Origin of the sequence: Prevotella sp. khp7 (genome assembly GCF_900109055.1) — a bacterium.
Lineage (GTDB): Bacteria > Bacteroidota > Bacteroidia > Bacteroidales > Bacteroidaceae > Prevotella.
The window spans coordinates 345859-564891 of the sequence record NZ_FOIV01000004.1 but is presented as its reverse complement, the minus strand read 5'-3'; the positions used below and the strand labels follow the sequence as shown (position 1 = coordinate 564891).

183 protein-coding genes, 5 tRNA genes, 2 rRNA genes and 1 pseudogene (1 of these 191 only partly in view) are annotated in these 219033 nt (G+C 47.0%); 131 read left to right on the top strand and 60 right to left on the bottom strand.

Annotated elements, in window-relative coordinates:
* From BMX82_RS12725 to BMX82_RS12705, 5 genes are all read left to right on the top strand, one after another.
* Positions 1-100: ribosomal RNA gene (locus BMX82_RS12725) — 23S ribosomal RNA — on the top strand; the annotation flags it as partial.
* Between the two features lie 80 nt (positions 101-180).
* Positions 181-293: ribosomal RNA gene (gene rrf, locus BMX82_RS12720) — 5S ribosomal RNA — on the top strand.
* Between the two features lie 123 nt (positions 294-416).
* Positions 417-935 carry a hypothetical protein gene (locus BMX82_RS12715; RefSeq protein ID WP_091769485.1) on the top strand — a complete coding sequence of 173 codons (519 nt, stop codon included), beginning with the start codon at positions 417-419 and terminating at the stop codon, positions 933-935.
* Positions 936-948: 13 nt separating this feature from the next.
* Positions 949-1512: a cob(I)yrinic acid a,c-diamide adenosyltransferase gene (locus BMX82_RS12710; RefSeq protein ID WP_091769482.1), complete on the top strand. Its 564-nt coding sequence runs from the start codon at positions 949-951 to the stop codon at positions 1510-1512.
* A gap of 62 nt (positions 1513-1574) precedes the next feature.
* Positions 1575-1796, top strand: coding sequence for a DUF2795 domain-containing protein (locus tag BMX82_RS12705; protein ID WP_021852076.1), 222 nt, complete (start codon positions 1575-1577; stop codon positions 1794-1796).
* Between the two features lie 91 nt (positions 1797-1887).
* Here the strand turns inward: BMX82_RS12705 and BMX82_RS12700 are convergent, their stop codons facing one another.
* The 8 genes from BMX82_RS12700 to BMX82_RS12665 form a co-directional block, all read right to left on the bottom strand.
* Positions 1888-2172, bottom strand: coding sequence for a winged helix-turn-helix domain-containing protein (locus BMX82_RS12700; RefSeq protein ID WP_036909984.1), 285 nt, complete (start codon positions 2170-2172; stop codon positions 1888-1890).
* 12 nt (positions 2173-2184) lie between these two features.
* Positions 2185-2793 (bottom strand): hypothetical protein, encoded by a 609-nt coding sequence (locus BMX82_RS12695; protein ID WP_143058373.1) that lies wholly within the window; start codon positions 2791-2793, stop codon positions 2185-2187.
* Between the two features lie 339 nt (positions 2794-3132).
* The gene (locus BMX82_RS12690) at positions 3133-5940 is read right to left on the bottom strand and encodes a M16 family metallopeptidase (RefSeq protein ID WP_091769479.1); all 2808 of its coding nucleotides are present in this window, start codon (positions 5938-5940) and stop codon (positions 3133-3135) included.
* Positions 5941-5949: 9 nt separating this feature from the next.
* Positions 5950-7185, bottom strand: coding sequence for a DUF4876 domain-containing protein (locus BMX82_RS12685; RefSeq protein ID WP_091769475.1), 1236 nt, complete (start codon positions 7183-7185; stop codon positions 5950-5952).
* A gap of 35 nt (positions 7186-7220) precedes the next feature.
* Positions 7221-8732: a DUF6850 family outer membrane beta-barrel protein gene (locus BMX82_RS12680; protein ID WP_143058372.1), complete on the bottom strand. Its 1512-nt coding sequence runs from the start codon at positions 8730-8732 to the stop codon at positions 7221-7223.
* The gene (locus BMX82_RS12675) at positions 8729-9115 is read right to left on the bottom strand and encodes a hypothetical protein (RefSeq protein ID WP_091769469.1); all 387 of its coding nucleotides are present in this window, start codon (positions 9113-9115) and stop codon (positions 8729-8731) included. Before BMX82_RS12675 ends, BMX82_RS12680 begins: the two co-directional genes overlap by 4 nt.
* Positions 9112-11844 carry a TonB-dependent receptor gene (locus BMX82_RS12670; protein ID WP_091769466.1) on the bottom strand — a complete coding sequence of 911 codons (2733 nt, stop codon included), beginning with the start codon at positions 11842-11844 and terminating at the stop codon, positions 9112-9114. The genes BMX82_RS12675 and BMX82_RS12670 overlap by 4 nt, the downstream gene beginning before the upstream one ends.
* 107 nt (positions 11845-11951) lie before the next feature.
* A complete protein-coding gene (locus tag BMX82_RS12665) occupies positions 11952-12374 on the bottom strand; it encodes an HU family DNA-binding protein (protein WP_051949654.1) in 423 nt (140 codons plus the stop codon).
* Between the two features lie 754 nt (positions 12375-13128).
* Here BMX82_RS12665 and BMX82_RS12660 point away from each other — a divergent pair.
* From BMX82_RS12660 to BMX82_RS12615, 10 genes are all read left to right on the top strand, one after another.
* Positions 13129-13473, top strand: a complete 345-nt coding sequence (locus tag BMX82_RS12660) for a heavy-metal-associated domain-containing protein (protein ID WP_051949653.1) — start codon at positions 13129-13131, stop codon at positions 13471-13473.
* A gap of 19 nt (positions 13474-13492) precedes the next feature.
* Positions 13493-14773 (top strand): DUF4876 domain-containing protein, encoded by a 1281-nt coding sequence (locus BMX82_RS12655; protein ID WP_036909974.1) that lies wholly within the window; start codon positions 13493-13495, stop codon positions 14771-14773.
* 35 nt (positions 14774-14808) lie between these two features.
* Entirely contained in the window at positions 14809-17553 is a 2745-nt protein-coding gene (locus BMX82_RS12650) for a TonB-dependent receptor (RefSeq protein WP_255396612.1), read from the top strand.
* Positions 17550-19217, top strand: a complete 1668-nt coding sequence (locus tag BMX82_RS12645; RefSeq protein ID WP_091769460.1) for a DUF6850 family outer membrane beta-barrel protein — start codon at positions 17550-17552, stop codon at positions 19215-19217. The genes BMX82_RS12650 and BMX82_RS12645 overlap by 4 nt, the downstream gene beginning before the upstream one ends.
* A 249-nt stretch (positions 19218-19466) precedes the next feature.
* Positions 19467-20090 (top strand): TetR/AcrR family transcriptional regulator, encoded by a 624-nt coding sequence (locus BMX82_RS12640; protein ID WP_091769457.1) that lies wholly within the window; start codon positions 19467-19469, stop codon positions 20088-20090.
* 75 nt (positions 20091-20165) lie between these two features.
* Positions 20166-22244: a TonB-dependent receptor gene (locus tag BMX82_RS12635; protein ID WP_410524418.1), complete on the top strand. Its 2079-nt coding sequence runs from the start codon at positions 20166-20168 to the stop codon at positions 22242-22244.
* Positions 22245-22264: 20 nt separating this feature from the next.
* Positions 22265-23506, top strand: coding sequence for an NHL repeat-containing protein (locus tag BMX82_RS12630; protein ID WP_410524417.1), 1242 nt, complete (start codon positions 22265-22267; stop codon positions 23504-23506).
* An 80-nt stretch (positions 23507-23586) separates the two neighbouring features.
* Complete coding sequence (locus tag BMX82_RS12625) at positions 23587-25941, top strand: efflux RND transporter permease subunit (RefSeq protein WP_091769451.1); 2355 nt, start codon at positions 23587-23589, stop codon at positions 25939-25941.
* Between the two features lie 9 nt (positions 25942-25950).
* The gene (locus BMX82_RS12620; RefSeq protein ID WP_036909966.1) at positions 25951-26727 is read left to right on the top strand and encodes an outer membrane lipoprotein-sorting protein; all 777 of its coding nucleotides are present in this window, start codon (positions 25951-25953) and stop codon (positions 26725-26727) included.
* 17 nt (positions 26728-26744) lie between these two features.
* Positions 26745-27893 (top strand): DUF1302 family protein, encoded by a 1149-nt coding sequence (locus BMX82_RS12615; RefSeq protein ID WP_143058371.1) that lies wholly within the window; start codon positions 26745-26747, stop codon positions 27891-27893.
* A 9-nt stretch (positions 27894-27902) separates the two neighbouring features.
* Here BMX82_RS12615 and BMX82_RS12610 read toward each other — a convergent pair whose 3' ends face one another.
* The 6 genes from BMX82_RS12610 to BMX82_RS12585 all read right to left on the bottom strand — a co-directional run bounded on the left by BMX82_RS12610 (position 27903) and on the right by BMX82_RS12585 (position 40328).
* On the bottom strand, positions 27903-28517 hold the full coding sequence (locus BMX82_RS12610; protein WP_091769445.1) for a class I SAM-dependent methyltransferase: 615 nt from the start codon (positions 28515-28517) through the stop codon (positions 27903-27905).
* A 219-nt stretch (positions 28518-28736) separates the two neighbouring features.
* A complete protein-coding gene (locus tag BMX82_RS12605) occupies positions 28737-30596 on the bottom strand; it encodes a RagB/SusD family nutrient uptake outer membrane protein (protein WP_036909955.1) in 1860 nt (619 codons plus the stop codon).
* 37 nt (positions 30597-30633) lie between these two features.
* A complete protein-coding gene (locus BMX82_RS12600) occupies positions 30634-33924 on the bottom strand; it encodes a SusC/RagA family TonB-linked outer membrane protein (RefSeq protein ID WP_091769442.1) in 3291 nt (1096 codons plus the stop codon).
* A gap of 311 nt (positions 33925-34235) precedes the next feature.
* Entirely contained in the window at positions 34236-35489 is a 1254-nt protein-coding gene (locus BMX82_RS12595) for a hypothetical protein (RefSeq protein WP_143058370.1), read from the bottom strand.
* Positions 35490-35498: 9 nt separating this feature from the next.
* On the bottom strand, positions 35499-39374 hold the full coding sequence (locus tag BMX82_RS12590) for a hybrid sensor histidine kinase/response regulator transcription factor (protein ID WP_091769439.1): 3876 nt from the start codon (positions 39372-39374) through the stop codon (positions 35499-35501).
* A gap of 174 nt (positions 39375-39548) precedes the next feature.
* Positions 39549-40328 (bottom strand): ZIP family metal transporter, encoded by a 780-nt coding sequence (locus tag BMX82_RS12585; protein WP_091769435.1) that lies wholly within the window; start codon positions 40326-40328, stop codon positions 39549-39551.
* Between the two features lie 148 nt (positions 40329-40476).
* Between BMX82_RS12585 and BMX82_RS12580 the strand changes: the two genes are divergently transcribed.
* From BMX82_RS12580 to priA, 7 genes are all read left to right on the top strand, one after another.
* On the top strand, positions 40477-41433 hold the full coding sequence (locus tag BMX82_RS12580) for a PorP/SprF family type IX secretion system membrane protein (protein WP_091769433.1): 957 nt from the start codon (positions 40477-40479) through the stop codon (positions 41431-41433).
* A gap of 11 nt (positions 41434-41444) precedes the next feature.
* Positions 41445-42878, top strand: a complete 1434-nt coding sequence (locus BMX82_RS12575) for a T9SS ring complex lipoprotein PorK/GldK (RefSeq protein WP_036909942.1) — start codon at positions 41445-41447, stop codon at positions 42876-42878.
* 18 nt (positions 42879-42896) lie between these two features.
* Positions 42897-43577 (top strand): type IX secretion system motor protein PorL/GldL, encoded by a 681-nt coding sequence (gene gldL, locus BMX82_RS12570; RefSeq protein WP_091769430.1) that lies wholly within the window; start codon positions 42897-42899, stop codon positions 43575-43577.
* 4 nt (positions 43578-43581) lie between these two features.
* Positions 43582-45147: a type IX secretion system motor protein PorM/GldM gene (gldM, locus tag BMX82_RS12565; RefSeq protein WP_091769427.1), complete on the top strand. Its 1566-nt coding sequence runs from the start codon at positions 43582-43584 to the stop codon at positions 45145-45147.
* Positions 45148-45154: 7 nt separating this feature from the next.
* Positions 45155-46198 carry a type IX secretion system ring subunit PorN/GldN gene (gldN, locus tag BMX82_RS12560; protein WP_091769421.1) on the top strand — a complete coding sequence of 348 codons (1044 nt, stop codon included), beginning with the start codon at positions 45155-45157 and terminating at the stop codon, positions 46196-46198.
* Between the two features lie 91 nt (positions 46199-46289).
* Positions 46290-46925, top strand: coding sequence for a porin family protein (locus tag BMX82_RS13085; RefSeq protein ID WP_036909936.1), 636 nt, complete (start codon positions 46290-46292; stop codon positions 46923-46925).
* A 3-nt stretch (positions 46926-46928) separates the two neighbouring features.
* Entirely contained in the window at positions 46929-49175 is a 2247-nt protein-coding gene (priA, locus tag BMX82_RS12555) for a replication restart helicase PriA (protein WP_177172104.1), read from the top strand.
* A 5-nt stretch (positions 49176-49180) separates the two neighbouring features.
* Here priA and BMX82_RS12550 read toward each other — a convergent pair whose 3' ends face one another.
* Both BMX82_RS12550 and BMX82_RS12545 read right to left on the bottom strand, forming a co-directional pair.
* The gene (locus BMX82_RS12550) at positions 49181-50662 is read right to left on the bottom strand and encodes an OmpP1/FadL family transporter (RefSeq protein WP_036909930.1); all 1482 of its coding nucleotides are present in this window, start codon (positions 50660-50662) and stop codon (positions 49181-49183) included.
* Positions 50663-50840: 178 nt separating this feature from the next.
* Entirely contained in the window at positions 50841-52892 is a 2052-nt protein-coding gene (locus tag BMX82_RS12545; protein WP_036909929.1) for an HD family phosphohydrolase, read from the bottom strand.
* A gap of 87 nt (positions 52893-52979) precedes the next feature.
* On the opposite strand from BMX82_RS12545, the gene gltX reads away from it, so the two are divergent.
* Together gltX and BMX82_RS12535 are read left to right on the top strand one after the other, a co-directional pair.
* Entirely contained in the window at positions 52980-54497 is a 1518-nt protein-coding gene (gltX, locus tag BMX82_RS12540) for a glutamate--tRNA ligase (protein ID WP_091769418.1), read from the top strand.
* Positions 54497-55762, top strand: coding sequence for a 3-deoxy-D-manno-octulosonic acid transferase (locus BMX82_RS12535; protein WP_091769415.1), 1266 nt, complete (start codon positions 54497-54499; stop codon positions 55760-55762). The genes gltX and BMX82_RS12535 overlap by 1 nt, the downstream gene beginning before the upstream one ends.
* Here the strand turns inward: BMX82_RS12535 and BMX82_RS12530 are convergent.
* Positions 55749-57182, bottom strand: a complete 1434-nt coding sequence (locus tag BMX82_RS12530; RefSeq protein ID WP_091769412.1) for a bifunctional metallophosphatase/5'-nucleotidase — start codon at positions 57180-57182, stop codon at positions 55749-55751. The genes BMX82_RS12535 and BMX82_RS12530 overlap by 14 nt on opposite strands.
* A 139-nt stretch (positions 57183-57321) precedes the next feature.
* On the opposite strand from BMX82_RS12530, the gene BMX82_RS12525 reads away from it, so the two are divergent.
* Positions 57322-58419: a metallophosphoesterase gene (locus BMX82_RS12525; RefSeq protein WP_177172103.1), complete on the top strand. Its 1098-nt coding sequence runs from the start codon at positions 57322-57324 to the stop codon at positions 58417-58419.
* Here the strand turns inward: BMX82_RS12525 and BMX82_RS12520 are convergent.
* The 7 genes from BMX82_RS12520 to BMX82_RS12490 form a co-directional block, all read right to left on the bottom strand.
* Positions 58394-58900, bottom strand: coding sequence for a gamma carbonic anhydrase family protein (locus tag BMX82_RS12520; protein ID WP_036909923.1), 507 nt, complete (start codon positions 58898-58900; stop codon positions 58394-58396). The two genes, BMX82_RS12525 and BMX82_RS12520, sit on opposite strands and share 26 nt — an antisense overlap.
* A gap of 21 nt (positions 58901-58921) precedes the next feature.
* Positions 58922-59368 carry a FecR domain-containing protein gene (locus BMX82_RS12515; protein ID WP_177172102.1) on the bottom strand — a complete coding sequence of 149 codons (447 nt, stop codon included), beginning with the start codon at positions 59366-59368 and terminating at the stop codon, positions 58922-58924.
* A gap of 4 nt (positions 59369-59372) precedes the next feature.
* The gene (locus BMX82_RS12510) at positions 59373-60476 is read right to left on the bottom strand and encodes a DUF4249 domain-containing protein (RefSeq protein WP_091769406.1); all 1104 of its coding nucleotides are present in this window, start codon (positions 60474-60476) and stop codon (positions 59373-59375) included.
* Positions 60477-60482: 6 nt separating this feature from the next.
* Complete coding sequence (locus BMX82_RS12505) at positions 60483-63125, bottom strand: TonB-dependent receptor (RefSeq protein WP_091769404.1); 2643 nt, start codon at positions 63123-63125, stop codon at positions 60483-60485.
* Positions 63126-63137: 12 nt separating this feature from the next.
* Complete coding sequence (locus BMX82_RS12500; protein ID WP_091769401.1) at positions 63138-63878, bottom strand: hypothetical protein; 741 nt, start codon at positions 63876-63878, stop codon at positions 63138-63140.
* A gap of 61 nt (positions 63879-63939) precedes the next feature.
* The gene (locus BMX82_RS12495) at positions 63940-64428 is read right to left on the bottom strand and encodes an RNA polymerase sigma-70 factor (protein WP_036909911.1); all 489 of its coding nucleotides are present in this window, start codon (positions 64426-64428) and stop codon (positions 63940-63942) included.
* A gap of 58 nt (positions 64429-64486) precedes the next feature.
* Positions 64487-65473 carry a malate dehydrogenase gene (locus BMX82_RS12490; protein WP_091769399.1) on the bottom strand — a complete coding sequence of 329 codons (987 nt, stop codon included), beginning with the start codon at positions 65471-65473 and terminating at the stop codon, positions 64487-64489.
* A gap of 163 nt (positions 65474-65636) precedes the next feature.
* On the opposite strand from BMX82_RS12490, the gene BMX82_RS12485 reads away from it, so the two are divergent.
* The 52 genes from BMX82_RS12485 (at position 65637) to BMX82_RS12230 (ending at position 102578) form a co-directional block, all read left to right on the top strand.
* Entirely contained in the window at positions 65637-67409 is a 1773-nt protein-coding gene (locus BMX82_RS12485; protein WP_091769396.1) for an aminopeptidase P family protein, read from the top strand.
* 278 nt (positions 67410-67687) lie between these two features.
* A complete protein-coding gene (gene rpsU / locus BMX82_RS12480; RefSeq protein WP_028902393.1) occupies positions 67688-67879 on the top strand; it encodes a 30S ribosomal protein S21 in 192 nt (63 codons plus the stop codon).
* A gap of 74 nt (positions 67880-67953) precedes the next feature.
* Positions 67954-68835 (top strand): site-specific tyrosine recombinase/integron integrase, encoded by an 882-nt coding sequence (gene xerA, locus BMX82_RS12475; RefSeq protein ID WP_091769392.1) that lies wholly within the window; start codon positions 67954-67956, stop codon positions 68833-68835.
* 37 nt (positions 68836-68872) lie between these two features.
* The gene (gene hpf / locus BMX82_RS12470; protein ID WP_036909903.1) at positions 68873-69172 is read left to right on the top strand and encodes a ribosome hibernation-promoting factor, HPF/YfiA family; all 300 of its coding nucleotides are present in this window, start codon (positions 68873-68875) and stop codon (positions 69170-69172) included.
* Between the two features lie 102 nt (positions 69173-69274).
* Positions 69275-69348 (top strand) — tRNA-Thr (locus tag BMX82_RS12465).
* Positions 69349-69455: 107 nt separating this feature from the next.
* A tRNA-Tyr gene (locus BMX82_RS12460) sits at positions 69456-69538 on the top strand.
* 83 nt (positions 69539-69621) lie between these two features.
* Positions 69622-69694 (top strand) — tRNA-Gly (locus BMX82_RS12455).
* An 8-nt stretch (positions 69695-69702) separates the two neighbouring features.
* Positions 69703-69774, top strand: a tRNA-Thr gene (locus tag BMX82_RS12450).
* A gap of 63 nt (positions 69775-69837) precedes the next feature.
* A complete protein-coding gene (gene tuf, locus BMX82_RS12445) occupies positions 69838-71022 on the top strand; it encodes an elongation factor Tu (RefSeq protein WP_036909901.1) in 1185 nt (394 codons plus the stop codon).
* Positions 71023-71103: 81 nt separating this feature from the next.
* Positions 71104-71176, top strand: a tRNA-Trp gene (locus BMX82_RS12440).
* A 15-nt stretch (positions 71177-71191) separates the two neighbouring features.
* A complete protein-coding gene (secE, locus tag BMX82_RS12435) occupies positions 71192-71383 on the top strand; it encodes a preprotein translocase subunit SecE (protein WP_036909900.1) in 192 nt (63 codons plus the stop codon).
* Positions 71384-71397: 14 nt separating this feature from the next.
* Complete coding sequence (nusG, locus tag BMX82_RS12430; protein ID WP_036909898.1) at positions 71398-71943, top strand: transcription termination/antitermination protein NusG; 546 nt, start codon at positions 71398-71400, stop codon at positions 71941-71943.
* A 95-nt stretch (positions 71944-72038) separates the two neighbouring features.
* Positions 72039-72479: a 50S ribosomal protein L11 gene (rplK, locus tag BMX82_RS12425; protein WP_036909897.1), complete on the top strand. Its 441-nt coding sequence runs from the start codon at positions 72039-72041 to the stop codon at positions 72477-72479.
* Between the two features lie 21 nt (positions 72480-72500).
* Positions 72501-73193 (top strand): 50S ribosomal protein L1, encoded by a 693-nt coding sequence (gene rplA, locus BMX82_RS12420; RefSeq protein ID WP_036909895.1) that lies wholly within the window; start codon positions 72501-72503, stop codon positions 73191-73193.
* Between the two features lie 20 nt (positions 73194-73213).
* Positions 73214-73729 carry a 50S ribosomal protein L10 gene (rplJ, locus tag BMX82_RS12415; protein ID WP_036909893.1) on the top strand — a complete coding sequence of 172 codons (516 nt, stop codon included), beginning with the start codon at positions 73214-73216 and terminating at the stop codon, positions 73727-73729.
* A gap of 82 nt (positions 73730-73811) precedes the next feature.
* Complete coding sequence (gene rplL, locus BMX82_RS12410) at positions 73812-74192, top strand: 50S ribosomal protein L7/L12 (RefSeq protein ID WP_036909892.1); 381 nt, start codon at positions 73812-73814, stop codon at positions 74190-74192.
* A gap of 87 nt (positions 74193-74279) precedes the next feature.
* Entirely contained in the window at positions 74280-78092 is a 3813-nt protein-coding gene (gene rpoB, locus BMX82_RS12405; protein ID WP_036909890.1) for a DNA-directed RNA polymerase subunit beta, read from the top strand.
* Between the two features lie 48 nt (positions 78093-78140).
* Positions 78141-82472, top strand: a complete 4332-nt coding sequence (gene rpoC, locus BMX82_RS12400; protein ID WP_036909889.1) for a DNA-directed RNA polymerase subunit beta' — start codon at positions 78141-78143, stop codon at positions 82470-82472.
* A gap of 575 nt (positions 82473-83047) precedes the next feature.
* On the top strand, positions 83048-83428 hold the full coding sequence (gene rpsL, locus BMX82_RS12395; RefSeq protein ID WP_013063973.1) for a 30S ribosomal protein S12: 381 nt from the start codon (positions 83048-83050) through the stop codon (positions 83426-83428).
* A 171-nt stretch (positions 83429-83599) separates the two neighbouring features.
* Positions 83600-84076 carry a 30S ribosomal protein S7 gene (rpsG, locus tag BMX82_RS12390; RefSeq protein ID WP_036909888.1) on the top strand — a complete coding sequence of 159 codons (477 nt, stop codon included), beginning with the start codon at positions 83600-83602 and terminating at the stop codon, positions 84074-84076.
* 46 nt (positions 84077-84122) lie between these two features.
* Positions 84123-86252: an elongation factor G gene (gene fusA, locus BMX82_RS12385; protein ID WP_036909887.1), complete on the top strand. Its 2130-nt coding sequence runs from the start codon at positions 84123-84125 to the stop codon at positions 86250-86252.
* 83 nt (positions 86253-86335) lie between these two features.
* Positions 86336-86641, top strand: coding sequence for a 30S ribosomal protein S10 (gene rpsJ, locus BMX82_RS12380; RefSeq protein WP_013064715.1), 306 nt, complete (start codon positions 86336-86338; stop codon positions 86639-86641).
* A 349-nt stretch (positions 86642-86990) separates the two neighbouring features.
* Complete coding sequence (gene rplC / locus BMX82_RS12375) at positions 86991-87605, top strand: 50S ribosomal protein L3 (protein WP_036909886.1); 615 nt, start codon at positions 86991-86993, stop codon at positions 87603-87605.
* Positions 87606-87607: 2 nt separating this feature from the next.
* The gene (gene rplD, locus BMX82_RS12370; RefSeq protein ID WP_036909885.1) at positions 87608-88237 is read left to right on the top strand and encodes a 50S ribosomal protein L4; all 630 of its coding nucleotides are present in this window, start codon (positions 87608-87610) and stop codon (positions 88235-88237) included.
* A gap of 15 nt (positions 88238-88252) precedes the next feature.
* Entirely contained in the window at positions 88253-88600 is a 348-nt protein-coding gene (rplW, locus tag BMX82_RS12365) for a 50S ribosomal protein L23 (protein ID WP_036909883.1), read from the top strand.
* Positions 88601-88605: 5 nt separating this feature from the next.
* On the top strand, positions 88606-89433 hold the full coding sequence (gene rplB, locus BMX82_RS12360) for a 50S ribosomal protein L2 (RefSeq protein WP_036909882.1): 828 nt from the start codon (positions 88606-88608) through the stop codon (positions 89431-89433).
* Between the two features lie 27 nt (positions 89434-89460).
* Positions 89461-89727, top strand: coding sequence for a 30S ribosomal protein S19 (gene rpsS / locus BMX82_RS12355; RefSeq protein WP_013065476.1), 267 nt, complete (start codon positions 89461-89463; stop codon positions 89725-89727).
* 47 nt (positions 89728-89774) lie between these two features.
* Complete coding sequence (rplV, locus tag BMX82_RS12350; RefSeq protein WP_036909881.1) at positions 89775-90182, top strand: 50S ribosomal protein L22; 408 nt, start codon at positions 89775-89777, stop codon at positions 90180-90182.
* A gap of 2 nt (positions 90183-90184) precedes the next feature.
* Entirely contained in the window at positions 90185-90910 is a 726-nt protein-coding gene (gene rpsC, locus BMX82_RS12345) for a 30S ribosomal protein S3 (protein ID WP_036909877.1), read from the top strand.
* A 25-nt stretch (positions 90911-90935) separates the two neighbouring features.
* Positions 90936-91364, top strand: a complete 429-nt coding sequence (gene rplP / locus BMX82_RS12340) for a 50S ribosomal protein L16 (protein WP_036909874.1) — start codon at positions 90936-90938, stop codon at positions 91362-91364.
* A 6-nt stretch (positions 91365-91370) separates the two neighbouring features.
* Positions 91371-91565 (top strand): 50S ribosomal protein L29, encoded by a 195-nt coding sequence (gene rpmC / locus BMX82_RS12335; protein WP_013065209.1) that lies wholly within the window; start codon positions 91371-91373, stop codon positions 91563-91565.
* Between the two features lie 2 nt (positions 91566-91567).
* Positions 91568-91834 (top strand): 30S ribosomal protein S17, encoded by a 267-nt coding sequence (gene rpsQ, locus BMX82_RS12330; protein WP_036909872.1) that lies wholly within the window; start codon positions 91568-91570, stop codon positions 91832-91834.
* Positions 91835-91836: 2 nt separating this feature from the next.
* Positions 91837-92202 carry a 50S ribosomal protein L14 gene (gene rplN, locus BMX82_RS12325; protein WP_013065032.1) on the top strand — a complete coding sequence of 122 codons (366 nt, stop codon included), beginning with the start codon at positions 91837-91839 and terminating at the stop codon, positions 92200-92202.
* Positions 92203-92222: 20 nt separating this feature from the next.
* Complete coding sequence (gene rplX, locus BMX82_RS12320; RefSeq protein ID WP_091769389.1) at positions 92223-92540, top strand: 50S ribosomal protein L24; 318 nt, start codon at positions 92223-92225, stop codon at positions 92538-92540.
* The gene (gene rplE / locus BMX82_RS12315; RefSeq protein WP_036909869.1) at positions 92540-93097 is read left to right on the top strand and encodes a 50S ribosomal protein L5; all 558 of its coding nucleotides are present in this window, start codon (positions 92540-92542) and stop codon (positions 93095-93097) included. The genes rplX and rplE overlap by 1 nt, the downstream gene beginning before the upstream one ends.
* Before the next feature lie 5 nt (positions 93098-93102).
* Complete coding sequence (gene rpsN / locus BMX82_RS12310; RefSeq protein WP_036909868.1) at positions 93103-93405, top strand: 30S ribosomal protein S14; 303 nt, start codon at positions 93103-93105, stop codon at positions 93403-93405.
* Between the two features lie 67 nt (positions 93406-93472).
* Positions 93473-93868 carry a 30S ribosomal protein S8 gene (gene rpsH, locus BMX82_RS12305; RefSeq protein WP_036909866.1) on the top strand — a complete coding sequence of 132 codons (396 nt, stop codon included), beginning with the start codon at positions 93473-93475 and terminating at the stop codon, positions 93866-93868.
* A gap of 14 nt (positions 93869-93882) precedes the next feature.
* Entirely contained in the window at positions 93883-94452 is a 570-nt protein-coding gene (gene rplF, locus BMX82_RS12300; protein WP_036909864.1) for a 50S ribosomal protein L6, read from the top strand.
* Between the two features lie 20 nt (positions 94453-94472).
* On the top strand, positions 94473-94817 hold the full coding sequence (gene rplR, locus BMX82_RS12295; protein ID WP_036909862.1) for a 50S ribosomal protein L18: 345 nt from the start codon (positions 94473-94475) through the stop codon (positions 94815-94817).
* Positions 94818-94823: 6 nt separating this feature from the next.
* Positions 94824-95336: a 30S ribosomal protein S5 gene (gene rpsE / locus BMX82_RS12290; RefSeq protein WP_036909861.1), complete on the top strand. Its 513-nt coding sequence runs from the start codon at positions 94824-94826 to the stop codon at positions 95334-95336.
* A 14-nt stretch (positions 95337-95350) separates the two neighbouring features.
* Positions 95351-95527, top strand: coding sequence for a 50S ribosomal protein L30 (gene rpmD, locus BMX82_RS12285; RefSeq protein ID WP_036909860.1), 177 nt, complete (start codon positions 95351-95353; stop codon positions 95525-95527).
* 28 nt (positions 95528-95555) lie between these two features.
* Positions 95556-96002 carry a 50S ribosomal protein L15 gene (gene rplO / locus BMX82_RS12280; RefSeq protein ID WP_036909859.1) on the top strand — a complete coding sequence of 149 codons (447 nt, stop codon included), beginning with the start codon at positions 95556-95558 and terminating at the stop codon, positions 96000-96002.
* Between the two features lie 8 nt (positions 96003-96010).
* The gene (gene secY / locus BMX82_RS12275; RefSeq protein WP_036909857.1) at positions 96011-97360 is read left to right on the top strand and encodes a preprotein translocase subunit SecY; all 1350 of its coding nucleotides are present in this window, start codon (positions 96011-96013) and stop codon (positions 97358-97360) included.
* Positions 97361-97369: 9 nt separating this feature from the next.
* Positions 97370-98170 carry a type I methionyl aminopeptidase gene (gene map / locus BMX82_RS12270; RefSeq protein ID WP_036909856.1) on the top strand — a complete coding sequence of 267 codons (801 nt, stop codon included), beginning with the start codon at positions 97370-97372 and terminating at the stop codon, positions 98168-98170.
* A 4-nt stretch (positions 98171-98174) separates the two neighbouring features.
* A complete protein-coding gene (gene infA / locus BMX82_RS12265; RefSeq protein ID WP_004341775.1) occupies positions 98175-98393 on the top strand; it encodes a translation initiation factor IF-1 in 219 nt (72 codons plus the stop codon).
* Positions 98394-98408: 15 nt separating this feature from the next.
* Positions 98409-98525, top strand: coding sequence for a 50S ribosomal protein L36 (rpmJ, locus tag BMX82_RS12260; protein ID WP_009160995.1), 117 nt, complete (start codon positions 98409-98411; stop codon positions 98523-98525).
* A 112-nt stretch (positions 98526-98637) separates the two neighbouring features.
* The gene (gene rpsM, locus BMX82_RS12255; protein WP_013065210.1) at positions 98638-99018 is read left to right on the top strand and encodes a 30S ribosomal protein S13; all 381 of its coding nucleotides are present in this window, start codon (positions 98638-98640) and stop codon (positions 99016-99018) included.
* Positions 99019-99051: 33 nt separating this feature from the next.
* Positions 99052-99441, top strand: a complete 390-nt coding sequence (rpsK, locus tag BMX82_RS12250) for a 30S ribosomal protein S11 (protein WP_013063216.1) — start codon at positions 99052-99054, stop codon at positions 99439-99441.
* 45 nt (positions 99442-99486) lie between these two features.
* Positions 99487-100095, top strand: a complete 609-nt coding sequence (gene rpsD / locus BMX82_RS12245) for a 30S ribosomal protein S4 (protein ID WP_036909854.1) — start codon at positions 99487-99489, stop codon at positions 100093-100095.
* A 14-nt stretch (positions 100096-100109) separates the two neighbouring features.
* Entirely contained in the window at positions 100110-101102 is a 993-nt protein-coding gene (locus BMX82_RS12240; RefSeq protein WP_036909853.1) for a DNA-directed RNA polymerase subunit alpha, read from the top strand.
* A 51-nt stretch (positions 101103-101153) separates the two neighbouring features.
* A complete protein-coding gene (rplQ, locus tag BMX82_RS12235; protein WP_036909851.1) occupies positions 101154-101666 on the top strand; it encodes a 50S ribosomal protein L17 in 513 nt (170 codons plus the stop codon).
* A 174-nt stretch (positions 101667-101840) separates the two neighbouring features.
* The gene (locus BMX82_RS12230; protein WP_091769386.1) at positions 101841-102578 is read left to right on the top strand and encodes a hypothetical protein; all 738 of its coding nucleotides are present in this window, start codon (positions 101841-101843) and stop codon (positions 102576-102578) included.
* A 7-nt stretch (positions 102579-102585) separates the two neighbouring features.
* On the opposite strand, the gene BMX82_RS12225 is transcribed toward BMX82_RS12230, so the two are convergent.
* The 6 genes from BMX82_RS12225 to BMX82_RS12200 all read right to left on the bottom strand — a co-directional run bounded on the left by BMX82_RS12225 (position 102586) and on the right by BMX82_RS12200 (position 109852).
* Entirely contained in the window at positions 102586-103092 is a 507-nt protein-coding gene (locus tag BMX82_RS12225; RefSeq protein WP_036909848.1) for a septal ring lytic transglycosylase RlpA family protein, read from the bottom strand.
* Between the two features lie 88 nt (positions 103093-103180).
* The gene (gene gdhA, locus BMX82_RS12220) at positions 103181-104521 is read right to left on the bottom strand and encodes an NADP-specific glutamate dehydrogenase (RefSeq protein ID WP_036910144.1); all 1341 of its coding nucleotides are present in this window, start codon (positions 104519-104521) and stop codon (positions 103181-103183) included.
* Between the two features lie 127 nt (positions 104522-104648).
* Positions 104649-105932: an O-acetylhomoserine aminocarboxypropyltransferase/cysteine synthase family protein gene (locus BMX82_RS12215; RefSeq protein WP_036909847.1), complete on the bottom strand. Its 1284-nt coding sequence runs from the start codon at positions 105930-105932 to the stop codon at positions 104649-104651.
* Positions 105933-106219: 287 nt separating this feature from the next.
* Complete coding sequence (locus BMX82_RS12210; protein WP_091769383.1) at positions 106220-108790, bottom strand: outer membrane beta-barrel family protein; 2571 nt, start codon at positions 108788-108790, stop codon at positions 106220-106222.
* A gap of 16 nt (positions 108791-108806) precedes the next feature.
* Positions 108807-109364: a FecR domain-containing protein gene (locus BMX82_RS12205; protein WP_091769380.1), complete on the bottom strand. Its 558-nt coding sequence runs from the start codon at positions 109362-109364 to the stop codon at positions 108807-108809.
* Complete coding sequence (locus tag BMX82_RS12200; RefSeq protein WP_091769376.1) at positions 109361-109852, bottom strand: sigma-70 family RNA polymerase sigma factor; 492 nt, start codon at positions 109850-109852, stop codon at positions 109361-109363. The genes BMX82_RS12205 and BMX82_RS12200 overlap by 4 nt, the downstream gene beginning before the upstream one ends.
* 262 nt (positions 109853-110114) lie before the next feature.
* Here BMX82_RS12200 and BMX82_RS12195 point away from each other — a divergent pair, with 262 nt between their 5' ends.
* Together BMX82_RS12195 and BMX82_RS12190 are read left to right on the top strand one after the other, a co-directional pair.
* Positions 110115-110930 carry a carboxypeptidase-like regulatory domain-containing protein gene (locus tag BMX82_RS12195; RefSeq protein ID WP_177172101.1) on the top strand — a complete coding sequence of 272 codons (816 nt, stop codon included), beginning with the start codon at positions 110115-110117 and terminating at the stop codon, positions 110928-110930.
* Between the two features lie 67 nt (positions 110931-110997).
* Complete coding sequence (locus BMX82_RS12190) at positions 110998-111507, top strand: hypothetical protein (RefSeq protein ID WP_091769369.1); 510 nt, start codon at positions 110998-111000, stop codon at positions 111505-111507.
* Between the two features lie 131 nt (positions 111508-111638).
* On the opposite strand, the gene BMX82_RS12185 is transcribed toward BMX82_RS12190, so the two are convergent.
* The 10 genes from BMX82_RS12185 to BMX82_RS12140 form a co-directional block, all read right to left on the bottom strand.
* Entirely contained in the window at positions 111639-113846 is a 2208-nt protein-coding gene (locus BMX82_RS12185; protein ID WP_091769366.1) for an outer membrane beta-barrel family protein, read from the bottom strand.
* An 8-nt stretch (positions 113847-113854) separates the two neighbouring features.
* Positions 113855-114784 carry a DUF5024 domain-containing protein gene (locus BMX82_RS12180; RefSeq protein ID WP_091769363.1) on the bottom strand — a complete coding sequence of 310 codons (930 nt, stop codon included), beginning with the start codon at positions 114782-114784 and terminating at the stop codon, positions 113855-113857.
* The gene (locus tag BMX82_RS12175) at positions 114774-115385 is read right to left on the bottom strand and encodes a hypothetical protein (protein ID WP_091769360.1); all 612 of its coding nucleotides are present in this window, start codon (positions 115383-115385) and stop codon (positions 114774-114776) included. Before BMX82_RS12175 ends, BMX82_RS12180 begins: the two co-directional genes overlap by 11 nt.
* The gene (locus BMX82_RS12170) at positions 115382-115876 is read right to left on the bottom strand and encodes an RNA polymerase sigma factor (protein ID WP_091769357.1); all 495 of its coding nucleotides are present in this window, start codon (positions 115874-115876) and stop codon (positions 115382-115384) included. The genes BMX82_RS12175 and BMX82_RS12170 overlap by 4 nt, the downstream gene beginning before the upstream one ends.
* Before the next feature lie 73 nt (positions 115877-115949).
* Positions 115950-116492 (bottom strand): hypothetical protein, encoded by a 543-nt coding sequence (locus BMX82_RS12165; RefSeq protein WP_091769354.1) that lies wholly within the window; start codon positions 116490-116492, stop codon positions 115950-115952.
* Positions 116493-116587: 95 nt separating this feature from the next.
* A complete protein-coding gene (locus tag BMX82_RS12160; RefSeq protein WP_091769351.1) occupies positions 116588-117274 on the bottom strand; it encodes a helix-turn-helix domain-containing protein in 687 nt (228 codons plus the stop codon).
* 8 nt (positions 117275-117282) lie between these two features.
* Positions 117283-118923, bottom strand: a complete 1641-nt coding sequence (locus BMX82_RS12155; protein WP_091769348.1) for a family 43 glycosylhydrolase — start codon at positions 118921-118923, stop codon at positions 117283-117285.
* A gap of 63 nt (positions 118924-118986) precedes the next feature.
* Positions 118987-120105, bottom strand: coding sequence for a tetratricopeptide repeat protein (locus BMX82_RS12150; protein ID WP_091769346.1), 1119 nt, complete (start codon positions 120103-120105; stop codon positions 118987-118989).
* Between the two features lie 10 nt (positions 120106-120115).
* Entirely contained in the window at positions 120116-121975 is a 1860-nt protein-coding gene (locus tag BMX82_RS12145) for a M56 family metallopeptidase (protein ID WP_091769343.1), read from the bottom strand.
* A complete protein-coding gene (locus tag BMX82_RS12140; protein WP_036909831.1) occupies positions 121968-122330 on the bottom strand; it encodes a BlaI/MecI/CopY family transcriptional regulator in 363 nt (120 codons plus the stop codon). Before BMX82_RS12140 ends, BMX82_RS12145 begins: the two co-directional genes overlap by 8 nt.
* 315 nt (positions 122331-122645) lie before the next feature.
* On the opposite strand from BMX82_RS12140, the gene BMX82_RS12135 reads away from it, so the two are divergent.
* The 6 genes and pseudogenes from BMX82_RS12135 (at position 122646) to BMX82_RS12110 (ending at position 131498) form a co-directional block, all read left to right on the top strand.
* The gene (locus BMX82_RS12135) at positions 122646-125648 is read left to right on the top strand and encodes a PEP/pyruvate-binding domain-containing protein (protein ID WP_091769341.1); all 3003 of its coding nucleotides are present in this window, start codon (positions 122646-122648) and stop codon (positions 125646-125648) included.
* A gap of 42 nt (positions 125649-125690) precedes the next feature.
* Positions 125691-126815, top strand: a pseudogene (locus tag BMX82_RS12130) (PIG-L family deacetylase); the annotation flags it as partial.
* Between the two features lie 15 nt (positions 126816-126830).
* Positions 126831-128462 carry a beta-N-acetylhexosaminidase gene (locus BMX82_RS12125; protein WP_036909828.1) on the top strand — a complete coding sequence of 544 codons (1632 nt, stop codon included), beginning with the start codon at positions 126831-126833 and terminating at the stop codon, positions 128460-128462.
* 21 nt (positions 128463-128483) lie between these two features.
* The gene (locus BMX82_RS12120; protein WP_036909827.1) at positions 128484-129482 is read left to right on the top strand and encodes a YqiA/YcfP family alpha/beta fold hydrolase; all 999 of its coding nucleotides are present in this window, start codon (positions 128484-128486) and stop codon (positions 129480-129482) included.
* 102 nt (positions 129483-129584) lie between these two features.
* Positions 129585-130265 (top strand): MIP family channel protein, encoded by a 681-nt coding sequence (locus tag BMX82_RS12115; protein ID WP_255327763.1) that lies wholly within the window; start codon positions 129585-129587, stop codon positions 130263-130265.
* Positions 130266-130268: 3 nt separating this feature from the next.
* Positions 130269-131498: an MFS transporter gene (locus BMX82_RS12110; RefSeq protein ID WP_036909824.1), complete on the top strand. Its 1230-nt coding sequence runs from the start codon at positions 130269-130271 to the stop codon at positions 131496-131498.
* Here BMX82_RS12110 and BMX82_RS12105 read toward each other — a convergent pair.
* The 3 genes from BMX82_RS12105 to BMX82_RS12095 form a co-directional block, all read right to left on the bottom strand.
* On the bottom strand, positions 131488-132240 hold the full coding sequence (locus tag BMX82_RS12105; RefSeq protein WP_036909819.1) for a LytR/AlgR family response regulator transcription factor: 753 nt from the start codon (positions 132238-132240) through the stop codon (positions 131488-131490). The two genes, BMX82_RS12110 and BMX82_RS12105, sit on opposite strands and share 11 nt — an antisense overlap.
* Positions 132241-132245: 5 nt before the next feature.
* Entirely contained in the window at positions 132246-133289 is a 1044-nt protein-coding gene (locus BMX82_RS12100) for a sensor histidine kinase (RefSeq protein ID WP_091769332.1), read from the bottom strand.
* Positions 133290-133387: 98 nt separating this feature from the next.
* Complete coding sequence (locus BMX82_RS12095; protein ID WP_036909817.1) at positions 133388-135886, bottom strand: outer membrane beta-barrel family protein; 2499 nt, start codon at positions 135884-135886, stop codon at positions 133388-133390.
* Between the two features lie 389 nt (positions 135887-136275).
* Between BMX82_RS12095 and BMX82_RS13255 the strand changes: the two genes are divergently transcribed.
* The 5 genes from BMX82_RS13255 to BMX82_RS12070 all read left to right on the top strand — a co-directional run bounded on the left by BMX82_RS13255 (position 136276) and on the right by BMX82_RS12070 (position 141737).
* Entirely contained in the window at positions 136276-137202 is a 927-nt protein-coding gene (locus BMX82_RS13255) for an FtsX-like permease family protein (RefSeq protein WP_091769329.1), read from the top strand.
* Positions 137195-138217 (top strand): sensor histidine kinase, encoded by a 1023-nt coding sequence (locus tag BMX82_RS12085; RefSeq protein ID WP_255396610.1) that lies wholly within the window; start codon positions 137195-137197, stop codon positions 138215-138217. The genes BMX82_RS13255 and BMX82_RS12085 overlap by 8 nt, the downstream gene beginning before the upstream one ends.
* Positions 138214-138912 (top strand): LytR/AlgR family response regulator transcription factor, encoded by a 699-nt coding sequence (locus BMX82_RS12080; protein WP_036909815.1) that lies wholly within the window; start codon positions 138214-138216, stop codon positions 138910-138912. The genes BMX82_RS12085 and BMX82_RS12080 overlap by 4 nt, the downstream gene beginning before the upstream one ends.
* A gap of 180 nt (positions 138913-139092) precedes the next feature.
* Complete coding sequence (locus BMX82_RS12075; protein ID WP_091769325.1) at positions 139093-140097, top strand: class II fructose-bisphosphate aldolase; 1005 nt, start codon at positions 139093-139095, stop codon at positions 140095-140097.
* A 134-nt stretch (positions 140098-140231) separates the two neighbouring features.
* The gene (locus BMX82_RS12070; RefSeq protein WP_091769322.1) at positions 140232-141737 is read left to right on the top strand and encodes a sensor histidine kinase; all 1506 of its coding nucleotides are present in this window, start codon (positions 140232-140234) and stop codon (positions 141735-141737) included.
* 11 nt (positions 141738-141748) lie between these two features.
* Here the strand turns inward: BMX82_RS12070 and BMX82_RS12065 are convergent, their stop codons facing one another.
* Both BMX82_RS12065 and BMX82_RS12060 read right to left on the bottom strand, forming a co-directional pair.
* The gene (locus BMX82_RS12065; protein WP_091769319.1) at positions 141749-142828 is read right to left on the bottom strand and encodes a DUF4831 family protein; all 1080 of its coding nucleotides are present in this window, start codon (positions 142826-142828) and stop codon (positions 141749-141751) included.
* Between the two features lie 4 nt (positions 142829-142832).
* A complete protein-coding gene (locus tag BMX82_RS12060; RefSeq protein ID WP_036909812.1) occupies positions 142833-144344 on the bottom strand; it encodes a bifunctional ADP-dependent NAD(P)H-hydrate dehydratase/NAD(P)H-hydrate epimerase in 1512 nt (503 codons plus the stop codon).
* A gap of 89 nt (positions 144345-144433) precedes the next feature.
* Here BMX82_RS12060 and hpt point away from each other — a divergent pair, with 89 nt between their 5' ends.
* The 14 genes from hpt to BMX82_RS11990 all read left to right on the top strand — a co-directional run bounded on the left by hpt (position 144434) and on the right by BMX82_RS11990 (position 165131).
* The gene (gene hpt / locus BMX82_RS12055; protein WP_091769317.1) at positions 144434-144970 is read left to right on the top strand and encodes a hypoxanthine phosphoribosyltransferase; all 537 of its coding nucleotides are present in this window, start codon (positions 144434-144436) and stop codon (positions 144968-144970) included.
* Positions 144971-145003: 33 nt separating this feature from the next.
* Positions 145004-145576 (top strand): adenylate kinase, encoded by a 573-nt coding sequence (locus tag BMX82_RS12050; RefSeq protein ID WP_036909810.1) that lies wholly within the window; start codon positions 145004-145006, stop codon positions 145574-145576.
* Positions 145566-146738 (top strand): GTPase ObgE, encoded by a 1173-nt coding sequence (gene obgE, locus BMX82_RS12045; RefSeq protein ID WP_036909809.1) that lies wholly within the window; start codon positions 145566-145568, stop codon positions 146736-146738. The genes BMX82_RS12050 and obgE overlap by 11 nt, the downstream gene beginning before the upstream one ends.
* On the top strand, positions 146735-147511 hold the full coding sequence (gene pgeF / locus BMX82_RS12040) for a peptidoglycan editing factor PgeF (RefSeq protein ID WP_091769314.1): 777 nt from the start codon (positions 146735-146737) through the stop codon (positions 147509-147511). The genes obgE and pgeF overlap by 4 nt, the downstream gene beginning before the upstream one ends.
* A gap of 140 nt (positions 147512-147651) precedes the next feature.
* Positions 147652-150936, top strand: coding sequence for a TonB-dependent receptor (locus tag BMX82_RS12035; RefSeq protein ID WP_091769311.1), 3285 nt, complete (start codon positions 147652-147654; stop codon positions 150934-150936).
* A gap of 42 nt (positions 150937-150978) precedes the next feature.
* The gene (locus BMX82_RS12030; RefSeq protein WP_036909803.1) at positions 150979-152484 is read left to right on the top strand and encodes a BACON domain-containing protein; all 1506 of its coding nucleotides are present in this window, start codon (positions 150979-150981) and stop codon (positions 152482-152484) included.
* A 162-nt stretch (positions 152485-152646) separates the two neighbouring features.
* Complete coding sequence (locus BMX82_RS12025) at positions 152647-155949, top strand: TonB-dependent receptor (RefSeq protein ID WP_091769308.1); 3303 nt, start codon at positions 152647-152649, stop codon at positions 155947-155949.
* A gap of 126 nt (positions 155950-156075) precedes the next feature.
* Positions 156076-157617, top strand: a complete 1542-nt coding sequence (locus tag BMX82_RS12020) for a glycine--tRNA ligase (RefSeq protein ID WP_091769305.1) — start codon at positions 156076-156078, stop codon at positions 157615-157617.
* A gap of 3 nt (positions 157618-157620) precedes the next feature.
* Positions 157621-158259, top strand: a complete 639-nt coding sequence (locus tag BMX82_RS12015) for an FKBP-type peptidyl-prolyl cis-trans isomerase (RefSeq protein WP_091769302.1) — start codon at positions 157621-157623, stop codon at positions 158257-158259.
* Positions 158260-158483: 224 nt separating this feature from the next.
* Complete coding sequence (locus tag BMX82_RS12010; RefSeq protein WP_091769299.1) at positions 158484-160217, top strand: hypothetical protein; 1734 nt, start codon at positions 158484-158486, stop codon at positions 160215-160217.
* Between the two features lie 174 nt (positions 160218-160391).
* Positions 160392-161873: a thiol-activated cytolysin family protein gene (locus BMX82_RS12005; RefSeq protein WP_091769296.1), complete on the top strand. Its 1482-nt coding sequence runs from the start codon at positions 160392-160394 to the stop codon at positions 161871-161873.
* Positions 161874-161899: 26 nt separating this feature from the next.
* Positions 161900-162814, top strand: coding sequence for a hypothetical protein (locus tag BMX82_RS12000; protein ID WP_091769293.1), 915 nt, complete (start codon positions 161900-161902; stop codon positions 162812-162814).
* 482 nt (positions 162815-163296) lie between these two features.
* Positions 163297-164133 (top strand): AAA family ATPase, encoded by an 837-nt coding sequence (locus BMX82_RS11995; RefSeq protein WP_036909793.1) that lies wholly within the window; start codon positions 163297-163299, stop codon positions 164131-164133.
* Positions 164130-165131 (top strand): DUF4435 domain-containing protein, encoded by a 1002-nt coding sequence (locus BMX82_RS11990; protein WP_091769290.1) that lies wholly within the window; start codon positions 164130-164132, stop codon positions 165129-165131. The genes BMX82_RS11995 and BMX82_RS11990 overlap by 4 nt, the downstream gene beginning before the upstream one ends.
* A gap of 30 nt (positions 165132-165161) precedes the next feature.
* Here the strand turns inward: BMX82_RS11990 and BMX82_RS11985 are convergent, their stop codons facing one another.
* Together BMX82_RS11985 and BMX82_RS11980 are read right to left on the bottom strand one after the other, a co-directional pair.
* A complete protein-coding gene (locus BMX82_RS11985; RefSeq protein ID WP_036909789.1) occupies positions 165162-165554 on the bottom strand; it encodes a hypothetical protein in 393 nt (130 codons plus the stop codon).
* A 218-nt stretch (positions 165555-165772) separates the two neighbouring features.
* Positions 165773-167338: a helix-turn-helix transcriptional regulator gene (locus tag BMX82_RS11980; RefSeq protein WP_091769285.1), complete on the bottom strand. Its 1566-nt coding sequence runs from the start codon at positions 167336-167338 to the stop codon at positions 165773-165775.
* Between the two features lie 457 nt (positions 167339-167795).
* On the opposite strand from BMX82_RS11980, the gene BMX82_RS12915 reads away from it, so the two are divergent.
* The 10 genes from BMX82_RS12915 (at position 167796) to BMX82_RS11930 (ending at position 179385) form a co-directional block, all read left to right on the top strand.
* Entirely contained in the window at positions 167796-168104 is a 309-nt protein-coding gene (locus tag BMX82_RS12915; RefSeq protein WP_143058369.1) for a hypothetical protein, read from the top strand.
* 7 nt (positions 168105-168111) lie between these two features.
* Positions 168112-170418 carry a TonB-dependent receptor domain-containing protein gene (locus BMX82_RS11975; RefSeq protein ID WP_177172100.1) on the top strand — a complete coding sequence of 769 codons (2307 nt, stop codon included), beginning with the start codon at positions 168112-168114 and terminating at the stop codon, positions 170416-170418.
* A 20-nt stretch (positions 170419-170438) separates the two neighbouring features.
* The gene (locus BMX82_RS11970; RefSeq protein WP_036909782.1) at positions 170439-171308 is read left to right on the top strand and encodes a DUF6734 family protein; all 870 of its coding nucleotides are present in this window, start codon (positions 170439-170441) and stop codon (positions 171306-171308) included.
* Entirely contained in the window at positions 171305-171802 is a 498-nt protein-coding gene (locus BMX82_RS11965) for a hypothetical protein (RefSeq protein ID WP_091769279.1), read from the top strand. The genes BMX82_RS11970 and BMX82_RS11965 overlap by 4 nt, the downstream gene beginning before the upstream one ends.
* 84 nt (positions 171803-171886) lie before the next feature.
* Positions 171887-172096 carry a hypothetical protein gene (locus BMX82_RS11960; protein ID WP_036909780.1) on the top strand — a complete coding sequence of 70 codons (210 nt, stop codon included), beginning with the start codon at positions 171887-171889 and terminating at the stop codon, positions 172094-172096.
* Positions 172097-172182: 86 nt separating this feature from the next.
* A complete protein-coding gene (locus BMX82_RS11955; RefSeq protein WP_091769275.1) occupies positions 172183-173682 on the top strand; it encodes a radical SAM/SPASM domain-containing protein in 1500 nt (499 codons plus the stop codon).
* A complete protein-coding gene (locus tag BMX82_RS11950) occupies positions 173679-175586 on the top strand; it encodes a S46 family peptidase (RefSeq protein ID WP_091769272.1) in 1908 nt (635 codons plus the stop codon). Before BMX82_RS11955 ends, BMX82_RS11950 begins: the two co-directional genes overlap by 4 nt.
* A gap of 2 nt (positions 175587-175588) precedes the next feature.
* Positions 175589-176446: a glycosyltransferase family 2 protein gene (locus BMX82_RS11945; RefSeq protein ID WP_051949644.1), complete on the top strand. Its 858-nt coding sequence runs from the start codon at positions 175589-175591 to the stop codon at positions 176444-176446.
* Positions 176443-178623 (top strand): peptidase domain-containing ABC transporter, encoded by a 2181-nt coding sequence (locus BMX82_RS11940; RefSeq protein ID WP_036909776.1) that lies wholly within the window; start codon positions 176443-176445, stop codon positions 178621-178623. The genes BMX82_RS11945 and BMX82_RS11940 overlap by 4 nt, the downstream gene beginning before the upstream one ends.
* A 288-nt stretch (positions 178624-178911) precedes the next feature.
* Positions 178912-179385, top strand: coding sequence for a cysteine peptidase family C39 domain-containing protein (locus BMX82_RS11930; RefSeq protein WP_091769266.1), 474 nt, complete (start codon positions 178912-178914; stop codon positions 179383-179385).
* Between the two features lie 2 nt (positions 179386-179387).
* Here BMX82_RS11930 and BMX82_RS11925 read toward each other — a convergent pair whose 3' ends face one another.
* Genes BMX82_RS11925 through dxs form a run of 4 tightly spaced genes read right to left on the bottom strand, consistent with a single transcriptional unit; the run spans position 179388 to position 185088 of the window.
* Entirely contained in the window at positions 179388-180365 is a 978-nt protein-coding gene (locus BMX82_RS11925; protein WP_036909773.1) for a type I phosphomannose isomerase catalytic subunit, read from the bottom strand.
* Positions 180366-180386: 21 nt separating this feature from the next.
* The gene (locus tag BMX82_RS11920) at positions 180387-181844 is read right to left on the bottom strand and encodes a TrkH family potassium uptake protein (RefSeq protein WP_036909772.1); all 1458 of its coding nucleotides are present in this window, start codon (positions 181842-181844) and stop codon (positions 180387-180389) included.
* Entirely contained in the window at positions 181838-183193 is a 1356-nt protein-coding gene (gene trkA / locus BMX82_RS11915; protein ID WP_091769263.1) for a Trk system potassium transporter TrkA, read from the bottom strand. Before trkA ends, BMX82_RS11920 begins: the two co-directional genes overlap by 7 nt.
* On the bottom strand, positions 183190-185088 hold the full coding sequence (dxs, locus tag BMX82_RS11910) for a 1-deoxy-D-xylulose-5-phosphate synthase (RefSeq protein WP_036910130.1): 1899 nt from the start codon (positions 185086-185088) through the stop codon (positions 183190-183192). The genes trkA and dxs overlap by 4 nt, the downstream gene beginning before the upstream one ends.
* A gap of 106 nt (positions 185089-185194) precedes the next feature.
* Between dxs and BMX82_RS11905 the strand changes: the two genes are divergently transcribed.
* From BMX82_RS11905 to BMX82_RS11875, 7 genes are all read left to right on the top strand, one after another.
* Positions 185195-186100 (top strand): putative 2-dehydropantoate 2-reductase, encoded by a 906-nt coding sequence (locus tag BMX82_RS11905; RefSeq protein WP_091769257.1) that lies wholly within the window; start codon positions 185195-185197, stop codon positions 186098-186100.
* An 88-nt stretch (positions 186101-186188) separates the two neighbouring features.
* Complete coding sequence (locus BMX82_RS11900) at positions 186189-186899, top strand: lipoate--protein ligase family protein (protein WP_091769254.1); 711 nt, start codon at positions 186189-186191, stop codon at positions 186897-186899.
* 3 nt (positions 186900-186902) lie between these two features.
* Positions 186903-188012: a glycine cleavage system aminomethyltransferase GcvT gene (gene gcvT / locus BMX82_RS11895; protein ID WP_036909768.1), complete on the top strand. Its 1110-nt coding sequence runs from the start codon at positions 186903-186905 to the stop codon at positions 188010-188012.
* Positions 188009-188389: a glycine cleavage system protein GcvH gene (gcvH, locus tag BMX82_RS11890; RefSeq protein WP_036909767.1), complete on the top strand. Its 381-nt coding sequence runs from the start codon at positions 188009-188011 to the stop codon at positions 188387-188389. The genes gcvT and gcvH overlap by 4 nt, the downstream gene beginning before the upstream one ends.
* A gap of 56 nt (positions 188390-188445) precedes the next feature.
* Complete coding sequence (gene gcvPA, locus BMX82_RS11885; protein WP_091769251.1) at positions 188446-189762, top strand: aminomethyl-transferring glycine dehydrogenase subunit GcvPA; 1317 nt, start codon at positions 188446-188448, stop codon at positions 189760-189762.
* Entirely contained in the window at positions 189759-191168 is a 1410-nt protein-coding gene (gcvPB, locus tag BMX82_RS11880) for an aminomethyl-transferring glycine dehydrogenase subunit GcvPB (protein ID WP_091769249.1), read from the top strand. Before gcvPA ends, gcvPB begins: the two co-directional genes overlap by 4 nt.
* Positions 191155-192378: a dihydrolipoyl dehydrogenase family protein gene (locus BMX82_RS11875; protein ID WP_091769246.1), complete on the top strand. Its 1224-nt coding sequence runs from the start codon at positions 191155-191157 to the stop codon at positions 192376-192378. The genes gcvPB and BMX82_RS11875 overlap by 14 nt, the downstream gene beginning before the upstream one ends.
* Here the strand turns inward: BMX82_RS11875 and BMX82_RS11870 are convergent.
* Together BMX82_RS11870 and BMX82_RS11865 are read right to left on the bottom strand one after the other, a co-directional pair.
* Positions 192375-192947: a phosphoribosylglycinamide formyltransferase gene (locus BMX82_RS11870; protein WP_091769243.1), complete on the bottom strand. Its 573-nt coding sequence runs from the start codon at positions 192945-192947 to the stop codon at positions 192375-192377. The two genes, BMX82_RS11875 and BMX82_RS11870, sit on opposite strands and share 4 nt — an antisense overlap.
* Entirely contained in the window at positions 192944-193843 is a 900-nt protein-coding gene (locus BMX82_RS11865) for a diaminopimelate dehydrogenase (protein WP_036909762.1), read from the bottom strand. The genes BMX82_RS11870 and BMX82_RS11865 overlap by 4 nt, the downstream gene beginning before the upstream one ends.
* 200 nt (positions 193844-194043) lie before the next feature.
* On the opposite strand from BMX82_RS11865, the gene ruvA reads away from it, so the two are divergent.
* Both ruvA and sprA read left to right on the top strand, forming a co-directional pair.
* Entirely contained in the window at positions 194044-194646 is a 603-nt protein-coding gene (gene ruvA / locus BMX82_RS11860) for a Holliday junction branch migration protein RuvA (RefSeq protein WP_091769240.1), read from the top strand.
* Positions 194647-194759: 113 nt separating this feature from the next.
* Positions 194760-201965: a T9SS outer membrane translocon Sov/SprA gene (gene sprA / locus BMX82_RS11855; RefSeq protein WP_091769237.1), complete on the top strand. Its 7206-nt coding sequence runs from the start codon at positions 194760-194762 to the stop codon at positions 201963-201965.
* A gap of 288 nt (positions 201966-202253) precedes the next feature.
* Here sprA and nadB read toward each other — a convergent pair whose 3' ends face one another.
* The gene (gene nadB, locus BMX82_RS11850; protein WP_036909757.1) at positions 202254-203840 is read right to left on the bottom strand and encodes an L-aspartate oxidase; all 1587 of its coding nucleotides are present in this window, start codon (positions 203838-203840) and stop codon (positions 202254-202256) included.
* A gap of 189 nt (positions 203841-204029) precedes the next feature.
* On the opposite strand from nadB, the gene BMX82_RS11845 reads away from it, so the two are divergent.
* The 6 genes from BMX82_RS11845 to BMX82_RS11820 all read left to right on the top strand — a co-directional run bounded on the left by BMX82_RS11845 (position 204030) and on the right by BMX82_RS11820 (position 210823).
* Positions 204030-205244: a carboxypeptidase-like regulatory domain-containing protein gene (locus BMX82_RS11845; protein WP_091769234.1), complete on the top strand. Its 1215-nt coding sequence runs from the start codon at positions 204030-204032 to the stop codon at positions 205242-205244.
* Positions 205245-205258: 14 nt separating this feature from the next.
* A complete protein-coding gene (dacB, locus tag BMX82_RS11840; protein ID WP_177172099.1) occupies positions 205259-206479 on the top strand; it encodes a D-alanyl-D-alanine carboxypeptidase/D-alanyl-D-alanine endopeptidase in 1221 nt (406 codons plus the stop codon).
* 15 nt (positions 206480-206494) lie between these two features.
* On the top strand, positions 206495-207766 hold the full coding sequence (serB, locus tag BMX82_RS11835; RefSeq protein ID WP_177172098.1) for a phosphoserine phosphatase SerB: 1272 nt from the start codon (positions 206495-206497) through the stop codon (positions 207764-207766).
* A 114-nt stretch (positions 207767-207880) separates the two neighbouring features.
* A complete protein-coding gene (mutY, locus tag BMX82_RS11830; RefSeq protein ID WP_091769231.1) occupies positions 207881-208885 on the top strand; it encodes an A/G-specific adenine glycosylase in 1005 nt (334 codons plus the stop codon).
* Positions 208882-210030 carry a porin gene (locus tag BMX82_RS11825; protein ID WP_036909750.1) on the top strand — a complete coding sequence of 383 codons (1149 nt, stop codon included), beginning with the start codon at positions 208882-208884 and terminating at the stop codon, positions 210028-210030. The genes mutY and BMX82_RS11825 overlap by 4 nt, the downstream gene beginning before the upstream one ends.
* 25 nt (positions 210031-210055) lie before the next feature.
* A complete protein-coding gene (locus BMX82_RS11820) occupies positions 210056-210823 on the top strand; it encodes an acid phosphatase (RefSeq protein WP_177172097.1) in 768 nt (255 codons plus the stop codon).
* Between the two features lie 18 nt (positions 210824-210841).
* Here BMX82_RS11820 and BMX82_RS11815 read toward each other — a convergent pair whose 3' ends face one another.
* From BMX82_RS11815 to BMX82_RS11800, 4 genes are all read right to left on the bottom strand, one after another.
* Positions 210842-211321, bottom strand: coding sequence for a C-GCAxxG-C-C family protein (locus tag BMX82_RS11815; protein WP_036909749.1), 480 nt, complete (start codon positions 211319-211321; stop codon positions 210842-210844).
* 83 nt (positions 211322-211404) lie between these two features.
* Positions 211405-213135, bottom strand: a complete 1731-nt coding sequence (locus BMX82_RS11810; protein ID WP_091769224.1) for an acyl-CoA dehydrogenase family protein — start codon at positions 213133-213135, stop codon at positions 211405-211407.
* A 2-nt stretch (positions 213136-213137) separates the two neighbouring features.
* Entirely contained in the window at positions 213138-214163 is a 1026-nt protein-coding gene (locus BMX82_RS11805) for an electron transfer flavoprotein subunit alpha/FixB family protein (protein ID WP_091769221.1), read from the bottom strand.
* Between the two features lie 6 nt (positions 214164-214169).
* Complete coding sequence (locus BMX82_RS11800) at positions 214170-215042, bottom strand: electron transfer flavoprotein subunit beta/FixA family protein (RefSeq protein ID WP_036909744.1); 873 nt, start codon at positions 215040-215042, stop codon at positions 214170-214172.
* Positions 215043-215269: 227 nt separating this feature from the next.
* Between BMX82_RS11800 and BMX82_RS11795 the strand changes: the two genes are divergently transcribed.
* Entirely contained in the window at positions 215270-215644 is a 375-nt protein-coding gene (locus BMX82_RS11795; protein ID WP_036909742.1) for a DMT family protein, read from the top strand.
* Positions 215645-215680: 36 nt separating this feature from the next.
* Here BMX82_RS11795 and BMX82_RS11790 read toward each other — a convergent pair whose 3' ends face one another.
* Together BMX82_RS11790 and BMX82_RS11785 are read right to left on the bottom strand one after the other, a co-directional pair.
* On the bottom strand, positions 215681-216244 hold the full coding sequence (locus tag BMX82_RS11790) for a hypothetical protein (RefSeq protein ID WP_218142023.1): 564 nt from the start codon (positions 216242-216244) through the stop codon (positions 215681-215683).
* Positions 216245-216358: 114 nt separating this feature from the next.
* A complete protein-coding gene (locus BMX82_RS11785) occupies positions 216359-218020 on the bottom strand; it encodes a GDSL-type esterase/lipase family protein (protein WP_410524416.1) in 1662 nt (553 codons plus the stop codon).
* Between the two features lie 158 nt (positions 218021-218178).
* Between BMX82_RS11785 and dnaG the strand changes: the two genes are divergently transcribed.
* A protein-coding gene (dnaG, locus tag BMX82_RS11780) for a DNA primase (protein WP_091769216.1) crosses the window boundary here: on the top strand, positions 218179-219033 show its 5' portion. Its footprint extends 1083 nt past the window's final position; the window shows 855 of its 1938 coding nt (coding positions 1-855); the start codon lies at positions 218179-218181; its stop codon lies beyond the right edge, outside the window.

Sequence of the window (219033 nt, the reverse complement as noted above, 5' to 3'; positions counted from 1 at the left end):
CCATTGAGGGTCGTCATAGACGATGACGTTGATAGGGTGCAGGTGTAAAGACGGTGACGTCAAAGCCGAGCACTACTAATTGCCCGAGATCTTTCGCTGTATGCTGATATTATCAGATGTAGTTGTTTCTGAAACGGGCTTCTACTGAGGTTTCTTGTGTCGACAGTGTCAATACCCATATCAGGTGGTTATTGCAGCGGGGTCCCACCTCTTCCCATTCCGAACAGAGAAGTTAAGCCCGCCTGCGCCGATGGTACTGCAATGCAATGCGGGAGAGTAGGAAGCCGCCACTTTTATTTGAGAGCCCTGAATCCGAAAAGGTTCAGGGCTCTTTCGTTTTGTTACTGAAAATATTGAATTCTTTTCTTATTGTTATCTTCCGATTACCGAAAATTCTTTGTATCTTTGCCATCGAAATGCAGAGGTTATTGTATATATATGTATGGCTAAAGCGTATAAGGCACACTTGTGGCTTTGGCATCCAGTCGCCTACCGATTATTGGTTGGTGCGTTATGTAATTAATGAGCATTGGCCATATTATCAATATAAAACATTAGGAAAAGGTGATCAATGGTTGACTAGAAAACTGGGGCGCCTCTATTTCAGGTTAGCCAATTGGCGACAGCCTCAAATGATAGAGAGTGATGGTTATCACGATTATTTCAAGGCTGGCTGCAGTATGGCAAACTATGGTAGCTCTACCGAATTAATTAGAATAACTTTGGAAGACGATTATCAATCTCGCTTGACTGATATATATAATAAGGTGAATGACCGGACAGTACTCATAGTGGAAGGCATACAAAAGGATATTTGTTTCTGGCAACAGATAGTAGCTGATGTAAGGACAGGTGTCACTTTCGATCTCTATTACTGTGGAATCGTTTTATTCGATAAGAAACGACATAAGCAAAACTATATTATTAACTTCTAACCAACAATTGAATATGAAGATAACTAAGGTTTATACTAGGACAGGGGACAAAGGCGAAACAAGTATCGTTGGTGGTATTAGGGTGAGAAAATCAAATGTACGTCTCGAAGCCTATGGGACGGTAGATGAGTTGAGCGCTCATCTAGGATTATTGGCGGCGGTGCTTCCTGTTGGTGATGACCGTGATTTGGTCATTAAGATACAGAACAATCTGTTTAACGTATGCTCCAATCTTGCAACCGATCAGAGTAAAACCCCCTTATATGAATCGGCTAAACTTGCTGGAGGAGAGATAGAATTGTTGGAACAGGAGATTGATAAGATTATGAAACTGCTTCCTGAGAAGCAGGGATTCGTTCTTCCTGGTGGTACGCAGGCAGCTGCCCAGGCACATGTTTGCCGTACAGTGTGTAGAAGAGCTGAGAGACGTATCGTCGCATTGTCGGAGGTGGCGCTAATTAGCCCCGAAATACAACAATATATTAACAGATTGAGTGATTACTTATTTGTTTTGGCAAAAAAAATAAATTTTAACGCTGGTGTCAGTGAAATAGTTTGGCAAAAAGTTTGTAAATAAGAATAAAATGATTACTTTTGCGTCCGATAAATTAATATAGTAAACCCAAAGACCTAAGAAATATGTATTGGACACTGGAATTAGCTTCAAAATTAGAAGACGCACCTTGGCCCGCAACCAAGGACGAGTTGATAGATTACGCAATACGCTCAGGTGCCCCTTTGGAAGTACTTGAGAACTTGCAGGAAATTGAGGATGAGGGTGATGTATACGAAAGCATTGAAGATATCTGGCCCGACTATCCAACTAAGGAAGACTTTCTCTTCAACGAGGATGAATATTAGACTGTAAGTGTTAATCTATTAATCAAAAACATCAGCGAGATAGGCAAATTGGATTTGCTTATCTCGCTGATGTTTTTGATGTTCTCAATCGTTATTTGCTGAGATAGCTCTTCAAGGCCTCGACGTATGCCTCGAATGCTTTTCGTCCTTTATCGGTGATGCGGCAGATGGTGCAAGGGCGTTTGCCTTTGAAGGTTTTCTCTACCTCGATGTAGCCCGCCGCAGATAGTTTGTCGACCTGCACGCTCAAGTTGCCTGCCGTAGCTCCCGTCTGCTCCTTGATATAAGGGAACTCGGCTTCGTCGGCGCTGATGAGCAGCGACATGACGGCTAGTCGCAGTTCTGCATGCAGCAGTGGATCTAATGGCTGAAACATAGACGGTCCTCCTTATTTCTTGTTTTGTATATGAATCACAACTCCTGGTATGATGAGGGCAATGATTGTAACGCCTGCCATTACATAGAGCTGTTGGTAACTGGAGAAAAATAGTGCGGTAAAAAATCCTCCCAAGCCTGCGATGAATCCGCATCTTTGTATGAGAAGGTTTTGGATTATGCGTCCCGTGATGCACGTACTCATTCCAAAACATAAGGAAATGATACTAGTTATGCAGCTGAATATGTATGCATTGGGGATAATCAGTTTTAAAGGCAGAACTCCAGTGCCTATCAGGCAGAACAAGATGCCGATACCTCCACAAAACAAACCAAATGTAGACCATACATGGCCTATGGTCTTGCTGACGAATGTTGTTGGGACTGTTTCTTTCTTTTTGTCGATTATCCAATTGCCAATAAAGCCAATCAGCCACATGACAGCCCATAGAGTGTTCCAAATAGGTCCACCATGATTCTTCCACAAGTAAGCTATCAGCGGTGCAAATATAGTGACGCAAACTCCCCACCACATCAGAGGCAGAGCTGAATTCTTGGTAATCGTGCGCTGACTACGCTCAATCTGTTCTGTGATAATCTCCAGACTGCGTTCAGCAGTCAAGTTTTTATTTTCTTCCATGTCGTTTACAATTTGATAAATTATGAAATGTTGTATAACTCTCTTATGTGCCTGTCTTTCCTCCTGCAGAAAGGTCAGACAGAACACAAATTATCCGGATCGCGCTGCAAAGATAAATAAGTTTATAATATAAACCAAATTATAATGCAGAATACATCTCAAATATAAGAATTATTAACACTTCATAAAGAATATGGATAATATGTGCTTCTATTGCAACAGGTGCTTGTGTATACTTTAGATCTGTTTACAATCGAAAAAAATATCTGTAGGTTGTTATGATAGACCTACAGATATTCACTTACATTCAATAGAATGTGATTATTCAGACAGCATGGTTACCTCGATGCTGCGTTTGGCAGCCAACAGTTGCTGGGCCATGCGCTGGATGTCTTCGGCTGTCATTTCTTCTACCATCTTACAGTAGTTATGGTCGAAGTCGGCATTATCGTCGAGTTCATGCCATATGATGTAGCTCCAGTAATCGTTGGTAATAGCTACTTGGGCATACTGCTTCACGAGATATTCCTTCACTTTCTGCATGGACGTGGCTGAAGGGCCATGATTGGCGATGTTCCTCAGCTGCTGATAGATGATAGGATTCAACTCTTCATATCTTGATGGGTCGGCATTGTACGAGATGTTCAACGTGGCGTTGGGCTTATCGTCCTTATCGAGTTCAAAGTCAACGCTTACACCATAAGTGCCACCCTTTTCTTCACGAACAGAGTCGGTATAGGCGATGGAGAGACAGCGTTTCAGGAAGTCGAGTTCCAAATCGCTCTTCGGAGTGAAGGGTACGTCTGCGGTCAGGTAAATGCTGACATTGGCCAATGGGGTGGCCTGTTGCTTAGTGAACTTTACCACCTTCTCGCCATCTACAATGCGGGGTACGTTCTGGTAGTTTGTCTGTTCGTGCTTTCCAGTGGCAGGCAGCGTAGCCAGATACTGACAAACAAGATTGCGCAATTCATGCTCGTCGTAGTTGCCGATGATAACCGTCTTGAAGTTAGAGGCATCGCTGAAACGCTCTTTGTATATCTGAAGAATGCGGTCGTAGTTGGCCTTGTTGAGAGTCTCCTGCACGACAGGTTCCAGTCGTGGATGATGTCCATAGAGGATGGCACGGATAGAGTCATTATAGTCAACTTTTGGTGAAGCATTTCTGTTAGAGAGGAATGAGCGTGTACGGCTGATGAGCGAGGCATAGGCAGCAGAATCTTTGCGAGGCTGAGTGAAGTAAAGGTAGGTTAGCTGGAACATTGTCTTCATATCTTTGACCGACGAACTGCCGTTGATGCTCTGTCCCTTACTGCCTACAGATGGACTGACACGCACGCTTTTGCCCGTCAGCATCTTGCGTAAGCTGACTGCATCAAAGTTGCCCACGCCTCCCTCGGTGACGCCGCTGGAGATAAGCGAGAAGTTGGGAATATCCTTATCGTCATAGAGCGATGTTCCGCCATCTGCCTTCATGCTGAGTGATACGGCATCCGCTTCATAGTCAGTCTTCTTAGCGTACACCTTCATGCCGTTGCTGAGTGTGAACTCTGTGAAACCGTGAGCCCAAGCCTGCTCGTTGGTGATGGAGCCTGGCTGTGGCAACTTACTTACGAGGTCGGTAGCCAGCTGCTGTTCTTCATAAGGTGCATAACTTAACTGCTGGGCAGCGAGAATCACTTGACGTACTTGGTCTTCTGATGGAATGACGATGTTTTCCTTGTCTGGGGCATACATTACCACCACCTGATTCTGGTTGGTGATAAGTTCTTTCACAGCGGCATTCACTTCCGCCAAAGTCACTTCTCGGTCGAGTTTGCGTGTATTATCCAATTTGAAGTCGGCGCTCACCAAAGGCTCGCCCTCCAGGAAGTTGTCTACACATTCGTTCACGAAGTGCGAGTTACGGTAGTCTCCCTGCATCTTGGCACGGCGTTCGGCAGCATTCATGCGCAGTTTCTTGGCGCGGTCGAGTTCTGATTGGGTAAACCCGTGCTGGCGGGCTCGTTCTGCCACGCCTACGGCAGCAATGATGCCTCCCAGGATGTTGTCGCTTTTACAGCTGACACTCATAGAGAAGGCGTCTTTTGTGCGACTGAGGAAGAATATCGAAGAACGTCCCGTCGCACTCTGGAAGGGTGCGTCCGACTGCTGCCGCAGTTCTACGTAACGGTCGTTGAGCATGGTGGTGATCAGACCGTCCACATAGTCGTCGCGCAGGTATTTCTCCGAGTTCTTCTCACTATCTGGGGTGGCATCACGTTTCTGATAAAGGTGACAGAGGGCAATGGGCTGCTCCTTGTCTTTCTCGATGGCTACAATCATCGTGTCGTTGTCGCTGACAGGGAAGTAGATACGCTCTGCCGCTTTCTTCGGCATGGGGATGGGTGAAAAAATCTTCTTGATTTTCTTTTCCATCTTGTCCACATCAATATCACCAACAACGATGATAGCCTGTAGGTCGGGGCGATACCACTTCTGATAGTAGTCGCGCAGATCCTGATAGGGGAAGTTGTCTACGATGTCCATCGAACCGATAGGCATGCAGTCTTCATACTTGGTGCCTTTATATATTTTGGGCATGGCCTGTTCCATGAGACGCTGCACAGCCATACCGGCACGGCGGGTGCGCCACTCCTCATGAATCACCCCACGTTCTTTGTCAATTTCTGCGTCTTCAAGCAGCAGGTAATGGCTCCAGTCGTGAAGCACCAGCAGGCAACTGTCTATGATACCTTCGCGCTTTAACGGGGCAGAACCGATATGGTAGACCGTCTGGTCGATAGAGGTATAGGCATTCAGATTGGCGCCGAACTTCACGCCGATGGACTCGCACCAGGGCACGATGCCGAGGCGCTTGCCCTTGCCGGGGAAGTTCTTGGTACCGTTGAAGGCCATGTGCTCCAGAAAATGGGCCAGTCCGCGCTGACGTGGCTCCTCAAGAATGCTACCCACACGCTGGGCGATGTAAAAGTCTGCCAGACCAGCCTCTTTCGCATTGTGACGGAGGTAGTAGGTCATGCCGTTCTTCAGCTTGCCCTTACGTACGGCAGGGTCTTGTGGCAGGCTCTGGGCCACTGCCGTAGCCGACAGCAGCACCAGAGCTAAAAGAGAATATATTTTCTTCATCTTCATAGCTTATTTGAACATTGAAGGTTTTGCTTCGGGGATGAAGTCGTTGGCAGAGTTGTTGGTGTCAACATACTTCCCTTCGTTGTCAGTCTTACGGATAACTGCCTTGCTATAGCGGGTCTTATCGTTCATGGTCTTTCCACAGTAAGTCCAGCCGCTGTCGATGTTAGCGGGCAGCACGTTCCACTGCCATTCCTCCTCAACACTAAGGTTGACGCCGTCGATAACCCATGACATGGGTACCTTGTAGGTGCTGTTCACTTTCATTTCATAGGCATTACCGTTGACGCTCATCACATATTTGCCGTTATAAGCATACTTCTCCAGCCAGTTTTCTTTGCTCTCTTTCATCTTGGCGATGGCCATCGACTTGAAACCGCGGTTGTGCATGCTGTAGAGTGTAGCGGTATAGCAGTACCACTTGTCGAGGTTGGGCACGCTGGTGTTGTCTACATCGTTGTAGGTAGGATTGCTGCTGATGTCATAGAACTCGTAGTCGGCACCACGCAGGTCGATGGAGTTGGCGTTGCCCTCCAGATGGTTGATGGCGTTAACGGCCAAGGTGAGTGACTTGCCAGGTTCAACGGGTACGCTTGTGCCGTTGCCTGGAATCATGTAGACGGCAGCCACGGCCATGGTGTCCTTGCTGATATCGGGTACGTATTCGTAGTTGTTAACAGTCAGGAATGATGACTCGAGGAAAGCGATGCTATCGGCATAGAGGGTAACGTCACTGTTGTTGGTGATGACCACGTATTGGTCGTTGCTGTACTGTTTGCCTTCAGGAGTGGTGGTGCCTGTAAAGAATACCTCGCTGATCACGAAGCCGCCCTTGGCTGTGAAGGTGTTGATGGTAACCTTCATTGATGAAGCTGTGCGTGAGAGGTTGATGTTATCCTGACTAACCTCGAATTTGCTGGTACCTGCCACACCATTGATGGTGAACGACAATTCACCTTCTGCATGCAGGTCGTAAGTGCCTTCTTCCACCTCGTTGAATGTGGCTACAAAGCCGTTGCTGGTCTTCTCGATGGCGTTGTTCAGAACATGTATCTGACTTGAGCTTACGTTGGTCAGGGTGATGTTGCTATTAGTTACCTCAACGTTCTCTAGGTTGAGGGGCATCTCCAGTGACAATGTCACAGGATCATTGATGATGATAGGATCATCGTTGCTGCTGCACGATGTCAGATTCAGTCCCAAGGAAAGGAGCATCAGGCTCCACATAAATACCTTCTTCATAATTACTATACTTTTTATCTGATAAATATTATTGTTTAAAATGTGATTCCGAACTTGACGGCCAAATGCTGTTCATATTCACTCTCAGAACAGAATGTCGCGCCTCCACTCAGTGCGCCGAACATTGCATAACGGCTGGTGCCGATGCCGTGGTCGTATCTTATCTGTGCATTGACGACTGTATAGTCGGCCTTCAGATAACGGAAGTTGTGGTTCTGCATCTTGACGGCAGCCGTTTCCGTGTTTACTACAGGGATGCTTAACTGGCTGTCAAGGTTTTTGTGATAGCCTCCTGTCAGTGCACAGGTCAGCGTTCCCTTTTTACCCAGTCCTGTGATGTATTGCGCACTCAACTGGCTGTATATACGGCTGACGTTCTGTTTACGCTCAGGCTCCACATACTTCTCATGGTTCTGCATATAGCCTACTTTCATGGCGATGTGCCAGCTAGAGTGTTGACGTTGTCCGTAAACCATGTTCATACTGGCATCGATGATGTTGTTCTTATACATGGTCAGTGTGGTCAGGATAGGGTAGCTGTTCGACTGCGACGAGCCTACCATGTTCTCATCGCCCAGTCGGCAGATATATTGCGCATCAGCATAGATGGCTAAGTCGGCTTTGCCACTTTTCCGCCATCCGGCCTGCAGTTTGGCCTCCTCACGATAGAGTTTGGTGAGGGGCAGTGAGTTAAGAGAGGCGGCAATGCGCTCATAGCGGTGCTCTCCGATGGTGATGTTGGTGAAAAGCCCATGGCCGTTGCGGGGTTGAACGTTCAGGTAGAGCTGTGCGCCGCCACCATTGAAATACAGGTTGTTCACCTCGCCAGAGAAGCGCACGTAGATAGCTCCTAATCCCGTCATCTGAAACTCTGGTATGACGCCTGTCTCACGGTAGAAGGTGACGTTGTCTGTCTGTTTATAGATATTAGCCTCGGCTGCTGCTCCCAAAAGGTATGTGCCTGTTTCGTATGCCACTCCGCCCCTTAGGGTAAGGTCGGTCACGATGGCACGCATACGAGGGTCGATGGTACGGTATTCGTGTTCAGCACGGAACAGCATTTCACCACCCATAAGCATGCTCCCGACCTTCGTGGCATAGCCGCCCTCAAACACATAACGTTCGCGCTCTGTGTTGCCGCCCATGGTGTCGGCAAGGATGTAAGGCTCCAACAACTCATAGTCTGAAACGGAGTTCCATTTGATGTTTCTGTTCTTACCAGTCATATATGATGCCTTGCCCCATACTGAAGAATGGTCTGAGAGACGCAAATATGTATCGGCTTCAATATCATAGAGCGTGCTGCCAGTGCCCTTCTGCAAAGTAAAGGCCTCTGTCTGGTCTGTGAGATCAAGTGAGATTGCCAATTGTGAGTATGCCGTCTTAAAGGCCTGTCCGTGAAGTGCAGGGTTCTTCCAAGTTTCAGCATCCAGCAGATTCCATGCCTGTTGGTGTTCTGTCAGCACAGAGTCGGGCGTGGCGGCCACCAATGAGGTGGTAGCTATTATATATAATAAGGTAGTAATATGTCGTAACTGTATGTTCATTCTTCCAGAAGTATGATGGGTAATTCTGTTTTGCTGAGAGGTATGTCGGCAAAAGGCTTGTAGTCCGAGTGTGCACGATAGTGGCGGGTACGTATCGCTCCGTCCAGCCCTGTGTATTTCACCATACCTGTCACGTCAACCTTATAAGCTCCTCGCAAGACGGTTGTCTCGAAGGTGTTGCCGCTCATGTCGGCTGTCGACGTGTTGAGCGTGGTGTTAAGACTCTGCAGAGTCAGCGTTCCCTGTATCTGTATGACGTTGATGCTGTCGGGGATGTCGAGTGTCACTCTGGCCACTGTATGGTAGTCTGTCTGCTCCTGGTGACAGCCCGTAAGGACTGTTGTCAGCAGGATGAAAATACATATGTTCAGTATCTGCTTCATATCTTTACGTTCATTTCTAGTCCGAAATAGGGTGTTACGTGGCGGCGGAAGGTGTAGCCCTTGCGCTCATAGTCAGGGGTGTAGTCCCATATCTTGTTACAGAACATGGCTATCTGTAGTCTGTCGGCAAACAGTTTCTTCGTCACCTTCAGGTTCAGGTTCATCGACATAGGCACGCGGGTCAGTTCATAGAGAGTCTCGCTGTTGGTTCTGATGAGCCATTGCAGATAGGTGTCGTCTTCGTCGCCAGCCTGCCAGTCATGTATGGTGCCGTCGGGAGCGATGTACTGGTCGGGTGTGTTACTGATACGGTCGCGCTGCGACATCGTGTACCATAGGAATTGTGCCGAGAGTGAGAATCCGAGTCTCAGGCGTGGCACATCGGTGTCGAAGGTGAAGTTGGTGTTGAACGACTCACTCATCGTGCCGTCGGCATCCTGATAGAGACCGACATACTGCAGACTCCTGTCGCCTACCACCATGCTGGGGCGATAGGTCTCGAGAATAGAATTGCGGTAGTGGGTGTGTAGCCAGGCACCATTGATGGTCAGTCGTGTCAGTATCTTAGGCAGACGTACGGTCTCAAGGGTATATTCAATACCTTGCTTGTCGGTTTCGCTGCCATTGGTGTAGTTGCTATAACCTACCAGTTCATCCCTCAGGGTATAGGTCATATCGCTGAGGGCGGGTGGGGCTGTGAGTGTTGAGCCGTCGATGGTTGAGGCATCGTATTCCTTATAACTGAAGCTCTCGTAGTGTGTCTGACTACGGAATCCTGAGGTCATTTTCTCACGGAAGTAGGTTATGCTCAGTCGGTTGCCGCCGATATTAATGTCGGCCGACATTTCCCACTTCAAGTTTCTGGCAGCCTGCAACTCCAGGTTCCTGGGGTTGCGGATATACGTCATGAGGTTCACACGGCGATAGTCGGGATTCTCGTGGTAATAGTTCAGTTGGATGAAGTCGATGTAGAGCTTGTCGGGGAAGAGCTGCTCCATCGTCGGCATCTTTGTGTGCTGTCCGATACCCCCAGCCAGACGGATGAAGGTAGGCTTGCCCAAGAAGGAGAATTTTGGGAAGGTATAACCTGCGTTGATGCGTGGGTCCAGATACTTCTTACCGTGCATGGCATATTCTGCGGGCAGGTTCAGCATCTCTGTGACACGTATGCCGCCCGTTGCCTCGAAAGTGCCTATGGCTGTAGGCCATTTCAGTGTTTCCTCTGCAAATAAAGACAACCGGTGATTAGCAGGAATGTCGTAGAGTGGACGCTCGCGGGTTGATATGCCGGGGTAGAGTGGACGCTCGGGGTCGAACACCTGTCCACGTCCGTAGTTCTTGTCCATGTTCCAGTCGATACCTAGTAACAGGGCATTGCTGAGTCTTGTCGTGGGAATCTGCAGACGCGCCGACAACTTTGCATAGATGTTGAGTGGTTTTCCTTCAACCTCATGGTCGGCCATGTATTTCCAGGGCAGCAGTAATGCATCGGCCTCGCCCTCCTCATGATTGGTGGCAGCCACCGTCGTACGCTGGAGCTGTATCAGACGTCGGCGCTTGATATCGTCGTATTCGTAGGCTGCCGAACACATCAGTCCTGCCGACTTCAGCCATGAGTCGCGTTTGCTCTTAAGTGTAAGGTCGCCCATCCAGACCATGCGGTTATACTGCGACTTGTAGGAGTCCTCCACGTTGTAGTTCAGGTCGGGGTCTACCTTGTCGTTGTCGAACGATCCAGTATAGTCGGCATTGGTCGACAGGCTCAGGTCGTAGTTGTCGCGAAGCCACTGTTTGTGCAGGCGTGCCGAGAACGTGATGCGTTTATAGTTCTCTAACGTGTTACGGGGATCGGCTTTGGCGTCGAGATAGTCGGCACTGAGGTTCAGACTCAGGTGTTGGGGCTTCCACTCCAGACCTTTTGACAGATATAAAAGCTTTGAACTCATGTCTGCCTTCAGTCTCACGTGGAGGTCGGCACCACCTTTCTTGCGCTCAATCTTCACCAGACCGCTGGTCAGGTCACCGTATTCAACAGAGGCGATGCCACGCACGATCTCTACCTTCTCAATATCATCGGTAGAGAGTGAACGCATGTCGACACCGGCATTGGTAAAGTCACGGTAGGTACTCTCAGAGTCCCATGCGCCGCTGACGTACTGCATGTTGGCATTGGTGGAGATGGGGGCTCCGTCGACCATGAACTGTGTGCCTAGCGACGAAGTCATATACTGACTGCCGCCCGAAGCCGCCTCACGGATATGAATCACGTTGGGTGTGCTCAAAGAGGGCGTCTCTGCCCGTCCGCCAGGCAGCAACTCCAACAGGTCGGCAAAGCTTGAGGGCTGCAGGTGCTCCATGGCATGCTTGCCGATGGTCGAGGCACTGGTCAGTCCGCGGCTCTCCTGAGCCGTCACCACCACTTCACCTAATCGGCTGATCTCGGCCTCTAACAGGTAACGCCCGTTCCTGACAGGAGCGGTTGTCAGAATCTTATAACCTATATAAGTAATGCGTATCTGTTTGGTATCATCATTATTAGGTATCGTGAAACAACCTTCTGCGTCGGTAACCGCAATTGGCTTACCTTTTACGGCATCATGGATAGTGGCTCCAATGATGGGTTCTCGTGTATCCTTATCAAGTACTGTGGCGCGTAAAACTCCCTGTGCATGGGCTGCTTGGAGTGTGAATACGGCTAAAATTGTATAAATTATCCTATATATATGCATCTCATCTGTAATGGGATACAAAGGTACTAACTTTCAATCAAGCCTGCAATACTCAAAAATTAGGATTTTAATATATGGAAAGGTTTGCTCAGATACCCTTGGCCGTTCTAGCGTTGCCGTATGACTTTTACACCTTCGCAGAGGTCGTAAAGGATGTGACCGTTTTTTGTGCCTTTGCCAACGTTGACGCGACGACTGGCTGGCAAAAAGCCGCAGACGATACGTTTGATGTGCCGACTAATATTAAACTGCTTGGGTTCGTCAACGCCAATGCTCTCTACTCGAAGACTGAAGCGCCCGATTCCTTCGATAACCACTGTCTGCCCATTGGCCAGTCGATGCTTCATAAGGTCTTGAAGCTCCATCACACCTCTAACGAAGGCTCCTTTAGAAATGCCGCTGTTGGTTGCCGCCTCTTTGGCCAGTTCCTCTATTGTCACTTCGCCTTGGCTCACTGCCTTAGCAAAAAACTTACCGTATGAACTACTGCTCTTGATGTTGTTCTGTATCAGTTTAATGTGTACTGCCATTTTTTATAAAGTTACATTATAGTTATTAATTGTTTGAATATCGGTTTATTGGGTTGCTTTTGTCTTTCGTTGGAAACAACACCGTTCTGCGCGACCACAAAACAAGTTGTTTTGTACTTGTTAAGATAGTCTTTTAGATTGAAAGATGACGTCTCTGACGGAACAAAACAACTTGTTTTGTGGTTGAAGGCTACCTTTCCTTTACTCTAAAAACTAATCCCTTACCCTGCCGTTTGCAGTCGGATGATTTAGAGAATCCACTTCCCGTTCAGTTTTATCCGCTCTGCCGCAAAACAGACCTCTTCTCAATTCTTTCTGAGTTGATAATTGTTTTTTTCATATACTCTGGTTTAGTTTATGATATGCAAAGATACAACAATTTTATGAGAGATGCAAACGTTTTACGCAAAAGCTATCGAAAATAGCGAAAAAATATAGCCTTAATATAGTATTTGTCATCTAAATAACATGCTTATATATGGCTTGTAATATTGAAGATGCAGTTATGATGTCATGATAAGAAAATAAAAATGTTGATGAGAAGATGATAATACCTGTCAATACCTACTTGTTATTAATCCTATATGGTAGGCGTTTCCAAGTGCAAGAGTCTTAAAACACTCAGTTTTAGGTATTGCGCACTTTAATTATTTGCCGTACCTTTGCACCCGAAAATCAGAACCATGCCGTGAGGCTAAATTAATCAACCATATACTTTATATTCAGTAATTATTTATAATAAAAATAGGTAAAAATGAAAAAGATTGTAATGATGATGTTTGCCGCTCTGTTTACAATGAACGTGATGGCCGACAATGTGAAATTCAAAGTGAACAACATGCACTGTGAGAACTGTGCAAAACGTGTTGAGAAAACCCTGAAAGCTAACGATGCAGTGAGTGAGGTGAAGGTTAATCTGGAGTGTAAGGCAGTCTGTGTGAGCTATGATGCACAGAAAACTAACGTAGAAGCATTGCAGAAAGCGCTTTCAGACGCCAAGTTTGAGGCGGAGATTGCCAAGCAGTGTAACGATAAAGAAGGATGTAAGGGCGAAGGTGAGCATAAATGCGGACACAACGATAAGAAAACTCAGGAGTAACATTTAATTTCAAACAACAATGATGCGATTATTTAAATTCGCACTGGCAGCTCTCATCTGCCCAGTGCTGTTGGCCTCATGCTCTGATGATGAGGCTGAAAAGAAGATTGACGTGACGTTTAATGCCATTCCTAAAGTGGCGGGTGCCCTTGACGTTTCTGCCTTAGCAGGTACGCCTGTACAGTTTACTGAGGTACGAAACCAGGATACCAAATCGTTCTCACTGGATGCCAACGGAAGTGTGATTGCTTCTCTGCCTATGGGTGTCTACAACGTATCTATTGAGAAGAACATCACCAATGCTCAAGGGGAGCAGGTGGTCATCTCGCTGCGTATGGAAAACGTAAACGTGAACACTGACGGACAGGTTATTGATGGTTATGTCAACTCGTTACCAGCCAGTGCGTTAGGCAAGGACTTTATCTTTAGTGAGGTATTCTTCAACGGTGAGACCAACTCGGGTCGTATGATGCACCCCGATCAGTATATCGTTCTCTTTAATCCTACGGAGGATGTGCTCTATGCCGATGGTGTGAGCGTAGGTGTAACGATGCATATCTCATGGTGGCCTAAAGAGTTGTGGTATGACAGCTACTATCCTGATCAGGTGCCTATCGGCGGCTTCATCACCATTCCCGGTAGTGGCAAGGAGCATCCGGTTCAGCCTGGTGAAAAGCTGGTGATCGCCTTTACTGCAATCAACCACTCAGAGGTTGTGAATGGTGAGATTGCCTATGATCACGCCGTAGACTTGAGTGGAGCAGACTTCGAGGTGTACTATGGTCCCGATGCCAACGATGTGGACAACCCCAGTGTTCCCAACGTGCTCATCACAGAGAATGGTGACTCTTACGGTTTCTTCTTCCAGCCTCGTGGTTATGTCTCGCCTGTGATGTTCCGTTTGGAGAATGGTCAGCAGTCGACTGTCGACGCTTTCGTCAACAGCCACACCACACTCTCGAAGACCCATGTCGATGCAACTGAGACAACTCCCGAGGGCGATATAGATATTCATATCTTGGCTATTGAGACTGAGAATATCATTGACGGCATCCAGACCAGCGACGTGCCTCAGGACGTGAAGACACGTGTGGTGCCCGAGACCGTAGACCGCGGCAAGTTCCTTGTCAATGGTTGCCACCGTCAGGAGCTCTGCATCCGCAAGGAAATTAAAGTAGGTGACAAGACTTTCTATCAGGACACCAATAATAGTAGTGAGGACATGCAGGATGTGAACGAGCGCAAGGCAGCGGGTAAAGTACAGACGGCATTCCCCGTTGGTTGGCGTAATAATAAATAATAATGTATCTTTCAAATCATATTAAATTTTGTTTATTGATCCTTCTCCTGCTGTGTAAGGCGACTTCCATTATCGGACAGTCCTACACAGTCAAGGGGAAAGTCATCACTGATCACGATGGCGAGGCTGCAAGCTTCGCCATCGTTAGTATACAGAATCAGGAGTTGCGTACACTCTGTGATATCAACGGATATTTCGAATTACGCAATATTCCTGCCGGCAAACACATACTTGAAGTGGAATGTCTGGGCTATGCGAAGTTGAAGAAGTCTATAGTGGTCAGTAAGACCCAGAATCTTCAACTACAGCTTCAAAGTAGCAGTTTCGCTCTGCCCGAATTCGAGGTGATGGCCAAAAGAAGCCGAAAGGGAAAAGTTGTTGTTGATGAGGCGGCCTTAGAATATATACAACCAACGTCGCTTGCCGATGTGATGCTGTTATTGCCTGGCAGTGTGTATAAGGAGAATAATCTGACACAGTTCTCGCAAATCAGCAGCCGTCAGGTCGGTACCGATGCCAATACTTCCCTTGGCGTGGGGATTGTCACCGACGGCGCTCCCGTTTCCAACGATGGTATCCGTTCACAATTAGTGGGTATCACCGAGGGGAGTGGCACCTATGACAGTGAGGTGAGAAACCGTACGGGCATCAACCAGGGAACTGATATGCGATATATCTCTACAGACCATATACAAAGTGTGGAGTTTACCAGAGGAATCTCCTCTGCCCGTTATGGTAATCTGTCGAGTGGCATGATCAGTATCTCCTCGAAGCACGGTGTCACGCCATTACGTGTTCGTTTGAAGACCGACCTGAAAAACAAACTCATATATATGGGAAAAGGTTTCCGACTGGGAGAAAAAGCTGGAACATTGCACGCTGGTATAGACTATCTGCACTCTATCGATGACATCCGTGAGGAAATGGATAAATTCTCGCGACTGACAGGACAACTCTATTATAATAATAAGGTGAAAGTAGGTGGCTACAACTTGGATCTTGACGCACGACTGAGTCAGACCATTACCACCAGCAAGATGAAAAAGGATGAACTGACTTACGAATACGACGAAACCTATAAGGCCGACTATAGTCGTACGGGACTGATGATGAAGGGGTGTATGACTTTCAGTAAGACATGGCTCGACCAGATAGAGCTTACCCTCTCTGCCGACTATACCCGCGACAAAATCAGTCGTCATCGTTTGGTACTCTCTGGTTCTGGACCGATGAACATGCCTTTGGCCTACGAAGAAGGCGAACATGAGGGAATCTATCTGCCACGAAAGTATTATAGCGATTTCTACATCGACAACCAGCCCGTGAATATCTATGCCCAACTCAATGCCAACTCACGTATACCGCTATTCAGGAATATGATGCTAAACTTGATGTATGGCGCAGAGTATACCAACGTTAAGAATCATGGCGCAGGAGCTGTGATTGAAGATGAGAAGCGTCCGCCTTTTCCATACGATAACTCCTACATGCGCCCTCGCCCTAACTGGGCTATTCCTGCCCTCGGTACTGGTGCTGGATATGTCCAGGCGGATTTTATCTATGATGATAGTAAGCGTAACATTCTCCAACTCTCTATTGGAGGTCGTGCCTCTATGCTGACAAACCTGCCGTCGGACTATTATCTGCACGGCCGAGTGCTGACAGATCCTCGAATAAATCTCTCCTATACTGTGGGCAGAACAGTTAAGAATACCTTTAGAATTGGCTTTGGCACAGAAAGCAAGACGCCAACGCTTGACTACCTCTATCCAGAGAAACTCTATAAGGACTTTTATATGCTTAACGCTTATACCAATGATCCACAATATCGTCACCTCATTACTTATACAAATATATATGATGTGGCCAATCGTGAATTAAAGGCTAACAAAAACAAAAAGGCGGAAGCTGGATGGGATATTGACTATCAGGGATTGAGCATTTCACTTACCGCGTTTTATGAACAGTCGGATATGGGATTTGAGTATTTTACAGAGTACTATCCGTTAACATACAATCTCTACACCACACTGAAGTCCGATGTAAGCATCGAAGGCCGTACACCTCAGAAAAACGACTATATAGAGGAACAATACAGCATCTTTACTACATCGAAGAAGGTCATGAACTCCAGCAAGGTGACAAAGCGTGGTATAGAGTACCGACTTATCTTTCCAAAGATAGTGCCCCTGTCGACAACGGTAGAAATCAATGGCGCCTATTATCAGACAGACTATGCCTCGTCGTTGCCACTTTACTATTACCCTGCCGTGAAGATCGGTGGAAAGGAGTATCCTTATGTCTGCATCTATGACAATGGAGCCAAGAACCAATATCGTCGTCTGAATTCCAATATATGGCTGAACACACATATCCCGAAGTTCAAACTCTTCCTGACGAACTTCTTCCAGGTAGTGTGGCTTAACACCTCACAGTATAAGGATAACCACGATTATATCCCCACCGAATACATTGACATGAGTGGTGCCCTTAAACCCGTTGATGACATTATTCGTGCCCAGATCGCAGCCGATGATGGTACATTCCGTTATTTCCGCCGTACTATTCTGCCAGTGAAGTATGCCCGTAATGAGAAACCTGTGTCACTGCTTTGGAATCTGAAGGCCACCAAGGAGTTCAAAAAAGGAACCAAACTCTCGTTCTTTGTCAACGGCTTGCTCGATATCAGTCCTAAATACCTCTCTGGTAGTAAGGTCACCCAACGCGAATGGCATGACCCTTATTTCGGACTTGAACTGTTTTTTAATTTCAACTTATGATACGCAAATTACGAATATACATATCACTCGTAGCCATCATCTGTGGTTGTCAGGCATCAGCCCAACTGCTGCTTGACCGCGTCACTCATCCTCTGTCACCGCAAGAAGACCGCAGCCTTACTGATAATGTCGATATTTCGCTGAGCAACAGCTGTGCCTTGTATGCCAATCCCGTTTTCACAGAGTGGCGAAACTGTAATGACACGATGCTTCGTCGTCGTACGGCTATCGTTTATGCAGGGTTGGCAAGCGGTGACGGAAAGGGGGATTTCATCCCTTATGAGGGTGACGGTTCTTCGGACTATCGTGTTGGTGCGTATGGTGAGTATACCACACCCCGTAGTGGTACGCTTTCGGGTAACATCCAGTATGCACAAGGTGACCATCGCAATATCGGGTGGAGTGCCATGCGGTTGCCAGAACTTTACTTCCCTTATATATCCACAGATTCATGTGGTGGTGACTTCAAGTTCGATAGCTATTATGCTGAAGGAAATTATGCATTGAAAGTTCAGCAGTGGGTTCTTGGCGTAAAAGGTTCGTTCTATGGCGAGCAGGCATATCGGCTTTCTGATCCACGCGCCTTGAACAATACAACCTGGCTGCGCTTTAACATGGGAGCCGCACGTGATGTGAACGGACATCTGCTGATGCTTGATTGGGGGTATGGCCGTAACAAACAGCACATGCAATTACGATATTGGCGTCCTGGGCAGCAGGATCGCTTCTTCGTGTGTTATGGCTTTGGTCTCTATGATACACGTCAGAGCGGCGTGTCATTCGGCAAATCGCGTATGTATTATGTTGATGAGTATAATGCCCGTTTGCAATACCTCTCACCACAGAGAAACAAACTGCGTTTTCATGCCTCACTGGCTTATGCCTATCAGCATATGGAAACCGAAGAAAGTGATATTTATAATCTCTATGAATCATGTTCGCATCACCTCACTCCAATGCTCAGTCTGGCATACGATCCGAAAAATAGCTGGCGCTTTGAACTGATGGTACAAGCCGACCTCATGTTGAGAAAGGGCTATGAGAATATTATAGAGGAATACCTAATTGACAATGCTAATAATATCTACGATTTCCGTACTATTGACACCCGCCAGAATTACAGTCGTAATACTGACCGTATGGAGGTTGCTTTGAGAACTGCAAAGAATATGGGCCGTTTTGAATTAAGTCTGCAGGGTGGTATTGCCACAGATAGATATGACGAGAAATACAAGATAGGTGATTATCGAATCAATGTAAGAAGGCTGACTCCTCATGTTAAGGTGGGGGTGAACTGGCAGGGTAGTCGCAACGCTTTGGCTTTTAATTTAGTTTATGCTTGTCAGCGTATTGGCTCTCACGACTACCATGTTCAGATGCAGAATCAGAAGATAACCCACCTTGACTTCCAGCATGCCTTTGCTCCCTATGCCTATCGAACAGCCAATCTTCATAAGTTTATTGCGGATGTGACGTGGCAACATCGGTTGAAGAGTGTCATTGTAGGCATTAAAGGGAAGGCTTATCTTGCCAATGGTCATCGTCTTGATGATGCATGTTATACCGATGTTATCGGTTTTCCTTCAACGGCACCTATGATTTCGGCATATCCTGATAAGCATAACGAACAGTGGGGCAGTACTTCTTTATTTATAATGTTCTAGTATATACCTAATTATGATTAATATCCTATTACTTAGGATGCAATTTTGTAATGACAAAACACTCAGTTTTAGGTATTGTGTGTTTGGGGGAATTACCGTACCTTTGCACCCCGAAAGATGAATAAATCATGATAAGGTACAGTTGTTATAAGAAGCAATTTATAAAGTTAGAGAGGACTCGCATGGGTGCGGGTTCTCTTTTTTTATGAACAATTTAGAACTTTGTTCGTTTTTAGCGTTTAAAAGACTATGCAGATAAAAAAGGATTACACACGTGAACATATATTAAGGGTGTCAAAGCAAGTGTTCCTGCGCGACGGCTACGCCAAGACCTCAATGCGCGATATCGCGAAGGGGGTGGGCATTGGAGTGAGTAATATCTATAATTACTTCAAGAGTAAGGATGAGTTGTTCCGTCATATCGTCGGGCCGCTTATTCAGGAACTCGAGAGGATGATGCACGAGCACCACAATGTAGACAACCAAGAGGCCTTTCTGAGGTATGCCAGCGGTGAGTGTAACGAGTTGATTGCCAATAATGTGCAGGAGTACATGTGCCTCATCAACAACCACCGCGATGAACTGAAGTTGTTGCTCTACCAATCGCAAGGCTCCTCGCTCGAGAATTACATCGATCAGTATACCGAGGAGTGCTCCAACATGGTATTGGAGTTTATGAACGAGTTGGGCTGCCAGTATCCCGACTTCAGCACCATCCATACGCCTTTCACCTATCACATTCATATGGTATGGATGTTCAACTTCATCTCTGAGGTCATCAAGCACAACCTATCGGCGCAGGAAACCAAAAAGGCAATCGAGGACTACATTCTGTTTGAATTTGCAGGCTGGCGAGCACTGATGAATCATTAATAAAGAAGAAAGATATATAAAGTTTCAATTATGGTAAAAAGATGTTTATTAGGAATTGGTTTTTGTATGTGTAGCATGGTTATGGCTGCTGATGTTGACAGCGTATTGACCGTAAAAGACACAGTGAGATTGCGAGAGGTCCAGGTGATGGGCCGCAGCAGAATCAGAAAACTTAAGGAGTCGGGTATGCCCGTCACCGTGATTGGACAGCACCAGTTGCAGGGTACGGCCAACAATATTAATGATGTACTGTCGCGCACCGTGGGCGTCACTGTACGTAACACGGGTGGACTTGGCAGTGCCTCGCGTATCTCCGTTCGTGGACTGGAGGGCAAGCGCATCGGTATGTATATTGACGAGGCCCCGATGTCGCAACTTAGTAACTTTGTTGCCCTTAACGATGTACCAACCGATATGATTGAGCGTATCGAGGTGTATAAGGGACTGGTGCCCTATCGTTTTGGCGGATCAGCATTAGGTGGCGCCGTTAACGTGGTGACTAAAGAATACCCACCTCTATATCTCGACTTCTCTTATGAGATAGGCTCGTTTAATACCCATCAGGTGTCGGGTGTGTTCAAACGTACTGATAGTAAAAGTGGCCTGCAATTTGGCTTAGGTGGTACCTACTCGTTTGCCAAGAATAACTATAAAATGCGATTAGACCATATAGACGGCCGCTGGGTGGAGCGTGACCACGACCAGTTTGACAAAGCCATTTGTGGCGGTTCTATCAAAGCTACGAAATGGTGGTTCGACGAGCTGAAACTGGAATTGATAGGTATGCATACCAAGCAGGAGATACAGGGAATAGACATTGATATTCGCGAGGCCTACAATTACTCCGACAACTATGTGGCAGCGCTGAAAGTAAAGAGGAACGATTTCTTTCTCGATGGTCTTGACCTGGACTTGGATGCAGGCTACGTATTGGGCTACTCAGGCATGAAGGACAAGGCCATGCATCGCTACGATTGGGATGGTAATCAGATGCCGCCCACATCGGTTTATGGTGGCGAGCAGAATTCCTACCCCAGCGATGGACGCACACGTACCAATGAGGTTACCTGCAAACTAAATCTGGGATATACAATCGACCTGCACCACTCGCTTAACCTGAATGTGTATGCCGATCACAGCTCGATGCACCCCAACGACTCGCTGATGGATAAGGCGATGGGATTCAAAGCCAACTTTCCCAGCAAGATGAACACTGTTACAATCGGTTTCTCGTACGACCTGACGTTGTTTGACGGCAAGTTCCAGAACGCTTTTACGCTCAAGGACTACCATTTCTCGTCATCGTCGCGTAGTATTGATGTTTATAGCGTAAGCGAGCCAGAGTCAGTAGAGATCTCCAAGAACTATTTTGGTTTCAATGATGCCATGCGCTATAAGTTTGCCCGCGATTGGATGATTAAAGCCTCGTTTAATTCCGAGGTACGCATACCTACTACCGAAGAACTCATTGGTAATGGATTCAGTATCCTTGCCTCGCCCGCACTCAAGCCAGAACGTACCAACGGTGTAAACTTGGGCTTGATATATCGTCACCTGAAAAGTGATGGTGGTCTGTTGGAGATGGAACTGACGGGCTACTACAATCAGCTGGAAGATATGATACGTTTTACTCCCGACATTATACCTACCATGGCTCGTTATCGTAACTTTGGCACGGTTCGTACAAAGGGAGTGGAACTTGAGTTGAAAGGCGACGTCACCAGGCTGCTTTACCTTTATGCCAACGGCACCTGGCAGGACCTGCGCGACGTGCGCAAGCTGACTCCAGGCACCAATGTGCCTAACCCCACCAAGAATCTACGTATACCCAACGTGCCTTACCTGATGGGCAACTTCGGCGCCGAGCTCCACAAGGAGAACCTGTTTGGCGGCAAGGGCCAGAACACCCGTCTGTTGCTCGATGCGGCCTATATCCATGAGTATTTCTACGACTTCGAGGTGAGCAAGTATCAGGAGCGCAAGATTCCCACCTCTTTCACGTTGGATGCTGCCCTGGAGCATAGTTTTATGGACAACCGATTGACGCTGACCCTGAGAGCCAAGAACCTGACCGATCGCCACGTGGTGTCGGAGTTCAACCGACCCCTGCCAGGTCGCTATATTGGCTTTAAAATCAGATATGTATATAAGTAATTAATAATTATATTATCAGAATGAAAATGAAAAAGTACAGTTTATTGTTTGCAGCCATCATGGCTTTAGTTTGTTCATGTAGTAGTGATGACGACACCCCCAACCCCAGTAATGGGCAGGCCGAGGGCAACTTCACGGGTATCATCTTCGCCACCGCCATCACCAACCCAGAAGGCAGCAGCGGCAGCTCCTATATGCAGGCCATTGCCGGCATGATTCCCGGCAGCTACGACAATCGCAACGCCATTCCCTTCGGCTTTGGTGCCACGCCCATCGTCACCTCATCGGGTAGCATCTACACTTTCCCCGACTATATGGGTAACTCGAAGGCACAGATAGAGCGCTATACCGTAGATACCCAGGGTAATTGGGTAAAACAGGGCGCGCTGTCGATTCCTGCCGAGGCCTCGGCTGCCAACATTGTGGAACTTAACAGCGAGAAGGCCTACGTCACCCTGCAGAGCCTGGGACTCGTCACCGTGTTCAATCCCACTACGATGACCAAAATCACCGAAATTGACCTGAATAGTCTGGCGCAGTCCACTACCAACGTATCGCCTGCTGTGATGGTGATTCGCGACGACAAACTCTTTGTGGGTCTGAATCAGATGAATGCCCAGTGGATGCCCGAACAGAACACAATAGAACTAGCTGTCATCGATACCAAGACCGACCAGCTCGAGAAGCACATCGTCAACTCGTCACTGGGCTTTTGCTTTGCCACCCGTCCTGTCGACCCCAACTCGATGTTCATTGATGAGCAGGGCGACATCTACATTAACTGCATCGGCTCCTTTGGCTATATCCCTGGCTTCCGTAGCGGCATCGTGCGCATCAAGAAAGGACAGACTGACATCGATCCCGACTACTCAATAGCCTTCGATCAGACCGAGGTTGCAGGTTTGAGTACGAAGTATGCCGACTTCCTGGCTGCTGTGTGCTATGGGGGCGACGGCAAGCTCTATGCCTATGCCAACTCTAATGCCCTCGACCCCGATGCGATGTCAAACCCCTACCTGAGCATGACCAACCTGCCCGTCATCATCGACCTGAAGGCGAAGACCATGCGGGTCATCGAGGGTATGGAAATCAGCAACCCCCACACAATGGCCATCGGCCTGCATCAGGGTCTCGTGGTCTATGGAAGTTCTAACAAGCAGGCCAACGGCTTCTATACCTACGACCCCAAGACGCAGAAGGTGGAGGGGCCCGTTATCAGCGTGCAGGGTATCCCCTGCTTCTTCCACAGTTTTGCTGAATGAATAGAGAAGACTCGCAGCAATGCGGGTCTTTTTTTGTGAACATTTCGAAACATTGTTCGTTATTAAATATTAGTAAAGGTATGAAGATTGAAAAGATTAATGAGTTGTTTGCGCGGTTTGCGGGACAACTGCTGAGGATGCGCTGGCTGACGTTAGGCATCTTCGCATTGGTGATGATTGTGTCGGTCATTGGCATGAAGCGGATGGTTAAGGAGACCTCGTTCGACGACTATTTCATCGAGGACGATCCTATGCTGGTGATGACGGAAGAGTTTAAGTCGCACTTCGGTAACGACTACTACGTGGGTGTGCTGACACAATGCGACAACCATTTTACGCAGGAGAACCTGCTGACGCTGCGCGCCTTGTCCAACGAATTGCTGGACAGTCTGTCGTATGCCGACAAGGTGACGTCGCTGACGGATATCGAGTTTATGGTGGGCAGCGATGAGGGAATGACTATTGAGCAGATAGTGCCCGAGGAGATTCCAGAGGACAACTCGGCGGCAATGGACAGCATCCGTGCGCGGGCCTACAGTAAGCCGCACGTGGCGCGGAAACTCATCTCGCAGAACGGTGACCTCTCGTGGATTATGGTAAAACTGCGCCAGTTTCCTAAGGACAGCGTGTGGAAGCAGCAGGGCACGGTGGCACCCGACATCATCACGGGTCAGGAGGTGGAGCGCATCATCAAGAAACCACAGTATGCCTCGCTGCACCCACGGGGTACTGGTATGCCCTACGTTACCAACTGTAAAACCGTGTATATCGGTAAGGAGATGGGGCGCCTGATGATGATTGCCACCATCGTGTGCATGCTGGTGATGCTTTGCATGACGCGCTCGCTGCGTGGCGTTATGGCGCCGATTATCTCGGTGGTGGGCGGACTCTTCCTTACCTATGGCATCGCAGGCTGGACGCAGATGTACGTCGATTCTACCGTGTTGATGATTCCCACCATCCTGGCCTTTGCCGTAGCCATTGCCTACAACATCCACATCTTCTCGTATTTCAGAGGTAGAATGCGCATTCACGGCGAGCGGCGCAAGGCTGTGGTCGAGACGATGAGGGAAATCGGTTGGTCTGTGTTTTTCTGTGGATTTACTACGCTGGTATCGCTGCTGTCATTCCTCGTCATCCCCATTCGGCCGATGCATTGTGTGGGTGTCATCAGCTCGATGAGCGTGCTATTTGTACTGCTCACCTCGCTCATTATCTCGCCCGTATTGTTGTCGTTTGGCAAAAACAAGCGTCCTACAGAGGGCTTCACGGAGGAGAGTGACACGCGCTGGACGGCAGCGATGGTAAAGTTGAGTGACGTGGTACTGAGGAATCCGAAAAAGATTGGCTGCTCGTTTCTTGTGGTGTGCATCGTACTGTGCGTGGGGCTGTGGAAGATTGAGGCGGCGTTCGACATTGAGCGCACGATGGGCACTCGTGTGGATTATGTGAAGGAGGTGATGGACGTGGGTCGCTCGGAACTGGGATCGCTCTATTCTTATGACCTGATTGTGGAGTTACCCAACAATGATGAGGCTAAGGAACCAGAAAACCTGAAACGATTAGATCAGTTACAGCAAAAGGTGGCTGACTATAAACTGACTAAACGTACAACCTCAATCCTGGACATTCTGAAGGACCTGAACCAGACGCTCAACGATGGCGATACAGCTTACTATCGCGTGCCTAACAGCGAGGAAGAGGTGGCACAGGAGATTCTGCTTTACGAGAATGCAGGCGGCACCGAGTCAGAGTACTGGGTGGATTACGACTATCGCCGTCTGCGACTGATGGTTGAAATTTCCGACTTCAACTCGGCGCAAGTGGAGCGCGAGATGGCGCTGATTCAGGCCGACGCTCAGAAGCTGTTCCCTGACGCAAAGATTACCACCGTCGGTAACATCCCGCAGTACGTCACCATGATGCAGTATCTGGTACGCGGACAGATGCTCTCGTTCGTCATATCCATCCTCATCATCGGTGTCATCCTCATGATAGCCTTCCAGAGCATCCGCGTTGGTCTCATCGGTCTGATACCCAACATGATGCCTGCAGTGTTCGTAGGCGGCTATATGGGATGGATGGGTGTCCCGCTCGACATGATGACTGCCACGCTGCTGCCCATGATGCTTGGTATGGCGGTGGATGATACCATCCACTTTATCAACCACTCCAAGCTCGAGTTCGACCGCACAGCCCACTATCGTGAGGCCATCCGTCGCACGTTCCGTGTTGTGGGTGTCGCCATTGTCATCACCAGCATCATTACGTCGGCCGTCTTTGCCGGCTTCTGCACCTCGGCCTGCACTATGTGCATCAACTTCGGCCTGATGGCTATCATTGGTATCCTGTCGGCTCTTGCTGCCGACTTGTTTGTAACGCCTATACTTGTTAATAAGTGTAAGGTGTTTGGTAAGGAAAAGTCTAATCAATAAAAATAGAATATGAAAAAGATCGTTTTAATTTTTGCCGTATGCCTGATGGCTGCCGGAGAGATGAATGCCCAACAACTGACGGGGCGTGATATTGTACAGAAGGTGAAAGACCGTCCCGACGGTAATACACGCTATGGCGAGATGGAACTGACACTCAAGAAAAAGAATGGTAGTACTCGTCAGCGCAAGGTGACGTCATGGGCCATGGATGAGGGTAAGGACACGAAGAAAATGATGTTCTTTACTTATCCTGGCGATGTGAAGGGAACGGGCTTCCTGACATGGGACTACGACCAGATAGGCAAAGAGGATGCTAAATGGCTTTATCTACCTGCCATGAAGAAGACCAGACGTATCAGTGGTTCTTCATCGAAGACAGACTATTTCATGGGAACTGACTTTACCTATGATGATATGGGTTCGCGACATGTGGATGAAGACCATCATAAACTGCTCCGCGAGGAGATGAAGAACGGGTATAAGTGCTGGGTGGTTGAGTCGGTGCCTGTAGATAAACACGAGATATACAGCCGTAAAGTGTCGTGGATCCGTCAGGATTGTTTGATTGCAGCCTATGTGGAATACTATGACAAGCTGAACAAACTGCATCGGGTATTGACAACCTCTGACATCAAGAAAGTGCAAGGCTTCTGGACCATCCATAAGATGGAAATGAAAAATGTACAGACCGAGCACAGCACTATGATTGTAGTGAAGAATTCCCAATATGATATCAAAATAGACAAGGCTCTCTTTACTGTCGCCAAACTTGAGAAAGGTTTATGAAATCAGCTTTTATTTTTATGGCATTTTTGTGGTGCGCACTCCCTCGTCCTGTCATTGCACAGGACGAGGATTCTTTGCGTGTCGGTGTGAAAGGTTTTGTTGATACCTATCACGCTGTGCGAACAGAACAGCCTAACGACTGGATGTCGTCAAGAACCCGTGTGCGTGGTGAGGTATCGGTAGAGAAAGGTCATGCTGGTGCCTTTGTTTCGGCAAATTTGGTATATAACGCCATTTTGAAAGAACGTACAGGCTTTCAATTGCGTGAGGCCTATGCTTATTACTCAGATCAGCACTGGGATCTGCGTGCTGGTCGACAGATTGTTGTCTGGGGTGTGGCCGATGGCCTGCGTCTGACTGATGTGATATCACCAATGGACTATACAGAGTTCTTAGCACAGGATTATGATGATATCCGAATACCTGTGGGTGGTCTGCGTCTGCGTTACTCTCATGAGAAATGGAGTCTTGAGGCTGTTGCCGTTCCCGTTAGTTCTTTTTTTGAACTGCCTACCGACACGGAGAACCCATGGTCTGTGGGGGCGATACCTATTAATAATGAACCTAGTCATAAACTATGTAATATGGAATATGGTGCGCGCCTGTCATTTTACCTCAGTGGTATCGATTTCTCGTTCTCGGCCTTGCATACCTGGAATAAGATGCCTGTTGTATGTAATGGCCGAGGTGATTATCGAAGAATGACCATGTTAGGTGCAGATTTGTCAGTGCCTGTTGGTAAATTTGTAGTAAGAGGAGAACTCGCGGAGTATCTGGACGAGGCACAGTCGGCCAATGGCGTTAAGGATATGCCAAGGGCTGCCTCTACGAATGCTCTTATTGGCATAGATTGGTATGCAGGAAACGATTGGTCGCTCTCTGCCCAGTATGCCCATAAGTATGTGGCGTGGGGTGAGCATCGTAATACCGGGCTTGCCACCTTCCGCCTGTCCAAGGAATTGTTGCACAATACTCTGACTCTTCAGAGCTTTGCTTATGTCGATGTGACCAATGGCGGTATCTACAACCGACTAAGTGGTGATTATGCATTGAATGACCAGTTACATGCTATTGTGGGATACGATTATTTCCATGCCGATCGAGGCATGTTCACAGTCTACGATAAAAACTCGGAAGTGTTTCTTAAGTTGAAGTACAACTTTTAGACTTCTGTTTTACGGTTTTATACCAATGATAGTAGCATAGTATGGCTTCTTTTGGTATACCTTGGTAAGGGTGAAACCCGCGGCGTTGAGCATGACCTGAAGCTCCTCTGGTGTGTAGACGGTCATGCCCTCAACGATATTGGTCCACATAGAATCACTGTTAATGGCTTCCACCATGATGGCGAAACGGCCTCCTTGTTTCAATACACGATATACTTCTTGCAGACAGCTAGGCATGTTTGGCCAGAAATATACTGTTTCGACGGCTGTTACGAGATCGAACTTTTCATCATGATAGGGTAGCTTCTCTGCAGAACCTTGGCTGACGAATACCTGCTTATCAAGTAAATCCTTGTTTATTTTTCTTGCTTTTTTTACACTCTCTTCAGAGATGTCAATACCATAGACCTGCGCACCATTGCTTCGTTTCGACAGCCGCTGTAGAGTGGCGCCTCCGCCACAACCGATGTCGAGCATCGTCCATTTGTCTTGAATGTCGATAAGGTCTAACCCCCAGTTGGTAAGTGGCGCATGGGTGCTGTTCATGAACCACAACATTGCACGTCCCATCCGACCTTTGGGATGGGCACAGTTAGTGAACAGTTTACTTAATATTTTTGACATGATTGATTAATTTAGTCTTTTAAATTATAGTGCAAAGATACGGTAAAAAAATGAATGACGCAATACCTAAAACAGAGGATTTTATAAACAACGTTCCGCCCGGGCTTTCACAAGTCCGGGCGGAATTGTCAAATCTGACTTGACTTAAAAGAATCAGCTGCCTGCTGATTATCGTTACTACATTGTATAACGAACTATAACTAACTAGAAAAACCAAATTTAATCATAGATTGGTGTACCAGTCATATTTGCTCCGTGAGCACCTGCTCCCCAACCGGGATTCTGCTTCAGTACGGTCTCGTCGTTGGTGATGGCAATCTGAGCAGGTGGTATCATGACGAAACCATCGGTATCTGCATAACGCTGTGCCCAACTGCTGCCGCCAACGGCCTGGCCATGATGCATTACCGTCCAATGGCCTTTGTAGTTTACACGACTTCCATCCTGACGTTGTAAGGCTGCTGCTGCCTCGCAATTAACTCCTCCGTTCTTACCTGACCAGCGGCGCAAATCGTTATAGCGAATACCTTCGCATGCCAATTCCCAACGGCGCTCGTCCTTGATGTTCTTCCATGAATAAGTGGTGGCAGGCAGGCCTACACGGGCACGTACTTTATTCATTTGGGTGGCTGTTCCTGTGAGCTCAGAGTGCATCAGCATTACATCGGCCAGACGAAGCAACACCATGTCTGCAAAGTGGTCGCCCTGGAACGAGTTCTTGTTATTGTTGGCTGCCGTTGAGCTTTCAGAACGAAGGACTCCCCACCAAGTATAGACTGAGTTTACATCATTCCAATGACTCTTGGAACAGGTAATGGGCATCCATTTCTTGTTGTACAGGCCTGCATCCTCTGAACAGTTGGTAACAAAGGCGAACTTCTTACATTCTTCGGGCGCATTTAGGATTGTAGCCTTTTTACGCGGGTCATCGTCACTCCAGTCGTCCCAAAGTGTTGTATTGACAAGACCTTGTCCCCATCCCTGTCCGAAGGGCATCGTATTTTCCTTACCATTCTCATTGCCTTCACTGTCGTTTCCATTGCGTAGTCCCGTATAGAGCGATACCTGATTGGTGAATCCCATCTGGATATTACCGCTCCAGCCGCCACTGTTCATATATTGAACCTGGAACATCTCCTCGCAGTTACCATTGCCAGCCCATACCTTACCGGCTTCAGCCAGATCCTTCACGTAGTCGTAGTCCTGAATGGTATATTTGTTGGTATACTGCCAGAGCAGGCGATAGTCTTCAACCAGACTGTAGCCACCGTTGTTGATGGCATCTTCTACATAGCTGATTACCTGCGCTTTACTCAGTGATGCGCCTGCACCCTCCTGCTCAAAGTCGAAGACGACATCAGCGAGAGAGGCCGAAGCCAGCTCGCCGGCTTTCTTATAGAAACCCTCATAGAACATATAGGCACGAGCCAGCATACCCTCGGCAGCGGCCTTTGTGGCATGACCGTCACCCATGGTGGTCATACCATGATTCATCAGATTAGCGGCACTCACAAAGTCGGCAAGGATGTGTGGATAGATTACCGTCTCGGCATCCTGCTGTGGACAGGGATCTGGTGCTCCTGCTGCCCAATAGGCTGGAATGTCGCCCCAGAACTGTGCCCCCCAAAGATAGAACAAACCACGCATGAAGTATGCCTCGCCCACCATCTGATCGCGCTCTTTCTCCTGACCTGTCCAGTCAAAAGCGTCGACGCCATAGATAATGGCATTAGCACGAGCTATACCGACGTAGATTCTTTTCCACAGGTTATCAAACATATCCTCCTGGTTGTACATCAGATGGCCGATGGCGTGTATCTTTGTCGAACTAGCGCTGCCGCCGCCGTTTCCTTCATCGGCCATGATATGGTTCACCAGCCATGGTGTCTCGTTAGCCGTCTGACTGATTTGGTTCATCACACCATAAAGAGCTGCCAACTCCTTGTTCAGGTCGTTTGCTGAAGCTGGGAAGTTAGAGGTGTTCGCCTCAGTATAGTTTTGGGTGTCGAGCGCATTCTCGCAAGAGGTTACTCCTGTGGCTAACAGAGCTGCGATAGCTATTGTATATATCTTTTTCATAATTTTTATCTTTTAATTCTCAATTCTTAATTCTCAATTAGAACTTAATGCTTGCGCCTACGATAAAGGTACGGGCTGAGGGATAGAGACCAACGTCGATGCCACGGATGAAATTTGTATTATCAGCATTCTTGCCACCATCGGCCGAGCATTCCGGATCAACACCTGTATAACCAGTAAAGGTATAGAGGTTTTGAGCTTGTACGTAAAGACGAAGCTGACTGAATGGTGAACCCTTCCATATCTTGTTGAAATCATATCCCAACGTAACGTTCTGAATCTTGAAATAGTCACCATTCTGCATGAAACGTGTAGATACCCACTGATCAGCTATCTGGCCGACAGTCAGTCGGGGCTGTGTGTTGCTGGTGCCTTCGCCATGCCAACGGTTAAACACATCCGTCGTATACTCGTCGTACTGGTTTGTACGTTGTGCAGTACGATAGCACTGCATGATCTGCTGGCCGAAGGCGCCTGCACCTGTTATTCCGAAATCGAAACCCTTGTATTCGCAACCAAGGCTAACGCCGAGGGTTACATCGGGATTGGGATTGCCTACTTCATGGCGGTCGAGGTCATAATTAATCTCGCCGTCTCCGTCGTAATCAGTCCAAATGGGGTCGCCAGGAACTGCTGAGTCGAGCACGGCCTTTCCTGCTGCACGGGCAGCGTCGATCTGAGCCTGGTTCTGCCAGATTCCATCGTATGACATAGCATAGAAATAACCAACAGGATGTCCTTCTTCTACGAGCGATACATATGATGAGCCTTGGAATAAGGTGTTAAGGAATTCTTTGTCTATACCGATCTTGCCACCATTGGCTGCTAGACGGGTGACCTTGTTCTTGTTGGTGGCAACATTTACATTAGCATGATAGTTGAAGTCGCTACCAATCTTGTCACGCCATGAGAGTGCCAGTTCAAAACCAGTATTCTTAATATCACCGCCGTTAATCATCGCAGGCTCCTCGTAGCCGAGTACCACGTTCATGGGTGCCTGTACCAGCCAGTCTTTGGTCATCTTTACATACCAGTCGAAACTCAAGCCGAGACGGCCATCTAAGAAACGGGCGTCAAGACCGATGTTTGTCTGCTCAGAAGTCTCCCATGTCACATCTTCATTGGGGGGATTCTTGGCATAGGCTCCAGTCGTGTAGCTGCCCTGTGAGATGGTATACATGTCGTCATTGCTGAATTTGTAGCCATAGTCGGGATAACCTGTAGGAGAGAAACCGATATTGGAGAGATAGTAGAAATTACCGATCTGGCAGTTACCGTTCTGTCCCCATGAGGCGCGTATTTTCAGGAAATCAAGCCAACTGGCAGCTCTTTCCATGAACTTCTCGTTGGAAACAACCCATCCTGCAGAGAATGAGGGGAAGTAGCCCCAGCGCTTGCCACGGGCAAAGTTATTGGAACCGTCGGCACGGATGATAGCTGTGGCCATGTATTTCTCATCGTAGTTCCAGTTGGCGCGTCCGAAGAACGAGACGATATTGGTTTGCAGAGGGTTGTCGTAACCGCCATGACCAGTCATATATTGGGTCTCGTAGTTGTTAGGGATGTTGAAGTCCCATCCGTTGTGAACCAGTGAGTTCAGATTATCCTCGCCCACTGTAAAGCTCATGTTCATGCTGTTACTCCATTGGGTGCGCTCCAGCGACTGACCAGCCAGCACATCAATGGTATTTTTTCCCATCTTTGGAAGGATATATGCAAGTGTGTTTTCTACCGAGAGACTGCTGCTCTGCGCCTCCCTCATATTCAGGCTATAGTTCGCACTGGCACTGGTGGGGTTCGAGTTATAGGGCAGACTGATATCGCGGTGATTGTTGGCATTATAACCCGTATGGAACTGTCCGCGATACTTCAGGTCCTTGACAGGCTCTACTATCCAGTAGAAAGTGGCATTCACGTTGAAACTGCGATTCTTGTTGATGGAGCTGTAGCCACCGGCAAGGAAATGGTTCAATGGGTTATTATAAATGTCAGTGCTATAACCGGCACCGTTCTTGTCATAAGAGGCAATCGTACCGTCTGCATTGTAGGGCTCTACCAGTGGCGATGCCACATAGGCTGCCTGCATGATGTTCCAGTAGCCGCTACCTTCTGCTAGGTCATGACTCCTCTGGTAAGTGTAACTTACGTTCTCACCAATGGTGATGATGTCATGGCTCTCACCAATCAGGTCCTTGCCTTTCAGCAGCACATGCTCTGAGTTGATTCGACCACCGTAACGTTTGTAGTTTGATGCGTTGTCGCCGCCCATAATACCCTCGTTCGAGCTGTAGTTCAGCGATATTGAGAACTTTGAGTTCTCAGAACCACCAGTCAGTGTTACGGCGTTACTGAACTGTAAAGCATTTTTGTTCTCATATTCTTTTACCCAGTTGGTGCCTGTCCATCCATTATTAATCTTCGAAAGGATGTTAGCGGGAACTAAGTTCGACCAGTTGGTGGCTTCACCGAAAGTATTCATGTTGGTCTCGTCGATAATCTGCATGTATTGTTGGGCATTCAGCAAATCGGGCACTTTGTAAGGGTTCGACCAGCCAGCATAACCGTCATATTGCAACTGAATCTTACCGGCCTTTCCCTGTTTGGTGGTTACCAAGATAACACCGTTAGCAGCACGGGCACCGTAGATGGCTGCAGAAGCAGCATCCTTCAGTACGTCAATACTTTCAATATCGTTCGGGTTCAGACCGTTCAAACCGTCATCGGCCGTACCGGCATTGATGCCATCGATGATCAGCAGTGGAGAAGAAGTACCAATGGTACCGACACCACGGATGTTGACTTTAAAGCCCTTACCAGGCTGTGAAGAACTCTGGGTAATCTGCACACCAGGCGTGCTTGACTGCATGGCGGTCAGCGCATTGGTGGTGTTCAGTTTGGCGATGTCCTCACCCTTCACCTGAACAGTGGCACCGGTAACCAGCTTTTTCTTCTGGACACCGTAACCTACAACCACCACCTCTTCAAGGACTGCATTGTCGTCCTTCATCGTAATCTTGTAGTTGTTCTGATCACCAACCCTAATCTCCTGTGTTTCGAAACCAATAAACGACACGACAATCGTTGCACCTGGTTTCACATTGAGTGTAAAGTTACCGTCAAAGTCGGTAACCGTAGCATTCGTGGTACCCTTTTCCACTACACTGGCTCCGATGACGGGCCCCATTGCATCAACTACAGTACCTGTAATCTTCTTCGTTGCCTGCTGAACCTCTGTGGTTGAAGTCGAGGCGTTTGCGTTCGGCGAGTAGAAAAGGCCTGAAAGGGCTAATACTCCTACTAGAATTGCCGTTTTCCTTACTTGTTTCATACTTTAGTTTTAGTTTATAAATTTAAATTGATTGATATATAATATTTTTCCTTATGTGTACATTATTAATTATATAGGCTTGACCTGCTATGGACGTTATCTTTCTGCTTGCAAAGTTAGAAAATAAATATGGCAGAAATAGAGTTTGTGTTTGCAAATTCTGATACAATTTTGCTCAGAAAACATTTTGGACATATAGGCGCAACAAAGATGCCATATAAGCTCATTCCTATTGGAACATAGAAGAAACAAAAATCGCCTGAACTTGAAAATCCAGGCGAAGAAACATAGGAATAAACAGCTATAGATGACTACTTGCTACACAATTCCGTGTACCAATCATGTAGGTCGCTCCACTTGTAGTAGGGATAGTCCTTAGTCTGAACAGGCATACTTACTTCTGCACCATTCAGCAGACATTTCACGAGAATGTCATCATGGGCACTTTTACTGCGATAGAATATCAGTTGGATATTCGAAGCTTTACAGGTCTGCCAGTTTTGGTAGGTGTTTTTTACTTCATACGGATCTTCTGGGTCGCGATTGGCTCCATTGAGCCCCATCAGTACTGTCAATGGCCCTAAATAGGTATCATGACCGAAGCGTAAATCGGCAATATGATCACTGTCCCCAGAGATGACAGCATCAGCTTTTCTGATAATATCCTGAAGAATTGGTATTACATTATACTGGGGAGCGAATACCCATGAATATGCGTATAGATTGGAGAATTCCCATCTGTTTGCAATCTCCTCGTCGGTCACGATGCTGCCCATCAGTCCCTCATGATTAATATTTGGTAGCGAGGTGTATAGTCTCAGAAGGTCATCGGCGATATGACCAGCACCGCCGGGCAACCCGTCGGTAGAGGTGAATACACGTGTGATAATCTTCTCTGGCAGAGAATCGGTGAATATAAATTTGTCTTTGTTGGCTTCCCAACGTGGCGTCACACGGGGATATTTGTGCTTTATAGGATTCTCTCTATCATCAGGGACTACTCCGTCGAGTGTGAAACGTGAAGACAGCTCCAGAATCTCTATCGCAGGATTACATTGGACTAGTTCTTGGCAGAAAGCAACCATGCTCATAACGCTTCGTCCCGATAGTGAGGAAATGGCCAGTGCATTGCCACCCTTTTCGAATACCTGCGGAAAATGGTTGTACATGCTACGGGCTATCTGCTGGTGCTGCTCCCAACCCAATAGTGACAGTTCTGTAGCTCCAGTCATCAGTTCGTCCTTGATGGCCATGAAGCGCTTATAGAATGCCTCACCCTCATCAGTCAGTTGTTGGCGTTCATGAGCCATGGTCATAACAGTGTCAAGATCCAGATAGAGTCGTTTCTCCCAATAATAACGCGACCCGTGACGGGCATAATGGCTGATATAAAATGGCTCATAACCATTTGGTGCCTCTGTCATCCGACACGTATCAGCAGGGTAAGGATAGTCACCACCATATGCCTTTCTGGGGTCGGCTTTCAACTGGTTCAGAATCGCACTCTCTTGTGCCGATGCTGTTATGGTAAACAGCATCAGCACCATTGCTAAAAGTTTTTTCATTGTTTGTTTTTATTTGTTGTTTGTGTTACTTTTATATTCGTCTGGAGTCATACCAAACTCTGTCTTGAAATACTTAGAGAAGACACGGGGTGAATTGAAGCCTACTTGATAAGCTATCTCAGAAACATAAAGACCACTCTGTTCGAGTAACTGTCGGCCGCGTTTCAGACGCAGAAGTCGGATGAACTGGATAGGCGTGCGCCCTGTGAGGTGCTGCAACTTTTTATAGAGTTGCGACCGGTGTACCCCCATCTCGCTACTCAGTTCCTCAACATTGAAGTCGGAGTCGGATATATGTTTTTCTACAAGTGAGATGGCGTTGGAGATAAATTGCTCGTCAAGTGATGTCACCGTGATTTCAGATGGTGCAATGTCTATCTCATTTTTGAAACGCTGGTGGTGCTGCTGGTTGCGCTCAACAAGGTTACGAACACGCTGAAGCAAAATGCCCATACTAAAGGGTTTAATCACATAGTCATCAGCGCCTGCTTCCAGTCCTGCAAGTTCGTCAACACTCTGCGACTTGGCTGTTAAAAGGATGATAGGAATGTGTGAAGTGGCTATGTCTGTTTTGACGATACGACAAAGTTCGAGCCCATCCATCTCGTCCATCATTACGTCGCTGATGATGATATCCACATCGTTTGTCTGAAGCTGCTTTAGAGCCTCTTTTCCATTCGAAGCACTTACAATATTATAAACTTCTGCCAACCCTTGTCCCACATAAGTCAGGAAATCACAGTTGTCATCAACCACCAAAACGGTGGTCTCATGCTCTGCCTCATGCTGCTCAGTTGAGATTTCACAATATTCCTCGTCTCTCTCACTTTTATGAATGGGCAGTGTGATGGTGAAAATAGACCCATGTCCCCCCTCGTTATTTTGAACCGTGATCTCTCCACCGTGCAGACGAACATATTCTCTTACGATATGCAGACCGATTCCACTGCCAATAGCTTGGAGATTATTATTGCTCGACTGATAGAAACGGTTGAAGATGAGAGGCTTTTCTTCATCGGGGATACCTATTCCTGTATCTGCCACCTGAATCAGTGCATTTTGATCTTTCACGTCAATGCTTACGGTGATACAACCGCCAATTCTGCTGAACTTAAAGGCATTTGACAGAAGGTTCATCATAACCTTTGTCATCTTGTCTTTGTCGAACTGCATCTCCACATCTTCCACCATAGGCAGGAAAGTCAGATTAATGCCTTCCTTTTTCGCCTTTAGCTTGAAAGACTCACAGACAACACTGATTATCGGGACAATATTACCGTCTGTCAGGTTCATACGCTCGTTGCCAAGTTCCAGTCTGCGGAAATCGAGTATTTGGTTTACCAGAGAAAGTAAAAGGTCGGCATTCCGGTGAATCATATCCAACATTGATTTCGAGGTGGGGTCTTTGGTCCTTGCTTCCAAATCTTCCACAGGACCGACTATTAAAGACAGGGGTGTCCGCAAGTCGTGACTGATGTTCGTAAAGAAACGCAGTTTTATCTCGTTCAATTGCTTTTCCTGCTCTTGCTGCAGTTCAAGTTGTTGCAACTTCATCTTGTAGGCTCGTTTGTTACGATAATAGCGGAACAATATCCATAGAAGACAAGCGATAACTACTAGATAAATAAGGTAGGCCCACCATGTGCGCCATAATGGCGGATTGATGGTAATGTCTAGCAGGTGGCTCTCGAGTGAATCCTGAGTCTTGGTATAGAGCTGGTATTTGCCAGGAGGCAGATTCCACAATATAATGGACTGATGTTCTATGGGCTGCCATGTATCAGAGAATCCCCGTAATTGATAATAATAGGTGTTGGTCATCGTCTGCTCTTCGAACAGGCTGGAACACTCCACCATAATATTATTTTCATTGTAATTCAACTCGAGTTTTTTTGTGAATATAACATCGTGTGTAATCAATTCTCGCCCGTTTATTAATTGGTTGGGTGATAGAATCTCATTGTTAACGCTGATGCCGCCAATGACGAGAGGCTTCTCTTCAGACTCGTTGTTGGCATGTGCCAGCAAGCCATTTAGATTGATGCACTGATAGCCGTTGTCGGTGCCTAACCAGAGATGGTTGTCCTGGTCAATGTGCACTGCACCGGGATTATAGAAAATATCTTCTGTTTCAGGGCTGATATTGAAAACATTATAGTCCCATGTCTCACCATTCTTTTTCCCGTGACTGAGCCGCACTAGTTGATTACCGCTTACAGCCCAAAGATTGCCCGTTTTGTCAAGGGCTGCAACCTTCGATGGCACTTTCTCTAGGCCCGATGGAAGACTAACAGGTTCTCCTTGGGGATTAAGAACGGTCATGCCCAAGGCATTATTGGCCTCTCCTAACAGATATACATAGTTCTGACTATCAATACATCCATGTTTGAACATGCCATTATAAACTTTCTTCCACTGTCCATTACCATCCATGGTATAGAAACCGTTAGTGCTTATGGCATACAATTTGTTGTTAACGTATTTCAAATCGAACACAAATTGGGCCTCGAGATGTGTGTCGGTTGTCATTCCTGTAGTCTGGTCTAAGCACCATACACCTTTGCGTTGTAAGGCCACATAAATATTGTTCTTAGGCCCGAAAGCAATGGCATAAGGTGACTCTCCTTTAAAATAAAACTGCTGACTACCAATGGGCGATAGTCGAAGTAATCCCTGTTTATAGATTCCAGCCCATAAAGCATTATCAATATCGGTCTTGAGAACACTGACAGACGCATTCCCTATCTTCTTTGTCCATTCCCCATTGTGTAAGGGTTTATAGTAAATGCCTCGATCCTCGAGTCCCATCCATAATCCCTTACCGTCATTTGTCTGTGCAAATGAGAGTACATCGGTCATGGCGTTTGGATTCCCAGAGTCCATCACCTGATAGAGCATGCCGTAGTTCAAACTTTTGTTATATAAAGAGATGTCACCTTTAGCGTAGCTCACCCACATGGTCCCATTGGCTTTCTCATAATGCAGCATGTAAATTTGATTATCTTTTAGTCCATTTACATCACCAGCATGGTGTGTTAGGTGTTGCTGCATATTTAATTTCATGTCACAGATATAGATACCGTCGTTCTCCAGTCCGATCCATAGATGCCCGTCAGGTCCGCATTCAATTGTCGATACCGTAGAAGGGAATTCCATTGACGTTGTCCAGGATTGGTTGTTGTAATCATATTGACGTACATGGCGATCGTCGCTAATCCATACGTTACCTTTATCATCCGCCACCATAGGAAACAGGAAGGTGCTCACTTCGTTGACAAGAGGTGCCTTTCGCATCAGCTCCTTGGTCATTGATGAGAAGAAGTACAGATGTCTCGTGGTCAACACGATGTATGATTGCTGGTTCGAAATCACATTCACAACCTGCTCATCGGTGGTGTCGAACAATAGTTTCTGTACGTTCTTATGATTCAGGTTAATGTAGTAAAGCTTGTTGCCTTGCCAGGTCAGGCAGTTGTTATCCTTTATGTTGACGAAGAGGTCCTTGTTGACGACATGAATATTAAAACCTCCTAATACACGGTCGATGTCGGGGGTGAATTGATTGTTATGGGGATTATACCTAATGACCTGTCTGCTATGCGTGTTTAGCCAAAGTCTGCCATTCATGTCTTCATAAATGCCATCGATACCAGTCTGCATATCAGGATGCTGTCGATTATATCCGTTAGGATTTCTACTCTCCAGTTGTGGCAAGGTAAAAAGTCCGAACGACGTTCCCACCCACATGATGTTGTTGGTGTCACGATAGATGGCCTTTACTCTATAACCTTTTGTATAAATGTGGTAAAATCGAAAACTATCTTGACTGAAACATTGAAGTCCGCCAAGAATCACCATTATGAACATGAATAAGTATTTTCTCATTTTACACACACACACATTTTTGTTGCGAAGATATATAAATTCTTTTTAAAGATGATGCAAAGATAAGCAATTTGCGGCTATTTGCAAAGAAGGAATGTTGATGGTTTGTGCATTAAATGTTGCCAGTTGTGGAAAATCGACAAACTGTGCATCTCTTAAGTACAAATAGAACGTTTATCCCATCATCACATCAAGCAGCATCATCAGGACAAAGCCAAAGGAAAAACCAATGGTACTATGATTGCTATGCTGTCCACTAGAGGCTTCTGGGATTAGTTCTTCGACAACCACATAGAACATGGCTCCTGCGGCAAATGCCAGCATATAGGGGAGAATGGGCAGCAGGAATGAAGCCAATAATAATACTGCAATAGCGCCAATGGGTTCAACGGCTCCACTCAATGAACCGATTAGAAAAGAACGCCAGCGGTTGTTGCCAGCAGTTCGCATTGGCATGGAAATGATAGCTCCCTCTGGTATGTTTTGAATCGCAATACCTAATGAGACGGCAATAGCACTGGCTAAGGAAATCTGGGAAGTGCCATTCTCTGCTCCTGCGAAAACTACGCCGACAGCCATTCCTTCCGGCAGATTGTGGATTGTTACGGCAAGAGCAAGCATCGCTGTCTTTGAGAGATGAGAACGGAGTCCTTCAGGCTTGTCTGTTCCAATATGCAGGTGAGGTGTTAGCTCATCTATTAACAGAAGGAAACCCATACCCATCAAAAAACCGATGGCGGCAGGTACGACAGCCCATTTGCCGCTATAGGTTTCCATCTCCATTGCTGGAATCAGGAGAGACCATACTGATGCGGCAATCATGACACCAGAAGCAAAGCCAAGAAGTGATTTCTGTAATCGTACAGACATTTCGTCCTTCATAAAAAAAACGAAAGCAGAACCAAGTATAGTACCAAATAAAGGAATTAATAATCCGATGATGAGTACAGTCATTCTGTTTGAGTTTTAAAACTGTTTCTTAATTCTTTTTGCAAAAATACTTGTTTTGGATGAGAAAAGAAGAAAAAAAACGATATTTATGGTGATTATTCAATTACTTTAACAAGTAAAAGGATTCGATGGTATATGTGCAATAATTTGTATGATACTTCGTTATTATGATGTGTATAAAAATTATGCTATAGCGTTGTTGATGATGTTTGCTTCCTGCAAAATATGGGCGCAAAATGAAATATCCTTCAGCCATTACTGGACGATGGAGCCATCTTTTAATCCTGCAACGGTAGGTAAAGAAGCAAAGCTCAATGTGGTAGCGGCTTATGCTATTCAAATGGCTGGCTTTGAGCACAACCCACATACCATGTATGCAGCTGCTGATATGCCATTTTATGCCTTGGGCGCAAGTCATGGTGTCGGTATTCAGTTCCTTAATGATGCCATAGGCTTGTTTACTCATAAACGGTTAAGTTTGCAATATGCCTATCAGCGTCAGATGTCTGGTGGAAAAGTCTGTGCAGGTATACAAACTGGGATGTTAAGTGAAAATTTCGATGGCAGCAAGTTGGATGCCGATATTTCAGGTGATCCTGCTTTCGCAACCACTTCCGTGAATGGGACGGCTATAGATTTGTCCGCTGGACTGTATTATCAGACACGAAGCTGGTATGTTGGTGTTTCCGCATTACATCTGAATTCTCCGAAAGTGGAACTGGGCGAGGCCAATGAGTTGGAAATCTCTTCCATATATTATTTGACGGGTGGATACAATATTCAACTGAGTCATCCGTTTTTATCTATACACACCTCTGTGTTGGGACGTACTGATGGTACTACTTGGCGAGCCGATGTGACAGGCAGACTGAAGTATGAACATGATAGAAAATTGATGTATGCAGGCTTGACATACAGTCCGACGAACTCTGTGACAGTATTGGTTGGAGGGCGTTTCCGTGGTGTCTACATAGGATATGGCTATGAAGTCTATACCTCGGGCATCCATGTAGGAAATGGCAGTCATGAATTATTCGTGGGCTATCAAACGGAAATGAATCTATATAAGAAAAGTAAGAATCTGCATAAGAGTGTAAGAATACTCTAAATTGTTGAAATATGAACAAGATAACGATAGGAATGTGCATGGCACTGACTTTGCTGCTGTCGAGTTGCTTCGGTGGCAAGATACTGTCTGCCAGCGGTGGTGAAGTAACAGGAATGGGAGGCAAGAGCTTTACCGAACCGACACCTTATGGCATGGTGCTTGTGAAACGTGGACACCTGAAGATGGGTATTGTGAAACAAGATAGCCTATGGGGTAAGAAAACACCTTTGCGTGATATTTCGGTGGATGGCTTCTGGATGGATGAAACAGAAGTTACCAATTCGAAGTATCGACAGTTCGTGAATTATGTCCGTGACTCAATCTTGCGAGAACGACTCTCTGAGTTTGATGAGACTTATAAGTCTGTTAAGACAGATAAAGACGGAGAGGAGATCGGTTCTGTGTTGAATTGGAAAAAGCCCTTGCCGAGACGCCCGAATGAGGATGAAAAGGAAATCATTGATGCTATGTATGTTACCAATCCTGTGACGGGAGATAAGATGCTGGATTATCGTCAGCTAAACTATCGTTATGAGGTATATGACTATACGGCAGCAGCTTTGCGTCGGAATCGTTTGAATCCTCAGGAACGTCAACTGAATACCGATGTTGCTATTGATCCTAACGAACAGGTATGGATATCCAAGGATACTGCATATATTGATGACGAGGGCAAGATTGTTAGAGAGACTATCAATCGTCAGCTGACTGGTCCTTGGGATTTCTTGAATACCTATATCGTCAATGTTTTTCCCGATACCACTTGTTGGGTGAACGATTTCCCAAATGCAGACAATGAGATGTACCTTCGTTATTATTTCTCAAATCCTGCTTATAACGATTACCCTGTGGTCGGTGTGACGTGGGAACAGGCTAATGCCTTCTGTGCGTGGCGCACAGAATATCTTCTGAAGGGACTTGGCCCAGCGGCTCGCTATGTGCAGCGTTATCGTCTCCCAACAGAGGCAGAATGGGAATATGCGGCTCGTGGTAAGGATCAGAACGAGTTCCCTTGGGATAATGAGGATGTGGCTAATGGTAAGGGCTGCTTCTATGCAAACTTTAAACCGGATAATGGCAATTATACCAAAGACGGCAACTTGATAACAAGCCGAGTCGGTATCTATGCAGCTAACAGCAATGGCCTCTATGATATGGCGGGTAATGTGGCAGAATGGACTAGTACCATCTATACAGAAGCAGGTGTGGAGGCCATGAACGACATAAACCCACAGCTGAAATACAATGCTGCTCCAGAGGATCCCTATCGATTAAAGAAAAAGAGTGTGCGTGGAGGTTCTTGGAAGGATCCTGAGTCATATATTCGTTCGGCATGGCGGACTTCTGAGTATCAGAATCAGCCAAGAAGCTATATAGGTTTCCGCTGTGTGCGCAGTATGGCAAACACTACCAGTGAAAAGGTTAAACTAAAAGGAAAGAAGTGATAAAAAAACGTAGAAGTTATGACAACATATAGTAAATACAATATTGTTTACCGCTTGCAAAAGTGGATGGACAGCGTGCCAGGACAGACATTCCTTAATTATGCCTATAGCTGGGGTGCGTCTATTGTGATTCTAGGTACGCTTTTTAAATTGACTCACCTACCAGGAGCTAATTTCTTCCTGTTCCTTGGTATGGGGACTGAGGTTTTCGTCTTCTTTATTTCTGCTTTTGACCGCCCGTTTGATAAGACAACAGAAGGAATGGAACTCAACTTGCATCCGGGAGAAGAGAAAATGGCAGATGGAGTTGTAAGTGATAAGGTGTCAAAACTATCGTCAGTATCAGCAGTTTCTACAACTCCAATTGTATCATCAATTTCAGCTGCTCCAATCAATACGGAACTTGAGATGGCAACGAACAGATATGTTGAAGAGTTGAAGCGTCTGACGGAAACACTCTCAAAAGTTTCGGAACAGAGCCAGAAACTGACCACAGATTCTGAAGAGATGGAGAATCTGAACCGTACACTGACGGGTATCTGTAAGGTTTATGAGATACAACTGAAAAGCGCCAGTTCACAGATTGGAAAGATTGATGAGATTAACGAACAGACCCGTAAAATGGCTGCTCAGATCGCAGAGCTTAATAAGATTTACGCCCGTATGATTGAGGCTATGACTGCAAAGATGAACGTATAAGGTTATGGCAATCCGGAAAAGACCGATATCCCCTCGCCAGAAGATGATAAATCTTATGTATGTCGTCTTGATGGCGCTGTTGGCACTCAACGTTTCCAGTGAGGTGCTCAACGGCTTCTCGATTGTGGAAGACAGCCTGAATCGAACTACTGGCAACTCATCGAAGCAGAACTTGTCTATTTACCAGACTTTTGAGGAACAGATGAAGGCTAATCCGCAGAAGACAAAGGTATGGTATGACAAGGCCCAGCAGGTGCGCCAGATGAGTGACTCGCTCTACAATCTCGCTATGGAACTGAAGACAGCCATCGTTCGTGAGGCAGACGGCAGCGACGGGGATATTCATGACATTAAGAATAAGGAAGATCTGGAGGCTGCTAATCAGGTGATGCTTGCACCTGGTAGCGGACGGGGCGGTGAACTCTTCAAAGCCATCAACTCTTTCCGTCAGCGGATGCTGAAGATGGTTGGCGATGAGAAGCAGAAGCGGATCATTGCCAGTAATCTGACTACGGAAATTCCAAAGAATGCTCAAACTATGGGTAAGAACTGGCAGGAGTATATGTTTGAGTCGATGCCAGTTGCAGCTGCTGTCACATTGCTCTCCAAATTGCAGAGTGATGTGCGCTATGCCGAAGGAGAAGTGCTTCACACGCTGGCCTCTAATATAGATATGAAGGATATTCGTGTCAATCTGCTCGAAGCCTTTGTGATTCCCAGTTCCAAAACTATTGTAAGGGGAGACCGTTTCTCTGCTCGTATTGTGATGGCCGCTGTGGATACGACTCAAGTGCCGGATATCTATATTGGCGGTCAGAAAGTGAACCTGAAAGATGGTCTATATGAAACGGTTTGTGGGCGAACGGGGGATTTTACCCTTAAAGGTTATATGGAAACCGTCAATGGTAATGGCGACCGCATTCGTCGTGAGTTTTCTCAAGACTATACCGTTGTTGAACCGAGTGCTACTGTCTCTGCCGACCTGATGAACATGCTGTACGCAGGTTATAACAATCCCATCAGCGTGAGTGTGCCAGGTGTGCCGTTGAATAAGGTACAGGCATCGATGACCAACGGAACGCTTCAGGCGGTAGGTACAGGTAAGTATATTGCCAGACCCTCGAAGATAGGGCAGGATGCGGTGATAACCGTAACCTCTACGAATACTGGTCATCCACAGCAGATGGGACAATATAAATTCCGTGTTCGTAAGTTGCCTGATCCTACACCTTATATCTCTATGAAGGATGAGCACGGTAATCCTATCCGCTATAAAGGTGGAGGTCTGGCAAAGGGACAATTGGTGGCAGCCGCAAACATCGGAGCCGCTATTGATGACGGAATCCTTGACATCGCTTTCCGTGTACAGAGTTTCGAGACTGTTTTTTTTGATAATATGGGTAATGCCGTTCCGATGGCTTCTGAGGGAGCCTCGTTCTCCGCTCGCCAGAAAGATACGTTCCGCAAACTCTCACGCAACCGCCGTTTCTACATTTCCCGTGTGACGGTAGTCGGTCCTGACGGTCTGACGCGTACCTTACAGAATCCAATGGAAGTAATCGTAAAATGATGAAGATATGAAGAGATTATTATTCTTTATTATGATAGTGCTGATGGCTGGTTCCGTTGTGGCTCAGCCGAAAAGAAGTCGTATACAACAGACGGAGCAGCAAAAGAATCCTTCTTCGGCCATGTCGATGCGTGCTCAGCTGACGTATCCTACCGCATTGGATATCCCAGAAGAGGTAGTGTGGCGTCGTGATATCTATCGGGAACTCGACCTGACGGATAATGCGAATGTTGGACTTTACTACCCCGTGGAGCCGCAGGGTAAGCAGTTGAATTTGTTTACGTATATCTTTAAGTTAGCGCAGAATGGTTATATCCCCATCTATGAATATCCAACGGATGGCAGCGACAGATTCTCTGATGATGCAAGAATTGATATGAAGACAGTTCTTGACAATTATCATATTTTCTACGAAGAAAAGAATGGAAGACTGAAGGTCGACAATAGTGATATGCCTTCTGCCGATGTGAGGAAGTTTTACCTGAAAGAAAGTGCCTATTATGATCAAGCCAATTCCTCGTTCCATATCAAGGTGCAGGCTCTTTGTCCTGTGATGCTTCGTGAGGATGATTTTGGCGGTGAGGCCACTCAATACCCCCTTTTCTGGGTGAAGTATAGCGACCTGGAACCATTCTTGAATCGTCAGACTATCATGTCTAGTAGCCTTAATAACGCTGCGACGATGTCGATGGATGATTTCTTTACATTGAACAGTTATAAGGGTAAGATTTACAAAACAAGCAATGCCCAGGGTAAGACTCTGTTGCAGCTTTGTGGCGGGGATGAAGAGAAATTGTCGGCAGAGCAGAAACGTATCGAGGAGGAGTTGGCTGCTTTCCATAAGACGATTTTCGGCGATTCTGCAAAAAGAGACTCTCTTGACAGCATAGCCGCCCTACAGGGTAAGGACACCAAGAAGGTGAAAGCCGTATCTTCTTCTGTGCGTAGTCCGAAAGCGCCCAAGGCTTCCAAAGCGAAGTCGTCTTCTTCAAAAAGTAATGGAAGCAGCAATAGTTCTGCCCGTGTGACGGTTCGCCGACAGCGACATTGATTTTAAACGGCATTTTCCCGCTAAAATATTCTTTGTTTCAAATTATTTTCGTATCTTTGCCCCCGCAGATGTAACATAAAACGGTTGAATTATGAAAAAGTTATTTGCATTAGTAGTGGCTTTTGCTGCTATAACGATGAGCGCTAAGGCACAGATTGATTTTGGTGTTAAGGGTGGCCTGAATGTGACTAGTATGAGTCTTGACGCTAAGGTCTTGGATTCCTCGAATCAAATGGGCTTCTTTATTGGTCCAACGGCAAAGTTCACATTGCCAGTTGTCGGATTAGGGATTGACGCTTCATTGCTTTTCGATCAGCGTTCTTCTGATGTGGAACTGGAAACAAATGAGGGTTATGTACTCAGCAATAAGATAAAGCAACAGAGTATTCAGATTCCCGTGAATGCCCGATTTGCATTCGGACTGGGTGATGCTGCTAGTGTATATGTGTTTGCTGGTCCTCAGTTCGGCTTTAATTTAGGAGGGAATAAGAACGTTTTTGAAAACGCAGCAGAGTGGAAATTCAGTTCTTCAAATCTCAGCGGTAATATTGGTGCCGGTGTTATGGTACTCAAGCATCTGCAGGCCTCGGTAAGTTATAATTTCCCGCTTGGTAAGACTGGTGAATTCGAGGTTGAGAACTATTTCGCAGAGAAAATAGGTAAGAATGGATCGAAGAGCAGCGGAAAGATGAATGCTTGGCAGTTGTCTGTTGCTTATTATTTCTAAGTCTTGTTTGCCGATATTATTTTACCACTGCCGCTTGACGGCCTTTTCACCTATTCCGTCCCGCAGCAGCTGGAGAATCGGGTGAAAGAGGGAATGCGTGTCCTTGTCCCATTTGGCAAGAATAAAACGTACGTAGGAGTTATTTCTAAGATACATAACCAGTCACCTGAAGGATTCCAGACTAAGGACATCCTTCAGGCGATTGGTATTTCTCCCGTTCTGCTTCCCCATCAGTTTGAATTCTGGCAGTGGATAGCCGACTATTATATGTCGCCTATTGGAGAGGTCTACAAAGCGGCGCTGCCTGCTGGATTGAAAGCGGAGGACGGATACAAAGCCAAGACGGAACTCTATATCAGGCTGACGGAGCCGTTCCGCAATGAACAGGCTCTTCATGTGGCACTGAATATGCTTCAGAGAGCAGGGAAACAGTTGAAGTGTTTTGTTGACTATCTCTCTATCTCACATTGGGGTCAAGGTGAGGGTATAGAACTGACGCGTGATGAACTCTTGAATCAGGGACATTCGCTTCCGACGATTAACGCGCTTGTAAAACGAGGGGTGTTGGAAACCTATGAGCAGGAGGTGGGACGTCTGAATCTGACAGGAGATCCTCATCCAGAGAAAATAAAGCCTCTTAGTTCTGTACAGCAAGACGCCTTTAATCAGATACGGTTCTCATTCTTAAAGAAGAATGTAACCTTACTCCATGGCGTTACTTCGAGTGGTAAAACTGAAATATATATCCATCTGATTCAGCGTGCATTGGAAGAAAAGAAGCAGGTTTTGTATCTGTTGCCAGAGATAGCACTGACAGTGCAGATGATGGAACGTCTACATAGAGTGTTTGGTAACCGATTAGGCATTTATCATTCGAAATACTCTGATGCAGAACGTGTGGAGATCTGGCAGAAACAACTATCACAGAACCCCTACGATGTGATCCTTGGTGCTCGCAGCGCCATTTTCCTTCCTTTTCAGCACCTCGGTCTTGTCATTATTGATGAAGAGCATGAGACATCTTACAAGCAGCAAGACCCCATGCCTCGTTATCATGCCCGCTCAGCGGCTATTATGTTGGCGCAGATGTTCAAAGCCAAGACACTATTAGGTACGGCGACGCCATCGTTGGAAACATATCATAATGCAAAGGTTGGGAAATACGGACTTGTAGAACTGTTTCAGCGTTATCAAGGCATCGAGTTACCAGAGATCCAGGTGATAGACATAAAAGACCTGCAGCATCGTAAGATGATGAAAGGGCCGTTTTCTCCTATATTATTGAGAAAGGTTCACGAGGCTTTAGACCATGGTGAACAGGTTATTCTTTTCCAAAATCGTCGTGGCTATGCTCCGATGATAGAGTGTAAGCAGTGTGGCTGGGTTCCCCATTGTCAGCATTGCGATGTGTCGTTGACACTTCATCGTAACTTGAATCAGCTGACATGCCATTATTGCGGATATACTTATCAAGTGCCGACGCAGTGCCCCAATTGCGGCTGTACCCAGTTGCAGACTCGTGGATATGGTACGGAAAAGATAGAGGCAGAGGTTCATGACATCTTCCCTGAGGCACGTATTGCCCGTATGGATCTTGATACCACCCGTAGTCGTCAAGCTTATGAGCGTATCATTAATGACTTCTCAGCGGGGCGTACCAATCTGCTCATTGGTACACAGATGATTTCAAAAGGACTGGATTTCGATAAGGTATCAGTGGTAGGCATCCTCAATGCCGATACGATGCTTAATTACCCAGACTTCCGAGCTTACGAGCATGCCTTCATGATGATGGCTCAAGTGAGTGGACGAGCTGGTCGCAAGGGAAAGCGTGGTTTGGTAATTCTACAGACGAAAAGTCCGGATATTCCTGTGATTCAGCAAGTCGTCAATAATGATTATGCGTCGTTCTATCGCTCGTTGATTGCCGAGCGTCGGCATTTCCATTATCCGCCCTATTATCGTTTAGTGGAAGTCTATTTGAAACATCGTTCTGAGAGTGTTGTGGAAATGGCGGGTTTGGAACTTGCCAGTAGGTTGTGCCAATGGTTCGGAACCAGAGTTCTTGGACCAGATAAGCCAGCCGTCGCTAAGGTCAAGTCACTCGCTATTCGTAAACTTGTCTTAAAGTTCGAACAAGGTATCAATATGTCTGAAGTTCGCAAATATTTAGCGCTTGCCCAGCAGCTGATGCTTCAGGACAAGCGCTATGGTTCTCTTCAAATCTACTACGATGTAGATCCGTTATAACTTTTTTAGAATCTCATCTCGCAGCCGATGCCGAGGACATGGTTTGTACGAGTAAAGTCGTCGCTAACACCAATTTGGGGATAGTCCTCACGCTTATAGTGATCGTAGTTTGTCTGGAAGTAGGCTGCCTTTAGTGTGATGTTGTCGGCAACCTTATAGTTGAATCCAAAACCAAAGCTGTAGCTGTTGACAACGAATGACATATCATTCATATACTCGTCAGTGAGTTGATAGCGAGTCAGCTGTCCGCCAGCAGAGATGGTCAGCTTGTCGTTGAGGTCCCACTCTGCGCCGCCCAGATATTCGTTTGTGCCACCACCAAGCAGGTCCTGTGTGTTGTTATACCAGCTGACGTTGGTGTCAAAGAAGTGGTGATAACCAAGGTTCAGGCGAACGTCATCGGTGATGTTCCACATTGCGCCGACAGCGAGTTGTGCGGGAGAATCTTCGTCAATCTTCTCACTGTCGCGGAATTTATTGACAGCGGGAATCTCACTGGCCTCATTTACTGTCGACTCGTTCTTCATGTGAATCTGTGTCTTGAACTCGTACTTAGCGGCGAGGTTGAAGCGTCCGAACTTATAGTCGATGCCGATGACGGGAGCGATACCTACTGATGATTGGTTACAGAGAAGATTCACACCCTGAGAGTATTTCTGCAGGGAGTTGAGGCTCTGCTTGGTGCCCTCTAACTGCGCTTTCTGTTGTGTGAGTTCAGCGGGGACGGGTGCCCCTGCAGCCTCATACTGTGCAATACCTGCGTTAATCTTGCTAAGTCCGCCGTCAATAGTGGTCTCGGCACCTTGAAGGAAACTGCTGAAATCAACGTATCCACCCTCGGTACCTACCATGATGTTACTAATCTTTGCTTTGTAGGTCGCTGTACCATAAAGCAGTCGCAGACCCCCATAAACAGAGAGATTCTTTGTTACCTTATAAGCAGCGCCGAGCTGGAATCCGAAATAGTACTGGCGTCCCTGCATGTAGCCGTCCATATCGTAGCCATTAGCCCCGAGTGGCTTCAGTTGGTTTGCGATACTACCTACAACGCTCTCAAATGATCCGAGACCATCACCAAATTCACAGGCTCCACCACCACCAGGAACAGAGAAGTTAAACTGGGCACTCCAATTCCCTTTGTTGTATGCAGCTTGGATTGAGGGAATAAAAGGAGCGTCTGCCACACCCTCGAAGGTCTTTACCGTTGCTCCGTTGTTTTTCTTGCCAAGGGCAAATAGGGGATTGGTGGATTCGATAGTACGAGTCTGGTGGGCGTATTGCCAGTTGATTCCGAGATAGAAACCTTCAGGAAGGAATGCTACGCCAGCAGGATTGCTGTATACACCATCAAGTCCGATGGCTGCATCGCGAGCAGGATTTCTGAGGAAGTCAATACTTTGATTTGTGTTGGTTAAGATGCCACCTGCTGTGGCTGGTGTTGCTATTGCCAGTATTGCGCCGACAAGCATGACATTGATTTTTTTCATATCCTTAAACAATTTTTTGCTAAAATCGGCTGCAAAGGTAAAAGTATTGTCCTAATTATCCCTGTTCGCGCTCACAAAGTTAACGAAGTTTAACGAAAAATGCACACAAACCTGCACAAATGTGCAATTTTGTGCAGGTTTGTGCACACAAAGAGGTGTTTTTGTGCAATCTGAAGGCTTATTTTTTTAGCTCAGGATAACTAAGACGGGTATGATATATTGTTTTCAGTTTCTCAATGAGTACTGTTTTTGCATAAGCAATATCGCGGAATGTGATTGGGCATTCTTTGAAATAGCCCTCTTCCACCTGAGCATCAATAAGCCGGTTTACGAGTTCTCTAATAGTCTTTTCTGTATAATCGGGTAGGGAACGTGATGCAGCTTCTACGGTGTCGGCCATCATCAAAATGGCCTGCTCTTTCGTGAATGGGTTAGGACCAGGATAGGTGAAAAGCAGGTCGTCGACCGCATCGTTTGGGTGAGCATTCTTATATTGTACGTAGAAATATTTTGTTTTGCCCAATCCATGATGAGTTGTAATAAAGTCCTTGATGATGTCTGGGAGATTATATTTCTCAGCCAGTTTAATACCTTCCGTTACGTGACTGATAATCATCTGTGCGCTGTCAATTGATCCCATTTTCTCATGGGGATTAACACCCGATTGGTTTTCTGTGAAGTAGATAGGATTAATAATCTTACCAATATCGTGATAGTAAGCACCAGTACGTACCAACTGACTCTTTCCTCCTATTTTATTGGCAATCTCTGCGGCGAGGTTACCAACCTGAATAGAGTGCTGGAATGTGCCAGGAGCTACTTCACTCATCTTTCGGAGCAGTGTCTTGTTCATATCCGAAAGTTCGATGAGTGTAATGTTTGACGTAAAGCCAAAAGCTTTTTCTATCAAATAAAGCAAGGGGTAGGAGCAGAACAATAAAACACCATTGATGGCTATGTAGTTATATTCGCTATAACTGATTTTTGTTAGGTCATTATTGCGTATCCAGTCAAGTGACAGGTTTGATAATCCTGCCGCAAAAGTTACAAAAACTGCAGTCCAGAACAGTTGTGAACGGCTTGACAGTTCTCTCAGCGAGAAGATGGCTGTGAGCCCTGCAACTAATTCTACAGCAATAAATTCCAATGGGTATTGTAGGAAACTGGCACAAATCATCACCATGGTGGCGTGCGCAACGAAGGCGGTTCGAGAGTCCATGAACACTCGTATGAAAATGGGCACCATTGCAAATGGCAGGATATAGATATGCAGAACATTATGTTTAACCATCATCGATGCTATAATGACAAAGATGATGATTAGGGCGTACAACATAGCGGTGGAACGTATCTTCTCAAAATAGTCTTTGCGGAAAAGTGTCAGATATACGGTGAAACAGGTTATCAGGATAAACACATATAGAATCTGTCCCATGATGGTAAGGCTGATTCGTTCGTTTCCTTCTTCACGTCTCTGCATTTCTTTTTCAAACGATTGGAGGATATTGTAAGTCTTGGTGTCAACAATATCGCCTCGGTCAATGATTTTCTGACCTCGCTGTACAAGTCCGCTTGCCAGAGCAATACTATTATGCAAGTCATTGAGACTGGCTTCGCTGCGTTCCTTGTCGTAAATCAAGTTGGGTGTGATGTAGTCGTTAAGATTACACTTTTGTAAGATCTCTCTATGTGCAGCCAAAGTTTGGTCAAGGAAAATCTGTTCATAAGCAGAGATGACAGAATGGACTTTTGTAATCTGTATGCTGACAGCATTTTTGCCATTGACGATACGGATAACCTGTGAGGTGTCTTTTGTAAGCCGAGCATATTCAGAGCTGTTCATGATACCTTGTGTGTAAATAGCACGAAGACGGTTGGCTATGATGCTGATATAGTCGTTGGGTAGTCCAGGTATACCGTCACTATAATCTTTGGCAAACTCACGCAGTTGCTTGCCAACAATCTCGCTGTTGAAGGTATAGTAGGGCTCGTATTGCTTCATCAGACTATCGCGCTCTGCTTTTACAGCTTCGTCACTTTTGTAGATTGGAAAATCGAAGGGGGCTTTCAAATCTGCGTAGGTCCAGGGCTTTCCTTTTTCAATCCTGAATGTATTATGGGTGCTACGAGGCATCAGCCATACGATGATGGCTACAGTAACTATTATTAGTCCTGTACGGATGAGAAAATCACGCCAACTAGTGTCGTTTTTGAGGTTAAAACTACTCATTTCTACGTATTTATATGTATTTATGGTTGCAAAAATACAAAAATAAAATTAAATTTCGTACCTTTGCAGGCAAATTTAAGAAAAAGTATGTCAGAAAGAAGAGTAAGGGTGCGTTTTGCACCAAGTCCTACGGGAGCTTTGCATATCGGTGGTGTGCGTACCGCCTTGTATAATTATCTGTTTGCCAAGCAGCATGGTGGTGATCTGGTGTTCCGTATTGAGGATACGGATTCAAATCGTTTCGTGCCTGGTGCCGAGGAATATATCATCGAGTCGTTCAAGTGGTTAGGAATCAAGTTTGACGAAGGCGTGTCGTTCGGAGGTGATAAGGGTCCGTACCGCCAGAGTGAGCGCCGCGATATCTATAAGAAATATGTTCAGCAGTTATTGGATGCTGACAAGGCTTATATTGCATTTGATACCCCAGAGGAATTGGAGGCCAAACGTGCTGAGATCCAGAATTTCCAATATGACAGTCATACCCGTGGTCAGATGCGTAATTCGCTGACGCTGACTAAAGAAGAGGTTGAACTGCTGATTGCTGATGGCAAACAGTATGTGGTTCGCTTTAAGATTGACGCTGGACAGGAAGTATTGGTGAACGACCTTATACGTGGTGAAGTGCGAGTAAAAACAGATATTCTCGACGATAAAGTGCTCTATAAGAGTGCAGACCAGTTGCCCACTTACCATTTGGCCAATATCGTTGACGACCATCTGATGGAAATCTCACATGTCATCCGCGGTGAGGAGTGGTTGCCGAGTGCACCCCTGCATGTGCTTCTTTATAAGGCTTTTGGCTGGGAGGATACAATGCCACAGTTTGCTCATCTCCCTTTGCTTTTGAAGCCCGATGGTAAGGGGAAACTCTCGAAGCGTGACGGCGACCGTCTAGGCTTCCCCGTATTCCCCTTGTTGTGGAAGGATCCGAAGAGCGGCGAGACTTCTCGTGGTTATCGTGAGGATGGTTATTTCCCTGAGGCAGTCATCAACTTCCTTGCTTTGTTAGGTTGGAATCCTGGAACTGAACAAGAGATATTTTCCCTCGACGAGCTTGTTCCACTTTTCGATATCAGTAAGTGTTCTAAGGCTGGTGCTAAGTTTGCTTTCGAGAAGGCTGTCTGGTTTAATCATGAGTATATCCTCAAGAAATCGAACGAGGAAATTGCAGCGCTCTTCGAGCCAATCGTTAAAGAGCATTGTCCCAATGAGACCTCAGAGCGTATCCTTCAGGTCACATCGATGATGAAGGATCGTGTTTCGTTTGTCAAAGAACTCTGGCCACTCTGCTCGTTCTTCTTCGTTGCTCCTACTGAGTATGATGAGAAGACTGCCAAGAAACGCTGGAAGGAAGACTCAGCACAGGTGATGACAGAGCTTATCGGAGTTCTCGAAGGAATTGATGATTTCTCTTTGGAGAATCAGGAGCAGATTGTTCATGCTTGGGTTGAGCAGAAAGAGTATAAACTTGGAAATGTGATGAATGCCTGGCGCCTGACACTCGTTGGCGAGGGTAAAGGACCCGGCATGTTTGACATCTCAGCCTTCCTTGGCAAGGAAGAGACTATTGCAAGAATGCGTCGTGCTATAGAAGTACTTGGATAATGTATAATATCGTCATTTATCTATATCTCTTGGGTGTTGCCGTCTACAGCCGTTTCAATGAGAAGGTTCGTAAGATGTGGCGCGGAGAGCGTGATGCCTTTCGTATTCTGAGAGAACAGGTTGACCCCAATGCGAAGTATGTATGGTTTCATGCTGCGTCGCTGGGAGAATTTGAGCAGGGACGTCCTCTGATGGAGCAGTTGCGTAGGGAGCATCCTGAGTATAAGATATTGCTGACCTTCTTCTCGCCATCAGGCTATGAGGTTCGTAAGAACTATGAAGGAGCAGACATTATCACTTATCTGCCACTCGACACGATTACAAATGCTCGTCGTTTCCTGCGTACCATTCGTCCTGTCATGGCATTCTTCATCAAGTACGAATTCTGGTATAACTACCTTCATATTCTGAAGCATAGACATGTACCTGTCTATAGCGTGTCGAGCATCTTCCGTCCCGACCAGGTGTTCTTTAAGTGGTATGGTCGCCAGTATTCTCGTGTGCTGAAGTGCTTTACGCATTTCTATGTTCAGAACGAAGTCAGCAAGGAATTGTTGGCAAAGATTGGCATTACTGATGTTACGGTGGTAGGCGATACCCGCTTCGATCGTGTCCTTCAGATTAAGGAGGCTGCCAAGCAGTTACCAGTAGTTGAGGCGTTTATAGGAGTGAAGAGTGAAAACTCTTCTAAGGTTTTTGTGGCAGGGAGCAGTTGGCTGCCTGATGAGGAGATATTTATTAAGTACTTCCTAGACAAGTTGGGTGACAAAGCCGAACGCAATGGATATAATGACTGGAAATTGATTATTGCTCCTCATGTGATTGGCGAGGAGCATTTGCAGCAGATAGAGAAACTGCTTGAAGGTCGTCGTGTAATCCGTTATACAGAAGCCACAGAAGAGAATGTGCGTGATGCTGAGGTTTTGATTATCAATTGTTTCGGTCTGCTGTCAAGCATTTACCATTATGGTGATGTGGCTTATGTCGGAGGAGGCTTTGGTGTAGGTATACACAATCTGCTGGAGGCAGCTGTTTGGGATATACCCGTGTTCTTTGGTCCAAACAACCAGAAGTTCCAGGAAGCACAAGGCTTGAAGACAAGTGGTGGTTTTGAAATTTGCGACTATGCGCAGTTTGAGCAGCAGATGAACCGATTGACTTCTGATGCTTCTTATCTGATGGAACAAGGCGATAAAGCCGGACAATTCGTCAAGGGGCAGGCCGGTGCGACAGGAAAGGTACTAAGTAGTGTTAGTCCTCTGTAACTATCAGGTGATTCACACCACTGGGGTGTATCGTTCCGTGCTTCCTCATATAACCGATTAACAAGTCGGATGTATGTACATTAAGTGAATTATACGAGCAGTTAAGTAATGGCTGGCATATGCTGGCCACATAACTGTTTGTGATTACCTTGTATGTTCTGTTTAGGTCTAATTTCTTGCCGTCGAGTGTCATAACCTTGATGTGCTTCAGCCTGTCTTTCTTCTTGTCTTTCTTGTCGATAGAGGCTTTGCAGACAACACCTCCAACGCGTGGCAGATGATACAGAGAACCGCGACCGTATGTGTTAAGCAGTCTTGTGATTTCTTCTCCTGTCAGATGCATCTCGACAGCTTCGTTGTTAAAAGGATCCATCGACAAGACATCTCGCATGGTGATATCGCCAGCTGGCAGAGAGTCAATGCGTACACCGCCATTGTTCACAATGCAGATTTCTCCCTTGGTTTCTTCGATAAAGGCGTCACACATCATGAAGGTCAGTTCGTCTCTTTCCTTGAAGGATCTGTCGGCCTTTGCTATAACCTGCTCATAATAGGGATTCTTGTTAAAGTACTGTACCATAGCGTCTACTAACAGATTCTTCTGTGTAGAGCATTTCACGGGGATATATTCTGCCTTTTTATCTGTTACACGTCCGTTATTGATGGTTAAGGTAATATGAGTAGCCATCGATAGTTTGTTCTTGTTCTGGGTGATTAGCACGCCATTGTGTAAAGGCTCATCGGCAGAGAGTTGAGTATGGGTGTGACCTCCGATAATCAAATCAATCCATGGATATAGATTGGCCATCTTGACGTCTTCGGCATAGCCGATGTGCGATAGGAGTATCGTAGCATCACACTGGTGGCTAAAGTCTTCATACTGGGTAATTGTCTCTGTTGGAAGTGAGAACTTGATACCTTCCACATTATCGGGATGTGTATCGGGGTGTCCTTGGCTGTTTACCTGTACCAAGCCGATAATGCCAACCTTCATGCCGTCTACGTCGAAGACCTGGGTAGGGACGATGTGCAGTCCGGCCTCGTCGGGTGAAGAGATGTTGGCGCAGATATAACTGAAGTTGGAATAACCCATGAGTGGCGCTAACGAGTGAACGTCGAAGTCGTGATTGCCAAGTGTCGTGGCATTAAAACCCACCTGATTCATCAAGGCCACGATGGGGTATGAAGAAATTTCATACGCATCGTTGATGGGATTGCCTGTCCTGTTATCGCCAGCCGAGAGAATTAGTAATGATGGGTAGAGTGTTCGAAGACTGTCAGCGATGCCCGCCAATTGGGGAAAGGCGTCGATGTTGGCATGCATGTCGTTGGTGGCGAGTATATGTATTTCTTGTTTTTGTCCGTAACAGACGCTGGTCAGAAGTATCACCAGTCCTAAAAGCAAATCTTTTTTCCTCATTTTTATCCTATATAACAAAGATATTAAAGTCTATTGGTTGTTAATCGAATGCAAAGATACAGATATTTTTCTTATTTACAAAATTAATTCGTATCTTTGTGCCCGTATCGATTTCAAATAGGTGTGACATACTTAACTGATGAAATATATGTGGATGATAATCTTTATGGTGCTGCCTATCGTGGCTTTGGCTTATGTGGCTTGGCATGTATGGATGGTGCTCCCTTTTACTGCTCTCTGGAAATCGCTGGTCATTGCTGCTGGTGTGTTCTGTTTTGCAATGCTGTTTATGAACTTCGCGCGTAAGTTTGATACCTGTCCGTTGCCTGTGGCTCAGGCGGTCTATGATATTGGTACGTCGTCTATCTTTGTGTTGCTCTATATGGTGATGCTTTTCCTGGTGCTCGACCTTGGCCGGCTATTCCATCTGGTTCCGAGAACTTTCTTGTTTCATAGCGGCCATGCCTCGCTCGCCATCTTTGTCCTGCTGTTTGGCATCTTCTTGTATGGCCATCTTCATTATAATAATAAGGTGCGCGTGCCTTTAGAGCTGAAATCGTCAAAGCCTCTGCCTCGTGAGTATAAGGTTGTCATGGCCTCCGACTTCCATATTGGCTACCATAACACGCGAAAAGAGCTGGCCCGTTGGGTGGATATGATTAATAGCGAGCATCCTGACTTTATCCTAATTGCAGGCGACATTATTGATGGCAGCATGCGCCCTTTGAAAGAAGAACGGATGTACGAGGAGTTCCTGAGATTGGAGGCACCAGTCTATGCCTGTTTGGGTAACCATGAGTTCTATGCAGGACATCCTGAAGCCAAGCAGTTCTATAAAGATGCGGGTATCCGTCTGTTGATCGATGAGGCTGCTGTTATCGACAGTAGTATCGTCATCGTAGGGCGTGACGACCGTACTAACATGCATCGCAAATCTGTTAAGAGGCTTGTTCCCGATCGAAGCAAATATATTATAGTGCTCGATCATCAGCCTTACGACCTCAATCTCAGTGAAGAAGCTGGTGTAGACTTTCAACTCAGTGGTCATACCCATCGCGGACAGGTATGGCCTATCTCCTGGATTACAGATCATGTATACGAATGCTCCTGGGGTAGCCATCAGCGCGGCCAGACTCAATTCTATGTCTCTTCGGGCATAGGCATCTGGGGCGGTAGATTCCGCATTGGTACCCAGAGCGAATATGTGGTAGCTACTCTTCGTTCAAATAATATTTAGAATATTCCACGTAATGCTTGGCGTTGTCGGTCTGTCCTGGACGCACGGGTTTGATGTACTTGGCTGGCACGCCACCCCAGATTTCACCAGCGGGAATCTTCGTGTTCTGGAGTACTAGAGCCCCTGCGGCTACAATGCTGCCTTCGCCGATCTCGCATCCGTCGAGCAGAGTAGAGCCCATGCCGATGAGTGCGTTGTCGTGGATGGTGCAGGCATGAACGGTGACGTTATGCCCGATAGTGACGTAGTTGCCGATGTGTGTGGGACCTGTCTCATGGGTCACGTGAACACAACTCCCGTCCTGTATGTTTGTGCAGTTGCCAATCGTAATTGGAGCCACGTCGCCTCTGACGACGGCGTTGAACCAAACAGAACACTCGTCGCCCATCGTTACATCGCCCACAATCGTGGCGTTCTCGCTGAAATAGCAGTCCTTGCCCCATTTGGGTGCCAGACCGCGATAACTCTTAATTAATGCCATAACTGGTTGCAAAGTTAAGCATTATTTTCGAGTAATCGTTATTTTTACGTCTAAAACATGCTCTATCATCTCAATGGTCTGTTCAAGATTGTCAGAGTCGAAATCGGCCGTCAGATGCTTGCTGGTGTCGTCGGCTGTCAGCTTGACGTGGTAATGCTTGCCCAGCACCTTAAGAACTTCAGGCAGTGGCGTGTTGTCGAAGTGGAAATGTCGAGGCTGTGGAGCCGTGATGGTCGAGGGTTGTACGACTTTTGCGCCATCGGTGGGGTGGGGAAGCAGCCCTGTAGTGTAGGCGGCATAGGCTCCAGCGAGCAGCAGGATTGTGAACGAGGCGGCTGCGCCCACCTTGCACCAGAGTGGGATGACCTTTGCTGGTGAGACTCTGCGGATTGCCTGTCTGGTGTCGAATTTCCCCGTCTGATAGTGACGGAGCACGAATTTGAGTGATTTGTCTTTTATCTCTTTCATAGGTTTAATAATATGTCTTGGTAATCCATTCTGTTTCTGTAACATTATATCCGCCCATGATACCAACACCGTTAAGGATGTTGGATGGGGTGGGCGTTAGCAGGGAGAAACCGCTCTGCGCCAATTCGTTGTTCTCTACGTCGTTAAGGGCTTTTACGTAGCGGTAGAGTTCTGGCGTGATGTGGTAAAGCTGCACTTGATAGCGCATGAGGAACTCATAGTGAGACACGGTGGCGTTAGTCGCAACATTCAAGTGTAGCGTGTATGTCTGACCGTTGATGGAAGCATCGCTGAAGATGTAGAACTCCCTGAAGAAGTCGCTGTCAAATCCGAAGTTATCGTCCATCTCGCTTATTGGATTTAGCAATGGCTCGTCTTCGTTGTTGATGATGGGGTAGCTGTAGGCGGAGTCCTGTAGCTCCATGTGCCATTCTGCTTCTGGATACTTCTCCTGATGGCTCAGGTAGTCGGCATAGGCGCCTCTTCCATTACCAAGTGACCAACGGGTTTGATAGTAGTCTATCTCACCATTTTCGTCGTAGATAGGATTGGCTTGTCCGTAGGCGTAGCCCTTATAGTTGATGGCTCTGACCCTGACAGCGTAGTAGTCTGTGGTCTCTTGTGGGTCGCTAAAGGTGGCCGTCAGTTGGTCGTAGGTTTCGAAACGGGCTTGACTATGGCTATATACACTGACCCTTTTCAGTCCGTCGATTCTGATAGGTATGACATTTGGGACGATAGCCTCCGACTTAACACCTTCAAAGCCCTCAGCTGTCACTTCGAGTGTTATGATGTCGCCCACCTTCTGAGGGCCGCAGGCATAGTACAGTCCAGGAATCTGCTGGGCGATTTCACGCTGTTGGTCGTTCACCTTATATATAATATGGGCATTTCCGATGGTAAGGCCCTCGTCTGCATGCGAATGCTTGCCGACGGGAATGGTGCGCCCTACTCTTATCCATGTGGTGTCGGCTGTGGAGGGATAACAGCTGACGTTGAGTTTCTGTGGCTCGTTGAGATTGGCGATGTCGAATTCGTCTTTGCAGGCGTAGAACGACAAAATAGTGAATACGGCTACAACGTATGTTGACAGATGCTTTTTCTTCATGATCTCTTAGAATTTGATGGTGTAACTGAATGATGGTACGATGGGTACGAAGCCTTTCGACTTGATACGGATAGTGCCGTCGTCTTTGATTTTCGCTTCTGTCCACATGGTGTTGATGTGACAGTAAGCATTGTAGAGCGACAGGTTCCAGATGCGTTGGTGACCGTGCTTCGTTGTGTGATAGAAGTTGAACCCGAGGTCGAGTCGGTGATAGGCAGGCAGCGTAGTGTTATTGGGCCGCTCATAGATAAATCCGCGTTGCATGATATCGCCATTGCCAAAGAAGAAGGTCTTCATGTCAGCAGACTCGATGGCGGGCAGCGATGGAAATTCGACGTATTGAGTCGGCAGCGTCATCTTATTGCCGCTATGTAGAGTCCATGCAGCAAACATCTCCGTCTTCTTGCTGAGCTTGAAACGTCCTGTCAGGTTCAGTTTGTGACGGTTGTCAAACTTGTCGTAATACCAGTCATCATAGAACTTGTCAAACTTCCGTTTGTTCCATGAAAGGGTATAGGCTGCGTCGAGCTGAATCTTCTGCGTATGATAGCTTACATCTGCCTCGATGCCATAGAACACACCTTTGCCGTCGATGACCTCGTTCTCCCATGAGGTTGCAGGAGGTTGCAGTCCTGACCAGCTTGAGTATTGGAGCAGGTGCTTTGTTGCCTTGTAGTAGCCTTCAATAGAGGCAGTCCACTGTTTGCCAAACTGGGTGTAGAGTCCTGCAGCCCATTGGTGGGAACGCATGGGCTGCAGGCTGGCCGTGGTGGGTACCCAGTAGTCGGTAGGCATCTCTAAGAAAGAGTTGGTTATCTTGTGAATGTACTGGGTCATCATGGTGTAGCTGGCCTTGGCCGACAGATAAGAGGTTATCTGGTATTTTACTGCCAGACGCGGGTCGATGTAGGAGAATGTCTTACCCTGAGTGGTGAAGAACGATAGGTTTACACCGCCGTTGAGGCTCCAGCGCTTGCTGAGGGAAATCTGGTCTTCGACATAAAAGTTCAGTTCGTGAGAGGTATGATGATTGCTGCTACTCTTGCTGATGGTGTCACTCTCTTCCTGCACGCCGTTATAGTTTAGCAGTTTTTTGGTCTGCGGACGGAAAAGATGGAGTGTGTGGTTATTGCCGAAACGAATGTGATGACGGGGTGAAGGACGGAAGTCTGCCTCTGCTCTATATCCGATATCGTCGATGGTAGAGCGGGTCTCGTTCTCATGGTGGGTTATCTCTATGGGTATGTTGCTATTGGATGCGTAACGATAGTCATCGCGACGGTGGATGTTAGCCCGATTGTGGGTGTAGATGGCTGTCAGGTTGGTCATCAGTTTTGGTGAAGGTTGGTAGTTCCAGTTCAAGGCAGCGTTCAGATTGCCCCATCTCAGGCGATTTTTTGTCAGTTCTATGTCAGTGCCGCCATTGGACATTTTCCAGTCAGCCTCGTATTTGGTGCTGAGGGCATCGCGTCCTGAATAGAGACTCAGACTCAAACGCGACTGGTCGTTCAGAATGTGCGTCAACTTGGCATTCAGGTCGTGGAAGTTGTAGTTAAGACCGATTTTCTCTTCTTTCGATATCCTTCTTTGTAGAAAGAAGGCAGGCTCCGACAGCAGGTCGAGCCATGAACGGCGAAGACCGATGTTCAGTGAGGTCTTGCCTTTCTGGATGGGACCGTCGAACTGTACTCCTCCGTCAAGAAGGCCGATGCGATAGGAGCCATGCCACTCCTGCATGTTACCGTCGTTGGTACGCACGTCGACCACACTCGACAGTCGTCCACCATAGCGGGCAGGAAAGCCACTCTTGTAGAAATCGACGTTTTTCACCATATCGGTGTTAAACGAGGAGAAAAGTCCCATGGAGTGATTAATCTGGTAGAGCGGAGAACCATCGAGCAGAATAAGATTCTCATCGTTATTACCACCATGAACGTAGAGACCAGATGCTAACTCAACGCCTTCCTGTACGCCACTGATGCGCTGGAGTGTTTTCACCACGTCTGGCGAAGAGAACAGAGCGAACTCGGTCTTGATGTCAGTCTGCGACAGAGAGCGCTTTCCCATTTGGGTGCCGATGACTGGTGAGTTCAAGTCACCTGTAACGACGACCTCGCCTAGTTTGGTATTGCCGTCAAGCTTGATTTCGAGAGCCTGATGATGGGTGAGCTTGAGCTTAATGGTCTGTTCCGTAAAACCGACATAGGAGATGCGAAGCAGATGTTCGCCTTCTGGCAGGGTGAGTGAGAAGAATCCATACTCGTTGCTCATTGTGCCCTGTCGGGTAGTCAAGTCGTAAATGGTAGCATTGATGAGCGTCTCGCCGATGGAGTCTCTTACATGTCCACTCAGAGTGAAACGTCTGGTCGATTTATGAGCTGTCTCCTTGAATAGCATCACGTACTTGCCGCTCAGTTGGAAACTGATACCTGAGCCCTCGAGAAGAGTTTTTAGGGCTTTTGAAAGTGAGAGCCCTTTCAATTCTGGGCCATTGTAGTTCTGACCCACGTTGAGGCTTGCGTCGTAGACGAAGTTTACGCCTGTGGTTTCATGTAGTCGATCCATCTGCTGACGGATAGTGGTAGTTGCTGTCTGTGCTCCTGCTGTTAGCGACAGAAGGAACAATAGTGTGATTATTAATTGTCTCATATTGTATCTGTGTTAGAATACTAGACCTGCACTTAGCTGGAGATGGTGTAGGGTGTGTCTCATTTTATCGTTCTGTTCGTCGATTATGATGATTTTTTCACTATCTATGTAGCTGAAATCGAAACTATTGAAGTGCCATTTGTATTTCAGTTGTTGCATGTGGTATCCTATCTTCAGGTCAAGCCGTTTCTTACTGCCGAGGCTGAAGCTTTTGCCTATACCAAGGTTAAACATTAGTCCGTCGACACCTTTGCCTGAAGTGTTTTCGGCATTAGTAAATGTCCAGCCAAGTTCGGAATACAGATAGGTATGGGGTCTTGAACTCCAAGGTTTATAGTGCAGGGTGGCGAAGAGGGGAAACTGCCACATCTCTTGTGTGAATGAACGGCCGATGCCGAGTCCTGCGCCGATGCTCATGTGGCGGTTCAAATCATAAAGTTCATAAAGCATCAGTGTATTGCCGCCGTATTCGAAATTGTCGAGTCTTGACTCGTTATAAGTCTCTTCGTAGTCTTTCATACCTTTGTAGATAAGCTGCTCGTCGACAAATTCGAAATCTGCTATGCGCCCTTTCGCCCAATCATGACGGTACAACTCTTGTTGATAGCGCAGGTCTATTTCGAAATGCCAGCGTCGTGGCTTTTGTTCTGTCTGTGCTTGTGTGGTAATACTTGACATAAGCATCATGGTGATCATGATGAGAAGCGGAGTCAGGACCGTACTGGTCCCAGTAGTGATTTTAATTTCTTTCATTTGGGTTCTTGCTTTTTCTGCTATGACGCAGGAAATAAAGCTTCCCCCCATCCTGATAGTGTTAAACAAGGTTAAGGAGATAGAAATAGTCGCCAGACTTCTTACGCAGAAACCGTAAAGCCTTGCTGACCTGATGCTCTACGGTCTTTTCGCTGATGTGAAGCTCTTCTGCTATTTCATGGTATTTCATCCCGTCTTGTTTCGCCATCAGGAAGATTTCTCTGCATCGCTCTGGCAGTGAGTCTATGGCTGTCCAGAGTTCTGCTTCGTGCAAACTTCGCTCGGCGGCTTCTTCATCACTGATGACTCCTTCAAGGTCGGTGGGTTGGATGTCGGTGGCTTGTGGGAATTTTCGACGGAGGTGGTCTATGCAGGTATTTCTAACGGTTGCATATAGCCATGCTTTCTCGTTAGCTACAGGCTCTTTCTCTATCAGTCTTACAAAGCATTCCTGCACTAAGTCTTCCACCACGTCAGTATCATTGACATAGTGTAGTGCGTACAGACATAGTGGCCTATAGTAATAAAGAAAGAGTTGTTTGATATCCATGAAAACACAAAAAAAGAGCAGCATGGGTGCACCATGCTGCCCTTTTATATAGTATTAATTAGAGGTTTGCGTTGTCCTTACCCCAGTCCTCAACAGCGGGGATGATGCCAAGTGAGATAATCTCATCGCGCATCTTCTGCAAGTGCTCGTAAGAAGCCTGCAATGCAGCCATCTCCTCAGCAGTACCCTCGGGCTGAGTGAAGTGAACACCGTCCTTGTCGATAACGGTAGGCATAGCCATCATTACGTTCTTGAAGCCGTAAGCGTTTACATAGCAACCAGCAGGCCACTTGAAGGGCTCACCGCCCATAGCACCCTCGATCATCTTGACAGCCTGATAAGCAGGGCTCTGGAATGAAGAACGTCCACGGAGCTTGATGATGTTGCTACCACCCTGTGTAGTCATGTGCTTGATCTCTTCCCAACGCTCAGCAGAGAGTGAGAGCTCTGAGAGAGGCTTGCCATCGATGAGAGCCTTGCTGGCGAATACTGCCATCTGCTCACCGTGACCACCGTAAGTGTAAGCGTTTGTAACCTTGTCCTGCTGTACACCGAACTCCTGAGCCAGCTGCTGCTGCAGACGGGTAGAGTCGAGAGCTGCCAGAGAGGTCAGCTGGTTGGGCTTCAAACCTGAGTGGATCAGAGCTGTCAGGGCTGTTACGTCAGCGGGGTTGAAGATAACAACCACATGCTTCACGTCAGGACAGTACTTCTTGATGTTCTCACCGAAGTCGGCTGCAATCTGGCAGTTGCCCTTCAGCAGGTCCTCACGGGTCATACCCTCCTTACGTGGGGCACCACCTGAAGAGATGATGTACTTAGCACCAGTGAAAGCCTCTTTAGGATCAACAGTATAAGAGATGTTTGCACCAGGGAAAGCGCAGTGACACATCTCATCGTAAACACCATGAACACCTGGCTCATAGATATCATACAAACAAATGTTTGGAGTAAGGCCGAGCATCAGCACGCTCTGCACCATGTTTGAACCGATCATACCGCCTGCACCGACGATAACCAGTTTCTCGTTTGTTAAGAATGCCATAATTGTATAATTATAATTTGAATGAATACTCAAAAAAGTGCTGCAAAGTTACAAAAAAAACGCCATATTCAGTCTCTTTTTACTATTAATCTTCGTTAATCAGTTGAATCTCTAACTATTTCTTTGTACCTTTGTAAAGTCGAAATTACAAAATGAATAAAAAATGGATATAAACCAGCGAATAGCCGCTCTTCGAGAGGTGATGCAACGTGAACATCTTTCGGCCTTTATCTTTCCAAGTACTGACCCCCATCAGGGCGAATATGTGCCCGATCATTGGAAGGGCAGGGAGTATGTCAGTGGCTTTAATGGCTCTGCTGGTACTCTTGTCGTGACCATGAGTTCTGCTGCGTTGTGGACTGATTCCCGCTACTTTCTCGCGGCAGAAGAACAACTGAAGGGTACGGAGATCCTGTTGATGAAACTCAAGATAGAAGGAACGCCTACGATTGCGGAGTGGATTGGACAGGAGTGTAGCGCTGGTGCTGAAGTGGGAGTCGACGGAATGGTTAATTCTGCTAGTGCAGTGAAGATGCTGATTGCTGATTTGCGCAGACAAGGCGGTATAACGCTCAGAACAAATATGGATCCGCTGGCTGTCATTTGGAAGAACCGTCCCCCGATACCTGAAAACCCTGTAGAAGTCTATCCGTTGACGTATGCAGGACAGACTGCTCATGAAAAGATAGCCCGTATTCGTCAGGCTTTGCGCAGACTGCATGCCGATGGTATGTTGATGTCGGCTCTCGACGATATCGCCTGGACTCTGAATCTAAGGGGTTCTGATGTGCATTGTAATCCAGTGTTTGTCAGTTATCTGCTGATTTCTTCGAAGCACGTCACTCTATATATAAATAAGGTGAAACTGTCACCGGATGTGATGGCTTATCTGAAAGCAGAGGGGGTGGATGTAGCGCCCTATGAAGATGTGAAGAAGGGATTGAGAGACTACTTCGAGTATAATATCCTGCTCGATCCTGATGAGGTGAACTATACGCTCTATAAGACCGTTACTCGTGAGATCGTTGAGGAAGAGTCGCCCGTTAAACGGATGAAGACCATTAAGAACCCCATAGAAATAGCGGGATTTAAGTCGGCGATGCTGAAAGACGGCATCGCAATGGTGAAATTCCTTCGTTGGCTGAAACCTGCCGTTGAGTCTGGTGAACAGTCGGAAATATCTGTAGATGAGAAGCTTACATCGCTCAGGGCTGAGCAGCCGCTCTATCGTGACATCTCTTTTGATACCATCGCAGGTTATCAGACTCATGGCGCTATTGTGCACTATGAGGCCACACCTGAAACGGATATGGCTTTGAAACCTGAAGGCTTTCTGCTGCTCGATAGTGGCGCCCAGTATCTTGATGGAACGACAGATATCACTCGAACCATTGCCCTTGGTCCTCTGACGGAAGAACAGAAGAAAATCTATACCTTAGTGCTGAAAGGCCATATACAGGTAGAACTCTGTAAGTTTCCTTCGGGAACGAGTGGTACACAGATAGATATCCTGGCTCGTGAGGCGATGTGGCGCGAGGGCCTGAATTATCTTCATGGCACAGGTCACGGGGTGGGAACCTATCTGAATGTGCATGAAGGCCCTCACCAGATCCGTATGGAATATAAAGCTGCTCCTTTTGTAGAAGGGATGACTGTGACTGATGAACCCGGAATCTATCTTGCAGGAAGATTTGGCGTGCGCATTGAGAACACTCTTCTCATCACGCCCTATAAGGAAACAGAGTTTGGTAAGTTCCTTCAGTTCGAGTCGTTGACGCTCTGTCCCATCGATAAGTCTCCTGTCATCAAGGAAATGCTTTTGCAAGAGGAGATAGAGTGGCTTAATACCTATCACCAGCGTGTCTTCGATACGCTCTCGCCACATCTTGACGCGGAAGATGTGGAATGGCTTCGCGAAGCCTGTGCGGCGATATAGTCGTCTGTGGAAAAATGCTGAGCGAAGTCTGCCTCCGAGTAAAGTCTGACTTTCGTCGGAGTAAAGTGGCATTTTAGTCGGAGCAAAGTCCTGTATTGTTCCAACCTTTCTTTTTGGCCCCTTTTTAGGGAAAATGGAAGGAAAAAAGGACTGAAAATGAAAGAAAAGTGGCTAAAAACTTGTAAGTTATCTAAAAAAGCAGTAACTTTGCACCCGCTTTTCGTGGCCCTATGGCCCGAGGCGGTAAGTTTAACATAAAATTTTAAAAACAAAAGCAAATGATTATTGTACCAGTAAAAGAAGGCGAGAACATCGAGAAGGCCCTCAAAAAGTTCAAGAGAAAGTTCGAGAAGACAGGTGTTGTTAAAGAGCTGCGTCGTCGTCAGCAGTTTGACAAGCCTTCTGTTCTGAAGCGCCTGAAGATGGAGCATGCCGTTTACGTACAGCAGCTTCGCACAAACGAGGAATAAAAATTCCCTAAAAAATTTGGTAGTTTCGGGAAATTTCCGTAAATTCGTAGCCGAAAAGGTATTGGTGACGATTTATGATGATTGACCAGTTTCTGAACTACCTGCGCTATGAGCGGAGCGCATCTCCGCAGACAGTGCAGACATACGAGGAAGGCCTACGGGAATTCGAATCGTATATCAGCTTAAGGGATAGCGGGCTCTCTCTACAGGCGGTGGATACCGACCTGATCCGTGACTGGATGGAGGGTCTGATGGATAAAGGAAACTCTGCATCAACAATCAATAAGAAGTTGAGCGCATTGCGTTCCTTTTATCGCTTTTCCCTAAAGCGAGGACTGGTTGAGAAGGATCCGGCACATGCCGTGACCGGACCGAAGAGGTCGAAGCCGCTGCCGCAGTTCCTGCGCGAAGGAGAAATGGACAGATTGTTGGATCAGTTTGAATGGAATGATGATTTTAATAATGTACGTGCGCGTACCATATTAATATTATTATATGAAGCAGGCCTCAGACGGTCAGAGCTTACAGGACTGAACGACGATGATGTTGATTTCAATGCAGGACAGCTAAAGGTGACGGGAAAGAGAAATAAGCAGCGTATCGTTCCTTTCGGAAGAGAACTTGCAGACGCGCTCCGTCAGTATATGACACTTCGCGACTCGCAGTTCGATGATAATAACGGTGCTATGTTTCTTGATAACAAAGGTGGGCGGATGACGGGGAGCCAGGTTTATGCCACGGTTCACAAATACCTGTCGATGGTTACTTCGCTCAAGAAACGCTCGCCTCACGTCTTACGTCACTCCTTTGCAACGGCTATGCTCAACAATGGTGCAGGGCTTGAGAGTATCAAGAACCTGCTGGGTCATGAGAGCGTCAGTACGACAGAAATCTATACCCATACCACGTTCGAGCAGTTAAAGCGAGTTTATAAAGAGGCTCACCCAAGAGCCTGAACCTTTATTAATAACTATTTTAAAATAGGAGGTAACTATGGAGATTAAGATTAAGTCGATTCATTTCGACGCTACCGAGAAGCTACAGGCGTTCATCGACAAGAAGATCGCTAAGTTGGAAAAATCTTTTGAAGATATACAGAAAGTAGAGGTGCAATTGAAAGTTGTGAAGCCCGCCACTGCACAGAATAAGGAAGCAAGCCTGTCTGTGATAGTACCTGGAAGCACTCTTTTCGTAGAGAAGACAAGTGACACTTTTGAGGAAAGTATTGACCTTTGTGTCGACTCAATGAGGGCTCAACTGCAGAAATTCAAGGAAAAATTGAGAAATAGATAAAAAAAACTTGGAAAAGTTTTGGTAATTCAAAAATAAGTCGTAACTTTGCAGCCGTTTTCCGACAGGTCGTAAATCTGAAACAGAGAACGGCTGCTTAGAAAAGCCTCTTTAGCTCAGTTGGCCAGAGCACGTGATTTGTAATCTCGGGGTCGTTGGTTCGAATCCGACAAGAGGCTCAAGGAAAGGCGAAAGCCAATTGAGTTCATACTCAAGGGTCGGCGAAAGCCAATCGGGGCTGAAGGCTCAGAAGAAAGTTCGGGAACGAAAATGGTGAAAGCCAAATGGGTGTTTTCCAGAGTGGCCAAATGGGGCAGACTGTAAATCTGCTGTCTTTCGACTTCGGTGGTTCGAATCCATCAGCACCCACTCCCAAGAGATGTTTTGCGGAATTGATCGCGAGCCGAACGCAGAAGCTTGCTTTTGCTGAGGCGAGGACGAAATGCCGTTTTGCGGAAATAGCTCAGTTGATAGAGCACTAGCCTTCCAAGCTGGGGGTCGCGGGTTTGAGCCCCGTTTTCCGCTCGAAACTCGCTGTAATAGCTCAGTGGTAGAGCACTTCCTTGGTAAGGAAGAGGTCCTGAGTTCAACTCTCAGTTACAGCTCTCTTGATTTTGAAGGAGGAACTGAAAATTCGTAATAATTAACAAGATTAATAAACAAGTAAAATGGCAAAAGAGAATTTTGTGCGCACCAAACCGCACGTAAACATCGGTACTATCGGTCACGTTGACCACGGTAAGACAACTCTGACAGCTGCTATCACAACTGTGCTGGCAAAGGCTGGTCTCTCTGAGGTTAAGTCATTCGATCAGATTGACAACGCTCCCGAGGAGAAGGAGCGTGGTATCACTATTAACACCGCTCACGTTGAGTACGAGACAAAGACTCGTCACTACGCTCACGTTGACTGCCCGGGACACGCCGACTATGTGAAGAACATGGTAACTGGTGCTGCTCAGATGGACGGTGCTATCCTTGTTGTTGCTGCTACTGACGGTCCTATGCCTCAGACTCGTGAGCACGTTCTGCTCGCTCGTCAGGTAAACGTTCCCCGTCTGGTTGTATTCCTGAACAAGTGCGATATGGTTGAGGATGAGGAGATGCTGGAGCTCGTTGAGATGGAGGTTCAGGAGATTCTCTCTCAGTATGAGTTCGAGGATGATACTCCTATTATCCGTGGTTCTGCTCTTGGTGCACTGAACGGTGTTGCTAAGTGGGAAGAGAAGGTAATGGAGCTGATGGATACTTGTGACACTTGGATCCAGGAGCCTCCTCGTGCTACCGACAAGCCTTTCTTGATGCCTGTTGAGGACGTATTCTCTATCACAGGTCGTGGTACTGTAGCTACTGGTCGTATCGAGACTGGTGTTATCCACGTAGGTGACGAGGTTGAGCTGCTCGGTCTCGGTGAGGATAAGAAGTCAGTTGTTACTGGTGTTGAGATGTTCCGTAAGATTCTTGACGAGGGTCAGGCTGGTGATAACGTAGGTCTGCTTCTCCGTGGTATCGATAAGAACGAGATCAAGCGTGGTATGGTTCTCTGCCACCCAGGTCAGATCAAGCCATTCAAGAAGTTCAAGGCTTCTATCTACGTTCTGAAGAAGGAAGAGGGTGGTCGTCACACTCCATTCGGAAACAAGTATCGTCCTCAGTTCTATCTCCGCACCATGGACTGCACAGGTGAGATTTCTCTCCCCGCAGGTGTTGAGATGGTAATGCCTGGTGATAACGTAGAGATCACTGTAGAGCTGATTTACGCTGTAGCTCTGAACCAGGGTCTGCGCTTCGCTATCCGTGAGGGTGGTCGCACCGTTGGTTCTGGCCAGATCACAGAGGTATTCGAGGACTAATCTCCTCATAGCTCTAGATTGTCTAGACTCTCTAGTAAAACTAGATACTCAGGCCCCCGCACATAGGGCGGGGGCTTACTTACGGGAATAGCTCAGTTGGTAGAGCATCGGTCTCCAAAACCGAGGGTCGTGGGTTCGAGTCCTCCTTCCCGTGCAAAGATTAAAGATTATGTTTAAGAAAATTATTAATTATTGCAAGGCTTGTTATGACGAGTTGGCTCACAAGACAACTTGGCCTACGCGTAAAGAGTTGACGCACAGTGCGGTAGTGGTGCTTACAGCTTCACTTGTTATTGCATTGGTAGTATGGGCAATGGATTTCGTATTCAAGTCTGTAATGAGCCTGGTTTATCCAGGATAATTGATCGTTGAGAGATGGCTCAGACAGGAATGAAATGGTATGTACTTCGTGCTGTTAGCGGAAAAGAGGGCAAGGTAAAGGAATATCTTGAGGCCCTCATGAAGCATGATACGGTGCTTGCAGCTAATGTTGGTCAGGTATTGTTACCAACAGAGAAATATGCGCAGCTCCGTAATGGTAAGCGCGTGGTTAAGGAGAAACTGTTCCTTCCCGGTTATGTGCTTGTTGAAGCTAATCTTCAGGGTGAGATGGCGCACACTCTGCGCTTTATCCCTAATGTGTTAGGCTTCCTCGGCGGTATGGACAATCCTACTCCCGTCAAGCAGTCTGATATCAACCGCATCCTTGGTGTGGCTGAGGAGACTGAAATCAAAACAGAGGAAATCGGTGTTCCTTATATGGTTGACGAGGCAGTAAAGGTAACTGATGGACCTTTCAGTGGCTTCAGTGGAGTCATCGAAGAGGTGAATGCTGAGAAGCATAAGCTGAAAGTTATGGTTAAGATATTCGGTCGTAAGACACCGTTGGAACTTGGATATAATCAGGTAGAGAAAGAATAAGGCGAAATTGTTACGGTTCGCCGATTCTGTATATCGGTCGCAGGAGGCTTCCACTCCTAAGGCTTATATAACAATTCAATAAATTATTAACAGAAATGGCTAAAGAAGTTGCTGGATTAATCAAATTACAGATTAAAGGTGGCGCTGCGAATCCTTCACCCCCAGTAGGACCTGCTCTGGGTTCTAAGGGTATTAACATTATGGGATTCTGCAAAGAGTTCAACGCCAGAACCCAGGATAAGGCAGGTAAGATTATTCCTGTCGTTATCACTTACTACACTGATAAGTCATTCTCTTTCGAGCTGAAGACTCCTCCCGCAGCTGTACAGCTGAAGGAGGCTGCTAAGCTGAAGAGCGGAAGCGCTGAGCCTAACCGTAAGAAGGTGGCCAAGGTAACTTGGGATCAGGTTCGTGCTATCGCCGAAGATAAGATGAAGGACTTGAACTGCTTTACCGTTGAGTCAGCTATGAAGCTGGTTGCTGGTACAGCGCGTAGTATGGGTATCACTGTAGAAGGGGACTTCCCTGGTAAATAATTAATAACTTCAATTAGAAAAATGAGTAAACTGACAAAAAATCAAAAGTTGGTAGCTGATAAGGTTGAAGCAGGGAAAGCATACTCTTTGAAAGAAGCCGCTGCATTGGTGAAGGAGATTACCACCACCAAGTTTGAGGCTTCAGTCGATATCGATGTACGCTTGGGCGTAGACCCACGTAAGGCTAACCAGATGGTTCGTGGCGTTGTATCGCTGCCAAACGGAACTGGTAAGGTTACACGTGTGCTCGCTCTCTGTACTCCTGATCAGGAGGCTGCTGCAAAAGAAGCAGGCGCTGACTATGTTGGTCTTGACGAGTATATCGAAAAGATCAAGGGCGGTTGGACAGATGTTGATGTTATCATCACTATGCCATCTTGCATGGGTAAGTTAGGTCCCCTCGGCCGTGTACTCGGTCCTCGTGGTCTGATGCCTAACCCAAAGAGTGGTACTGTTACTATGGATGTTGCTAAGGCAGTAAAGGAAGTAAAGCAGGGTAAGATTGACTTTAAGGTTGATAAGGCCGGTATCGTGCACACATCAATCGGTAAGATCAACTTCACTGCAGATCAGATCTTTGAGAATGCGAAGGAGTTCATCTCTACCATTATCAAGCTGAAGCCTGCTGCTGCAAAAGGTACATACATCAAGAGTATTTTCCTCTCAAGCACTATGAGTATGGGTATCAAGGTAGATCCTAAATCAGTTGAATAACTCGTTAAAAGATTAGACAAATGAAAAAGGAAGTAAAAGATACTATCATCGTAGAACTCGGAGAGCAGCTCAAGGCATTCCCTCATTTCTATCTGGTCGACCTGACTGGATTGGATGCAGCGAAGACCTCTGACCTCCGTCGCAAGTGCTTCAAGAATGAAATCAAACTGCTGGTAGTGAAGAATACTCTTCTTCAGAAGGCATTTGAGGCATCTGAGATCGATTTCTCTCCGTTGTATGACTGTCTGAAAGGGAATACAGCTGTTATGTTCGCACAGACAGCTAACGTACCCGCCAAGCTGATCAAGGAGTACAAGAAGGAAGGTATCCCCGCCCTCAAGGGTGCATATGCTGAGGAGAGCTTCTTCGTTGGTGCTGACAAGCTTGATGAGCTGGTAGCTATTAAGAGCAAGAACGAACTTATCGCCGAGGTTGTGGCTCTGCTGCAGTCGCCGATCAAGAACGTCGTTTCTGGCTTGAACGCCGGTGGTAAGATCCACGGTCTGCTTGACGCTGTCGCTGAGCGTAACAAATAAGCGAAAAGAGTAACATTCTTGGCTGCGCCAAACGGCAAGGCCGAACGAACATTAGTAAAAACAATTAAAAATTTTAAATAAAATGGCAGATATTAAAGCTATTGCAGAAGAGTTGGTAAACCTTACTGTAAAAGAAGTAAACGAGTTGGCAACAGTCCTGAAGGACGAGTATGGAATTGAGCCTGCTGCTGCAGCCGTTGCTGTAGCTGCTGGTCCCGCCGCAGGTGGCGAGGCTGCCGCTGCTGAGGAGAAGTCTTCATTCGACGTAATCCTGAAGTCAGCTGGCGCTGCTAAGCTCCAGGTCGTTAAGGCCGTTAAGGAGGCTTGTGGTCTTGGTCTGAAGGAGGCTAAGGATCTGGTTGACGGTGCTCCCGCTACCGTTAAGGAGGGTCTTTCTAAGGAAGAGGCTGAGAACCTCAAGAAGACTATCGAGGCTGCTGGTGCCGAGGTTGAGCTGAAGTAATTCGCACAACAATACTATTTGGTTGGGGACTCTCCAGTAGAGAGTTCCCGACCATTTTTTGTCTTTATAACATTCCAAAGTTAATATATGGCTTCAAAAATCATTGATAACAGAGTAAATTTTGGCAGCGTCAAGAATCCTCTGCCGTTCCCGGATTTCCTTGATGTGCAATTAAAGTCATTCAAAGACTTCCTGCAGTTGGACACTCCGCCTGAGGAACGCAAGAATGACGGTCTGTATAAGGTGTTCGCAGAGAACTTCCCTATCACCGACACGCGTAATAACTTCGTTCTTGAGTTCCTGGATTACTATATCGACCCGCCCCGTTACACCATCGACGAGTGTTTGGAGCGAGGCCTCACCTATAGTGTGCCTTTGAAGGCTAAGCTGAAACTGTATTGTACCGATCCGGATCATGAGGATTTCGATACCGTTGTTCAGGATGTATTCCTGGGCCCGATTCCTTATATGACAGCCAATGGTACTTTCGTTATCAATGGAGCCGAGCGTGTAGTCGTATCTCAGTTGCACCGTTCACCTGGCGTATTCTTCGGCCAGAGCGTTCATGCTAACGGTACACTGCTTTACTCAGCACGTATCATCCCGTTCAAGGGTTCATGGATCGAGTTTGCTACAGACATTAACAATGTGATGTACGCATATATCGATCGTAAGAAGAAGCTGCCCGTTACAACTCTGTTGCGTGCAATCGGTTACGAGACCGATAAGGATATTCTTCAGATTTTTGATCTCGCTGAGGAGGTGAAGGTCAACAAGACGGCTCTGAAGAAGGTCCTGGGCTGCAAGCTTGCTGCTCGTGTGCTGAAGAGCTGGAATGAGGACTTCGTAGATGAGGATACGGGTGAGGTTGTATCTATCGAGCGTAACGAGGTGATCATGGAACGTGAGACCGAGATCACTGAGGACAATATGATGGAGATTCTGGAGAGTGGCGCACAGACTATCCTTGTACATAAGGATGAGTCGATGGCTCAGGACTACTCTATCATCTTCAATACGCTGGCCAAGGATACATCTAACTCAGAGAAGGAGGCTGTGCTCTACATCTATCGTCAGCTGCGTAATGCAGACCCTGCTGATGATGCAAGTGCACGTGAGGTTATCCAGAACCTGTTCTTCTCAGATAAGCGTTACGACTTGGGTGATGTAGGTCGTTATCGTATCAACAAGAAGTTGGGCCTCGATACCGATATGGATGTTCGTGTGCTGACTAAGGAGGATATTATCGAGATTATCAAGTACTTGATTCAGCTGATTAACTCTAAGGCAGCTGTCGATGATATCGATCACCTGTCAAACCGTCGTGTTCGTACCGTTGGTGAGCAGCTGTCTAATCAGTTCTCCATTGGTCTGGCACGTATGAGCCGCACCATCCGTGAGCGTATGAACGTTCGTGACAACGAGGTGTTCAATCCAACAGACCTGATTAACGCCAAGACTATCTCTAGCGTTATCAACTCGTTCTTCGGAACCAACCCATTGTCACAGTTCATGGACCAGACCAACCCGCTGGCTGAGGTAACTCACAAGCGTCGTCTCTCTGCTCTTGGTCCTGGCGGTCTGTCTCGTGAGCGTGCAGGTTTTGAGGTTCGTGACGTACACTATACACACTACGGACGTCTCTGCCCGATTGAGAGCCCTGAAGGTCCTAACATCGGTTTGATATCATCTTTGTGTGTATATGCCAAGATTAATGAACTTGGCTTCATCCAGACTCCATACCGTAAGGTTGAGAATGGTGTTGCCAATCTTGATAATAATGATATTGTATATCTGACTGCTGAGGAAGAGTCTGAGCACATTATCGGTCAGGGTAATGCTCCGTTGAACGATGACGGTACATTCATCCGTGAGGTCGTTAAGTGTCGTCAGGATGCTGACTTCCCCGTTGTGCCTCCTACAGATGTTGATCTGATGGACGTGTCTCCACAGCAGATTGCCTCTATCGCCGCTTCGTTGATTCCGTTCCTGGAGCACGATGATGCTCACCGTGCTTTGATGGGATCTAACATGATGCGTCAGGCAGTGCCCCTGCTTCATAATGAGGCTCCTATCGTAGGTACTGGTATTGAGAAGCAGGTTTGTGAAGACTCTCGTACAATGGTGACTGCAGAGGGTGAGGGTGTGATTGAGTATGTTGACGCTACAACCATCCGTATCCTTTATGATCGCACAGAGGATGAGGAGTTCGTTAGCTTCGAGCCTGCACTCAAGGAGTATCGTATTCCTAAGTTCCGTCGTACCAACCAGAACATGACCATCGACCTGCGTCCTATCTGTGAGAAGGGACAGCGTGTGAAGAAGGGTGATATCCTGACAGAGGGTTATGCTACTGAGAATGGTGAGTTGGCACTGGGTCGTAACCTGCTTGTAGCTTATATGCCTTGGAAGGGTTATAACTACGAGGATGCCATCGTGCTCAACGAGCGCATTGTTCGTGAGGACGTTCTTACTTCCGTACATGTTGATGAGTACTCTCTCGACGTTCGTGAGACAAAGCGTGGTGTTGAGGAGTTCACTGCCGATATCCCCAATGTCAGTGAGGAAGCTACCAAGGATCTTGATGAGAATGGTATCATCCGTGTTGGTGCACGTGTAGAGCCAGGTGACATTCTGATCGGTAAGATTTCGCCAAAGGGTGAGAGTGATCCTTCACCTGAGGAGAAACTGCTCCGTGCCATCTTCGGTGACAAGGCTGGTGATGTAAAAGACTCTTCATTGAAGGCTAACCCATCGCTGAGTGGTGTTATCATCGACAAGAAGCTGTTTGCCCGTGCTATTAAGGACCGTAAGTCTAAGCAGCAGGATAAGATAACGCTGGCCAAGATCGATGAAGAGTATGAGGCAAAGGTTGATGACCTGAAGGATATCCTGATCGACAAGCTCATGGAGTTGACCAAGGGTAAGACGTCTCAGGGTGTGAAGGACTATACCGGTGCCGAGATTATCACTAAGGGCAGTAAGTTTACCGCAACAGCCCTGCGTAACCTTGAGTACGGTGACGTTCAGATCAGCAACTGGACAAATGATGAGCACAAGAATGAGTTGATAGCCAAGCTGATTATCAACTTCATGAAGAAATACAAGCTGCTTGATGCAGAGCAGAAGCGCCGCAAGTTCGCCATTACGATTGGTGACGAGCTGCCCAACGGTATTCTGCAGATGGCAAAGGTATATGTAGCCAAGAAGCGTAAGATCGGTGTAGGTGATAAGTTGGCCGGACGTCATGGTAATAAGGGTATCGTATCGAAGGTGGTACGTCAGGAAGATATGCCATTCCTTCAAGATGGCCGTCCTGTAGACCTTGTCCTGAACCCGCTGGGTGTGCCTTCTCGAATGAACCTCGGTCAGATTTTCGAGGCTATTCTCGGTGCAGCAGGTAAGCGCCTTGGTGTGAAGTTCGCTACGCCAATCTTCGATGGTGCTAAGCTTGATGACCTCGCAGAGTGGACTGACAAGGCCGGTCTGCCACGTCTCTGCTCAACTCATCTTTATGATGGTGAGACTGGTGAGATGTTCGACCAGCCCGCAACAGTTGGTATCACTTACTTCCTGAAACTTGGTCACATGGTTGAGGACAAGATGCACGCTCGTTCAATTGGTCCGTACAGCTTGATTACTCAGCAGCCACTTGGTGGTAAGGCCCAGTTCGGTGGACAGCGTTTTGGTGAGATGGAGGTTTGGGCTCTGGAGGCCTTTGGCGCCAGCCATGTTCTTCAGGAGATCCTGACCATTAAGTCTGATGATACTGTAGGACGTTCGAAGGCTTATGAGGCCATCGTGAAGGGCGATCCTATGCCAACACCGGGTATCCCCGAGTCACTCAATGTGCTGTTGCACGAGTTGCGCGGTCTCGGTTTGAGTATCACGCTGGATTAAGCGAGTTAAGAATTTAGTTTTAAGAATTTAAGAGAAAGAATAATATATATGGCTTTCAAGAAAGATTCAAAAGTAAAGAGTAATTTTACGAAAATTACCATCGGACTTGCTTCGCCCGAAGAGATCCTCGAGAGCAGCTTCGGAGAGGTTACCAAACCTGAGACCATCAACTACCGTACTTACAAGCCGGAGCGTGACGGTCTGTTCTGCGAGCGCATCTTCGGTCCTACTAAGGACTATGAGTGTGCCTGCGGTAAGTACAAGCGTATCCGTTATAAAGGTATCGTTTGTGACCGCTGTGGTGTAGAGGTAACCGAGAAGAAGGTTCGTCGTGAGCGTGCTGGTCACATCGAGCTTGTTGTGCCCATTGCACACATCTGGTATTTCCGTAGCCTTCCTAATAAGATTGGTTATCTGCTTGGTCTTCCTACTAAGAAGCTCGATGCTGTCATTTATTATGAGCGTTATGTCGTTATTCAGCCAGGTGCTATGGCTGGTAAGAAGGATGCTGAAGGTAACGATGCCATTGGTTCTAATGTTTACGACCTGCTTTCTGAGGAGGAATATAACGATATCATTGACAACCAGCTCTCACCTGATAATGCTTATCTGGATGATAGCGATCCCAATAAGTTCATTGCTAAGATGGGTGCAGAGGCCATCTACGACCTCCTTGTACGCATTGATCTCGACTCATTGTCATATGAGTTGCGTGACCGTGCAAACAGTGACTCATCCGTTCAGCGTAAGAACGAGGCTTTGAAGCGCCTGCAGGTTGTTGAGGCATTCCGTCAGAGTGTAGAGAAGGGTATTAACCGTCCTGAGTGGATGATCATGAAGATTATCCCTGTGACACCTCCAGAGCTTCGTCCTCTCGTGCCACTGGATGGTGGTCGTTTCGCAACATCCGACCTGAACGACCTTTATCGTCGTGTGATCATCCGTAACAACCGTCTGAAGCGCCTGATGGAGATTAAGGCTCCTGAGGTGATTCTCCGTAACGAGAAGCGTATGCTGCAGGAGGCTGTCGACTCACTCTTCGACAACAGCCGTAAGTCTTCAGCAGTGAAGAGCGACTCAAACCGTCCTCTGAAGTCACTGTCCGACTCACTGAAAGGTAAGCAGGGCCGTTTCCGTCAGAACTTGCTCGGTAAGCGTGTTGACTACTCAGCCCGTTCGGTTATCGTTGTAGGTCCTGAGTTGAAGATGGGTGAGTGCGGTCTGCCTAAGCTGATGGCTGCCGAGCTCTACAAGCCATTCATCATCCGTAAGCTCATTGAGCGTGGTATCGTGAAGACGGTGAAGAGCGCCAAGAAGATCGTTGATCGTCGTGAGCCGGTTATCTGGGATATCCTGGAGAACGTGATGAAGGGTCATCCCGTTCTGCTTAACCGTGCACCGACACTGCACCGTCTGGGTATCCAGGCCTTCCAGCCTAAACTGATTGAGGGTAAGGCAATCCAGCTTCATCCATTGGCTTGTACGGCGTTCAATGCCGACTTCGATGGTGACCAGATGGCTGTACACCTCCCATTGAGCAATGAGGCAGTTCTCGAGGCACAGTTGCTGATGCTTCAGAGCCATAACATTCTGAATCCTGCCAATGGTGCGCCTATCACCGTTCCTTCACAGGATATGGTGCTTGGTCTGTACTATATTACCAAGATCCGTCCGGGAGCTAAGGGTGAAGGTCTGACCTTCTACGGCCCCGAGGAAGCTATTATCGCTCATAATGAGGGTAAGTGTGACCTCCATGCGCAGGTGAAGGTTCTTGTCGACGATATCGTTGACGGTCAGCCAGTGCGTCACTTGGTTGAGACCTCTGTAGGTCGTGTCATCGTGAATGGCATTATTCCTAACGAGGTAGGATTCGTTAATAAGATTATCTCAAAGAAGAGTCTGCGTGATATTATTGCCGACGTTATCAAGAATGTCGGATTTGCTGAGGCATGCGAGTTCCTCGATGGTATTAAGAACCTCGGTTATCGTATGGCTTACCTGGCTGGTCTGTCGTTCAACCTCGACGACATCATCATCCCGAAGGAGAAGGCTGACCTGATCCAGAAGGGTAACGAGGAGGTTCGTCAGATTACCGACAACTATAACATGGGATTCATCACCGACAACGAGCGTTACAACCAGGTTATCGATACCTGGACACACGTTAACAATGATATCGGTAACATCCTGCTGAAGCAGATGACCGAGGCCGACCAGGGCTTCAACGCCGTATTCATGATGCTTGACTCAGGTGCCCGTGGTAGTAAGGACCAGATCAAGCAGCTCTCAGGTATCCGTGGTCTGATGGCAAAGCCTCAGAAAGCCGGTGCCGAGGGACATCAGATTATTGAGAACCCGATCCTTTCTAACTTTAAGGAAGGTATGTCAGTGCTTGAGTACTTCATCTCTACTCACGGTGCTCGTAAGGGTCTTGCCGATACGGCCATGAAGACCGCCGACGCAGGTTACCTGACCCGTCGTCTGGTTGACGTTTCTCACGATGTGATCATCACAGAGGAGGACTGTGGCACACTCCGTGGTCTGCAGTGTACTGCTCTGAAGAGTGGTGATGAGATTATCTCAAGTCTCTCTGAGCGTATCCTCGGCCGTGTATCAGTACACGATGTGATTAACCCCAAGACCGGTGAAGTTATTGTAGAGGCCGGCGAGGAAATCACCGAGAGCGTTGCTGATGCCATCGAGAAGGCTGATATCGAGAGCGTTGAGATCCGTTCAGTGCTCACTTGTGAGTCGAAGAAGGGTGTCTGCATGAAGTGTTACGGACGTAACCTTGCTACCCGTCGTATGGTACAGAAGGGTGAGGCTGTTGGTGTGATTGCCGCTCAGGCTATCGGTGAGCCGGGTACACAGCTTACACTTCGTACGTTCCACGCCGGTGGTGTGGCTGCCAACGCTGCAGCAAATGCCAGCATCGTTTGTAAGTACGACCGTGCTATGATTGAGATGGAAGAGGTTCGTACCGTTCCGTTCGATGAGGATGGTCGCGAATGCGAGATGGTTGTCAGCCGTCTGGGTGAACTCCGTTTCGTTGATCCTAATACGAAGATCGTTCTTTCTACAGTAAACGTGCCTTATGGTTCTTCACTCTATTTCCACAATGGCGACGAGGTTGCCAAGGGCGACAAGATCGCACAGTGGGATCCGTTCAACGCTGTCATCGTGACCGAGTATGCCGGTACGCTGAAGTTCAACGACGTGATCGAGGGTATTACCTTCCGTGCCGAGACTGACGAAACAACTGGTCTGACTGAGAAGATCGTAACCGAGTCTAAGGATAAGTCTAAGGTGCCCACCTGTGATGTCATTGGTGCTGACGGTGAGGTCATCGGAACATATAACTTCCCTGTAGGTGGTCACGTGGTAGTAGAGGATGGCCAGACACTTAAGACTGGTGAAACCCTCGTTAAGATTCCTCGTGCTGCAGCCAAGGGTGGTGATATCACTGGTGGTCTGCCACGTGTAACCGAGCTCTTCGAGGCACGTAATCCATCTAACCCCGCCGTTGTATCGGAAATCGATGGTGAGGTGACCATGGGTAAGGTAAAGCGTGGTAACCGTGAGATTATCGTTACTTCAAAGACTGGCGAGCAGCGTCGCTACCTCGTATCACTCTCTAAGCAGATCCTGGTACAGGAGCATGATGCCGTACGTGCTGGTACACCGCTCTCTGACGGTGTCATCACGCCTGCCGACATCCTGGCCATCAAGGGTCCCACCGCTGTTCAGGAGTATATCGTGAATGAGGTTCAGGACGTATATCGTCTGCAGGGTGTGAAGATCAACGATAAGCACTTCGAGATCATCGTCCGCCAGATGATGCGTAAGGTTCAGATCAATGAGCCCGGTGACACCTCGTTCCTCGAGCAGGAGATTGTCGACAAGCTCGACTTCGCAGAGGAGAACGACCGTATCTGGGGTAAGAAGGTTGTTACCGATGCCGGTGACTCTGAGAACCTGCAGAAGGGTCAGATCGTAACAGCCCGCAAGCTGCGCGACGAGAACTCTATGCTGAAGCGCCGTGACCTCCGCCTTGTTCAGGTTCGTGATGCCGTACCTGCAACGTCTACTCAGATCCTGCAGGGTATCACCCGTGCAGCTCTGCAGACCAAGTCGTTCATGTCGGCTGCATCGTTCCAGGAGACAACCAAGGTGCTCAACGAGGCTGCCATCCGTGGTAAGGTAGACCATCTGGAGGGTATGAAGGAGAACGTTATCTGCGGTCACCTGATTCCTGCCGGTACCGGTCTGCGTGAGTTCGAGAAGATTATTGTTGGTTCGAAGGAAGAGTATGAGCGTATTCAGGCTAATCGCAAGAATGTGCTTGACTTTGCCGAAGAAACAGTACTCGACGAGAAGTAAATCAAACGCATCGGTTGCGATGCGCTTACAATAAATCCCTTTTAAGCGGGAAAAGTGAACTTAGCTGTCACTTTTCCCGTTTTATTTGTTTGTATACTGATATGGATATGACTGACAGAAAGCAGTCGGCAAACTGGCACGTATCATCCGCGCTTTCGCAATTTAGACTAAATTGCTGACCAATTTAGTCTATTTTGCTCTGTAATTTAGTCTAAATTGCAATTAAGGGAATAGTCTCTGTCAATGCCACCGCCTATAGATGACATCGGAAAGCTACCGCCCTGACAACTGCTCTCACTACCTGTACGATACCTGAGGACAGAGTGCAAACGATGCTACCAGATTGTGCATCATACAACCAAATTAGGCAGGAATTCGTTGTTAATTATTGCAAATAACGTTATTTCTTGTTAAATCATATAGGGTATGGCGCTTTTTCTTCATTATAGATTAGGTGGAGTCGGAAAATAGTTGTACCTTTGCAGCCCGAAATGCCCTTCTGAGCGAGGTAGGGCGTTGTAAAGTATTGAATATAAACAATATATATACATAAATTAATTTAAAGTAAAAGTATTATGCCTACAATTTCACAATTGGTAAGAAAAGGCAGAAAGGTGATTGTTGACAAGTCAAAGTCACCCGCGCTGGACAACTGTCCTCAGCGTCGTGGTGTCTGCGTACGTGTTTACACAACAACCCCGAAGAAGCCTAATTCGGCTATGCGTAAGGTAGCCCGTGTTCGTCTGACAAATCAGAAGGAAGTTAACTCTTACATCCCCGGCGAGGGACACAACCTGCAGGAGCACTCAATCGTGCTTGTTCGCGGTGGTCGTGTAAAGGACCTGCCAGGTGTACGTTACCACATCGTTCGCGGTACATTGGATACCGCCGGTGTTGCAAACCGCACCCAGCGTCGTTCAAAGTATGGAGCTAAGCGTCCTAAGGCTAAGAAGTAAAATGACCGGAGAAGGTCAGTCGAGCCAAAAAAGAAACAAATTTTAATCCGTTTTGCTGGAGCGCCGATATTATTCGGTAAATGTTATAAGGTTGAGTAAATGCTCACGTGAGAGCGTTGAAGAACAAGTAAGAACAGCCCCCAAGCAGAATTTAATCATTCAAAAAACAAAATGAGAAAAGCAAAACCAAAGAAGCGTGTGATCCTGCCGGATCCCGTGTTCAATGACCAGAAGGTCTCAAAGTTTGTGAATCACCTGATGTACGATGGTAAGAAGACCAAGTCGTACGAGATTTTCTACAATGCGCTGGAGACAGTGAAGGCTAAGATGAATAATGAGGAGAAGTCTGCTCTCGAGATCTGGAAGCAGGCCCTCGATAACATTACCCCGCAGGTTGAGGTTAAGAGCCGCCGTATCGGTGGTGCTACTTTCCAGGTTCCTACCGAGATTCGTGCAGACCGTAAGGAGAGCATCTCAATGAAGAACATGATTCAGTTCGCACGCAAGCGTAGTGGTAAGTCTATGGCTGACAAGCTGGCTGCAGAGATTATGGATGCCTTCAACAACCAGGGTGGTGCCTTCAAGCGTAAGGAGGATATGCACCGTATGGCTGAGGCTAACCGCGCATTTGCACACTTCCGTTTCTAATTTAGGTGTTTTTTAAGGTAAAAGCAAATTAAGGATATACAAAACAATGGCAAATCGCGATTTACATTTGACAAGAAACATCGGTATTATGGCCCACATCGATGCCGGTAAGACAACGACCTCTGAGCGTATCCTGTTCTACACAGGTAAGACGCACAAGATCGGTGAGGTACATGATGGAGCTGCAACGATGGACTGGATGGCCCAGGAGCAGGAGCGTGGTATCACTATTACCTCTGCTGCTACAACCTGTAACTGGACATGGGATAACAAGACTTTCAAGATTAACCTGATCGATACTCCGGGACACGTAGACTTTACCGCTGAGGTAGAGCGTTCACTGCGTGTGCTCGACGGAGCTGTTGCTACCTATTCTGCAGCAGACGGTGTACAGCCTCAGTCTGAGACTGTATGGCGCCAGGCCGACAAGTACAACGTTCCCCGTATCGGTTATGTAAATAAGATGGACCGTTCAGGTGCTGACTTCTTCGAGACTGTTCAGCAGATGAAGGACATCCTGGGTGCTAACCCCGTTGTTATTCAGGTGCCCATCGGTGCTGAGGAGAACTTCAAGGGTCTCGTTGACCTGATCAAGATGAAGGCTATCCTGTGGCACGATGAGACTATGGGTGCTGAGTACGATGTTGAGGATATCCCCGAGGAGCTGCAGGCTGAGTGCGACGAGTGGCGTAACAAGCTGCTCGAGGCTGCCGCTGAGTACGACGAGGCTCTGATGGAGAAGTACTTCGACGATCCCGACTCAATCACCGAGGCTGAGATCATCGCAGCTATCCGTAAGGGTACCATCGCTATGCAGTGTACTCCTATGCTGCTCGGTTCTTCTTATAAGAATAAGGGTGTTCAGCCCCTGCTCGACTATGTGTGTGCATTCCTGCCCGCACCTGTTGACGTAGAGGTAATCAAGGGTACCAACCCCAGCACCGACGAGGAAGAGGATCGTAAGCCTTCTGAGGATGAGCCTACATCAGCTCTGGCATTTAAGATTGCCACCGACCCATATATGGGACGTCTGGTATTCTTCCGTGTCTACTCTGGTAAGATCACTGCCGGAAGCTACGTATTCAATCCCCGCTCAGGTAAGAAGGAGCGTATCAGCCGTCTGTTCCAGATGAACTCAAATAAGGAAATCCCCATGGAGTCAATCGACGCCGGTGATATCGGTGCAGGTGTAGGCTTCAAGGATATCCGCACTGGTGATACTCTCTGTGACGAGGCACATCCTATCGTGCTCGAGTCAATGACCTTCCCCGACACTGTGATCTCTATCGCAGTAGAGCCCAAGAGCCAGGCCGACGTTGCTAAGCTCGACAACGGTCTCGCTAAGCTGGCTGAGGAAGACCCAACCTTCACCGTACGTACCGACGAGCAGAGTGGTCAGACCATTATCTCTGGTATGGGTGAGCTTCACCTCGATATCATTATCGACCGTCTGAAGCGTGAGTTCAAGGTTGAGTGTAACCAGGGTAAGCCTCAGGTTAACTACAAGGAGGCCATCACCAAGACTGTTATGGGTTACCGTGAGGTTTACAAGAAGCAGTCGGGTGGTCGTGGTAAGTTCGCCGACATCATCGTAAACGTTGGTCCTGTTGACGAGGATTACGATGTTAAGGAGAATGGACCTCTGCAGTTCATCAACGAGGTGAAGGGTGGTAACATTCCTAAGGAGTTCATCCCCGCCGTACAGAAGGGCTTCGAGGCTTCTCTGAAGAACGGTATCCTCGGTGGCTATCCTATGGATTCACTGAAGGTAGTCGTTGTCGACGGTTCGTTCCACCCAGTTGACTCTGACCAGCTCTCATTCGAGATTGCTGCCCAGATGGCTTACAAGGCAGTCTGCGCTCAGGCTAAGCCCGTACTCATGGAGCCTATCATGAAGCTCGAGGTTGTAACACCTGAGGAGAACATGGGTGACGTGATCGGTGACCTGAACAAGCGTCGTGGTCAGGTAGAGGGTATGGAAGAGGCTCGCAGCGGTGCCCGTGTCGTTAAGGCTCAGGTTCCCCTGTCAGAGATGTTCGGTTATGTAACCGCTCTCCGTACTATCACCTCAGGTCGTGCTACCAGCTCTATGGAGTATGATCACCACGCACCACTCTCAAGCTCAATCGCCAAGACTGTACTTGAGGAGGTGAAGGGTCGTGCCGACCTCGTCTAATAAAAGACTGAATTAGGAGTGCCGCTGAGCAAATGACTCTTTAGCGGCCTCCGTTTTATAATAACAATTAAAATAGAAAGACAATGAGTCAGAAAATTCGTATCAAGCTGAAGAGCTACGACCACAAGCTCGTAGACAAGTCAGCCGAGAAGATCGTGAAGGCAGTTAAGGCCACAGGTGCTATCATCAGCGGTCCTATCCCCCTTCCTACGCACAAGCGTATTTACACCGTAAACCGCTCTACCTTCGTTAACAAGAAGGCCCGTGAGCAGTTCCAGCTCTCAGACTACAAGCGTCTGATTGACATCTACAGCTCAACTGCTAAGACTGTTGACGCACTGATGAAGCTTGAGCTTCCCAGCGGTGTTGAGGTTGAGATTAAGGTATAGTATTATCAATTTCCCCTCAATGATAAAGTGGCGCATCCGAAGTTTCGGATGCGCCCTTTTTTACAAATTAACATGCCTTTTGCTTCTTAAATTCATAAAAAAACTTAAAAATACGTTTTGGCGGGTGGTAAATGTTGCCTATCTCACATTATATTTGTACCTTTGCACCCGCAAAAGTGCGTATTGCGCTGGCTCGATAGCTATCAATACCCTGATAAAGAGCAACTTAGCCTTCAAGAATGAAGCAGTTGAAGTTCCTTTTTAAGTGGGTTTTGTGTGCTTCGAAAAGCGAGATGACACTTAAAAAAGAACAATATAAACAATATTATTATTTAAATTTTAAACTGAAATGCCAGGATTAATTGGAAGAAAAATCGGAATGACATCCGTTTTCAGTGCCGACGGTAAGAATGTACCGTGCACTGTAATCGAAGCTGGTCCTTGTGTTGTTACTCAGGTTAAGTCTGTAGAGAAGGATGGCTATAAGGCTGTTCAGCTCGCCTTCGGTGAGAAGAAGGAGAAGAATACCACCAAAGCAATGATGGGTATCTTCAAGAAGGCTAACACAACACCAAAGGCTCACTTGGCCGAGTTCAAGTTTGACGAGGAGCTCAACCTCGGTGACACCGTAACAGTCGACATCTTTGAGGGTGCCGAGTTTGTTGACGTTGTCGGAACATCTAAGGGTAAGGGATTCCAGGGCGTTGTTAAGCGTCATGGTTTCGGCGGTGTAGGTCAGGCTACTCACGGTCAGGACGACCGTCTGCGTAAGCCAGGTTCTATCGGTGCTTGTTCTTATCCCGCTAAGGTGTTCAAGGGAATGCGCATGGGCGGTCAAATGGGAGGTGACAGAGTGACAACTCAGAACCTCAAAGTGTTAAAGGTAATTCCAGAGCACAACCTGATTCTTATCAAGGGTAGCTGCGCTGGTTACAATGGTTCAACTGTAATAATCAACAAGTAAAGATGGAAGTTAGCGTATTGAATATCAACGGTCAGGAGACCGGAAGAAAGGTAACTCTGAATGAGGCTATCTTCGGCATTGAACCTAATGACCACGTTCTTTATCTGGATGTAAAGCAGTATCTCGCTAACCAGCGTCAGGGTACAGCTAAGTCAAAGGAGAGAAGCGAAATCTCTGGTTCTACTCGTAAGCTCGGTCGTCAGAAAGGCGGTGGCGGTGCACGTCATGGTGACATCAACTCTCCACTGCTGCGTGGTGGTGCTCGCGTGTTCGGTCCCACACCCCGTGACTATGGCTTCAAACTGAATAAGAAGGTGAAGCTTCTTGCTCGTAAGTCTGCACTGGCCTACAAGGCTCAGGAGAATGCAATCGTAGTTGTTGAGGACTTCAATATGGATGCCCCAAAGACTAAAGAATTCGTAAATATTGCAAAAAATCTCAAAGTAGACGGCAAGAAGACTCTCTTTGTTTTGTCAGGAACAAATAATAACGTATATTTGTCGGCTCGCAATCTGCAGGGCGCAGAGGTAATGGAGGCATCAACCATTAATTCTTACAAAGTTTTGAATGCTGATGTACTGGTTATCTCTGAGAAGTCTCTGGAGGTTATCGACGGTATCTTAAACAAGTAAAGGAGACAAATAGAAATGGCATTTATCATTAAACCCCTGGTCACTGAGAAGATGACCAAGATTACAGACAAGTCTTCTGTAGAGAAAACTTATAAGGTTAAGGGTGAAGAGAGAACCAAGAAGGCCGAGGCTAAGTATGGTTTCATCGTTAAGCCCGAGGCTAATAAGCTTGAGATTAAGAAAGAGGTTGAGAGCCTGTACAATGTTACGGTTATCGACGTGAATACCGTTCGTTATGCCGGAAAGCGTAGCTCACGCTACACAAAGGCCGGTCTGATCAAGGGTCAGAAGAACGCGTTCAAGAAGGCTATCGTTACTCTGAAGGAGGGCGATGCAATTGATTTTTATAGCAATATTCAATAATAGAAATGGCAGTACGTAAATTAAAGCCCGTAACTCCGGGTCAAAGACACAAGATTATTGGCACGTTCGAGGATATTACTGCATCCGTGCCAGAGAAGTCTCTCGTTTACGGTAAGCGTTCTACTGGTGGTCGAAACAACACCGGTAAGATGACCGTCCGTTACATGGGTGGCGGTCACAAGAAGAAGTATCGTCTGATCGACTTCAAACGAGAGAAGGATGGTGTTCCAGCTGTAGTTAAGACAATCGAGTATGATCCTAACCGCTCTGCTCGCATTGCGCTTCTTTTCTACGCTGATGGTGAAAAACGTTATATCATTGCTCCTAATGGACTGCAGGTTGGTGCAACCTTGATGTCAGGAGCGGATGCAGTGCCTGAGGTAGGTAATGCACTTCCACTCGCTAACATCCCCGTTGGTACAGTCATCCACAACATTGAGATGCGTCCCGGCCAGGGTGCCAAGCTCGTTCGTTCGGCAGGTAATTTCGCTCAGTTGACTTCTCGTGAGGGTAGCTATTGCGTTATCAAGCTTCCTTCAGGCGAGACTCGTCAGATTCTCTCAGCTTGTAAGGCTACTGTAGGTAGTGTAGGTAACTCTGACCACGCCCTTGAGGCTTCTGGTAAGGCTGGTCGCAGCCGCTGGTTGGGCGAGCGTCCTCACAACCGTGGTGTTGTTATGAACCCGCATGATCACCCAATGGGTGGTGGTGAAGGCCGTCAGTCTGGTGGACACCCACGTTCACGTAAGGGTCTGTACGCTAAGGGTCTCAAGACTCGTGCACCTAAGAAGCTTTCAAACAAGTATATCATTGAAAGAGCTAACAAGAAGTAATCACGAAGTTAATTAGAGAAGAAAATTATGAGTCGTTCATTAAAGAAAGGTCCGTACATCAACGTATCACTCGAGAAGAAGATTCTCGCTATGAATGAGAGTGGTAAGAAGAATGTCGTTAAGACATGGGCCAGAGCATCAATGATTTCCCCGGACTTCGTGGGACACACTGTTGCAGTTCATAACGGTAACAAATTTATCCCTGTTTACGTTACTGAGAACATGGTTGGTCACAAACTCGGTGAGTTTGCACCTACACGTCGTTTCGGCGGACATGCTGGTAACAAGAAGTAATCCCAGGGAGATTTAAGAATTTAAGAATTAAGAATTAAGAATTTACAATGGGAGCAAGAAAACATATTAAGGCTGAAGAAAGAAAAGCAGCACTTAAGACACAGTATTTTGCCAAGCTGAAAGGCTGCCCCTCTTCACCCCGTAAGATGCGCTATGTCGTTGATATGATCCGCGGCATGGAGGTAAATCGCGCACTGGGTGTGCTTCGTTTCTCGAAGAAGGCAGCTGCAGCTGATGTAGAAAAACTCCTCCGTTCAGCCATTGCCAACTGGGAAGCCAAGAATGATCGCAAGGCAGAGGACGGTGAGCTGTTCGTAACTCGCATCTTCGTCGACGAGGGTGTTACAATGAAGAGAATGAGACCGGCACCTCAGGGTCGCGGCTATCGTATCCGCAAGCGTTCTAATCACGTGACCCTGTTCGTTGACGCTAAAACTAATGACGTAAAAGAATAAGTATGGGACAGAAAGTTAATCCAATAAGCAACCGTCTGGGTATCGTTAGAGGTTGGGATTCAAATTGGTTCGGAGGCAAAGACTTCGGAGATAACCTGGTAGAGGATCAGAAAATCCGTAAGTATCTGAACGAGCGCCTGGCTAAGGCAAGCGTTTCTAAGATTGTCATCGAGCGTACATTGAAGCTGGTTACCATTACTATTTGCACTGCCCGTCCGGGTATCGTCATTGGTAAAGGTGGTCAAGATGTTGACAAACTGAAGGAAGAGCTGAAGAAGCTCTACGATAAGGAGATTCAGATTAATATTTTTGAGGTTAAGCGTCCTGAGCTCGACGCAACCATCGTGGCTAATAACATCGCTCGCCAGATAGAGGGTAAGATTGCTTATCGCCGTGCTATCAAGATGGCTATTCAGAACACGATGCGTGCTGGCGCCGAGGGTATTAAGGTACTCATCTCAGGTCGTCTCAATGGAGCAGAAATCGCTCGTAGTGAGATGTTGAAGGAAGGCCGTACTCCACTGCACACCTTCCGTGCAGACATTGACTACTGCCACTCTGAGGCCCTGACAAAGGTTGGCCTGCTGGGCATTAAGGTTTGGATTTGCCGTGGTGAGGTTTATGGTAACGTTGACCTGGCTCCGAACTTCACTCAGGAGAAGGCTGGTGGCCGTTCAAACGGCGCTGGTCGTGGCGGTGACAGAAAGTTCCGTAATAAGAAGAAGTAATAATCGTTTAAAGTAGAAGCTTATTATGTTACAGCCCAAAAGAGTAAGATATAGAAGACCTCAGGATGGACGCGGCAATAAAGGCAACGCCCACAGAGGTACAACGCTGGCTTTCGGCTCATTCGGCATCAAGACTCTGGATGCCAAGTGGATTGACAGCCGCCAGATTGAGGCAGCTCGTGTTGCCATCAACCGTTATATGAACCGTGAAGGTCAGGTATGGATCCGCATCTTCCCTGATAAACCCATTACTCGCAAACCTGCTGATGTCCGAATGGGTAAAGGTAAGGGTGATCCCGCAGGATGGGTAGCTCCCGTTACTCCTGGCCGCATCCTCTTTGAAGTAGAAGGCGTTCCTTTCGACGTTGCTAAGGAGGCTCTCCGCCTCGGTGCACAGAAACTGCCGGTTAAGACAAAGTTTGTTATTAGACGTGATTACGATAAAAACGCTTAATTGAGTATGAAGATTAAAGAAGTAAGAGAGCTCGAGACCAAGGACTTGGCAGAGCGCATTGAGGCTGAGGTTGCAAAGTACAACCAGATGAAGTTGAACCACGCCATCACTCCGCTTGAGAATCCATCTCAGATTAAGGCTGCTCGTCGTGATATCGCACGTATGAAATCAGAACTTCATCAGAGAGAACTTAATAAATAACAATGGTCCAGATGGAAACAAGAAATTTAAGAAAGACAAGACAGGGTGTCGTTATCAGCAACAAGATGGATAAAACCATTGTTATTGCCGCTAAGTTCAAGGAGAAGCACCCTATTTATGGTAAGTTTGTCCAGAAGACAAAGAAGTATCACGCACACGACGAGAAGAACGAGTGCAATGTAGGTGATACCGTGCTCATTATGGAAACCCGTCCTCTGTCAAAGACAAAGAGATGGAGATTAGTTAACATTGTAGAAAAAGCTAAGTAATTATGATACAGACAGAATCAAGACTTACAGTAGCTGACAACAGCGGTGCACGTGAAGCTCTTTGCATCCGTGTATTGGGTGGTACAAAGCGCCGTTATGCCAGCGTAGGTGATATCATCGTCGTCTCTATCAAGAACGCGATCCCTACAAGTGATGTAAAGAAGGGTGCAGTATCAAAGGCTTTGGTTGTTCGCACTAAGAAGGAAATCCGTCGTGCTGATGGCTCATACATCCGTTTCGACGATAACGCCTGCGTACTGCTGAACAATGCTGGTGAGCTCCGTGGCAGCCGTATCTTCGGCCCTGTTGCCCGTGAACTCCGTGCCGTGAATATGAAGGTCGTTTCTTTGGCACCTGAGGTACTTTAATATTTAAATTGATACAAGAAATGGCAAAGTTCAATATTAAGAAAAACGATACAGTCATCGTCCTGGCCGGTGAGGATAAGGGCAAGACTGGTAAGGTGCTGAAGATTATGGCCGACAAGCAGCGCGCCCTTGTTGAAGGTGTTAACATGGTCAACAAGAGTGCAAAGCCTAGCGCCAAGAATCCTCAGGGAGGTTTCGTGAAGATGGAGTCTCCTATTCACATCTCAAATATTAGTTTGATTGATCCGAAGAGTGGCAAGGCTACCCGTGTTGCTATCAAGCGCGAGGGCAAGAAGGTCACCCGTATCGCTAAAAAATCAGGGGAGGAGATTAAGTAATGGCAAATACAGCACAGTTAAAGTCAGAGTACAAGGAGAAGATCGCTCCTGCTCTGCAGAAGCAGTTCAACTACACTTCAACGATGCAGATTCCTGCCCTGAAGAAGATTGTTGTTAACCAGGGATTGGGCGACGCAACTCAGGATAAGAAGATCATCGACGTAGCTATCAACGAAATCAGCGCCATCTGTGGTCAGAAGGCAGTTGCTACATATTCTAAGAAGGATATCGCCAACTTCAAACTTCGTAAGAAGATGCCTATCGGCGTGATGGTGACTCTCCGTCGTGAGCGCATGTATGAGTTCCTTGAGAAACTCGTTCGTATTGCTCTTCCCCGTATCCGTGACTTCAAGGGTATCGAGAGCAAGTTCGATGGCCGTGGTAACTACACACTGGGTATCCAGGAGCAGATTATCTTCCCGGAGATTAATATCGATTCAGTAGACCGTATTCAGGGTATGAACATCACTTTCGTAACATCAGCTCAGACCGATGAGGAAGGTTATGCTCTGCTGAAGGCATTCGGTCTTCCATTCAAGAACGCTAAAAACGATTAAGAGATATGGCAAAAGAATCAATGAAAGCCCGCGAGGTAAAGCGCGCCAAGCTCGTTGCTCGTTACGCTGAAAAGCGTGCAGCTCTGAAGAAGGTAATTGCTACAAGCGAGGATCCTGCTGAGGCTTATGAGGCAGCTCGCAAGTTGCAGAGCATTCCCAAGAATGCAAACCCCATCCGTCTGCACAACCGTTGCAAGATCACGGGACGTCCAAAGGGATATATGCGCCAGTTTGGTCTTTCTCGTATCCAGTTCCGTGAGATGGCATCAAGCGGTCTGATTCCTGGGGTAAAGAAGGCTAGTTGGTAAACAACAAGAAAGAAACAGAGATTATTAATATTGTCGGGGTAGTCCCGATTAATTAAAATTTTATTTTATGACAGATCCAATAGCAGATTATCTGACACGACTCAGAAACGCAATCATGGCACATCACCGTGTCGTTGAGGTTCCTGCGTCAAACTTGAAGAAAGAGATCACAAAGATCCTCTTCGAGAAGGGTTACATCCTGAACTACAAGTTCATTGAGGATGGTCCTCAGGGTACTATCAAGGTAGCTTTGAAGTATGACCCTGCAACTCGTGAAAACGCCATTAAGTGCCTGAAGAGAGTATCCACACCGGGTCTCCGCAAGTACACTGGCTACAAAGAGATGCCGAGAGTTATTAACGGACTTGGAATCGCAATTCTTTCCACGTCTAAAGGTGTAATGACAGACAAAGAGGCCGCTGCCCAGAAAATCGGTGGTGAGGTTCTTTGCTACGTATATTAATTGGAGGATAGAATATGTCAAGAATAGGAAAATTGCCAATTAGTATCCCTGCAGGCGTTTCAGTTGCTCAGGACAAGGACGGTATCGTTACCGTAAAGGGTCCTAAGGGAGAGCTTTCACAGAAGGTAGATTCATCTATCAAGGTGAAGATTGAAGATGGCCACGTGACATTCGAGATCGATGAGAACAGCCCTGTCAACATTAAGCAGAAGCAGGCTTTCCATGGTCTGTATCGTGCGCTTGTCAACAACATGGTTGTAGGTGTTAGCGAAGGCTATAAGAAGGAAATGGAACTCGTAGGTGTTGGTTACCGTGTATCTAATCAGGGTAACATCATTGAGTTCGCTCTTGGTTATACACACCCCATCTTCATCCAGCTTCCTAAGGAGGTTAAGGTTGAGACAAAGATGGAGCGTAACCAGAATCCTCAGATTATCCTCGAGTCATGTGACAAAGCACTGCTCGGTCTGATTTGTGCTAAAATTCGTTCTTTCCGTATGCCTGAGCCTTACAAAGGAAAGGGTATTTTGTTCAAGGGTGAGGTTATCCGTCGTAAGTCGGGTAAGTCAGCATCAGCTAAGTAACTTTAATTGATTTGACGATTATGACAACGAAGAAAGTAGAAAGACGAATTAAGATCAAATATAGAATTCGTAAGAACGTGTTCGGCACAGCCGAGCGTCCTCGTCTGAGTGTATTCCGCAGCAACAAGCAGATCTATGCTCAGGTTATCAATGATTTGGAAGGTAAAACACTCGCATCTGCATCATCACTGGGTCTCGAGACTATGCCTAAGATCCAGCAGGCTGAGAAGGTTGGTGAGCTGGTAGCCCAGAAGGCTCAGGAGGCTGGCGTTACTGCCGTAGTCTTCGACCGTAACGGTTATCTCTATCACGGCCGTGTAAAGTCACTTGCAGACGCAGCACGTAAAGGTGGACTTAAATTCTAAACGATTATGGCAATGAAGAATGTTAAAGTAAATAGTGACGTAGAGTTGAAAGACAGATTGGTTGCCATCAACCGTGTTACCAAGGTAACAAAGGGTGGTCGTACCTTTACATTCGCAGCTATTGTTGTTGTCGGTGACGGCAATGGCATTATCGGCTGGGGTCTTGGTAAAGCTGGTGAAGTAACAGCAGCTATTGCTAAGGGTGTTGAGGCTGCCAAGAAGAATCTTGTTAAGGTTCCCGTTCTCAAGGGTACTATTCCTCATGAGATGGAAGCCCGCTTCGGTGGTGCACAGGTATTCCTGAAGCCGGCCGCTGCCGGTACCGGTCTTGTGGCTGGTGGTGCTATGCGCGCCGTACTGGAGAGTGTTGGTGTAAAGGATGTGCTTGCAAAGTCAAAGGGTTCATCAAACCCTCACAATCTGGTAAAGGCTACTATCGCAGCTCTGAGCCTGATGCGTGATGCCTACACTGTTGCAGGTACCCGTGGAATCAGTATGGATAAAGTATTTAGAGGATAAAGGAGAAATTGACTATGGCAACAATTAAGGTTAAGCAGATTAAGAGTAAGATCGGTTATCCGGTAGACCAGAAGCGTACGCTCGAGGCTCTCGGCCTGCGTAAAATCTCCCAGGTTGTTGAGGTAGAGGATACTCCTTCAATCCGTGGAATGATTCGCAAGGTTCACCACTTAGTGACCGTTATTGACTAATAACAACATTTAAAAAGTAGATTCGATTATGAAACTGAATAATTTAAAGCCAGCTGAGGGCTCAACTCACTCACGTCGTCGTATCGGTCGCGGACCAGGTTCTGGTCTGGGTGGTACTTCTACCCGTGGTCACAAGGGTGCCAAGGCTCGTTCTGGTTATAAGAGAAAGATTGGTTTCGAAGGTGGTCAGATGCCTCTCCAGCGCCGTGTTCCGAAGGCTGGTTTCAAGAACATCAACCACAAGGAATACTTTGCTGTTAACCTCTCTACACTTCAGAAGCTTGCTGAGGAGAAAAACCTCACTAAGATCGGAGTGGCAGAGTTGATCGCTGCAGGTCTTACCAATGGCAAGGAACTGATCAAGGTTCTTGGTACTGGTGAACTGAAGGCAAAGGTTGACGTAGAGGCCAATGCTTTTTCAAAGACTGCCGAGGAAGCTATCAAGGCAGTAGGTGGTAACGCAACAAAAATCTAAAACTGTATATGAAGAAGTTAATAGAGACACTGAAGAACATTTGGAAGATTGAGGATCTGCGTCAGCGCATCCTGATTACTCTCCTGTTTGTAGCGATTTATCGTTTTGGCTCGTTTGTGGTACTCCCCGGTATCAATCCAGCCATGTTGAGCCAATTGCAGTCTCAGACTGCTGGCGGTCTGATGTCGTTGCTTGACATGTTCTCCGGTGGTGCATTCTCCAACGCATCTATCTTTGCGCTTGGAATCATGCCATACATCTCTGCTTCTATCGTAATGCAGCTTCTCGCTGTCGCTGTTCCTTACGTGCAGAAAATGCAGCGTGAGGGCGAGAGCGGCCGTAAGAAAATCAGTATGTATACCCGTTGGCTGACAGTAGCAATCCTACTGTTTCAGGCACCGGGTTACCTGATGAACCTCAAGATGACTTCTGGAGCAGCCCTGGCAACAGGTATCTCTTGGTCTGTCTTTATGGTTCCCGCTGTTATCATTCTTTCTGCAGGAAGTATGTTCATCCTGTGGTTGGGTGAGCGCATTACGGATAAAGGTATAGGAAATGGTATCTCACTGATCATTATGATTGGTATCATTGCCCGCCTGCCTCAGGCTTTCATTCAGGAAGTGAGCTCGCGTTTTACTGCCATCACTGGTGGCGGATTGGTGATGTTCCTCGTTGAGATTATCATTCTCTATGCAGTTGTTTGCGCATCTATTGTTCTGGTACAGGGTGTCCGCAAGGTTCCCGTACAGTATGCAAAGCGCCTCGTAGGTAATAAGCAGGTTGGTGGTGCACGTCAGTACATCCCTCTGAAGCTGTTCGCTGCTAACGTAATGCCAATCATCTTTGCTCAGGCTCTGATGTTTATTCCGTTGAGCATCGCCCAGTGGATGAACCCGGAAAGCACTTCACCGTTCATGCAGGCCATTCGTACGATGATGGATCATCATTCGCTGGCTTACAACGTTGTATTTGCTGTTCTGATTATCGCATTTACCTATTTCTACACAGCAATCACTCTGAATCCAACTCAGATGGCAGAGGATATGAAGCGTAACAATGGTTTCATTCCTGGTGTTAAGCCTGGTAAGGAAACTGCAGAGTATATCGACACTGTGATGTCTCGCATCACCCTGCCCGGTTCTCTGTTTATTGCTTTCATCGCTATCATGCCTGCTTTTGCAAGTTTGCTGAATGTACAGGATGCATTCTCTCAGTTCTTTGGTGGTACATCTCTGCTGATTCTTGTCGGTGTCGTGCTTGATACACTTGCACAGATCGAGAGTCATCTGCTGATGCGTCACTATGATGGTCTGCTCAGTTCTGGCCGTATCCACGGTCGCGGAATGGCTGCATACTAATCTTCTTCTATGAAGATATTTCTGAAGACTGAGGATGAAATAGAGCTGATGCGTCAGGCGAACCAACTCGTTGGTCGTACGCTTGGCGAATTAGCAAAACATATAAAGCCTGGAGTAACGACCCTCCAGTTGGATAAAATTGCGGATGAGTTCATTAGAGATAATGGAGCTATACCGACATTTAAGGGTTTCCCCAATCCATATGGAGGGCCGTTTCCTGCCAGCATCTGCACGTCAGTTAATGACGTAGTCGTTCACGGTGTGCCTAATGCAGAAACAATTCTGAAAGATGGCGATATCATCTCTGTTGACTGCGGAACATTACTGAATGGCTTCAATGGAGACTCTTGTTATACGTTTTGCGTGGGCGAGGTCTCAGAAGAGGTCAAGAAGTTGCTGAAAACCACTAAGGAAGCGCTTTACCTAGGTATTGAAAATGCCGTAGCAGGAAGGCATCTTGGTGATATCAGTAGTGCGGTGCAGGAGCATTGTGAGGCACAGAAGTATGGAGTCGTGCGTGAGTTGACCGGTCATGGTATTGGTCGTGACATGCATGAGGATCCGCAGGTACCAAACTATGGCAGGAGAGGAAATGGCGTGATGTTGAAAGCCGGTATGTGCATTGCTATCGAACCCATGATTACGATGGGTGATCGTGCCATCTGGCTGGATAAGGATCGTTGGACTATCCGCACCCGAGACGGTAAACCCGCTGCTCATTTCGAGCATACGATAGCTGTTCGTAAGGGTAAGGCTGAGATTTTATCTTCATTCGATGAAGTTCAAAAATTAGAAGGAAATATATATTAGATTTATGGCAAAGCAATCCGCTATTGAGCAAGACGGAACAATCGTAGAGTCGTTATCGAATGCGATGTTCCGAGTAGAACTTGAAAATGGAGTCCAGATAATTGCGCATATCTCTGGAAAGATGAGAATGCACTATATCAAGATACTTCCTGGCGATAAGGTTAAGGTCGAAATGAGTCCGTATGACCTGACAAAGGGACGAATTGTATTTAGATACAAATAAACAATAGGAACAAATATGAAAACAAGAGCATCATTGAAGAAGCGTACCCCAGACTGCAAAATTGTACGTCGTAAGGGCCGCCTGTTCGTTATCAACAAGAAGAACCCTAAGTATAAAATGCGTCAGGGTTAATGTTAAATAAGCATAAAATGTGCGGAGGTTTGAGAAAATCTTCGTACCTTTGCATGCTTTTTAGCAGAATTTCGAAATTTAAAGTTTATTATTTTATCTTTTTATTTAACAAATGGCAATAAGAATTGTTGGAGTAGATTTGCCCCAGAATAAGCGTGGCGAAATCGCATTGACCTATATCTATGGTATTGGTCGAAGTAGTTCAGCAAAGATATTGGATAAGGCAGGTGTCAGCCGTGACCTGAAGGTCAACGAGTGGACTGACGACCAGGCAGCCAAAATCCGTGAAATCATCGGTGCTGAATTCAAAGTAGAAGGTGATCTTCGTAGTGAGATCCAGTTGAATATTAAGCGACTGATGGATATTGGTTGCTATCGTGGAGTCCGTCATCGTAATGGTCTTCCTGTTCGCGGTCAGAGCACAAAGAATAATGCTCGTACTCGTAAGGGAAAGAAGAAGACTGTTGCTAACAAGAAGAAGGCTACGAAGTAATTCTAAGTTGAACGATTAAAGAATTTAAGAATTATGGCAAAGAAAACAGTCACTTCAAAGAAAAGAAACGTGAGAGTTAACGCTATTGGCCAGCTCCACGTACACAGTTCTTTCAATAATATTATTGTGTCTTTGGCTAACGATGAGGGTCAGATTATCTCTTGGTCATCAGCAGGTAAGATGGGCTTCCGTGGTTCAAAGAAGAACACTCCTTATGCTGCTCAGATGGCAGCCGAGGATTGCGCTAAGGTTGCTTACGATCTGGGTCTGCGCAAGGTGAAGGCTTATGTAAAGGGTCCTGGTAACGGACGTGAGTCTGCTATCCGTGCTATCCATGGTGCTGGTATTGAGGTAATGGAGATTATCGACGTTACACCACTGCCACATAATGGTTGTCGTCCTCCAAAGCGTCGTCGTGTATAGTCTTTGAGGCTATTCAATATTTACAGAAAATTATTTTTTAGAATTATGGCAAGATATTTAGGACCGAAATCAAAAATTGCACGCCGTTTTGGTGAACCCATTTTCGGCGCAGACAAAGTTTTGTCCCGCAGGAACTTCCCCCCGGGACAGCATGGCAACAACCGTCGTCGTAAGATGTCGGAGTATGCAGTCATGCTGGCAGAGAAGCAGAAGGCCAAGTACACTTATGGAGTACTTGAGCGCCAGTTCCGTAATTTGTTTGAGAAGGCTGCTAAGGCTGAGGGTATTACCGGTGAGGTGCTCCTTCAGTTGCTGGAGAGCCGACTCGACAATGTAGTGTTCCGTCTTGGTATTGCTCCTACTCGTGCAGCTGCTCGTCAGCTCGTAGGCCACAAGCATATCACTGTTGACGGCCAGGTTGTTAATATCCCTTCCTATAGTGTGAAGCCCGGTCAGGTTATCGCTGTTCGTGAGAAGTCAAAGTCTCTCGAGGTTATTGAGGCAGCCCTTGCTGGTTTCAACCATAGTAAGTATCCCTGGATCGAGTGGGATGAGAATTCAAAGAGCGGTAAGTTCCTGCACAAGCCCGAGCGCACCGACATCCCCGAGAACATTAAGGAACAGTTAATCGTTGAGTTGTACTCTAAGAACTAAAATCATTTAAATTAATGGCGATATTAGCATTTCAAAAACCTGATAAAGTCGTAATGTTGGAGGCCAACGACAAGTTCGGCAAGTTCGAATTTCGTCCTTTGGAGCCTGGTTTCGGTGTGACCATCGGTAACGCCCTTCGCCGCATTCTTCTTTCATCACTTGAGGGCTATGCCATCAACACCATTCGCATTGCTGGTGTTGAGCACGAGTTCTCATCTGTACCTGGTGTAAAGGAAGACGTGACCAACATTATCTTGAACCTGAAGCAAGTTAGGTTCAAGCAAGTAGTAGAAGAATTCGAGAACGAGAAAGTCAGTATCACGGTCGAGAATTCTACCGAATTCAAAGCCGCAGACATAGGCAAGTATCTGACTGGATTTGAGGTGCTGAATCCCGATTTGGTGATTTGTCATTTAGATTCCAAGGCATCGATGCAGATTGATCTTACAATTAACAAAGGTCGCGGATATGTACCCGCTGATGAGAATCGCGAGTTCTGCACTGATGTAAATGTAATAGCAATCGATTCTATTTACACTCCGATTCGTAATGTAAAATATGCTGTAGAGCCTTATCGTGTTGAGCAGAAGACCGACTACGACAAGCTCGTGCTGGAAGTTACGACGGACGGTTCCATTCACCCGAAGGATGCCCTGAAGGAGGCTGCAAAGATTCTGATTTATCACTTCATGCTGTTCTCTGACGAGAAGATTACACTCGAGAATACCGAGTCAGAGGGCAATCAGGAGTTTGATGAGGAGATTCTGCACATGCGCCAATTGCTTAAGACACGTCTCGTTGACATGAACCTCTCGGTTCGTGCCCTCAACTGCCTCAAGGCTGCTGATGTTGAGACGCTTGGCGATCTGGTACAGTACAACAAGACAGACCTTCTTAAGTTCCGTAACTTCGGTAAGAAATCGCTCACCGAGCTTGATGATTTGCTCGAGAGTCTGAATCTTTCGTTTGGAACTGACATTTCAAAGTATAAACTGGACAAGGAGTAACTGTAGGTTTGGCCTATAAGACTCAGCGCCCAATAAAAAGAAAAGAAAAAAATGAGACATAGTAAGAAATTCAACCATCTCGGTCGTACTGCATCTCATCGTAGTGCCATGCTTGCAAACATGGCTATCTCGCTGATCATGCACAAAAGAATCACTACGACCGTTGCAAAGGCTAAGGCCTTGAAGAAGTATGTAGAGCCCCTGGTTACTAAGGCAAAGGAAGACTCTACCAACTCTCGTCGTGTAGTATTCAGCTACCTGCAGAACAAAGAAGCTATCAAGGAACTCTTCGGAGAGGTAGCTCAGAAGGTAGGAGACCGTCCTGGTGGATACACTCGTATCATCAAGCTCGGTACTCGTCAGGGTGATGCTGCACAGGTTTGCTTCATCGAGCTCGTAGACTTTGATCCCGAAATGGCCAAGGAGACCAAGAAGAAGACTACCCGTCGTTCTCGTAAGGCTGCTCCTAAGGCTGAGGCTGCTCCTGCAGAAGCACCCGTTGCTGAGGAGGCAAAGGCAGAGGCTCCTGCTGAAACTCCCGCAGAAGAGGCAAAGGCTGAATAAATCAAAATCTCTTTTATATGAAGGTCCCGTATCGAAAAGATGCGGGACTTTTTTGTTTATTATTCGTATAAAATTGCCTTGTAGGGGTTCCCCTATGCAATTTTCGGGATTTCCCCTTGTTGGTATCTTATACATTTCTTATCTTTGCAGCGTTGAACAATAATAGGTCTGCTTATGAAAAAGATGTTAGTTTTATCGGTTGGCGCACTACTGTTGTTAAGCAGCTGTGGTAGCTATACGGCTGCTGGTACTTATACCGGTGCGTCGTTTGGCTCTATTATCGGTTCTGCTATAGGAGGAATCGCTGGTGGCCCGCGTGGTAGTGATGTCGGTACTCTGATTGGTATGGCTGGTGGTGCTATGGTCGGAGCGGCTGTTGGTGCTGCTGCCGACAACGCAGAACAGAAAAAGTACGAGGACTACCGTCGGCAGCGTATGGAGCGTATAGAGTCGCAGCGAGATCGAGACACCTATTATGGAGGTGGTGAGGCTGATGACCGTCTTTATGGCTTTGGAGAAGACTTTACTCCGTCTACTGCTCCCGTCAATCGCGTCGTTGAGCCGTGTCTTGAGATTCGTAATCCCCGAATTGTGGATGCCACCCGTGACCATGTATTAAGCCGTGGCGAAGATGCTAGAATTGTATTCGAAGTGTTTAATACTTCAGCAAAACCTGTATTCCGTGTGTTGCCTTCAGTAAAGGAAGTTACGGGTAATAGACATATCCATATCTCAGAGAATGTCCTGATAGAGAGTATTATGCCTGGTAGAGGCATCCGATATTCGGCTATTATAAGGACTGATGATCGTTTACGTGACGGTGAGGCCGTCATCCGTGTAAGTGTTTTCCAGGATAACAGGGAACTGCGTTCTCAGGCTCGTGAGTTCCGTATAATAACAAGTAAGCGATAGAATCATTCTATCGCTTACTATCTTTTTCTTTGGCTGTTTCTTTCTTCATCTGTTCCCGTAGAATCACCCATACAGGCTTTTCCAACGGCCCGCTGTTAGTTCCCATCTCCAGTTCTGGCTGTTCGAAGATGTCTTCAGGTTTGAAAGGGATAATAGCAGAACTGTAGTGTTCGACAATGACAGGGGCGATACCTTGGGCAACGATTCCAAGTTCTTGAGCAGCTTTAACCGAGAGATCGATGATTCGTCCTTTTACGTAAGGTCCTCTGTCGGTTACGCGTACAATCACATGCTTGTTGTTTTCCGGATTAGTCACTTTTAGCAACGTACCGAAAGGGTAGGTACGATGTGCACAGGTCAGACTGTCATGGTGCAGCCGTTCGCCGCTGGCGGTCTTCCTGCCTGTGAACTTCTTGGGATAAAACGAAGCCTTACCGCTCTGACTTTGAGCCAAAGCGGTAAAGCTTATTAGCAATGTGAGTGTCGTTAAGACTATCTTGTTCTTAAATAACATTCATTAGTTTCTGCTCACTGGACAACAGGGGAGGCTTTGTACGAAGCCTTATCAGCATCGTAGATAGACCCTGGCTTGCGCCGAGCTTCTACACAATGCCCTGAGCCAGCATTGCCTTTGCTACTTTCATGAAGCCGGCAACATTAGCACCCTTTACGTAGTTGATGTATCCACTAGGTTCCTTACCGTACTTCACACACTGTTCGTGGATGCCTGACATGATCTGATGCAGACGCTTGTCAACTTCCTCTGCTGTCCAAGCCATACGCATCGAGTTCTGTGTCATTTCCAAGCCAGAGGTTGCCACACCGCCGGCATTTACGGCCTTGCCCGGAGCAAAGAGCTGACCTGCAGCGATGAACTTGTTTACAGCCTCTGCCGTACAACCCATGTTAGACACTTCAGCTACGCACAGTGGCTTGTTAGCCAGAATCTTGTCGGCATCTTCGCCATTGAGCTCGTTCTGTGTGGCACATGGCAGATAAATGTCGGCTTTCTGCTCCCAAGGCTTCTTGCCGGCGAAGAACTTTGAGCCAGGGAACTCCTCCTCATAGGGCTGACATACGTCGTTGCCACTGGCACGGAGCTCCAGCATGTATTCAATCTTTTCGGCATCAAGACCTTCGGGGTCGTAGATGTAACCGTCTGGACCAGAGATGGTGATAACCTTTGCCCCCAGTTCGGTAGCCTTCTTAGCAGCACCCCAAGCCACGTTGCCGAAGCCCGAGAGAGCCACTGTCTTACCCTTGATATCCATGCCATGAGTCTCCATCATGTGGTGTACGAAATAGAGGGCGCCGTATCCTGTTGCCTCTGGGCGCAGTATGCTGCCGCCCCATTCCATGCCTTTACCTGTCAGGGTGGCACCATGGAACTGGCTTGTCAGTTTCTTATAATAGCCGAACAGGTAGCCGATTTCACGTGCGCCTACACCTATATCACCAGCGGGCACGTCCATATCAGGCCCGATAACCTTATACAGTTCACACATGAAGGCCTGACAGAACTTCATCACCTCATTGTCGCTCTTACCGCGGATGCTGAAGTCAGAACCGCCCTTACCGCCGCCCATCGGCAGTGTTGTCAGAGCGTTCTTGAACGTCTGTTCAAAGCCGAGGAATTTCAGAATGCTCAGGTTTACTGACGGGTGAAAGCGCAGACCACCTTTATAAGGACCGATAGCGCTATTAAACTGTACGCGATAACCGATGTTTACCTGTACCTCTCCTTTGTCATCGACCCAGGGCACTCGGAATGTCGTGATGCGCTCAGGCTCCACAATGCGTTCTATAATCTTGGCCTTTTCAAACTCTGGATGCTGGTTGTATACATCTTTAATAGATTCCAGCACTTCCCTAACGGCCTGTAGGTACTCCAATTCGCCTGGATGTTTCTGCTCCAAGGCTTGCATAATCTTCTCTACTTCCATCATAATTCTAAATTAGAATATTTGTTTTAAGTTGTCAATATGTTACTTATGATGGTGCAAATGTAGAAAAAATATCGGTACCATCCAAGGAAAGTACCGAATATTTTTGCTGTAGAGTTACAATTTGTTAAATCTGGGCTAATGCCTGCTTGATGTCGTCGAGGATATCCTCAACGTCTTCTATACCTACAGAGAGACGGATCAGGTCGGGGGCAACACCAGCCTCAAGAAGCTGCTCGTCGCTGAGTTGGCGATGGGTGTGCGAAGCAGGGTGGAGCACACAGGTACGGGCATCGGCCACGTGGGTCACAATGTTGATCATCTTTAGAGAGTCCATCCACTTGATGGCAGTCTCACGGGTGCCTTTCAGCCCGAAAGCAATCACGCCACATGAGCCGTTGGGCAGGTACTTCTGTCCCAGAGCGTAGTTCTTGTCGCTGGGCAGTCCGCAATAGTGAACCCAAGCCACCTTTTCGTTGTCGTTCAGGAACTCGGCCACTTTCTGCGCGTTCTTACAGTGCTGGGCCATACGCAGATGAAGTGTCTGCAAACCCAAGTTCAGCAAGAAGGAGTTCTGTGGAGCGGGGATGCTGCCGAGGTCGCGCATCAGCTGAGCTACGAGCTTAGTCATATAGCCCATCTTGCCAAAGGCCTTCACGTAGGTCAGTCCGTGATATGACTCATCGGGTGTGCACAATCCGGGGAACTTCTCGGCATTGGCGAGCCAGTCGAAGTTACCGCTGTCTACCACGCAACCGCCAACCTGAGTTGCCAGACCATCCATATACTTGGTAGTAGAGTGGGTCACGATATCGGCACCCCATTCAAACGGGCGGCAGTTCACGGGGGTGGCGAATGTATTATCCACAATCAGGGGCACACCGTTCTTGTGGGCGATACGGGCAAACTTCTCAATGTCGAGTACGGCGCAGCCTGGGTTCGAGATGGTCTCGCCAAACAATGCTTTCGTGTTCGGACGGAAGGCTGCTTGGATCTCCTCTTCGCTGGCATCCTGAGAGACGAATGTGCAATCAATGCCAAGCTTCTTCAGTGTTACACCGAACAGGTTATAGGTTCCACCATATATCTCATTGGAGGTCACGAAGTGGTCGCCAGCCTGACAGATGTTGAAGATCGCATAGAAGTTGGCTGCCTGACCTGACGATGTAAGCATAGCACCCACACCACCTTCGAGTGTAGCAATCTTGGCAGCTACAGCGTCGTTGGTCGGATTCTGTAAGCGGGTGTAGAAATATCCCTCTTTCTCGAGGTCAAATAACTTTGCCATCTCGTCAGAGTCATCGTATTTGAATGTCGTACTCTGGATGATAGGCAATTCTATTGGTTCTCCGTTTTTGGCCTTATAGCCAGCTTGTACGCATAGCGTACCTTGTTTCAATTTCTTAGCCATGTTGATGTTTGATTTACATTTTGCCGGCAAAAGTACGAAAAAACTGGCAGAAAGCATCAATTAATAGGATTATTTTGTGTTTTTGTCCCGATAATTCATCCCATAAGCAAAAGAAGTAATAAAGTATGCAGCATTTATTCATAATCTGAGCATTGGCGGCAACATGTCCTTTGTGTGTAAGGAGATAATCTCCTTAAGTACAAAACAACTTGTTTTGTACTCGTTAAGATGGTCTTTTACACTCATGGAGACTATCTCTTACGGAACAAAACAAGTTGTTTTGTAGTTTAAAGTCTGTTTCTCTCGTCGTTACCAGCACCTGTTCCTTTGTACTTCGAGTTGCTGACATTGAAGTTATAGCTAAGGGTCAGGCCTACGCTCTGTGTATAGGTATAGACGTCCTGAGCCGTCTGGCCGATGGCATAGTAGGTTATTGTCTTGTGCTTGGCCGTGCGGAAGATGTCGTTGGCATAAAGCGTGGTCGACAGCTGTCCCTTCAAGAAGGTCTTTTGCAGTCGGGCATTCACTATGAAGTTACTGCCGCGATACATGAATCCCCAGTGGTTACTGCCTGAATAGCTCGCCTGTACCAGAGCCTTCGCCGTTGGATTGATCTCGAACCAGTTGCTCAGGTTGAAACTGAATTCCGGCTTGTTCAGTTTCTTGGGTGCGCCGTACTTCTCGGCGTCGAACATCTGCTGATAGTAGTGTAGTGTGGCCTGTGGCTGCCAGAAGCCGAATTTGGGCGAAGCGACGAGCGTGGCATAGACACGATCCTGGTGGTCGAAGTTGTCTGGCATAAAGATGGCGATCTCGTTCTCCTCGTCATAGATATTGCCAACGTGAGTAAAGAAGTCTTTCTCACGGGTAAAGCCCGTTGTGAAGTTCAGCCACGAATAGGTGAGACTGAAGTCGATGCTTTGGCGAACAGAAGGACGTAATAGCGGGTTACCGCCTTCGTAGAACATACGACTGTCGTATATGACCATAGAAGTCAACATGTTGTATGGTGGACGGGTGATGCGCTTACTGTAACTCAGTTGTGCACCCCACTTGTCCTTCTGCCACGCAGCAGAAAGGTTAGGGAACCAGTCGTTGTAAGTGCGACTGGGCTCTTCCTGCCTGATTCCGAATGAGGTGTATTCTGCTGATACATGCTCATATCTCAGGCCGGCATTCAGATGCCAATGGCCCAGCTGCAAATCGTATTCTGCAAATCCGGCAATATTATTTTCCTTCATCTCTGTGTCCGACTCTGGTATGATATTCTCCTGATTGTAGTTATGCCCCTGACTTTTTGTACTTGTTGCCTCCGAACCGCCACTCAGTTCACCTTTCCAGACTGGATAGGTCAGCACCAGTTTACCTGCCGCCATCCGACGGTCCTCATTGGTCAGAGTGGTGATGGTGCGGTTGCCGTATTGTTCGCTCGTCTCCAGTTGGTTGTTATTATTCTCCGATTCTTGTCGCAACACGGTGGCGTTCAGGTCAATGCCAAGTTTGCCGGCCTTACCTATATAGTAGCTGTTCAGTTCCCATACGGGTCGGTTCTTTTCGCGGATATCCGTTGTCAGACGTACGTCGCCATCAAAGGCTCCGTTCTTCAGATAGTGCTGCTTCATATCAGACTTGAAGGCTCCATAAAAGAGCTTTTGCGACGAGAAACTCAGTCCGATGGAATGGTCTGCGTTGAAATCGTAGCTCAGGCCACCCTTGTACTGAAGTTCAGTCCAGGAGCTCCTTACTGGCAAATCTGCATGGGCATTAAACAGGTCATTAGTAATATGCAATTCCTGATCGTCATCCTGGTCGTTGCTGTAGTGCCCGTTTTCGAGTGCTACGGTAGCAAAAGTCTCCAGTCCGCCAGTACGGTATTTCAAGTTCAGGTCATCGTAATTGTTCCACTTGTTGTTCTTCCACGTCTGAGTGGTCGCCATCAGACTGAATCCGTCGCCTTGGGACTTCAGCGTCTTGATGCGGATCACTGCATTCACCTCGGCGTTATATCTGGCACCAGGGGCCGTAATCACATCTACGCTCTTAATTTCGACAGACTTCAGTTGTTTCAGTTCGCTGGGGTCGCGCACCTTTTTGTTATTGATGTATATCTCAGGCTCGCCCTTCGCCAATACCTCGAACTTCCCGTCTTTGCCTTGCACCATCGGTATCATCGAGAGCAGGTCGTCGGCTGTGCCTATATCATGGAGGATAGAGTGCTGCACATCTACCGTCATACCTCCCTGAGCCAACTTGTACTGAGGTATCTCACCTTTCACCTCTACGCCTTTCACCATATAGGTCTCTGGCTGGAGGGTAATACTGCCGATGTTACCCACACCAACGTTTCGTATTACCGTCTTATAGCCTATGTACGATACCTTCAGGGTTATCTTCTGGGCCTTGCAGGGGATTACGAAATCGCCATTCTCATTGCTCACACCGCCATTTATGTATGTGGAATTTTTGTTGTTCGTATGTGTTTTAGAAGCGCTGTGCAATGAGATATTGGCGAATTCGATAGGTTTGCCGCTCTCGTCGATTACACGTCCGATGACTTTTGTATCCTCTTTCTGGGTACATTCAATGAAGATGCGGTCATCTTCGTAGGTTACCTTCATCGGATAGAATCCTATCACCTCACGGATGGCCTCCTTGATGGGCAGGTTGGTGAAGTGGCTGGTTACAGTGAAGTCTTCCAGTTCGTCGTAGATGAAGTAAATCGTTTTCTCGCTGGTCGTGGCGTTCAAGTCTTCGAGAACCTTCGAAAGCGGCTCGTTCAGATAGCTGCGGCTAACCCTTTGTGCCTGGGTGTACAGCGTCAGAACACAGAGTAATGCTGTGAATATATATTTTTTCATAATGTGTTGGCAATGATTATTCTACAATTAGTTTTTTGTCCTCTCGAGTCATGTGGATACGTTCGAACTTGTTGAACGTGTCGATGATATCGTCTATAGACGATGTCTTGTCCCATGTAAAGTAGAGGCGGATATGCTTGCTGGCCTCTTTTTTATAGACGGTTTCTAACTGGTTGAAAGTAGCAATCTCATTCAAGATGGTACCCAACTCTGCGTCTTCAAACACCACGGGCTTCAGTGTGGTGCTGTCGTTAGTCGCCTCAGTAATTGTCTGCTGGCTGACCATAACCGCGTTTGCCTCCTGTTTTACGGTTTCCTGTTTGTTGTTACTGCTTCCAGCCATTTGTATCGTGGCGTATGCGATGCCTGAGAGCATCAGCACACCTGCGAATATGGCTGCTGCTTGCATCCAACTGCGTGAATGCTTAGGAGTGATGTGCTGTGTTTGGAAACGGTTCCATTCCTCATTAACATCGGGAATGGTGGCGTTTGTCTCGTCCAGCATCTTGTCCAGCTGCTCGTCTGTGTATTCCTCAGGGTGCAGAAGCATCCTGATTTCCTCATCTCTTTTCATACTTCTTGTCTTTTTAATGTTGTACGTAGTTTCCTCAATCCCTGCACAATGTGCTTGTTTACGGCTGAGAGACTGATGCCCAGCTGACTCGAGATGTCTTTGTACGACTGGTCCTCGTCGTAGTGCATCCGGATGATGCGACTGGTCTGAGGAGTCAGTTGCTCATCAATGCAGCGTTTCACGGTCTCGATGATATCATCGTCGTACTCTCCGCTGTCGATAGCATTGGGTGTCAACAGTTGCATGGCCTCTTGCTGAGTCTTGCGGTGTGCAATGATGTTGAGGCAGCGATTACGGACGCAGGTCAGCAGAAAAGCTCGTTGCGACTCTTCCTTCAGTGGGGTGGTACCTGCCCATAGTCTGGCAAAGACATCCTGTACGGTGTCTTTCGCCTCGTCTTCGTTGCCCAGTAGAATGTAGGCTGCCTTGTACATCCTGCTGTACTCCGATAGGAAGAGTTCCTTGAACTGTTGTGCTCTGTCTTGCATCTTTTTAGTCGCTTTTATCTATAATACAGATGAGTATGGAATGTCATTACCCCTATAGAGCGATTTTGTGCACAAAGATACGAATAATATCTGAACTAACGACCCTTCTATTTGATAAAATTCTTAATTGTTTGATAAATTTTCATTACGTTCCCGAAGGTTAATAATGTTAGAATTCACCCTTGGTTTGTTAAAAGATAACTTCCAATTCAACTCTTTACGTTACCTTTGCACCACGAATTCAGCCATAAATAGCTTTTGTATGAGAAAATTTTCATTACTTTTGCTGTCTGTTATGATGCAGACGGTGTGTTTTGGCCAAATAACAGTTAAGGGTAACGTTGTAAACGAACGTGGCGAGGCCGTCGAGTATGTCAGTATTGGTTTCGAGGATGACAGCGTTGGTGTCATCTCCGATGCCAAAGGTCATTTTACCATCAGGATTCCCGCTGGGCGAAAGAAGGAACTCTCGTTCAGTCATGTGTCCTATCTCACGACAGAGATCCCCTATCAGGAATATGCCAAGGGAAGTGAACTCACCGTCGTGTTGAAAGACCGTGTCGTAGAACTGGCAGAGGTGGTGATTGGCAAGAAGAACAAGCCCAAGACTATCGTAGGCAAGGGCATACCTGCTCCAGGTCTCGTCGGTACATCTGGTCATGGCTCTGATCTAGGTCCTGAAGGCGGCGTACTCTTCTCATGCAGCAAGTCTTACGTCATCAGCGACATACTGATAAATATCGCAGGCATCACCTTTGAGCAATGCAAGGTGAGCATCAATGTCTACGAGAAACAAGGAAAACGATTCGTGAACATCCACCAGAAGCCCATTTACGAGACGCTCACCAAGAGTAAGAACAAGTACACCCTCGATGTCCGCCCTGAAGAAGACATCGTGCTGAAGCCTAAGAAGGAGTACTACGTCAGCATTAATGTGGTTGACGGCTATGGCGAGAAAGGCTTCCTGAATATGAAGGCCTATATGAAGAACGGTCTTTATCGTAACGCCGTGAAAGGAAAGACCAAGAAACTCCCCGTCTGTCCAGCCATACAAGTAAAGGGTTACGAAGTGGAATAACTGTTCTGATGATTCGATGTCTACGCGTACCTTATATCTGATAAGTCTCCTGCTTCCGTCTCTCGGGATGATGGCCCAGCGACAGCTGATAGTGGTCAACGCTGAGTCGAAGGTACCCATCCGCGATGTCATAGTGAGCACCAGTGATGGGCGTGAGATTCGCACCCCTTGGAATGGTGTGTTCGAATGGCCCGATAGTGTACGGCGTCTTGACTTCCGGCATCCCGACTTTGAGCGCCGCTATGTGTTGAGGCCCGAGATACAGGGCGACACCATCTTCCTGATTCCCAATATTCATGCCTTGCGCGAGGTGGTGATTCTGGGCGAACGACGCTTTGATAAGCGAATGAACTCGATGCTGAGAACTACGCCAGAGCAGAAACAGAATGACCAACTGGCCAGGATCAGCATACCCTCGGGCTTCAGCCCTTTAGGTTTTGCTCTTTGGGTTTATGATGTGGCTTTCCGCAAATCCGTAGAAGAACGCGCCCGTAGGAAGAAAGCACTCAAGGAAGTCCGCAGACAGGAGACCATGTATCAGAAACGCTGGGAAGAACTGGAAAAGCCGTCAAAGTAGTTTCTCTCCTCAAGAAGTTTCCCCTAGGGAAACTATTGTTTTCCCCAGGGGAAAACACAGTTTTCTCCGTAGGAAACCATCGTTTTCGCCTAGGGAAACAAATGTATTCTCATTAAGAAACTCCTTGAAAACTACTTTCCTTTCTTGATTCCGCCTACAACATCGTCGTTGTCAATGCTGTGTTCCGTCTTCTTGACATTGGCTTTAAGCGATCCGAAACGCCAGTTGACATTGATGCTGAACGTACGGCCAGAGAGCCAGGCCTTATTATAGCCGCGATAGTCGCCATTCACTGTCTTCGATGTTGATGTGGTGTATTTGCTGAAAGGTGTGTCGGCTCCGAGGCGTACCGTCAGACGATTGCCCTTGAGGAACGAACGTTGCAATGAGACGCTGCATCCGTCAGAAGAGTGTTGTATGCTATATATGTCTGATGGCTGATAGCCAATCAACCCCCAAGCGCTCAGATTGAGACGCAGTTTCCAGGGAAGTATCTGTGAGAGGTTGGCGTAGTAGTTGTCAGACCATCCGGAGTTGCGATAGCCAAGGTTCGGATTCTCGTTGTGCTCGTAGCGCAGGTTGTTGTTGATGACAAGTGTCGTTCTCTCGAAAAGCTTCCATTGTACATACTGCTCGATGGAGAAACGACGATAGCGCAGAATATTGTCGTAGGTGGTATAGCGTACATCGTTCCTGGCAGTCTGAACAGAGCTGATACCGCCAGAGTAGAAGGTATAGCCTGGAGCCAGTTGGAAGGTCAGTCTGGGCTGGATATACGAGTAGATGATATTGAGACGCTGGATGTGCGAGCTTGATAGCTCTGGATTGCCATGCGACACGGCAGTTGGCGATATACCCGCAGCAGGATTCAGATATGAGATGCCAGGACGGTTGATGCTCGTGGTGTAGTTCACCTTTAGCGACTGGGCGTCTGTTATCTGATACCTCAGAGTGGCCTGGGGCACCCAGTCGCTCAGATGCTTGTCAAAGGATTCTACACTCCCGTCAGGAAAACTGCCTTTCATGAAACTGTACTCATAGCGCAGACCTGCGCGAGCCGACCATTTCTCCCAGTTATAGATGTAGTCTGCATAGCCAGCCAGTACGCGGGTAATGTGGCGGAACTCGTCGTGGGTCTGCATGTCGGAGCCGTAGAATTCCTGATGGCTATTGCTGCCGTTATGACGATCGATGTATTTGGTACCAATCTCCAGTTGATGGCCTTTTCCTAAAGGTCGTAGCCAGTCTGCCTGAAACGTGTGCTCCGTGAACCTTTCACGTTCCGTCATCATGATGCCAGAGTAAGAGAATGGCGCATTCACGATGCCAGTATAGGTATTCTCCTGATTGGTATGTTGACGTGTCAGGGCGAGCATATAAGAGAGAGTGAATCGCTCGCCCTTGCGACGCGTCTTGTGTTCATAGTCAAATCGCCCGTTCCATGAATGGTGTTGGTAGCCTGGCATCCAGTAGTGGTTGTCGAAACGGTAGACGAGCTGTCCTGAGGGGGCAATCAGAGATGCCCGGCTGTCGCCCTGTACATTCACGTTATAGAAGAATCCGCCAAACGAGGCTGAGAGCAGATTGAGTGAGTCGATGTCGTAGCTGGCATCCACGTTGGCAACATGATAGTGGCCAGGGTTGCTCTGGTCGTTATGTGTCTGCAGCATGTTGCCCGTTTCGAGATAGGTCCGCTCATTGTCAGACATATATCTGGATTCGCGCCTCGACGTTCTGCCATAAGCGTAATCGCCAGAGAGCATGAGTCTTCCCATCTGTCCAGTCAGGGAGTTATAATAATTGAAGTGGTTGTCCGACCTATAGCTCGCAGACACGACACCCGTTATGCCCTCCATATTGGAGCCGCCAGCCATCACGATGTTCAGAACGGCATCGACGCCTTCAGCATCTTCACGGGCACCTGGGTCGGTAATCACTTCGATACGCTTAACCATTGAAGCGGGCATCGATTTCAGCACCTCCTTGGCGTTTTTCGTCAGTCTGGGATCATAGTGCCCGTTTTTGTAAATCTTAAAGTTGCTGTTGCTCTTCACACGGATGTTATCCTGACCGTCCACAGTCACCATTGGAACCTTGCGAAGCATATCCATCACAGTCAGCGTCTTCGATTCCTCATCGCTCTGCACGTTGTAGGCTATGCGGTCTATCTCCTGCTTGATGAGTTGCTTCTGTGCTTTGATGATAACACCATCCAGTTCTTTGCTCCATGTGATGGAGTCGTTGCTTATACTAGTTGAATCTGCTTGGGTCAGGTCCATGGCTATCCCTGCTCTCGCTGCCATTAGCAGCGAGAGGAAAACAATCTTTTTAAGTTTCATAAGTGAGATTACTTCTTGAGTCGTTCGATGCTCATGTCGAACAGGTTCTGTATGAATTCGTCGTTGGTCTTTGTCTTTAGTTTCAGTATTTCTTTTGATACAAGTGCCTTTTCAGCATCATCTAAGTTGTCGGCCTTCTTGCACAGATTGTATATCCGTGACGCATATACGTTGGCTGGTGTTCCTTTAGGATTCTTCAGGAAAAGGTTCTTGTAGTTGTTGAAATTTGTTAGCCAGTCTCCGAAAGCTACGTCGAAGATATTACCGATGTTGCCAAGGTCGATTTGTGTGGCTGGATTGAAGGGTATGGAGTCGACATGAAGAATGGAGTCCACATCAAAAGGAAAGTTGTCACTAAATGTAATCGAGGACGTGTCAGGAACGTTGAATTTCTTTCCCTTGATGATGATTTTCTTAGGTCTTCTATTGTTCTTACTCTCGCGATACTGCTGCGTGGTAGCGTATGTTATTGCCAGACGTACCCGCGAATCCTTCCATTCCAAAGCGTAGGCATAGCGATACTTCTTCTCGGGATCGTCCTTGTCGAGGAAACAGGCATAGATAAAGTCTGAGCCTTTGATTTTACCGATAGCTATAGGCTGTTCCCCGCCATCGCCAACGGCCAAGGCAACATAGTTGCTGCCTACATTACTGCCTGACCTGATCTGATAGGCCGCCTCTTTGTCTTTCTCAAAAGCCTTTTGGATGTTCTTGATCTTGTTGAGGCCAACGCTATTTGTCACAGAGAAGTCATAGACATCCATCTGCGACGTTTTCTTACCCGTCTCAGGGTCGCGCTCCAAGGAGTGCTGTGTCTTGGTTTCTACTATTCTTTCGTTCAGCAGTGCATCGAATGCTTTCTGGATGTTCTGCTGCGCCATCAGGGCTGAAGGCAGTGCCGTCAGCATGGCTGTAAAGATAATACTTTTACTCTTCATATGCAATCAGTTCTTTTTGTTCGTTAATATATGTAATGGTACCATCTTCTTGTGTTACAGGAATATAGCCGTAGGCCGCAAGCTGGGCCTCAATCATCTCTATGCGACATTCTGCCAATTGAAGTTCCACCTCTCGCTGCTCCTGCTCTGCCTGAGCTACCAGCGCATAAGCCTTGTCAATGTCATGGATAGTTGGCTGTGGTTTGCGTATCCGTCTTTTCTTCGACTGTATCGGCTTGCTCTCTATTTGGCGCAGCGATGTAGTATCGGCTTGTAGGATGGGCTGTGCTGCCATAGTATCTGTTTGTGCTACCAGGGGCTGAGCTTCTGGTGAGACTTCTTGCTCAGACGGAACAGCCAGATACATGATGCCAGCCACTACTGCAGCTGCCACACTCCAGCCAATCCGTTGCCTGTTTCTTCTTGGCTGAGGTTTCATAGCCTCTATCTCTTGAAACATCAGGCGATAGTCTTCCCATTCCTGAGGTATATCTTTACCTCGGAAGTAGCTGGCTAGGATGTCTTCCTCTTCGAGCGAGGTCGTACCATCCATATATTTGTCCAGCAGATCCTTGATGTATGCCTTTGTGTAACGTATCATATCTGATTCCTCCGTTTGATTTCTTCTAATAATGTTCGTCGTGCTCTTGCAAGCAACGTGCTGACTGAGGTGATTTCGATGCCTAATAGTGTGGCTATCTCTTCGTGACTTCTTCGTTCCACCTGCCTCATATATAATAAGGTACGTTGGGTGGTGGGTAGCTGCTGTAGCTTTGCTGAGAGCCATTCGTCGTTCTCTTTCGTTTCCAGTTCATCGTGCGGACTGGTGTCGAGGGTAATAATGATAGCCTCATCAAGCGTTTCTGAAGGTTTTCGCCTTTGATGGTTTCTTAGCAGATGCTTCGCCATCAGGGTTACAATAGCCTCTACAGACCGATAACGCTCCAGTTCGTCGTGCATCTGCCATAGGCGGAGCATTACATCCTGTGCGATGTCTTCTGCTTCGTCTTTGCCCGCTCCGTTGTGCAGACTCACTTCTAGAGCCTTCTTTCGCCACGAGCGGGCTTTTTGTTCAAATGCACCTGTCTCCATTTATTTTCGCATTACAATTATTAGACACACAAAACTTTAGAAACCAAACTTACTTTAGCATAACTTAACATCTTTACCAGATTTTCCACTTGTCAATTTCTTCTTTTAGGCGCTTTACGGCTTGTTCGCAATCCTCTGGGTAGGTGAGGGTTTGCACGAACCAGAGTTTGCGATGCTTTACGAACTTGGCATAGAAGCAACGGCCACTGATGGCACCACTATTTGTATGGAGTGGGCCTGAAAGAATGAAGTAGTCATCACCCTTCTGCTGATGGGTGGCGTGAAGCTCTGAGGCGTATCTCGCCATGGCCTGTTCGATGGTGAGGCTGTCTGCATTGGGCTCCACGAAGGTGTTCTGCACCACCTCTGTGCTATCTTGCCAGAAACTGAAGCGACTACTTCCTTTATCTAATATGGAATCGGGTGTCTGCTCGAAGAAAGCCGGATAGTGTACCACGTAATCATAGTCGTCATCGTGGTACTTCTTCATCTTGGTAAGCCTCATGGTCTTCTCCAGCTTCTGGGGTAGAGGAGTATTGTCTTCCTTTTCATGAACAGATACGTATATCATCACTGCTATGAAAACCAACATCGAAAGGAACAGAAATCTCTTCATACGTTTACGTTTTTGATGCAAAGGTATGAAGAGATTTTATATTATGCAAATTTATTGTCTGACATTTGTCTGACAATCATCTGACGGATAATTATCTACTTGATTATCAGCTCGTATGCTTTACCTCTGTCTACCTCTATTTTGAGATCTGAATGGCTCTCAATGATGGGCTTCAGTCTTCGGATAAGGGTGTAAAGCGTCTCATTGGCGTTATCTTTCTTGGGCCAGAGGGTGTCGCAAATCTCTGTCTTGGAGAGCGTATGATTGGAAGAGTGGAAAAACATTTCCATCAGTTGCTGTTGCATGGGCGTAAGTTTTACGTATTCACCTTTTGCATTGAAGAATCGGCTTTCTGATTCAGAATAGAGCAAGTCTCCATATTGCAGCATTCCAGTGAGCAAAGGTGTTACCCTTCTTCGTTGGAAGAAACAGAATGTAGCCCAAAGCAACGCCAGTATCCATATAACTAATGCTGGACGTTGTTCCGACATGGAGAAGATGGTTGCCATTGAGCAATTCGCCTCGCAGCGGAAGTCTTTCTGTCTTGTGTCCACTGCCAGTATTGCACTGCCCCTCAGTTCGTCCAACTGTAGAAAACTGTTAAACACTCTGATGGTATCGGCATTAATCACATCACTCTGCTGTTTCTTCAGTGCTAAAGTCAGCGCTTGATTCATATCGTCCTCCACCAGTCGTTCCGTAGCACGATAGCTGTAGAAACTTGTCATTGCCGATGTTCCTATCAGTACCAAAAATACTATGATAGCGTACCTCTGTTTCATTTATGCCCTTAATAGCTAAATACAAAATCCTCGAGTATACAGAGTGACTTTTCCTTGGTGTCGGAGACAAAGACGAAGTATATGGCATGCTTGCCTGTGAAATCTTTAAGGGCTGGCAAGGCTGTGGTTATCTCTTTAGAATTTTGAGGCATGTCGGCTTTCAGCTCAATGGTGCCTAAGAGCTTGCCGCCCTGCGACTCCCATGGACGATCGATCATGACTTTGATTGTGCCGTCAATTCCTTCTGGAATCAGGCGAAGTCGCAGTTTAGACTTCTTACCGTTTGTTTCTGTGAAGTTGAAGTACTTATAACCCACTATGGAACCATCGGTATTATTTACCACGCGGTTGGTGTTGTTTTTCAGGTCGTAGGGAGCTTCGAAGTTGGTCTCTGTGCCATACGATGTCTCCACATACGAACCATAGTAAACATTCTTTGGCCACTCGTGTACTGCTACTTTTGGACCTGTGATCCAACAGGCAATACCCGCGGAATGGCGCTCTAAGGGATTCAGACCATTGAGGGCAAAGCCTTCAGAGTTGTATTCACCTTCGGTGATTTCCACTTTACCGCCTTTGCCTTCCTCAACTTTTACCTCGATAGGAGCTACCATAGCCTGTCGGGCATATTCGTCGAGACCAGCCTGACGATGATAGAACACATACCACTGCCCGTTTACCTCACAAATGCTGCCATGGGTATTTCCGCTAACAACGCCTGAGGCGATAGTATCACCTTTCTCGTTAATTTCACGTCCGCGTCCGTCAATGATGGTGCCGCCATAGGTCCAGGGGCCTAAGGGCTTGTCGCTATAGGCATAAGCCAGCGTATAGTTGGTGTCGGGCAAGCCGAACTCGCCATTTTTTGTCCAACGGCTATAAATGAACACATATTTATCTTTGATCTTGCGGATGGATGAGGCTTCAAAGAAGCGGAACTCGCCTGCTTCATTTCTGCCAGAGATCATGCCGTCGACAATCTTCGTTCCAGGTTTTACTGTACACATGGTGGTAGGATCAATCTCTGCGGCATAAGAATGCTCAAAGCCCCAGTAACCATATACGCGACCATCGTCGTCAACAAATACGGCAGGGTCGAAACCATAGATACCATCTACTTTATTGGGGTCGTTGGCATTCCAGTTGCATACCTCAAACGGTCCGTCAGGGCGGTCACTCTTGGCAATAAGTCCATTACGGAATCCTGTCTGATCGTTTGGGAAGAGATAATATGTCTTTTTGCCATTGCTATCGGTTACCAGTGTTACGTCTGGGGCGAATAACACATCGGCAGTACCTGCAGAGTCGAATGGCTCGCCCTTTGCGTTTTTGTCGACCATCAAAATAATACCGTCGTAACGCCACTGGCTTAAATCTTCAACGGGGGCAGACCAAACCACCTGATCGCGTCCGCAGTAAGCTGTTTTAAGATTGTCGTGCGAGCCATAGATGTATACACGCTGCTTGTGTGCGTTATCTGGATCGTCAAACACGTATGGCTCTCCATCGGGGATATGTTCCCATAGGGGGAGATAAGGATTGCCTACGGTTGTGAGTTCAGACTTTGCGGTCTCTGTCTGTTTGGCGCACGAGAGAGCCAGCATTGTGCAGCAAACTGCTGTCGCCATTTTCAGTGTTTTAGCTTTCATAATGTTTATGATGATTGGATTTAATGGTTGCAAAGGTACTAATAAGTGATGGAAACACCAAATTTATTTTGGTATTTCCATCTTCTGTTTTACTTTATCAAGGAGCTCCAGCATCTCTTTTGCCTTAGCAGTCATTTCTGTAAGTTGTGGGGTCGGATCCTCTATTTCACGGGCAATCTCAAGGAACTGCTCATAATATTCCTTGGCCTGTTCCCTGTCGTTGAGAAGGTAAACATAGGTGTTAGCTATATTATAATAGGTAGCTACGGATGATGGATTGAACGTCAGGTGTTCTTTCCATGCGGCAACGGCTTCATCATAACGTTCTGTCATATAGTATCCCTCGGCTTGTGAGAGCGTGATAGCTTTCATGATAGCAGTGTCTGGGAGCATCAGTTCACGGGCAAGGCTCAGATAGCCGAGACCTTCTTCATGACGCTTGGTGTCAACACAGATTACCCCAAGTCGATAAGCGCAGCCATAATGCTGCATGCCGCTGATGAGAAACGCTAGCTGCAGGTATTTGTAGGCACGCTCAAGGTCTTGTGTCTGTGAGTAGCACATGCCGGCAGAGTAGAGTGTGTTGAAGGTAGAGTCACCTTGTTCGAGAAGTCTATTGTACCATTCGGAGGCTGCAATAAAATCTCTTTCGAGGAAGAACGCATCAGCTACAGCTCGATTTACAAGGATGTTTTTTGAATCGTGTAAATAATAGTTTAGACCGTATCTGAGTCCATTCTCTGGTTGGTGGTTTCGTGCGTAGGCACGTGTTAGTCCAGCCACCATCTCGCCATCCATGGGATAGCGGTTTACCAGTTGTTCAGCCCAATAGATAAAGGAATCATTGTCGTCTTGCTTCTGGTAGCTGAGGGCAAGCTGGCGGAAAGCCTCATGCGAGAGGCTGTCTTCTGGCACATTTTTCAATAAGTCAGAAGCTTCACGATAGTTGGCGCGTTTGTAGTAGCAATCAGCAAGTTTTATACGGATAGCAGTCCCAGTCTTTTCTTGCTCATAGGCTTTCTGATAATAGCTCAGTGCCTCAAAGGTGTTAAACTGCTGCATGCAACTGTCTCCTGCTTGTATGCAAACCTGCAAGGAATCTACAAAGCCCTCGCCCTTGACGGGAAGGGCCGTCATTAGGGCGAGGGAGACAAAAAGACTCAGTAATTTTAGTTTTGTCATGTTTTGTTATTTATTTTTTCTTCGTGGTGATGAGAATGACACCGTTCTGGGCACCATACTTCTCTTTGGCTTCCTGATTTTTTAGCACTTGCATACTCTCAATGGTCTTTGGATCGATCTCTTTCAGCTTCTCAGAGTCAATGGTTTTTCCATCAAGCAAAACAAGTGGTTCTTTATCATCAACTACTTTCCTCAAGACAACACCAATTCCTTTTTGGGGTTTCTCATCAGATTTGATGCTGCCTTCATAATGGGTAACATCAGAATCTTTCCCTGGAAGGTTGAAAGAAATGGGTATAGTGTATTTTACACGAACAGCCTTGCCATTCTGCATACCAGGTTGCCACTTTGGCATGGTATTAATGATGCGTAAAGCTTCGGCATCGAGCAAGGGGTCGATAGATCTTACCACTTTCGCATTCGAGATGCTTCCATCCTCTTCTACTACGAAGGTGGCGATGACGCGTCCCTGAGTACAATTCATCTCTGCCTCTGTGGGGTATTTTAAGTTGCGAGTGATGTACTCCAAGAGTTTCGAATGACCACCAGGGAACTGGGGCATCTGTTCTACGACATCGAAAGCCTTATTGGTGTTAGCTTTGGGAGTGTTGCCCTCTTTCCTGAGTCCTATCACATAAGAATTGCCTGCTGCAGAGAATACCTTGTTGACTACGACCTTCATTGTCTCATAACCTATATACATAGCAGCGAGTTCGTCGCCTTCCGACACTTCAAGTTTGAACTTGCCGTCTGGACCTGTAACTGTTCCTTTCTTCGTACCGATAACCTTGACCACAGCACCAATGATTGGGGTGGCTTTGTCAGTTTCAATAATGCCATTATCAATTTCAGCTTCACTTATGTCAAGAACAGTTCCTGTGGCTACGAAATTCTTGTCTTCGTCGTCTTTTACCACTTCAGTCTCTGTAGGTTGAGCTTCTGATTGCACTATCGTTTCGTTAATAAGACTCTCTACGGAAGGATTCTCACTATTGGTGTATACCACATCAGTAACTTTCTCGGCATTAACAGCCAGGGTTACAGCCACGATAGGGAGGAGTGCTAACAGTTTCAGATAACTGCGGCGTGAGGATTGAGTATGTAACATCATATTGATTCGGTTTTTAAGGGTACTGTGAGAGATACCGTTGGCAAGGGAGTACCCGCCAATGCTAGCGGCTTTTGTGATTAATAGGTATTGATATTGACGCGCATTGATGCCTTGAGAGAGTACCGCTCCGTCAGCCTCATACTCATGGATAGCCCTGAGATCAGAGCGTAACATCCACATGGCGGGGTTGAACCATTGGAAAGCGGTAAGTGTGTCAACGAGAATCAAGTCCCACGAGTGGCGTAGGTGTATATGTCCTCGTTCATGAGCGAGTATAGCGGCATCATTTGTTTCGTAGTCGCTACGATTCATGACTATATAATGCATCCAGCTGAATGGTGACAATTCTGCGTTACCGGTCACACAGATTGTAGTACCGTTTTCTTGTGGATGCTGCTCGCTTTTTCTTATTAGAGCAATGATTCTGAACAACGACCAAAGCGTGTGGGCAAGTGTTGCCAGCATACCTATTATAAATATGATAGGTAGGGCTATTTGCCAAAGAGGTTTCATAGGTTCTTCGTCTACCATCTCAATCTGCAGGTCGCCAACTGTTACTGTGGGCACTTGCTGCATAGTAACCGTCTCATGCATCGTGATAACGCATAAGGGTAATAAGAAACTTGCCACTGCCGTTAACAGAAGTACGATGCGATTCACTCTGTGAAACGTTTCTTTGGCCAGCATCAGACGATAGAACATATAGAATATCGCTATGAGTACTGCAACCTTCAGGTCGTATATCAGAAAATCAATCATTGTTGTTCTCTATTTGGTTGATCAAATCTTTTAGTTCTTCTATTGATATTTTTTCTTCTTTCACGAACGAGGAGACTGCCGATAGATAGGATCCAGAGAAATAGTTTTTGATGACGCCTGCAATAGATTTGCGTCCATATTCTGCTTCCGTTATTAAGGGGAAGTACTGATAGGTGTTTCCAAACTGCTTATGGTCTAGATAACCTTCCTTCTCTAATATCCTTACCATCGTGGAGAGTGTATTGAAATGTGGACGTGGCTCGTCGTAGTACTCTAAGAGTTCCTTGACGAACATCGGACCATGTTGCCAATACAAATCCATGATTTCCTTTTCTTTGTTTGTAAGCTTCTTCATTTTTTTCTGTTTTTAGTCTTGCTTCGGCTATCGCCTTTCCGCTCTGCCGAATAATTCATCAAATGTCGCGTCGTAATCAAAATCGCAATTATGCGAGAGCCGCGAGAACTCGTTCTCAACTGGCCGAGCGTGAGCGACTTATCCAATACCTGAGCGCAAAGTAACTAAAAGATTTCGTTATATACAACTAATACTTATAGTTTTTAAACTAAATTAATTAGTTTGGATTGCTTTTAACGTATCTTTATACTTAATCGTAGTTTTTTTATAAATCCTTCGGTTATATTGCATAAATATTGTATCTTTGCGCGCAAGATGGAAGAAGCAACTAACATACCACAGGAGTGGAATAAGTTTTATCTTAAGGATGTGTCGTTTGTCAACTTGATGACGCGACGCATCTTTAATGTGCTTATTGTGGCCAATCCTTATGATGCTTTCATGCTTGAAGATGATGGGCGAGTGGATGAAAAGATATTCGATGAATACATGGAGTTGGGTATGCGTTACCCGCCTACCTTCCGACAGGTCTCGACAACCGAGGAGGCCAATGAGGTGCTTCAGACTACAGATATCGATCTTGTAATCTGTATGCCGGGTAATGCTGATAACGATGCCTTTACTGTGGCTCGTGAGGTAAAGGCTGCTCATCCTAATATCCCTTGTGTGGTTCTTACTCCGTTCTCGCATGGTATTACCAAGCGTATTCAGGACGAGGATATGTCGGTGTTCGATTACGTGTTCTGTTGGTTGGGTAATACCAATCTTATCATGTCGATTATTAAACTGATAGAGGATAAGATGAACATTGATCACGACATCAAGGAGGCTGGTGTGCAGATGATATTGCTTGTCGAGGATAATATCCGCTTCTACTCATCTGTGTTGCCTAATGTGTATAATTATATATTAGCACAGTCGAAGCGATTCTCTACCGAGGCGTTGAACCCGCACGCTGCTGCTCAACGAAAGCGCGGACGCCCTAAGGTCGTGTTGGCAACAAACTACGAGGAGGCTATGATGCTCTTTGAGAAGTATCATGAGAATACATTAGGTGTGATTTCTGACACCCGCTTTCCCATGAAAAGCGTTCCTGGGCGGTTGTCGCATGTTGAAGAGGGTGACCCTGAGGCTGGTCTGAAACTGCTTCGTGAAATACGTCGACGCGATGAGTATGTACCACTGATTCTTGATTCCAGTGAAATCGTTAATCGCGAGAAAGCTGAGGCTGAGGGTTTCCATTTTATCGACAAGAATTCCACTAAAATGAATGTCGACCTCCACCATTTGATGGAGGAACACATGGGCTTTGGTGACTTTATCTTCCGTAATCCAGAGACGAAGGAAGAGGTTTTTCGCGTGTCATCGCTGAAAGAACTGCAGGATAATATCTTCAAGATACCCCGTGATTCAATGCTCTACCACGTGTCAAGAAACCACATGAGCCGTTGGCTTTGTGCGCGTGCCATCTTCCCTGTGTCGGCATTTTTGAAGCACGTCACTTGGCATAAATTGCAGGATGTTGATGCCCACCGCCAGATTATCTTTGATGCTATTGTGCAGTATCGTAAGATGAAGAACATCGGTGTGGTTGCTGTATTTGACCGTTTGAAGTTCGACCGCTATGCCCACTTTGCCCGTATCGGCGAGGGCTCCCTCGGAGGTAAAGGCCGCGGTTTGGCATTCCTCGATAATATCATCAAGCGTCACCCTGAACTTAATCAGTACGAGACGGCCAAGGTGTCGATACCGAAGACTGTTGTGCTCTGTACCGACTTCTTCGATGAGTTTATGGAGAAAAACAACCTCTATCCTGTGGCACTTTCCGATGCTTCAGACGAAGAGATCCTGCAGCATTTCATGCGAGCTCAGTTGCCTGATTCGTTGATTGCTGACTTCTTCACATTCTTTGATGCAGTAAAGTCACCAATAGCCGTGCGCTCCAGTTCTTTGCTTGAAGATTCCCACTATCAGCCGTTTGCAGGTATTTATAGCACTTATATGATTCCTTACTTAGAGGATAAATATGAGATGCTGCGCATGCTGGCTTGTGCCATCAAGGGTGTGTATGCCTCGGTGTATTATAAAGATTCCAAGGCCTATATGTTGGCCACTCAGAATGTCATCGATCAGGAGAAAATGGCAGTGATTCTGCAGGAAGTGGTGGGTAAACAGTATGGCAATCTTTATTATCCGAATTTCTCGGGTGTGCTTCGTTCGTTGAACTATTATCCTATTGGTGAAGAGACAGCAGAGGAAGGAATTGCTTCGCTGGCTTTGGGATTGGGCAAATATATTGTTGATGGAGGACAGACGCTCCGTGTGTCACCTTACCATCCAACTCAGGTCCTTCAGACCAGTGAGATGGAAACGGCCCTTAGTGAGACACAGACACGTTTCTATGCCCTTGATATGGCCCATGTGGGTGATGACTTTAAGGTTGACGATGGTTTTAATATCAAGAATCTTAGAGTGAAGCAAGCTGCTGTTGACGGCTCGCTGACCTATATTGCCTCTACTTATGATCCCACCGACCAGATAATCCGAGATGGCATTTACGATGGTGGCCGTAAGGTGATTTCTTTCTGTGGCGTGCTCCAACATGGTGTGTTCCCCTTGCCAGAATTGTTGCAGATGGCTCAGAAATATGGTTCTGAAGAGATGAGGCGCCCTGTGGAGATTGAATTTGCCTGCAATCTGAACGACGATCGTACTGGTGAGTTCTATCTGTTGCAGATTCGTCCTATCGTAGACTCAAAACAGGTGCTTGATGAGGATCTGCAGAAGATATCCGATACCGAATGTCTGTTGCGTTCTCACAATAGTCTTGGTCATGGTATCTCGGAGGATGTGTTTGATGTGATTTACGTCAAGACTGATGATGATTTTACTGCAGTGAACAATCCCTATATTGCTGACGAGATAGAGCAGATGAACCGTCAATTCCTCAAGGAGGATAAGAACTATGTGTTAATAGGTCCTGGTCGTTGGGGATCCAGTGACTACTGGTTGGGCATTCCTGTGAAGTGGCCTCACATCTCTGCGGCTCGCGTCATCGTTGAGGTTGGACTGAAGAACTATCACGTCGATCCTTCTCAAGGGACCCACTTTTTCCAAAATCTCACTTCGTTTGGCGTAGGCTATTTCACTATCAATACCTTTACGGGCGACGGTGTGTTCCAAAAAGAGATGCTCGATGCTATGCCAGCTGTAGAGGAAACAAGGTTCGTTCGCCACGTACGTTTCGAACGTCCCATGAAGATTATGATGGACGGTAAGAAACAACAGGGTGTGGTGTTATTTCCTTCAAATGAATAAACTTAAGGTTAAACTATTTAATATACTTCTATGAATCTGAACCTAACATCAACTATTGAAATGCCCGACCACGAGTTGCGTCGGCAAGTTATCGATTTGTGTCAGAAGGTAGGCAAGCCTCTGCTGAAGCTTTCTACCAAAGACTATGTAGAGAATGGCTTAGGCTACCTTGTTGAGCAGTTCGACGGGCAGGCTGGCTTGGTAAACATTGAGGTGTTTAATGAGTTGCAGCATACCATAACAGGATGGCCTGGTGGTAAGCCTGGGGTCGACGATACGACCCGTCCGGAGCGTGCAAAACCTTATCCCAAGCGCGTTATTGTCTTTTCCCCTCATCCCGATGATGATGTCATCTCCATGGGTGGTACCATTCGTCGACTGATGCAACAGAAGCACGATGTGCACATTGCCTACGAAACATCCGGTAATATCGCCGTGGGCGATGAAGAGGTGCGCCGTTTTATGCATTTTATCAATGGCTTCAATACCATTTTTGCTAATGGTAGCGATGAGGTTATTAAACACTCTTATCAGGTGGTTAAGGCTTTTATCAAGAATAAAAAGGAGGGCGACCTTGACAGTGAGCAGATCCTTCGTCTGAAAGGCCTGATTCGTCGTGGAGAGGCTCGCCTGGCCTGTGAATATAGCGGCATCGACAGTAAGCATATCCATTTCCTCGATTTACCCTTCTATGAGAGTGGTAAAATTGAGAAGTTACCGATGTCTGAGCGTGATGTCCTTCCCATTCAGGAGTTAATCTCTGAGATTAAGCCTCATCAGATTTATGTGGCTGCCGATCTGGCCGATCCTCATGGTACTCATCGCAAGTGTACCGATGCCGTATTAGCAGCTATCGACGAGGAGAAGAAAGCTGGGGCGGAATGGCTCAAAGATTGTCGCGTTTGGATGTATCGTGGTGCTTGGGCTGAGTGGGATGTCGCCGATATCGAGATGTGCGTACCCATGAGTCCAGAGGAACTGCGTGAAAAGCGAAACGCTATCCTGCGTCATCAGAGTCAGATGGAGAGTGCTCCGTTTCTAGGAAATGACGAACGCCTATTCTGGCAGCGGGCAGAGGATCGCAACCGTGAGACTGCCAAGCGTTATGATGACCTCGGACTGGCATGTTACGAGGCTATGGAGGCTTTTGTCGAATACAAATTCTAAAATCTGAACTTATATATGCGAAAACTATTATTTCTTGTTGCTATGCTGCTGCCTGTGGCAGTATCAGCAGTGACCTATGATGTTGTGCCTTTACCACAGAGCGTTGATATGCAGAAAGGCGCCCCATTTATACTTGATGGTAGTGTGCAGATCCTTTCCCCTGTTGAGCTACAGCAAGAAGCAGATTTCCTTCAGCAGTATATGGAAGACATGGTAGGCATAAAACCATCTATCTCGCAGAAGCGTGAAAAGAAACTTCGTTATATTGAACTCTCCGTATCGCCGAAGGTCTCCGCTTCTGAAGGCTATGTACTTACTATAAATAATAAAGGTATAACAATCCAGGGTGGTTCTGCCGCAGGTGTTTTTTATGGCATCCAAACACTCAGAAAATCTATAGATGGGCTCCAGCCCCTTCCTGCCGTAGTCATTACTGATGCTCCGCGATTCTCTTGGCGAGGCATGCATCTCGATTGTTCTCGTCATTTTTTCTCGGTTTCATTCATCAAGAAGTTCATTGATCTGCTGGCACTTCACAATATGAATGTGTTTCATTGGCATATTACCGATGATCAGGGCTGGCGTATTGAGATTGAGAAGTGGCCTCGTTTGATAGAGGTGGGGGCTAACAGAACAGGCACAATCATTGGGACTAACTCCGATCTTGATGATAATAAGCCTTATGGCGGTTATTATACCAAGGCTGAGGCCCGTGAGATCGTTGCTTATGCTGCAGCCCGTCACATCACTGTTGTCCCCGAGATAGATATGCCTGGCCACATGTTGGCTGCTCTTGCCAGTTACCCCGAATTGGGTTGTACTGGTGGCCCTTATCAGGTCGGTCATTATTGGGGCGTCTATAAAGATGTGCTCTGTGTTAGCAACGAGCGTGTCTATCAGTTTGTGGAGGATGTATTGACGGAGGTTATGGATATCTTTCCTTCTGAGGTGATTCATATTGGTGGCGATGAGACGCCTACCGAGAAGTGGGAGCAATGCCCCAAATGCCAAGTACTTCAGAAAAGCCTTCCAACTCCTCAACAAAAATCTGAGGAATTCTCACCGCTCACGTCGAAATTATCACCTTTACAGGCCTACTTCACAAAACGTGTGTTCGACTTTCTTACAGCTCATCATCGTCGTGCTTTGGGGTGGGATGAAATCCTTGATGGTTCGCCTCAGGATGCGATGATTATGTCATGGCGAGGAATGGATCCTGGCTCCAAGGCTGCTGAGACGGGCCACGATGTGATTATGGCTCCCACTACTCATTGTTATTTTGATTATCAACAGGTAGAAGATACACAATTTGAACCTAGTCGTTGTGGCGGTTTTATTCCTATCGAGAAGGTTTATGCACTTGATCCTGCCCCTGATAGTCTGTCTGTTGAAGCTCGCAAGCATATTCTTGGTACTCAGGCTAATCTTTGGTCAGAGTACCTGACTACAGAAAGTATGGTAGAGTATCATGCTCTGCCTCGTATGTCGGCCCTTGCCGAAGTACAATGGACTCAACCAGAGAAGAAAAAGTTTGAAGACTTTATACAACGTCTTTCAGGCTTTACTCAGCTCCTTGATCGTTATCATTACACCTATTGCAAACATCTATGGCCTGAGCGCCAGATACCTAACCGTTGGCAATTCTGATTGTGTGACTTTGTTATCTGTATGGAACAAATAAACCAATATATCAAGCAGTTCCCAGAACTCTTCAAAGGGAAAAAGGTATTGTATGTGCATGGTTTCGGTAGTAGTGGACAGAGCGGAACGGTGACACGTATCCGTGAGGTTTTACCTCATGCTGAAGTGATTGCGCCCGACCTGCCCATCCATCCGAAGGATGCTATAGACCTGTTGCGTCGGCTATGTCAAACAGAGACCCCCGACTTGATTATTGGTACTTCAATGGGAGGCATGTATGCGGAGATGCTTGACGGCTTCGACCGCATATTGGTGAACCCGGCTATGCGGATGGGTGACACGATGAAGGAGCATGGTATGATAGGAGCTCAGCACTTTTCAAACCCTCGTCAAGATGGCGTGCAGGACTTTATAGTAACTAAAGCGCTTGTCAAAGAATATAAGGACTTGACAGAACAATGTTTTAGTGCTGTAACAGACGAGGAACAGGAGAGGGTGTGGGGACTCTTCGGCGACGAGGATACTACAGTGAATACCTACGATTTGTTTCGTGGGCACTATCCGAAGGCCATCCGCTTCCATGGTGAACATCGAATGAATGACAATTCGTTCATGCACTCGGTAGTTCCCGTCATCCGATGGATTGATGACCGTCAGGAGGGAAGGGAACGTCCTATCATATATATAGGTATTGATGCACTGAAGGATAAGTGGCAAAAACCCAATAGCTCTTCGCAGAAGACAATCCGTACGCTCTTAGAGACTTATCAGCTTTATTTTGTGGCTGATGCACCAGACAATGCTTCCTACTATACCGATATCAATCAGTGGCTCTATGAGTACGTGAATGTGCCAGCATGGGGACATACCGTCTTTACCAATCAGAGGCAACTGTTGTATGGTGATTATTTTATCGGCACTGATCAACATTGGGATGGCATGGCAACACAGATCTGTTTCGGTAGCGATACTTTCAAGACTTGGGATGATATTGCGAGTTGTTTCTTAAGACTTGGCGGACAATGAAGATGGTTTATGGTTGTTATGAGGATAAAAAATGGATTATTGTTTGGAGGGGAAAAGAAAAATTACTATCTTTGCCCCTGTTAAAACCATAAAACGATAAAGATTATGAAAAAGTATTTAGCAGAAATGGTTGGCACGATGGTGCTAGTACTGATGGGTTGCGGCGTTGCCGTTAGCCTGGGTTGTGATCCTGTAAATAACATTCCCGCAGTAGTGGGAACGGCTTTCGCCTTCGGACTTGCTGTTGTGGCAATGGCTTATACCATTGGCGGTATCAGTGGTTGTCATATCAATCCTGCTATCACGCTCGGATGCTTTCTTAGCGGACGAATGAATGCAAAGGACTGTGGTATGTATATACTTTTCCAAGTCTTAGGTGCTTTCATAGGCAGTCTGCTGCTCTATATATTGACGGAGAATGTTCCTGGTTTAGAAGGAACAGGTGCTAATGACCTTCAGGCTAATGTGAGTATTCTAGGTGGCTTGCTGGCTGAGGTAATCTTTACATGTGTATTTGTTCTCGTGGTGCTTGGTGCTACCAGTAAGACCAATGGTGCTACCAACAACTTTGCAGGCCTTGCTATCGGCTTGTCGCTGATTCTTGTTCACTTGGTATGTATCCGTTATACTGGCACCTCTGTAAATCCTGCACGTTCTATAGCTCCTGCTGTTTTCCAGGGTGGTACAGCATTGGCAAACCTTTGGATATTCATTATTGGTCCTTTTGTTGGTGGTGCTTGCGCTGCTGGAATATGGAAGCTCATTGATAGCTCTGATAAGTAAAAAATGGAATCAAATAAAAACAGCCTTTTTCGAACGAACGGCACCAACTATCTGGTGCCGTTCGTTCTGATAACTACTCTTTTCTTTTTATGGGGATTTGCCCGTGCCATTCTGGATGTGCTGAACAAGCATTTCCAAAATGAGATGCATATCTCTATTACTGAATCATCGCTCATACAGGTGACCACCTATATGGGCTATTTCCTGATGGCTATACCTGCAGGTCTGTTTATCAATTATATGGGTTACAGACGTGGTGTGGTATTTGGCTTATTGCTGTTTGGCATAGGATCACTATTGTTTGTTCCCTGCACAGAGGCAGGAACTTTGGGAGCATTTCTTTTTGCATTGTTCGTAATCAGTGTAGGGCTGGTGTTCTTGGAAACAGCGGCCAATCCCTATGTGACGGAACTTGGAGATAAGGAGACGGCGTCAAGCCGTCTGAACTTGTCGCAGTCGTTCAACGGACTGGGTTGCCTTTTTGCAACTTTTGCCGTCGGTCAGTTCTTGTTCAGCGATGATGGCAATGGTAATGTGGCTGTGCCTTACGTCATACTTGGCATTGTTGTGCTGTTGATAGCAGCGGTATTCTCTAGGGTGCGTCTTCCTGAGATAGTGCATCACGACGGTATGGAACAGAAGGCGAGGTATGGGCGTGAGCCACTATTGAAAGTATGGAAGCATAAATACTTCGTTTATGGACTTATTGCCCTGCTCTCTTATGAGGTTGCGGAAATATCTATTAACAGCTACTTCATTAATTATGTAACAGGAATGGGGTGGATGGATGATCGTACGGCATCGATTGTGCTGACTGGTGCACTGGCATTCTTTATGGTAGGGCGTTTTGGCGGTAGTCTGATTATGAGAAGACTGCCTGCTGAAATGATGTTATTCCTATGTGGTGCAGGGTGTGTGGCTTGCATAATGCTTGTTCTGATGAATTTTGGCCGCTGGTCTATGATTGGTCTGATAGGTAATTACCTATTCGAAGCTGTCATGTTCCCGACAATCTTCTCGCTGGCTGTACGCGGTTTGGGTAGTTTGACGAAAAGTGCTTCATCCATATTGATGATGACCCCAGTGGGCGGATGTGGATTCCTGCTGGTAGGCATCATAGCCGATGCTACCGACATGGTGGTTCCATTCATCATTCCATTGTTGTGTTATGTCATCGTGGCCCTCTATGGCTTTGGACTTGTAGTGAGCCGTGCAAGAAAACTCAGGAGTTGATAAACTTTGACTGTAGAAAATTGATGAAGTTCTCGCGGAACGCATCGGTGACGCGGATAATCTCGTCGCCTATATAGATGCAGTCATTACGGTCTACGCTTCGAATCTTGTCAAGGGCTACGATGTATGAGCGGTGAACGCGCATAAATTGTGTTGTTGGCAGCATCTCTTCAACCGATTTCATTGTCAGGTGTGTGACAAGCGGTTTGCGCTCACCCTCAAGATAGAACATAACGTAGTCTTTCAATCCACTAACGTATAGGATTTGAGAGAGGCTTATCTGACGGTATTCGCCATCGACTTTGAGGAATATGGTAGACGGCATCTCTGCGGAACAGTTTTTTATGGCATCTGCTGTGTCGTTTGTGACTTCTATAGGGTTTCGTCCGAACCATTCGCGGGCTTTTTCCACTGCGGCTATGAATTTATTGTAGCGAATGGGCTTCAAGAGAAAGTCGAGCGCTTTAACCTCGTAACTCTCAAATGCATATTCCTTAAAGGCTGTGGTAAAGATCACACGCGTCTCTGCTGGTATCATATGAGCCAGTTCCATGCCATTCAAGTCCGGCATCTGTATATCGAGGAAAAGCAGTTGGGGATTCTGTTCCTTGATGGCGTTAATAGCTTCAACAGAATCGGTAAATGAGCCCAATAGCTCCAAATCTGGCGTCTTGGCTACGAACGATTCCAATAACTTGACTGCCAGAGGCTCGTCGTCTACAATGATACAGGTTAATGACATATCTCTTAAATCTTTAATATGATTTTTATATGATACATTTCACCTTCGAGTGTTTGCTCCCATTTGTAGCGGTTGGCATACATAAGATCTAAGCGACGACGGGTATTCTCCAAACCGATACCTGAACCGCTACGGTCTGCATCGTCCTTTGGATAGTTGGTGTTGTCACAGCTGAACACCAGTTCGTCATCGTTCTGTAGCAGATTGATGTCAATCTTTGAAGGACGATTACTGCTTACGCCATGCTTGAAGGCATTCTCGATGAGTGAAATGAATAGAAGCGGTGCAATTTCCATGTTCTGTCCGACGTCAAAGGTTGTGGTCACCTCTGTTTTCTCATTGCAACGCAATTCCATCAGTGCGATATAGTTACGCATAAACTCTACCTCGCCCTGAATGGGTACTGTTTTCTTGTTTGTTTCATACATGGCGTAGCGCAAAAGGTCACTCAGTTGAGCAATGGCATCCTGTGCGGCATCAGGATTTATTTGTGTGAGGCTCGAGATATTGTTTAGGGTGTTGAAGAGAAAGTGGGGATTAATCTGGCTCTTCAACCATGCAAGTTCAGCCTCTGTATTCTTTGCTTTTTCATCTTGCAACTGCTGTTTAATCTGGCGGACGCGTATAAAGTGCCGTATACCGATGGCAATAGCTGCTATGACGCAGTTAAGCAGTAGAAACATGAATACTCCAGAGAAGAATCCTATCCACATGTTGGGCGACATCTCAGGCATTTCAGGAATGCGGTCACGGGCTAGGAATACGTAGATGAAGGGAAAATTCATGAAGAGAATGAGCGCCAGATTGCAAAGAACAAACAACCAGAAGCGTCTTTTGAAAAACAGGAAAGGTCCGAGAATGTAGAAGTTGGTAAAATAAATCACGAAGGGTGAATGCATAATACCCCAAACCACGCGGAACGAGGTTTTGGTGGAATGGAAATCCTGTGTACTGAGGAAAGTGGCCAACGGGAGTGCCAGCATGATGATGAGCCATACTGCAAGTTGAGCCACGAACAACCAGATGTCTTTTCTTTCGATCTTCTTCATACGACTGCAAAGATAGGTATTATTTTTTGAATGAACAAAAAAATGGACAAATAAAAATCCTCCTCCTGAGTAATCCCCATACTCAGGAGGAGAGAATGTTACTGAGGCATGGTGCCGTTAGTTGTTCCAGTACCAGTTCCTGCAGTACCAGAGCCTACGCTGTTAAGCATCTCGCCTTGTGACTGCTGTTCGATGAAATCATTCTGAACGCGGTTCACATGTTGTTTGGTTCTCACCTTCGTGTTTCCGAATGTGTAGCTCACGGTGAAGGTCACGCCATAAATGGGAACTTTGATATTGGTGTGGCTTATGAAGTCCTTACCGCGACTGTTGCTCTCAATGTTCAGTTTTCCACCACCGTTGAGGCCGAGAATTCCACTAACACTCAGGTTGAGCTTATCGTTAAGCAGCGATTTCGACAAACTTGCGGTTACAAGATTAAATCCACCGCTCCAGCCCTGAAGGGTATAGCTTTTGGTAGAGGTAATTGCGAAGGCGCTCAGTTTGAGATCCCATGGTAGTGTCTGCTGAAGACCTACCATCGCGTTGGCAGTCCAGCCATTGTTGTTCTGTGCAAGAGCGTCGCTGCGAAGATCTGTATAGTTCACGCCACCATTGAAGAATACTCGCGTGTCCTTTGTAAGTAGGTAGTTTACATAGCCGTTTACACCCGTTTGATGGCGCTTGACTACATTTCCATAGGTGGTGTTCAGCAGATTGCTGTCGTCATAGAAACTGTACTGTGAGATTGCGTTGTCTACAAAGTTGTGGTGCAAGTTCAGGTTAATCATCAACTTTGGCGTAAACAGGTTGTAAACCAGCGAGAGGTTGTGATTTTTCTCTACGTCAAGGTCTGGATTACCATAGGTAAGTGCGATAGGGTTGGTCTTGTCTACATAAGGGTTCAAGTAAGAGATGCCCGGACGCGAGATACGCATGTTGTAAGTCAGACCGAGGTTGCTGCCTGTGCCGATGTTGTATTGTAGACTGGCTGTTGGAACAAGGTTACCGTAACTGGTTGTAAAGTCCTCTCCGTTGCCCAAGTGATATTCAACATCCTGCCAAGTGTACTCATAGCGAAGGCCTGCCTTGACACCAACTTTGTTGAAGTTTCCTGCATACTCGCCGTAACCCGCAAGGATGGAGTTTTTGTACTCATAGTCACTGCTTGAGTTTGGGTCGTAAACGCTCTTCAGATAATATTTGGCATCTGATGTCGCGTCGTGAAGCTGTAACTTGCTACCAAGACTCAGTGTCTGTCCTGTCCCTAAAGGCATGGTGTAGTCGAGTTGGAAGGTGTGATTGGTGGTCTTGTCCTTATTTTCTGAGAAACGGTCTGTCAGATCGATGACTGATGAGGCCGTGCCAAAGTTGTTGGTCGACTCTGTAGTAGCAGGGCTGTAGTTCAGCTGATAGGTGAGGGCCAGCGACTGAGTGTGTTCCTTGTTGAAAAAGCGCTGGTAGTCAAGACTACCATTAAATGAGGTGCGTGTCATTTTCATATCGGTAGTACTGCCATAGCTGAAGCCTGTGCCATAGGTATTGCCCCCCATGGTGGTCAGCGAGGTGCCGTTGCTCTTCATTGTCATGCTATTCACCTGAGCAGTGAGGTTCAGTGCACTCTTGTCGTCAATCTGGTAACCTAATGTCAGACTTCCCATTGTAAACGGTGTCTTTACATCGTTAGTTGAGGTCATCAGCTGTGAACCGCCATTGGCCTGAATCTGTTCCATCTCGGTCTCCGTGGTGCCAGGCTTGTTGTAAGAGGTCATCACGTTAGCGCTGTAAGAGAGTTTTCCTTTTTGCCCGTTCAGGAAAGCACTGGCACCAAGTTGCTTGTTACCAGCTGATGCGCGCAGTGTTCCGTTGTAGCCATCCATACTCTGTATTGCCTGCGGGTTCATCTTATTCATTACGATATTCAGAACGCCAGAAGCTCCCTCGGCATCGTACTTGGCGCCTGGGTTGGTCATCACTTCGATGCTCTTTACAGCTGTGGCGGGCATGCTCTTGAATACCATCGAGGGATTTGATGAGAACATTACGTTGGGCATACCATCAACATACACTTTAAACGACGAACTTCCGTTCACGCTGATATTGTCTTGTCCGTCTACCGTAACCATTGGAACCTTGCGGAGCATGTCGAGAACGGTGTTCGACTTCGAGTCCTCATCCTCAGCCACGTTGTAGCTCATTTTGTCAACGTCCATCTTTACCAATGGCTTTTGGGCCACAACCTCTACGCCTTTCAGCATGGTGGCGCTTTCTTTTATATATAAGGTATCGAGATTCAGCGGGTTCTGCTGCCCGAGCGTTACAGTCAGCTTCAGGTCTTCCTTTCCTATACTGCTGAACACAATGTCGAACTTACCCTTGCCTTTCACTTCCTGAGCGAACTGTCCGTCTTCCTTGGTGAGGAACATTGCCACAGGCTTATCTTTCTTACCTTGTTTAAATACGCGGACGGTGGCGAAAGGTTCGCTTTCACCTAGTGCTTCGTCCATCAACACGCCCTTTATTGTGGTCTGGGCCATTGCTACTTGTGATGCCATTATCATCACTGTTGCTGCGAAAAATGCTTTTAACTGTTTCATATGTTCTGTTTTTTATTGTTATTCTGTTTTGTTCTCGTTCCCCCCTTGCGGGTTTTTCTGGTGCAAAAGTAGGTGGTTTGCCGTTACCACCCAAATAGATTTCGACGACTTCTGGGGATATTTTCGACGAAATACATGAAAGAGATGCTTAGCACGGAGCAAACCCGGACTTTCCTCGGAGCAAAGTCAGACTCCTCTCGAAGTAAAATAATAGCGGTAACAGGTGTTGTGGCCATGATTCTGAGTATGACTGTTTCTGTGTAAGGCGTTTTGATTTGTTGACGAAAAAGTGGGCTTGGTTTATTAAATGCTAATTCTTGTTGAATTTATTTTGTGGTTTGTGAGAAAAAACGTATCTTTGCAGGGATTTTAGTGAGACTTAATCGCAGATGAAAAAGGTGTTATTATCAATAGGTGTAGCACTGCTGAGCGCTTCGGCAGGATTTGCACAGAAACAGTGGACGCTGCAGGAGTGTATCGACTATGCGATGGCGAACAATATCACCCTCCAGAAGTCGAAACTGCAGAAGGAGAGCGCTACGGAAGATTTGAAAGGCGCCAAGGCTGCGCTCCTGCCTACGCTGAGCGCATCGACCAACCAGAGCCTGGGCTACCAGCCCTGGAAAGACTCGGGTATGTCGTATGTGACCAATGGAATGGTGAATGCGAAAGTCGATAAGACCTCATATAATGGCTCTTACTCGCTGAGCGGGCAGTGGACCGTATGGAACGGCAACCGAAACCTGAACACCATCAAGCTTGACAAACTGTCTGAGGAGCAGGCTGACCTCTCAACACAAGAGACGGCTAACTCCATTCAGGAACTCACCCGGATTTTGCGCGACAATCATAAGCTGAAAGAAGATGCCGACGATGACTTCACCATCCGTTCTCAGACTGAAATGATGGAGACTATGTCGTCGACCATGGATACGGTGAAGATTATCCTCGTGGTAGCCGCAGCTTTCTCTTTGCTTGTGGCGGGTATTGGTATCATGAACATCATGCTGGTGTCTGTCACGGAGCGTACCAAAGAAATCGGACTCCGTATGGCGGTAGGTGCTACAGGACCAGTCTTCTCTCTGCAATTCCTCATTGAGTCGGTACTGATATCTGTTACAGGAGGATTGATAGGCGTCCTTGTCGGGGTGGGGGCGAGCACGTTTGTCTCTTCATTCGGTATGCCGTCGAGTGTGCCGGCTTGGAGCATCTATGTGTCGTTTTGGGTGTGTGTGTTCATCGGTGTTCTGTTTGGTTACATACCAGCTCAGAAGGCCGCAAATATGGATCCTATAGAAGCAATCCGTCATGAATAAGCCACTTTATATAATTCTTCATGTGGGTATATGGGCCTATATGTTCCTGTCGCCGCTCCTTTTTATGAGGGGTAGCGACGTAAATATTATACAGTATCTCATGAACTGTATGACGCCATTATTGATGATGGTGGTGTTCTATGCGAACTTCTTTTGGTTGACACCATATAATTTCGTTATAGGTAAACGCCGCTATTATTTGCTGTTCAACCTGTTGATGGTGGTAGTGTTCGGCACGTTTCTGCACTCTTGGTCGTCCTATACCCAATCACTCTTTTATGAAGGTTATTATTATGAGTCGAAGGTTGATACGCTGAACTATATTTTCCGTGATATGCTCAGTCTGGCTATGTCTGCGGGTATGGCTACGGCTATTGTGTTGGCTACAAAATGGCAACGAAATGAGGAAGCACGTCTGGAAGCAGAAAATGCCCGTGTTGATGCGGAACTTAAAAATCTTCGTTCGCAGGTCAACCCCCACTTCCTGCTGAATACGCTGAATAATATCTATGCACTGACGGCTATCGATCAGCCCCGCGCGCAAGATGCCATTCAGCAGCTTTCAAAGTTGCTCCGCCACATGCTATACGACAACCAGGAAGCTGAAGTTGTGTTAAAAGACGAGATACAGTTTATAGAGAACTATGTCAGCCTGATGAAAATACGTCTGTCGTCAAGTGTTGACGTGAGACTTGAGAAAGATGTGCAGGATCCTTGTGTGAGGATTTCTCCTCTCATCTTTATCTCGCTTGTAGAAAATGCATTTAAACATGGTATCAGTCCTACGGAACCGAGTTTCGTACATATCAAGCTGACACAGCGTGATAATACTATCTGTTTTAATATTAAGAACTCTAACTACCCCAAGAATAGCTATGACCGCAGTGGCCATGGAATTGGCCTTCAGCAAGTACAAAGACGCCTTGATTATGCTTATGCGGGATGCTACGAATGGGTTAAGGGCGTCGTTGGAAAAGAGGGAATCTATTCATCTACAATAATAATTAAACTATGATTATCAAGTGTGCTATTATCGATGATGAGCCTTTAGCTGCAGGCTTATTGGAGAGCTATGTTAACAAAACTCCTTATTTGAAACTTGTTGGTGTCTATGATAGTGCTATCAAGGCTATGACTGATTTGCGTGACAAATCCGTGCAGTTGCTTCTTCTCGACATTCAGATGCCGGAACTCTCAGGTATTGAGTTCGCTAAGATATTGCCCGAGGAGACGAAGGTCATCTTTACAACCGCCTTTCCCCAATATGCCATTGAGAGTTATAAGGTAAATGCCCTCGACTATCTGTTGAAGCCCATTTCGTATAGCGATTTTCTGAACTCTACAGATAAGGCTCTTGAATGGTTCACAATGAGGAAGATGGTACACGAACGTTTTGTGTATGTGAAGAGCGACTACAAGTTGCATCGTATCTCGCTCGACGATATACTCTATATTGAGGGACTGAAGGACTATGTCCGCTTCTATCTGAAGAATGGTGAGAAAATACTCTCACTCATGTCGATGAAGAAACTCTACGACTACCTGCCAAAGCCCGAATTTCTGCGTACGCACCGTTCCTATATCGTTCATATGACAGAAGCCCCTTCGGTTGATCGCCTGCGGATTGTGTTTGGCGACACCTTTATTCCTGTATCGGATAACTATAAGGATGCTGTTCAGGCCTATTTCGACGACCATACGCTAGTGTGAGATTGTAAACTGCGTTTTACAAAAGGTAAAAAAGTAAAAGGGTAAAAAATAAAAAAGTGATAAAAAAGGAGTTCATTAGTAACTTTTACCTTTTTACTTCTTTACCTTTTTACTTTTTTTTGTAACTTTGCAGTCGATTAGGTTGAATCGTTATTCATTTTAAATATTATATTCGTAATTATGGTAAATTTTAAGGATTTGGGTCTCGTGAATACCCGCGAGATGTTTAAGAGAGCAGTGGCTGGTGGCTACGCTATCCCCGCTTTCAACTTCAATACAATGGAGCAGATGCAAGCTATCGTTCAGGCTGCAGTAGAAACAAAGTCTCCTGTTATCATGCAGGTTTCTAAGGGTGCTCGTAACTATGCTAATGGTACTATCCTTCGTAACCTCGCTAAGGGCGCTGTAGAGTACGCTAAGGAGTTGGGTTGCGAGAATCCAGAGATCGTTCTTCACCTTGATCATGGTGATAGCTTCGAGCTCTGCAAGGACTGTATCGACAACGGTTTCTCTTCTGTTATGATTGATGGTTCTTCACTTCCTTATGAGGATAACATCGCCCTGACAAAGCAGGTTGTTGAGTACGCTCATCAGTTCGACGTAACTGTAGAGGCTGAGCTCGGCGTTCTGGCTGGTGTTGAGGATGAGGTTGTAGCTGAGGAGTCTCACTACACCAAGCCTGAGGAGGTTATCGACTTCGCTACACGCACAGGTTGCGACTCTCTGGCTATCTCTATCGGTACTTCTCACGGTGCTTACAAGTTCAAGCCCGAGCAGTGCACACGCGATCCTAAGACTGGCAAGCTCGTTCCTCCCCCACTCGCATTCGACGTTCTGCACGAGATCGAGGCTAAGCTTCCTGGATTCCCCATCGTTCTCCACGGTTCTTCTTCAGTTCCTCAGGACGAGGTTGACACTATCAACAAGTACGGTGGTAACCTGCCCGACGCTGTAGGTATCCCCGAGGAGCAGCTCCGCGAGGCTTCTAAGAGCGCTGTTTGCAAGATCAACATCGACTCTGACTCTCGTCTGGCTATGACTGCTGCTATCCGTAAGTACCTGGCTGAGCACCCCGATCACTTCGATCCTCGCCAGTACCTGAAGCCCGCTCGCGAGAACATGAAGAAGATGTACATCCACAAGATTGTGAACGTACTTGGTTCAGACGGCAAGCTCGCTAAGTAAGTAGAGACATTTGTGCTTTATATATTCCCCGCTCTGTTTCATGCAGAGTGGGGATTTTTTTTCTCAAATATTTGGATAAAAACAAATAAATGATTACTTTTGCACATAAATTTAAACACTTATTTATTCTACTGATGAACAAAAAGATTTTTGTATTGCTATTTAATCTGCTTTTCTGTGGTGGCTTTGTTAACGCGCAGGAGGTACAGAAGAGTGATTTAGAGAAACGTGCTGAAGCAATTGACCCTAAACAGAATATAGCCAGTGCGCGTTCATTGTATATCCATGCTTTTAACGACTATTATAATAAGGGCCAGATAGGTCAGGGAGTAGAATGTGCCGTGAAGGCTACGGCTCTGTATTATAAAGAAAACTTTTATAAAGAGGCATTCGACCTGTTGCGTCGTGCCGACGATGCAATCAACTCTAGTAAACAGACGGCCAGCGACAAGGCTGCATCGCACTATTTGGTGACCAAGGAACGCTTGCAAATGTATATGAAACTGAGAAAGAGCGAGAGTGCCAAGGATCAATTGAATATTCTGGAAAGCCTGGCTGGTCAAACATCCAATGAAGGTGTGAAGAATGACCTCCTCTATACCAAGGCTATCTATTATTATACGTTTGGGATGAATGCGCAAGGGAATGCCGTTTTTAAGGAAATGGCCGACAAACTAACAGCGCAGAAGGAGTATGACAAGGTTGATGAAGTATATCAGACTCTGATAGCTAACGGTCGTAAGAGCAATAATGCCAATATGGTTGCTCAGTCGTATAGCAATTATATTGCCTGGAAGGATTCTGCAAACGCTCTGAAACATGCTGACGAGATTGGGGCTCTGAAGCAACAGATTGCTGATAATGAGGCTGCTATCTCAGAGAAAGACAGTTCATTGACCACCCGTCAGGTGATTATTGTAGGTCTCTGCGTGTTGTTGGCGGCCTTGGCTGCTGCCTTGGTTGCTGGTGGTGTGGTGCTAATGCGTTTCATCCTTCTGACCCGTAAACAGAAAAAGGCTATTAAACTGGCTAATGAGAGCGATGCCCTAAAGGCAAAGTTCATCAGTAACATTTCTGCACAGTTGGAACCAACTCTCCAGAAACTCGATAGCCGTATACCAGAAGTAAAGGCGCTGCTTGATTTCTCTAACCGTATTCAGACATTGTCGAAACTCCAGAATGCGCCAGATGAGATGTCGGAAGTCGAGGAAGTTCAGGTACAACAGTTCTGTGAGGATCAGATGGATCAGATACGCGACAAGGTGAAGAACAATGTGACTCTGATGGTCAATGTGCCAAAGATGAATGTTACACTTCATAAGGATTATGTATCGCATATCCTGCTGCATCTTTTGAACAATGCCGCTGAATATACGTCCGAAGGTGGTAATATTTGGCTTGATTTCAAGAAACGCAGTCCGCACAAATACCAGTTTATTGTGTCAGACACTGGCTGTGGAATTCCTGAAGAGAAGTGTGACGATGTGTTCAAACCTTTCCTTGAAATCAAGGACCTTGCCACTGGAGATGGCTTGGGATTACCTATCTGCAAGCAGATGGCTCAGAACATGAAGGGAGATCTCTCTATTGATTCTAGCTTTACCAAGGGTGCCCGCTTTGTATTAGATTTGAACATCTAAAGGAAAATTCTTTATTTGGGTTGATCAGCTTGTAACTTTTCTACAGCTCCCGAAATGGGGTGGAGTTGTAGATGAGTTGTGTATCGCTTATTGAAAAGTGCGCCGCTGAGCAACTCTACGTTACCAAACTGCCCTGCAGGAAACTCGTTGCTAACCATCATTCCCTGAACATTGGAGATGGTGGAACGTAACTTGCCAGGAATGTTAACGTAGACGCCGTTCGCTTGTTTTTGCTTCTTTTTGGGGTCGATAACCTCTACAGGAGGAACGGTCTTAAGATTTTCTATATTAATATAATAAGGTACGCCCGCGAGATCGTCTGCGTCGACAATGCCTAATTTGTCAGATAGACGGAAAAGAATCTGATTCTCGATGTCCTTATTAGGTGTGATGGTGAAAGTGTATTCTGTCGTGTCAGAGACTGTAACACCAGTAAAAAGACTTGTGAGTGCCAGATTTTGCTCCTCTAGCTTATTGAGCATCAATCGAAGTTGCTCACCATCTTTGGGCATATAGTCGGCTTGCCCTCGGGTGAGTAGGTTTCGGCTCTCGCGAATCTCATAGATTTCCTGTGCAATGAGTTCTGCCATCTTAGCCGTGCTACCAGCAGCCAATATCTCCTCAGATAAATAGGAGCGGGGATTGATTAATTCCTTTCGCCTGTTTTTCTTTTGATTAATAGCTGATGACCATGGGGTGGCAATTTTTTCATCAGTATTGATGCCAAGGAGGATGCCATCAGCCGAAAGACGTACGTTACAGGCTGAAGTGCGCGCATCGAACTTGATGGCGTAACACTTAGAGGTGTCAGCCACGGCAACAGGCTCCTGTTGTATAGTTATGATGCTATAGTTAATAGCAGGCTCAGTGATAACATCCTTCATGCGTAGATACCGCTCAGCATATTTGCAGAACTCACCTGGGGTAAAAGAACTTCTCTCTACCTGAACGGTGATGCGTAGCGCAGTTTTTGGCAGATAATAAATCGCTCCTTCTGATGTAACGCCAGGATGATATGACGCAACTAATGTTTGAGAGAAAACATGTAGTGAGCAGCTAATTACAAAAAGTGTAGACAGGAAACGGCGCATGGGATTATTCTTTTAAGCGTTTGAACGCATAGGGCAAATATTGGATGAGGTCACTAGCTATGACGCTCTCTTCACCAAGTTCGCGGGCGGCAATGTCACCAGCTAGTCCATGGAGATACATACCAACGATACAAGCATCTTCTTGCTGATAGCCGCGGGCCAGCAGTCCGGTGATGATTCCAGTTAGTACGTCTCCACTACCTGCGGTAGCCATACCGGCATTACCCGTAGAGTTGAACATGATGTGACCGTCGGGTAGGCAGAGTGAGGTGTTATGACCTTTAAGCAGAATGTATGCCTGAAGCCGCTGAGCCAAATCGCGAGCCTTCATCAAACGTTCAAAGCTATCGGTACTTGGACCTTCCAGGCGATCAAACTCCTTGGGGTGGGGGGTCAAGATGATACCTTTGGGTAGTTGCTGAAGCCAGGCGCGATGATTGGCGAGAATGTTGATGGCGTCGGCATCGGCCACAAGTGGACACTGGGTGCGTCGCAACTGGGCAATGATGGCAATAGCTGTTTGTTCGCTGGTTCCGAGACCCGGACCTATGCCAACAGCCTGAAAGTCCTCAGTGTCAACGGCTTCAGAAAAAATCGTTTCTTCACGGTCAAACTGAATCACAGCCTCAGGTACGCTGATTTGAAGAATCATGCTGTTGCGCTTAGGCGTATGGGTGGTCACCTTGCCTGCTCCTACGCGAAGACAGCCCTTGGTCGCTAATACCGAGGCTCCGCTCATGCCATAACACCCAGCGATGATAAGTGCATTGCCCATCTTCCCTTTATGGGCGAAAGGATCGCGAGGCAATAATCTTGGTCGTATATCGTTCTCTTCAACAACCGTATAGTTGGCTTCGATTTTCTCTATACCATCCTTACTGAGTCTGATATCCAGAACCTTCAACTGGCCAATGAAAACCTGATTTTCCGGGAACAGGAAAGATAACTTGGGCTGTTGCAGGGTAAGGGTCATGTTTGCGCGGATGATGTTTGCGCGGACATTATAGGTGTTGTCCTCCGTCATCAGACCCGATGGAATGTCGATGCTGACTACTTGGGCTGGAGAAGCGTTGATATATTTCACGAGCGAGGCGAATCCTCCTGCAAGAGGCTTGTTAAGTCCGGAACCGAATAGTCCGTCGATAACAAGTGTACCTGTTTCCAACTGTGGTGGCTCAAACTCTTGTATCACCTCAATCAGCGCCTTTGATTTCTTTTCGAACAGACGCTTCTTGTTGATGGCACAATCCTCCGACAAATTACCAGAGACATTGAAAAGGTATGCACATACCTCGTACCCCTTATCGCAAAGCATGCGTCCGACAGCGAGTGCATCACCGCCATTATTGCCAGGACCGGCAAATATGACGACGGGTGTCTGGTTGCTCCATACTTCGGTAATGGCTTGGGTTAGGGCTTTGGCTGCACGCTCCATCAAGTCAATACTCTTGATGGGCTCGTTCTCGATTGTATATTTGTCCAGCTCGTGGATTTGGGCACTCGTGAAAATCTTCATAGGTGCAAAAATACGAAAAATATGCTAACAAATGGCAGAGTTTGGAAGTTTTTTTGTAATTTTGCACAAATTTTTAATTCTTTCAGTGTATGAGCATCATCAAGATCAAGGATAAGACGTTCAAGACTTCGATTACTGAGGCAGAAATCAGGAACCGTGTAAAGGCTGTGGCAAAGCAAATCAGTAAAGATATGGAAGGTAAGACGCCGTTGTTCCTCGGTGTACTTAACGGATCGTTTATCTTTGCTGCTGATTTGATGCGTGAGATGACCATACCTTGTGAGATATCTTTTGTAAAACTTGCCTCATATCAGGGTACCACCTCAACGGGAAAGATAAAGGAGGTACTAGGTATCAACGAAGATTTATCGGGTCGTACGGTCGTCATTGTTGAGGATATCGTAGAAAGTGGACAGACCATGAAGCGTATGATAGAGTCGCTTGGTACTCGCAACCCTGCTTCTGTACATATCTGTACTCTCTTTTTTAAACCCGACAAGCTTCAAGAGGATTTGACACTTGACTATGTCGCTTTCCGAATTCCCGATGATTTTATCGTGGGCTATGGCTTGGATTACGATCAGCAAGGACGTGAACTGAAGGATATCTATACGATAGTGGAGTAGAATAATGAAATAATTATATAAATTATCAGGATAATGAAGAATATTGTAATTTTCGGTGCTCCTGGCTCAGGCAAGGGCACTCAGAGCGACAAGATGATTGAGAAGTACGGATTGAACCATATCTCGACAGGTGATGTGCTTCGTGGTGAAATTAAAAAGGGTACAGAACTGGGTAAAACAGCAGCCAGCTATATTGAGAAAGGTCAGCTGATTCCCGACGAGTTGATGGTTAGCATCTTGGCTTCTGTCTATGACAGCTTTGGTAAGGATAGCAAGGGTGTCATCTTCGATGGATTCCCCCGTACCATCCCTCAGGCAGAGGCTCTGAAGAAGATGCTCGACGAGCGCGGCGATAAGGTTGCTGCAATGATTGAGCTTGACGTGCCAGAGGATGAACTAATGAAGCGCCTTATTCTGCGTGGACAGCAGAGTGGACGTGCCGACGACAATGAGGAGACCATTAAGAAGCGCCTCGTTGTATATCACTCTCAGACCATGCCGCTCATTGAGTGGTATAAGAAAGAGGGCGTTCATTTCCATATAGACGGATTGGGCGAACTCGACCGTATTTTTGCAGACATCTGTAATGTAATTGATGGAATCTAATTTCGTAGATTATGTAAAGATCTATTGCCGCTCTGGAAAGGGCGGCAAGGGGTCTATGCACCTGCGTCATGTGAAGTATAATCCTAACGGCGGCCCTGATGGCGGTGACGGCGGTAAGGGCGGTAGCATTATTCTGCGAGGCAACCATAACTACTGGACATTGTTGCACCTGAAGTATGAACGTCATATCTTTGCGGAGCATGGTGGCAACGGTGGCCGTGATAAATGTCATGGTACCGACGGTAAGGATGTGTACATCGACGTGCCATGCGGAACTGTGGTATATAACGCTGAGACGGGTAAGTATGTTTGTGACATTACTTACGATGGGCAGGAGATTGTACTTCTAAAAGGCGGTCGTGGCGGATTGGGCAATTTCCAGTTCCGTACAGCCACAAACCAGGCTCCTCGTTATGCTCAGCCTGGTGAACCTATGCAGGAGATGACTATCATCCTCGAGCTGAAACTCCTGGCTGATGTCGGTCTGGTGGGATTCCCCAACGCAGGTAAGTCTACATTGGTTTCCTCGTTATCAAATGCCCGTCCTAAGATAGCAAACTACCCTTTTACTACGATGGAACCCTCATTGGGTATTGTTGGTTATCGTGATGGTAAGTCGTTTGTTATGGCCGATATCCCTGGTATTATCGAGGGCGCTTCTGAAGGCAAGGGACTTGGTTTGCGTTTCCTGCGCCATATTGAACGCAACTCTCTGTTGCTCTTTATGGTGCCTGGTGATACTGATGACATCAAACGCGAATACGAGATATTGCTCAACGAGTTGGCACAGTTCAATCCCGAACTTACCGATAAACATCGTGTGCTTGCAGTTACCAAGTGTGATCTTTTGGACGAAGAGCTGATCGACATGCTTCGCGAGACCTTACCACAAGACCTGCCTGTGGTGTTTATCTCAGCAGTTACGGGCTTCGGTCTTGAAGAATTAAAAGACGTGCTTTGGCGTGAACTGAATGCCGAGAGCAATAAACTCGCCGTTATAACCTCAGAAGATTCTCTTGTGCATCGTGACAAGGATATGAGTCGCTTCGCACAGGAATTGGCTGACGAGGGTGAAGACGAGGATATCGAATATATCGACGATGAGGATATCGAGGATATTGAAGATCTCGATGACTTTGAGTACGAGGACGAGAGTGAGTGAGACCGCAACTGACATATTATGATTTGGGTGAAGGCGTAACTGCTTTTTCTACCACCCGTCATGGAGGCTATAGTCAAGGCAACTATAGTGAATTGAATGTGAACCTGTATTGTGGTGATGCTTTGGAGGCCATCCGGCAGAATCGCATACTGCTTTGTCAGGAATTAGATATTACAACCGATCGTCTTATCATCCCACATCAGGTGCATGGTAAGACGATTTTTCGTGTAACTGACAATTTTCTGTTAATGCCTGATACCACAAGGAATCAGGAACTCGATGGCGTCGACGCTGTGATGACTGACGTCAGAGACGTTTGTGTCGGCGTGTCCACTGCTGACTGCATACCTATTCTTATATATAGTCCTGAGTGTCATGCCGTCTGTGCCGTTCATGCAGGGTGGCGTGGAACGGTTCAACGTATTACCCATGAGGCAGTTCTTGCAATGATCAAGGCTTATCGGTGTTGTCCAGAACGGTTGATGGCCGTTATAGGACCAGGTATTTCACTGAAAAATTTCGAGGTGGGCGATGAAGTCTATGAGCAGTTCCGGAACGCAGATTTCCCTATGGACCTAATCAGTAAGAGGTATACTAAATGGCACATTGATCTTTGGGCGTGCAACCGTCTTCAGCTTCAGTCGGCAGGGTTACTGCCCCAACATATTCAGGTATCAGGTGTCTGCACTTACGACCATGCTGATGATTTTTTCTCCGCAAGGCGTCTTGGAATCGACTCTGGGCGTATTTTTACGGGTATTGTCATCCGATGAGAAATCTTATCTTTTTTCACTTTTTTTTCAAAAAGTTCCCGTTTTATAACATTAAATCGAATATTTTCCTTAACTTTGCAGCGAAATATCAACGCAGGGATTCATCCCGCTAAATAATTAATTAAAACAGTTCTAAGTTTATGCAGAAAAGATTGCTCTTTCTGGTTGCTATGATGTTAACGTTGTCGTTGACTGCCATGGCACAAATCACAACTTCAAGTATGGCTGGAAAGGTGACCCTCGACGATCAGAACGGCGAGGAAGTCATTGGTGCAACTGTTGTGGCTATACACGAGCCTTCAGGTACTCGTTATACCGCAGTGACAAACACCTCTGGTCGTTTCGCTATCAATGGTATGCGTACCGGTGGCCCTTATGAAGTTACCGTTTCGTACATCGGTTTCCAGCCCAAGACGGTGAAGGGAATTACTCTTCAACTGGCTGAGACCTACAACCTCTCGGTATGGCTTTCTGAAGACGCTACTGAATTGGCTGAGGTGGTCATAAGCGGTAAGGCTTCTAAGTTTGCTGCCGAGAAGACTGGTGCTGCCACCAACATTAACAGCCAGCAGATTACCAATCTGCCAACCGTAAGCCGTTCTATTACCGATGTAACACGCTTGTCTCCTTATGGAGGTAATGGCATGAGTTTCGCTGGTGCTGACGGACGTACGGCCAACTTCACTGTTGATGGTGCCAATTTCAACAACAACTTCGGTCTGAGCTCTAACCTGCCTGGTGGTGGTAATCCTATCTCTATCGATGCTATCGAGGAGTTACAGGTAGTGATTTCTCCTTATGATGTTCGTCAGACCAACTTCATCGGTGGTGGTGTTAACGCTATTACCAAGTCAGGTACGAACACCTTCAAGGGTAGCGCCTACATCTATCACAAGAACGAGAATATGCAGGGTGATGCCGTGAAGCGTCAGCAGATTAACGGTGCCCGTGAGAAGAGTCAGACCACAACCTATGGTTTCACTCTGGGTGGTCCGATCATCAAGAACAAGTTGTTCTTCTTCGTTAACGGTGAAATGATTAAGATTCCTACAGTGGTTAACCGTTGGAGAGGTTCTGAGGATGGTGTTTCTGATCCTGATAACTACATTTCTCGTACGACTAACAAAGACTTGGAGGCTGTTTCTAAGTACATGGCCAGCAAGTATGGTTACGATACAGGTAGCTGGACCAGTTTCCCTGCTGATGAGAGCAACTACAAACTGATGGCTCGTTTGGATTGGAACATCACCGACAAACACCATTTGGCTCTGCGCTACAACTACACCAAGAACAATATCTGGAATTCTCCTAACGGAACTTCTATGGATGGTGGTACACGTATGGTAAGTTCTCGTATGTCACCAATCTCTATGTCGTTTGCCAACTCTATGTACTCTATGGAGAATCTCGTACATTCTTGGTCACTCGATTTGAATAGCCGTCTGACAGAGAACCTCTCTAATCAGTTCTTGGCTACCATCTCTAAGCTCGACGATATACGTGGTACTAACTCTTCTGAGTTCCCCTTCATCGATATCACTAAGGATGGCGACAACTACATGGCTCTTGGTTATGAGCTGTTCACTTGGAACAACGCCGTTCACAACACCATCTGGAACGTTAAGGATGATGTGACCTATTATGCTGGTGCTCATAAGATTATGGCTGGTTTTAGCTTTGAGCATCAGATGGCCGACAACCAGTATATGCGTAATGGTTCTGGCTACTATCGTTTCAACGCTACCGATGATATGTGGGTAGGTGGTGTGCTTCAGCCTGATATGCTGTTTAATAGCACTCCAGAGATCTTCTGTCTGACTTATGGTTATGATGGTGAGACAAAGCCTGCTGCTCGTGTACAGTTCAACCGTCCGGGTGTCTATGCTCAGGATGAGTGGAACATCAATGATAAGTTCAAGCTCACTTACGGTCTGCGCATTGATGGCCTGTTCTTCAACAACAGCGACCTGATGACTAACAACGCCATCCTCGCCCTCGACTATGACGGACGCAATATCGATACAGGTAAGTGGCCTAAGAACAGCATTACTTTCTCTCCACGTTTGGGCTTCACCTACGACGTGTTTGGTGATAAGAGCTTGAAGGTTCGTGGTGGTACTGGCCTCTTCTCAGGCCGTCTGCCTCTCGTGTTCTTCACCAATATGCCTACTAATGGCGGTCTGGTTCAGTATCAGGCGCAGATTAATGCTGCTAACGCCAAGAAGAATGGCTTCACTATGGATGAGTTCGCAGGTGGCCTGATGACCAACGTGAACGACATGATTGCCAAACTTCAGGGTCTGGGCTATCCCACAACTGTATCTCCTGATGATGGTACTGTTCCTTCTGCAGTTAACGGTGTTAATCCTAAGTTCAAGATGCCTCAGGTATGGAAGACCTCTTTGGCCTTTGACTATCAGTTGCCTGTTTCATTCCCCTTCACTGCAACGGTTGAGGGTATTTACAATAAGACCATCAATGCTGTGTCTATCTCAGACTGGAGTATCCCCAATGTAGGTGGCTTTGCTCGTTTCAATGGCATTGATAACCGTCCTATCTATCCCGTTGGTTTCCGTACTGGTACCAAGGCATTCGTTCTCGAGAATACCAGCCGCGGTTATGGATGGAGTGCAAGTGTTGAGTTGAAGGCCCAGCCTACAGACTGGCTCAGCCTGATGGCAGCTTATACTCATACTGTTTCTAAGGAAGTAACAGGTATGCCTGGTTCTGCTGCTGAGTCTGCCTTCACTTATGTTCCTACTATTGAAGGTCCTAACAACATCAAGCTCCACAATTCTCAATATGTTACTCCCGATCGTCTCGTAGCTTCTGCTACCATCCACGATAAGTGTGGCAACCACTACAACTTCGTTTACGAGGCATGGCGCGGTGGTTATAACTACTCTTATATGTTGGTTAACGATATGAATAGCGATGGTTACAACTATGATGCACTTTATATCCCAACCGATGCTCAGGTAGAGAATGGCGAGTTCCGTTTCGTATCTGCTGATGATGCCAAGCGTTTCATGGATTATGTTCATAACGACGGTTATCTGAAGAAGCATCAGGGTGAGTATGCTGAGCCTTATAGCCTTTACTCTCCTTGGGTACACCGCATTGACTTCGGCTATAAGCACGACTTCAAACTGAATATCGGTCAGACCAAGCACACTTTGCAGCTCACCTTCGATATGAAGAACGTTCTGAATTTCTTCAACTCATCATGGGGTGTTGCCAAGTATCTGAACACAGAGATTGGTACAGATCCACGTATCCTGAAGTACGAGGGTGTTGATGCACAGGGTTATGCTGTTTTCTCTACGCCTTCTGTAATCAATGGTAATACGAAGACCTGGTCAACTAACTATTCACTCAGCCAGTGCTGGTATGCATCTGTTGGTATCAAGTACTATTTTAATTAATAGTAAAGGAAAAATAGAATAAAGGAAAAAAAGTAAAAGAATATGAAACTCAGATATTTCATTCCGTCTCTTCTGGCAGTTGTGGCATCAGTGTTCACAAGTTGCTCTGACGATAATGATCCCACTTATCTCAGTGAGATCCGTGTATCTCAGTCATTCGTAGCCTTAAGCACCAGTGGCGGTTCTACATCTATCGATGTGGAAGCTGCTGGCAGCTGGAGTGTTTCTGGAGCTCCCGACTGGTTGACAGTTTCTCCAGCCTCAGGTACAGGCGATGGTACTATTACCTTCTCAGCAGCAGCTGCTGAAGGTCGTACTGCTGAAGTGCTGATTACTTGCGAGGGTAAGACACAGCGCATCAACGTTATTCAGGGCATCACATCCATCTCTACCGCTACCTGTGCAGAGGTTTTGGCTGGTCCTGATTCAAAGACCTATCGTGTAACTGGTACTGTAACAGGTATAGTCAATACTACTTATGGTAACTGGTACTTGAACGATGGCACAGGCGAGGTCTATATCTATGGTACACTCGATAAGAAGGGTGCTACAAAGAACTTCCTGAGCTTGGGTCTTGAAGTAGGTGATGTGGTTACTGTTGAAGGTCCTAAGACTACTTATAACGGTACTGTAGAACTTGTTGACGTGACTGTAATCAATATTGTTAAGTCACTCGTTAAGTGCGATTCTCTTACCGTAGCAGGTGTCGCTTCAAACGAGTTGCCTGTTGCTGGTGGCGAAATCACTGCTCACCTCACCTGTAAGGGTAATGGTGCTGCTGTTGAGATTCCTGCAGAGGCTCAGTCGTGGCTTGGTGTGGTTAGTTCTACCGCAGGTGCTAATCCAACCATCACCTTCCGTGCTGCCAAGAATGAGGGTGGTGATCGTGAGGCAACCATTATTTTCAAGACCACCGATGGCGAGAAGGAGTCAACTTCTCAGGCTGTTATCAAGCAGAAGGGCGCTATTGTGGAGTGTGGCATTGCCGACTTCCTCGCAGCTCCTGTCGGCAACACCCAGTATCGCCTGACTGGTGTCATCACTAAGGTGGCTAATGCCTCTTATGGCAACGTCTACATCAAGGATTACTCTGGTGAGGCCTATGTCTATGGTATCGGCGCTAAGGGTGACTTCGAGAAGGCTGGCTTGAAGGTTGGTGATGTAGTAACGCTGGTAGGTAAGCGTGGTGAGTATAAGGGTGCTGCTCAGATGACAGGTGCTCAACTCGAGAAGTCAAACAAGGTTACCGAGGTAAGCATTGCTGACTTCCTGGCCAAGGAGGATAATAACAGTGTATATTATATGGTAAGCGGAACCATCGACGAGATTGCCAACGATACTTATGGTAACCTCTATATTACCGATGGCACCAACCGCCTCTATGTATATGGTTGTTATCCCGGATGGGGTGCTACTGGTGATGCTCGTAAGGGCGCTATTGCGGCCTATGGCATCAAGGTTGGCAACAAACTGACTGTCATTGGCCCGAAATCTACCTACAAGGGTACGCCTCAGGTGAATGGTGGTATTTACTTCTCTCACGAGTAAGCAAGAAAAATACTTTTTATAACTCAACGGGCTGTCGTCTTTTAAGTAAGATGACAGCCCGTTCTTATTTTGTGCATTTTTTTAATAAAAAACTTGCAATTATCAGAATTTATTCATATATTTGCAACAATAAACCAATTTAGAAACCAATACACTACCAACATGCAGAAACGATTATTAACAATTGTCATGGCTGTATTGATGTCGGCAACCGTTGTAGCTCAGGTCACCACCTCTGGTGTTACTGGTATCGTGATGGCCGATGGCGAGGAAGCTATTGGAGCCACTGTTATGGCCAAGCACGTGCCCTCGGGGACTGTTTATCGTACTATCACTAATATCGATGGACGTTATACAATTACAGGTATGCGTGCCGGTGGTCCTTACGATATAGAGATATCCTATATCGGCTTCCAGACAGCCAAGTACTCGGCTATCCAGTTAGCGCTGGGGCAGAATGCTGTGGTCGACGCCACGCTCAGCGAGGGCTCAGAGATGATTCAGGAGGTGGTAGTAGTAGCAAAGGCCAACAACACCATGCGTAGCGACCGTTCAGGTGCTGTGACAAACCTGAACGCAACACAAATGGCCGCTGTTCCAACCATAGGGCGTACCATGCTTGATATTATGAAGATGACACCTCAGTCGAGTTCTGCAAGTGGTATGGCCATTGGTGGTGGTAATTATCGCCAGTCGAGCGTCACTATCGATGGTGCTTCATTCAACGATTCTTTCGGCATGGAACCAAGTCCGTTGCCTGGTGGTGGAATGCCAATCTCGCTCGACGCGCTTGAGCAGATGACGGTTTCCATTACTCCTTACGATGTCCGCCAGAGCGGATTTACGGGTGGTGGTGTGAATGCTGTTACCAAAAGTGGTACCAACGATTTCAGAGGGTCTGCCTATACTTATATGACCAGCACGTCTCTGAAGGGGCGTCATATCGCAGACACTTCTCTGCCTATTGACAAAGGCCATAATAACACCTTTGGCATGTCCCTCGGAGGGCCGATTATGAAGGATCAGCTCTTTTTCTTTGTGAATGCTGAGATCGAAGAGAATGTAGTGACGGGACCCGCGGCGTTGGCAGGCAATGGCAGTACACCTTATACCGCCACTAACCGTCGTCCGCGTATTGAGGAACTGGAAAGCCTTTCACGTTACATTCAGAATACCTATGGACTAACCACAGGTCCATGGCAGGGGTATAATCTCAAGACGCCGGCTTATCGTCTTTTGGCTCGTTTAGACTGGAACATCAGCGACAACCATAAGTTTAATGTTCGTTTCACTAAGTCAAATCGTAAGGAGTCTAATCCGGCCTCGGCCTCACGCAGCATTGGTAGCAACCGTACGTCGATAATCTATGGTGGCAATCAGAATTCCTATGGTAGCAACACCGACTACGGTATGTCATCGCTCTCAAGTCGGTATATGACAGAATTTCACTTTACCTCATTCGCCGTAGAGTTGAACAGCAAGTTCGGCAAACTGCATAATACCCTGCGTGGTACATATTCTTTCCAAGATCAACCTCGCAGCAACGAGTATGGCGAGTCAGTTCCTGTAGTCGAGATTGTGATGGACAACGGCCAGGGCATTTATCCCTCATGGGCGCTTACAGGCGACCTGTTTACCTATAATAACGTGGCTCAGACCAAGACAACCGTCATCACCGACGAGGTGAATGTTCAGTTGGGCAAGCACAACCTCTTTGGTGGTATTCAGTTTGAACACGACTATGCTGCCAATGGTTATGCCCAGGCGGCAGCGGGCTATTACGCCTTCCAGGCAACTCCCGAACAGGTGGCTGCAGGTGATTGGGCTTCTGTGTTCACTCCTGCCAACACCCGTCTTTTTGGTATCACCTATGGAAATAATGATGGTCACTCCCCGTTCGTTTCGAAGATGAGCACCAACCAGTGGTCGCTCTACCTGCAAGACAACCTGAGTCTCTCCGACCGTTTCCGCATGTCGTTAGGCGCACGCTTCGAGCTACCGTCTTATCCAAAGTTGAAGGACAATTTCAATCAAGACTACTATAATATTGATTTTGGCGGACAGCATTTCCGTACCGACAATGTGCCTAAAGCCAGTCTCTCTTTCTCACCACGCATTGGCTTTAACTGGGACATCACGGGCAATCGCGACCTCATCCTGCGTGGTGGTACGGGCCTGTTTGTGGGGCGCTTGCCGTTTGTGTGGCTCATCTCCGCAGTCGGCAACTCCGGTATGGGGCAGACCTCATATATCGCTTCACAGACCAAAGGTGTTATACCCACTTTTACTACCAGTCAGGACGATATGCTGCGCCAGATAGGAGCTACCAGCAAGACTTCCATCCCCGGTAGTGCCACCATTCTGAGCGATGACCTGCGCATGCCAAAGACGTGGAAAGCCTCTCTGGCCCTTGATGCCAAGCTTCCTGGTGATGTCGACTTCACTATTGAAGGTATCATGAATAAAGACGTGAACCCCGTTGTGGTGTCTAATCGCGATTTCTATTGGGATGGCGTTTCTACCGTCGACTTGGGGCATGGCGACGTGCGCCATAAGATGTCATATTACGATGCGGGCTCTTCGGCCTATGTCTTGGAGAATGCGGGTTCTAAGGCCTACTATTTCTCTTTGAGTGCCCAGTTACGCAAGTCGTTTGGCTTCGGTCTCGACCTTTCAGCCAGCTATACCTATTCCAAGGCCAAGACTTATACCGACGGTATTGGCAATCAGGTGTCGTCGGCCTATAACAACTATCGCTTCTCCATCAATGCCGTCAACGATAATGAAAGAGGCTATGCCACCTATGTGGCTCCCAATCGTCTGCTCCTCTCAGCCAGCTATCGGCTGAAAGAGTCGGAGTATGCCGTTTCACGCTTCAGTTTGGTTTACGACGGCTATCAGTATGGCTATCTTAATGACTATGCTTTTAGTCGCTATTCCTACATATTCTCAACCAATGTGAACAACGATGCGTTGGCTCCTGCCAACCTCATCTATGTGCCAGCCTCGCGTCAGGAACTCGATTCCTGGGATTTCGCTGAGAGTACCTATGGTGTCAGCCATCAGGTATATACCGCTCAGATGCAGCGCGACGACTTCTGGGCCTACATCCAGCAAGATGACTACCTGAAACATCGTACAGGCAAGTATGCTGAACGTGGCGGCGCTAAGATGCCTTGGCACCATCAGCTCGACTTCAAGTTCCAGCAGGATCTGACTGTCGGGATAGGAAAGACGAAGCATGCCCTCCAGTTGGGTGTCGACATCCTGAATCTAGCCAACTTCCTCTGCCATGACTGGGGCCTCTATAAGCAGGTTGCTGAGACTTCGCTCTTGTCGTACAGCAATGGTAAGTACATCTATAACACAGTGAATGGCGAGCGACACCTGAAGACCTATCAGAACTACCTCAGTCTGTCGTCTACCTATCAGGTTATGTTCACTATCCGCTATCTGTTTAATTAACAGAGATTAATCCTCGCTATCTGGCGAGGATTAATCTCTGATTTTTTGTTAATTCTTAATTCTTAATTCTTGATTCTAAATTTAAATGCGTACCTTTGCACGCAAATTTGCAAATTTAAGATTATTATGGCACAAGAAGATGTATTTAAGAAGATCGTCAGTCATTGTAAGGAGTATGGTTTCGTATTCCCCTCAAGTGAGATCTACGACGGTTTAGGTGCTGTTTACGACTATGGTCAGAACGGCGTTGAGTTGAAGAATAACATTAAGCAGTACTGGTGGAAGTCCATGACAATGCTTCACGAGAACATCGTGGGTATCGATTCTGCCATCTTTATGCATCCTACTATATGGAAGGCTTCCGGACATGTTGATGCTTTCAATGATCCCCTGATTGATAACCGCGACTCAAAGAAACGTTATCGTGCTGATGTACTGATTGAGGATCAGATTGCCAAGTACGACGAGAAGATTCAGAAAGAAGTGGAGAAAGCCCGCAAGCGTTTTGGTGACAGCTTTGATGAGGCCAAGTATATGGAGACCAGCGAGCGCGTAAAGGAAACCAAGGAGAAGCGCGACAATCTGCACGCCCGCTATGCTGAGGCTATGCAGGGACCGGATCTTGAGGCTCTGAAGCAGATTATCCTCGATGAGGAGATTGTTGACCCCATCAGCGGTACCAAGAACTGGACCGACGTTCGTCAGTTCAACCTGATGTTCGCCACAGAGATGGGTGCCAGCGCCGATGCTTCTATGAAGGTTTATCTGCGTCCGGAGACTGCTCAGGGCATCTTTGTGAATTACCTGAACGTACAGAAGACCGGTCGTATGAAGATTCCTTTCGGTATCGCCCAGATTGGTAAGGCTTTCCGTAATGAGATCGTAGCCCGTCAGTTCATCTTCCGTATGCGCGAGTTCGAACAGATGGAGATGCAGTTCTTCGTAGCTCCTGGTACCGAGTTGGAGTGGTTCCCCAAGTGGAAGGAGACACGTATGAAGTGGCACCAGGCTCTGGGCTTCGGTGCTGAGAACTATCGTTTCCACGACCACGATAAGCTGGCTCACTATGCCAATGCCGCTACCGATATCGAGTTCAAGATGCCATTCGGCTTCAAGGAGGTTGAGGGTATCCACTCTCGTACCAACTTCGACCTTTCTCAGCATGAGAAGTTCTCTGGCAAGAGCATCAAGTACTTCGATCCTCAGACCAACGAGAGTTATACTCCATACGTTATCGAGACTTCTATCGGTGTTGACCGTATGTTCCTCTCTATCATGTGCCACGCATTTGAGGAGGAGAAACTCGAGAATGGCGAGACTCGTACCGTACTCAAGTTGCCCGCAGCCCTCGCACCAGTTAAGTGTGCTGTTATGCCTCTGGTTAAGAAAGACGGTCTGCCCGAGAAGGCTCGTGAGATTATCGACAGCCTGAAGTTCCACTTCAACTGCCAGTACGATGAGAAAGACTCTATCGGTAAGCGCTACCGCCGTCAGGATGCTATCGGTACGCCTTACTGCGTTACTGTCGACCACGATACGCTCACTGATGGCTGTGTCACTCTGCGTTTCCGCGACACCATGGAGCAGGAGCGCGTAAAGATTAGCGACCTCAACTCTATTATCGAGGACAAGGTGAGCATCGCAAGTCTGTTGAAGAAGCTTCAGTAAACAATGAAGAACTGGAAATACATATTGCTGGCTGTGATACTGTTCCCACTTGTGGGGATGGTATCATCGTGCAGCGAGGAAAGCGAGGAAGAGGGTGAGTTCGATAACTGGCAGGAGAAAAACGAGGCCTTTATCAGTCAATTAGCTGCTAATCCCAACTACCAGAAAATTCTCACCTACACTAAGGATGTCACCACAACATCTAATGTGTCTAATTCTGATTTCATCTATGTAGAAGTGCTGGAGTCGGGTAGTGGCACAGAGACGGCTCTTTTCACCGATTCGGTGTTATACACATATCGTGGAAGGCTGATTCCTTCTAAGTCGTATGAGAAGGGCTACGTGTTTGAGGAGACGTTTCTGGGCGACTTTGATTGGAGCACAGCAGGTATGCAGAAGGCCTGCGTAAGTTGGAATCCAGTTCAAACAAGTACAGGAACGGCAAATTCTTTATTTACTCAAGGCTTTTGTACTGCTCTCCAAAACATGAAGAAAGGCGATCATTGGATGGTTTATATTCCCTATCAGCTGGCTTACGGTGAAACTGGTTCTTCATCAATCCCCGGCTATAGTACTATTATCTTTGAGGTCGCTGTTGCCGATATTTGGCATCCCGGCGAATACCGCCCTATATTCAAGTAGACAAAAATTAGGCTCGTTTTGAAAAATAGCCCGTGCTTTTTCCGGAAAAAGCACGGGCTATTTTTCAAAAAGTGACGCTTAATTCCGAAGAAATCTGTGATTATGCCAGAATTCTATCCTTTACGCGTGCGCATATAACAACTATCATTTATATTTAAAAGGTTTGTCCCTTATTTGGTTTTTTGCCTGTTTCTTCGTATCTTTGCAAGCCAAAGGATAGAAACGTGAGAAGATTTTATATAATTATCGGGATAATGTTGCTAATAGCTTGCTCAGAAAAGCAGGCGTATGTTGATATGCTGAACCAGGCAAAGGACCTGATGCATGATAAACCGGATTCGGCAATGATGATTCTCGACAGTCTTGGACAGCACGAAGATGAATTCGGTAAGCGTTTCCGCATGCTTTATCATCTACATCGACTGAATGCCCTTAATAAAGTGGATTCCCTTTTTCGTAGTACAGACCAGGCTCAGATATTAGTAGATTATTTCGACGAACATGGAACTCCCAATGAGCAGATGTTAGCCTACTATCTCTTGGGAAGAGCTTATTATGATATTCATGAGGCCCCTATGGCCTTGAGCTGTTTTCAAACTGCCTCTGAGAAGGCAGATACGGCTTCTGCTGATTGTGACTATCGCCAACTCAGTCGTGTCTATGGTCAGATGAGCAATGTGTTTTATCAGCAAGGGCTCTATGATTATGAATTGGAATGTGAAAACTTATCTGCGAAATACGGTTGGAAAGGAAAGGATACGTTGAACGCCTTACTTAGTATGGAGGGAAAAGTCTTTATATACGAAAGGCAGAAAAAAGAAGATTCTGCGATTATTGCCTGTGAGGATATAGCTGATATCCTAGATGCCTGTGGCTACAGAAAGCAAGCTGTAAGTCTCTGTGCTTCAATTTTGCGTGAATTGGTAGATAAGCGCCAATTCTCCAAAGCGAAAGAATACATGGACAGATACGAGCAAGAGTCTGGTTTCTTTGATGCTAATAATAATATAGAAAAAGGTAGAGAGACATATTATTATTCTAAAGGCTGCTATTATATGGCCGTTAATCTTCTAGATTCTGCAGAATATTATTTTCGTAAGGAGTTACGAGATGGTAAAGATTTCAATAATCAAAATGGAGGCTCCAGGGGCTTGGCTCTTTTATTCCAGAAGAAACATATGCCCGATTCGGCAGTAAAATATGCGTTGTATAGCTATGATATGAATGATTCCGCTTATGCTCAGATGGCAATAAGAGAGGTCGAACAGATGCAGGGAATGTATGACTATACACGAAATCAGAAAATAGCGGAGCAAGCAAAGAATAAAGCGGAAAAGGAACAGCAAAGGGCAAGATATTCTGTTCTTTTGTTGATTATAATTATAACCTTAAGTACTGGGATAGGATGGAGAATATATAAGGGACGGAAGAAAGAAAGATTGAAATATGAGGCCGATCTCTCTTCTTTGGCAGAGATTCATTCGGAAGTTATTCAATTGCGCGCCCATGAGCAGACCTTAAATAAATTGCTTATGGAGAAGGAAAGTAAGGCTGTAAAGCTGAAAGAAGATATTGAAGCATACAAAGCCAAGGTGGGTTTACAAAGTGAATCTTCTGAAATAAGATTGCAGAAATCTGTGATATATGGCAATTTATGTAAACTGGCAACAAAAGGGGTGGTGCTTGATGACAATCAATGGCAACAGGTATATGTGATGGCTATTGACATTCTTCCCAACTTTTATAAATTTATATCAGAAAAGAGTTTTAAACTTACGGAGAATGAATTTAAGACATGTATTCTTATTCGCTTACATTTTAATCCTAAAACTGTAGCAAATATGGTTGGCCTGTCTCCTTCATCTATCACGAAAATCCGCATCAATCTGATGAAAAAGATGTTTGATAAAGGTGGAAAATCTAAAGAATTGGATGAATTGTTGATGCAATTCTCGTGAATTATGTTTTGTGTAAGTATTTGATTGTGAGAGTATTGCATAACAAGTAAAATCTGAGTAAAATCTTCAGAATACTTTTCTTTATTGCTTTCTAATTTACTTGCTAACTTTGTACCCGCAATTGGCATAAACTGGCAGTGCAAAGTAAAATTAGAATATCAACTATAAAAAGTTATGCGTTTATATAAGTATTTACTCTCTTTTCTGTTTATAGCTCCTCTCTCCAGTTGTACAGAGGAATCCGACGGTCAGATGGAAACATCCCCGGTTAAGTTTCATCATCCAGATGACTATGTCGTTTCTATCAGTACGAGCCGCAACCCATTCAATCTGTTGGACGAAGACTCCACGTTGTTTAGTTGTGGCAATGGAGTCTGGAGGAGCACTCGCTCTGGCGACGACTATTTCACGGTAGAGAAGGATGTCTCGACCAATGAGACGGTAGTCCTGCCAGAGTACAGTCCTCATGTATGGTTAGGGAATGTTTTGTATAGAAGCTCTGTGGCGGATTGTACATACAGGCCCGTCCCAGGATCAAAGAAGCCGGTAACAGCTTCTTTGACCCTGTTGGGGACAGACCCTGGTGTGATAAGCAGTCCTTCTTATTCCAAGTATACGGCATATATTAAGCAGCAGATACCCAAGGCGTCATTTAAGCAGAACGATGAGTTTCTCTTTTCGATAGAGCAGTTTACGTCGTATAATGAGTTGAAGTCAGCTTTCGGTAGTAACACGAATACCAGTTTCTTGTTCTGGGGCTCATCCTCGTCGAGCAGTGGCATAGAGCATCAGATCAACAAGGCGACAGGTCTCTATTTGAAGTTCTGGCAGAGCAGTTTCACAGCAGTAATGGATACCCCAAGTATTCCGTATGCAAATGTGTCGTCAGCACTTATGGACTCAGCAGTGTATATCAACTCCATCACCTATGGCCGTTTTGGTTTGTTGACATTGGAGACCAATGCAGAGGCCAGCTATGCGAAGAGAATGCTTCAGGAGTCTTTCCATACGCTTTTCACAAAGGGCAGTTCTTATATGAACAATGAGCAGAAGAGTTTTCTGAATGGCTGTGACTTCAAGGTCTATCTCATTGGCGGCAGCGGAACCACCGCAGTACAGAGTTTCAACGGATTCACAGGTTTTGTTGATCACATCACCAAGGGGCAGTTCTCTCGCGAGCAGCCAGGTGTGCCCATATTCTGCTCTTTTGCCAATGTGGCCGATAACTCCTTAGCCAAGATTAAGTTCAAGTACAACATCCGTCGCGAACCGCTGTATGTCGAGATTATCGATAATTATTCATGGGCTGCCTACTCAGAGAGACATACTTACTCAATGAATTTTTATGCCAATCAGGCCAAGGTGCCTACGATTGCGCATCCCAAGGTTAAATTTAGGTTTAAGTTCGATGTGACGTATGATGATGCTCCCTATAATAGTATGGATACAACCTATGTTCAGGAGTATTCGAATGCTGGCTATGGTACGTCGATGCCTCTATTCTCGTTTAACTCTTATCAGGCTAGAACCATACACCATCCTGCAGGAAGAGGTGAGTGGGAGACCGACATCGTTTGGGAACGGTATACTGATGTTAAACTGCTCGAAAGTCCAGACTATAAACTGATGGGGATTACAACTATCAAGAAAAAATAAGCATAAGAAGAAAATCCTTTTGTATTATGAAGACCTGGAGGATATCTCTTTTTGCGTTGGTTCTTCTTTTGCTTTCTTGTGATAAAGAACAGCAAATAGGGGAATCTATATTACACCTGAATGTTAATGCCAAAGAGGTGCTGATTGATATCGTGGATATCGAAAACCATCATCTGGCTAAAGATAGATACACTGATTTTCAGATTGTTGCCAATAATGATAGTATAATCAATGCCTATCTTGTAGAAAGCAACGGGAATACCTATTTGGGTTTTAAACCTGTATTGCCTCTTGAATCAGGTGGAGCGGATACGATAAAACTTTTCTCTAGGGTTTATCTGGGTCGTGAGACTGTAACTGTGGTTGAGAGCACGTTCAGACTTGATTCTGTGCACTCAACGGGCAGTTACAGCTCACTTTATTACACAAACACAGAGAATAGTGTTTTCTGTCGGCCTGCAGAAACCCCTGTCAGGTTGCTAGTAGGAACAGAGGAAACATACCGAGAAGAGGGCCAAGCCAAGTTTTGTGTGGTGTTTAACTTTCCATCCGTGGAGATTCCGTATATATACTCAGTAGATTATAGTGTTACAATCAGTGGTTTTATGGGACAAAATGTTGAACCTATTCAAAGAGGCCTGATGGTGACAGATAATCTTGATGGTACGCAGAATGTGGCTCTTGCCATCGAGGGTACTATGCATAATTATTATGATGCCGAAGGGACGCTTCAAGAACCCTACAATATCACTTATGAGTTTGTCAGTCGGCATCTATTCGGAAACAATGAGAGACATATTCTTCAAATAACCAACTCGGGTGATTGTTCTGCTAATAAAATACAAGCGTGTAGTTTCGATGGGCAAAAACTCAATTTGGATTCTGTCGTAGCAAAGAACTCCTTTGGCGGAGAATATATCTATCTAAGTTTATGCCGTTAAAACCCTATCCTTACTCGGAGTTTGGACTATCCTAACTGATAGTTTCATTACGACAAACTATGACTTTGCTTACTTCCCATCTATCTCTTAGTCCGTCACAATTGTTTTTTCTATTTTCACCTAACCACCTAACCCTTCTTCCCGTGACGCCTTTGTATAAAGGAGGTTTGGAGGGTTAGGTGTTGCCCAAACACCTAACCCAACACCTAACTATAGGATAGTCAGAGAAAAGGTGAGGTGATAGGTTAGGTGTGGGTTACCTCTTTCTAAGACACCTAACCCTTGAAATCCCGTTTATATAAAGGTGTTTCAGCAGAAAAGGTTAGGTGGTGGGGTGTTGTTCGCTTCAGACGTTTTTTCTGCCTTTTCTTTCACTTTGGCGACATGCGGATGATATCGTATTTCGTAATAATTTAGCCGAAAGTTTTGTGCTTTCGGCTTTTTTTGCTACTTTTGCAAAGTGATGATAAAAACCAAAAGCTATGCCGAAGTACGCAGACTATATTAAACGGATAGAGATTGACTCGCTTTGGAGCGGGAAGAAACACATCGTGTGGGATCTGAACCGTCAGGTGAACATCCTCAGCGGTACCAATGGTGTGGGTAAGAGTACTATCTTGAATAAAGTAGTGAAAGGATTGGCTGCGGGGGGCGAGTTCCCTTCGCACATGCTGAAGGGCGTGAGGCTCGACGTGGTGCCCGAGGATGCCAAGTGGATCCGCTACGATATGATCCGCTCGCTCGACTCTAACCTGCAGCAGTCGCTGGCTGAGGGCGAGGGATTCCTGCGGCAGGCGCTTTCGGCTTTGGCTGGTGTGGGCGGCGGTTCGCTGCTCGACATACAGCTCTACAACTTGCAGCGTAAGTATCTCGACTATCAGGTGAACATTGGCAATCGCATCATCGAGCAGCTTCAGCAAGGCAATGCCGAGGCGGCTCAGCAGTTGTCGCAGAAAAAGACGAGATTTCAGGATATCGTCGACGAACTGTTCCGCGATACGGGCAAGAAGATGATACGAACGGAGAACGAGCTGAGGTTTACGCAGATAGGCGAGGTGCTGTTACCCTATCAGCTCTCGAGTGGCGAGAAGCAGATTCTGGCCATCCTGCTCACCGTGCTGGTAGAAGACAACCAACCCTATGTGCTCTTTATGGACGAGCCCGAGGTGAGTCTGCACATAGAGTGGCAGAAGCGACTGATAGACCTTTGCATAGAACTGAACCCCAACGTGCAGATTATACTGACGACCCACTCGCCAGCTGTGGTGATGAATGGTTGGATAGATAGCGTGACTGAGGTATCGGATATCACGGTATGAGCAAACGGCTGAGGGATAATCTGAACAGCAGGTACTTCGAGGCGGCTAACGCGCTGACCTCGAAAAACGCCCGTCATAGGATTGTGGCCTATGTGGAGAGCTATGATGATATCTACTTCTGGCGTACGGTGCTTTCAGAGTTTGAGAACGACAAACGCTACTTCGAGGTGATGCTACCTTCGAAGATGAATCTGACGCGTGGTAAGAAGTCGGTGCTGATGAACTTTCTGGAGGGTGAGCCTTTGGGAAAGGACATGATAGCTTGTGTGGATGCTGACTACGATTACCTGATACAGGGGCGCACGCAGCAATCGAGGCGGGTGCTGGAGAGTGAGTTTGTGTTTCATACCTATGTCTATGCCATCGAGAACTTCCAGTGTTATGCGCCTTCATTGCATAATGTGTGTGTGTCGGTGACGCTCAACGATCACCGTATATTCGACTTCCGTGGCTATTTCGAGCGTTTCAGTGAAGCGCTGTTCCCTCTGTTTGTCTGGTCAATCATGGTCTATCGCAATGGTAACTATCCGAAGTTTTCTATTACCGATTTCAACCGCATTGCCGACCCCGGTGGCTTTAATGTACAGAACCCGGAGCCGTCGATAGCCAACGTGAAGCGTAAGGTGCACACGAAGATCAACGACTTGCAGCGTCAGTTCCCTGATGCGAAGGAGGAGTATCTCAAGACGAAGGAAGACTTGAAAGAACTGGGTGTTACTCCACAGACAACCTATTTATATATACAGGGTCATCACTTGTTTGATACCGTGGTGTCGCCTATGTTGTCGAAGGTGTGCAACCTGCTCCGCCAGGAACGCCAGAATGAGATATACCATGCTGCGGCCCATAGAACGCAGAAACGAAACGAGATGTCCTGCTACGAAAACTCGTTGCAGGACATCAAGGTGATGCTCAAGAAGAACACAGGCTATATGGTGTCAGAGCAGTTCCGCCGTCTTCAAGAGGATATAAGGAGATATCTTTCTCCTCTTGAGTAGGGAGGATTGTTCACGACCTCCATGGGAATACTAATAATCTGTATATTCAAAAGTACTATTATATATGGTTTGGCCATTGGCCTTAACGACTATTGTATAATATCCTTCTCCCTGATTGAAGTTTATGGTTTCGCTGTCGCCAGTGTTGGTTGTACCTATTGTTATATTATCAATTAACATGCCTTCATAATATACATTTATTGTAACATCATCCAGTACGCTTGTGAAGGTAACTTCGGCGGCTCCCATATACTCATTATAGTTGACGTATACGGTGGTTGGGGTATGGGGCTTACTTTTTATTCTATGTGGTACGGTAGGGTAAAAGATGACGTCATCATCATCGTCTCCAGCGTTTGCTACATTGTAATTAGGTAAAATGGCGAATATAGCCATCACTAAGCAGAAAAATTTTTTGTTCATAATGATTTTAATTTGATTGTTATTGAAATTTTCTCGCTGCAAAGCTATTCTTTTTTTCTAAAAGTAACAAGTTTATTGAAGAAAAAAATAAAACCCCTGCTGCGTAGAAAGTTGTCTATAACAATCTGTATAACAGTGTGTTGCGTAAAATGCAGCATCGCCTTTTAAAGAATAATGCAGCGTTTTTACGTTGTCAGTCAGACAAGAATAAGAGTGATTTACAGTTTTTTCGACTTGATTCTTGTCTTCGTTGCTCTTATTGTACTATTGCTGATACCCATAATCCGCTCAACGTCTGTATCGGTTTTCCCCATGTGATATAATATCTCGAACAACTGATACCTGGGTGAAAGATGATCATAGTCGGTATCAAGCTGAACGACGAATGGGAAATCTATGAGCTTATAGTATTCAATAAAATGCAGGTAGTCGCTTTTGGTCCATGTAACAACAGTGGCCCCGTTAATCATGCTTTCGTACAGCGCCTTTCCTTCATAAAGTATTTTTGACTGCTTATGGTTCAGATCCTCAACCTTATCCTGCAGCATTTTTACTTCATCATTCTTATTTGTGCTGACTTCTTTTAGGTCCTTGATCTTGTCGGAATACAGATTTATCAGTAACTGGTTCTCAAGGACTTTTGCTTTAATCTTGTTTGAGCGGAATTTAAAGAATATATATATGCCTATGCATATACAAATCAGGATTGAGGTGATGAAAATAAAATAGGTAATCTTTTGGCGGAATAAGAATTCTCTGAACTCAAATTCATTCTGGGCCATGATTCCCCTGATATTATTCTGTTGTCTCTGTTTATAGATAGAGTCTTTTAATAAGATGAGTTGCTTGTTGTATTTGTTGGCTCTCTCGTAATCTTTGATGGACTCACATAGCTTGGAGAAATTGCTTGTGATAGTTGCTCTGTCGTTTATATTACGACTGAAGATATATGCAGAATCCAGGTACGCTATAGACTTGTCGTATTCCTTTTGGAGTTGATGGATTCTGCTTTTTACAAAGAATCCATAGCTGTTCTTGTCATTTTCCAGAGCGTGGTAAATATACTTTGTGGCTTTCTGTATGCTATCCGGCAGCATGAAGCTGGCAATATTAGCGTAGAAATAGGATCTCTGTTTTCCTTTTACATATTTAATATATGGTTCGCATTTCTCTAAGGAATACTTCGCTTTTACTTTATTCCCCTGCGTATAATATAATATCATATAGAACATATGTGCATACGCAAGCCATTCTTTGTTATTGGCCTTGATGGAAAGACCATAATTCTTTTCGCAATATTGTTTTGCCAAGTCGTAGTCTCCAGAATATATATATTGCTCGGCTATTCGCTCTATAATCTTATGTCTTAAATTGAGGTTGGAAGTTTTATCTGCCGCTCTTTCTGCTTTAAGTAGATTGGCGAATCCTTCTTTTACCTCATCTTGATCACATAGCTGGGCGCCTTTATAGAAATAGCTTTCTGCCAATAAAGAGTCGTTATCTGTTTCTTGGAATACATTGATACTAAAATTTATCAGAGTATCAGAATCCATTGGTCTGTATTGTCTGTAGTCAAGTTTACATCTTATCAGGTTATAATATGCTACATCTTTCTTGTTGTTGAATTCGGTAAAATCAACTTCATCAAGTTTTATCTCAGCCGAATCGAGCTGATCTTGCTCAATAAGCTGATTAATAGAAGAAAGTTGCTCGTATTTACTATGCGAACAACTGTAAATGAGTAATAGGAGTAGGCCCCAAAGGTAATATTTATATTTTCTCATCTCTATTCAGGTTTATTATTTGCAAATATACGACATTTTTTTATGATGTTCTCTCTTCTTTATGAAACCTTAACAGATTATTTTTGAGATATTATCATCGAAATTTGAGGTAAAAAGCATGATGAAAGTCTGCTGCAATGCTGCATTATTAGAGAAACGGCTATGCTGCGTTTTTCGCAAACTGCTGTAATACAGGTATTTACGATATTCTCAAAATGAAACATCCCATCTAAAATTTTTCCAAAAAAGCTTGTTTCTTTCTCAGATCGTTCATAACTTTGCGGTACAATTTTTCGAAATAAATGTCATTCGGACGATTGAAAACGAGAAAAGAAAAGTTGTCTTCTGGATTTGAAAAACAGAATTTAGAGACAATGGTTTAATAAACAAAAAATAAAGAAGAATTATGAAGAAAAGTAATGTTATAAAGTCAGCTGTTTGTATAGCCGCCATTGTGATGTTGTTAACATTCGCTACGAGCGGTCATGTCAATTTGCCTGGTCATGGTAATCGTGAGGATCAGAATCTCAAAGAGGCCGTTTTAGATTATGTGTCTTCGACTCTTACCAATGGCGAAACAGTCGAATTTGGCGGTAAATACCTTTGCAATGACTATATGGAGAATGGCGAAGCTCGCTTCTCGGCCAATGTTATCTATTATGTGGTAGCAAAGGATGGTACGAAAGGACAACGTATCGCCCATGTTATCTGTAATGAAGATAAGGATAGAATCATTGAATGGCAAGATGTCGAAAATAATAAATAAAAGTCAGATGAAACGCTTGACAATAATCATAATTGCAGCATTGGCACTCTCGTCGTCAGTATTCGGCAAGGATATTAAGGGGCGTGTCCTCGATGCAGATGGTAAGCCTATGGAGTTCGTAAATGCCGTTCTCTTGCAGGATTCCACATTCATTACTGGTGCCATTACCAATAGCAATGGTGACTTTTATCTGTCAAGTGATATCACTGTAGGATTGAAACTCCGACTGTCGTTTGTAGGTTTCGAGACTAAGATGGTGGAAATAGCCTCTGATGGCGAATTAGGCGACATCAGAATGATTGCCTCTGACAATCAGTTGAACGATGTGGTAGTGAGAGGCAACGCCTCAAAGATACACTTGCAAGGAAACTCCTTGGTAGCAAATGTAGAAAACAGTGTGCTGGCCCATGCAGGAACGGCAAAGGATGTCCTCAGACAGATTCCTATGGTGGTTGAGAACAATGGTAACCTGGAAGTGTTTGGAAAAGGTTCACCTGTCGTATATGTCAACGGTCGCAAAATTAACGATGCGCAGGAGCTGTCAAGTTTGTTGTCGGGCAATATCCGGAATGTGGAGGTCATAACTAATCCCGGTGCTTCTTATTCGGCCGATGCAAAGGCAGTCATACGTATCCGGACCAAGCGACCTCAAGGCGATGGCTGGAGTGCTACACTTAGGTCAACGAACGGTTTTCAGCATTATTTCCAGAGTACAAACATGGTGGATTTAAAATTCCGTAGTGGAGGCTTAGAGCTGTTCTCGAACTTCATGTATAATACAGGTAGAAATAGGGAGAAAAAGTTGACTGATATGACTACTCTAGCCAAATCAAGATGGGATCAGCAACTATCAACGATGAATACAAGGCGTTATGACGGTATTCTTGGTAAGCTGGGATTCTCATGGATAATCAATAACAGTCATTCCATAGGTGCCTATTATCAGAATGAGTATGCCAAGAATGAAACAAAGTCGAATCTTGTGAGTTCAGTATTGGTTGATAGAGTCTTCTATGACAATTGGAATACTTGTGCCGATAACACCATTAAGAATACTCCACGTCATGCCGCAAATGTGTATTATAATGGCCAGATTAAGAAACTCAATATCGACTTTAATACCGATTACATCTGGAACAAGGGTGTTCAGAGCACTATGAATAAAGAGAAAAGTGAGATGTATGCGAATCAGGATGTGACGACCTATAGTACGAACAGGAGTCGAATGATTGCCGAGAAGTTAGTGCTATCTTACCCTGTTGGAAAAGGTGTGTTGAGGTTGGGCGAAGAATACATCAGTTCTCGAACCTACAACCATTTCAATACGGCATATGCAGGTCTGGATAATGCTTCTTCAACGATAAAGGAGGAAAATACAGCCTGTTTCTTGGAGGTGGTACAACAAGTTGGATTATTTAGCTTGGGTGCAGGTCTGAGGTATGAGTATGTGGACTATGATTATGCTGATAAAGTGCATTCAGACTATCACCTCAGCAAGAAGTTTAACAATGTGTTCCCATCGTTCAATGTTGCCACACGACTGGGGCAGGTACAGATGTCATTGTCGTATAGCGGCAGAGTGGAGCGTCCGACCTATTCGAACCTGAATGCAAACGTCTCTTATCTGAACAGGATGACATACGAGTCGGGTAATCCGCGCCTTCTGCCCACCAAACTGCACTCCCTGGAGTATATGTCTGTATGGAAGAACTATTTTGCACAGGTGTCGTATTCCTATTTTGACAATCCAATTGTGAACACCACCAAACCATATAGTGAAGATGGTGAGATGACGATTCTGACTTACGATAATTTTAAGAAGAAGCATTTCCTGCAAGCCTTTGTGGGGGGACAGTTTAAGGTTGGTGTTTGGCAGCCACGGGTTAATGTGGGTATGTTTACACAATGGTTCAGTATTCCAGTGGGTGGTAGGAATAAAAGCATGAATACCCCCATAGGAATCCTACAATGGCAGAATGCAATCCATCTGCCTCAGGACATTTGGCTGAACATTGATGGGCAGTGGACTACATCTGGTCATGACAAGAACATCTATCTCAGCAGTTCTTCCTATGTCAATGCCAAGTTATATAAGGAATTCTGTAAAAAGAAACTAAGTGTCACTCTGGAGGCTCGCGATATCTTTAACGGTTCACGTCCTGATGTCACACTCTATAATGATGCTGTCACCATGTTCCAACGGAACTTCAGTGAAATGCGTTGTGTGATGCTGACACTACAGTATAATTTCAACGTCACTCGTGACCGTTATCGTGGTACGGGTGCAGGAAATACAGAGAAAAAACGTTTCTAATCATTATAATATCCAGAATTATGAAGAAACCAAAGATCGTACAGAGCTATTGGAGCAAAGCGTATCAGAATTCGCCGAACGGTGGATGGGCATGCAAGGAGGCTCATTATATGAGCTGGGCACTGAGTTGCCTGCAGCTGAAACAGTTCTACGACGAGGTGGAGTTGGTGACGGATAGTGAAGGCGCTGATTTGCTAATCAATAAGCTTCATTTGCCTTATACGTCATGTAATACCACCTTGGATAAACTCTCCGACGAGAATCCGGCACTTTGGGCGCTTGGTAAGATTGCTGCCTATGAGGCACAACAGGTTCCATTTATCCATGTGGATGGTGATGTCTATATATGGAAGCCATTTCCCACGCGAATGGAGAATGCCGATATCCTGGCCCAGAACATAGAGAGGAATTATCCCTATGGCATCAACTTGCTGAATGAGATGTATGAAAAGAATTTTTCATTCCCTTTCCAGCCTTCGTCGGCTGATATGTGTGAGACGAATATGGGAATTATAGGTGGTCATGACCTCGGTTTTTTCAACGATTATTGTTCCTTGGTTTATCGTTTCCTGGATCTGAATCGGGACAAGTTGGGAAATCTTTCGGGTGGCGTAAGCAGTGTCAACACTATCATGGAACAATATCTGATGTATGAATTTGCAGAGATGCGTGGTAAAAAAGTGGAATACTTGATTGCTGACCTACCTCATACCGAGATGTATAAACTCACTCTGTTCAGTTTGTTGCCCAGAGATGTCAGCTTCGTACATAACATTGGTACTAACAAAAAGCGGGAACTAACGAGTGATCGTCTGGCAAGACTGTTATACTGTGCACATCCTGAGTGTTATGCACATATTATAAACTTATTGAAACAGCATACAATATGATACTAAATAAAGAACATCAGTTATATCGCGTAGATACGGCAGCCGATCTGGCTTATCTGAAGTCTTTGTATGTCAAGGAACTGGATCGCACGTTAGATGCCTCATTCGAGGCCGAAGCTACCCGTGGCATGTACCACTATAAGTTTCAGAAGGGGGTAGAACAGGCGACTTTGAGATTAAGACTGAATCCTTATCTCGTGTTTTTTGAAAATCAGTTCGCAGATAAGAACCATACACTGAACAAAGGGTTATGCGTGTTGTATCCGTCAACGTTGGTAACAGGTAAGACTGAAGGCCATGCTAAGTTCATTGGCAACTCCGGAGCATTGTTATATGCTTGGTCAAAACAATATGAGAAATCGTCTTTCAGTGTAGATGAGGTCATATCGATGTTTGTGGCAATCTTTGGCGGAGTAAATACGGAAGTCGCGATTCGGAAAATGAGAAGAATTATTGAGATGTATATAACAGATTTACTCTTGGTGATTGAATAAAAAAAGAAAAAGACAAAGGGATAGCTTGTGCGCAGAGATATTCTAACGTCTATATAGTGTTTAACAATTTAAAATTTTACAACAATGAAAACAACAACTAAAAAAGAAGAGAACGTAATGAATGTAGCTAACCCAACAGAGATGAAGGAGAATCCTGTTCTGTCTTCAGAAGAACTGTTCAATGTTGAGGGTGGTGAGGATGTTGATCTGGACGAAGACTGCTATACTCAGCAGTGCGTAATTGGTGCCAATATTTGCATCAATGTATCAACAGCTTGTGTGATTGCGAACTAAAAAGAAGAAGGTTCTAATCAGAAGGGAAGTGATATGCATGTTTTGATAACAGGTATATCCTTCCCTTATCAAAAAAAGGAATTAAAATGGAAACAAAATATTATTTAAATCCTGACTATACCATTCGTAAAGATGGTAATAGGTATCTGCTTCACTCCAGATTCATGAAGAAGTATGATTCAGATACGGCAAAGACTTTGATCCATCCTTATCATGCTAGATTGTTGTCGCTGTTCTCAGGTGGTAGTTCGGCAGAGCAGGCCGCAAGCGTTATAGCTGAAGATTTGGGCGTTACTCAGGCAGAGGCAAGGAAAATCCTCGTTCCTTGGATGAATAAAGAAAAGTTTTGCATTAAGATAAACAACTCTAATGTGAAGATTCCCAAGAATGTTTTGGTTCCATCCGATAGTATCGTAGACCAGCGTGACATCGTACCATTCAGTATTCCTAAATCCCTTGTCAAGGATGTGGATTTGTCAACTAAGAGACTTCAAATTCCTTATCTGATGACGTTCATGCTGACGAACACCTGTGTCACGAAGTGCTGTTATTGCTATGCTGATACTCAGACCAAGGTGAAGCAGCACCTTTCCACAGAACGAATCTTCGAGATTATCAGAGAGGCTAAGCGTCTTGGTGTTTACAATATCTTCCTAATTGGTGGTGAGGTGTTCTTGCATCCTGACTGGGAGCTTGTTCTGAAAGAACTCACTGATAATGGTTTCGGCCCTGATACTATTTCAACGAAGGTACCTATCACGCCAAGAATCGTAAAGGGATTGTTGGAGAGTGGTTATAAGGGAACGCTCCAGTTGTCGATAGACACCCTTATTCCAAATATTGCTGTTGATACGTTACATGTCAATCCATGCTATGTGTCAAAAGTAAGGCAAGGTTTGGATTTGTTGGAAGAAGCAGGCATCTCTTATAGAGTAGAGACCGTTCTGACCAAGGCTACCTGCACAAAGAAAAACATCGATACCTTGTTTGATTTTCTGAAGGGAAAAGAACATATCAAGAGCTGGGAAATCAGAACAGCCATGTTCTCTAACCAGAAGTCCATGGATAACTTCAACTCTATTAAGGCAACGGTGCCTCAGCTGGAAGAGTTATATGCTTATGCAGAGGGTACACTCGGAAAAGAAGCTTCATTCTCAATTTTGTTCCCACGTACAGAAATTGATAAGGCATATTATTCAGCAGAGGGTGGAAGCTCTACATTCAGAGGTGCAAAATGTTCGGCTTTGAATGATCACCTGTTTGTTCTGCCTGATGGCAAATGCACTATTTGTGAACAGTTATACTGGAATCCGAATTTTATTATTGGTGATCTGACGAATGAAAGCATTTCGGAAGTCTGGAATTCTGCAAGAGCAAACAGACTGTTGAATCTGAAGCAAGAGACAATAAACAAACAGAGCCCATGTAGTGCTTGCAAATTGTTTGATGATTGTTTCAGAATCAACAGAAACAGATGTTGGACTGATGTCATCAAGGCTTATGGTGCCGATCGATGGGATTTCCCTGATCCCAGATGTAAGTTCGCTCCCAAAATGAATAACAACATATCTTATAAGGCCGGATGAGACAATTACTGATCTTCTTGACTTTATTCGTGGGGCTGCCGATCAAGGCTGATGAGGGCTTATGGGCTATCCATGACTTCCATCCCTCAACACGGGGTTCTTCTCTTTGTTTCTACTCAGAGAACGTACCTTCCATAAAGGATGCTATAGTGGCTATAGGTGAGGGCGGATCGGGTAGCTTTATTTCTAATACAGGACTTGTATTGACCAATATGCATGTCATCAGGTCGTTGGTGGCAAAGGGTAGTGGGATGGAGCATGTCATGGAAAATGGTTTCTGTACCAGTCCAACAGCTCCGGAATTTAAACTGAAAGGCCTGTATTTGAAGCAATTGGTTAGAACAGTCGATGTGTCTGCTGAGGTTGCTCAAGGGTTATCAGAAGGTCAGAAATGGGATTCTCTGGTAAAAGAGATTTGTTTAAGATACCCACCTCGCCAAAAGGGGAATATTCAGGAAATCAAGCGAGAGTTCTATGGTACCAGTCATTTTCTGCACGAATATTCTGTGATAGATGATGTCCGTCTTGTTTTTTGTCCTCCCCGGCACATGGCTTTTTATGGTGGCGATGCTGTCAACTGGCATTGGCCGCGGATGAGTGCCGACTTTGCGATATTGCGGGCTTATGTGAGAAACGGTGATGGGGAGTCACAACCATACTCCCCCGGATATTATCTGAAAATGTGCGAACATGGGGTTCTTCCCAATGAGGAAGTCTATGTGTTAGGCTTTCCTCGTGGCGCCTCTAATGACTGGATTTCTGCAGATGTAGATGAAAGCATTCTTTATAGTATGGTAAGGCGTGCAGAGATTCTGGCGTTGAGAATAGGCGTTATCAAGAAATATCAGGGTGATGTGTCCTCATTGGATAACGAGCGACTTAAGATTCTTGGTAGAATTACAGGGGCTATGCGCTATATGGTACCTGAGAAACTGCTGGCCAGGGAGGATTCGTGCAGTGTGTTGCTCCGCAAACAGGATGTAGGAAAGTTCCAGGATTTCTGTCGTTTACGGCATCAGGCCGATTCGCTGGTCAGATTGATAGGCCCTTTAATAGAATATGACGATGACTATCGTAGATGTATTCAGGCTATCCAATTCATCAACTCGGCAGGACTGGTAAAAAATAAGAATAGGTTTACGACAAATGTCTTAAGTCAATTAGTTGATAGAGTGTTTGGCTCGTCGGATATTGCAATGGAGAAAGCAATGACAAGATGTATGCTGAACTATCTTTCTCGTAAACATAGTATATTTGTCCCGAAGCCCATCAGAAATGGGGAAATGGGGGTGAATGATTATGTTGAAGACGTATACAGCCGTTCCTCTTTAGTCCAGAAAGATACAGTAAGGTCTATATTGTCAGGTAGTCGACAGGTGCACCATGATCCAGCCATTAGCTATCTCGAGTATACAGACTCGGTTTATCGGTCTGATGTCGGCACACGTTTGGTCTCTTATGCCAGCCAACTTAATGGAGTGAGAGATAGAATTCTTGCTATGCTTTATGATTGTGGCTTGATTCGCTGGTCAGGTACAAATGGAACTTTACGGGTGTCATATGGAAGAACTGGTGTGCAGTGTTGGGCTACAAGCCTGAATCGTGAGATAGGCAACGCTTGGTCAGGCTATGGCTATAAGTTAGGAGATCATTTGTCTGATGATAAACAGGTAGTGATGAACTTTACTACTAATTGCCATACATCAGGCGGGAATTCCGGTAGCCCAGTAATCAATGAACGTGGCGAGATGGTTGGACTCAACTTTGATAGAGTTTTCGACGGCCTTTGTGGAGATTACTATTATCTGCCCTCTGTTTGTCGGAATATATGTGTAAGTGTTGATTATATCATACAGATATTGCTGTCAAGGAATGATTCAAAACGAATACTTAAAGAACTTTGAATATGAAAGATAGTCATAACGAAATATTTATATCTGCTGTGCTCACCATGCACAATGAGGAGTCGTTTATATGTCAGTGTATAGACTCTGTTCTGGCTCAGGACCATAAAAATTTTGAGCTTATTATCGTTGACGATGGATCAACTGACAGATCGTGTGAGATTGTGGCATCTTACCGTGATCGTAGGATCCGGTTGTACAGAAACCATCAGAATTATATCCAGTCACTGAATCTGGGCATATCCAAGGCGTCTGGAAAGTATATTGCTCATATTGATGCCGATGATGTGATGTGCAAGTCACGGTTTTCAGAACAGATTCATTATATGGAGCAACATCCTGATGTTGATATCTGTGGAGCTTTTATGGATTCCTTTGGTCGGTTAAATACTGACTATACGGCTCCAACGGAGAACTTACGTATTATTTCCGATCTGCTGTGGGGTGTACAGATATTCCATCCTGTTATGATGTTTCGGACTTCATCGTTAATTGCTCGCGGTATGAAGGACCGGCTTTATAATCCACAATGTCCCTTGTGTGAGGACTACGACCTTCTTGTTTCTTCTGCATTACAGGGTATGTCGTTTGGTAACGTCGCGCAGAAACTGGTTCATTATCGACTTTCTGACAAACAGTTGACATGTGCCAAGGCCAAACAGGTGAGATACTATATGCTTCAGGTTAGAAAGAAATACTATGATTATATAGTAGCGGCCTTATTGAACTCAAATAAGGAACAGAATATGCCTGCTATCCAGGCATTAACCGATAGGTATGTAAGGAAAGAGATGAAGAAAACGGATTTCCTGAAGGGTATATCGGATATGTATTATCATTATTTATCTGAGGTTAGATGAAGGTTATCCGACAAAGAGATGCTATGCAGTGTGGAGTAGCTTGTCTGGCTATGATCTCCTGTCATTTGGGTAAGAAAATATCCTTGACAGAGGTATCTAACTATTGCCATGCCAGAACGACTGGAGTCTCTTTAAAAAGCATCTCCGATGGTGCCAAGGCTATCGGACTGAATAGCTGGGCTTCATGTATATCTGTTGATAAGCTTTCGCATGGTGACAAGCCTTGTATACTTCATTGGAATCAGAAGCATTTTGTGGTTCTGTATAAAGTTAAGGACGGAAACGTTTTCTATGTTGCAGATCCAGGAAAAGGACTGATAAAATATAATCGTGAGGAATTTGAACGTCATTGGGTCAGTACCAAGGGAAATGGTCAGCATATGGGTATTGCCATGTTCTTTGAGCCTACATCAGAATTCTATGAAAAGAATGAAGATCGTATTGATGAAAGGCGTTCTTTCAGATTCCTTGCCAGCTATATCATGGAGTATCGGCGGTATTTCATGCAAGTCTTCCTTAGCCTTCTTTTTGTATGTCTGCTGCAGTTGGTCATGCCATTCCTTACACAAGGTATTGTTGACCTTGGAATAGCACATAAGGATGTTCACCTCATTTTTGCTATATTGTTGGGTGAGTTGGCAATTGTTATCGGCAAGACCTCAACAGATTTCATCCGCCGCTGGTTGCTGTTACATATATCCATGCGAATCAACATTTCCTTGGTAAGCGATTTCTTTATTAAGCTGTTACGGCTTCCGATGTCTTTCTTTGAAACAAAGCTGATGGGCGACTTGCTTCAGAGAATGAACGACCATTCCAGAGTACAATTGTTCCTAACCAACCAACTGTTGGGTGTAATGTTTACTTTCTTTAGCTTTATTGTCTTTGGTAGCGTCCTCTTGGTCTATAATAAATTGATTTTTGGCGTATTCTTGTTGGGAAGTATTATCTATGGCCTTTGGATTGCCTATTTCCTGAAAAGGAGAAAAATCATTGACTATGAGCTGTTTGAGCAGCAGGCTATTAACAAGAATAGAACCTATCAGTTTGTTACCTCTATGCAGGAAATCAAGTTGCAGGATTGTGAGAAACGTCGTAGATGGGAATGGGAAGATACACAGGCTGATCTTTTTAATGTCCAGATGAAGTCACTCAAGTTACAACAAACTCAGGAAGCTGGAAGTGTGTTTATCAATGAGGTTAAGAATATTTTTATAACAGTGCTGGCTGCAACTGCGGTTATTAATGGACAGATAACTCTTGGTACGATGCTAGCCATACAGTATATTGTCGGGCAATTGAACTCGCCAGTGGAGAACCTGATGACCTTTGTCTATTATCTTCAGGATGTCAAGATATCATTGGACCGAATTAACGAAATCCATCAGGCAGACAATGAGGAAAGTGGGGATGTTAAGCTGGATAGCTTCGATGGACACAAGGACATTATCATCGATCATGTGGATTTCAAATACGATATGCATGCCCTTCAAAATACATTGAATGATATCTCATTCACCATTCCTGAAGGCAAGGTTACAGCTATTGTTGGCGCCAGTGGCAGTGGCAAAACCACCTTAATGAAGTTGCTGTTGGCCTATTATCCGGTTCTGGCTGGGTCAATTCGGATTGCGGGACATCAGATAAAGGACTATAGCTTGAAGTGGTGGCGTCGGCATTGTGGCGTTGTAATGCAAGAAGGCATTATTTTCTCTGAATCTATCGCTCGTAATATTGCTGTTAGCGATGGAGCCGTGGATGAACAGCGTTTGGATGAGGCTGCCAAGATAGCCTGTATCTATGATTTTGTAATGTCTCTTCCACTGAAATATGATACAAAGATAGGACGTGATGGGCTAGGGCTGAGTCTTGGACAACGTCAGCGCATCCTGATTGCTAGGGCGGTCTATAAAAATCCAGATTTTATTTTCCTGGATGAGGCTACTAATTCACTTGATGCTAAGAACGAACGTGAGATTGTAGATAACCTTGACAAGTTTTATCGGGGAAAGACCGTCGTCGTTGTGGCTCATAGGCTAAGCACTATCAAAAATGCGGATCAGATTATCGTGTTGGATCATGGTCGTGTTGCTGAAAGTGGTAACCATGTCTCTCTGATACAAAAGAAGGGATTGTACTATCATCTGATAAAGAACCAACTAGAATTAGGAAATTAATGATGAGTAGAAAAAATATAAATCAGAGCCATATCGAGATAAGATCAGAGAAGGTTCGTAGGATCATTGGCGCCAATCCTCCAAAGTTCGTAAGTTGGGGCATTATTGTTATCATGTTACTGTATGTGGCATTGTTCGTTTTTGTGTTGAGTCTTCCTTATCCTTATGGCGGGGGAGAAACAATTTTTCAACATCTTTTCCGGATTTGATACACTTAATAATTCCGTCGTGGGATAGAAAGTGTTAGAGGAAATTCATGATGTGTAATCATTATAAAAAAGAAGTGCAATGAGAATAACAGAAATAATAAAGAAGGTATGGGAAAGGCTTAGAAGGTTTCCTTGTTACATTCAGTCTGATATGATGGATAGCAGGCCAGCGGCTTTGGCCTCGATGGCTTCATATTATGGTAAGAGGTATAGCCTTTCTGAACTTCGGGAACTATGTTCCCCTCCTGGAAATGGTGTGAGTATGCAGAGAATAGAAGATGCCGCAAGAAAGATCGGCTTTGAGACCCAGTCAATAAAGACAACTATCGCAAGACTTTGCCGGAAGAACCCTATTCCTTGCATTCTTCTTTGGGATAATGCTCGTTTCGTTGTGCTTTATGACATCAGGAAATCACTGCTCACAGGTCAGAGATACTTTTATATCTCTGACCCGAGCTGTGGTAGGATGAAAGTCAATGAAAACGAGTTCTGCTTGTATTGGTGTAATGAAGACGGAGAAGGCATAGCCTTACTCATGACGCCTTCTGTATAAGTTTACACGTAAGTCTCGAGAAACTTTACTTCGCCCTCGACCTTTACCTCGCTTGTGGTGGCGGGTAGTAACACTGTGTCACCCATTTGGAAAGGCATCTCCTCGCCATTGCAGATGAGACGGCCTTCGCCCTTTACGGCTATCAGGATGACAAATGAGTCGAGCTCGGAGTAATCGAGAGTCATGGGCTCGTTGAGGTCGTAAACGGCAGTGGTGAAGTAGGGACATGTAGCCACCTGTACGCCCTCGTTCTTTACAGGTTCGTATTCTGCACGGTAGTTGGGCAGTACAGTGTAGTCGATGCTCTCTGCGGCCTCTTTGGTGTGGAGCTCACGATAGTTGCCGTTTTTGTCCTTGCGCTTGAAGTCATAGATACGATAGGTTACATCGGATGTCTGCTGAATCTCGGCCACGAAACAACCTGCACCAATGGCGTGAATGCGGCCTGCGGGGATGAAGAACACGTCGCCCTCGTTTACCTCATAGCGTGCAAGTGCGTCGGTGATGGTGTCGTTCTCTACCATCTGCTTATATTGCTCGGGAGTAATCTGCTGTTTCAGTCCGTTGTAGAGTTGGGCACCAGGTGTGGGTTCTAGGGCATACCACATTTCTGTCTTGCCACGGCTCTTACCTTGGCGATGGGCTATCTCGTCGGTGGGGTGTACTTGGATGGAAAGGTCTTTTTGGGCATCGATAAACTTGATAAGTAGGGGAAACTCGTCGCCAAAACGCTCATAGTTTTCCTCGCCAACCAGTTGGCCTTTCAGTTCACGTACCAGCTGGTTCAGACTCTTGCCCTTATGTGGCCCGTTGGCTACAATGGTCTCGTTGTCTTTCACACCAGAGATTTCCCAGCTCTCGCCTACGTTCTCGCATCCCTCCGATAGCGAGCGCTCAAGTTGCGAGTCTAAATGTTTGAAGGGGATGATCTTGTCACCTCCCCATAGTGTCTGCTTCAGCAGCGGTTCAAATTTAATCATTGTTTTGGTTATATTAATTAATCAGTTTTCTTTCCAGAAACTTCGGGTGAATAGCACCAGCACGGTCATAATCTCTAAACGTCCCATGAGCATCAGTAGACAGAGAATCCACTTGATGTATTCGGGAAGAATCGACCACGACATGACGGGGCCTATCTGAGTGCCGAGGGTGGGGCCAACATTGCTGACACAACTCAAGGCTATGGTGATGGCGTTTGTATTGTCAATGCCTGCCACAATCATGATTGTGGCGGTGACGAGTATCATTAGCATGGTCAGTGTGAAGAAGGCGAAAAGCGTGATGAGCTTTGACTGCGGGATATTTTGGCCGTTTACCTTCACGGGCAGTACTGCATTAGGGTGCAGGCTCTGCCTGAAGTTGTTGCGTACTACCTTCAGCAGCATCACGCCACGAATGCACTTGAAACCACCACTTGTGCTACCGGCACATGCTCCGAGATACATCACGACGCCTAAAATCACCCAAGTGACATGAGGCCATGTTCCTGCATCTTCATTAAACATACCTGTGGTTGTCATGAATGATACCACTTGGAATAGGGCACTACGAAATGCATGTTCGAAATCGTAATCCATCCTGCTGATGAGCAGGTACATGATCCATAGCGTGGCACCAGCCATAATGCTGATGTAGAGCCTGAATTCGGAGTTTGTGAATAGCGATTTCAACTTCATCTTGAAGATTGTTATATATAATAAGGTGAAGTTGATACCAGACAGGAACTGGAATGTAATTGATATGTAGTCGATAGTGGGAGAGTGGAAAAACTCCGTACTCTCATTGTGGATGGAGAAACCGCCTGTGGCCGTTGTTGTCATCGAATAGTTCAGTGCTTCGAACCAGTTCATGCCTGCGGTCCAGAATGACAGGCCGCAAGCAAAGGTCAGGATGAGATATATGCTCCATATCCATTTTGCCGTCGTGCTGAGTCGCGGGTGCATCTTTGCCTTGATAGGGCCGGTGGCCTCTGCGGCAAACACCTTCACGCTACCACCTACCAGTGAAGGCAGGATGGCGATGGTGAAGAACACGATTCCCAAACCGCCTATCCATTGCATCAGCGAGCGCCAGAACAAAATGGCATGCGGCAGGCATTCCACGTCGTCGAGAATGGTTGCTCCTGTTGTTGAGAAGCCAGACATGGTTTCGAAATAGGCATCGGTCACGTTGGTGATGCTACCATGGATGAGGAAAGGGAACATGCCAAAGAACGAGAAAACCACCCAAGCCGCTGTCACCACCACATAGGCGTCGCGACGGCTGAGACTGTTTTCTGAGTTACGTCCTAAGTACAAGAAAAAGAAACCACTTCCGAACGTCAGCAACAACGACATCAAGAATGCCATCAGATCATCCTCGTGATACGAGAAAGCCATCAGGGCGCAACTCGACATGAAGAATGCCTCGATAAACAGCAGTGAGCCTATGATTTTGCTGATGATACGGAAGTTTACCATATCGCGTTTTTCTTAAAGAACTTCTCTATATGATTAAGTTTAGCCTCGTGGCAGAATACCATGACGGAGTCGCCTGCCTCGATTTGTGAGTTACCGTTCACGAGCATGCCCTGCCCCTTACGGACCAGTCCGCCAATGGTGACACCGAAAGGCATGCCCAAGTCTTTGACGGGCTTTTTGGTGACCTTTGATCCCTCAGCAGCCGTGAATTCTGCCACTTCTGCATCGACCAGCATCAGTGACCGTAGATTGTCGACATCTGCATCAAGCATCATCTGGAAGATGTGGCTCGCTGCTATGGTTTTCTTGTTGATGATTGTACCTATATCAAGGCTTTCGGCCATACTTACATAGTCGAGGTTCTCAACCATGGCAATGGTTTTACGCACACCTACCTTCTTTGCTGTCAGACAAGCCAGAATGTTGGTCTCGGCGTTGCCTGTCAGTGCCACAAAGGCCTGAGTGTTCCTGATGCCTTCTTCCTCAAGCAGGCCTAGGTCTCGTCCATCACCGTGTATTACCATTGTGTCGTTGTTCTCTAGCAGTTCGTTTAGCCTTTCGCAACGGGTAGCGTCTTTCTCTATGATTTTCACGTTCATATAGTCGGGCGCTGTCAGAGCAGCACGTACGGCAGTTTTTCCGCCCCCCATGATGATGACGTTTTTCACGTCAGTATAGTGCTCCTTACCCACAATCTTGCGGATGTAGGGTATGTAGTCCTTCGTTGTCATAAAGTAGGCGAGGTCGTTCACGCGCAGTTCATCCATACCTGCAGGGATAATCGTCTCTCCGCCACGCTTGATGGCTACGATGTGATAAGGATCGTCGGGGCCGCAAAGGTCTCTCAGCGGCAGATTCAGAATCTCGGCCGTCTCACGCAGTTTAATACCCAGCAGAATCAAGGCTCCATCATGCACATCCCAACGCTGACGTACCCACGACATCTTCAGTCCGTTGTTGATGTCGGTGGCAGCAAGCACTTCGGGATAGATAAGAGAGTCGAGCCCTAGGTTTTTGAAGAATGGCTGTAGGCTGGGCGACAGGTATTCATAGTTGTCGATACGCGCCACGGTTTTTTTAGCGCCCAGAGCATGAGCCAGTATGCAGGCATTGATGTTGGTGCTTTCCTCTGGAGTTACACCTACAAACAGGTCGGCATGGGGCGTACCAGCCTCTTTCAGTGCTTTAATGCTCGTGGGAAGTGCGCAATAAGTCATTACGTCGTACTCGCTGAGACCGCTCAGGCGATCCTCGTCAGCGTCTATCAGTACACAGTCCTGATGCTCGCGCGACAGCAGTTTCGACAGATGAGTTCCTACGGCACCTGCACCGACAATAACGATTTTCATATTTCTTTGATAGCCTTGATGATGCTTTCTTCGTCGAGTCCGACAATTTTCTGTAACTCGCAGACCTTACCATGTTCTACGAAGCTGTCGGGAAGACCCAGTCTCACGATGCGAGGTTCATAGCCGTGGTCGTTCATCCATTCCAGAACAGCTGATCCCAGTCCGCCGCTCTTTGTGCCATTCTCCACGGTGATAATTTTTTTGAACTTCTTGCCAACTTCTTCCAGAATATTTTCGTCGATGGGTTTCAGGAAACGCATATCGTAGTGAGCCACGCTGATAGTGTCGCCTTCTTGCCTCATCTGTTCTATGGCGCGTGTTACATTATTACCTATCGGACCGATGCTCAGTACTGCTACGTCGCTGCCGTCGTGCAGTTTGCGACCTGTGCCCACCTCGATTTCCTCCAACGGACAACGCCAGTCTTGCAACTCACCGCCGCCTCTGGGGTAACGGATTACGAACGGTCCCTTATTGGGCAACTGGGCTGTATACATCAGTCTGCGCAACTCGTGCTCGTCTAATGGCGAGGCAATTGTCAGGTTCGGTATGGGGCGCAGTGCTGCCAAATCGAAGGCACCATGGTGTGTGGGACCATCTTCGCCTACCAGCCCTGCGCGGTCGAAGCAGAACACCACGTTAAGATTCAGCAGGGCTACATCATGGATGATGTTGTCGAAGGCACGTTGTGCAAAGGCACTGTAGATATTACAGAACGGCAGAAGTCCGTCTTTGGCCATACCCCCAGAGAAGGTTACAGCATGTCCCTCTGCGATACCGACGTCGAAGGTGCGCGAAGGCATTTCCTTCATCATAATGTTCATAGAGCATCCACTGGGCATGGCGGGCGTCACACCCACGATTTTCGGATTCTGCTTGGCCAGCTCCAGCAGGGTATGTCCAAACACATCCTGATATTTCTGAGGTTTCGTGGGGTCGTTGTCCACAAGGCGCTCGCCCGTGTCAGGATTGAACTTGCCGGGAGCATGCCATACGGTCACGTCTTTTTCTGCGGGCGCATAACCATGTCCTTTCTGCGTGTGCAGATGGAGCAACTTTGGGCCCTTCATATCCTTCATCTGGCGTAGAATACGCACCAGCTCCTTCACGTCGTGTCCATCGAAGGGGCCGAAGTAGCGTATGTTCATTCCTTCAAAGATGTTCTGTTGGTGCGAGATGGCACTCTTCACGGCATTCGTCAGACGGATGATGCCCTTGCGGCGATCTTCGTTCAGCATGCCTTTGCCATGTAACCAGCGCGCGGCCTTGAAGCGTATGGCGTTATAGGTCTCGTTGGTACTCAGGTTCAGCAGATATTGTTTCATGCCGCCAACCGAACGGTCGATGGACATGTTGTTGTCGTTCAGGATAATCAGCAGGTCGTTGGGTGATGACGATACGTTGTTTAGACCTTCGAAAGCCAGTCCGCCACTCAGGGCGCCGTCGCCGATTACTGCCACCACATGGCGATTGTCTTTGCCCTCCAACTTGGCTGCCACAGCCATACCAAGGGCTGCTGATACAGAGTTGCTGGCATGTCCGCATGCAAATGTATCATACTCGCTCTCAATTGGCGATGGGAACGGCTTGATGCCGCCTAGTTTACGATTGGTACAGAATTGATCACGTCTTCCTGTTAATATTTTGTGACCATACGCTTGATGGCCCACATCCCATACAATACGGTCTTCGGGCGTGTCATACACATAATGCAGTGCCACGGTAATCTCTGCCACGCCAAGACTCGAAGCCAAGTGTCCGGGGTTTACTGCAACTTCCTCGATAATGTCGCGACGCAACTCATTGCAGAGTTGGGGTAACTCATCGACAGAGAGCTTACGCAAATCCTCAGGGTATTGGATCTTGTTTAAGAGTGTAAATTCAGTTTTTTCCACACAAATCATTGTTATTTTGGCGGCAAAGTTATACAATTTTTATCAAAATACAAAAAAAATCAGTATTTTTGCACCCTGAAATCTGAATAGAACTTAAATTATATATATGAGATACGGAATTATCGGCGTTGGTGCCATTGGTGGCTTTTATGGAAGTAAACTGGCTTATAGTGGGCAGGAGGTCCATTTTCTGTTGCATAGCGATTATCAGTTTGTGAAAGAACATGGTATGCAGGTGGATTCGTGCGACGGGTCATTCCATCTTGACCATGTGAATGTCTATCAGAATGTTGAAGATATGCCCAAGTGCGACGTCGTTCTTGTGGGATTGAAAACAACCAACAATCATCTGCTTGCTAAGTTGTTGCCGCCTCTACTTCACGAACATACCATTGTTGTACTTATCCAGAATGGCATCGGTGTTGAGGCCGATGTACAGCAGATGTTCCCTAAAACACAGCTTGTAGCAGGACTGGCGTTTATTTGCTCGGCCAAGACGGAGCCAGGACGTGTAAACCATCAGTGCTATGGTAGCATCAATCTTGGTAACTACTCTTGTAAGGATGAAGCACGCTTCCAGCAGATTTTAAACGATTTTACAAATGCGGGTGTTCAGGCAGCTTCCGTACCTTACGAAGAAGCTCGCTGGAAAAAGGCTGTCTGGAACATGCCCTTCAATGGCATGACCGTAGCTCTTGACACGCAGACCGATCTCCTGTTGAAGAATCCCACCACCCGTCAGCTCATCCGCGACCTGATGATGGAGGTGATTGGAGCTGCTCAGCATTTGGGTGTGACAGGTCTTACCGAGGCGTTTGCCGACAAGATGATTGAGACCACCGACGTTATGACACCCTATTCACCTTCGATGAAACTCGACTACGATTTCCACCGTCCGATGGAGATTCACTATCTTTACAGTCGGCCTATAGAAATAGCCCGCGCAGCAGGTTATCGCATGCCTAAACTTGAGATGCTTGAGGCCGAATTGCGTTTCAAGGAGCAGGCTTGATTTTCTTTCTATAATAAATGCTAAAAGGTTTGGTAGTTACATAAAAACTTCATATTTTTGCAGAAAGTTTAATGACTGCACCTAAAATATGAAATATGTCGCCTTGCCATTTACCGAAACCCGTCGCCTGTCGTTCTATCTGGCGATGGAGGAGTATGTGGCGCGCCATTTCGACGAACCCGACTACTTCTTTATGTGGCAGGTAGAACCAACGGTTATCATCGGGCGTAATCAAGTGCTTGAGAATGAGGTGAATATTGATTACTGCCGTAGTCGTGATATCAAGGTGTTTCGTCGCAAAAGCGGAGGAGGCTGCGTTTATGCCGATAGAGATAACGTGATGCTTTCATTTGTCTCTTCTGAGGAAAATGTCGGTCTGGCTTTCAACCATTTTATCAATATGGTGTTGCTCGTGCTCAGAAAGATGGGCATCGAGGCCACAGGCACCAGTCATAACGATGTGCTGATTGGCAATCGTAAGGTGTGTGGCACAGCCTGTTATCATTTGAATGGCCGTAGCATCGTACACTCAACCCTGCTCTACGATACTAATATGGATCACATGCTCCAAGCCATTACCCCAGGACCTGAAAAGTTGGAGAAAAAGGGCATTCAGAGCGTGCGTCAGCGCATCACCTTATTAAAAAATCATACATCGTTCTCTCTCTGCGAAGTGAAGGCGTTGATTCGCGACACTTTATGTGTGGGTGAGCGTGTGCTTACCGCCGAGGAGGTGAGCGGAATAGAGCAGTTGGAACAGCAGTATTTTCGTGAAGACTATATCAAACAATTACAATAATCTATGGCAATCAAACAAGAAATAGAAAAGAAAGAGAAGCGTACTTGTCTTTATGACAAGCATATCTCATTGGGAGCTACGATGGTCACCTTCGGCGGCTTCGACATGCCCCTATTATATCAGTATGCAGGCATTGCGCCCGAGCATCTGGCCGTGCGCGAGAAGGTGGGTCTGTTTGATGTATCTCACATGGGCGAGGTCACAGTGAAGGGGCCGGATGCTGAGCGTTATGTGCAGCACATTTTCACCAACGATGTTGCAGATGCCCCTGTTGGCAAAATTTACTATGGTATGATGTGCTATGAGAACGGAGGCACTGTTGACGATCTGTTGGTATATAAGATGGGTGAGAACGATTTCTTTCTCGTTATCAATGCCGCCAACATCGATAAAGACTGGGCTTGGATGCTGCAACAGGCCGAAGGTTTCGACATAGATTTGCAGAACCGCTCCGACTATTATGGTCAGATAGCAGTTCAAGGTCCTGAGGCAGAGCATACCGTCGAGGTGGTGCTGGGACTGCCTTGTGCCGAACTCACTTTTTATACTTGTAAGGTTATAGGCGATGTCATCATCTCCCGAACAGGTTATACTGGTGAGGATGGCTTTGAAATCTATGCCTCTCACGACTACATCCGTGACTGCTGGGACAAACTCATTGCTGCTGGAGTACAACCCTGTGGCTTAGGTTGTCGCGACACCCTGCGCTTCGAAGTCGGCCTGCCTCTCTATGGCGATGAGCTTTCTGAGGACATCACCCCCGTGATGGCTGGTCTTACACTGTTTGTAAAGTTTGACAAGCCTGAGTTCGTTGGCCGTGAGGCTTTGTTAAAGCAGAAGACCGAAGGCCCTCAGAAAAAACTTGTGGGTATCGAACTCTTCGACAAGGCCATCCCCCGTCATGGCTATACTGTACTGAATATGAATGACGAGCCAATTGGCGAGGTAACGACAGGCTATCACACCTTGTCAACCGACAAGAGCGTATGTATGGCACTTATCGACGCTGCCTATGCTAAACTTGATACCGAGGTGCAGATTCAGATCCGTAAGAAGGTATTCCCTGGTAAAGTGGTCAAAAAACAATTCTATAACAAAAGCTATAAAAAATGAGTAAGGTAATTGAAGGGCTCTACTACTCGGAGTCACACGAATTTGTAAGAGTAGAAGGTAACGTTGGTTTCGTAGGAATCACAGACTATGCCCAGAATGCATTAGGTAATGTGGTTTATGTAGATATGCCCGAGATTGACGACGAGGTAACGGCAGGTGAGGAGTTTGGAGCTGTTGAGAGTGTTAAGGCTGCCAGCGACTTGATCTCACCCGTCAGTGGAACCGTTATCGAGATTAACGAGGCTCTTGAGGATGAACCCGAGCTCATCAACCAGGATGCTTTCGAGAACTGGATCATCAAAGTCGAACTCAGCGACAAGTCCGATCTCGACAACCTCATGGATGCAGCTGCTTACGAAAAGTTCTGCGAGAAATAATTTATTAGGCACGGATTCTTAGTTCGTCCAGGAATCCGTGCCAAAAAGAATATTTTATGGAATATAAATATTTCCCCCATACAGAGGATGACCTGCAGGCGATGATGGCGAAGGTTGGGGTGGATAGCCTTGATGGCTTATATGCTCAGATTCCAGAGACCATCCGTTTCAAGGGCGACTATGAGATGCCGCTTTCTATGAGTGAGCAGGAGGTGCGTCAGGTGTTCGAGAAACTCGGCAACGAGAACAGACAGCTTACCTGTTTTGCTGGCATGGGTGTCTACGATCATTACACCCCGTCAGTCATTCCCAGTCTGCTGCAACGCTCCGAGTTCCTCACCTCCTATACTCCCTATCAGGCAGAAATCTCACAAGGTACGCTTCACTACATCTTCGAGTATCAGAGTATGATGGCTGAACTTACGGGTATGGACATATCCAATGCCTCGATGTATGATGGTACCACAGCCTGTGCCGAGGCCATGATGATGGTTGTTGCCGCAGGTAAGAAACAGAACAAGGTGCTTGTTTCGGGTTGCCTCAACCCTCAGAATCTCAAGGTACTTAAGACCTATGCCCTCCATCGGGACATAGAAGTTGAGGTGTTGCCAGTCCGCGATGGTGTTACTAGCCTAGACGATGTGAAGACCCGTCTTGCTGAAGGCGGTTATGCCGGTGTCATCGTTCAGCAGCCTAATGTCTATGGTATCGTGGAAGACTTTACAGGCTTTGCTGATGCCTGTCATGAGCAGAAAGCCCTCTTGGTAATCGATAGTGTTGCTGCCGACCTCGCTGTATTGAAGACCCCAGGAGAATGGGGGGCTGATATCGCCGTTGGCGATGGTCAGAGTCTTGGTATACCTATGCAGTTCGGTGGTCCTTACGTGGGCTATATGTGTTGCACAGAGAAACTCATCCGTAAAATGCCAGGTCGTATCGTCGGCATGACCAAAGATAATCGTGGCCAACGCGCCTTCGTGCTCACTCTCCAGGCCCGCGAGCAGCACATCCGTCGACAGAAAGCCACATCAAACATCTGTTCCAACCAGTCTTTGATGGCGCTCTTTGTAACGGTTTATATGTCGCTCATGGGACGTCAGGGCTTGAAAGAAGCTGCAGAGCTCTCCTATGCTGGTGCTCATTACCTCTGTGACGAACTACTGAAAACGGGGCGCTTTAAACTGGCTTACGACCAGCCGTTTTTCAATGAGTTTTTTGTGAAGTACGATGGCGATGTTGATACGCTCTATCAGCGCTTCATCGAAGCAGGGATCCTTGGTGGTGTCCGTATCGAAGATGGCTTACTTTTCACTGTCACAGAGAAGCGTACGAAAGAAGAAATTGATAACCTCGTAAAAGTTGCTGGATTATGAATAGTCGACTTTATGGAAATCTGATTTTCGAACTCTCGAAAGAGGGCCGTAAAGGCTATAGTCTGCCAAGAAACAATTATGGCACTTATGAGATTCCTGCCTCGATGCGGCGTGCTGAGGAGGCAGCCCTGCCCGAATGCGATGAGTTGACGGTGGTACGTCACTATACCAACCTCTCTAACAATAATTTTGGTGTCGATACCGGCTTCTACCCCCTCGGCTCGTGTACAATGAAGTACAATCCGAAGATTAACGAGGAAATGGCTGCTCAGCCGCAGTTCCAGAACCTGCATCCCCTGCAGCCCGAACATACCGTTGTCGGTGCTAGGGCGCTTGTCATCCTGTTGGAGAAGTCGCTCTGTGCTCTCACAGGATTGGCTCACTTTACTTTCAAACCCTATGCTGGTGCCCATGGCGAGCTCACAGGTTTGATGGTGATCGATAACTATCACCGCTCACGTGGCGACATGGCCCGTAAGAAAGTGATCGTGCCCGACTCTGCCCATGGAACCAATCCTGCCTCGGCAGCTGTCTGCGGATTAGAGATTGTTGAGGTGAAATCATTGGCTAATGGTCAGGTGGATTTCGAGGACCTGCAGCGTATTGTCGCTGAGCAGGGCGCTGAGATTGCCGCTATGATGATGACCAATCCCAATACGTTGGGCCTTTTTGAGACCCGCATCCCTGAGATTGCAAAGCTCATCCATGACTGTGGCGGACTGATGTACTATGATGGGGCGAACCTCAACCCGATGCTCGGTGCCTGCCGTCCTGGTGATATGGGTTTCGACGTGATGCACATCAACCTCCACAAGACGTTCTCTACGCCTCATGGCGGTGGCGGTCCCGGTTCCGGTCCTGTGGGTGTACGTGAAGGCTTACAGGAACACTTTCCTTTCGTATCGCCCTATCATGGCAATTTCGGTGTCATGATGCGCGCCTATGCCTATATTCTCTCATTGGGGCGCGATCAGGTCAAGATGGTTGGTCCTTTGGCTACGCTTAATGCCAATTACATCAAGGAGTCGTTGAAGGATGTCTATGAACTTCCCATCGACACCACATGCTGTCATGAGTTCGTGTTCGACGGTCTGAAGGATAAAAGTACGGGTGTCACCACGATGGATATCGCCAAGCGTTTGCTCGACTACGGCTATCATGCCCCCACCATCTATTTCCCGCTGCTCTTTCACGAGAGTCTCATGATTGAACCTACAGAGAATGAGTCGAAGGAGACACTCGATGGTTTTATCACCGTGATGCGTCAGATAGCAGAGGAAGCTAAAGCCGATCCAGAGTTGGTGAAGTCGGCAGCCCACACGACGCCTATCGGCCGTGTCGACGATGTCCTTGCTGCCAAGCATCCCGTAACAACGTATAAACAGTTGAGGAATGAACAAAACTGATTTGATTATCATCGGCGCGGGCCCTGGCGGTTACCGCGCCGCAGAATATGCTGCTAAGCAGGGACTGAAGGTTACGATTTTCGAAGGCGATGAGGTGGGAGGTACTTGCCTCAATGTAGGTTGCATCCCCACGAAGACCTACGTCCATTCTAAAACGTTTGCCGAGGCCCGTGAGCGCATGACTCAGGTGGTGTCCCAGCTCCGTCAGGGCGTCGAGGGAATCCTGTCGCATCCTAATATCACACTGGTGCGCGAGAAGGGCGTTTTCATTGATGCCCATACGGTAAACGACTTCACTGCCCCTAACATCATTATTGCAACAGGTTCCGAAACCAAATGGCTTCTTATTGAGGGCGTTAAGACCGATTCGCGTGTGGTCGATTCCACTGGCTTGCTTAACCTTAACACCCAACCAAAGCGTCTTGTGATTATCGGTGCAGGTGTCATTGGTATGGAGTTCGCCAGCGTCTTTAATCGCTTCGGCTCCGAGGTAACGGTGATTGAATACCTGAAAGAGTGTCTGCCAGCCCTCGATAGCGATATTGCCAAGCGTCTCCGTAAGACGCTTGAGAAACGTGGCATCACCTTCAATATGAAGACCGCCGTACAGAACCTTGCCGATATCGATGCCGACGTTATTCTGATGGCTACAGGTCGTAAACCCCGTGTGCAGGCTGATTTTTCCAAGGCTGGCATTGAGTTTGATGAGCGTAAAGGTGTAGCTGTAGATGATAACTTCAAAACTACCGTGAATGGCATTTATGCCATTGGAGATGTGAACGGCCGTCAGATGTTGGCCCATGCTGCCGAGATGCAGGCCGTCCACGCCGTCAACCAGATTCTAGGTAAGGAAGATGGTATCCGTTTTGATATCATGCCTGCTGCAATTTTTACAGAACCAGAGGCAGCTTGCGTAGGATCTACGGAAGATCAGCTTAAGGAACAAGGTGTCGCTTATACCTGTCGGAAATCTTTCTGGCGTGCCAACGGCAAGGCCCTTGCCATGGGGGAGACCGAGGGATTGCTGAAACTTTTTGTGGCCGATGATGGTCTGATACTCGGCTGTCATGCCTATGGCGCTCATGCTGCTGATATTATCCAGGAGGTCTCGGTCCTGATGTGCAAGCACACAACTGTCACAGAACTGGCTGACATGGTCCACATTCACCCGACATTGTCTGAAATATTAAAAAACGCTGCAGAAAACTAATCTGCAGCGTTTTTTAATATGTCTTCTACCACTTTGGGGAAGTGTTTCATTTCGAGTTGGTGCTCTTTCTCGGCGATGTCATCAACAGTGTCATCGGGGGAGAGGGCTACTTTGAACTGGGCAATGATCTCACCCGCATCGCAGACGGGAGTAACCCAATGGACGGTCATGCCTGTCTCCGTCTCGCCAGCAGCCTTCACAGCCTCGTGTACATGGTGCCCCCACATGCCTTTGCCGCCATATTTGGGCAATAGGGCAGGGTGGATGTTGATGATCTTATGGGGATAGGCCTCAATCAGAAAATCGGGTATCAGTGGCAACCAACCTGCTAAGACAATGAAACCGATGTCGTACTTCTGAAGCAGAGGGAGCATGACATCGGGATTGTGGAGGTCGGCCTTCGGCGCTACTGCCGTGGGCACGCCTAAACGCTCGGCACGGACCAGTGCGTAGGCATCAGGCTTATTACTGACAACGAGAGCGCAATGTACGCTCTCGGAGTCAGAAAAGTATTTTATCAGGTTTTCGCAGTTAGTACCGCCGCCTGAAACAAAAATCGCTATATTCATACTAAATGTTCAATCAAATCGGCGCGGTCGCCAGGAAGCATGTCGATGACAGGAATCTCAACCATGGTGTAGCATCCAGGCTGTAGGCGCATTGATGCACGGGCCACGTTGACAAGAACCTGACCTGTCAGGGCGGGGTTGTTGATTGACATGTTGAACTCGAGGCGCTGGTTCTGGGTCTTACCACTCACACCCTTGCGAACAAGGTTTACGCCATGACCCATATCGCGCACGTCGTCGACGCTTTCTACCTGGAATACGTGGGTTTCGTCGCTGGCGAAATAAGGATCGGCTTTGATATCCTTAGTCACATCTTCGAGTTTGGCACCCTCTTCGAGCTCTACGTATACCATACGGCGGTGGATGCCCTCACCGAGGGGAATGGTCATGGAGAGCGCATTCTTGACACCCTTCTTAGAACGTACGCATACGCTGTGACCCATTGACATACCAGGGCCGAAGTTGGTGTAGCTCAGTCCTTTGGGAGCGAGGCTCTGCATCAGGGTGCGTACGATAGAGTCGGAACCTGGATCCCAACCTGCAGCAATCACGCTGACGGTATTAGTTTCCTGATTGAGCTTCATCAGACGCTCACGGTAGCCACGGATATTGGTGTGGATGTCGAAAGAATCGACAGTGTTGATGCCGAGGGGCAGAATCTGGTTGGCATACTCCTCACAGCTACGGGTTGGGGTGGCCAGAATGGCTACGTCTACATCCTTAAGGTCGCGGATGTCTTTCACTACTTCGTACTGTGCGAGTTCTGCAGGCTTGTTCTCAGCGCCATTGCGGCGTACGATACCTGCTACTTCCATGTCGGGGGCTGTCTCCAGTGCCTCGAGTGCATACTTACCAATGTTGCCGTAACCTACGACGGCTACTCTGATCTTCTTCATATCTTTTATAGTCTTTGTTTAAAATTTCCTCGTTTGCGGTTGCAAAAGTAATGCTTTTCTATTAAATACGTTACAAATTGACGAAATAAATTATCTAAAAACTTTCAATATGTGATAAATCGCAAGCTTATGCACCCGAAATACAATAAATTGTTAGTAAAGCACGTTTAAATAGGTGTATATATACAAAAGTGTAAGTTATGATAGAATACATTAAGGGGGAACTGACCGAACTGACCCCTGCCTTGGCAACCATTGAGGCGGCCGGTATTGGTTATGGACTGAATATCTCGCTCAACACGTTCAGTGCCATTCAAGGAAAGAAAGAAGTGAAGCTTTATGTCTATGAAGCTATTCGAGAGGATGCTCATGTTCTCTTCGGGTTTGTGAGCAAGAAGGAACGCGAAATGTTTCTCCTGCTGATTACCGTGAATGGTGTAGGGGCTAATACGGCGCGTATGATGCTCTCGGGTATGAGTGTGTCCGAGTTATGCAATGCCATATCTACGGGTAATGCGCGACTGATACAGAACGTGAAGGGTATTGGAAAGATGACTGCCCAGCGCATCATCGTTGACCTGAAGGAGAAGATTGTGTCGCTTGGCATTGCCGAGGAGATACCGAGTGGCGGGCAAATCAGTGTGCCGGTAAACAATCAGGTGAAGGACGAGGCCGTGTCGGCTCTCACGATGTTGGGCTTTGCCCCGGCTCCCTCGCAGAAGGTAGTGCTTGCCATTCTGCAAGAACAACCTGATGCCCCTGTGGAACAAGTTGTGAAGTTAGCATTAAAGATGATTAAATAGTAAATTTATAGGCACGGATTAACACGGCTCTCTTATGGAGAGACACTGCTTTTTCTCGCAAAGAGCCGTGTCTTTATTTATAAAGCTGTGTTAATCCGTGCCAAAATTATTCAATGAATCGCTATATTGGAATACTCTTGGCTGTTTTTCTCGCGTGCGTGAGCGCGCGGGCACAAAAGCCGACTCTCAGGATGCCCGATAACATCCGTGAGACGGTGGAGTATGACGACCAGCGAAACATGTACTACGTGGGACAGAAGTTGGGCAACACTTACCTTACCGTCCCTACGCCCATGACACCAAAGGAATATCAGAAGTGGGTGGAGGCCAAGGCCCTGCGCGAATTCTTCCGACAGAAAGATTCTACCAGTCTGCAGACGGGCGGTAAAGACAAGTTCTCATTCTCAGAAATGCATTTCGACCTTGGACCTGCCGAGAAGATCTTCGGTCCTGGTGGCGTGCGCATCAAGACACAGGGAACGGCCGAGCTGAAGGTTGGAGGGAATATCAAGAATATCGACAACCCCTCGTTGCCCATTCGTAACCGTAAGACCACGGCCTTCGACTTCGACGAGAAGATTAACCTCAATGTGAATGGCAGGGTGGGCGACAAAGTGAACATGAACCTGAACTACAACACCGACGCAACCTTCGACTTCGATACGCAGAACTTGAAAATAAAATACGAGGGCAAGGAAGACGAGATCATCAAACTCGTAGAAGCAGGTAACGTAAGTTTTCCTTCCAATAACTCGCTTGTCAAAGGTGCCAGTAGCCTTTTTGGTGTACGTACCGACATGCAGTTTGGCAGACTGAAACTGCAGACGGTGCTCTCGCAGAAAAAGTCATCGACCAAAAGTGTATCTTCCAAGGGTGGTGTACAGACAACAGCTTTCGAACTCGATGTGGCCGATTATGAGGAGAACCGCCACTTCTTCCTGTCGCATTATTTCCGTGACCGCTACGATCAGGGCATGTCAACACTGCCCAATCTCACGACGGGTATTGAGATCAAGCGCGTGGAGATATGGGTGACCAACAAGACGGGAACTACCTCGAACACACGTAATATCATTGCCCTGACTGATTTGGGCGAGAACCGGCGGCTGAGCAACGGTATATGGCACACCACAGGTCAGAGCGTGCCGGGCAATGGCGCCAACGACGAGTATGCCGTCTTAGCGAATAACTATGCCGAGGCACGCGACATAGATATGACAAACACCGTGCTGGGAGGCATTGCGGGTTTTGAGAACGGCGTGGACTATGAGAAACTGTCGAGCGCCCGCCTGTTGACTTCCTCAGAATATTCTATCAACAAGGCGCTTGGCTATGTATCGCTGAGAATGGGACTGCAGACCGATCAGGTGCTGGCTGTGGCCTACGAGTTTACATCGGGTGGCGTAACCTATCAGGTCGGTGAGTTTGCTGCCGATCTGACCGATACCAAGAGCGCCCTCTTCGTGAAGTCTCTGAAGAACACTTCGAACACCCCTGCTCAAGGCAACTGGCAGCTGATGATGAAGAACGTGTATTATCTGGCGTCGCAGGTGGAGAAGAGCAAGTTCCGACTCGACATTAAGTTCCAGAGCGACACGGCAGGTGTCTATCTCACCTATATCCCCGATGAACGCGTCAAGAACACAACGCTTCTGAAACTCCTGGGCTGCGACCGTTTGGATAATAACAATAAGCCTAATCCCAATGGCTATTTCGACTTTGTAGAGGGCTATACCGTGAGCGACGGTCGTGTGTTCCTGCCCTCTGCAGAGCCTTTTGGCAACTATCTGCGCAAGAAACTCCAGGCCGCAGGTCTCGACTCGGTCACAGCCGGAAAGTATGTCTTCTCAGAACTTTATGATCAGACAAAGACCATAGCCAGGCAGACGGCAGAGAAAGACAAGTATCTGCTTGTGGGTCAGTATAAGGGCACCTCGGCCAACGTCATCTCCCTTGGTGCCTATAACGTGCCTCAGGGTTCGGTCGTCGTCACTGTTGGTGGCATGGTGCTCACTGAGGGCTCTGACTATACGGTCGATTACAATGCGGGCGAAGTGACCATTCTGAATCAGAGTATCATCGACGCTGGAACTAACGTCAATGTATCGCTTGAGTCGAATACCGAGTATGGCATGCAGCGCAAGACGATGGTGGGTGTGAACTGGGAATACGACTTCTCGAAGAGTTTCCAGATAGGCGGTACGCTGATGCATCTTCATGAGCAGGCCCTTACCTCGAAAGTGGCCATGGGATCGGAACCTCTGAGCAACACAATCTGGGGACTGAGTATGAACTGGAAACAAGAGAGCCAATGGCTTACCTCAATGCTTAACAAGATTCCCTTCCTGCACGTAAAAGAACCCTCGCATATCTCGTTTACGGGCGAGTTTGCTCAGCTTGTTGCGGGTACGGCCCGTGGCACACAGGATAATGCCTCGTATATCGACGACTTCGAGAATACGAAGAGCTACATAGACCTGAGCAACCCCAAGTCGTGGACCCTCTCGAGCGTGCCCTCCATGTTTCAGGAGAGCAGCGACAAAACAGGTGTCAGCAGTGGCATGAACCGTGCCCTACTGGCGTGGTATAACGTTGACCCGATCTTCACCCGTCGTAGTAGCACGCTCACGCCGGCTCACATTAAGAGTGATTTGGAACAGCTCTCCAACCACTACGTGCGTGAGGTGTATGTGAAGGAACTCTATCCCAACCGCGACCAGAGTACCTATAACGGCGCCACTTCTACGCTCTCGGTGCTCAACCTGGCATTCTATCCCCAGGAGCGAGGTCCTTACAATCTGACGCTTGGACTGAACAGCGACGGTTCGCTGCTACAACCAGAGACGAAGTGGGGCGGCATGATGCGACGTATCGATACCAACGACTTCGAACAGGCCAATATCGAGTATATTGAGTTTTGGATGCTCGATCCCTTTATCTATACCCGTCAGGACGGTACGGCTTCCGAGTATAGCGGTGATCTCTATTTTAATCTGGGTGAGGTGAGCGAGGACATTTTGCGCGATGGCAAGAAGTTCTACGAGAGCGGCATGCCCGTTGATGGCAGTCAGGCTTTTACCACCACCCAGTGGGGTAAGATTCCCCAGCAGACCACGCAGACCTATGCCTTTGCTACCACCTCGGGTTCGCGCCGCCAACAGGATGTGGGATTCAATGGTCTCACTGACGATGAGGAACGTCAGTATGGTGCCTATCGTGAGTGGCTCGACGCCGTAAGTGGCATGATTACTAACGACAGCATCCGCACGGCATGGCAGAACGACCCTGCAGGCGATGACTACCACTACTTCCGTGGTCGTGACTACGATGCCGAGCAGAAGAGTATCCTCGACCGTTATAAACGCATCAACAACCCTCAGGGCAACTCACCCGACTCTGACCAGCAGACCGAGGGCTACGACACCAGCTATAAGAGTGGGCCTGATGTGGAAGACATCAACCAGGACTATACCCTCAACGAGTATGAACGCTATTACCAGTACAAGGTGCGCATCTCGCCAGAGGTCCTTGATGCCTACCGTAATGGGGTGGCTCCCGACGACTGTTATATCACCGATATGCGTACCAGCAACGTGAAGCTTCGCAATGGTCAGACCACCGACGTGAACTGGTATCAGTTCCGCATCCCTCTCTCTGACTATGAGAGCAAGGTGGGCTCTATCAGTGACTTCACCAGTATTCGTTTCGTGCGTATGTTCATGACAGGTTTCCAGCGCCCCATCGTGTTGCGCTTCGGCTCGCTCGATCTGGTGCGTGGCGAGTGGCGCGTCTACAAGCAGAGCCTGAATACCTCAGCGGCTGAAGGCGGAACGCTGGAGGTTAGTGCAGTAAACATTGAGGAGAACAACGACAAAGTGCCTGTCAACTATGTACTGCCACCTGGCATCAGTCGGGTTACTGACCCTTCGCAGCCCCAGCTGGTAGAAAACAATGAGCAGGCTCTCGACATGGTGGTCAAGGAATTGCAGCGTGGCGAGTCGAAGGCCGTCTATCGTAATATGAACCTCGACTTGCGGCAGTACAAGCATATGCAGATGTTTACCCATGCCAACCATCTCGTGCCCGATGTTACAGGTCTGCAGGATCATCAGTTAGCCGTGTTCATCCGTCTGGGCAGTGACTATAAGAACAATTACTATGAATATGAGATACCACTCGAACTGACACCCGATCGCAGTGACTACAGCCGTTATTCCACGGCCGACCGCCGTATGGTGTGGCCCGAGGCCAATATGCTCTACATCAACCTTGACGTGTTCACCCGTTTGAAGAAGGCACGTAACCATGCGAAGGCATCGGGCGCAGCTGCTTATAATCGCCTCTATAGTGAATATGACGCCGAACACCCGTCAAACACGATCAGTATTCTCGGTAATCCTACGTTGGGCGAGGTGAAGGTGATGATGATAGGTGTACGTAACATCTCGGGCGAGGTGAAGTCGGGTGAGGTGTGGGTCAATGAGTTGCGCCTGCTCGATACCAACAACGATGGCGGTTGGGCAGCCTCAGGCACCATGAACGTGCAGCTTTCCGACTTCGGCATGGTGAACCTCTCGGGCCGTTATATCAGCGATGGCTTCGGCGGTTTGGAGGAAGGGGTGATGCAGCGGTCTACCGACACTCAGAAAGAATACTCGGTCACCACTTCGCTCGAGTTGGGTAAGTTCTTCCCCGACAAAGCCAAGGTGAGCGCTCCCCTCTATTATTCTGTGACGAAAGAGGAGACGCGTCCCCGCTACAATCCGCTCGATTCCGACATGCGTCTTGACGAAGCCCTCGACGGTGCTGCCGACCGCCATGAGCGCGACAGTATAGAGTCGATAGCCGTCACCAAGACCCGTAATACCAACTTCTCGCTCTCTAATGTGCGCTGGGGACTGAAAACCAAGCGCCATCCGATGCCCTACGATCCAGCTAATTTCTCATTCTCCTACAGCCACGCCCACCGCAATACCTCGGGCAAGACTACAGTCTATGAGCGTGAGGATCAGTGGCGCGGTGCCCTTAACTACAGCTACTCGCCGGTGTATAAAAGCTGGGAGCCTTTCAAGAACCTGAAAGGCAGGTCGAAGTGGCTGAACCTTCCTAAGGCGCTGGGCTTCAACTTCCTGCCCCAGAACATTGCCTTTAACTCTGAGATGACGCGCAACTACTACGAGCTTCAGGAGCGCGACCTCGAGAATCTGGAAAGCCAGAAGTTGCCCCTCACGTTCTCGGAACAGTTCCTCTGGAACCGCGACTTCTCCGTGCGCTGGGATTTCACGAAGAACCTGCACTTCAACTTCCAGAGTGCCACGCGTGCCGAGATAGAGGAACCTTATACCCCCATCAACAAAGACCTTTATCCCGACCAGTATCATGCTTGGAAAGACTCTGTGAAGCAGAGCATCCGTAACTGGGGTACACCGCTAGATTATCAGCAGCAGGTGACGGCCTCTTATCAGTTACCACTCAACAAGTTGCCTATCTTTGACTGGGTAAACAGCGACGCCTCTTACAGTGCCCACTATACATGGGTTCGTGGAACGGAACTCGACAACGGTACCTCGCTGGGCAATACAGTCACGAGTAACCGCAACCTCAATATCAATGGCTCGTTCAATCTCGAGACGCTCTACAACCATTCGCCGTTCCTTAAGAAGGTGAACGAACGTTTCCGTAAGGCTCCCTCTGTATCAAGACAGAGCGTGAAGGCCGTAAGTAGCAAGGCTACATCAGGGAATCCCGAAGAAAAGCTGTTGCCAAAGAACAAAAATGCCTATCAGCGTGAAATAACCCTCAAGACCGATACCACCCTGATAGTGGCCCATAACAAGAATTCCAAGCGTCTCATCGTGTCGGCCCGTACCAAGGATGGCCGCCTCTATGAGTTAAAGTACAAGGTCGTCGATCAGAACAGGATACTTATCAAGAACCGCGACACTGTGCAGCTGAAACTCAGCATCACCGCCAAGCCTTCGTCGGAGAACGAGTGGTGGTATAAGCCTGCCCAGAATGTGGCCCGCGTGCTCATGATGCTGCGTTCTGTCAACGTCAGCTACCGCACCCAATACGCCATGCACCTGCCAGGCTTCCTGCCTTGTGTCGGTGATATGCTGGGGCAACGCACGGGCAGTGTCATGTCGCCGGGACTCGACTTCGCTTTCGGCTTGATGGGCGACGGCTATATCGATAAAGCCATGGACAACCGCTGGCTGCTTATGAACGACAGCGTCGCCACGCCTGCCACCATCAATAGTACGAAAGACCTGCAGATACGTGCCGTACTGGAACCTGTCCGCGATCTGAAGATCGACCTTAATGCCTCACGTACCGACAACCGTTCGCAGAGCATCCAATATATGTATGAAGGGCGCCCCACCACCTATAGCGGCTCGTTCAACATGACCACCATCTCTCTTCGTGGTGCCCTGGCAGGCATGGGCAATGCCAACAGCGGCTACCACTCTTCGGCCTTCAACCATTTCCTTGATGTGCTGACGGGCTTCCAGGCAGGAGCCGACAAACCCTATGCCGCCGAGGTGCTGGTACCGGCCTTCCTCTCAGCCTATACTACGGGAGCAGGTAAGTCGCGCGCCATTTTCCCCGCCATCACACGCTTGCTGCCCAACTGGACCATCCGTTATAGCGGACTTTCTAAACTGCCTTGGGTGCAGGAACATCTCAAGAGTCTGAATCTGAATCATGCTTATAAAAGCGTCTATAGTGTGGGCGGCTATACCTTGCCCAGCATCCCCACCGTCAGCATCAACGAGTCGTTCTCGCCCTTGCTGGGTGTCGATGCCACCTTCCACAACGACCTTACGGCTAAGATGGAATACCGCACTACTCGTACGCTCAACCTTTCGATGACCAGCATCCAGCTCAACGAGGCTCTCAGTCGCGATTGGGTGGTTGGTCTTGGATATAAAATCAAGGACTTCAATATCTTCGGAACCAAGGGCAACCGCGTGGTGAAGAAAGCGCAGACAGGCAAAGGCAGTCGCAGCTCACAGCGCTCTGCTGCCGCCACACAGTCGTCGAAGACTGGTGTGAACCACGATCTGAACCTGCGCCTCGATATCTCCATGCGCAAGCAGGCGGCCATCACCCGCGACATCGCCTCTGGCGTGTCATCGGCCTCCAGCGGCAACTCTGCCTTTAAACTCTCCTTCATGGCCGACTATACCCTTTCGCGCCTGCTCACGCTCACCGCCTACTATGACCAGCAGACCAACACGCCGCTGCTTTCTTCATCGAGCTATCCCACCACAACCTACGACTTCGGGCTCTCTATGAAATTCTCGCTTACCCGATAATAATCGGTTTGTGACATTGTCATTTCATAGCGCTTTGTCTGCCATGGAACGGCCCGCTTATTGACAGAGACTATTTGAACGATTACAATTTAGACTAAATTGCTGACCAATTTAGTCTATTTTGCTCTGCAATTTAATCTAAATTGGTTTGCAAAATAATCCAAATTACATTTAAGGGTGTAATGAATGCCATGACGGGTGCCTATGTCTGTCGGACAAAGCACCTGTCATTGTCAATTATATAAGGGGTATATGGATGGCGTTTGCCTTCCTTGCCAGAATACTTAATTACTTGTCGTAAGCGTGGAGGGGGTAGTCGGTGGTATAGTGGAGACCGCGACACTCCTTGCGCTCCAAGGCCCAGCGGGTGATGAGATAGCCCACGTTGATCATGTTGCGCAGTTCGCAGATGTCTTTCGATGCCTTTACACGCTTGAAGAGGCGCTCGGTCTCCTCGTAGAGCATGTCGAGGCGGTCCCAGGCGCGATGCAGGCGCAGGTCGGAGCGAACGATGCCCACGTAGTTCGACATAATCTGGTTGACCTCTTTGACGCTCTGGGTGATGAGCACCTGTTCCTCGTTGGTCATCGTACCCTCGTCGTTCCACTCAGGCACCTTCTCGTTGAAGTCGTAGAGATCGATATGTGCCAGTGAGTCCTTGGCAGCCGTTTCAGCATAGACTACGGCCTCGATGAGAGAGTTGGATGCCAGACGGTTGCCGCCGTGCAGACCGGTGCAAGAACACTCGCCGAGGGCATAGAGGCGCTCGATGGAGGTCTGTCCGTTGAGGTCGACCTTGATGCCGCCGCACATGTAGTGGGCTGCAGGACGTACGGGGATATAGTCGGTAGTGATGTCGATGCCGATGGAGAGGCACTTCTGGTAGATGTTGGGGAAGTGCTTGCGGGTTTCTGCGGGATCCTTATGGGTGACGTCGAGGCACACGTGGTCGAGGCCGTGGATCTTCATCTCCTTATCGATGGCGCGGGCCACGATGTCGCGTGGTGCCAGCGACAGACGCTCGTCGTATTTCTCCATGAATGTCTCGCCGTTGGGCAGCTTCAGGATGCCGCCATAGCCGCGCATGGCCTCGGTGATGAGGTAGGCGGGATGTGTCTCCTTAGGATTGTGGAGCACGGTGGGGTGGAACTGCACGAACTCCATGTCGGCAACCGTTCCCTTGGCACGGTAGACCATGGCGATGCCGTCGCCAGTGGCGATGACGGGATTTGAGGTGGTCATGTAGACCGCACCACAGCCGCCGGTACACATCACGGTGACCTTCGACAGGTAGGTGTCGACCTTCTGTGTGTCGGGATTGAGCACGTAGGCGCCGTAGCAGTGGATGTAAGGCGAGCGGCGGGTGACCTTGGCACCCAGATGGTGCTGGGTGATGATTTCAACGGCGAAGTGGTTCTCCTTGACAGTGATGTTCGGGTCGTGGCGCACTGCCTCCATCAGTCCGCGCTGTATCTCGGCACCGGTGTCGTCGGCATGGTGGAGGATGCGGAACTCAGAGTGCCCGCCCTCACGATGCAGGTCGAACTGACCGTTACTCTTCTTGTCGAAGTTAACGCCCCAGTTGACGAGCTCACGTATCTGTTCAGGTGCCTGGCGTACTACCTGCTCTACGGCCTGTCGGTCGGAGATGTAGTCACCCGCAATCATGGTGTCCTCGATGTGCTTGTCGAAGTTGTCGAGCTCGAGGTTGGTGACCGATGCTACGCCACCCTGTGCGAAAGAGGTATTGGCCTCGTCGAGCGAGGTCTTGCAGATCATGCAGACACGGCCCTTCTGGGCCCTTGCCACCTTGAGGGCATAGCTCATACCAGCCACACCAGCACCTATCACGAGAAAGTCGTATTTGTAAACCATCTGTTGACTTGTTTTGTTCTGTTATCTGCTGCAAAGGTAACAAAAAAGTGAAAAAGTAATAGGGTAAAAAGGTGAAAAATATAATAAATAGGCTAAAAAAGGAAGAAATCCTTTTATTTTTTTACCATTTTACTTTCTTCACTTTAATTATTTTTGTATCTTTGCACCGAACCCCAAGCACAATAAATTATGAAGAGACTATGGCTAATCATCATGCTGCTGGCTCCTCTGGCTGTGTTCGCCCAACAGATTGTTGTGAGCGGCAGTGTAACGAATGACAAGACGGGCGAAGGTTTGCGACAAGTAAGTATATCTGCCGGCCGCGTGTCGGTAGTCACTAATGAAGACGGCGCTTTCTCGCTGAAGCTCGATCAGCTGCCTACTACCATCACGGTATCGCATATCGGATATAAGACACGCAAGGTGGCGCTGACAGAGGGTAAGGCCGAGAACTTGAAGATCAGCTTAGCGCCAACGACCATCCAGCTGCGTGAGATTGTGGTAACGAAAGCTAACCCCAGGGAGCTGGTAGACATCGCCATCAAGAAGATTCCCGACAACTACAGCAAGGTGCCAGAACTGCTGCAGACGTTCTATCGCGAGACGGCCATGAAGCGCAAGCACTATATCTATGTGGCCGAAGGTGTGGAGGATATGTACAAGACACCTTACACCCGCAACATAGGCAGAGACCGAGTGGCGATTGTGAAGGGACGCCGTCTGCTGAGTCAGAAGCAGGGCGACACGCTGGGAATCAAGGTGCTGGGCGGGCCAGTGCTGCCGGTGCAGCTCGACGTGGTGAAGAACCAGGAGATGCTGCTGAATCCGGAAGACCTCGACGCCTACGACTTTGCCATGGGTGTGCCGGAGTATATCAACGACCGCCTGCAGTATGTGGTGAAAATCTCGCCGAGATATCCGATGCCCTATGCCCTCTATAACGGCACGCTCTACATTGACAGTGAGCGACTGGCCTTTACACGCATTGAGCTAGACCTCGACATGAGCGATAAGGACAAGGCCACACGGACCATGCTGGTAAAGAAACCTATCGGCGTGAGGTTCAAGCCCCGTGAGCTGTCGTGCGTGGTTGACTATCGCTATGAAGACGGTGTGACGCGCATCAGCTACCTGAGGAATATCTTCCGCTTCAACTGCGACTGGAAGAAGCGCCTCTTCAGCACCTCGTTTACCGCAACCTGTGAGATGGTGGTGACCGACAGTCAGTCGGATAGCGTGCTGCCGATAACGAGTCGTAACTCGTTCGACTCAAGGGATGCGTATTATGACAAAGTAGAATATTTCATGGATCCGGAATACTGGAGCAAATATAACATTATAGAACCGTCGGAATCGCTGGATAAAGCCATTAAGAAACTGGTAGCGACATACCGACGAAACTGAATGATAAGTTTAAAGTGAAAAGAATATATATTGCAACTCTCTTTGTAGTAAACTGTTTTGTTGGTTTGCAGGCGCAGACCGACAAAATTGTTTCTGATACTATAGTAACTGATACCATGGCGGTAGAACTGCCGTGGCCGCAGAATATCCAGGCAAGACTCGACTCGCTGGTGCAAGACCCGCTGTTGCAGCGGACACAGCTCGGACTGATGGTGTATGACCTGACGGCCGACTCGACGCTCTATACATTCAATGCCAAGCAGACCATGAGGCCCGCCTCGACCATGAAGCTGCTGACGGCTGTGACGGCCATCGACCAGTTGGGGGGTAACTATAAATTCCGCACCACTCTGCGCTATAAGGGCGAGGTGAGAGACAGCGTGTTTACGGGCGACATCTATTGTGTGGGCGGCATGGACCCCATGTTTGAAAGCAAGGACATGAAGGCTTTTGTAGAGAGCGTAAAGGCTCTTGGGGTGGACACCATCCGCGGGCGACTGGTGGCCGTGAGCAACTTCAAGGAGGAGAACTTGCTGGGCGAAGGCTGGTGCTGGGATGACGACAACCCGCAACTGGCTGCGCTGCTCGTAGATAGGAAAAATGAGTTCATGCCCCGCTTCGTTCAAGGGCTGCGTGATGCCGGTATCGTAGTTGAGGCGCCCTGTAGCAGCGATGTGGTGCCCAGGGATGCGCTGACTCTCAGCGTGTGTAGTCATTCCATCAAGGAAATACTGGAGCCCATGCTGAAAGAGAGCGACAACCTCTATGCCGAGTCGATGTTCTTCCAGATAGCTGCCCTTCAGGGAGTGCGCCCTGCTAAGGCTGCGCATGCCCGACAGCTGATAAAGAAAACATTGGGCAAGGCGGGGGTGAGTGAGATTCCCTATAGAATAGCCGACGGTAGCGGACTGTCGTTATACAACTATGTGACGCCCGAGATACTGACCCGTCTGCTGACTTATGCCTATCGCAATACCAACCTCTTTATGAATCTCTATACAGCACTGCCCATTGCCGGTCAGGACGGTACGTTGAAGAAACGTATGAAGGAGCCTGAGACCAATGGTAAGGTGAGGGCCAAGACGGGTACGCTGGCGGGCATCTCGTCGCTGGCGGGGTATGCCATGACGCCCAACTACCACATGCTGGCTTTCTGCATCATCAACCAGGGAATCATGAAGAACGCTGAGGGCCGTGGCTTTCAGGATAAGGTATGTGCTGCACTTTGTAAGTAAGAAAAAGAATAGAATATGGATAATAAGCAAGTAAACGATTTATCGCTTGCTACTGAAAGGATGCAAGAACAGATATTAGTAAGGATAACAGGTCAGGATCGCCCGGGACTCACAGCTTCTGTGATGGCGATTCTCGCTAAATACGATGCGCAGATACTTGACATCGGTCAGGCCGATATACATTCAACTCTCTCGTTGGGTATTCTCATCCGTATGGACGAGATACACTCGGGACAGGTGATGAAAGAACTGCTGTTCAAGGCCACCGAACTGAATGTGAACATCGGATTCTCACCTATCAGCGACGATGAGTATGAGGACTGGGTGGGGCATCAGGGTAAGAACCGTTATATACTGATGGTGATGGGACGCCAGTTGGAGGCCCGCCAGATAGAGGCTGCCACGAGGGTGATAGCCGATCAGGGACTGAACATTGACAGTATTCTGCGCCTTACAGGTCGCAAGAGTATCAAAAACCCCTCTAAACATACCCGTGCCTGCATAGAGTTCTCACTGCGTGGTGAGCCCGCTGACCGTCAGGAGATGCAGTCGAAACTGATGAAACTGTCGAGTGAGATGGAGATTGACTTCTCTTTCCAGAAAGACGATATGTTCCGTCGCATGCGCCGACTGATTTGTTTCGATATGGACTCTACACTCATCCAAACGGAGTGTATCGACGAGCTGGCTGAGCGTAACGGGGTAGGAGCTGAGGTGCGTGCCATCACAGAGAGTGCCATGCGTGGCGAGATAGATTTCAAGGAGAGCTTCACCCGTCGTGTGGCCTTGCTGAAAGGACTCGACGTGAGTGTGATGCAGGAGATTGCCGAGAACCTGCCCATCACTGAGGGTGTAGACCGACTGATGACTATCCTGAAGCGTTGTGGTTATAAGATAGCCATCCTCAGCGGTGGATTTACCTATTTCGGTGAATACCTGCAGCGTCGCTATGGCATTGATTATGTGTATGCCAACGAACTGGAGATTGGCGAGGACGGTAAACTCACTGGCCGTTATGTGGGCGAGATCGTTGATGGCCAGCGTAAGGCTGAGCTGCTGAAGCTTATCGCCCAGGTGGAGAAGGTGAATCTGGCTCAGACGATTGCCGTGGGTGACGGTGCTAACGACCTGCCCATGATCTCTGAAGCTGGTTTGGGCATCGCCTTCCATGCCAAGCCTCGTGTGGTAGCTAATGCTAAGCAGAGCATCAATACCATCGGTCTCGATGGTGTTCTCTATTTCCTCGGCTTCAAGGATTCGTATCTCGGCGATCAAGGAAAATTGTAATTTATAATTAGGCACGGATTAAACGGATTAACACGGAATTGTCTTTTTCTTGATACGAAATCTGCAATAAGATAACAGCGTAATCCGTGTAATCCGTGCCAAAGATTTGATTCGATGGAATTTGCAAGCGCGTTGTTGGAATGGTTCCGTGAGAACGGGCGCGATCTGCCCTGGCGACAGACTAGTGACCCGTATGCCATCTGGCTCTCGGAGATTATCCTGCAACAGACTCAGATAAAGCAGGGCTGGGACTATTGGGAGCGTTTTATGCGCCGCTGGCCCAGCGTGGAGAATCTGGCGGCAGCTACGGAAGATGAGGTGCTGCGGGAGTGGCAGGGCTTGGGCTACTACAGTAGGGCACGCAACCTGCACTTTGCTGCCAAGCAGATCGTAGCTCTTGGACGTTTTCCCAGTACCTTGGAAGAGATTAAGCGATTGAAGGGTGTAGGCGACTATACCGCTGCTGCCATTGGCTCTATAGCTTTCGACCTGCCTGCGGCGGTGGTTGATGGTAATGTATACCGTGTCCTCGCCCGTCACTTTGGAATCGACACTCCTATCAACACTACGGAAGGAAAGAAAGTGTTTATGGCGATGGCGCAGAGTCTGCTACCACCGAAAGAGGCATCAGCCTATAATCAGGCAATTATGGACTTTGGGGCTATTCAGTGTACGCCCCAGTCGCCTCGATGTCTGCTCTGCCCTTTGGCTGAGAGTTGCGAGGCTCTACGCTCAGGCAGGGTGGGTGAGCTGCCTGTGAAACTGAAGACGCTGAAAGTGCGTGAGCGCCACCTTATTTATATATATGTGCGCTGTCATGGTGAGACTGCTATTCGCCGTCGTGGCTCAGGTGATATCTGGCAAGGACTGTGGGAACCGGTGTTTGCCGAGACTCCCGCTGATGTTCCGGCCGGTGCCTTGTTGTTGCGCCAGAATGTGAAACATGTGTTGACTCACCGTATTATATATGCCGACTTCTACCTGTTGGAAGTCGGAGAGAAGCCAGTGCTTCCCTCTGATTATATATGGATTCCCGAATCCGAGATAGATAACTATGCCTTACCTCGACTGATTGAGATCATGCTCGAAAATATTACTAACAATTTTAATCTATTATGAAGAAGTTGACGATTCTGATGACAGTATGGCTGACAATGGCCGCTACTGTCCAAGCACAGGAAGAGCCTAAACTCGTTGTTAAGCCTTCCGGACGTATCCTCATGGATGCTTCCTATGTAGATTCAGAGCATCAGGAGGACAAGTTGAAAAGTGGTGTTGGTATCCCTGACATGCGTGTGGGCGTGGGCTTCACCTATGGCCAGTGGAAGGGAAAGATTGACATGGGCTATGCCTATGGTAAGGTGAACATGAAAGATGTGTGGATACAGTATGACTTTGATAAGAAGAACTTTGTGCGTGGAGGCTATTTTATCCACCAGTACGGCTATCAGAGTTGTACCAGCTCGTCGTTCAAGGAAACGATGGAAGAGCCACAGAGCAACGCTGTGTTTAATAATGACCGCATGCCGGGTCTGATGTTCGAACATACCGACAACTCGTTGCTGGCCACGCTTAGTCTGGTGGTTGAGACCGATGCCATGAAGCAGACCACCGACCAGACAGGCGATGAGGCTGTAGGTGCCCTGACTCGTCTGGTATATCATCCTTATACCGAGCGTGGCAGGATGTTTCATGTAGGTATAAGTGGTGGCATCGAAGGTGCTCGCTATAGTAGCGACGAGACACTGAACCACAAACAGTTCACACTCACCAGCCGTTGGCCTATGCGTGTGGCTAAGGTCAATGCTCAGCAGGCGGTGGTTACAGATGCCAAAGTGATGTATAAGTTCTCGCCCGAGGTACTCTATTCCTCTGGACGCTTTGCGGTGGCGGGTCAGTACTTCTGGAACAGGATTACCCGCGAAAACGGTTTGCAAAGCTTTACGGGCAGTGGCGCTTATGTCACCCTGCGCGGTCTGATCAAAGGGCGTAATTACAGCTATACGATGACCGACGGCGGTCTGGCTACACCAGATCCGGGCAATATGGAACTCTGTCTGCAGTATAACTATACGTCGCTCTCTGATGCCAGTGCAGGCATCCGTGGCGGCTATCTTAGCGATTGGGCGCTCTGCTACAACTATTACCCTAATAAGTATATGATTTGGCGTGTGCGTGCCTCATGGACCAAGGTTACCAATCGCAGTGGCTTTGATGATAATAGCGCAACCATTCTCGAAACCCGTTTCCAAGTTAAGTTCTAATATATTAACATTAAAAATCCTGATTATGAAAAAGCTAATGATGATGGCTGTCTTCATGGTAACAGCCGTATGTGCCCAGGCACAGAGTGATGCAGAACCGTATTTCACCACAAAGGAGATGCCCGACATGCTTAAGTGGTGTCCTGCTCCCCCTGATACTGTAGGAACTCACTTTGCCTATGATATCATGCAGTATTTCTGGGGAAAGGAGATGAGAAACTGTAAGGAACGTGCCGACATTGCTATCCGCGATGCCGTCTATGGACTCGATTGTATTATTCGTGAGTTCAGCGAACCTTTCGGACTGACAATCTCAAAAGAAGAAACACCTGAGATCTATAAGGTGATGCGCGATGGTACGGCGACTTGTGACAGTATTTGTACACTACCCAAACGCTACTACATGCGTAAACGCCCCTTTATGCGCTTCCACGAGCAGACGCTCACACCTGATGACGAACCGGCATTGAGCCGTAATGGCAGCTACCCGTCAGGTCATACATTGCTTGGCTGGAGTTCTGCTCTGTTGTTGTCTGAAATCAATCCCGAGAGAGCCGACACGATTCTGGCTCGTGGTTTGATGTATGGTGACAGTCGTGTTATTGTTGGAGCTCACTGGCAGAGTGATGTTGATGCAGGACGTCTGGCGGCTTCGGTGGCTTATGCCCGTCTGCATACCAGTGAACGTTTCCTTTCACAGATGCGTTTAGCTCGTCTGGAGTTCCGTGTTAAGACGGGTCTTGCTACGCCCGCCGAAATCAAAATGTACAAGAAGTCTCATGCTAAGAAATAAAAAACAAAACCGCGTTTCTTACGCGGTTTTGTTTTTTAGATATTCTGCAAATATCCTTGCGGCGCTTTCCACTTTGGCGACGCAAGGTCTTGTCTTGTAATATTCGGCTGTACGCTCTGAGGCAACATAGTTGCATGCCGCCTTTTCGTAACCTTCCAGTCCCAGTATCTCGGCGCATATCAAGCTGCCGTTCTCCTCTTTCGATTTCGCCAGCAAGTCCTGCACCACCTTGTAGCAGGCACTCTTACCCTCACGGTCTGGGCCTTCCGTCTGTCCGCAGTCGAGACCTACAAGCATCACGATGCCCGACACGGCGCCGCACATCATCCTCATACGTCCTACACCGCCACCAAAGCCTGCGGCTATCTTCTTGGCCAACGTATCATCAAGTCCATATAAGTCGGCAAACGCCGCCACCACACTCTGGCAGCAGCCATAGCCCGCCATAAAGTTCTCTACAGCCCGTTCTACTCTCTCGTCTAATTCTTCATCAGTCATGTTCTTATTATTTTTTTTTAAGACATAAAAGGAGCATACTCATCAAGAGAATGCTCCTTCTTATTGATGTAAGAGGGCTGCGATTACTCGGCAGCCTCTTTCTCTACTGCACGGAAGCTGTCGAGATCCTCTACCTGGAAGTTCTTGATGTAAGCAGCCTTACCGCAAACATCCTCCTCGGTCATGCGAACATAGACGTTGGCGCTCTTCTTGAAGAGCTCAGGAGCCTTGCTGGCATCGCGGATGATAAGCAGCGACATCACGAGCTCGGCAGTCATATCGTAGAGACGACGAGCCAGGAAGTCCTGAGCGTCCTGATTCTCCAGAGCCTTGACATTAGCCAGAGCCTCCTCGTAAACGGGGATGAGCTTCTCGACACGAGCCTTCAGACCAGCTACGCAGTCGCAGCACTCGATAGAAGCAGCCATCTCCTTGATGTTGTTCAGCATGGTGCCGTTGGTGATGTAACGGATAGCAGCCACTACCTGCAGCTGAGTGGTACCCTCGTAGATAGAGAAGATACGTGCGTCGCGGAACAGGCGCTGGCTCTTGTACTCCATGATGAAGCCCGAACCACCATGGATGCTGATAGCATCGTAGGCGTTCTGGTTGGCATACTCGGAGTTCATACCCTTAGCCAGTGGGGTGAAGGCATCAGCCAAACGCTGGTACTTCTTCAGCTCCTGCTTCTCCTCGGGTGTGAGCTTGCGGTCGCGCTCGATATCCTCGAGGCATTTGTATATGTCTACATAAGCGGCTGTCTCGTACAGCAGTGAACGACCAGCATCGAGCTTAGCCTTCATGCGAGAGAGCATGTCATAGACAGCGGGGAAGTTGATGATAGCCTCACCAAACTGCTGACGCTCCTTGGCGTAAGCCAGTCCCTCGTTGTAAGCCTCCTGCTCAACACCTACACTCTGTGCGGCGATACCCAGACGGGCACCGTTCATCAGAGCCATCACGTACTTGATCAGACCGAGACGAGTGCTTCCGCAGAGCTCTGCCTTAGCATTCTTATAGGTGAGCTCACAGGTAGGTGAACCGTGGATACCCAGCTTGTGCTCGATGTGACGAACGTCAACACCACCCTGGCGCTTGTCGTAGATGAACATCGACAGACCACGTCCGTCCTTGGTGCCCTCCTCAGAACGAGCCAGCACGAGGTGGATGTCGCTATCACCATTGGTGATGAAACGCTTCACACCGTTCAGGCGCCAGCAGTTCTCCTTCTCGTCGAAGGTAGCCTTCAGCATCACGCGCTGCAGGTCAGAACCGGCATCTGGCTCAGTCAGGTCCATTGACATACCCTCACCAGCGCAAACACGGGGGATATACTTCTGGCGCTGCTCTTCGCTACCGAACTCATAAAGGGTATCGATACAGCTCTGCAGACTCCAGATGTTCTGGAAACCAGCATCGGCAGAAGAAATCATCTCAGAGAGCATTGAGAATACGGTGTTAGGCAGGTTCAGACCGCCGTAACGACGAGGCATAGAAACACCCCACAGACCAGCTTTACGGGTGGCGTCGAGGTTCTCGTAAGTCTTAGAGGCGTAGATCATACGACCATTCTCGAGGTGTGGACCTTCGAGGTCGACGCTCTCAGAGTTTGGCTCGATGATATTGGCAGCCACGTCGCCAGTGATGTCGAGAATCTGCTTGTAGTTCTCAATGGCATCGCCCAGGTCAACGGGGGCGTAGTCATATTCCTTTGCATCAGCAAAGCCTTTTTCCTTCAGCTCAACGATACGAGCCATCAGGGGGTGGTTCAAGTAGAACCCGATCTCAGGATGATCGCTATAATAATTTGCCATAATTACTTCGAATTTTGCTTATAGTATTTAATGAGTTTGGGAACTACCTCCTCTACGGTACCAACGATTACGTAGTCGGCGATTTTGTTGATAGGAGCATCGGGATCGCTGTTGATAGAGATGATGATACCAGAGTCCTGCATACCAGCGATGTGCTGAATCTGTCCAGAGATACCACAGGCGATGTACACCTTGGGGTGAACGGTAACACCTGTCTGACCAATCTGACGGTCGTGATCCAACCAACCAGCATCTACAGCGGCACGAGAACCACCAACCTCACCATGCAGCACCTTAGCGAGCTCGAACAGCTGGTCGAAGTTCTCCTTGCAGCCCATACCGTAACCACCGGCTACAACGATAGGCGCACCCTTCAGGTTGTGCTTAGCAGCCTCAACGTGGTGGTCGAGCACCTTCACTACGAAGGCCTCGGGGCTAACATACTTGCTTACCTCTGGGTAAACAACCTCCTTGCGGCACTCGCCATCGTACAGAGCCTTCTGCATTACGCCAGAGCGTACAGTAGCCATCTGTGGACGGTGGTTGGGGTTCACGATGGTAGCTACGATGTTACCACCGAAGGCAGGACGAATCTGATAGAGCAGGTTCTCGTATGTCTTGTTGTTCTTCTTATCCTCGAAAGGACCAATCTCCAGCTCTGTGCAGTCGGCAGTCAGACCTGAAGTCAGTGATGACGATACACGTGGACCGAGGTCGCGACCGATAACGGTAGCACCCATCAAGCAGATCTGTGGCTGCTCCTCCTTGAAGAGGTTAACCAGAATATCAGTGTGAGGAGCTGAGGTGTAAGGGAACAGGTCCTTAGCGTCGAAAACAAACAGCTTGTCAACACCGTAAGGCAGAATCTGATCCTCAACCTTACCCTTGATGCCAGTACCGGCAACAATGGCGTGGAGCTCAACCTTGAGTTCATTGGCGAGCTTGCGACCCTTGGTCAGCAACTCCTGAGATACTTCCTGTACCTGAGTACCTTCAATTTCGCAATATACAAATACGTTATTAGCCATATCTCGTTATCCAATGATTTTCTCGTCCAACAATTCTTTGATCATTCCCTCGATATCAGCATCAGAAGCCGTCAAAGTCTTCGACTCCTTAGCCTGGAACACGATGTTCTTGATGGCCTTTACCTTGGTTGGTGAGCCATTCAGACCGCACTGGTTTACATCGCCATCCACGTCGGCCACGCTCCACTGGTTCAGCGTGAGCTCAGGGCGCTCGTCGTACAGATAGTCGTAAGCAGTACCCTCGGCAGGACGCTCCATAGGACAGGTAGCGCGCTTATACTTCATCACCAGCTTAGCATTCTGGGGGCGACAGGGAGCTGCGCTTCCGTTAACGGTGATAACAACAGGCAGAGGAGCCTCTACAGTCTCTACACCACCATCGATCACACGCTTGATAGTAGCCTTACCATCCTTTACTGAGAGAACCTCCTCAGCGTAAGTAACCTGGTTAAGACCCAGTTTCTGAGCCACCTGAGGACCTACCTGAGCGGTATCACCGTCGATAGCCTGACGACCACCGATAACGATGTCAACATCGCCAATCTTCTTGATGGCAGTAGCCAGAGCGTAAGAAGTAGCGAGGGTATCAGCACCTGCGAAGAGACGGTCGGTAAGCAACCAACCTGTATCAGCGCCACGATAAAGTCCCTGACGGATGATCTCACCTGCACGTGGGGGACCCATCGTGAGGATTCCTACTGTTGAGCCTGGGTTCTGCTCCTTCAGGCGAAGGGCCTGCTCCAAGGCGTTCAAATCTTCTGGATTGAAGATGGCGGGCAGGGCAGCGCGGTTTACGGTACCTTCGGCTGTCATTGCGTCCTTACCCACGTTTCGGGTGTCTGGCACTTGCTTGGCCAGCACAACAATCTTTAAAGCCATATAATATTAATAATGTGTAAATATTGATGTCCTTTTTTTAATCGAGCGCAAAGGTAGTTCTTTTTGAGGATATAGCCAAATAAAATGCACAAAAACAATTGAAATGTGCACAAAAGAGCCGATTTGTGCAATAATAACTTCATAGCTATAGTAAATTTTTCACTATTCGCTATTCACTTTTCGCTTTTCTTTGTATCTTTGTCCCCGTTTTCTTAAGATAGATTGTTATGACAAATGGTATTTATACGATTCTGTTGCTCATTATGAGCAATGTGTTTATGACCTTTGCCTGGTATGGGCATTTGCGCCTTCAGCAGTCGGGTATCTCTACCAACTGGCCCCTCTATTTGGTGATTGCCTTCTCATGGATGATAGCATTCTTCGAATATTGTTGTCAGGTTCCTGCCAATCGTCTTGGCTTTGTTGACAATGGCGGACCTTTCAACCTTGTTCAACTCAAGGTGATTCAGGAATGCATCTCTTTGGTGGTCTTTGCAGTTATAGCCAACTTGATCTTTCAGAAGGAACAGTTACACTGGAATCATGCCGCAGCTGCCCTTTGCCTGATAGCTGCCGTCTATTTTGTATTTATGAAACCATAAATAAAGATTCCCGCCAATTGGCGGGAATCTTTACTATCATTGTTGCTTGTCGATATACTTCAGTATTTCTGCACGTTCGTCAAGTTCTTTGATACCATCAGTATCGGGAATAGTGTTGCCATCCTCGTCGTAGTCTGATCCCTCATAGAACGAGTGGAAATTGTCAACATACCAATCGTCGCGTTCAAATACCAAGTCGAGAATCACCTTCTGGTCGGCATAGTTATGAATGGTCAGCGTTACGGTAGCGGCAGAGTCGCTGATACTGTTCACCTGATCTAACTCATATCGCCACTCGGGGTCAATGTCTTGCCCCATTACCCAGTGATCGAAGTCGCGATAGATGGTACCGTCCTTTTCGCTCAGTTCCTGCGCTTCGCTGTCGAGTCTCAGGAAACTCAGTGAACAGCATAGGCTGTCGTTCTTGTAACTGTAGATTGTGTCAATACGCTGTGAGATATACTCCTGCGAATGTTTGTCAAAAGCAGTCGTGTCTGTACTCGAAGCGTAAACATAATCGTTAGTTCCCTGCTTGTTGCCACAAGCAGACATGACGATGGCAGCCACGGCTACCATACTGAAAACAATCAGTTTCTTCATCATTTCAATCTCTCTCTAATATATTTTGGTTTATAGCTATTTGGCCGCAAATGTACAACTTTATTTTTAAATAACCAAAATAAATCTAAGAAAATCAACGTCTGGGCTGATTTGCTATCTCTTGAGATAGGAGGCGAGTGATGAGTGGTTCTGTTTCAGACCCTTGGCTAGGCTACGGGCATTCATCTGGGCTCCCTTGTAGGAAGTGTGTGTGTGGTCGTGGTTGAAATAAACGGCGGCCTTCTGCTTACACTTCTCAGAATCGCGTCCGGCATATTTCTTATCCAAGAAATCGGCAGATATGTTATGAACGTCGATAAATTCTACGCCAGTCTGACGGATGACCTCGCGATACCAACGGCCATAGCTGTCATCGCGGCGCTCAATCTTGCCACCAGGCCATTCGTTGCGTGGTGTGAGAGAGAGTAGGATGGGGGTGGCTCCCTTCTCGCGAACATCGTCGATGAATTTCTTCAGATACCAGCCGAAGGAGTAGATGAGCTCATAGCGCCCTTCATCCTCAATCTGATAGACATGACAGGTGTCTTGGGCGTTGGCAATGACGGCGCGTGCCTTTTTACTGGTTAAGTCGCCAATGTCGTTGTGACCAAACTGTAGCAGCACGAAATCGCCAGGCTGAAGACTGTTATAGATTCGTTCCCAACGGCCTTCGTTCAGGTATTTACGTGTGCTGCGCCCGGCAATGGCCTGATTGGTGACGGTGATCTTGAGAGTGTCGAACACAGTGTTGGCTAGTGCTCCCCAGCCCCACATGCCAGAATGGTCGGACTTATCGATGTTCTTCACGGTGGAGTCGCCACAGATAAACACCACGGGTTTGCCTTTCTGACGCTTTACGTTTGCCATAGGCGGTGCCACACCTACCATCATCTGTTGCAAGGGCTTGAGTTGGGGATTGTTTGAATAGTAGATTCCCTCAGCGGCAGAGCGGGCGTTAAGGCGGGCTCCGAAGGCAGAGGTGTGAATCTTGTCGCCGTAGAAGTGGTATTTCTGTTTCCAGAGGCTATAGCTGTCGAGTTTTGCACCCGAAATCTCATTCAGGTCGACGAAAGGCACACCTTCAGTAGCAGCGACGTAGGCCGCCCACTGGGTTTGTGGTTTGCGGATGATAAGTCCTTTATCGTCGCGGGCATCACGCGGGGTGAGCGACATGAGGATGGGGTTGGCTCCTGCCTCACGGATCTCATGGATATAGCAGCGCAGGTAGTGCCCATAGCTATAGACGGTGTCGGGGATTTGCTTGCGGAGGTTGAAACCTACTATCATTGTGTCTTCGGCCACACCGTCGATGACACCACGGGCACGCTTTGCATCAAAGAAGTCTGCATGGTCGTTATGACCTATGGATACGATAACCCAATCTCCAGGTTTCAGGGCTTGGCGAACGGCTGGCCACAGGTCGGTATAGAAGTTGCGGGTAGACATACCACCCAGAGCCTGATTCTCAACGGAAATCTTACGGCCGTCGAAGAAATCACTAGCATAGTAACCCCAGCCCCATTGGCCGTTGTTCCCATTGCCCAAAGTGCCGTTGCGCATGGTACTGTTACCTATCAGGAATAGTACTGGATTCAATCCCTGACGGGTGGAACCGGGGGCTGGGCGATTCATCAAAGCCTTGGCGATGGAGTCGGGCGTGTTGTCTATCACCTTTTCTTCACCTCCGGGCGTGGGCAGATCGTCGAAACGTTGTGCATTGATTTGCAGGACATAATAAGTTGAGAGTGCTATAAGCAGTAGTAGTCTTCTCATCATCGAAAATATTTTTAAGTGTTTGCGCTGCAAAGTTAATAAGAATTTTGCAAATTACAAAATTATTCGAAACTTTGAGCATTGCCCGAAGGTACTTTCGCTCGAGAAAACCCAAATAAAATTTGGATTTCTCCTCGCTTATTCGTACCTTTGTCGGCGTTATGATAGATAGAGCGACGATAGATAAAATCATGGACGCCACGAACATAGTCGACGTGGTGGGAGAGTTCGTGACCCTGCGAAAGGCTGGTGTGAACTATAAGGGCCTGTGCCCCTTCCACGACGATACCACCCCTTCGTTCATGGTGTCGCCATCGAAGCAGATATGCAAGTGCTTTGCCTGTGGAGAAGGTGGAACAGCTATCAACTTCCTCATGAAGCATGAGCAGATTACTTATCCGGAGGCCCTGCGCTGGTTGGCAAAGAAATACAACATCGAGATACAGGAAAAAGAACTGACAGACGAAGAAAAGCGGGAGCAGAGTGACCGTGAATCGATGTTTATTGTCAACGAGTGGGCACAGAAGTATTTTCAGGATATGCTGAAGAACGACCCTGACGGCATCGCGATAGGCAAGCAATATTTCCGTAGCCGAGGCATCCGTGATGATATCATCGAGAAGTTTGGACTAGGTTATGCCCTTCAAAAGCGCGATGCTCTTGCCCTTGCTGCTCAGAAGGCAGGGTATCAGGTAGAGTTTCTTTTAAAGACAGGTCTGTGTATTGATGGTGAGAAAGGCATTCATGACCGATATGCAGGGCGTGTGATCTTTCCTTGGCTGAATGTGAGTGGAAAGGTAGTGGCCTTTGGAGGCCGACTGCTTGACTCGCGTACTAAGGGTGTGCAACAGAAGTATGTGAACTCGCCCGACTCGGAAATCTATCATAAGGAACGCGAACTCTATGGACTCTATCAGGCCAAGAAGGCCATCGCCAAGGAGGATTGTGTGTTTATGGTAGAGGGTTATACCGACGTGATAGCCATGCACCAGTGCGGACTGGAGAATGTGGTGGCT

What these genes read in the sequence shown, in the direction of transcription:
- BMX82_RS12715 (WP_091769485.1), top strand. Translation starts at nt 417, where the DNA reads ATGCAGAGGTTATTGTATATATATGTATGGCTAAAGCGTATAAGGCAC.
- BMX82_RS12710 (WP_091769482.1), top strand. Translation starts at nt 949, where the DNA reads ATGAAGATAACTAAGGTTTATACTAGGACAGGGGACAAAGGCGAAACA.
- BMX82_RS12705 (WP_021852076.1), top strand. Translation starts at nt 1,575, where the DNA reads ATGTATTGGACACTGGAATTAGCTTCAAAATTAGAAGACGCACCTTGG.
- BMX82_RS12700 (WP_036909984.1), bottom strand. Translation starts at nt 2,172, where the DNA reads ATGTTTCAGCCATTAGATCCACTGCTGCATGCAGAACTGCGACTAGCC.
- BMX82_RS12690 (WP_091769479.1), bottom strand. Translation starts at nt 5,940, where the DNA reads ATGAAGAAAATATATTCTCTTTTAGCTCTGGTGCTGCTGTCGGCTACG.
- BMX82_RS12685 (WP_091769475.1), bottom strand. Translation starts at nt 7,185, where the DNA reads ATGAAGAAGGTATTTATGTGGAGCCTGATGCTCCTTTCCTTGGGACTG.
- BMX82_RS12680 (WP_143058372.1), bottom strand. Translation starts at nt 8,732, where the DNA reads ATGAACATACAGTTACGACATATTACTACCTTATTATATATAATAGCT.
- BMX82_RS12675 (WP_091769469.1), bottom strand. Translation starts at nt 9,115, where the DNA reads ATGAAGCAGATACTGAACATATGTATTTTCATCCTGCTGACAACAGTC.
- BMX82_RS12670 (WP_091769466.1), bottom strand. Translation starts at nt 11,844, where the DNA reads ATGCATATATATAGGATAATTTATACAATTTTAGCCGTATTCACACTC.
- BMX82_RS12665 (WP_051949654.1), bottom strand. Translation starts at nt 12,374, where the DNA reads ATGGCAGTACACATTAAACTGATACAGAACAACATCAAGAGCAGTAGT.
- BMX82_RS12660 (WP_051949653.1), top strand. Translation starts at nt 13,129, where the DNA reads ATGAAAAAGATTGTAATGATGATGTTTGCCGCTCTGTTTACAATGAAC.
- BMX82_RS12655 (WP_036909974.1), top strand. Translation starts at nt 13,493, where the DNA reads ATGATGCGATTATTTAAATTCGCACTGGCAGCTCTCATCTGCCCAGTG.
- BMX82_RS12645 (WP_091769460.1), top strand. Translation starts at nt 17,550, where the DNA reads ATGATACGCAAATTACGAATATACATATCACTCGTAGCCATCATCTGT.
- BMX82_RS12640 (WP_091769457.1), top strand. Translation starts at nt 19,467, where the DNA reads ATGCAGATAAAAAAGGATTACACACGTGAACATATATTAAGGGTGTCA.
- BMX82_RS12635 (WP_410524418.1), top strand. Translation starts at nt 20,166, where the DNA reads ATGGTTATGGCTGCTGATGTTGACAGCGTATTGACCGTAAAAGACACA.
- BMX82_RS12630 (WP_410524417.1), top strand. Translation starts at nt 22,265, where the DNA reads ATGAAAATGAAAAAGTACAGTTTATTGTTTGCAGCCATCATGGCTTTA.
- BMX82_RS12625 (WP_091769451.1), top strand. Translation starts at nt 23,587, where the DNA reads ATGAAGATTGAAAAGATTAATGAGTTGTTTGCGCGGTTTGCGGGACAA.
- BMX82_RS12620 (WP_036909966.1), top strand. Translation starts at nt 25,951, where the DNA reads ATGAAAAAGATCGTTTTAATTTTTGCCGTATGCCTGATGGCTGCCGGA.
- BMX82_RS12615 (WP_143058371.1), top strand. Translation starts at nt 26,745, where the DNA reads ATGGCATTTTTGTGGTGCGCACTCCCTCGTCCTGTCATTGCACAGGAC.
- BMX82_RS12610 (WP_091769445.1), bottom strand. Translation starts at nt 28,517, where the DNA reads ATGTCAAAAATATTAAGTAAACTGTTCACTAACTGTGCCCATCCCAAA.
- BMX82_RS12605 (WP_036909955.1), bottom strand. Translation starts at nt 30,596, where the DNA reads ATGAAAAAGATATATACAATAGCTATCGCAGCTCTGTTAGCCACAGGA.
- BMX82_RS12600 (WP_091769442.1), bottom strand. Translation starts at nt 33,924, where the DNA reads ATGAAACAAGTAAGGAAAACGGCAATTCTAGTAGGAGTATTAGCCCTT.
- BMX82_RS12595 (WP_143058370.1), bottom strand. Translation starts at nt 35,489, where the DNA reads ATGAAAAAACTTTTAGCAATGGTGCTGATGCTGTTTACCATAACAGCA.
- BMX82_RS12590 (WP_091769439.1), bottom strand. Translation starts at nt 39,374, where the DNA reads ATGAGAAAATACTTATTCATGTTCATAATGGTGATTCTTGGCGGACTT.
- BMX82_RS12585 (WP_091769435.1), bottom strand. Translation starts at nt 40,328, where the DNA reads ATGACTGTACTCATCATCGGATTATTAATTCCTTTATTTGGTACTATA.
- BMX82_RS12580 (WP_091769433.1), top strand. Translation starts at nt 40,477, where the DNA reads ATGATACTTCGTTATTATGATGTGTATAAAAATTATGCTATAGCGTTG.
- BMX82_RS12575 (WP_036909942.1), top strand. Translation starts at nt 41,445, where the DNA reads ATGAACAAGATAACGATAGGAATGTGCATGGCACTGACTTTGCTGCTG.
- gldL (WP_091769430.1), top strand. Translation starts at nt 42,897, where the DNA reads ATGACAACATATAGTAAATACAATATTGTTTACCGCTTGCAAAAGTGG.
- gldM (WP_091769427.1), top strand. Translation starts at nt 43,582, where the DNA reads ATGGCAATCCGGAAAAGACCGATATCCCCTCGCCAGAAGATGATAAAT.
- gldN (WP_091769421.1), top strand. Translation starts at nt 45,155, where the DNA reads ATGAAGAGATTATTATTCTTTATTATGATAGTGCTGATGGCTGGTTCC.
- BMX82_RS13085 (WP_036909936.1), top strand. Translation starts at nt 46,290, where the DNA reads ATGAAAAAGTTATTTGCATTAGTAGTGGCTTTTGCTGCTATAACGATG.
- BMX82_RS12550 (WP_036909930.1), bottom strand. Translation starts at nt 50,662, where the DNA reads ATGAAAAAAATCAATGTCATGCTTGTCGGCGCAATACTGGCAATAGCA.
- BMX82_RS12545 (WP_036909929.1), bottom strand. Translation starts at nt 52,892, where the DNA reads ATGAGTAGTTTTAACCTCAAAAACGACACTAGTTGGCGTGATTTTCTC.
- gltX (WP_091769418.1), top strand. Translation starts at nt 52,980, where the DNA reads ATGTCAGAAAGAAGAGTAAGGGTGCGTTTTGCACCAAGTCCTACGGGA.
- BMX82_RS12535 (WP_091769415.1), top strand. Translation starts at nt 54,497, where the DNA reads ATGTATAATATCGTCATTTATCTATATCTCTTGGGTGTTGCCGTCTAC.
- BMX82_RS12530 (WP_091769412.1), bottom strand. Translation starts at nt 57,182, where the DNA reads ATGAGGAAAAAAGATTTGCTTTTAGGACTGGTGATACTTCTGACCAGC.
- BMX82_RS12525 (WP_177172103.1), top strand. Translation starts at nt 57,322, where the DNA reads ATGAAATATATGTGGATGATAATCTTTATGGTGCTGCCTATCGTGGCT.
- BMX82_RS12520 (WP_036909923.1), bottom strand. Translation starts at nt 58,900, where the DNA reads ATGGCATTAATTAAGAGTTATCGCGGTCTGGCACCCAAATGGGGCAAG.
- BMX82_RS12515 (WP_177172102.1), bottom strand. Translation starts at nt 59,368, where the DNA reads ATGAAAGAGATAAAAGACAAATCACTCAAATTCGTGCTCCGTCACTAT.
- BMX82_RS12510 (WP_091769406.1), bottom strand. Translation starts at nt 60,476, where the DNA reads ATGAAGAAAAAGCATCTGTCAACATACGTTGTAGCCGTATTCACTATT.
- BMX82_RS12505 (WP_091769404.1), bottom strand. Translation starts at nt 63,125, where the DNA reads ATGAGACAATTAATAATCACACTATTGTTCCTTCTGTCGCTAACAGCA.
- BMX82_RS12500 (WP_091769401.1), bottom strand. Translation starts at nt 63,878, where the DNA reads ATGAAAGAAATTAAAATCACTACTGGGACCAGTACGGTCCTGACTCCG.
- BMX82_RS12495 (WP_036909911.1), bottom strand. Translation starts at nt 64,428, where the DNA reads ATGGATATCAAACAACTCTTTCTTTATTACTATAGGCCACTATGTCTG.
- BMX82_RS12490 (WP_091769399.1), bottom strand. Translation starts at nt 65,473, where the DNA reads ATGGCATTCTTAACAAACGAGAAACTGGTTATCGTCGGTGCAGGCGGT.
- BMX82_RS12485 (WP_091769396.1), top strand. Translation starts at nt 65,637, where the DNA reads ATGGATATAAACCAGCGAATAGCCGCTCTTCGAGAGGTGATGCAACGT.
- rpsU (WP_028902393.1), top strand. Translation starts at nt 67,688, where the DNA reads ATGATTATTGTACCAGTAAAAGAAGGCGAGAACATCGAGAAGGCCCTC.
- xerA (WP_091769392.1), top strand. Translation starts at nt 67,954, where the DNA reads ATGATGATTGACCAGTTTCTGAACTACCTGCGCTATGAGCGGAGCGCA.
- hpf (WP_036909903.1), top strand. Translation starts at nt 68,873, where the DNA reads ATGGAGATTAAGATTAAGTCGATTCATTTCGACGCTACCGAGAAGCTA.
- tuf (WP_036909901.1), top strand. Translation starts at nt 69,838, where the DNA reads ATGGCAAAAGAGAATTTTGTGCGCACCAAACCGCACGTAAACATCGGT.
- secE (WP_036909900.1), top strand. Translation starts at nt 71,192, where the DNA reads ATGTTTAAGAAAATTATTAATTATTGCAAGGCTTGTTATGACGAGTTG.
- nusG (WP_036909898.1), top strand. Translation starts at nt 71,398, where the DNA reads ATGGCTCAGACAGGAATGAAATGGTATGTACTTCGTGCTGTTAGCGGA.
- rplK (WP_036909897.1), top strand. Translation starts at nt 72,039, where the DNA reads ATGGCTAAAGAAGTTGCTGGATTAATCAAATTACAGATTAAAGGTGGC.
- rplA (WP_036909895.1), top strand. Translation starts at nt 72,501, where the DNA reads ATGAGTAAACTGACAAAAAATCAAAAGTTGGTAGCTGATAAGGTTGAA.
- rplJ (WP_036909893.1), top strand. Translation starts at nt 73,214, where the DNA reads ATGAAAAAGGAAGTAAAAGATACTATCATCGTAGAACTCGGAGAGCAG.
- rplL (WP_036909892.1), top strand. Translation starts at nt 73,812, where the DNA reads ATGGCAGATATTAAAGCTATTGCAGAAGAGTTGGTAAACCTTACTGTA.
- rpoB (WP_036909890.1), top strand. Translation starts at nt 74,280, where the DNA reads ATGGCTTCAAAAATCATTGATAACAGAGTAAATTTTGGCAGCGTCAAG.
- rpoC (WP_036909889.1), top strand. Translation starts at nt 78,141, where the DNA reads ATGGCTTTCAAGAAAGATTCAAAAGTAAAGAGTAATTTTACGAAAATT.
- rpsL (WP_013063973.1), top strand. Translation starts at nt 83,048, where the DNA reads ATGCCTACAATTTCACAATTGGTAAGAAAAGGCAGAAAGGTGATTGTT.
- rpsG (WP_036909888.1), top strand. Translation starts at nt 83,600, where the DNA reads ATGAGAAAAGCAAAACCAAAGAAGCGTGTGATCCTGCCGGATCCCGTG.
- fusA (WP_036909887.1), top strand. Translation starts at nt 84,123, where the DNA reads ATGGCAAATCGCGATTTACATTTGACAAGAAACATCGGTATTATGGCC.
- rpsJ (WP_013064715.1), top strand. Translation starts at nt 86,336, where the DNA reads ATGAGTCAGAAAATTCGTATCAAGCTGAAGAGCTACGACCACAAGCTC.
- rplC (WP_036909886.1), top strand. Translation starts at nt 86,991, where the DNA reads ATGCCAGGATTAATTGGAAGAAAAATCGGAATGACATCCGTTTTCAGT.
- rplD (WP_036909885.1), top strand. Translation starts at nt 87,608, where the DNA reads ATGGAAGTTAGCGTATTGAATATCAACGGTCAGGAGACCGGAAGAAAG.
- rplW (WP_036909883.1), top strand. Translation starts at nt 88,253, where the DNA reads ATGGCATTTATCATTAAACCCCTGGTCACTGAGAAGATGACCAAGATT.
- rplB (WP_036909882.1), top strand. Translation starts at nt 88,606, where the DNA reads ATGGCAGTACGTAAATTAAAGCCCGTAACTCCGGGTCAAAGACACAAG.
- rpsS (WP_013065476.1), top strand. Translation starts at nt 89,461, where the DNA reads ATGAGTCGTTCATTAAAGAAAGGTCCGTACATCAACGTATCACTCGAG.
- rplV (WP_036909881.1), top strand. Translation starts at nt 89,775, where the DNA reads ATGGGAGCAAGAAAACATATTAAGGCTGAAGAAAGAAAAGCAGCACTT.
- rpsC (WP_036909877.1), top strand. Translation starts at nt 90,185, where the DNA reads ATGGGACAGAAAGTTAATCCAATAAGCAACCGTCTGGGTATCGTTAGA.
- rplP (WP_036909874.1), top strand. Translation starts at nt 90,936, where the DNA reads ATGTTACAGCCCAAAAGAGTAAGATATAGAAGACCTCAGGATGGACGC.
- rpmC (WP_013065209.1), top strand. Translation starts at nt 91,371, where the DNA reads ATGAAGATTAAAGAAGTAAGAGAGCTCGAGACCAAGGACTTGGCAGAG.
- rpsQ (WP_036909872.1), top strand. Translation starts at nt 91,568, where the DNA reads ATGGTCCAGATGGAAACAAGAAATTTAAGAAAGACAAGACAGGGTGTC.
- rplN (WP_013065032.1), top strand. Translation starts at nt 91,837, where the DNA reads ATGATACAGACAGAATCAAGACTTACAGTAGCTGACAACAGCGGTGCA.
- rplX (WP_091769389.1), top strand. Translation starts at nt 92,223, where the DNA reads ATGGCAAAGTTCAATATTAAGAAAAACGATACAGTCATCGTCCTGGCC.
- rplE (WP_036909869.1), top strand. Translation starts at nt 92,540, where the DNA reads ATGGCAAATACAGCACAGTTAAAGTCAGAGTACAAGGAGAAGATCGCT.
- rpsN (WP_036909868.1), top strand. Translation starts at nt 93,103, where the DNA reads ATGGCAAAAGAATCAATGAAAGCCCGCGAGGTAAAGCGCGCCAAGCTC.
- rpsH (WP_036909866.1), top strand. Translation starts at nt 93,473, where the DNA reads ATGACAGATCCAATAGCAGATTATCTGACACGACTCAGAAACGCAATC.
- rplF (WP_036909864.1), top strand. Translation starts at nt 93,883, where the DNA reads ATGTCAAGAATAGGAAAATTGCCAATTAGTATCCCTGCAGGCGTTTCA.
- rplR (WP_036909862.1), top strand. Translation starts at nt 94,473, where the DNA reads ATGACAACGAAGAAAGTAGAAAGACGAATTAAGATCAAATATAGAATT.
- rpsE (WP_036909861.1), top strand. Translation starts at nt 94,824, where the DNA reads ATGGCAATGAAGAATGTTAAAGTAAATAGTGACGTAGAGTTGAAAGAC.
- rpmD (WP_036909860.1), top strand. Translation starts at nt 95,351, where the DNA reads ATGGCAACAATTAAGGTTAAGCAGATTAAGAGTAAGATCGGTTATCCG.
- rplO (WP_036909859.1), top strand. Translation starts at nt 95,556, where the DNA reads ATGAAACTGAATAATTTAAAGCCAGCTGAGGGCTCAACTCACTCACGT.
- secY (WP_036909857.1), top strand. Translation starts at nt 96,011, where the DNA reads ATGAAGAAGTTAATAGAGACACTGAAGAACATTTGGAAGATTGAGGAT.
- map (WP_036909856.1), top strand. Translation starts at nt 97,370, where the DNA reads ATGAAGATATTTCTGAAGACTGAGGATGAAATAGAGCTGATGCGTCAG.
- infA (WP_004341775.1), top strand. Translation starts at nt 98,175, where the DNA reads ATGGCAAAGCAATCCGCTATTGAGCAAGACGGAACAATCGTAGAGTCG.
- rpmJ (WP_009160995.1), top strand. Translation starts at nt 98,409, where the DNA reads ATGAAAACAAGAGCATCATTGAAGAAGCGTACCCCAGACTGCAAAATT.
- rpsM (WP_013065210.1), top strand. Translation starts at nt 98,638, where the DNA reads ATGGCAATAAGAATTGTTGGAGTAGATTTGCCCCAGAATAAGCGTGGC.
- rpsK (WP_013063216.1), top strand. Translation starts at nt 99,052, where the DNA reads ATGGCAAAGAAAACAGTCACTTCAAAGAAAAGAAACGTGAGAGTTAAC.
- rpsD (WP_036909854.1), top strand. Translation starts at nt 99,487, where the DNA reads ATGGCAAGATATTTAGGACCGAAATCAAAAATTGCACGCCGTTTTGGT.
- BMX82_RS12240 (WP_036909853.1), top strand. Translation starts at nt 100,110, where the DNA reads ATGGCGATATTAGCATTTCAAAAACCTGATAAAGTCGTAATGTTGGAG.
- rplQ (WP_036909851.1), top strand. Translation starts at nt 101,154, where the DNA reads ATGAGACATAGTAAGAAATTCAACCATCTCGGTCGTACTGCATCTCAT.
- BMX82_RS12230 (WP_091769386.1), top strand. Translation starts at nt 101,841, where the DNA reads ATGAAAAAGATGTTAGTTTTATCGGTTGGCGCACTACTGTTGTTAAGC.
- BMX82_RS12225 (WP_036909848.1), bottom strand. Translation starts at nt 103,092, where the DNA reads ATGTTATTTAAGAACAAGATAGTCTTAACGACACTCACATTGCTAATA.
- gdhA (WP_036910144.1), bottom strand. Translation starts at nt 104,521, where the DNA reads ATGGAAGTAGAGAAGATTATGCAAGCCTTGGAGCAGAAACATCCAGGC.
- BMX82_RS12215 (WP_036909847.1), bottom strand. Translation starts at nt 105,932, where the DNA reads ATGGCTAAGAAATTGAAACAAGGTACGCTATGCGTACAAGCTGGCTAT.
- BMX82_RS12210 (WP_091769383.1), bottom strand. Translation starts at nt 108,790, where the DNA reads ATGAAAAAATATATATTCACAGCATTACTCTGTGTTCTGACGCTGTAC.
- BMX82_RS12205 (WP_091769380.1), bottom strand. Translation starts at nt 109,364, where the DNA reads ATGAAAAGAGATGAGGAAATCAGGATGCTTCTGCACCCTGAGGAATAC.
- BMX82_RS12200 (WP_091769376.1), bottom strand. Translation starts at nt 109,852, where the DNA reads ATGCAAGACAGAGCACAACAGTTCAAGGAACTCTTCCTATCGGAGTAC.
- BMX82_RS12195 (WP_177172101.1), top strand. Translation starts at nt 110,115, where the DNA reads ATGAGAAAATTTTCATTACTTTTGCTGTCTGTTATGATGCAGACGGTG.
- BMX82_RS12190 (WP_091769369.1), top strand. Translation starts at nt 110,998, where the DNA reads ATGATGGCCCAGCGACAGCTGATAGTGGTCAACGCTGAGTCGAAGGTA.
- BMX82_RS12185 (WP_091769366.1), bottom strand. Translation starts at nt 113,846, where the DNA reads ATGAAACTTAAAAAGATTGTTTTCCTCTCGCTGCTAATGGCAGCGAGA.
- BMX82_RS12180 (WP_091769363.1), bottom strand. Translation starts at nt 114,784, where the DNA reads ATGAAGAGTAAAAGTATTATCTTTACAGCCATGCTGACGGCACTGCCT.
- BMX82_RS12175 (WP_091769360.1), bottom strand. Translation starts at nt 115,385, where the DNA reads ATGATACGTTACACAAAGGCATACATCAAGGATCTGCTGGACAAATAT.
- BMX82_RS12170 (WP_091769357.1), bottom strand. Translation starts at nt 115,876, where the DNA reads ATGGAGACAGGTGCATTTGAACAAAAAGCCCGCTCGTGGCGAAAGAAG.
- BMX82_RS12165 (WP_091769354.1), bottom strand. Translation starts at nt 116,492, where the DNA reads ATGAAGAGATTTCTGTTCCTTTCGATGTTGGTTTTCATAGCAGTGATG.
- BMX82_RS12160 (WP_091769351.1), bottom strand. Translation starts at nt 117,274, where the DNA reads ATGAAACAGAGGTACGCTATCATAGTATTTTTGGTACTGATAGGAACA.
- BMX82_RS12155 (WP_091769348.1), bottom strand. Translation starts at nt 118,923, where the DNA reads ATGAAAGCTAAAACACTGAAAATGGCGACAGCAGTTTGCTGCACAATG.
- BMX82_RS12150 (WP_091769346.1), bottom strand. Translation starts at nt 120,105, where the DNA reads ATGACAAAACTAAAATTACTGAGTCTTTTTGTCTCCCTCGCCCTAATG.
- BMX82_RS12145 (WP_091769343.1), bottom strand. Translation starts at nt 121,975, where the DNA reads ATGATTGATTTTCTGATATACGACCTGAAGGTTGCAGTACTCATAGCG.
- BMX82_RS12140 (WP_036909831.1), bottom strand. Translation starts at nt 122,330, where the DNA reads ATGAAGAAGCTTACAAACAAAGAAAAGGAAATCATGGATTTGTATTGG.
- BMX82_RS12135 (WP_091769341.1), top strand. Translation starts at nt 122,646, where the DNA reads ATGGAAGAAGCAACTAACATACCACAGGAGTGGAATAAGTTTTATCTT.
- BMX82_RS12125 (WP_036909828.1), top strand. Translation starts at nt 126,831, where the DNA reads ATGCGAAAACTATTATTTCTTGTTGCTATGCTGCTGCCTGTGGCAGTA.
- BMX82_RS12120 (WP_036909827.1), top strand. Translation starts at nt 128,484, where the DNA reads ATGGAACAAATAAACCAATATATCAAGCAGTTCCCAGAACTCTTCAAA.
- BMX82_RS12110 (WP_036909824.1), top strand. Translation starts at nt 130,269, where the DNA reads ATGGAATCAAATAAAAACAGCCTTTTTCGAACGAACGGCACCAACTAT.
- BMX82_RS12105 (WP_036909819.1), bottom strand. Translation starts at nt 132,240, where the DNA reads ATGTCATTAACCTGTATCATTGTAGACGACGAGCCTCTGGCAGTCAAG.
- BMX82_RS12100 (WP_091769332.1), bottom strand. Translation starts at nt 133,289, where the DNA reads ATGAAGAAGATCGAAAGAAAAGACATCTGGTTGTTCGTGGCTCAACTT.
- BMX82_RS12095 (WP_036909817.1), bottom strand. Translation starts at nt 135,886, where the DNA reads ATGAAACAGTTAAAAGCATTTTTCGCAGCAACAGTGATGATAATGGCA.
- BMX82_RS13255 (WP_091769329.1), top strand. Translation starts at nt 136,276, where the DNA reads ATGAAAAAGGTGTTATTATCAATAGGTGTAGCACTGCTGAGCGCTTCG.
- BMX82_RS12085 (WP_255396610.1), top strand. Translation starts at nt 137,195, where the DNA reads ATGAATAAGCCACTTTATATAATTCTTCATGTGGGTATATGGGCCTAT.
- BMX82_RS12080 (WP_036909815.1), top strand. Translation starts at nt 138,214, where the DNA reads ATGATTATCAAGTGTGCTATTATCGATGATGAGCCTTTAGCTGCAGGC.
- BMX82_RS12075 (WP_091769325.1), top strand. Translation starts at nt 139,093, where the DNA reads ATGGTAAATTTTAAGGATTTGGGTCTCGTGAATACCCGCGAGATGTTT.
- BMX82_RS12070 (WP_091769322.1), top strand. Translation starts at nt 140,232, where the DNA reads ATGAACAAAAAGATTTTTGTATTGCTATTTAATCTGCTTTTCTGTGGT.
- BMX82_RS12065 (WP_091769319.1), bottom strand. Translation starts at nt 142,828, where the DNA reads ATGCGCCGTTTCCTGTCTACACTTTTTGTAATTAGCTGCTCACTACAT.
- BMX82_RS12060 (WP_036909812.1), bottom strand. Translation starts at nt 144,344, where the DNA reads ATGAAGATTTTCACGAGTGCCCAAATCCACGAGCTGGACAAATATACA.
- hpt (WP_091769317.1), top strand. Translation starts at nt 144,434, where the DNA reads ATGAGCATCATCAAGATCAAGGATAAGACGTTCAAGACTTCGATTACT.
- BMX82_RS12050 (WP_036909810.1), top strand. Translation starts at nt 145,004, where the DNA reads ATGAAGAATATTGTAATTTTCGGTGCTCCTGGCTCAGGCAAGGGCACT.
- obgE (WP_036909809.1), top strand. Translation starts at nt 145,566, where the DNA reads ATGGAATCTAATTTCGTAGATTATGTAAAGATCTATTGCCGCTCTGGA.
- BMX82_RS12035 (WP_091769311.1), top strand. Translation starts at nt 147,652, where the DNA reads ATGCAGAAAAGATTGCTCTTTCTGGTTGCTATGATGTTAACGTTGTCG.
- BMX82_RS12030 (WP_036909803.1), top strand. Translation starts at nt 150,979, where the DNA reads ATGAAACTCAGATATTTCATTCCGTCTCTTCTGGCAGTTGTGGCATCA.
- BMX82_RS12025 (WP_091769308.1), top strand. Translation starts at nt 152,647, where the DNA reads ATGCAGAAACGATTATTAACAATTGTCATGGCTGTATTGATGTCGGCA.
- BMX82_RS12020 (WP_091769305.1), top strand. Translation starts at nt 156,076, where the DNA reads ATGGCACAAGAAGATGTATTTAAGAAGATCGTCAGTCATTGTAAGGAG.
- BMX82_RS12015 (WP_091769302.1), top strand. Translation starts at nt 157,621, where the DNA reads ATGAAGAACTGGAAATACATATTGCTGGCTGTGATACTGTTCCCACTT.
- BMX82_RS12005 (WP_091769296.1), top strand. Translation starts at nt 160,392, where the DNA reads ATGCGTTTATATAAGTATTTACTCTCTTTTCTGTTTATAGCTCCTCTC.
- BMX82_RS12000 (WP_091769293.1), top strand. Translation starts at nt 161,900, where the DNA reads ATGAAGACCTGGAGGATATCTCTTTTTGCGTTGGTTCTTCTTTTGCTT.
- BMX82_RS11995 (WP_036909793.1), top strand. Translation starts at nt 163,297, where the DNA reads ATGCCGAAGTACGCAGACTATATTAAACGGATAGAGATTGACTCGCTT.
- BMX82_RS11990 (WP_091769290.1), top strand. Translation starts at nt 164,130, where the DNA reads ATGAGCAAACGGCTGAGGGATAATCTGAACAGCAGGTACTTCGAGGCG.
- BMX82_RS11985 (WP_036909789.1), bottom strand. Translation starts at nt 165,554, where the DNA reads ATGAACAAAAAATTTTTCTGCTTAGTGATGGCTATATTCGCCATTTTA.
- BMX82_RS11980 (WP_091769285.1), bottom strand. Translation starts at nt 167,338, where the DNA reads ATGAGAAAATATAAATATTACCTTTGGGGCCTACTCCTATTACTCATT.
- BMX82_RS12915 (WP_143058369.1), top strand. Translation starts at nt 167,796, where the DNA reads ATGTTGTTAACATTCGCTACGAGCGGTCATGTCAATTTGCCTGGTCAT.
- BMX82_RS11975 (WP_177172100.1), top strand. Translation starts at nt 168,112, where the DNA reads ATGAAACGCTTGACAATAATCATAATTGCAGCATTGGCACTCTCGTCG.
- BMX82_RS11970 (WP_036909782.1), top strand. Translation starts at nt 170,439, where the DNA reads ATGAAGAAACCAAAGATCGTACAGAGCTATTGGAGCAAAGCGTATCAG.
- BMX82_RS11965 (WP_091769279.1), top strand. Translation starts at nt 171,305, where the DNA reads ATGATACTAAATAAAGAACATCAGTTATATCGCGTAGATACGGCAGCC.
- BMX82_RS11960 (WP_036909780.1), top strand. Translation starts at nt 171,887, where the DNA reads ATGAAAACAACAACTAAAAAAGAAGAGAACGTAATGAATGTAGCTAAC.
- BMX82_RS11955 (WP_091769275.1), top strand. Translation starts at nt 172,183, where the DNA reads ATGGAAACAAAATATTATTTAAATCCTGACTATACCATTCGTAAAGAT.
- BMX82_RS11950 (WP_091769272.1), top strand. Translation starts at nt 173,679, where the DNA reads ATGAGACAATTACTGATCTTCTTGACTTTATTCGTGGGGCTGCCGATC.
- BMX82_RS11945 (WP_051949644.1), top strand. Translation starts at nt 175,589, where the DNA reads ATGAAAGATAGTCATAACGAAATATTTATATCTGCTGTGCTCACCATG.
- BMX82_RS11940 (WP_036909776.1), top strand. Translation starts at nt 176,443, where the DNA reads ATGAAGGTTATCCGACAAAGAGATGCTATGCAGTGTGGAGTAGCTTGT.
- BMX82_RS11930 (WP_091769266.1), top strand. Translation starts at nt 178,912, where the DNA reads ATGAGAATAACAGAAATAATAAAGAAGGTATGGGAAAGGCTTAGAAGG.
- BMX82_RS11925 (WP_036909773.1), bottom strand. Translation starts at nt 180,365, where the DNA reads ATGATTAAATTTGAACCGCTGCTGAAGCAGACACTATGGGGAGGTGAC.
- BMX82_RS11920 (WP_036909772.1), bottom strand. Translation starts at nt 181,844, where the DNA reads ATGGTAAACTTCCGTATCATCAGCAAAATCATAGGCTCACTGCTGTTT.
- trkA (WP_091769263.1), bottom strand. Translation starts at nt 183,193, where the DNA reads ATGAAAATCGTTATTGTCGGTGCAGGTGCCGTAGGAACTCATCTGTCG.
- BMX82_RS11905 (WP_091769257.1), top strand. Translation starts at nt 185,195, where the DNA reads ATGAGATACGGAATTATCGGCGTTGGTGCCATTGGTGGCTTTTATGGA.
- BMX82_RS11900 (WP_091769254.1), top strand. Translation starts at nt 186,189, where the DNA reads ATGAAATATGTCGCCTTGCCATTTACCGAAACCCGTCGCCTGTCGTTC.
- gcvT (WP_036909768.1), top strand. Translation starts at nt 186,903, where the DNA reads ATGGCAATCAAACAAGAAATAGAAAAGAAAGAGAAGCGTACTTGTCTT.
- gcvH (WP_036909767.1), top strand. Translation starts at nt 188,009, where the DNA reads ATGAGTAAGGTAATTGAAGGGCTCTACTACTCGGAGTCACACGAATTT.
- gcvPA (WP_091769251.1), top strand. Translation starts at nt 188,446, where the DNA reads ATGGAATATAAATATTTCCCCCATACAGAGGATGACCTGCAGGCGATG.
- gcvPB (WP_091769249.1), top strand. Translation starts at nt 189,759, where the DNA reads ATGAATAGTCGACTTTATGGAAATCTGATTTTCGAACTCTCGAAAGAG.
- BMX82_RS11875 (WP_091769246.1), top strand. Translation starts at nt 191,155, where the DNA reads ATGAACAAAACTGATTTGATTATCATCGGCGCGGGCCCTGGCGGTTAC.
- BMX82_RS11870 (WP_091769243.1), bottom strand. Translation starts at nt 192,947, where the DNA reads ATGAATATAGCGATTTTTGTTTCAGGCGGCGGTACTAACTGCGAAAAC.
- BMX82_RS11865 (WP_036909762.1), bottom strand. Translation starts at nt 193,843, where the DNA reads ATGAAGAAGATCAGAGTAGCCGTCGTAGGTTACGGCAACATTGGTAAG.
- ruvA (WP_091769240.1), top strand. Translation starts at nt 194,044, where the DNA reads ATGATAGAATACATTAAGGGGGAACTGACCGAACTGACCCCTGCCTTG.
- sprA (WP_091769237.1), top strand. Translation starts at nt 194,760, where the DNA reads ATGAATCGCTATATTGGAATACTCTTGGCTGTTTTTCTCGCGTGCGTG.
- nadB (WP_036909757.1), bottom strand. Translation starts at nt 203,840, where the DNA reads ATGGTTTACAAATACGACTTTCTCGTGATAGGTGCTGGTGTGGCTGGT.
- BMX82_RS11845 (WP_091769234.1), top strand. Translation starts at nt 204,030, where the DNA reads ATGAAGAGACTATGGCTAATCATCATGCTGCTGGCTCCTCTGGCTGTG.
- serB (WP_177172098.1), top strand. Translation starts at nt 206,495, where the DNA reads ATGGATAATAAGCAAGTAAACGATTTATCGCTTGCTACTGAAAGGATG.
- mutY (WP_091769231.1), top strand. Translation starts at nt 207,881, where the DNA reads ATGGAATTTGCAAGCGCGTTGTTGGAATGGTTCCGTGAGAACGGGCGC.
- BMX82_RS11825 (WP_036909750.1), top strand. Translation starts at nt 208,882, where the DNA reads ATGAAGAAGTTGACGATTCTGATGACAGTATGGCTGACAATGGCCGCT.
- BMX82_RS11820 (WP_177172097.1), top strand. Translation starts at nt 210,056, where the DNA reads ATGAAAAAGCTAATGATGATGGCTGTCTTCATGGTAACAGCCGTATGT.
- BMX82_RS11815 (WP_036909749.1), bottom strand. Translation starts at nt 211,321, where the DNA reads ATGACTGATGAAGAATTAGACGAGAGAGTAGAACGGGCTGTAGAGAAC.
- BMX82_RS11810 (WP_091769224.1), bottom strand. Translation starts at nt 213,135, where the DNA reads ATGGCAAATTATTATAGCGATCATCCTGAGATCGGGTTCTACTTGAAC.
- BMX82_RS11805 (WP_091769221.1), bottom strand. Translation starts at nt 214,163, where the DNA reads ATGGCTAATAACGTATTTGTATATTGCGAAATTGAAGGTACTCAGGTA.
- BMX82_RS11800 (WP_036909744.1), bottom strand. Translation starts at nt 215,042, where the DNA reads ATGGCTTTAAAGATTGTTGTGCTGGCCAAGCAAGTGCCAGACACCCGA.
- BMX82_RS11795 (WP_036909742.1), top strand. Translation starts at nt 215,270, where the DNA reads ATGACAAATGGTATTTATACGATTCTGTTGCTCATTATGAGCAATGTG.
- BMX82_RS11790 (WP_218142023.1), bottom strand. Translation starts at nt 216,244, where the DNA reads ATGAAGAAACTGATTGTTTTCAGTATGGTAGCCGTGGCTGCCATCGTC.
- BMX82_RS11785 (WP_410524416.1), bottom strand. Translation starts at nt 218,020, where the DNA reads ATGATGAGAAGACTACTACTGCTTATAGCACTCTCAACTTATTATGTC.